We start from the raw sequence: 226,269 nt of genomic DNA, 5'->3' as shown, positions 1-226,269 counted from the left end.
GGACATGAATGTTCCCGATGACCCCAGGTTCCGCCGGGAGATGGCTTCGGCCTATCGCTCCGGCTGGCACTTCGTCGATCTCGCCACGGCAATCCCCCACCGTGGCGACTCGCTGAAGGTCACCCTCTTCGGAGAGCCGATCGTCGTCGCCCGTGAGCAGGACGAAGACGTCCGCGCGTACCGCTGTCTGCGCCGTCCCCGCGGCGCTCCGCAGCCCATCCGCTGTGCCATCCGGTACGGCATGATCTTCGTCAACCTCGATCAGCGGGACCATCAGCTGTTCGAACCGGAGGCCATCACCGCCACCCCCCGCAGTGCCTGAGCGATTCCCCCGTCGTTGTAGATCGCTCCGGCACTTCCCCCACACAGCGGCGCCATCGCGGACCTGAAACGCGATGGCGCCGCTGTGCTTTCCCCTTTTCCCGTCCGCTTCCCGTCCGCTTCCCGTCCGTGGGGTCAGGCGCGGCCCATCGCCCGGGTGAGGGCGATCTCGATGACGACCCGGTCCGGGTTCGGGGTCGGCGTGCGGCCGTAGCGCTCGGCGTAGCGGGCGACGGCGTCCGCGACCGTCTCGGCCTCCGTGCGGACGTGCGCGACGCCCTCCAGGGTGGCCCAGCGCCCCTTGTCGACCTGGCAGACCGCGACCCGCGCGCCGTCCGCGCCCGCCGCCAGGACGTTGGCGACCTTCCGGCTGTTCTTGTTGGTGATCACGCGCGCGTACCCGCCCTCGGGGTCGTACGTGACGCCGACCGCGACGACGTGCGGCGTCCCGTCCGGGCGCGGGGTGGTCAGGGTGCACATGTGGTACTCGCGCCAGAAGCTCAGGTACGAGTCGGAGGGGTTCCTCGGGTCTGTGGCCATGCCCGGAAACTACCCGCGGAAGGACTCCGCCTCACACCTTGAGCGGAACCGACTCAACTTTGTGTACCCTGGAGAGGTCATAGGAGGAGAGGTCCCACGAGAACCCAGAAGGAGCACCGCGCGTGGACGCCGAACTGACCAACAGGAGCCGGGACGCGATCAACGCGGCGAGCAGCCGCGCCGTGTCGGACGGACACGCCGACCTGACCCCCGCCCATCTGCTGCTCGCGCTGCTGACGGGCCAGGACAACGAGAACATCACCGACCTGCTCGCCGCCGCCGGCGCCGACCAGGCGCTCGTGCGCGCCGGTGCGGAGCGGCTCCTCGCCGACCTGCCGAGCATCACGGGGTCCACGGTCGCGCCCCCGCAGCCCAACCGCGACTTCCTCGCCGTCCTCGCCGACGCGGACAGGTGCGCCAAGGAGCTCGGCGACGACTTCCTCTCGACCGAGCACCTGCTCATCGGGATCGCCGCCAGGGGCGGCCGGGCCGGTGAGATCCTCGACCGACAGGGCGCGGGCGCGTCGACGCTGCTCGACGCCTTCGAGAACAGCAGGGGAGGACGCCGGGTGACCACACCGGACCCGGAAGGGCAGTACAAGGCGCTGGAGAAGTTCGGCACGGACTTCACCGCCGCCGCGCGCGAGGGCAAGCTGGACCCGGTCATCGGCCGCGACCACGAGATCCGGCGCGTCGTCCAGGTGCTGTCCCGCCGCACCAAGAACAACCCGGTCCTCATCGGCGAGCCCGGCGTCGGCAAGACCGCCGTCGTCGAGGGCCTCGCCCAGCGGATCGTGAAGGGGGACGTCCCCGAGTCCCTGAAGAACAAGCGGCTCGTCTCGCTCGACCTCGGCGCGATGGTCGCCGGCGCGAAGTACCGCGGCGAGTTCGAGGAGCGCCTCAAGACCGTCCTGTCCGAGATCAAGGACAGCGACGGCCAGATCATCACCTTCATCGACGAGCTGCACACGGTCGTCGGCGCGGGCGCCGGCGGCGACTCCGCCATGGACGCCGGCAACATGCTCAAGCCGATGCTGGCCCGCGGCGAGCTCCGCATGGTCGGCGCGACCACCCTCGACGAGTACCGCGAGCGGATCGAGAAGGACCCCGCCCTGGAGCGCCGCTTCCAGCAGGTCCTGGTCGCCGAGCCGACCGTCGAGGACACCATCGCGATCCTGCGCGGACTCAAGGGCCGGTACGAGGCCCACCACAAGGTGCAGATCAACGACTCCGCCCTGGTGGCCGCCGCGACCCTCTCCGACCGGTACATCACCTCCCGCTTCCTCCCCGACAAGGCCATCGACCTCGTCGACGAGGCCGCCTCCCGGCTCCGCATGGAGATCGACTCCTCGCCCGTCGAGATCGACGAGCTCCAGCGCTCCGTGGACCGGCTCCGCATGGAGGAGCTGGCCCTGAAGAACGAGACGGACGCGGCCAGCAAGCAGCGCCTGGAGAAGCTGCGGCGCGACCTCGCCGACCGCGAGGAGGAGCTGCGCGGCCTCACCGCCCGCTGGGAGAAGGAGAAGCAGTCCCTCAACCGGGTCGGCGAGCTGAAGGAGCGCCTCGACGAGACCCGCGGCCGCGCCGAGCGCGCCCAGCGCGACGGCGACTTCGACACCGCCTCCAAGCTGCTGTACGGGGAGATCCCGGCCCTGGAGCGGGAGCTGGAGGAGGCGAGCGAGGCCGAGGCCCAGCAGGAGTCCGCCAAGGACACCATGGTCAAGGACGAGGTCGGCCCCGACGACATCGCGGACGTGGTCGGCTCCTGGACCGGCATCCCCGCCGGCCGCCTCCTGGAGGGCGAGACGCAGAAGCTGCTCCGCATGGAGGACGAGCTCGGCAAGCGGTTGATCGGCCAGACCGAGGCCGTGCGGGCCGTCTCCGACGCGGTGCGCCGCACCCGTGCCGGGATCGCCGACCCCGACCGGCCCACCGGCTCCTTCCTCTTCCTCGGCCCGACCGGCGTCGGCAAGACCGAGCTGGCGAAGGCGCTCGCCGACTTCCTCTTCGACGACGAGCGGGCCATGGTCCGCATCGACATGTCGGAGTACGGCGAGAAGCACTCCGTCGCCCGTCTGGTCGGCGCGCCCCCCGGCTACGTCGGCTACGAGGAGGGCGGCCAGCTCACGGAGGCGGTCCGCCGCCGCCCGTACAGCGTGGTCCTGCTCGACGAGGTGGAGAAGGCGCACCCGGAGGTCTTCGACGTCCTGCTCCAGGTCCTGGACGACGGGCGCCTGACCGACGGACAGGGCCGGACGGTGGACTTCCGCAACACCATCCTGATCCTCACCTCGAACCTCGGCAGCCAGTACCTGGTCGAGCCGCTGACCTCGGAGGACGTGAAGAAGCAGCAGGTCCTGGAGGTCGTGCGGGCGAGCTTCAAGCCCGAGTTCCTCAACCGGCTGGACGACCTGGTCGTCTTCTCCGCGCTCGACCGGGCCGAGCTGGGGCGGATCGCACAGCTCCAGATCGACCGGCTCGCGAAGCGCCTCGCCGAGCGGCGCCTCACCCTGGACGTCACCCCGGAGGCCCTGGAGTGGCTCGCCGAGGAGGGCAACGACCCCGCGTACGGCGCGCGGCCGCTGCGCCGTCTGATCCAGACGGCGATCGGCGACCGGCTGGCCAAGGAGATCCTGGCGGGCGAGGTCGTGGACGGCGACACGGTCCGGGTGGACCGCTTCGAGGACGGGCTGGTCGTCGGGGCGGCGCGGTAACCCGGATTCTCAGGGGGCGAACGAGCCGAGGTGGAGTACGAGGGCGGCGCCGCCGTCCTCGTCCACCGCCTTCACGTCGACGCACAGCCGGATCCGCCACCGGGATTTCTTCTCCCCGTCCCCCATGGGCACGTGATCATGTCAGCTGGCAGCGGATCTTGCCTCTTGTGGACCGGCGGGGCTTGCCACGTACCGCCCGGCATGGGGGAGGATGGCGAGCATCCGTACGAAGGGAAATACACGGTGAGCATCGACCCGTCCTCGATTCCGAATTTCGGGGGCCAGCCCCAGCCTCAGGCCGCAGGACCGGCGGGCCCCGTCGTCCCCGACCAGGACCTCGTCAAGCAGCTCCTCGAGCAGATGGAACTCAAGTACGTCGTCGACGACGAGGGTGACCTCGCGGCGCCGTGGGAGGAGTTCCGCACGTACTTCATGTTCCGCGGCGAGGGCGAGCAGCAGGTCTTCTCGGTGCGGACGTTCTACGACCGCCCGCACTCCGCCGACGACCGCGTGAAGATCCTCGACGCGATCGACGACTGGAACCGCCGCACCCTGTGGCCCAAGGTGTACACCCACCTGCACGAGGAGGAGGACGGCTCCGCCACCCTCCGCCTCATCGGCGAGGCCCAGATGCTGATCGGCACCGGCGTCGCCCTGGAGCACTTCGTGTCCTCCACGGTCAGCTGGGTCCGCGCCTCCATCGAGTTCGACAAGTGGATCGTCGAGCAGTTCGGCCTGGAGACCCCGGAGACCGGGGCCGAGGCCCCCGAGGACGGCGACGAGCAGGCCTGAGCCTCCTCGCCCCGCGCCGAGCGCGCGCGAGAGCCCGGCCCCCCGCGGGGGGCCGGGCTCCCGCGCGTTCCGGGGCGCGCCGCCTCAGGCGAGGCGCTTGAGGCGGGAGACGGCCTCCTCCAGGACCTCGGTCTTCTTGCAGAAGGCGAACCGGACGAAGGGGGCGCCCTCCTCGCGGTGGTCGTAGAAGACCGCGTTGGGGATGGCGACGACGCCCGCGCGCTCCGGGAGGGAGCGGCAGAAGGCGAAGCCGTCGGTGGCGCCGAGGGGCCGGACGTCGGTGGTGACGAAGTAGGTGCCGGCCGGGCGGTAGACCTCGAAGCCCGCCTGCGCGAGACCCTCGCTCAGCAGGTCCCGCTTGGCGCGCAGGTCGGCGCGCAGGCCGTCGAAGTAGGCGGCGGGGAGCCGCAGGGCCTCGGCGATCGCGTACTGGAAGGGGCCCGAGGAGACGTAGGTGAGGAACTGCTTGGCCGAGCGGACGGCGGAGGTCAGCTCGGGGCTCGCGGTGATCCAGCCCACCTTCCAGCCCGTGAACGAGAACGTCTTCCCGCTCGAACCGATGGTGACCGTGCGCTCCCGCATGCCGGGCAGGCTCGCGATCGGCAGGTGCTCGGCCCCGTCGAAGACCAGGTGCTCGTACACCTCGTCCGTGACGACCAGCAGGTCCCGCTCGACCGCCAGCTCGGCGACGGCGGTCAGTTCGGCCCGGGTGAGGACCGTGCCGGTGGGGTTGTGCGGGGTGTTGAGCAGGATCAGCCGGGTCCGGTCGGTGACGGCGGCCCGCAGCTCGTCGAGGTCGAGGACGAAGCGTCGGTCGGCGGCTCCGTCGCGGACGCCCTCGTGGGGGCGGAGGGTGACGGGGACCCTGGTGCCGCCGGCCATCGCGATGCAGGCCGCGTACGAGTCGTAGTACGGCTCCAGGGCGATCACCTCGTCGCCCGGCTCGACCAGGGCGAGCAGGGCCGCCGCGATCGCCTCGGTGGCGCCCGCCGTGACGAGGACCTCGGCGTCGGGGTCGTACGCGAGGCCGTACCGCTCCCGCTGGTGGTCGGCGATCGCCGACCGCAGCTCGGGGACGCCGGGGCCGGGCGGGTACTGGTTGCCGCGGCCGTCCCGCAGCGCGCGGACCGCCGCCTCCCGCACCTCCTCCGGGCCGTCGGTGTCGGGGAAGCCCTGACCGAGGTTGATCGACCCGGTCCTGACGGCGAGCGCGGACATCTCGGCGAAGATCGTCGTCCCGAACTCGGCGAGGCGGCGATTGAGCAGCGGTCGTGTCATGACGGCCATCCTGGGGCCAAGCTCTGGACTTGCTCAAGTGCGCTTTGGCGGGAGTCCGGACCGGGGATCGCCCTGGCATGAACATCGCATTCTTCATCCTCGGGATCGCGGCAGTGATCGCGATCGTGGTGTGGATCGTCGCGAGCGCGCTGAGCGGGACGACGCGCGTGAGCCGCGGCGGCGGCAGTGACAGCTGGTGGGCCGGTTCGTCGTCGTCCTCGTCGTCGTCCTCTTCCTGCTCCTCGTCCTCGTCGTTCTCCTGCTCCAGCTCGTCGTGTTCGAGCTCCTCCTGCTCGTCGTCCTCGTGTTCCAGCTGCTCCAGCTCGTCCTCGTGCAGCTGAAGCTCTGGACTCGCTCAAGTCGTCTTTGACGGGGTGTCGGACCGGGCATCCCCCTCGCACAGAAGAACGGGGGTAGTACTGATGGAATTCTTCGTTTTCCTCTTCGTCGCGTTCGTGGTGATCGGGGCGCTCTCCAAAGCCCGTAAGGGCGGCGGCAAGCGGCGCGGCGGGCGCAAGGGCCGGGGCGGGAGGAGCTGGGCCGACGGTGGTGGGGGCGGCGGCTGCGGCGGGAGCAGCTCCTGTGGTTCCGGCAGCTCGTGCGGGTCCGGATGCGGTGGTGGAGGCTGCGGCGGCAGCTGATTGAACAAGTGAACTGTTGGGGCCCCGAAGGGGTTGGAAAACACAGCAAGTTGGGTAAAACCGCTGCGAGTCGCCCGGCGCACATGGTTCTCTCGCTCCTGACAGAGACAGCCCTCGGACCGTGTGTGGACCCGAGCCGGCGATACCCCACTCCCGTAGAACCCTTCTCCGGGGCGCCCCCGGCCCACCCGTCAAACCGTGTTTGCGGAGCCGACCCATGCTCACCACCCTGAAGACCTCCTACACCGACACGCGCGCGGCAGATCTGGCCTGGGCCCTCGGGCGCGAGCCGCTGCCCGCGCTCGCCGTGCTCGATCTCGAACTCTCCGGCGCCAAACTCCAGTTGAGGCTGCTCGGCGCCTCCCATCAGGTCCTCCTGGAGGAGGAGGGGAACCGCTGCTCGGAGACCGTGGCCTGCATGCAGGGCAGCAGCACCCCGCTCCCGCTCGGCGTGTCCAAGCGCGTCGGCGAGTGGGAGTACGAATTCGCGGCGCGCGTCGAGACGCTCACGCACGGCTCCTTCGCGGGCCGTGCGCAGGAGCTGCTCGCGCTCGTCGCCGACCACCCCAACGGACTCGCGGGGACCTTCCCCGGCTCCCCGCACGCCTTCACGGCGATGCTGGCGCAGCGCCACGAGGGCCAGGTGCGGTGGCGCACCTGGCACGCCTACCCGCAGGAAGGGCAGTTGGTGGTGACCAGGACCCGTATCGGCGCACGTATGCCCGCAACACTCTGATGCGCCCTCCTGGAGCTCCATGTGCACTCGTGTGGGTGACAAAGGGTACGAGAGTCGTGACGTAGCGTTACGGTCATGATCGAGCCGACCGTGACCATGCCACCCAAGAGGGTGCGCCGGCCGCCTGTGCGGCGGCCCGTGCGGCCGCCGCGCGAGGCGGTGCGGTTCCCGGTCCTCGCGGTCGTCTTCGTCTGCGCCGCCTGCGGCCTGGTCTACGAGCTCGAACTCGTCGCCCTCGCCTCCTACTTGATCGGCGACTCGGTCACCCAGGCCTCCGTCGTGCTCTCCGTGATGGTCTTCGCGATGGGGGTGGGATCGCTCCTCGCCAAGCGGCTGCGCTGCCGCGCCGCCGTCGGCTTCGGCCTGGTCGAGGCCGGGCTCGCGCTGATCGGCGGCTGCTCGGCGATGGTGCTGTACGCGGCCTTCGCCTGGCTGGGCGAATCGCGGTACGTGCTGGTGGCGTTCTCCCTCGCCATCGGGGTGCTCATCGGTGCCGAGATCCCGCTCCTGATGTCGCTCATACAGCGGGCGGACCGGGAGCGGGGAGGACGGGACCGGGGAGGACGGGGCCGGGCAGGGCGAGGGCGGGGCGGAGGGGAGAGGGCCGGAGGGGCCGGGCGGCAGGCCTCGCCCGGGGAGCAGGACGACGCCGCGGGGACGGTCGCCGACCTCTTCGCCGCCGACTACGTCGGCGCGCTCGTCGGCGGCCTCGCCTTTCCCTTCCTGCTGTTGCCCTGGCTCGGCCAGCTCACCGGCGCGCTCGTCACCGGCGCGGTCAACGCGGTGGCGGGCGGCGGCCTCGTCCTCTGGGTGTTCCGCCACGACCTGACCCCCCGGTCCCGGGCCCTGCTCGTGGCCGTGAACCTGTGCGTCCTGACCGTCCTCGCCACCGCGACCGTCCTCGTCGACGACTTCGAACAGGCCGCGCGCCGCGCCGTGTACGGGGAGCGGGTGCGGGTCGCCGTCCACACCGACCTCCAGGAGGTCGTGGTGACCGGGGACCGCGAGGAGCCGCCCGACCTGTTCCTCGACGGACGGCTGCGGGTGGCCGGCCGGGACGAGTACCGCTACCACGAGGCGCTCGTGCACCCCGCGATGAACGGTCCGCACACGCACGTGCTGATCGTCGGCGGCGGCGACGGGATGGCCGCCCGCGAGGCCCTGCGCTACGCCGGGGTCCGCTCCGTCACCGTCGTCGAGCTCGACCCGGGGGTCGTCCGCCTCGCCCGTACGGACCCGGCGCTCGCCAGGCTCAACGCGCAGGCCTTCCGCGACCCCCGCGTCCACGTGGTCCACGCGGACGCGTTCAACTGGCTGAGGGGCTCCGCGGACCGTCTGCAGGAACGGTACGACGTGGTGATCTCCGATCTGCCCGACCCGGGGATCACCCCCAGCGCCAAGCTCTACTCGGAGGAGTTCTACGGCCTGGTGGCCCGGGTGCTCACCGCCACCGGGCGGTTCGCCGTGCACGCCGGGTCGGCCACCGACCGGCCCCGCACCTACTGGACCGTCGACGCCACCCTGCGCGCCGCCGGCTTCGCGACCCGTCCGTTCAGCGCGGCCGGCCGCACCCCCGGCTTCGCCGCCGGACCCGACCGCGCCGACCGCGCCGACCGTACGGGGCGGGGGCCGCGGGACTGGGGCTTCCTCCTGGCCGTACGGGGCGACCGGCCGCCCTTCCTCGGCCTCGCCCCCGGCGCGCCCCGGCTGCGCTCGCTCGGCGCCGGGACCCTGGAGGCCGCCGCGCGCCGCGCCGAACGGACCCGGGGCGCCGCACCGCCGCCCTCGACCCTGGTGCACCCCCGGTACGGGGTCTGACGGGGACACCCCCAGGGCGAACAGGCGACGCCGCGCCCCCGTCTGAGTAGGCTCGGCTTCCATGGAGCATGAGGTGTTCGTTCCCGTCCCGGCCGAGGCCCTGCGCGCGACGCTCACGGACCCGGCCCGCGTGGTGCGCTGCGTGCCCGGTCTTCAGCGCGACGCCGACGAGGAGGCCGGGCCCCTCAGGGGTCGGCTGAAGGTGCGGGTCGGCGGCAACACCATCACCTACCGGGGCGCCCTCAAGGTCGTCGAGCGGGACGGGGCCATCACCTACGAGGGGGAGGGCGCCGAGGTGCGGGGCAAGGGCTCGGCCGAGCTGTCCCTCACCGTCGTCCTCACCCCGGCGGCCGAGGGGACCAGCCTGATCTTCACCGGCGCCCTCACGGCGGTCGGCCGGCTCGCCGACGCGACGGACGAGGCCTGCTCCGCGGCGGGTGCCAGGCTCCTCGACAAGTTCGTGGAGGCGGTGGCCGCGCTGGCGGGAGAGCCGGAAGAGGCCGCGGGGACGGCCCCCGGGGAGGCCCTTGAGGAGGCTGCCGCTCCGGGGAGGGCCTCCGAGCAGTCCCTCGAAGGGGTTACCGGGAAGGCCCTTGAGCAAGCTCCCGAGGAAGCCCATGAGGAGGTTCCCGAGGAGGCCTCCGACGACGACGGGGTCGACGACGGGGTGGAGGAGCCGTCCGCGCGGGGCTCCGTCTTCGACACGCCGGTGCCGCCCCCGCCCCTCGACCCGCTCCTCGGCGAGGACTTCGGCGACACCCCGATCGAGTTCCCCGCCCCGCAGCCCGCCGCCGAGGCCGCGCACGCCCGCCGGACCATGATCGGGCGGAGTGCCGAGGAGGTCGACCACGCGCCGCCGCGCGGCCGGTACGCCCCCGTCCCCGCCCCCGAGGCGACGAGCGCAGGCGCCACCCTGCGCTGGATCGCGCCGGCCGCGGCCCTCGCGCTCGCCTCCGCCGTCGTCGTCGGCCGGGCACTGCGCCGCCGCCGCTGAAACGGCCCCGGCGGCACCAGGTCCCCTCCGGCCCGACCGGCACGACACCCCCTAGGCTCGGGGGGTGAGCATGCAGACGCGACTGACGGCGGGCGACGCCGAGTTGACCATCGACCCCGAACACGGCTGCCGGATCGAGAGCCTGCGCATCGGCGGCACCGAGGTGCTGCGCCAGGGCGAGCGGTACGGCGCCTTCCCCATGGTGCCCTGGTGCGGGCGGACCGAGAACGGCCGTTTCCGCAACGGCGCCACCACGTACCGGCTGCCGGTCAACGCCGCCCCGCACGCCATCCACGGCACCGTTCGCGACCTCGCCTGGAAGACCGCCCGGACCTCCGCGACCGAGGCCGTCCTCACCTGCGAGCTCGGCGACCCCTGGCCGTACCGGGGCCGGGTCACCCAGGTCTTCGAGCTGGCCGAGGACTCCCTCACCCTCCGCTTCGGCGTCGAGACCTACGACGACTCCTTCCCGGCGCAGGCCGGCTGGCACCCCTGGTTCCTGCGCAACCTGGGCCGGGGCGGCCAGGACGTGCGGATCGACTTCACGCCCGCCTGGCAGGAGGAGCGCGGGGAGGACCACCTCCCGACCGGCCGCCGCATCGATCCCCTCCCCGGTCCCTGGGACGACTGCTTCGGCATGCCCGACGGCGTCGACGTCACCCTCACCTGGCCGGAGGAGCTGGAGCTGAAGGTCGCGAGCCGCGCCGAGTGGGTCGTGATCTACGACGAGCCCGAGGAGGCGGTCTGCGTCGAGCCGCAGTCCGGTCCGCCGAACGGCCTCAACACCCATCCGCGCCTGGTCACCCCGATCGACCCCCTGGAGGTCGAGAGCACCTGGAGCTGGCGTCGGCCGTGAAAGCCGGAAAAGACGCCCCTTAAGCTGCTGAGCATGACTGACGTACGCGCTGAGCTGCTCCAGCAGATCAAGGACAAGGCCGTGGTGCACGGCAAGGTGACCCTCTCCTCGGGTCTGGAAGCCGACTACTACATCGACCTGCGTCGCATCACGCTGGACGGCGAGGCCGCGCCGATGGTGGGCCAGGTCATGCTCGACCTCACGGCCGACCTGGACTTCGACTGCGTCGGCGGGCTCACCCTGGGCGCCGACCCGGTCGCGACCTCGATGCTGCACGCCTCCGCCGCGCGCGGACAGCGCCTGGACGCCTTCGTCGTGCGCAAGGCGCAGAAGGCGCACGGCATGCAGCGCCGCATCGAGGGCACGGACGTCAAGGGCCGTCGCTGCCTCGTCGTCGAGGACACCTCGACCACCGGCGGCTCGCCGCTGACCGCGGTCGAGGCCGTCCGCGAGGCGGGCGGCGAGGTCGTCGCCGTGGCCACCATCGTGGACCGGGGCGCCGCCGGAGCCATCGACGAGGCGGGGCTGCCGTACCTCACCGGCTACCAGCTGGCGGATCTCGGCCTGGCGTAAACGCCGCGAAGTCGTGACGTGGGGTCCGGACTCCTGGCGAAACGGTCCTGACCTGGTGTTTTCCCGAGGGGCGGGGTGTTTCACGTGAAACACCCCGCCCCTCGGCACGTCACGCCCGTGGGAGCCCGCACAAGAGTCTGGAAAGATGGGCCGCGACGATGACGTCGCCCCTAGGTCAGGGACAGCAACGCACACACCCCGCACATCACAAGGAGCGGACGAATGCCCATCGCAACCCCCGAGGTCTACAACGAGATGCTCGACCGGGCGAAGGCAGGCAAGTTCGCCTACCCGGCCATCAACGTGACCTCGTCCCAGACCCTGCACGCTGCGCTGCGCGGCTTCGCGGAGGCCGAGAGCGACGGCATCATCCAGATCTCGACCGGCGGTGCCGAGTTCCTGGGCGGTCAGCACAACAAGGACATGGTCACCGGCGCCGTCGCCCTGGCCGAGTTCGCGCACATCGTCGCCGCGAAGTACGACATCACGGTCGCCCTCCACACCGACCACTGCCCGAAGGACAAGCTGGACGGCTACGTCCGCCCGCTGCTCGCCGTCTCCGCCGAGCGCGTCGCCCGTGGCGAGAACCCGCTGTTCCAGTCGCACATGTGGGACGGCTCCGCCGAGACCCTCGCCGACAACCTGGCCATCGGCCAGGAGCTGCTCGCGAAGGCCGCCGCCGCCAAGATCATCCTTGAGGTCGAGATCACCCCGACCGGCGGCGAGGAGGACGGCGTCAGCCACGAGATCAACGACGAGCTGTACACCACCGTCGACGACGCCATCCGCACCGCCGAGGCCCTCGGCCTGGGTGAGAAGGGCCGCTACCTGCTCGCCGCGTCCTTCGGCAACGTGCACGGCGTCTACAAGCCGGGCAACGTCGTGCTCCGCCCCGAGCTCCTCAAGGACCTCCAGGCGGGCGTCGCCGCGAAGTACGGCAAGGCCGACCCGTTCGACTTCGTCTTCCACGGCGGCTCGGGCTCGACGGCCGAGGAGATCGCCACCGCGCTGGAGAACGGCGTCGTGAAGATGAACCTCGACACCGACACCCAGTACGCCTTCACCCGCCCGGTCGTGGACCACGTGTTCCGCAACTACGACGGCGTCCTGAAGGTCGACGGCGAGGTCGGCAAGAAGTCCACCTACGACCCGCGCACCTGGGGCAAGCTGGCCGAGGCCGGCATGGCCGTCCGCGTGACCGAGGCGTGCGCCGCGCTGCGCTCGGCCGGTACGAAGCTGAAGTAGGCGTCACCGCCGACACACGGTGTTGTACGAGCGGCCCGGTACCCCCACCCTGGCGTGGGGGTACCGGGCCCTCGCCATGTCGGAAGGGTGATCGTGACGTACGACTTCGACCGGAAGACAGACCGGCACGGGACCTGGTCGGTCCAGTGGGACGGGACGGCGGACCGCTTCGGCGTCCCCGACCTGCTGCCCTTCACCGTCTCCGACATGGACTTCGCCTCCCCGCCGGAGGTCCTCGCGGCCCTGCGCGAGCGCGTCGACCACGGGGTCTTCGGCTACACGGACTGGCGCCTCGGGGAGTTCCGGGAGGCGATCCACCACTGGTACGCGAGCCGGTACGGCGCCGAGATCGACCCCGGGACGCTGGTGTACGCGCCCTCCGTGCTCTCCCAGCTCTCGCAGCTCCTCCAGATGTGGACGGAACCCGGGGACGGCGTGGTCGTGCACACCCCCACGTACGACGGCTTCCGCAAGGCCGTCACCGGCCTCGGGCGCGAGCTGCGGGGCGTCCCGGTCGACGACCCGGCGGCCCTGGAGCGGGAACTCGCCCGGCCGGACAGCCGGATCCTGCTGCTCTGCTCCCCGCACAACCCGACCGGCCGGGTGTGGACGGAGGAGGAGCTCGCCGTCTTCGCCGAGCTGGCCGAGCGGTACGGCGCGGCCGTCGTCAGCGACGAGATCCACGCCGACCTGACGACCGAGGGCCTCCGGCACGTCCCCTGGACCCGGGTCGCCGAGCCGGGCCGGGGCCGCCGCTGGGCCCTGATCACCTCCGGTACGAAAGCCTTCAACTTTCCGGCCCTCTCCGGCTCGTACGGCATGGTCGGCGACCCCGACGAGCGCGAGGCGTTCATCCGGCGCATGGAGACCGGCGAGGGGCTCGCCTCGCCCGCGGTGCTCTCCCTGACCGCCCACATCGCCGCCTACCGGCGGGGCGCGGCCTGGCTGGACGAGCTGCGCGGATACGTGGCGGGGACGATGGACATGGTCCGGGAGCGCCTCGCGGAAGGGCTGCCCGAGGTCGACTGGAAGCCCCCGCAGGCCGGCTACCTGGCCTGGATCGACCTGCGGCCGCTCGGCGTCGAGGAGAACCGGCTCCAGGAGGAGCTGGTGGCCGTGGAGAAGGTCGCGATCATGCCGGGCGGGGTGTACGGCACGCCGGGCTTCGTCCGGCTGAACGTCGGCTGCCCCCGCAGCAAGGCCGAGCGGGGCGTGGACGCGCTGGTCCGCGCGGCCAACCGCCTGCGCACGGCCTGAGACCGGCGCGCGGTGGCCCCCGCTTCGCGGGACCATGCAGGCATGGGCGTACGGGACGTGCGGATGGCCTCGGGGACCGGCCGGTGGATCGTGTTCACCACCGTCCTCGGATCCGGGATGGCGCTGCTCGACTCGACCGTCGTCAATGTCGCCCTGCCGCACATCGGCGAGGACCTGGGCGCCGACCTCGCCGTCCTCCAGTGGACGGTCAACGCCTACATGCTGACCCTGGCCGGGCTGATCCTGCTCGGCGGCTCGCTCGGCGACCGGTTCGGGCGGCGGAAGGTCTTCGTCGTCGGGGTGGTGTGGTTCGCGCTCGCCTCGCTGGTGTGCGGCCTCGCCCCGAACGCGGGAGTGCTGATCGCGGCCCGCGCCCTCCAGGGAGTGGGCGGGGCGCTGCTCACGCCCGGCTCCCTCGCGCTGATCCAGGCGAGCTTCCACGAGGACGACCGGGCGCGGGCCGTCGGGCTCTGGTCGGGCTTCGGCGGCGTGGGCGCGGCGATCGGGCCGTTCGTGGGCGGCTGGCTGGTGGACGGACCGGGCTGGCGGTGGGTGTTCCTGCTGAACGTGCCGCTCGCCGCCGTCTGCGTGCCGGTCGCGCTGCGGCACGTGCCGGAGTCGCGGGACGAGACCGCGCACGGGCGCTTCGACGTGCTCGGCGCGGTCCTGGGTGCGGCGGCGCTCGCCCTCGTCACGTACGCGCTGATCGGCGCGGTCTGGTGGGCCGGGGCGGCCGGGGCGGTGGTCGGGGCCGGGTTCGTGGTCGTGGAGCGGCGGCGCGGGGAGCGGGCGATGGTGCCGCCGTCGATCTTCCGGTCGCGGCTGTTCACCGCGGTCAACCTGGTCACCCTGTGCGTGTACGCGGCGTTCGGCGGCTTCTTCTTCCTGGCGGCCCTCCAGCTCCAGGTGGTCTCCGGCTACTCGGCGCTCGGCGCCGGCACGGCCCTGCTGCCGACGACCGTGCTCATGCTGCTGCTGTCGGCGAAGTCCGGGGAGCTGGGGGAGCGGATCGGGCCCCGGATCCCCCTCACCGTGGGGCCGCTGCTGTGCGCGGCCGGGATGCTGCTGATGCTGCGGGTCGGGGAGGACGCCTCGTACGTGCGGGACGTGCTGCCGGCGCTGCTCGTCCTCGGGCTCGGCATGACGGCCCTGGTCGCCCCGCTGACCGCGACCGTCCTCGCCTCGGTGGACGTGTCCCGGGCGGGCCTCGCGAGCGGCGTCAACAACGCGGCCGCCCGGGCGGCCGGGCTGATCGCGGTGGCCGCGCTGCCGCTGCTGGCCGGGATGGGCCCGGAGGCGTACCGCTCGGCGGACGAGTTCGGTGAGACGTTCCGGCGGGCGATGCCGATGTGCGCGGGGATCCTGGTGGTGGGCGCGGTCCTCGCCTGGACGACCATGCGGGCCCCGGCCGCGTCGGCGGGCTGCCACCCGGAGTGCAGGGTCCACTGCGGGGTGCAGGCCCCGCCCCTGGACCCGGGCCGACGGGCCTCCCCGGCCGGGGAGACGGACGGCGGGGCGGGGTCCTGAGGCAGACTGGGCCCATGGCCATCCATGAGAACCTCCTGGGGGGACCGGCCCCCACCCACCTGCCCGACGAGCCGGGTCCGCGCGAGCTGCTCGCGAGCGGTACGGCGCCGGCGGACGTCGCCGCGAAGTACCCGACCTCCTCGCTCGCCTGGGCCCGGCTCGCCGACGACGCCTACGAGCGCGGCTCGGTCGTCGAGTCGTACGCCTACGCCCGCACCGGTTACCACCGCGGCCTGGACGCGCTGCGCCGCAACGGCTGGAAGGGCCACGGCCCGGTGCCGTGGGAGCACGAGCCGAACCGCGGCTTCCTGCGCGCGCTGCACGCCCTGGCCCGGGCGGCCGGCGAGATCGGCGAGAAGGACGAGTACGAGCGCTGCACGACCTTCCTGCGCGACTCCTCGGAGACGGCGGCGGAGACCCTCGGCTGACGCTCCTCGGAGACGGCGGCGGAGACCCTCGGCTGACGCTCCTCGGAGACGGCGGCGGAGACCCTCGGCCGACGCTCACCGGAGACGGCGGCGGAGACCCTCGGCCGACGCTCACCGGAGTCGCGCCGGGACGCCCCGGAGACTCCCGGGAACGCCCTTCCTCCCCGACGGGAGGGAGGGCGTTCGCGTTCACGGGCGCGCGGTCCGCGGGGATCCGGCGGGCCGAGGGCCCGCACGGCTGCCGGTCGAACGCTCTTCCGTGCGGCGAAGAGGGGATCTACATCGCGGGCCCGATCGTGTCATGATGCGCTTGGGACGCGCGCGAAGAAGCACGCCTCCCGAGGGGACCGGAGCTCCCGCGGCGCGCAGCAGAGCGCCCGCGGTGGAGCGGACCGCTACCCGGTAGCCCGTATCGAGGAGACAGAAATGTCCACCTTCCCCGATGCCTCCGGAGCCGGCTCGGTCGTCGACGACCCGAACCTCGACTTCGCGGGCACGACGCCGTACGAGGACTACGTCCAGGCGGACGTCCTCACCCACCTCCAGCACCTCCGCTCGGACGACCCCGGCGAGATGGTCTTCCTGGTCACGACCCAGGTCATGGAGCTGTGGTTCACGGTGATCGTCCACGAGTGGGAGACCGCGAGCCGCGCCCTGCGCGAGGACCGGGTCCCCGTCGCGATGGACGCCCTCAAGCGCTCGGTGCGCGAGCTGGAGGCCCTCAACCACTCCTGGCGGCCGCTCGCCCAGCTCACCCCCGGCCAGTTCAACGCCTACCGGGCGGCGCTCGGCGAGGGCTCCGGCTTCCAGTCGGCGATGTACCGGCGGATGGAGTTCCTGCTCGGGGAGAAGTCCGCGTCCATGCTCGTCCCGCACCGGGGCGCGCCCCGCGTCCACGCCGAGCTGGAGAAGGCGCTGCACGAGCCCAGCCTGTACGACGAGGTCCTCGGCCTCCTCGCCCGGCGCGGCCTGCCCGTACCGGCGTCGGTCCTCGGCCGCGACCTGGCGCAGCGGTACGAGCCCTCGCCCGAGGTCGAGGCGGTCTGGGCCGGGATCTACGCGGACGCCGACCAGAACGGCGAGCTCGTCCGGCTCGGCGAGGCCCTGAGCGACGTCGCCGAGCTGGTCTGGCGCTGGCGCAACGACCACCTGGTGGCGACCCGGCGCGCGATGGGCGCGAAGACCGGCACCGGCGGCTCCGCCGGCGTGGCCTGGCTGGAGAAGCGGGCCCAGAAGAACGTGTTCCCCGAGCTCTGGACGGCCCGCAGCCATGTCTGACGACCTCCTGAAGCGGGCCCTGGAGCTCGACGCCGCCGACGGCCTCGCCGGGCACCGCGCGAAGTTCGCCCTCGACGAGGAGACCGTCTACCTGGACGGCAACTCGCTGGGCGCCCTGCCCGCGCACGTCCCGGCCCGCATGGCCGACGTCATCGCCCGCGAGTGGGGCGAGCTGCGCATCCGCTCCTGGGACGAGTCCGGCTGGTGGACCGCGCCCGAGCGGATCGGCGACCGGATCGCCCCGATCGTCGGCGCCGCCCCGGGACAGATCGTGGTCGGCGACTCGACGAGCGTGAACGTCTTCAAGGCGGTCGTCGCGGCCGCCCGGCTGAGCGGCGACGGCCGCGACGAGATCCTCGTCGACGCGACGACCTTTCCCACGGACGGGTACATCGCGCGGTCCGCGGCGCGGATGACGGGTCACGAGATCGTGGCGTGCGACCCGGCCGACATGGCGGCCGCGGCGGGCGACCGCACGGCCCTCGCGCTCGTCAACCACGTCGACTACCGCACGGGCCGGCTCCAGGACCTGCCCGGGCTCACCGCCGCGCTCCACGCGGCGGGCGCGCTCGCGGTCTGGGACCTGTGCCACAGCGCGGGCGCCCTGCCCGTCGGCCTGGACGCCCACGGGGTCGACCTGGCCGTCGGCTGCACCTACAAGTACCTGAACGGCGGCCCCGGTTCGCCCGCGTACCTGTACGTCGCCGAGCGCCACCAGGCCGCCTTCGACTCGCCGCTGCCGGGCTGGAACTCGCACGCCGACCCGTTCGGCATGACCCCCGGCTACGAGGCGGCGGCCGGCGCGCTCCGGGGCCGGGTCGGCACGCCCGACATCCTGTCCATGCTGGCCCTCGAAGCGGCGCTCGACGTCTGGGACGGCGTCGCGGTCGAGGACGTCCGGGCCAAGTCGCTGGCGCTGACCGACTTCTTCCTGGAGTGCGTCGGGGCGTACGTCCCCGAGGGCGGCGTCTCCTCCGTGACCCCCGGGGCGCACGGAGAGCGCGGCAGCCAGGTGGCGCTGCGCTGCGCGGACGCGCCCGCCGTCATGGCGGAGCTGATCAAGCGCGGGGTCGTGGGCGACCTGCGCCGTCCGGACGTCCTGCGGTTCGGCTTCACCCCGCTGTACGTGGGCTTCGCGGACGCGGAGCGGGCGGCCCGGATCCTCGCGGACGTCCTCGGGGGCCTCGGCGGCTGATCGGACGATCGCCTGATCTGCGGGGGTTCCGGTGCTGGTACCGTCCCCGCAGGTCAGGCCAATTCGGCCGCGTATCCGAGAGGTTGGAACAGCATGCCGGACCCCGCCGCGCGCGATGCCGCCGAAGAGGCGTCGGCCTTCTCGCACCCGGCCGTCGCACCGGACGCCACCGCCGCGTACGGCGACCACCCGGACCAGGTGGTCGACTTCTACGCCCCGCGCGACGGGCGCACCCGGGCCCCGCTCGTCGTCGCCCTGCACGGCGGCGCCTGGCGGGCACCGTACGACCGGCAGCACCTGACCCCGTTCGCGGACTTCCTGGCCCGCCGGGGCTTCGCGGTGGCCAACGTCGAGTACCGGCGCGGTTCCGGCCTCCCCCACCAGGGCGGCACGTCCCCGGTCGCCGGGCGCTGGCCGGAGACCTTCGACGACGTGGCGGCGGCGCTCGACGCCGTGGCGGACCTGGCCGCCGGGCACCTTCCGCAGGCCGACCCCCGGCGGACCGTCCTCACCGGCCACTCGGCGGGCGGCCACCTCGCGCTGTGGGCCGCCGCCCGGCACGTCCTGCCCGCCGGCTCCCCGTGGCGGCTCCCCGGCCCGCCGGAGCTGCGCGGGGTCGTCGCCCTCGCCCCGATCGCCCACTTCGGGCGGGCGGTGGAGCTCGGGGTGTGCGGCGGCGCGGTCACGGAACTCCTGGGTGGCGAGGGGGAGTACGCGGTGCGGTCGGCCGCCGCGGACCCGTCCGCCCTCCTCCCGACGGGCATCGCGACCACCCTCGTCCAGGGCCGCGAGGACGTCGTCGTGCCGTACGCGGTGGCCGAGGCGTACGCGGGGGCGGCGTCGAAGGCGGGCGAGGAGGTCGGCCTGACGCTCCTGGAGGGCATCGGCCACTTCCCGCTGATCGACCCGGCGGCGGACGCGTGCGCGGTGGTGGCGGAGGAGATCGCCCAACTGGCCTGGTGAGCGGCCGTCCTGGAATCCGGGACTCCCCCGAGGAAGCAACCTCGGAGGCGCGGGCACCTCCGGCTTCCTGACGTACTCCTTCGCACGCATCCGACTCCTTCGCATCCGAGACCAGCCGGGAGCTGGTGTGGACGCCGTACGACGGCGGTGCCGCGGTCTCGCTCCTGGGCCCCGAGGGCTGGGCCACGGGCGCCGGCGACGTCGTCGTCCTCGGCGACGACTCCTGGTCCGCCGACTTCCGTTCGATCACCCTGCGGAACCGCCCCCGAGGAGTTCACCCAGAGGGTGACCGCCCCCGCGAGCGGCACCCTGTCTCCCTCGACCGGGACGGTGTCATCGCGGGCGTGGACGCGCCGAACGGCACGTACGGCGCGGAGGCCGAGGCGAGGCTGCTCGACGGCAGCGGCGACCCCGCCCACCAGGGCTGGTCCACGACCGTCGTGCGTACGGCCGACCCGCACGACCTCACCGACGACGGCTCCACCGACGTCCTCGCCCGGGACGCCTCCGGCGTGCTGGGGCGCGACGACCTGCGGGACCGCCCGGTGGGCGGCACGTACGTCTACCGCTCCACCGGCTCGGCCACGGCGCCGTTCACGCGCATGACGACGAACCCGTACGCGGGCGAGGGCACCGGGTTCGACCACGTCGCCCGAGGCCCGCCCTAGTCCTCAAGGGGGACCCGGAAGGATCCGCATCCAGCGGGACGACCGGGTTCCCCGCCCCCCGTACCGTTTCGGTGTGACCCAGACACAGTCCCCCGAGACGAGCCGCAGCCCCGAGTTCCGCCTGGTGCAGGTGGCGCTCGGCGGGCTGCGCCAGGAACTCTTCCACGACGCCTTCGCCTACCGGCCGCTCCCGCGCATGGACGTGAACAGCGGGCCGACGCGCTTCCTGCCGGAGCGGATACGGGGGTACGCCGGTCTGCTCCCGCACGCGGTCGTCGCGTTCTGCGCCGCGATCGTCTTCGCCATGGGGTACGACCTCATCTCCTACTCCTTCGGCCCGCTGGCGTTCGCGACCGCCCTCGCGCCGGCCGCGATCGTGCTGCTCACCCTGGTCCGGCCGGTCCTCGCCTTCTGGGCCTCGCTCGCGTCGGCCCCGTTCGTCGGGTACCTCGCCAGGTACGAGAGCGGCTGGCCCTGGGCGGCGAACTCGCTCGCCGCGCACCTGGTGGTCCTCGCCGTCGTCGCCGCCCGCACCCGGCCCCGTACGGCCGCGTGGATGTGGCTGATGACGGCGGGCTACTGCCTCTTCGCCGAGATGTTCCTCGGGATCGGGAGCAGCTCCGCCTCGGTGCCGCTGCTCTTCGTCGCGGCCCTCGTCCTGCTCACCGTCACCGTCTTCCAGGTCCGCCGCCAGGCGACCCGCGAGGTCACCGCCCAGCAGACCGCCACCGCGCAGGAGCGCTCGAAGCGGACCCTCCTGGAGGAGCGGACGACCATCGCGCGCGAGCTGCACGACGTCGTCGCCCACCACATGTCGGTGGTCGCCATCCAGGCGGAGGCCGCGCCGTACCGGGTGGAGAACCCGCCGCCGGAGCTGGAGCAGGCGTTCCTCACCATCCGGGAGAACGCCGTCGCCGCGCTGACCGAACTGCGCCGCATCCTCGGGGTCGTCCGGGCCGAGGACTACGAGGCGCCCGACGCGCCGCAGCCGACCCTCGGCGACCTGGACGCGCTCGTCGACAACGTCCGCGAGGCCGGGCTCGACGTGACGAAGACGGTGACCGGCGCGGTGCGCGAGCTGCCGCAGGGCGTGGAGCTCTCCGCGTACCGGATCGTCCAGGAGGCCCTGTCGAACGTGCTGCGGCACGCGCCGGGCGCGGCCGCGAAGGTCGAGGTCAGCTATGTCCTGGGCGGGCTGGGCCTGCGCATCGCCAACGGCCCCGCGCGCGGCCTGGTGAAGCCCTCGCCGGGCGCCGGGCACGGCATCACCGGCATGCGGGAGCGTGTGACGATGCTGGGCGGGGAGATGACGGCCGAGGCGACCGACGACGGTGGCTACGAGGTGACGGCCTTCGTGCCCGTGAGCCGCGAGGAGAGCGTGGAATGAGCATCAGGGTCCTGATCGTCGACGACCAGATGATGGTCCGCGAGGGCTTCTCCGTGCTGCTCGGCGCGATGCCGGACATCGAGGTCGTCGGCGAGGCGGTCAACGGCCGGGAGGCGATCGCGCAGGTCGCCGCCCTCCGGCCCGACGTGGTCCTCATGGACATCCGGATGCCCGAGCTGAACGGCATCGAGGCCACCCGCGAGATCGTCGCCGCCGACGCGGACGCGAAGGTGCTCGTCCTGACCACCTTCGACCTCGACGAGTACGTGTACCAGGCGCTGCGCGCCGGGGCCTCCGGCTTCCTCCTCAAGGACGCCTCGGCCCGGCAGCTCGCGGACGGCGTCCGGGTGGTCGCGGCCGGCGAGGCGCTGCTCGCGCCGACCGTCACCAAGCGGCTGATCACCGAGTTCGCGAAGGCGCCGGGCTCTCCGCGCCCGCCGGCGATGGCGCAGATCGGGGAGCTGACCGAGCGGGAGACGGAGGTCCTCGTCCTCATCGCGCAGGGCCTGTCGAACGCCGAGATCGCCGACCACCTCGTCGTGGCCGAGTCGACGATCAAGACGCACGTCAGCCGGATCCTGGTGAAGCTGGGCCTGCGCGACCGCACGCAGGCGGCGGTCTTCGCGTACGAGGCGGGACTGGTGCGGGTCGGCGGCTGAGGCGCCGGCACGGGGGGCGGGGCCGGGAGCCGGGGAGCGGGCCGGGGGCGGTGCCGGCTCCGGGGGGAGCCGGGAGCGTCCGGGGGTGGTCTGGGCTCCGGGGGAGCCGGGAGCGCGCGGGGGAGCCGGGAGCGCGCGGGGGAGTCGGGAGCGCGCGGGGGAGTCGGGGAGCGTCCGGGGGTAGCGTCCGGGCATGGACGCTGTTGACGCTGTGTACGACCCCTGGTCGGCGGAGTTCGTCGCCGACCCCTACCCCGCGTACGCCGAGCTGCGCGCCGCCGGCCGCGCCCACTGGCACGCGCCCACCCGCCAGTGGCTCGTCCCGCACCACGAGGACGTGTCGGCCCTCCTCCGGGACCGGCGGCTGGGCCGGACGTACACCCACCGCTTCACGCACGAGGAGTTCGGGCGGGAGGCGCCGGACGCCGCGCACGAGCCGTTCCACACGCTCAACGACCACGGGCTGCTCGATCTGGAGGGGGCCGACCACACCCGGATCCGGCGGCTGGTGTCGAAGGCGTTCACGCCGAGGACGGTGGAGGACCTGGCGCCGACGGTACGGGGCCTCGCCGCCGGTCTCGTCGGTGACCTGGTCGCGGCGGGCGGCGGTGACCTGCTGTCCGCCGTCGCCGAGCCGATGCCGGTCGCGGTGATCGCCGAGATGCTCGGCGTCCCGGCGGAGGACGAGGAGCGGGGGCGGCTGCGGCCCTGGTCGGCGGCGATCTGCGGGATGTTCGAGCCGAACCCCTCGGAGGAGACGGCCCGGCGGGCGGTCGAGGCCTCGGTGGAGTTCTCGGACTATCTGCGGGAGCTGATCGCGCGCCGTCGGAAGAGCCCGGGAAACGACCTGATCTCGTCCCTGATCGCGGTGGAGGGACTGACGGAACAGGAGATGATCTCCACCTGTGTCCTGCTCCTCGATGCGGGCCACGAGGCCACGGTGAACACCACGGTCAACGGCTGGTGGACGCTGCTCAGGGAGAGCGTCCGTCCGGATCCCGAAAAGTTGTCCACAGCTGTGGAAGAACTTCTGCGGTACGACACCCCGCTCCAGATGTTCGAGCGCTGGGTCCTCGACGACATCGAGCTCGGCGGCGTCACCCTCCCGCGCGGCTCCGAGGTCGCCCTCCTCTTCGGCTCCGCCAACCGCGACCCCGCCCGCTTCGGCCCCACCGCCGACGTCCTCGACCTCGAACGGGCCGACAACCCGCACGTCACCTTCGGCGCCGGTATCCACTACTGCCTCGGAGCCCCACTCGCCCGACTGGAACTGGCCGCCGTCTTCGGCGAGTTGCTGAGGCAGGCGCCGGGGATGCGGCTCGCGGCGGAGCCGGTGCGGAAGCCGGGGTACGTCATCCGGGGCTTCGAGGAGCTGCTCGTGGAGGTGTGACGCCCGGCCGCCGATGTCCCGGCGGCGCGGGCGGGCCGATCAGGACGCCCGGTTCTCCAGCGGCGGGGCGAGCCGCTCCACGAGCGCGGTGAACTCCGGCCGCCCGTCGGCCTCCCGGTACGGGCCCGCCGCCCACAGCGGGCGCCCCTCGATCCAGGGCGTGAGGAACGGCATGGGGCCGTCGGCGGTGAAGTCCCGTCGGCCGTGCAGCCAGGCGGTGCCGACGGGCAGGGCCGGCAGCCCGCGGCGCGGTTCCTTCGGCGGACCGGGGGGAATCAGCGGGAGCAGCCCCTCGGGCTGGACGCACGGGCCGCCGTGCATCGGGAACAGCACCAGGACGGGGCCGCCGCCGTGCGGGTCGTACAGCAGGACGTACCGGCGCGGAGTGGGCGGGGAGCAGGTCGCGGCCCGGGCCATCAGCCGCGCCGCGGGCCTGCCGAAGGTCACCATCCGGTAGCAGGAGTGCACGAGGACGCCCAGGACCAGGACGCCGACGGCGTACAGCTTCACGGCGTCGGCCTCCGGCGGCCCGGTCAGCGCGGCCGCGCCGACGGCCGCGCAGAACGCGAGCGCGACCAGCACCCGGGTCACCCCGGCGACCCTCCGCAGGCTCCGCACCCGCCACCAGGGCACCTCGCGCACGTCCGCCTCCGGGCGGAGCGGCCTGCCCGGGGGCGCGGCCTGCCGCCGGGCGTGCGCGGCGAGCACCGCGTACATCGGCCCGGCCGCGCGGGACAGCTCGTCGAGGCGTACGGAAAGGCCGTCCACGGGGACGTGCCCGGTGTCGTTCGCGGGATCCTGCGGCTGCCTCGGGGCCGCCCGGCGCATCAGGCCCTCCGCCTCCGCGCGCGCCACGATCCGGCGGCGCACGCGCGCGCCGCGCAGCGGCTTCGCCCAGACCGGAGGTCCGCCGCCGGGCGGGGCGAGGACCCCGCCGGCGCGCGGGTCGCCGCACCACCACAGGACGCCGTCCGGGCCCGGCCGCAGCAGCTCGAAGCGCTGCCGGGTCGCGATCACGGTCAGCGGCCACGCCTCGTCGCCGTCCGGGGAGCGCAGCACGACGCTCGTCGCGTACCGGCTGTGGCCGACCGCCACGGCGGGGTGCGCCGACCAGACGCCCGCGCCGAGGGCCCGCCGCATCCGCCGCGCGAGGACCAGCGAGCCGGTCCCGGCGCCCAGCGCGACGATCCCGAGCGCGAGGATCCAGGAGACCGGGGCGGGGGCCCCGGCGCTCCCGGCGACGGCGCCCAGGGCCAGCGTCGTGCCGCCCGCGCCGATCAGCCCTCCCGCTCTTCGCCGGTACCGCCCCAGCGCCCCCGCCGTCCCCTCGACGTCCAGCGCACACGTCATCGCACGTCCCCCGCCCCTCGGTCGCTCCGCGCCGACGCTAGGGCCTCGGGAGCGCGGCGCGCCAGCCGCGGTCCGAGGGGGCCGCCCGGCCTAGGGGGCGTCCGGGGGCAGGATCAGCCCCCACGCCCCCGCCCGGGCCGTCCACGTCCGCCGCCGCACCGGCCCCGTGACCCGGCCGTCCGCGCGGTAGCGGAAGTCGGGGCCCGAGACGGTGAGGGTGTGGGCGGTCGCGCGGCGCGGCGGGGCCGCCGAGGGGTGGACGGTCACCTCCGCCGTACCGCCCGCCGAGCGGACCGACAGGCCCTCCACCGGCGCGTCGACGTCGGCGAGCAGCACCCCGTCCGCCTCCACCCGCAGCCGGTGCGTGCGGACGGCGAGGGCCGAGGGGGCCGGCCGGACGAGGGTGCGGACGAGGGAGCGGCAGGTGCCCCAGACGGACGCGGCCGCCGGGACGAGATCGGGCAGGCCCGGAACCAGGAGGTCGCCGAGGACGACGCCGTCGCTGTCGTCGACGAGGAGGTCGAGGCGGCGCACGGCCCCGTGGAGGACCGCCCGCGCCGCCGCCGGCGTGGAGCGCGGCACGCCGAGCGCGTGGGCCACCTCCAGATCGTCCGGGGCGCCGATCGGGACGAGCGAGAGGGACCCCTCCGCGAGCTCCCGCTCGCGGTGCAGCAGGGACACCGTGCGGAGCAGCGCGCGGTCGTCGCCGAGGACGACGGGGCGCCGGGAGCCGCGCCTGGCCAGGGCCCGGCAGAATTCCTCGGGGCCGTCCGGCAGGCAGATCTTCGTCTCCGCGCCCGCGGACAGCACGTCTTTCGCGATCCGTACGGACTCGCCGTCATTTCGGCGGGCGACCGGGTCGACGATGACCAGCAGCTGGTCGTGATCCGACACCTCGGTCCTTCCTCGGGTAGCATCTTTGTGCAAGAGCCCCTTGCGCTATTGCGCCAGGGGCTTCGTCTATTCCGGGGCACACCGGTGAGGCGGCGTACGCCCCCTGACCTTGGACATGCCCCACCCGGAAGGGGTGTACGCCTGTGCCCGCACTTGTGCTGCTCGGTGCTCAGTGGGGTGACGAGGGCAAGGGAAAGGCCACCGACCTGCTCGGTGGATCCGTGGACTACGTGGTGCGTTACCAGGGCGGCAACAATGCCGGCCACACGGTCGTCGTGGGCGACCAGAAGTACGCGTTGCATCTCCTCCCTTCCGGAATCCTCTCCCCGGGGTGCACCCCGGTGATCGGGAACGGTGTCGTCGTCGACCCGGCGGTCCTGCTCTCCGAGCTGAGCGGACTGAACGAGCGCGGCGTCGACACGTCGAAGCTCCTGATCAGCGGCAACGCCCACCTGATCACCCCGTACAACGTCACCCTCGACAAGGTGACGGAACGGTTCCTCGGCAAGCGCAAGATCGGTACGACGGGTCGGGGCATCGGCCCGACCTACGCCGACAAGATCAACCGCGTCGGCATCCGGGTCCAGGACCTGTACGACGAGTCGATCCTCACCCAGAAGGTCGAAGCGGCCCTGGAGGGGAAGAACCAGCTCCTCGCCAAGCTGTACAACCGCCGCGCGATCGAGGCGGAGCAGATCGTCGAGGAGATGCTCCAGTACGCGGAGCAGATCAAGCCGTTCGTCGCGGACACCACGCTGATCCTCAACAAGGCGCTCGACGAGGACAAGGTCGTGCTCTTCGAGGGCGGCCAGGGCACGCTCCTGGACGTCGACCACGGCACGTACCCCTTCGTCACCTCCTCGAACCCGACCGCGGGCGGCGCCTGCACGGGCGCGGGCGTGGGTCCGACGAAGATCTCCCGGGTCATCGGCATCCTCAAGGCGTACACGACCCGCGTCGGCGCCGGCCCGTTCCCGACGGAGCTGTTCGACGAGGACGGCGAGGCGCTGCGGCGCATCGGCGGCGAGCGCGGCGTCACCACCGGCCGTGACCGCCGCTGCGGCTGGTTCGACGCGGTCATCGCCCGGTACGCGACCCGGGTCAACGGCCTGACGGACTTCTTCCTTACCAAGCTCGACGTGCTGACGGGCTGGGAGCAGATCCCGGTCTGCGTCGCGTACGAGATCGACGGCAAGCGCGTCGAGGAGCTGCCCTACTCGCAGACCGACTTCCACCACGCGAAGCCGGTCTACGAGATGCTGCCGGGCTGGTCCGAGGACATCACGAAGGCCAAGACCTTCGCGGACCTGCCGAAGAACGCGCAGGCGTACGTGAAGGCGCTGGAGGAGATGTCGGGCGCCCCGATCTCCGCGATCGGCGTGGGCCCCGGCCGCACGGAGACGATCGAGATCAACTCCTTCCTGTAGGAAGCGGCGCGCGGAAGGGCCCGCACCCCGGTGAACGGGGTGCGGGCCCTTCCGCGTCTCCTTCCGCGTCTCCCTACGCGTCCAGCTTCGTGTCGCGGCCGACCTTCTCCCACGTCGTGAGCTCCGAGCGGACCTGTTCCAGGTGCGTGAGGATCGTGTCGATCGAGTCGTCGCCGAGGGCGAGGCGGAGGGGGGTCTCGTCGGACGCGAGGGCCGTGAGGACCGCCGCCGCGGCCTTCGCCGGGTCGCCGGCCTGGGTGCCGCCGCCGGTCTCGACGTACGCGCGCGTGGCGCCGACCGTGTCCGCGTAGTCGGCGATGCCCTCGCCGCTCAGGCTGTGGTTGCCGAAGAGGCCGGTGCGGAAGGCGCCCGGCTCGACGACGAGGACCTTGATGCCGAGCGGTCCGACCTCGGCGGCGAGCGCCTCCGACAGGCCCTCCAGGGCGAACTTGGTCGCGCTGTACGCCCCGAAACCGGCCATCGACATCTGGCCGCCGACGCTGCTGATCTGCACGATCGCGCCCGAGCGGCGGGCCCGCATGGAGGGCAGGACGGCGCGGGTGAGGGCGGCGGGGCCGAAGACGTGCACGTCGAAGAGGGAGCGGAGCTCCTCGTCGGAGGTCTCCTCGACGGAGCCGACGTGGGTGCGGCCCGCGTTGTTGACGAGGACGTCGACGCGGCCGTGGCGCTCGACGAGCTCGGCGACGACCCGGTCGACCGCCGCCGCGTCGGTGACGTCCAGGGCGACCGGGTCGACCTGGTCGGGGTGGGCGGCGACCAGGTCGTCCAGGGTCTCGGTGCGGCGGGCCGCGGCGACGACGACGTCGCCGGCGGCGATCGCGGCCTCGGCGAAGGCGCGCCCGAAGCCGCTGTTGGCGCCGGTGATCAGCCAGACCTTGCTCATGTTCCTGCTCCCCCTCGTGGGTGCCCGCCGGGCGGCGGCTCGCTGTCCCGACAAGCTTGGGACGGTGGGACGTTGTCCGTCCAAGATCCGGCGTGATAGCCCATGGGCATGGATGTGCACGGGCGGGATCTGCGGTACTTCCTCGCGGTCGCCGAGGAGCTCCACTTCACGCGGGCCGCCGAGCGGCTGTACGTCTCGCAGCCCGCGCTCAGCAAACAGATACGCGCCCTGGAGCGGCAGCTCGGCGCGCCGCTCTTCGACCGCGGCCGGCGGGGCGTGGCCCTCACCCCCGCCGGCACGGCCCTGCTGCCGCACGCGCGGGCCGTGCTCGACGCGTGGGAGGAGGGCCGGGAGGCGTTACGGCGGGTCCGGGCGGTCGCCGACGGCACCCTGGTCGTCGGCATGAGCACCAGCCCCGGCCGCGGCGGGCTGCTGCCCGCGATCCGGTCCCGGTTCACCGAGGCGCGCCCGGAGGCCCGGCTCAGACTGCGCCAGGTGGGCTGGGAGGACCCGACGGCGGGCCTCGCGGACGGCACCAGCGACGTGGCCTTCGTGTGGCTGCCGCTGACCGGGGCGGACCGCTTCCACTGGGTCGTCGTCGCGACCGAGCCCCGGCTCGTCGCCCTGCCCGAGGCACATCCGCTGGCCGCCCGGGACGGCCTGGACTTCGCCGAGCTCCTCGACGAGCCCTTCCTCGCCCTTCCCGCCACCGGCCCCGAACTCCGCGACTACTGGCTGGCCCTGGACGCCCGGGACGGCCGCCCGCCGGTCGTCGGCGCCGAGATCGCCAGCGCGGACGAGGCGTACGAGGCGCTGGTCGACGGCCTCGGCGTCTGTCTGGTCGCCGTCGGGAACGCCCCGCTCCTCACCCGCGGCGGCGTCGTCACCCGCCCCGTCCGCGGCGTCACCCCGAGCCGCTTCGCCCTCGCCTGGCGCGCCGCCGACCCCCGCCCCCTGGTCCACGCCTACGCCCGCGCGGTCTCGGAGGTCGTCTCGGGCGGGGCCTGATCCGGCCTTCCGGACGCCGCCTGGTCCCGGACGAACTCGGCCGGTTCCCCGTCCGCCGTCATCCCGTACACCTGGAGCCGTTCCCCGCCCTGCCGACGGGTGATGCGGAGGTTGCCGGAGCCGTTCTCGGCGCAGTCCGGGTCCCCGTCGTCCGGGTCGCGGGTCTCCGGGCCGATGACGAGGAGGGAGCCCGCGCCGCCGACGACGGCGGTGGTCGCGATGCCAGACGGCGAGATCGGCGATCAGCCCTCTCCGCAGACCGCGAGCCCCTTCGGGGTCGCGCAGGGCAGGTGCCCGTGCGCGCTGATGACGTCCTGGCCGCGCCCCGACCGGAGGTACGTGAGGAAGCTGGAGGCCAGGGAGTCGGTCGCGGGCAGTCCCCGGGTGTAGGCGTACTCGACCTCCCGGTACGGGTAGCCGGATCCGCCCAGTTCCTCCACGAGGGGCCGCCGTCCGTCGACGGCCACCCGGTGCAGGCCCGCGCGCCCTTGGGTGGCGCGGAGTTCGGAGTAGCCGAGGGCCCCGGGGAGCGTGGCGACGGTGGCGAGGACCTGTTCGGTGGAGTCGAGTTCGCAGCGGATGACCTTCGACTCGGGGTCGTCGGAGGTCCGGCAGTCCTGGGAGGAGTTCGCGGGCTCGTTGCGGTCGAGGACCCGCCGCTGGAAGACCTGCCGGGTGCCGGAGTTGGCGTCCCGGCTGACGAGGAGGACGGGCCGGTCGACGCCGGGGACGAGCTGTCCCCAGTTGCGGATCTCGCCCCGGTAGACCCGGCGGACCTGGTCGAGGGTGAGGTCGTCGACGGGCGTCCCGTCGTTCACGACGAGGGTGAAGAGGGAGACGGCGACCGCGTTCTCCCGCAGTTCGGGGAAGCCGCCGGGCTTGCGCCCGTCGGAGAAGGCGATGACCGCGTCCCGCTCGGGGCCGGTCCGGGCGAGCTCCCGGATCCCGGCGGTCGAGCCGTGCACGTCCACGGTCACGGTGGAGCCCTCGCAGTCCTTCTCGTACTGCCGCGCCGCCTCCCGCAGGGCGGGGGCGAAGGCCGTCGAACCGGTCAGGGCGAGGGAGCCCCGGGCGCAGCCGATGGGCGGCGGGGTCCGCTCGCGGACGATGATCGCGGCCAGGGCCACGACGCAGGCGGTCAGGACGAGGGTGACGTTCCGGGCGGTCGGGCTGAACCTGGCCGGCTTCTCGTCGGGCGTGGTGCTCCGGTTGCGCCGGATCGTGCCGCCCTGGAGGCTTCCGTCGATCTTGACGTCCCGGTCGGCGACGCCGCCGGAGAGCTGGACGAGCAGCTTGAAGTACTGGCCGCGTTCGAGGGCCACCTTGGGCACGAGGACGGCGTTGCCGTCCCGGCCGAGCTTGGGGGCGCGCTCCAGGTCGTCCCGGACGGAGTCCCAGCCGGCCGGGACGGTGGCGACCACGCCCTGGACGGTCCGCTCGCCGAAGGTGATCTTCAGGCCGTGGGGGTCGGCGGAGGCGCCGTAGTCCTCGGGGCTGATGTCGAGCTCGCGGTCGTTCTCGATGCGCAGGAGGACGAGCGTGGAGCCGTTCGCGGGCGCGGCCATCCCCACGACCTGGCCCTCCCGGACGGTCATGACCTCGCTGTCCCGGTCTTCCTCCCGGTGGAGCGGGGTGTTGAGCTGCACGCGGTAGCCGAGCCGCTTGCGCTGCGGCGAGAACCGGTCGATCCAGACGACGGCGAGCGTGACCAGGACACCGACGAGGGCCGTTCCCACGGCGATGACGTTCTCTGCGGTAATCCACTCCATGGCCGGGACGGTACGTACGCCCGTGCGAGGGCGGGGGCGGCGTAGCGACCCGCCACCTGGACTTCGCCCTTCGTTCAGGGAGGACTGCTCGGGTGGACGGGCATGGGTTGCCGGGGGTCTGGAGCATGGGTGTAATGGGCCACGAGGGGGCCTTCCGTGTGAGGAGTACCCCATGCGCTCGATGCGTGTCGTCGAAGTGACCGCCTACGGAGGACCCGAGGTCCTCAGAATGGCCCGCCGGCCCGAGCCGGAGGCCGGGGCCGTCCCGGGCAGGGCGCGGGTGCGGCTGAAGGCGGCCGGAGTCAACCAGGCGGACCTGCGGATCCGCGCGGGCCGGTACTCCGACGCGGTCGGCGACCTCAGGCCCCCGTTCGTCCTGGGGACGGACTTCGCGGGCAGGCTCCTCGACCCCGTGGCCGGGATGGAGCCCGGCGCCCGGGTGGCCGGTTTCGTGCCGTGGTTCGAGATGCTGACGGGCGACGGCACGTACGCGGAGATCATCTGGGCCGACCCGGAGTGGCTGGCCCCGGTCCCGGACGACGTGGACTTCACCGTGGCCGCCTCCCTCCCGCTGGCCTCGGCCACCGCCCAGCAGGGCCTCGAACGGCTCCGGCTCCAGGAGGGGGCGACGCTGCTCGTGACCGGTGCGAGCGCGGTGGTGGGCCGCCTGGCGGTCCAGTACGCCCACGCCGCCGGACTGCGCGTGGTGGCCGTCGCCCACGAGGGCGACGGGCCCGAGCTGAGGGTCATCGGCGCGGACCACGTCGTCACGCGCGGCACCCCGGCGGACGTGGTCGCGAAGGTGATCGAGGGCGACCCGTACCGGGTGGACGCGGTCTTCGACGGGGCGCTCATCGGCGCCGAACTGCTCCCGGCGGTCAAGGACGGCGGCGTGTTCGCCGCGCTCGCTCCCGATCGGGTCCCGACCGCCGAGCGGGGCATCCGCGTGGAGACCGTACGGGCCAAGCCGGACGCCGCCCGGCTCGCGGAGAGCCTGCGGAAGGTGGCGGACCGGGAGCTGATCACCCGGGTGGCCGACGTCATGCCCCTGGAGGAGGTTGCGGAGGCGCACCGCAGGGCGGAGGAGGGGCACAGGCCGGGCCGGATGATCCTGATGATCTGAGGGTGATCCGGGTCACAGGGGCTGGACCTCAAGTTTGGTTGAGGAAGAAGGATCTCCCTCATCAGCCCCCGTGACTTCTCAGGAGACGATCCCCATGGCCACGCTGCTCCACATCGACACGTCCTTCAACGGCGCCGACTCCCACTCCCGCGCCGTCACCGCCGCCTTCCGCGAGGTCTGGGAGGCGGAGCACCCCGAGGGGACGGTGATCCACCGCGACCTCGCGGCGGAACCGATCCCCCACCTGGGGGCCGCCGCCTACCACGCCGGCGGCACCGCCCCCGCCGAGCAGTCGCCCGAGCAGCGCGCGGCCTTCGCCCTGCGCGCCGAACTGATCGAGGAGGCCGAGCGGGCGGACGTGATCCTGATCGGCGCCCCGATGTACAACTACACGATCCCCTCCACGCTGAAGGCCTGGATCGACCACGTCTTCCTCGTGGGCCGCACCTCGGTGACCGCGCACCCCTCGCTCGCCGGCAAGCGGGCGGTCGTCGTCGCCAGCCGCGGCGGCTCCTACCGCGAGGGCACGCCGATGCACGGCAACGACTACGTCGAGAGCTACCTGCGGATGGCCCTCGGCACCGGCTTCGGCCTGGACGTCAGCTTCATCGTCCCCGAGCTGACCCTCGCGCCCCACGTCCCGGCGATGGCCGACCTGATCCCGCTGCACGAGGCCTCCCGTGCGGAGTCCCTCGCGGCGGCGGCGTCCCTGGCGAAGGAACTGGCGGCGCAGCCGGCCGCGTAGGGGTCCCGTCCGTCCGAAGAAGGCGCTCCGGCACGGTCGGAGCGCCTTCTTTCCGGTCTAGACCTTGACAGGTTCAGACCAATCACGCTTCGCTGTGGCTTCCCACCCGGACCCCACCCGGAAGGAAGACGCATGCTGCGCAAGCTGGTCACCATGATCGCCGTGCTCTGTACGGCAGTTGGTCTCGCGGCACTCCTCCCCATGACCTCGGCGGGCGCCGCCCCCGCCTGTGCGGCCGCCTGGAACTCGTCCAGCGTCTACACGGGCGGCATGACCGCCGCGTACAACGGCCACAACTGGTACGCCAAGTGGTGGACCCAGAACGAGCGCCCCGGCTCCTCCGACGTCTGGCGCGACGAGGGCGCCTGCGGAACCGGCGGTGGCGGCACGGACCCGAACCCCTCCGGATTCGTCGTCTCCGAGGCCCAGTTCAACCAGATGTTCCCGAACCGGAACCCCTTCTACACGTACGCGGGGCTCACCGCCGCCCTCACGTCCTACCCCGGCTTCGCCACCACCGGCAGCGACACGGTGAAGAAGCAGGAGGCCGCGGCCTTCCTCGCGAACGTCTCCCACGAGACGGGCGGGCTCTACTACGTCGTCGAGCAGAACACGGCGAACTACCCGCACTACTGCGACACGACCCGGCCCTACGGCTGCCCGGCCGGCCAGGCCGCCTACTACGGGCGCGGACCCATCCAGCTCTCCTGGAACTTCAACTACAAGGCCGCCGGTGACGCCCTCGGCATCGACCTGCTCAACAACCCGTGGCGGGTCGAACAGGATCCGGCCGTCGCCATGCGGACGGGCCTCTGGTACTGGAACACCCAGAACGGCCCCGGCACGATGACCGCCCACAACGCGATGGTCAACGGCGCCGGCTTCGGCCAGACCATCTGGGCCATCAACGGCAGCCTGGAGTGCAACGGCCGCAACCCGGCCCAGGTCCAGAGCCGGGTCGCCAAGTACCAGCAGTTCACCCAGATCCTGGGTGTCCCCGCGGGGGCGAACCTCTCCTGCTGACGGCGACGGGGCCGGCCCGCACGACGCGGACCGGCCCCTCCCGCACGAAGAGCACGACGAACACGCGCCCCGGCGCGATCGCACCGACCGCCACCACGGCCCCGCCCGCGGCGACTTGACGCCGCCGGGGCGCGGTGACACCGCGTCCGCTCCTTCAGGCCCGCTTGACCAGCCAGGTGAAGGCCAGGCCCGGGGACAGGGCGGCGAGGAGGGCGAGAGGCCGGTCGAGGCCCGCCACCCCGAACTCCAGGGCCATCGGCAGGAGCAGGACCAGACCCGCGAGGAGGACGGCGAGCGCGGGCAGGTGGACCTCCGGCTCGAAGCGGCGCAGCCGGTGGAGGTCGTCGACGTCCATGTGGCCCGTCAGTCCCCCACCCACGATCAGGACCCACGGGCCGCCCCAGATCGCGAAGGCGATCAGGGCGAACAGCCGTCCGTCGCGGGCGCCGTCCTCGACGACGGGCACCGCCGGGTCGCGGGGCGCGAAGGACACCTCCACCTTCGTGCGGCCGGGCACGGGCGGCTCGAAGCGGGTGTGGAGACCGCGGACGGTGACCTCGCGCGGACCGGACTCGTAGGGGATCCGCAGGACGAGGTCGGTGGTGTAGGACGGGTCGCGGTCCTCGCCGCCCTCGCGGAGGACGGGATCGCCCGCGAGGCGGACCACGGGGACCTCGTACGCGCCGTACCCGACGCCCTCCAGGCGCTCGGTCTCCCTGCCGTACGCGCTGCCGTCGACGAAGATCGTCATGAACGCGGCGGCGGTGGCGAAGGAGACGCCGAAGCCGAGCACGTACCGCAGGACGCGGTTCGGTCGACGGGTCTCGCGGTACGGCTTGGTCAACGGGCCCCGGAAGGGCGCACCGGCCCGGTACGAGGCGCGACCCAGGCGGCGGCGAACAGCACGGCGAGTCCGGCGAGCGCCAGCGGCGCCACGAGCGGCGGGTACGGGGAGACCCCCCCGAGGGAGACGAGCACGGCCGCCCAGGCGCTGAGGACCATCCCCCAGCCGGTGGACGTCGTGGCGGCGCTGCGACCGGGCGTGTACATGTCGCGCAGCCTAGGCGGTGCCCACGCCGGAGCCCCAGGGGTGCCCGTCCCGCCCCACCCCGCAACGTGTCGGGTCCGTCGCGGTCTCGATGGACAAGATGGTGATGGCCCGTCCCACCTGCGGTTCCTTACCCTCGACCCCATGACCCCTCATGTCGAACCCGATCCCCAGGCCGGCGCGGCCGTCAAGGCCGCCGACCGCGCGCACGTCTTCCACTCCTGGTCCGCACAGGGACTGATCGACCCGCTCGCCGTCGCCGGCGCGGAGGGTTCGTACTTCTGGGACTACGACGGCAACCGCTACCTCGACTTCACCAGCGGCCTCGTCTACACGAACATCGGCTACCAGCACCCCAAGGTCGTCGCCGCGATCCAGGAGCAGGCCGGGAAGCTCGCGACCTTCGCGCCCGCCTTCGCCGTCGACGTCCGCTCCGAGGCCGCACGCCTCATCGCCGAGCGCACCCCGGGCGACCTGGACAAGATCTTCTTCACCAACGGCGGCGCCGAGGCCGTCGAGAACGCCGTCCGCATGGCCCGTCTGCACACGGGCCGCACGAAGGTGCTCTCCGCCTACCGCTCGTACCACGGCGCCACCTCCACCGCGATCAACCTGACCGGCGACCCGCGCCGCTGGGCCTCCGACAACGGCTCGGCCGGCGTCGTGCGCTTCTGGGCGCCGTTCCTCTACCGCTCGCCCTTCTACGCCACCACCGAGGCGGAGGAGAGCGCGCGGGCCCTCCAGCACCTGGAGGACACGATCGCCTTCGAGGGTCCGGCGACGATCGCCGCGATCATCCTGGAGACCGTGCCCGGCACCGCCGGCATCATGACCCCGCCGCCCGGCTACCTCGCCGGCGTCCGCGAGATCTGCGACAAGTACGGCATCGTCTTCGTCCTGGACGAGGTCATGGCCGGCTTCGGCCGCACCGGCAAGTGGTTCGCCGCCGAGCACTTCGACGTCGTCCCCGACCTGATGACCTTCGCCAAGGGCGTGAACTCCGGCTACGTGCCGCTCGGCGGCGTCGCCATCAACGCCGAGATCGCCGCCACCTTCGACAAGCGCCCCTACCCCGGCGGCCTGACCTACTCCGGTCACCCGCTGGCCTGCGCCGCCGCCGTCGCCACCATCGGGGTGATGGAGGACGAGAAGGTCGTCGAGCACGCCGCCCACATCGGCGAGAACGTCCTCGGCCCGGGCCTGCGCGAGCTCGCCGAGCGCCACCCGTCCGTCGGCGAGGTCCGCGGCACGGGCGTCTTCTGGGCGCTCGACCTCGTCAGGAACAAGGAGACCCGCGAACCGCTCGTCCCGTACAACGCGGCCGGCGAGGCCAACGCGCCGATGGCCGCCTTCGCCGCGGCGGCGAAGAAGCAGGGCCTGTGGCCCTTCGTGAACATGAACCGCACCCACGCCGTCCCCGCCTGCAACGTCTCCGAGGCCGAGGCCAAGGAGGGCCTGGCGGCCCTGGACGCGGCCCTCGCGGTCGCCGACGAGCACACCGCGTAACCGGACACGGGGAGGTCTCCTCCGTCTGGACTAGGGTGTCCGGAACCGGACGGAGGGGACCGACCACATGCCCGCGAGCGGAGCTGTCACGCGCAGCACCCTGCGACAGCAGATCGCGGACGCGCTCCGTGACGAAGTGCTCGCGGGCCGTCTCCAGCCGGGCGAGGAGTTCACCGTCAAGCAGATCGCCGAGCAGTACGGGGTCTCCGCGACGCCCGTCCGCGAAGCCCTCGTCGACCTCTGCGCCCAGGGCCTCCTCGACTCCGACCAGCACCGCGGCTTCCGCGTCCACCAGTACTCGATCGACGACTACCGGAGCATGGTCGAGGCCCGGATGCTCGTCGTCGACGGCATCTTCCGCCGCCACGCCCCCGCGACGACCCCGCAGCCCCCCGCCCCGGAGCCCGACCTCGGCATCGGCGTCGCGCTCGTCTCCGTACGCCGCCGGGGCGAGGCCGCCGCCCGCGCCGCCCGCGCCGGGGACCTCGACATCCTGATCGGCTACGACATCCGCTACTGGCGCGAGCTGGGCCGCCTCGTCTCCGCCAACGACCACATCGCCGACTTCCTGCACCGGCTCCGCGTCCAGGCCTGGGTCTTCTCGGTGCCCTACCTGCGCTCCGAGCGGGACGTCCTCGGCTGGCTGTGGAGCGGCCACGTGGACCTGGTCGACGCGATCACCCGCGGTGACGCGGAGGCGGCGGTCGGGCTCGTCCGGGCCTACAACGCCCACTCGCTGGAATGGGCCGACCGCCTGGAGGCACGGACCCGCTGAGGCCCTTCTGAGGCCCCTTCGGGTTGAGGCCGGGCATCCCGGGGCAGGTCATCGGCGGGTGGGCGTCGTCGGCCGGGCCGACTACCCTGGCCGTCCCTGCAACTGACGGAGAGCGAGCCTCCCTTGGCCTGTGACCTGTGGCTGGTCCCCCTCGTCGACGTGCTGTGCCACAGCCCCGACAACCCCTTCGCCGAAGAGATAGCCGCCTACGACGCCGTGCTGAGCGCCTCGGGCCTGCCGACCGTGCCCGTCTACGCGTACATGCCGGGGCTCTCCGGAGACGTCGCCCCGGTCGCCGGCTTCGACTACACGGCCCTGCACTTCCTCCGCCGCGCCTACCTGCTCCGGATGTGCGGGCTGCCGGTCGAGCCCGTCGACGAGCTCGGCGGGGACTACGAACAGCTCCTGGAGATGTTCGAGACGACCGCCCAGCAGTCCCACCTGGTCTGGCACTACGACCACGCGGGCGCGTACGTGCCGGTGGACTTCCCCGCGCCGCTCGCCAACGACGAGCTCCTCGAGGGCGGCGGCCCGCTCGGCTCCTCGTACGGGCTGCTGCGGGAGCTGGAGTTCGTGGCGCCCTCGATCGGCATCGACCCGGCGAACCCGCCCGCGGCCCCGCAGCCGCCGGAACGGCCCACCACGCTGGAGGAGCCGGCCGTGGCCGTTCCGTACGACGGCCACCCCTTCGCACGGGAGCGGCACGTCTGGCTGGGACTGCACGCGGCGGCGACCCGGAGCCTCGCCCAGGGCTCGATGATCATCCTGAGCTGAGGCCTCCTCCCGGCCCCCGGACCGCCCCTAGCGGGCCTCCGGGGGCCGCTGGCGCGGCATGTTCGGCCGGGTGCCCGGCGGCAGCGGGAAACGGCCCGGGGGGTGCGAGACCTCGGGCCGGGCCGGGGCCACGCCGACCGACTGGAGCGCCAGCGGCGCCGGACCCGAGCGGAACTCGACCATCCAGTCCGCGGTCTCCGCCCGTACCAGCTCCGTCACGTCCTCCGAGAAGCGGCGCAGCACGCCGAGGCAGCGCTCGGCCGCCTCGCTCGCCGTGCCCTCCGTGGGCCCCAGGACCTCCCGGACGCTCTCCGAGGCCCAGTCGAACTGGAGCGCCTGGAGACGGCGCTGCACGGCCTGTGCCGTCGCCACGTCCCTCATCCAGCCGGACGTCAGCCCGAAGTACCGGTCGCAGACCGTGCAGGCGGCGCCGAGCAGCAGCGACAGATAGCCCCAGCCCGCGGCGCCCCCGGCGACCCCGGTCAGGTCGAGCAGCGGGAGCGCGGCGCCCGCGATCGCCCCCACGGCCGTGCCGATCCGCAGGATCCGGGCGGCCCGGCGCTTGCGGACGCGGTCGGAGAGGTACCACTCGACGGTGCGCAGGGCGTTGTTCTCGACCCAGCGGTACAGCTCGTCGAGCCGTTCGGCCGGCTCGCCCCAGTCGCCCAGGGGGAAGGGCGTACCGGTCAGATCGCGGTGGACGTCTCCCCCGGGGGGTCCCGGTGGCTGCATCTCCGGCTGCTGGCTCACCGGGGGACTCCTCTGTTCAGCTCAGTGCTCATGTCCTTCTGTGACGTGCGGTGCACGTGGTGCCTGCCCTTCCTACCGCCGAATGGTGGGCGACGGGCCCGGAATCCCGGGATTTCCGCCCGCAAGAGGGTGTTGATCAGCTAGAGGAGCCCGCAGTTTCTCACTCGAAAGAGTTGCGTCGGCGGGCCGGTCCGCGACCACGTAGGCTCATTTCACAGAGTTCCGCGACAAGAGGAGTGACCGTGATCCCCGGTGGTGGCCAGCCCAACATGCAGCAGCTTCTCCAGCAGGCCCAGAAGATGCAGCAGGACCTCGCCCGGGCCCAGGAGGAGCTCGCGGCGACCCTGGTCGACGGGCAGGCGGGCGGCGGCCTGGTCAAGGCGACCGTCACCGGCGCCGGCGAGCTGCGCGGCCTGGAGATCGACCCCAAGGCGGTCGATCCCGAGGACACCGAGACGCTGGCCGATCTGATCGTCGCCGCCGTGCAGGCCGCCAACGACAACGCGCAGCAGCTCCAGCAGGCCAAGCTCGGTCCGCTCGCCCAGGGCATGGGCGGCATGCCGGGGCTCGGCTTCTGAGCCCTTCTAAGGCTCGCTTCCAGCCACTACCGTAAGAATCAAGCACTCCCGAGAGAGGCGTTCCGTTGTACGAAGGCGTGGTTCAGGACCTCATCGACGAACTGGGCAGGCTGCCCGGCGTCGGTCCCAAGAGCGCGCAGCGGATCGCCTTCCACGTCCTCCAGGCGGAGCCCACGGACGTCCGACGGCTCGCGCACGCGCTCCTGGAGGTCAAGGAGAAGGTCAGGTTCTGCGCGGTCTGCGGGAACGTGGCACAGCAGGAGCAGTGCAACATCTGCCGCGACCCGCGCCGCGACCTGACCGTCATCTGCGTGGTCGAGGAGCCCAAGGACGTCGTGGCGATCGAGCGGACGCGCGAGTTCCGCGGCCGGTACCACGTCCTCGGCGGGGCGATCAGCCCCATCGAGGGCGTCGGCCCGGACGACCTGCGCATCCGCGAGCTGCTCGCCCGGCTCGCGGACGGCACCGTCACCGAGCTGATCCTCGCGACCGACCCGAACCTGGAGGGCGAGGCCACCGCGACGTACCTGGCGCGGATGATCAAGCCCATGGGGCTCAAGGTGACCCGGCTCGCCAGCGGCCTTCCGGTCGGCGGCGACCTGGAGTACGCCGACGAGGTGACCCTCGGCCGTGCCTTCGAGGGGCGGAGGCTGCTAGATGTATGACGACAGGGCCGGTGCGCGCTCCGGCGCGCTCTCAGGGAGGCTGCTCGATGTCTGATCCCACACTGCACTCCGTCACGCAGGACCCGGACGACTTCGCGGTCCAGATCGCCGACTCGATCGAGAGCTTCATCGTCGCGACGACCGAGGTCGCCAAGGGCGACGAGCCGGACAGCGCGGTGCCCTTCCTGCTCCTGGAGATCTCCCAGCTGCTCCTGGCGGGCGGCCGTCTCGGCGCGCACGAGGACATCGTCCCGGACGAGCGGTACGAGCCGGACACGGGCCCCGAGCCGGACGTCGACGACCTGCGCGAGCGGTTCGCGGTGATGCTGGAGCCGGTCGACGTCTTCTCCGAGGTCTTCGACCCGTACGAGCCGCGCAAGGCCCCGGTGCCGGCCCGGATCTCCGACAACCTCGCCGACATCGTCACCGACCTGCGCCACGGGCTCGCCCACTACCGTGCGGGCCGCACCAGCGAGGCGCTGTGGTGGTGGCAGTTCTCGTACTTCTCCAACTGGGGCCCGACCGCCTCGGCCACCCTCCGCGCCCTCCAGTCCCTCGTCTCCCACGTCCGCCTCGACCAGCCCCTCGCGGAGCTCGACGGACTCGACACGGACGAGGACCTCACCGAGGACGACCTCGCGGAGGAGGCGGGCCGCGTGATGCTGGAGGAGATCGCGACCCCGCTGGGCCTGCGGATCCGATCCCTCCGGAAGTAGTGCCCGGCCCTGCCGGGGCCGTCGGACCGCCTCGATGATCGCTCTGTGAGCGCGGTGTCTCATCATGCGATATCACGTCGGCGTTTTCCGACCCCTCGATAGACTGAGGCGATCGCAGCGCCGGCTGCGGCACAGACTGAGCGAGGAGCGCACGTGGGCCTTGTCGTGCAGAAGTACGGAGGCTCCTCCGTTGCCGATGCCGAAGGCATCAAGCGCGTCGCCAAGCGAATCGTGGACGCCAAGAAGAACGGCCACCAGGTGGTCGTCGTGGTTTCCGCGATGGGCGACACGACGGACGAGCTGATCGATCTCGCCGAGCAGGTATCCCCGATCCCTGCCGGACGCGAGTTCGACATGCTGCTGACCGCCGGAGAGCGGATCTCCATGGCCCTGCTGGCCATGGCGATCAAAAACCTGGGCCACGAGGCCCAGTCGTTCACGGGCAGCCAGGCAGGCGTCATCACCGACTCGGTCCACAACAAAGCGCGCATCATCGATGTCACGCCGGGCCGGATCCGTACCGCCCTCGACGAGGGCAACATCGCCATCGTCGCCGGCTTCCAGGGCGTCAGCCAGGACAAGAAGGACATCACCACGCTCGGGCGCGGCGGGTCCGACACCACCGCCGTCGCGCTCGCCGCGGCGCTCGACGCCGAGGTCTGCGAGATCTACACCGACGTCGACGGTGTGTTCACGGCCGACCCGCGCGTCGTGAAGAAGGCGAAGAAGATCGACTGGATCTCCTTCGAGGACATGCTGGAGCTCGCCGCCTCCGGCTCCAAGGTGCTGCTGCACCGCTGCGTCGAGTACGCACGCCGTTACAACATCCCGATCCACGTCCGGTCGTCCTTCTCGGGGCTCCAGGGCACGTGGGTCAGCAACGAACCGACAGGGGACTCCAAGGTGGAGCAGGCCATCATCTCGGGTGTCGCCCACGACACCTCCGAGGCGAAGATCACCGTCGTCGGCGTGCCGGACAAGCCGGGCGAGGCCGCGGCCATCTTCCGCGCCGTCGCGGACGCCGAGATCAACATCGACATGATCGTGCAGAACGTGTCCGCGGCCTCCACCGGCCTCACGGACATCTCCTTCACCCTCCCCAAGGCCGAGGGCCGCAAGGCCATCGACGAGCTGGAGAAGGCCAAGGCCGCGATCGGCTTCGACTCGCTGCGCTACGACGACCAGATCGGCAAGATCTCCCTGGTCGGCGCGGGCATGAAGACGAACCCGGGCGTCACCGCCGACTTCTTCAAGGCGCTGTCCGACGCGGGCGTGAACATCGAGCTCATCTCGACGTCCGAGATCCGCATCTCGGTCGTCACCCGCGCCGACGACGTCAACGAGGCCGTGCGCGCCGTCCACACCGCCTTCGGCCTGGACAGCGACTCGGACGAGGCCGTCGTCTACGGAGGCACCGGACGATGAACCCGAAGCCGACGCTCGCGGTCGTGGGAGCGACCGGGGCGGTCGGCTCGGTGATGCTCCAGATGCTCACGCACCACGCGGACGTCTGGGGCGAGATCCGCCTTCTCGCCTCTCCCCGTTCGGCCGGTGGCAAGACCGCCGTGCGGGGGGAGGAGTGCGAGGTCCTCGCACTCGACGAGGAGGCCTTCGAGGGCGCCGACCTGGCCCTCTTCCTCGTGCCCGAGACCGTCGCCGCCCACTGGGCGCCGATCGCCGTCGCCAAGGGCGCCGTCGTCGTGGACACCTCCGCCGCCTTCCGCGCGGACCCCGACGTGCCGCTCGTCGTCCCCGAACTCAACGCGCACGCCGCCCGGCTGCGCCCCCGGGGCATCGTCGCCGGCCCCGGCTCCACCACCCTCGCGCTGATCGTCGCCGTGGGCTCCCTGCACGCCGAGTTCGGGCTCGCCGAACTGGTCGTCACCGCCCAACAGGCCGCCGGCGACGCCGGACGGGCGGGCATCGACGCACTCCGCGCCCAGCTCGGCCTGGTGGCCGCCGACGGCGATCTCGGCACCCGCCCCGGAGACGTGCGGCGGGCCGTCGGCGAGAACACCGGCCCCTTCCCCGGCCCCCTCGCGCTCAACGTCCTGCCCTGGTCGGGCACTCCCGGCGCCGACGGCTCCTCCTCCGAGGAGGAACGCGTCCGCGACGAGACCCGCCGCGTCCTCGGCCTCCCCGCTCTCCGGATCTCCGCCACCTGCGTCCGCGTCCCCGTCGTGACCGGACACTCCGTCTCCGTGCACGCGCGCTTCGAGCGCCCCGTCCCGGTCGGCCGCGCACACGAGGTCCTGGCCACCTCGCCGGGGGTCGTGCTCTGCGACGATCCGGAAGCCGGCGACTTCCCCACCCCCGCCGACGTCGTCGGCACCGACCCCGCCTGGGTCGGCCGGGTCCGGCGCTCCCTCGACGACGAGCGCGCGCTCGACTTCTTCGTCTGCGCCGACAACCTCCGCAAGGGCGCGGCCCTCAACGCGCTCCAGATCGCGGAATCTCTTGTCACGGATTTGCGTGATCTGTGAACGTCCTGTGAGCAAAAAGGTGTCAGATACCCCTTGAACTGCGGCGATGCCGTGGTCGACGATGCACTTTCCCCGTACTGCAACCAGAGTTGGGCGGGGCGCGTCTCTGCGTGCACCCACGACCGTGTGGCGCGGGACACGCCGGAAGCGGGGCATCGGGGGAGAACGGTTACGCATGAGGACGAACAACTCGCCGTCGAAAAGGGTGGCGTACGCGTACAACCCTGCCGGGGGGAAGCGTGTCCAACAGGCGTGGCAGAGGTACTCGACATCGCGACCATCGCCCCGCCGCGCGGCGCGGGCACGGCGGTGCTCCCCGTGCGGAGCGGCGCCGTGGTCCCCGTACGCGCCCCCGCGGTCCCCGCGCGCGGCCCCGCGGTCCGTCCGCTCGGGCGTCCGCGCGCGCTCGGCGGCATGCCGGTGATCGCCCCCGTGCCCACCGGATCCCGCACCGGCGGCGTGGACGGCATCCCGTCGCCCCGCAGGAGCACCGAGACCGCCCCGGCCGCCGGCACCACCGTCGACCACCTGACGGAGACCTACCGCGCCCACTACCGGTCGCTGCTCGGTCTCGCCGCGCTGCTCCTCGACGACACGGCCTCCTGCGAGGACGTCGTCCAGGAGGCCTTCATCCGCGTCCACTCGGCCCGCAAGCGCGTGCGCGAGCGCGAGAAGACGCTCGCCTACCTGCGGCAGACCGTGGTGAACCTCTCCCGGTCCGCGCTCCGCCGCCGCATCCTCGGCCTGAAGCTGCTGTCCAAGCCGATGCCGGACATGGCCAGCGCGGAGGAGGGGGCGTACGAGCAGCTGGAGCGCGAGGACCTGATCCGGGCGATGCGCGGACTCCAGCGGCGCCAGCGCGAGGTGCTCGCCCTGCGGTACTTCTCCGACATGACCGAGGTCCAGGTCGCCGAGACGCTCGGGATATCCCTGGGTTCGGTGAAGGCGTACGGTTCGCGGGGCATCGCGGCGCTGCGCGTCGCGATGGGAGCGACGACATGAGCGAGGCACCCGGCGGGGACGGCGTGGCCCACGAGAACCGTGACGGCGACGACGTCCCCGAGAGGCATGCCGCCGAGCCGGCGCGCGAGGACGGGACGGCGTCCTCCGCCGCCCCGGAGAAGCCCGACGCCCTGGATGAACGTGACGAGCTGAGTGGACGGCGCATGGTGAAGATCGAGCCCGGGTCCGGCGAGGGCGACGACGAGCTCGCGCTGCGACGGCTCTTCCAGGAGGCCGTGGGCGGCATGGAGCCGTCCCTCGGCTCGCTGGAGCACCTGCGCCGTGCCGTGCCCGCGCGGCGCGCCCGGAAGCGGCAGGCCGTCGTCGGTGCCGCGGCCGCCGCCGTCCTCATCGGCACGGCCGTCCCCGCCTTCGTGCACGTCGCCGCCTCGGGCGGCCTCTCCGCCGCCAACCCCGTGAACGCCGGCCACGGCGAGCAGGCCCAGGGCGGCACCGGCACCGAGACCGGCATCGAGGGCGGCCAGAGCTCCGAGGCCCCCGCGAACGGCGCCTCGCCGAGCCCCGGCGGGGCCGACGACGCCTCCGGCAAGCCGCAGCGCCCGGGCTCCGCCGCCTCAGGAGACCTCCCCGGCCAGACGCTGGGCGCCGACCCCGACTCCACCCCGCGGTGCACCGCCGACCAGCTCGGCGTCGCCGGGCAGGAAACGGGCGGGGCCGACGCCGAGGGCAAGGTCCACGGCACCTTCCGCATCGCCAACGTCTCCGACCGGGCCTGCCTCGTGGACGGCGCGGGCATCGTCGGCTTCGAGGCCAGGGGGGCGGCGGACCCGGGCCGGATATCGGTGGTCCGGCACACCTCGGGCGACGGGGGCAGCGGGCTGCCCGACCCCTCGCAGGAGTCGCTCGCGATCGCCCTGAAGCCGAGCGGCAGCTACGAGGTGAAGTTCGTCTGGGTGCCGAGCGAGACCTGCCCGACGACCGGCACCACCCCGGCCCCCACGCCGACCGCCCCGAGCGAACCGCCCGCCACCCCGACCCCGACGGCCACCCCGACGCCGACCCCGACGGACGACCCGACGAGCGGGGCGGGCGGCACCGAGACCGGCGGCGCCAGTGCGGAGGAGGGCGCCGGCGCGGCACCCCAGCTGGTCCACGAGGACGGCGCTCCGGCCGACGGCAGCGTCGTGGTCAGCCACACCGCGGAACCGGGCGGCCCCACGGCGACGGCCCTCATCCCGAACGCCTGCGCCGGCACCATCTACCGCACCGGAACCCTGACGACTTCCTGACCTGACCGCCCGGCCGCCCGCTCAGCCGACTGGCCGGCCGGGCGGCCACCGGCCGGGCTGCCATCGGCCCAGCGGACTGCGGACCGCCGGCCTGACGGTCACCGGCCCGGCCCGCAGGGCCCGGCAGTCACCGGCCGGGCATCCCGGCAGTCACAGGCCCAAGCGGCCTGCGGGCCACCGGCCCGGCAGCCACCGGCCCGGCCCGCGGGCCTCGGTCACCACCGACCCGGCGGCCACCGCCTTGGGCGTCCCGGCGGCCACTGCCCTGGGCGTCCCGGCGGCCACCGGCCCGGCGCCGCCCGGCGCCTACAGGCCCAGCGCCTCGTCGCGGGAGGCCTCCGCCTCGCGGCGTACGAGGCGGAACCACATGAAGACGACGAAGCCCGCGAAGACGAACCACTCCGCCGTGTAGCCGAGGTTCTGGAAGGCCTTCGCGTCCAGGCCCGTGCCCGCCGCGGCCACCGCCGGGACCGGCGTGAGCCCGGCCGGGGAGTCCGCGAGGGTGATCCAGGCGTCGTAGACGTCGTCCGTGACCACGTTCACCAAGGACGCCGCGCTGATCATGCCGAGCTGCCCCTCGGGCAGTCCGCCCGCCGTGTGGACGCCCTTCGTGCCCGGGGTCTCCGAGGCCTGGAGCGCGCCCACCACCGTCACCTCGCCCGACGGCGGGGCGGGGGCCTTCGCGCCCGTGGGGAGCCAGCCCCGGACCACCGGCAGCGACCGGCCGCCGTCAGTCCTGAGCAGCGTCAGGACGTACGCGCCGGCGCGGCCGTCCAGCTCGCGGTCCGGCACGAGGAACTGCTCCCCGAACCGGCCGCGCGCCCGCGCCGAGCGGCCCGAGGTCTCCTTGTCCACCGGCATCAGGGAGTCCAGCGGCTCGGTCTCCTCCGCACGCGCGGCGGGCCGCTGCTCGGCCTCCCGATGGGAGTCGACGCGGTCCTCGAACTTGCCGAGCTGCCAGGTCCCCATGAAGACGCAGAACGGGATCGCGAGGAGGACGAAGACGTTGATCCCCCACCAGCGGGGCGTTCTCAGGAACCGGTACACGCCCCCCACGGTACGCAAGCGGATCCGAACCCCCGACGACCGGGTCCCCGGCGTCCCGCCGGTCAGGCCGGGCCCGCGGCACCTCCCCGCACCGGCGGCGCGGTCCCCAGGTGTCTCGCCGCGAAGTCCAGGTCCAGGGCGACCTGCTTGATCCGCTCCTCCACCACCAGGGAGCCGTGGCCCGCGTCGTACCGGTACACCTCGTGGACCGCGCCCCGGGCCGCCAGCCGGTCGACGTAGTTGTCGATCTGCCGGATCGGGCAGCGCGGGTCGTTGACGCCGGCCGACACGTGCACCGGGGCCTTCACCTCGTCCACGTACGTCAGCGGCGACGAGGCCGCGTACCGCTCGGGCACCTCCTCCGGGGAACCGCCCAGCAGCGTCCGGTCCAGCGCCTTCAGGGCCTCCATCTCGTCCTCGTACGCCGTGACGTAGTCCGCGACGGGCACGGCCGCCAGACCGACCGCCCAGTCGTCCGGCTGCGTGCCCAGCCCCAGCAGCGTCAGGTACCCGCCCCAGGAACCGCCGGAGAGGACGAGCCGCCCGGGGTCGGCGAGGCCGCTCGCCACGGCCCAGGCGCGGACCGCCGCGATGTCCTCCAGCTCGATCAGGCCGACGCGGTGCTTGAGCGCGTCCGTCCACTCCCGGCCGTACCCCGTGGAGCCCCGGTAGTTGACCCGCACCACCGCGTACCCGTGGTCCACCCAGGCCGCCGGACCCGACGCGAAGGCGTCGCTGTCGTGCCAGGCGGGGCCGCCGTGCACCTCGAAGACCGTCGGGAAGGGGCCCTCGCCCTCCGCCGGGCGCTGCACGAGGGCGTGGACCCTGCCGCCGGGGCCGTCCACCCACACGTCCTCCACGGGCACCGACGGCGGCGCCTTCGGGCCGGGAGGGTCGAGGACGACGCCGCCGGCCGTGGAGCGCACCACCGGCGGCTCGGCGGCCGAGGACCACAGGTACTCCACGGAGCCGTCCGGCCGGGCCGTCGCGCTCGACACCGAACCGGCCGGGGTCTCCACCCGGACCAGGGCGCCGGTCGCGATCTCGTACCGCCACAGCTCGCTGCGGGCCTCGAAGCCGTGCACGATCAGCAGGCCCGAGCCGTCCGGGTACCACTCCGCCGACACGTCGCCCGGCAGATCGAGCCGCAGATCGGTCTCGGTGCCCGTCGCCACGTCCCAGAGCATCGGCTCCCAGCGGCCGCGCCGCTGGTGGCCGACGAGCAGCCGGGTGTCCCCGGCCAGCGGGGCGAAGCCGAGGACCGTGAGCCCCAGCTCCTCCGTGCCGCCCTTGGTGTCGTCGAGCTCGGCGACCACGCCCGCGTCCGAGGCGCGCAGCACGCGCAGCGCCGAGTGCATCGCGTCGCCGTGCTCGGTGTGCTCGATCGCGACCAGCGAGCCGTCGTACGACAGGTCACCCACGCCGGCCGACTCCCGGTGCCGGTAGATCTCGACCGGGGTGCCGGTCCCGGGCCGTACGAGATGGACCGTCGTGCCCTCCTCGTCCGTGGACCGGCCCACCACGACCGTGCCCTCCCGGCCGATGGCGAGCCCGGCCGGATAGGACGGGGCGAGGCCCGGCACGGCCGGCTTGTCCGCGCCGCCCGCGAACGGCTGGCGCATCCACACCCCGAACTCGTCCCCGTCGGTGTCCGCGAACCACCAGACCGAGGCGCCGTCCGGCGACAGCACCCCGTCCGTCGTCCCGTTCGGCCGGTCCGTGACCTGCCGCTGCTCGCCGCTCGCCCGGTCCCAGGCGTACAGCTCGTACGTCCCGGTCGCGTTGGACACGAAGAGTGAGCGGTCCGGAGCCTCCTCGGCCCATTCGGGCAGGGAGATGCGCGGCGCCCGGAAGCGCTGCTCCCAGACGGGGGTGTCGAAGTCCTTGCTCTCGGTGGTCATGGCACCCATCATGCTCCGAGCCGCGGACAATCGGGTCGCGTCGCCCGCAGCCTGTGGATAACCTCGCCGACATGTACTCTCCGACGCCCGAGGACTGGCACGAGGCCAACCGCGCGAAGTGGGACGAGCGCGTCCCGATCCACGCCGCCAGCGAGTTCTACGACCTCGACGCCTTCCGCGCGGGCAAGGACGCCCTGCGGGACTTCGAACTCGCGGAGGTCGGCGACGTCACCGGGCGTTCCCTCCTCCACCTCCAGTGCCACATCGGCCTGGACACCCTCTCCTGGGCCCGGCACGGCGCCTCGCACGTCGTCGGCCTGGACTTCTCCGAGCCGGCCGTCGAGACCGCCCGCTCGCTCGCCGCCGACCTGGGCCTCTCGCAGGAGCGGGCCGCCTTCGTCGCCGCCGACGTGTACGACGCCGCCGAGGCCGTCCCGGACCGGTCGTACGACGTCGTCTACACCGGCAGCGGCGCGCTGTGCTGGCTGCCCGACATCGAGCGCTGGGCGGAGACCGCCGCCTCCCTCGTCGCCCCGGGCGGCTTCCTCTACGTGGCCGAGTTCCATCCGCTGACCGACTCGCTCGACGACGAGACCGGCAGCCGGGTCGTGCACGACTACTTCGTCCGCGACCCGTGGGTGGACACCGCCCCGGGGACGTACGCCGACCTCGACGCCGTCACCGTCCACAACCGCAGCGTGGAGTGGGTCCACCCGGTCGGCGAGGTCGTCACGGCCCTCGCGAAGGCCGGTCTGCGCATCGAGTTCCTGCACGAGCACGACGCCTCGCTCTTCCCCCGCTACGGCTCCCTCCAGCGGCACGAGGACGGCTACTACCGCTTCCCCGCGGACCGTCCCCGCATCCCCCTGATGTACTCGATCAAGGCGTCCCGCCCGGCCTGAACCGACCGCGCCACCGACCGCGCGCCACCGACCGCACGCCACCGACCGCCCGTCGGAACACGCGCCGGGCACCCCGTCAGGAGCCGGTCGCCGGCCGTACGTGGTGGGTGCGCCGGCCGTCCGGGCCGAGGACCTGCGCGCCGATCTTGTGGGTGCGCAGGGACACCGCGGTGCCCGTGATCCGCAGCGCCGGCGCGGCCCGCACCAGTGCCGCCGTCACCTCGTGGAGCTCCTCGACCGTACGGAGCCACATGGCGAGCACCAGGTTGTGCGGGCCGGTGACCGAGGTGATCACACGGGTCTGACGGAGCCGGGTCAGCGAGGCCACCGACTCGGCCACCTCCAGGGGCGGTACGTCCGCCGTGACCAGCGCCCACACCGGCCGCCCGGAGAAGCGCGGGGCCGGCAGGCAGTGGTGGTGGACGGCACCGGCCGCGCCGAGGGCGTCCAGCCTGCGGCGCACGGTCGACTCGCTGGTGCCGCACTGCCGGGCCAGTTCGGCGGCGCTGCGCCGGGCGTCCCCCGCCAGCTCCGCGACGATCCGCTGGTCGAGCTCCGTGACGAGCGGGTACGCGCGCGTGGAGGACCGGACCCGTCGGTCGCCGCCGGTGATCTCGGTGAGGTGCTGCGTCTGCGCCGGGGTGAGCTGCTCGATCCGCGAGCGGTACGGGCGGTTGTGCAACTGGGTGACGACCTGCGTGCGGGCCCTGAGCACCCCGGGGAGCCGCCGCACCCGGCCGGCGAGGTAGCCGTCGAGGGCGTGGAGGTCCGGGCAGTTGACGAGCAGCACCAGGTCGGCGTCGCCGGTCACCTGGTGGACGCCGAGGGTGTACGGATCGCCCGCGACCTCGGTCGCGGTGGCCTCGGCGGCTCCGGCGACGCACTCCAGCTCCACCCACGCGTACAGGGTGGCCGTCGCGCCGCGCCGGGCCGCGAGCAACGAACTCCAGGCGTACCCCCCGGCGGTGAGGGCCTCCCAGCGCCGGGCGAGGGTGTCCGGGCTCACGGCGAGGGCGCCGGAGAGCTGCGTCCAGCTGGCGCGCGGCGCGATCTGGAGTGCGTGGATCAGGGCCAGATCCCCCTCTCCCAGGACGGATTCCCTGGTACGCATGTGCCTCCTTGGTCGATCCGAGGGAAACCCTGGGTACGGGCACGGGAAGGCCCCAGGATGTGGGCCGGGGCACATCATTCAAGCCGCGGCGTCGGCCGTTTTCCATCGAATCCGTCCTGAATCACAGGAGGGGGCGGAGAAGTGACACGGGGGCTGGAGTACATGTGGGCAGGAGAACCACCGGAGACCGAGCGCCTGTGGGGCGAACACATAGGCCTTGACCAGATCGCCGCGGCCGAGCGCGGCTACGAGAGCTGCGGTCCGTCCGAACGGCTCCTGTGGGAGCGGCTGTCCGTCTTCGAGGGGGCCTTCGGCCGGGAGGCCGTCCGCGAGGTCTGCGCCTCGGGGACGCTGCCCGCCAGGGAGATCCGGGCGGTCCTGGACCGGCTCGCGCCCCTCGCCCTCCTCCCCGTCGACGACCTCTTCGACGGCGAGGACGGCCTGCCCCGCTACTGGATGCCGCACCCGATGCGCGCCGTCGGCGCCCGCAGGCTCACCGCGCGCGGCGACCGCTGGGCCGTGCTCCTGCACCACCGCAGATGGTGCGTGAAGGTGGCCCGGCGGGCCTCCGACTGGTGGCAACGCGGCCGGCAGCTCGACGCCCGGGACCTCGCGCTGCGCGAACTCCCGGACCTGGCGGCCGCCATGGACCCGACGACCGCGCCGCTGTCGCCGGGCGCCGAGGCCGAGACGGCCGTCGAGATCGTGGTCTCCCTGTGGTTCCTGTGGGTGGCCTGCGGACGGATCGCCGAGGGCCGTGCCAGGCTGCGGCACGCCCTCGGCCTGCACGCCGGGCCACCGCCCGCCCGTGCCCTGTGGCTGGCGGCCTTCCTGGAGCTGGAGTCGGGCCGCCCCGAGGACGCCGACCCGCTCCTCTCGCAGGCCTGGGCGGCGGCCGTACGGGACGGCGACGAGCGCTGCCTGTCGCTCCTGGCCCATCTGCGCGGCGCGACCGCCCTCCACCAAGGGCGCACGCGCGCGGCGGCGGCCGCGTTCCGGGAGGCCCTCGCGCTGATGGAGGAGCACCCGGAGTTCGGGCCGGGCCGCCGGGCGAGCTGGGTCGGGCTCGCGCTCTCCCTGTGCCGCTCCGACCCGGAGGGCGCGCAGGAGGCGCTGGACCAGGGGGACCTGGACCGGGAGGGCCGGCGGGCCTGGGCGGGCCGTGACGTGTTCGCCGAGGCCTGGGCGTACCACGTGCGGGCCGAGCTCGGCGCCTGGGACGGGGACCGGGAGCGTGCCGCGGAGTACGCCCGGCGGGCCCTGCGCGAGCACCTGCGGCTCGGCTCCGCGGTGGGCGCGGCCTGCGCGGCGGAACTCCTCGCCCAGATGCGGGCGCTGGACGGGCAGCGCGACGCGGCGGCCCATCTCCTGGGAGCGGTCGACCTGTTGCGGGCCTCGGTCTTCGACTCCTCGTACCGTCCGGCGGAGTACTGCGCCGTCACGCGCACGCGTGGGGAGGAGGCACTCGGGGCGCCGCTCGGCGGCCCGGACCTGCGCGAGGCCTACGAAGAGGGTGCGAGAAGGGGTCTGTTCGCGCTGTCGGGCGAGGTCTCGCCGTCGGGCGAGGGCCGGAGGCGTCCGGACCGCCGCCCGCACACGTAGCGCGACCGGTCGCCCACGCCCCGGAGCCGCCCGACCGCCTACCCTGGAGGTGTGCGTCCCGATCCGGCGGCGCGCCCTCACCCCGGCGGTACGGAGGCGGCCCATGAGAGCACGCCATCACTTCCACATCGACCACCTCGGGCACTCGGTCTCCGCGACCGTCCGGACCGGGCACGCCCCGGTCGTCGAGGTCCTCGTCGACGGCAAGGAGACCGGCCGCGCCACGGGCCGGGACGACCGTCCGGTCACCGTCACGATCGAGCTGCCGACCGATCCGCCGACGCCGGTGGCCGTACGCGCGACGCCGGGGCCCGGCGTACCGCGCTGCCTGCTGCTCGGAACGGCGGACGAGGAACCGCACGTGATGGCGCCGAGGCCGTACTGAGCCGGTACGGGGCCGGTCAGGACAGCCAGGCCATCCCGATGATCAGGAAGACCACGAAGGCGATGACACCGGCCACCGCGGCCGTCTTGCGCGGACGGCGCCGGGAGAGCTCCGCGAGCCCCCCGCTGTTGCTGCTCGCCGGGGCCTGGCGCCGCCGGGCGGCGGGCGCGGGCCGGGGCACCGGCGGCCGGTTCATCGGCGGCGGGGTCGGCGCGGGCGTGTGCACCGGCGCGGGCATGGGCATGGGGGCGGCCCCGGTCGACTGGTGGGAGCCATGGGGCGCGTGCGTGAGGGTGTGCCGGTGTCCGGCGGTCTGGTGGGGCACGTGCGGCCGGCCCGTGCCGGGGGCGGACCCGGGGTATCCGGACCCGCGCCAGGCACCGGACGAGAACCAGTCGGCGATCGCCTGCGCGGAGGGCCGCTGTTCCGGCTGCTTGGCGAGCAGGCTCAGCAGGTACGTCTCGAAGTCGGGCGGCAGCGCGGCCCCGAGTCGGCTCGGCGGCACCGGGGCGGTGTCGATGTGCTGGTACAGCAGCGCGGTGGCGGTGTCCGCGCGGAACGGGGGTCTCCCGGTGAGCAGTTGGTACAGCACGCAGCCCAGCGAGTACACGTCGGACGCGGACGAGGCGGACTGTCCGAGGGCCCGCTCGGGCGCGAGGTAGAGCCCCGTGCCCACGATCTGACCGGTCGTCGTGAGCGCGGCCGAGGGGTCGTCGACGAACCGCGCGATGCCGAAGTCGGCCAGCTTGACCGTGCCCTCGGCGTCGACGAGCAGGTTTCCCGGCTTGATGTCCCGGTGCACCACGCCCTGCCGGTGCGCGGCCGCGAGCCCGGCGGCTGCGTGCGCGGCGACGACCGCGACCCGCTCGGCGGGCAGGACCAGTGGATCGGACGGGCTTCCGGCGAGGCTGTCGCCCTCCACCAACTCCATGACGAGGAACAGCTTTCCGTCCCACGTGCCGAAGTCGAAGACGCCCACCACGTGCGGGTGGCTCAGCCGCGCGGCGGTCTGCGCCTCGAGCCGGAAGCGGTCACCGGCGGAGGGGTCGGTCGCCTGCGCCAGCATCAGCTTCACGGCCACGGCCCGGCCCAGGACCTCGTCGGTGGCCTGCCACACCTCGCCCATGCCGCCCCGGCCGATACACACATGAAGCCGATATCGGTCCGCGACCAGCACCTGGAGACCACCCTTTCGACGATCGATCAACCTGACGGAAGAGAACCAGCGTAGAGCCGTCCGACCCCGCCCCTCGCCGCGCTCCCCCCTCCGCGCTTCCGCGCGGTGCACGACACCCGTGGTCCGGGTGAACGGAAGGTGTCCCCGGGCGGTTAGCATCGCGGGCCGGAGCGAGTTCGGTGGACATGGGTCATGGGACGGAGTGGGTCGTGGCGCGACCGCGTGTAGGAGTGGCGGTACTGACGATGGGCACGCGCCCGGCCGAGCTGCGGGCGCTGCTCGACGCCGTGGCGGGCCAGGACGAGCCCGCGTCCCGGATCGTCGTCGTCGGCAACGGCACCGGGTCGCTCCCGCCCCTGCCCGAGGGCGTCACCGGGGTCGAACTCCCCGAGAACCGGGGCGTCTCCGGCGGCCGGAACGTCGCGATCGAGACGCTGCGGTCCTTCGGCGACGTGGACGTCGTGGTGGACCTGGACGACGACGGCCTGCTCGTCGACACGGACGTCTTCCGCCGCCTCGCCGACCTGTACGAGGCGGACCCGCACCTCGGCATCGTCTCGTTCCGCATCGCCGACGAGACCGGCGAGACCCAGCGCCGGCACATCCCGCGCCTCGGGGCGAAGGACCCGCTGCGCGGCGGCGAGGTGACCACCTTCCTCGGCGGCGGCCACGGCCTGTCGATGCCGATGCTCGACCGGATCGGCGGCTGGCCGGAGGACTTCTTCTTCACCCACGAGGAGACCGACCTCGCCTGGCGGGCCCTCGACGCGGGCTGGAAGGTCCTGTACGCGCCGGAGCTGCTGCTCCAGCACCCCAGGACCAGTCCGGCCCGGCACGCCGTCTACTACCGGATGACCGCCCGCAACCGCGTCTGGCTGGCCAAGCGGAACCTGCCGGCCCCGCTCGTCCCCGTCTACCTCGGCGTGTGGACCCTCCTCACCCTGGCCCGCACCCGCTCCCTGCCGGGCCTGAAGGCCTGGTTCGGCGGCTTCGCGGAGGGCGTCCGCCACTCCTGCGGGCCCCGCGCCCCGATGCGCTGGACCACGGTCCTCCACATGACCCGCCTGGGCCGCCCGCCGGTGATCTAGGGGGTTTCCCGTCGGTCGGGCCGGGCGTCGCGATCCCGGCCCGACCGACGAGGCGCTCCCGGGTCCCCTGCTCGGACGGCTCGACGCCGGGCGGGGTGGCGGTGACCTTCACGACGATGTCCCTTCGGGCTGTTCTTCGCGCTCCGTCGTGGTCCCTCACCGCACTGACGGAGTCCGAGGGACACGGGTGACGGCCCCACCGAAAGACTTTCACCCGGAGAAACCACTCAGGGGCCCGATCCGCTCTCGCGGATCAGGCCCCTGACCGGTGTTTCGGCTGTCGGGGTGGCGGGATTTGAACCCACGACCTCTTCGTCCCGAACGAAGCGCGCTGCCAAGCTGCGCTACACCCCGATGTCGCTGCTCTGTTCTTCACGTCGCGGCGACATCGATTACTTTAGCCCACCCGCGCCCTGAGACGAAATCCGGTATTCGCCGGGCCCCGGCGCAGGTCGGACGAAGGCCGTCGCCCGGGGCCCGGCGGCGGGAACCGGCGTGGTCGTGGCGCGGGGAGTGGCCACGCGCTCACCGTGGGTGTTCAGGGGCGTGCCGTCAGGGTGAGCAGGGTGACCTCGGGCGGGCAGGCGAAGCGGACGGGGGTGAACCGGTTGGTGCCGCAGCCCGCCGAGACGTGGAGGTACGAGGTGCGGTGGCCCACCGTGTGCGTGGAGAGGCCCTTCACCCGGTCCGTGTCCAGGTCGCAGTTGGTGACGAGCGCCCCGTAGAAGGGAATGCACAGCTGGCCGCCGTGGGTGTGCCCGGCGAGGACCAGCTCGTACCCGTCGGCCGTGAAGGCGTCGAGCGAGCGCAGGTACGGGGCGTGCACGACGCCCATCGTGAAGTCGGCCGCCGCGTCGGGGCCGCCGGCCACCTCGTCATACCGGTCGCGCTTGATGTGCGGGTCGTCCAGGCCGGTGAAGGCGAGCTCGGCCTGTGGCAGCTTCAGCCGGCCGCGGGTGTTGGTGAGGTTGACCCAGCCGGCCGCGTCGAAGGCGTCCCGGAGGTCCTCCCAGGGGTTGTGGATGGCGCCGACCACCGGCGGGTTGCCGTTGAGGCCGTGCCGGCCCTGCACCTTCTCCAGCAGATAGAGGGCGGGGTTGCGCAGTCGGGGCCCGTAGTAGTCGTTGGAGCCGAAGACGTACACGCCGGGGAACTCCATCAGCGGCCCGAGTGCGTCGAGGACCTCCGGCACGGCGTCCGTGTCGGAGAGGTTGTCGCCGGTGTTGACGACGAGGTCCGGGCGGAGCCCCGCGAGGGACTGCAGCCAGGCGCGCTTCTTGCGCTGGCCGCTCACCATGTGGATGTCGGAGACCTGGAGCACCCGCAGGTCGCGCATGCCGCGTGGGAGGACCGGGACCGTCACCCGGCGGAGTCGGAAGGAGCGGGCCTCGATGCCGGCCGCGTAGGCGATTCCTGCCGCCGCCGTCGCCGTGAGGCCTGCCGTGATCTTCAGGGGGATGCCGTACCGTGCGCGCATCCTCCCATCGTCGCAGACCCGCTGGGGCGAAATGCGCGGGCGTCACGGGGGAGTCACCTGCGACACTTGGCCCCATGACCACGCTCAAGGCGAAGCTCCAGGACGACCTCAACGCCGCGATCCGGGAGCGCGACGAACTGCGCTCCTCGACCCTGCGGCTGACCATCACCGCGATCACGAAGGAGGAGGTCGCGGGTACGACGAAGCGCGAACTCTCCGACGACGAGGTGCAGAAGGTGATCGCGAAGGAGGCGAAGAAGCGCCGCGAGGCCGCGGACGCCTTCGCCAAGGGCGGTCGCCACGAGTCGGCCGAGCGCGAGAAGGCCGAGGGCCTCCTCCTCGACGCGTACCTGCCGAAGCAGCTCGGCGACGAGGAGCTCGACTCCATCGTCGCGGCGGCCGTCGAGGAGGCGAGGGCGGCGGGCGCCGAGGGGCCGCGTGCCATGGGCGCCGTCATGAAGATCGTGAACCCGAAGGTGGCCGGCCAGGCCGAGGGCGGCCGGGTCGCCGCCGCGGTGAAGAAGCTGCTCGCGGGCTGATCCGCGGAGCGAGTACGAGGAAGGGCGCCCCACCTGATGGTGGGGCGCCCTTCCTCATATCACCGCGTCAGTGGTTTCCGCCGCGCGGCTTGTTGCGTCCGTCCCCGCCGCCGAACAGGTCCGTCGGGAACGAGAAGCCGGGGTTCGGGTTCGTGTCGCCCGGCTTGTTGTTGGCCGGCTTCCGGGGCTTGTTCGGGCCCTCGTCACCGGGCTTCTCCTCGTCCTTGGGCTTCTGGGCCCGCGGCACGGAGATGGGGGTGAAGCCCGGCGTCTGACCCGCGTCCAGGGCGCCCGTCATCGCGATCTTCCAGATCGGGCCGGGAAGGCAGCCACCGCAGACCTTGTCGTAGTACTCGCCGCCGATGGTGATGTCGTACATCGACTTCTTCTCGCCGACGTCGTCACCGACCCAGACGGCGGTGGACAGGTTCGGGGTGTAGCCGACGAACCAGGCGTCCTTGCGGTCGTTGGTCGTACCGGTCTTGCCCGCGTTGTCGCGGTCGCTGAGACCGGCCTTCGTACCGGTGCCGTCCTCGACGACGCCCTTCAGCATCTGGTTGATGGTGTCGGCGGTCCGGTCGCTCATGGCCCGCGTGCACTTGGTCTGCGGCACGTTCAGCTTGTCGCCGTTGGCGGCCTTGATCGACTCGATGGCGATCGGGGTGCAGTAGATGCCGCGGTTGGCGAAGGTCGCGTAGACGGAGGCCATGTCGAGCGGGGTGCTCTCCGCGCTGCCGAGGGTGGCGGACGGGATCTGCTTGAGGGGCTTGCCCAGCTCGCGCTCGTAGCCGACGTTCTTCGCCATCGTCAGCGTCTCGCACAGGCCGGCCATCTGCTCCAGCTTGGCGAAGTACGTGTTGATGGACTTGCCGAGGGCGCTCGTCATGTCGAAGACGCCCTTCTCCGTCTTCATCTCGTTGTTGACCTCCCAGTTGGCGTAGCCCGCGGGCTTGCCGTCACAACGGGTGAAGTCGCTCTCGTCGATGTTGATCTGCGCCGGGGTGTCGAAGCTCTGCGCCGGGCTCAGACCCTTCTCCAGCGCCGCCGCCGCCGTGATCGGCTTGAAGGTCGAGCCGACCTGGAAGCCGTACGTGGTGCCGCCCATCTTGCTGCCGACGGCGAGGTTGAGCGTCGTCTGGTGCTGCTTCTGGTCCAGGCCGTACGGACGGGACTGGCCCATCGACAGGATGCGGCCGGTCTTGGGCTGGACCTGCACCACCGAGGCGGCGACCGGGTCGTCCTTGTCGACCTTCGCGACGGCGGCCTCGTTGGCGGCGGCCTGCGCGCGCGGGTCGAGCGTGGTCCTGATGGTGAGACCGCCCAGGTTCCACAGCTTCGTCCGCTCCTCGGCGGTCTTGCCGAAGACCGGGTTGCCGAGGATCGTCTTGCGGACGTAGTCGCAGAAGAAGCCGGCGCCGTCGACGGCGGTGATGCAGCCGTTCCTCGGGGTCTTCACCTTCAGCTTGATCGGCTTGGCCTTGGCGGCGTCCGCCTCGGCCTGGCTGATGTCCTTCACGTCGGCCATCCGCTGGAGGACCGTGTTGCGGCGCTTGGTGGCTTCCTGGATGTCGTTGATGGGGTCGTAGCGGCTCGGCGACTGGACGAGACCGGCCATCATCGCCGCCTCGCCCAGGTCCAGATCGGCGGCGTGCTTGGAGAAGTACCGCTGGGAGGCGGCCTCGATGCCGTAGGCCTGCTGTCCGAAGAACGTGATGTTGAGGTAGTTCTCCAGGATCTTCTTCTTGCCCAGCTCCTCCTCGACCTGGATCGCGAACTTCAGCTCGCGGACCTTGCGGCCGATGGTCTGCTGGGTGGCCTGCGCGACCTTCTCGGGGTCGTCACCGGCCTCCTCGACGAAGACGTTCTTCACGTACTGCTGGGTCAGCGTGGACGCGCCCTGCGCGACCCCGCCCGACTGCGCGTTCCGGTTGATGGCGCGCAGCACGCCCTTGAGGTCGATCGCCCCGTGCTCGTAGAAGCGTCCGTCCTCGATCGCGACGATCGCCTTCTGCATGTACGGGGAGATCTTGTCGATCGGCACGACCTTGCGGTCCCGCGAGTACACCGTGGCGATCAGACCGCCCTCGGCGTCCAGGATCGTGGTGCGCTGACTCAGCGGTGGGGTCTTCAGATTGGAGGGGATCTCGTCGAACCCCTCGACCGTGCCCTTCGCGGCCAGTCCGAGTGCCCCGGCCGCGGGCAGGGCGATGCCCGCCAGCACGGCTCCGGCGAGCACACTGACACCGAGGAACTTGGCGGCCTGCTGGGTCCCGGTCAGACCACCGCCCGAGCGCTTCTTTGCCATGGGGGCAGCCTAATCCGTAGTGATGAGCGATCCGCAGGAGCGGGGGCCTCCCGGAGCGTTCGAGTACCAGACCGTGACATCCGGGCGCACCCTGAGCGATGAGCGCTTGGACCACGGCGGTCACGGCCCCTTCCGGAACCGCCGCGTCGCCGAGCACGGGCAGGGGAAGGGGGAGACGGGCGTTGAGGGGCGGTGACGCCTGCCGCACCCGGTGGTGCCTCCAGCAGGGCGGCGAGCTCGGGCCGGCACAGTCCGGGGCCGATGCGGTCCTGATCGTCGCCGGCGTCCGATCCGAAGGCCTCCGGCGCGAGCCCCTCGGCCAGGTTCGCCGAGTACTTCGAAGGCCCCGCCCCCCTCAGGGGCGACGACTCGCCGGCGAAGCAGCGTGAGGTGTCCACGTTCTCATTCGCCGGACACACGTATATGCCTTGGCCTAAGCTGCTCCCAACTGTCACAGCAGTGCGGTCTCGCATCAAGACCCGGGCGTGACATCGACATGAATTCCCGTGACCCCGAAGCGCGGGAAGTCTTGTGGTCGATTCCGGAGCATGTGTCACGGGGTGTCCGAAGTGACCCCGCCGAGGAAGGGCATATCCGCGCGGTATGTCCGCTATCACACGCATGTCCTTCGATCACTCCCCTGGGTGATCTGACGCGCACGCATAGTCCGTTCGGGCCATTCAAGATTGGGCCCGAAGGGGGTGTTGCGCTGTGCCCACCTTCCGTAACGTCCCAACTGGCAGCGGTGAATATGCCGCTGCCGCCGTGGGGGAGCCTCGATTCGGGAGAGGACGGCGCCGGTATGGGCTGGGTAGCTGACTGGAGTGCGCAGGCGGCCTGCCGCACTACCGATCCGGATGAACTTTTCGTGCAGGGAGCGGCACAGAACAGGGCAAAGGCGGTGTGCACCGGGTGTCCGGTGCGGACCGAGTGCCTCGCCGACGCCCTCGACAACCGCGTGGAGTTCGGCGTGTGGGGCGGCATGACGGAGCGCGAGCGCCGTGCCCTGCTGCGCAGGAGACCGACCGTCACCTCGTGGCGCCGGCTCCTGGAGACCGCGCGGACGGAGTACGAGCGGGGAGCGGGCCTGCTGCCCGTGGCGATCGAGGACGACGCGACGTACGAGGCGTACGCAGCGGTCGGCTAGCTCCGACCCGTTCGACACGGTAGGTGTCGAGTCACAGGTACGTGTACGAGTACGGATACGGGTACTCGTGCGCGCGGCCGCTCAGGCCGAGGGCGCCCGCCCCGCCGTGAGCCGGTCACCGATGGCCCGCAGCCCGGCGAGGTCGTGCACATCGCCGGGCAGGGCGGCCACTTCGGCCACCGCCACCTCCGGGTGGAGCGCGGTGAAGCGGTCGCGTGTGCGCTGCTCGCGCGCGAGCACCCGCATGCGCTCTGCATGCAGGCGCAGAAGTCCTGCGGTGAGACGACGTACGTCCACGTCTGTTTCCTGTGCCGGTTCGGCTGTGGGGGCAGCCTCGGGTACGGGATGTGCGGCGGCGGTGGCGAGGTCTTTCGGCTCGGACCCGGTCTCGGGCTCGGGCGTGGTGGCCGGGGAGCCACGCAGTCCAGCCTTCCCGTCGCCCTGATCCACAATGCGCCCCTCGTCAAGATTTTCCGCGGCGGCCCGCGCCCGCTCGGCCGACAACCGGGCGGCGCCGCTGCCGTGGACGCGGTTGAGGACGAGACCCGCCAGCGGCATCGCCTCGGCGGCCAGCCGCTCCACGAAGTACGCGGCCTCGCGCAGCGCGTCCCGCTCCGGCGTGGCGACCACGAGGAAGGCCGTGCCCGGGGCCTGGAGCAGCTTGTACGTGGTGTCCGCGCGGGTCCGGAAACCGCCGAACATCGTGTCCATCGCCGCCACGAACGTCTGGACGTCCTTGAGGAACTGACCCCCCAGCAGCTTTCCCAGCGTCCCCGTCATCATCGACATGCCGACGTTGAGGAACTTCATCCCGGCCCGGCCGCCGACCTTCGCCGGGGCCATGAGCAGCTTGATGAACTTCCCGTCGAGGAAGGACCCGAGCCGCTTCGGAGCGTCGAGGAAGTCCAGCGCGGACCGGGACGGCGGGGTGTCGACGACGATCAGGTCCCACTCGTCGCGGGCCCGGAGCTGGCCCAGCTTCTCCATCGCCATGTACTCCTGCGTACCGGCGAATCCGGCCGACAGGGACTGGTAGAAGGGGTTCTCCAGGATGGCCCGCGCCCGCTCCGGCTCCGCGTGCGACTCGACGATCTCGTCGAAGGTCCGCTTCATGTCGAGCATCATGGCGTGCAGTTCGCCGCCGTCGGACCCCTTGATCCCGTCGACCTTCCGGGGCGTGTTGTCGAGGGAGTCGATGCCCATGGACTGGGCGAGCCGGCGCGCCGGGTCGATGGTGAGGACCACGACCCGCCGGCCGCGCTCCGCCGCCCGCACGCCGAGGGCCGCCGCCGTGGTCGTCTTGCCGACCCCGCCCGCGCCGCAGCACACGATGATCCGGGTCCCCCGGTCGTCGAGGAGCGGATCGAGCTCGAGGCGGGGCGCGTGATCGAGCCCGCCGTCGGCGTGAGCGGGGCCACCGGGGGCGTGAGCGAGGCCGCTCGCGGCGTGAACGAGGCCGTCGCCGGCCTGATCGAGACCGCTCGCGGCGCCCGGTCCGCTCGTGGCCTCCGGTCCGTCGGCGGCGTCCGGTCCGTTGGTGGTCCCGGCTCCGGGCCCGCCTTCGATCCCCGCCCCTGCCGTGGCCGCTTCGGGGGCCGTCGCGGCGTCCGCCTTCTCCGTCACGCGCCCACCCCTTGCTTCCGCAGTTCCTTCGCCAGCCGGTAGAGCCCGGCGATGTCCGCCCCGTCCCCGAGGAAGGGCAGCTCGTACGACGGGACGCCGACGCCGTCCAGGACGGCGCGCTGCGCCCGCTCCAGCTCCACCCGTCGCGCGTGCTCGGCGGCCTGGTCGAGGAGCGGCTCGACCAGCCGCGTGCCGCCCGTGACGCCGACGGACGCCAGGGTGCGCGCGATCGCGTCCCGGTGGTCGCCCGAGGCCGCCCGTACCCCCGCCTCGTCGAGCACGTGCGGGCGGACCATGTTCACCACGACCCGCCCCACCGGCAGATCGGCGGCCCTCAGCTCCGCGATCCCGTCGGCGGTCTCCTGGACCGGCATCTCCTCCAGGAGCGTCACCAGGTGCACCGCCGTCTCGGGGGACTTCAGGACCCGCATGACGGCCTGCGCCTGATTGTGTATCGGGCCGATCCTGGCCAGGCCCGCGACCTCGTCGTTCACGTTGAGGAAGCGGGTGATGCGGCCGGTGGGCGGCGCGTCCATGACCACGTGGTCGTAGGTGGGGCGGCCGTCCTTCTCGCGCCGCCGGACCGCCTCGCACGCCTTGCCGGTCAGGAGCACGTCCCGGACGCCCGGCGCTATCGTCGTCGCGAAGTCGATCGCGCCGAGCTTCTTCAGGGCCCGCCCCGCCCCGCCCAGTTTGTAGAACATCTGGAGGTAGTCGAGGAGCGCGCGCTCGGCGTCGATCGCCAGCGCGTACACCTCTCCGCCGCCGGGGGCGACGGCGATCTTGCGCTCCTCGTACGGAAGGGCTTCCGTCTCGAAGAGCTGTGCGATGCCCTGTCTGCCTTCGACCTCGACGAGGAGGGTCCGCTTCCCCTCCGTCGCGAGGGCGAGGGCGAGGGCGGCGGCGACCGTCGTCTTACCGGTACCGCCCTTGCCGCTGACGACCTGGAGCCTGCTCACGCTGTCGAGCCTAACCACTGGCGGCCGCGCGCAATCAGCAGGCTGCCCCGGAGAAGCCCCCTAGGGGCAGCTTCGGGGGCCACCTCGGCGGGTGGTCCCGCGGCAGCGGATACAGTCGGCCCCATGACCAAGTGGGAGTACGTCACGGTGCCGCTTCTGGTGCACGCGACCAAGCAGATTCTGGACACCTGGGGCGAGGACGGCTGGGAGCTCGTCCAGGTCGTGCCCGGGCCGAACAACCCCGAGCAGCTCGTGGCCTACCTGAAGCGGGCCAAGTCGTGAGCGGGGCCGTCGAGGCGCGGATCGCCGAGCTCGGCCTGACCCTGCCCGAGGTCGTGCCGCCGATCGCCTCCTACCAGCCGGCCGTGCAGTCCGGCGTGTACGTCTACACCTCGGGCCAGCTCCCGATGGTGGCGGGCAAGCTTCCGGTGACCGGCAAGGTCGGCGCCGAGGTCACGCCGGAGGAGGCCAAGGAGCTCGCCGCCACCTGCGCGCTCAACGCGCTCGCGGCCGTGAAGTCGGTCGCCGGTGACCTCGACCGCATCAAGCGCGTCGTGAAGGTCGTCGGCTTCGTCGCCTCCGCCGCCGACTTCACCGGTCAGCCCGCCGTCGTCAACGGTGCCAGCGAGCTGCTCGGCGAGATCCTCGGCGAGAAGGGCGTGCACGCGCGCAGCGCCGTCGGCGTGGCCGTGCTGCCGCTCGACGCGCCGGTCGAGGTCGAGGTCCAGGTCGAGCTCGTCGAGGCCTGACCGCCGATCCGCACGACTCGGTAGGACGCCGTTCGACTCCCTACGGGTCCGTGCGACAGGGAGCCGGTTTTCCACAGCCCGGGAAACCGGCTCTCGTGCATTCCGATGCTTGCGCATAGCATCCGGCCATGTCGAATGGTCAGTCGAAGCAGTCGAATGGTCAGTGGTACCCGGCGGAATGGCCCGACCGCATCCGCGCCCTCGCCGCGGGTGAGCTCACCCCCGTGGCGCCCCGGCGCGCCGCCACGGTCCTGCTCCTGCGGGACGGGGCCGCCGGGCCCGACGTCCACATGCTGCGCCGCCGCACCTCGATGGCCTTCGCCGGCGGCGCGTACGCCTACCCCGGCGGCGGCGTCGACCCGCGCGACGAGCAGCCGGTGCGCTGGGCGGGCCCGTCGTTGGAGACGTGGGCGGCCCGTCTCGGCCTCGACGATCCGGCGCAGGCCCAGGCCGTGGTCTGCGCCGCCGTGCGCGAGACGTTCGAGGAGGCGGGCGTCCTGCTCGCCGGGGAGACCGAGGACGTCGTCGTCGGCGACACGACCGGCGAGGAGTGGGAGCGGGACCGCGTGGCGCTCGTCGCCCGGGAGCTGTCCTTCGCCGACTTCCTGGACCGGCGCGGGCTCGTCCTGCGCTCGGACCTGCTGGGCGCGTGGGCCCGCTGGATCACCCCGGAGTTCGAGCAGCGCCGGTACGACACCTGGTTCTTCGTAGCGGCGCTCCCGGCCGGGCAGCGCACCCGGGACGTCTCGGGGGAGGCGGACCGCACGGTCTGGATCCGCCCGGCGGACGCCGCGGCCGGCTACGACCGGGGCGAGCTGACGATGATGCCGCCGACGATTTCGACCCTGCGCACCCTGGAGCCGTACGGGACGGCCGCCGAGGCGCTGGTGGCGGCGGAGGCGCAGGACATGGCCCCCGTCCTCGCGCAGGCGCGTCTGGAGGGCGACGAGCTGATCCTGAGCTGGCCCGGACACGAGGAGTTCACCAAGGTCATCTCCACCGGGGGCGAGCGATGAGCGACGCCGCCGCCCTGCCCGGCCAGCCGCGCGGACTGGTGGCCTCCGGGCCCGCGACCGCCCGCGCCGTGAACGTCCTGGCGCCGAACCCGTCCGCGATGACCCTCGACGGCACCAACACCTGGCTGCTCTCCGAGCCGGACTCGGACCTCGCCGTCGTCGTCGACCCGGGGCCGCTCGACGAGGGCCATCTGCGCCGGGTGATCGACACGGCCGAGAAGCTCGGCAAGCGGGTGGCGCTGACCCTGCTGACCCACGGGCACCCGGACCACGCGGAGGGTGCCGGCCGTTTCGCGGAGCTGACCGGGACGGCCGTGCGGGCCCTCGATCCGGCGCTGCGGCTGGGCGACGAGGGGCTCGGCGCGGGGGACGTGGTGACGGTCGGCGGCCTGGAGCTGCGGGTCGTCCCGACGCCCGGGCACACCTCGGACTCGCTCTCCTTCCACCTGCCGGCCGACCGGGCGGTGCTGACGGGCGACACGATCCTGGGGCGCGGGACGACGATGGTCGCCCATCCGGACGGGCGGCTCGGGGACTACCTGGACTCGCTGCGGCGGCTGCGCTCGCTGACCGTCGACGACGGGGTGCACACGGTCCTGCCGGGGCACGGGCCGGTCCTGGAGGACGCGCAGGGGGCCGTGGAGTTCTATCTGGCGCACCGGGCGAGCCGGCTCGCCCAGGTCGAGACGGCGGTCGAGGCGGGGCACCGGACGGCGGCGGAGGTCGTCGCCCGCGTGTACGCGGACGTGGACCGCTCGCTGTGGCCGGCCGCCGAGCTGTCCGTGCGGGCGCAGCTGGAGTACCTGAGGGACCGCGGTCTGGTCTGACCCGATCGGGGTGCGGCCGGTACGGGGGACCCGGAACCTTCCGGCTTCCCCGCGTGTCTTACGCTCCGCTTACATCCGGCCGTAGCTTTCGGGGGGAACGCCCGTGTTCGTCATCGCCATCCTGCTGGTCATAGCCGCAGTGGTGCTCTTTTTCGTCGGCCGCGCCAACGACTCCAAGGGGCTGAAGTTCGGTGCCCTCGGCGCGGTCCTGGCCGGCCTCTTCTCGCTGATCGTGAGCATGACGTACGTGATCAGCGCGTACGAGGTCGGCGTGCCGGTCGCCTTCGGCAAGGTGGGCTCGCCGATGACCTCGGGTCTGCACGTGAAGTCGCCGTTCACGGACGTCACGACCTTCTCCACCCGCCCGGTGGACCTCAACCTCTCCGACAAGGACGTGGTCGAGGTCCGCTCCTCGCAGGGCGGCGTCATGTACGCCGAGGTGACCGTGAAGTGGTCCGTCGACCAGGCCAAGTCCGTCGAGCTCTACAAGCTCGCGGGCAGCGAGGAGGCCATCCAGCAGCGGCTCGTCTACCCCGACAGCCGGGAGATCGTCCGTAACGTCTTCGCCCACTACACCAGTGAGCAGGGGTACGCCACCGACCGCGAGAAGATCAACGCCGAGATCGGCACCCTGATCAAGGAGCGCCTGGCCCCGCGCGGCATCGACGTGACCACGGTCAACCTGCGCAACGTGAAGCCCTCGGACGCCCTCCAGGGGCAGATCGACCGCAAGATCCAGCAGCAGCAGGCCACCGAGCGGGCCACGGAGGCCTCCCGTACGGCCAAGGCCGACGCCGACCGGCGCCGCATCGAGGCGGAGGGCATCGCCCGCGCCAACAAGATCCTCAACGAGTCGCTGACGGACAAGGTCCTGATGAACCAGTGCATCGACGCGTACAAGGAGGCCGCGGCCAAGAACCCGGTCTACGCGGTGCCCTGCGGCGACGGCGGCTCCGCCCCGGTGATCGTGGACGGCTCGAAGCGCTGACCTCGGCGGTCACGGAAAGGGCCGCCCCGGTCGTCCGACCGGGGCGGCCCTTCCCGTACGTACCGCGTACGGAGACGCCTACCGCGAGCGCTTCGCGAGGCGCTCCACGTCGAGCAGGATCACGGCGCGGGCCTCCAGGCGCAGCCAGCCGCGCTGGGCGAAGTCGGCGAGCGCCTTGTTGACCGTCTCGCGGGAGGCGCCGACCAGCTGGGCCAGCTCCTCCTGGGTGAGGTCGTGGACGACGTGGATGCCCTCCTCCGACTGCACGCCGAAGCGGCGCGACAGGTCGAGGAGCGCACGGGCGACACGGCCCGGGACGTCCGAGAAGACCAGGTCGGACATCTGGTCATTGGTCTTGCGCAGTCGGCGGGCGACGGCGCGCAGCAGCGCGGTGGCCACCTCGGGGCGGGCGTTCAGCCAGGGCTGGAGGTCGCCGTGGCCCAGGCCGAGCAGCTTGACCTCGGTCAGCGCGGTCGCCGTGGCGGTGCGCGGACCCGGGTCGAAGAGGGACAGCTCGCCGATGAGCTCGCCGGGGCCGAGGACGGCCAGCATGTTCTCGCGGCCGTCGGGGGAGGTGCGGTGCAGCTTCACCTTGCCCTCGGTCACCACGTAGAGGCGGTCGCCGGGGTCGCCCTCGTGGAAGAGCGCGTCGCCACGGGCGAGCGTCGCCTCACTCATCGAGGCGCGCAGCTCGGCAGCCTGCTCGTCATCGAGCGCCGCGAAGAGCGGGGCGCGCCGCAGAACGTCGTCCACGAGTTCTCTCCATACTGTCGACCTGCTCAAAGGACCTGGGTCCCATGATGCCGGACGCACAAAACAGTGCGATCAATCACAACAAGTTTGACGTACCGATCCGCCCATCCGTACGTCAGGGGCCCGATTGGGCTCCGATCGGCCACGCCCGGGGCGGATGTCGGCGGCGGCGCCTAGGCTGGTCGGGTGTCCAACTCGCCGGTGAGAGCGCAGGCCAAGGGGGCTGAAAGAGTGTCGGCCGAAGGTAATTCCGCTGTGGGCGAACACGGCGTGTCGAAACGGGTGAAAGCCGCGAAAGAGAAGCCGGAGGCGGCTGTCGGCACCTCCTCGTCCACCGGGTCCGCCGACCCCGCGAAGCCCACCGGAGCCAACGGCTCCGCGAAGTCCGCAGGCTCCACCAGGTCCGCCGGGCCGGCCGGACCCACCAGGTCCGCGAAGTCGGCCGGATCCACCAGGTCCGCGAAGCCCGAGTCGCGGCTGGCGATGGTCCGCCGGGCGCGCCGGATCAACCGCGAACTGGCCGAGGTCTACCCGTACGCCCACCCGGAGCTCGACTTCCGCAACCCCTTCGAGCTGCTCGTCGCCACGGTCCTCTCGGCCCAGACCAACGACCTGCGGGTCAACCAGACCACCCCCGCCCTCTTCGCGAAGTACCCCACGCCCGAGGACCTCGCGGCGGCCGTGCCCGAGGAGGTCGAGGAGCTGATCCGGCCGACCGGCTTCTTCCGCGCCAAGACCAAGTCGATCATGGGTCTCGCCGCCGCCCTCAGGGACGACTTCGGCGGACAGGTCCCCGGCCGCCTGGAGGACCTCGTCAAGCTCCCCGGCGTCGGCCGCAAGACCGCCTTCGTCGTCCTCGGCAACGCCTTCGGAGTCCCCGGCATCACCGTCGACACCCACTTCATCCGCCTCACCCGGCGCTGGCGGTGGACCGAGTCCGACGATCCGGTGAAGATCGAGGCCGAGGTCGCCACGATCTTCCCCAAGAGCGAGTGGACGATGCTCTCGCACCGGGTGATCTTCCACGGCCGCCGGATCTGCCACGCCCGCAAGCCCGCCTGCGGCGCCTGCCCGATCACCCACCTCTGCCCCTCGTACGGAGAGGGCGAGACCGACCCCGAGAAGGCGAGGAAGCTGCTCAAGTACGAGATGGGCGGCTTCCCCGGCCAGCGGCTGAACCCGCCGCCCGACTACCCCGGCATCCCGGCGCCCCCGCTCGGAGGCGGCGCCTGAGCCCGGCCCGGGAGCCCCGGCGCGTCGGCCCGCCCGGGAGGCCCCTGGCACCCCGCCCCGCCCGGGGGGCCCGGGCGGGGGAGACACCGGGAACGAACCCGTCCATCGACCGCGTTGTGAACCACGGGGGTACCTGTGACGCGCACTGACGAAGAGATCCACGGACCCGGCAAGGCCGGGCTGCTCAGCAGGGACGGCCTGCCCGACTGGCTCGAACCGGTCGACCGGGCCGCCCGCACGGTCCGGCCCGAGCAGCTGAGCCGCTTCCTGCCGCCCGAGAACGGCACCGGCCGCCAGTCCGCCGTCCTCATCCTCTTCGGCGAGGGCGAGCGCGGACCCGAACTGCTGCTCATGGAGCGCTCCGGCAGCCTCCGCTCGCACGCCGGACAGCTCTCCTTCCCCGGTGGCGCCCTCGACCCCGAGGACGGCGACCCGGCGGACGGCGGCCTGCTGCGCGCCGCCCTGCGCGAGGCCCGGGAGGAGACCGGCCTCGACCCGGCGGGCGTCCAGCTCTTCGGCGTCCTGCCCCGGCTCTACATCCCGGTCAGCAGCTTCGTCGTCACCCCCGTCCTCGGCTGGTGGCGCGACCCCAGCCCGGTCGGCGTCGTCGACCCCGGAGAGACCGCCCGCGTCTTCACCGTCCCCGTGGCGGATCTCACGGACCCCGCGAACCGCGCGACCACCGTGCACCCGAGCGGCCACAAGGGCCCCGGGTTCCTCGTCGCATCCGCTCTGGTCTGGGGTTTTACGGCCGGCGTCATCGACCGGCTGCTGCACTACGCCGGCTGGGAACGCCCCTGGGACCGGTCCAGGCAGGTCCCGCTCGACTGGCGCTCATGACAGGCTGACCTCCGGGCGGACCGGCCTTCGGGCCGACCGACCCCGGGTGACCGGAAACGAATCTGCGAGGCTACTGACGGTGAACGTGCTGGACATCTTGTTGCTGCTCGCCGCCGTGTGGTTCGCGATCATCGGTTACCGCCAGGGATTCGTCGTCGGCATCCTCTCGGTCGTCGGCTTCCTCGGCGGCGGTCTCGTCGCCGTGCTGCTGCTCCCGATCCTCTGGGACCAGCTGACCGACCACAGCGAGGTCTCGACGACGGCCACCGTCGTCTTCGTGATGGTGGTCATCGTCTGCGCCTCCGTCGGCCAGGCCTTCACCACCCACCTCGGCAACAAGCTGCGCCGGCACATCACCTGGTCGCCGGCCCGCGCCCTGGACGCCACCGGCGGCGCCCTGGTCAACGTCGTCGCGATGCTGCTCGTGGCCTGGCTGATCGGCTCCGCCCTCGCCCGCACCTCGCTGCCCACCCTGGGCAAGGAGGTGCGGAACTCCAAGGTGCTGCTCGGCGTGGAGCAGGTGATGCCGGATCAGGCCTCGGGCTGGTTCGACGACTTCAGCTCCACCCTGGCCCGCAGCGGCTTCCCCCAGGTCTTCAGCCCCTTCGCGAACGAGCCGATCACCCCCGTCACCCCGCCCGACCCGGCGCTCGCCGACAGCCCCGTCGCCGCCCGCGCGCAGCGCTCCATCGTGAAGGTCGTCGGCACCGCGCAGAGCTGCGGCAAGGTCCTCGAGGGCACCGGCTTCGTCTTCGCCGACCGCCGCATCATGACCAACGCCCACGTCGTCGGCGGCGTCGACGAGCCGACCGTGCAGATAGGCGGCGAGGGCAGGCTCTACGACGCCAAGGTCGTGCTCTACGACTGGCAGCGCGACATCGCCGTCCTGGACGTGCCGGGCCTCAGGGCCACGCCGCTGGCCTTCACCGACGAGGACGCCCGCAGCGGTGACGACGCGATCGTCGCCGGATTCCCGGAGAACGGCTCGTACGACGTGCGCTCGGCCCGGGTGCGGGGCCGCATCAGCGCCAAGGGCCCCGACATCTACCACCGCGACGAGGTGCGCAGGGACGTGTACTCGCTGTACGCGACGGTCCGCCAGGGCAACTCCGGCGGTCCGCTCCTCACCGAGGACGGCGAGGTGTACGGCGTGATCTTCGCCCGCTCCCTCGACGACGCGAACACCGGATACGCCCTGACGGTCGACGAGATCCGTGAGGACATCGAGCACGGCCGGACCGCCGACCAGCAGGTCGACACCCAGGGCTGCGCCCTCTGAGAAGGGCCCGAAGAGGGCTTACAGGGTGTTTTTGGGGTGCCGCAGCCGGGCCGAGACCCAGCGGGCCCTGCGGCGCAGGATGCGCGAGATCCCCACCTCTGGTACCGCGTGTCCCACGTCCGCCTGGCCACCCCTCTCGCGGGAGACCGGCCCCGTGGCCGAGCGACGGTCGCGTGCTGTCGTGTCACCGTAGTCGTGCGTCCAGCCCATACTTCGACGTCTGCCCGGGGGCCAAGGTCGGTAACCTCCCCCGGACCCGCCAATCGGAGTATGCGCGGGGCACATGGCCGTTCGACGGACGCCCGTACGCCGGATCGGGTGACGGCCCCTCAGCACCCGGCACCGGCGCTCCGGCTCAGCGGTCGGGCTCGGGATCCTTCAGCCAGTTGACGAGCTCCGTGGTGAAGGCCACCGGGTCCTCCTCGTGCGGGAAGTGCCCGAGGCCGTCGAAGAGCCGCCAGCGGTACGGCGCCTCCACGTACTCGCCCGACCCCGCCGCGCTGCGGGTCCGCATCACCGGGTCCAGGGAGCCGTGCAGATGGAGCGTCGGCACCCGCACCGGCCGCTTCATGCGCCGGTTGAACTGAATGCCGTCCGGGCGGGCCAGCGACCGCACCATCCACCGGTACGGCTCGATCGAGCAGTGCGCCGTCGACGGGACGCACATCGCCCGCCGGTACGCCTCGACGGCCTCCTCGTCGACCGGCTTCGGACCCGACCAGTCCCGGATCAGCTCGCCCACGAGCGCACCGTCGTCCGCGACGAGCTGACGCTCCGGCAGCCACGGCCGCTGGAAGCCCCAGACGTGCGAACCGGCCCGCGACTGGGCGAAGTCGGAGAGCATCGCCGAGCGCCAGCGGCGCGGGTGCGGCATCGAGGAGACCACGAGCCGGCGCACCAGCTTCGGCCGCATGACGGCGGCCGTCCAGGCGAGGTAGCCGCCCAGGTCGTGCCCGACGAGCGCCGCGTCCGGCTCGCCCAGGGAGCGGACGACGCCGGTGATGTCGAGGGCCAGGTTGGCGGGGTCGTAACCGCGTGGTGTGCGGTCGCTGCCGCCCACCCCGCGCAGATCCATCGCGACCGCCCGGAAACCGGCCTCGGCGAGGGCGGGCAGCTGGTGGCGCCAGGTCCACCAGAACTGCGGGAAGCCGTGCAGGAGCAGCACCAGCGGGCCGTCGCCCATCTCGGCGATGTGGAAACGGGCGCCGTTGGCGGCCACGTCGCGGTGCGTCCACGGCCCGTCGAGCCGCACGGGCCCGCCGTTGCCGCCGGTGCTCTCGGGAAGGGTCATACGGACGAGCGTGCCACAACGGAGGCCTTGTCCAGTGCCGGGCGCGGCTCCGGACGGGGGTGAGGCTTCGCGTTCTGCATGATCGCCGCCGTCTGCTTGGCGGAGGCGATGGTCTTCTCCGGCGGCTTGACCTTCTTGAACTTGGCGTACGCGATCAGCCCGAGCAGCATCGCGATCAGCACGTTGAGGGCGAAGGACAGCAGGAAGCACCAGACGAGGTTCCAGCCCCCGTTGCCGTTGTGCCCGCCGGTCCAGGTGTTGATGGCGTACGCGAGCGCGAAGCTCAGCATCGGCAGCGAGAAGAGCAGCACCACGGCGGCCGCGATGCCCGCCGCACTGCCCATCGCGCCGCGCTTGACGTCCTGTCGGATCTCCACCTTGGCCAGGGCGATTTCGTCGTGCACCAGCGCGGACATCTCGGCGGTCGCCGAGGCGACCAGCTGGCCGAGGCTGCGCTCGGTGCCGTCGAACGGGTCGCTCATCGCTGCTCCCTCTCCTTCTGTCTACGGTCCGACTCAGATCATGCCGGACGGTCGGCGCCGTCGCGCGATGCCCCCGCCAGTTGGGCGCGCTCCCGGTGTTCCGCCGCCTTCCGCTCGTAGATCGCGGCCATCCTCAGGTGGTACTCGGGGTCGTCCTGCTCGTAGACGTCGGGGATGCCGTCCTCGTCGTCGTCGCGCTCCTCGTCGGCGCAGAGCGCCTGGTACTTCCGGACCCGCAGCTTCAGCAGGACGGAGGCGAGGACGGCCGCGACGAGCGAGCCGATCAGGACGGCGGCCTTCACCTCGTCGGTGAGGACGGGGTCCCCGGCGAAGGCGAGTTCACCGATGAGGAGCGAGACGGTGAAGCCGATCCCGGCGAGGGTGGCGACGGCGAACACGTCCGGCCAGGCCAGGTCGGGGTTGAGCTCCGCCCGGGTGAAGCGGGCGGCGAGCCAGGTGCCGCCGAAGATGCCGATCGTCTTGCCGACGACGAGACCGAGGACCACGCCGAGGGTGACCGGCTGGGTGAAGACGTCGTGGATCGCGCCGCCGGAGAGGCTCACGCCGGCGGAGAAGAGCGCGAAGAGGGGCACGGCGAGTCCGGCCGAGAGCGGCCGGACCAGGTGCTCGATGTGCTCGCCGGGGGAGTGCTCCTCACCCTCCCGGGTGGTGCAGCGCAGCATCAGGCCCATGGCGACGCCGGCGATCGTGGCGTGGACGCCGCTGTTGTACATCAGGCCCCAGACGACCAGGGCCAGCGGCACGTACACGTACCAGCCCCGGACGCCCTTGCGGAGCAGCAGCCAGAAGACGACGAGTCCGGCGGCGGCGCCGCCGAGCGCGGCGAAGTTCAGGTCGTCGGTGAAGAAGATCGCGATGATCAGGATCGCGAACAGGTCGTCGACGACGGCGAGGGTGAGCAGGAAGGCGCGCAGCGCGGACGGCAGCGAGGTGCCGATCACGGCGAGGACGGCGAGCGCGAAGGCGATGTCGGTCGCGGTGGGCACGGCCCAGCCGTCCAGCGAGCCGCCGCCGACGCCGTTGACCAGGGTGTAGACGAGGGCGGGGGCCGCCATGCCGCAGAGCGCGGCGATGACGGGGAGCATCGCGGCCTTGGGGTCGCGCAGCTCGCCCGCGACGAGCTCGCGCTTGAGCTCGATGCCGGCGACGAAGAAGAAGACCGCGAGGAGGCCGTCGGCGGCCCAGTGCTGGATCGACAGGTCGAGGCCGAGCGCGGCGGGTCCCATGTGGAAGTCCCGTACGGCCTCGTACGCGCCGCCGAACGTGTTCGCCCAGACGAGGGCGGCGACGGCGGCGAGGAGCAGCAGGACGCCGCCGACGGTCTCGGCGCGCAGGGCGTCGGCGATGTACCGCCGCTCGGGCAGCGAGAGGCGGCCGAGGAACTTGCGGTCGTTGGACACGGACACGTGGGGACCTCCGTCGGGCAGGCAGGGCGAAGCACATGCCGACCAGACTTCCCGGCTCACCTAGGTCTTTCCGTCGCGTTCCTGACGCGATCCTTACCTTACCTAACGAGCCCGGAATGTGTCCGGCGAGATTCACTTTAAGGAGATATGCACCTTACGTCCCGCCGGGCGGAGGGGGCACGCGAACGCCCGCCCCGAGCGGCTCGGGGCGGGCGTTCGCTTCGTGCGCGCGAGCCGGCGCTCAGTCCTCGTCGGACGTGGTCGGCAGCTGGTTCTGGATGAGCGACATGACGGAGGAGTCGGTCAGGGTGGTGACGTCGCCCAGCTCGCGGTTCTCCGCGACGTCGCGCAGCAGACGGCGCATGATCTTGCCCGAGCGGGTCTTCGGCAGCTCCGCCACCGGCAGGATCCGCTTCGGCTTGGCGATCGGGCCGAGGGTCGCGCCCACGTGGTCGCGCAGTTCGGAGACCAGGTTGTCGTCCTGGCTCGCCGTGCCGCGCAGGATGACGAAGGCGACGATCGCCTGGCCGGTCGTCTCGTCGGCGGCGCCGACGACGGCCGCCTCGGCGACGGACGGGTGCGAGACGAGGGCCGACTCGACCTCGGTCGTCGAGATGTTGTGACCCGAGACGAGCATGACGTCGTCGACCCGGCCGAGCAGCCAGATGTCGCCGTCGTCGTCCTTCTTGGCGCCGTCACCGGCGAAGTACTTGCCCTCGAAGCGGGACCAGTACGTGTCGATGTAGCGCTGGTCGTCGCCCCAGATGGTGCGGAGCATCGACGGCCACGGCTCGGTGAGGACCAGGTAACCGCCGCCGCCGTTCGGGACCTCGTTCGCCTCGTCGTCCACGACGGTGGCGGAGATGCCCGGCAGCGGGCGCTGGGCGGAGCCCGGCTTGGTCTCCGTGACGCCCGGCAGCGGCGAGATCATCATCGCTCCGGTCTCGGTCTGCCACCAGGTGTCCACGATCGGGGTCCTGTTCGCGCCGATGTGCTCGCGGTACCAGACCCAGGCCTCGGGGTTGATCGGCTCGCCGACGGAACCGAGCACGCGGAGGCTGGAGAGGTCGAACTTCGCGGGGATGTCGTCCCCCCACTTCATGAACGTGCGGATCGCGGTCGGCGCCGTGTAGAGGATCGTGACGCCGTACTTCTGCACGATCTCCCAGAACCGCCCCTGGTGCGGGGTGTCCGGGGTGCCCTCGTACATGACCTGCGTCGCGCCGTTGGCCAGCGGGCCGTAGACGATGTACGAGTGTCCGGTGACCCAGCCGATGTCGGCGGTGCACCAGTAGACGTCGCTCTCCGGCTTGAGGTCGAAGACGGCGTGGTGGGTGTAGGCGGCCTGGGTGAGGTAGCCGCCGGAGGTGTGCAGGATGCCCTTCGGCTTCCCCGTGGTGCCGGAGGTGTAGAGGATGAAGAGCGGGTGCTCCGCCGGGAAGGCCTCCGGGGTGTGCTCGGTGGACTGGCGGGCGACGACGTCGTCCCACCAGACGTCGCGGCCCTCGGTGAAGGCGGTCTCCTGGCCCGTGCGGCGCACCACGAGGACGTGCTCGACCTGCGGGCACTTGGCGACGGCCTCGTCGATGGCCGGCTTGAGGGCGCTCGGCTTGCCGCGGCGGTAGCCGCCGTCCGCCGTGACGACCAGCTTGGCGTCGGCGTCCTGGATGCGGGAGGCGACGGCGTCGGCAGAGAAGCCGCCGAAGACCACCGAGTGGGCGGCGCCGAGGCGGGCGCAGGCCAGCATCGTGACGGCCGCCTCGGGGATCATCGGCAGGTAGACGGCGACCCGGTCGCCCTTGCGGACGCCCAGCTCGGTCAGGGCGTTGGCGGCCCGGGAGACCTCGTCCTTGAGCTCGGCGTAGGTGATCGCGCGGCTGTCGCCGGGCTCGCCCTCGAAGTGGATGGCGACCCGGTCGCCGTGGCCGGCCTCGACGTGCCGGTCGACGCAGTTGTACGCCACGTTCAGCTCGCCGTCCGCGAACCACTTGGCGAACGGCGGGTTCGACCAGTCGAGGGTCTCGGTCGGCTCGGTGGCCCAGCTGAGCCGCCCGGCCTGCTCGGCCCAGAAGCCCAGCCTGTCCGCCTTGGCCTGCTCGTACGCCTCCGCCGTCACATTGGCGTCCGCGGCCAGCTCGGCGGGCGGCGCGAACCGCCGCTCTTCCTTGAGCAGGTTGGCCAAGGATTCGTTGCTCACGACATCTCCCTTTCCCAGGGCGTCCTCTGTGCGTATGTGTCCCGCGTCATAGCTCATCAGTCAGATGCCCGGGTGACAAGAGCCTCCAGGGAATTGGTTTAGACCTGTGAGCATGTTGACGTGCGAGGGCCCCTTCTTCCCGAGCGGAGGGAGAAGGGGCCGCACAGTCTCACGGCCGGGAAGACCGGAAGGTTCAGGAGGCGCGCGCCGCCTCCAGTCGGTCGGCCTGCATGTCCCGGACCGCCGCTTCGAGGGAATCCGCCGCCGTCTCCCGGGATGCCGGGTCGCGGGGATCCGTCGCCATGTCCCGGGGTGCCGGGTCGCGGGGATCCGCCGGCATGTCCAGGGGGACCGTTTCGAGGGGATCCGTCGGCATCACCCGCGTGAAGACCTCGTCGTAGCCGTGCACCTCGTCCGTCCCGGAGAGCAGGTACGCCTGCGCCTCGCCCACGTGGAAGTACACGCCGTGCAGCGTGAGCGTGCCCTCGGCCAGTCGGCGCGCGACCGGCTCGTACGCCCGCAGGTGCTCTAGCTGCTGGACCACGTTGGTCAGGCAGAGCTGCTCGACCGCGTCGGCCGGAAGGCGCCCGGAGATCCGGGCCCAGGCGTGCCGTCGGCTCGCCATCCGCTCCAGGCTGGGCCGGCCGTGGCGCAGCCAGCGGCGGAGCGGGGTCGGCGGGTCGTCCGGGCCGCCGCTCAGCAGGGCCTGCATCGCGCCGCAGCCGGAGTGGCCGCAGACGGTGATCGACTCGACCCGCAGCACCTCCACCGCGTACTCGATCGCCGCCGCCACCGAGTCGTCCCCGTTCTCCTCGCCGGGGAGCGGGACGAGGTTGCCGACGTTCCGCACGGTGAACAGGTCGCCCGGGCCGCTGGAGGTGATCATGCTGGTGACGAGACGGGAGTCGGAGCAGGTCAGGAAGAGCTGCGAGGGCCGCTGCCCCTCCCGGGCGAGCCGGGCGAGCTCGTCCCGCACCAGCGGGGCCGTGTTCCGCTGGAACTTGCCGATGCCGCTCGCCAGGTGCAGCCCCGTCGCCCGCCCGGTTCCCGCCGCCCGTCCGGTCCCGGTCGGCTTCTCCCCGCACTGATGGTTGTGCCAGGGCGTCCAGGGGCGGCAGCAGGGGTGCGAGGCGGAGTCGGTGACGGACGCGGGCTCGGCGATCCGGACACCGGACGGCCCGGTGGTCTCGACCGTCCCGCCGTGGGCGAGGTGCCCGGCGGTCCAGTCGCTCAACGCCTCGTAGGCGGCGTGGTCCATGAAGGACCCGTCGAGCTCGACCACCACGTCGGAACCCTGCGGCAGTTGGTGCAGCGCCCGGCTGAGCCGGGGCACGGCGAGGAAGGTCAGCTGGCCCCGGACGCGCAGCAGTTGACGGCCGTCCCGCTCCTCCCGGGTGATCCGGGTGCGGGTGAGCCGGTGCAGGGCGACCGCGATGGCCACGGCGATGCCGAGGGCGACGCCCTCCAGGATGCCGATGAGGACGACTCCCGTCAGCGTCACCACGTAGACGACGACCTCGCGGTGCCGCGTGACCGTACGGATGTGGGTGATGCTCACCATCTGGATGCCGACCACCATGACGAGGGCGGCGAGCGCGGGCAGCGGGATCAGGTCGAGCACCGGCACCAGCAGCAGGGCCGCGAGCACGATCCACAGGCCGTGCAGCATGGTCGAGGCGCGACTCACCGCTCCCGCCGAGACGTTGGCCACGCTGCGGACCGCGACCCCGGCGACCGGGAGGCCGCCGAGCGCCCCGGAGACCATGTTGGCCGCGCCCTGCCCGGCGAGCTCGCGGTCGAGGCGGGAACGGGGGATGCCCTGGCCCAGGTCCCCCCGGGCGGCGACCAGCTTGTCGACCGCGACGGCCGACAGCAGCGACTGCACGCTGGTGACGAGCGTGATCGTGAGCACGCCCGCCGCGATGCCGAGGACCGGGCCCTCGGGCAGGCCGGGCAGGGCGTGGCTGCTCCAGGACGGCAGGTCCACGCGCGGCACGGCGAGCCCGGTGAAGGAGGCCACGGCCGTCGCCCCGGCCACCGCGACGAGCGCGGCGGGGACCTTCCGTACCAGCCGTCCCGCACGCCCCGGCAGGCGCGGCCAGCACAGCAGCACGGCCACGGTGAGGGCGCTGATGGCCAGCGCCTCCGGGTGGGCGCGCGCCAACTGGGCGGGCAGCCCGAGGGCGTTGGACACGGCGGAGCTCTGCGGCGTCCCGCCGAGCACGATGTGGAGCTGGGCGAGGGCGATGGTGACGCCGATGCCGGCCAGCATGCCGTGCACGATCGCGGGCGAGACGGCGAGCGCCGAGCGGGCCACGCGCAGCGCCGACAGGGCGATCTGGGTGAGACCGGCGAGGACGGTGATGGCGCAGGTGGTGCGCCAGCCGTACCGCTGGATGAGCTCGGCGGTCACGACGGTGAGTCCGGCGGCGGGGCCGCTCACCTGGAGCGGGGAGCCGCCGAACCGGCCGGCGACGAGGCCGCCGACGGCGGCGGCCACCAGGCCGGCCTGGAGCGGGGCTCCGGTGGCGAGTGCGATGCCGAGCGAGAGCGGCAGCGCGATCAGGAAGACGGCGACGGACGCGGAGACGTCGGCGCCGGCGAGGCGGAGGCGTCGGGGTCCGTCCGGCGGGCTGTGAGGCCGCTGGATCCGGGGCCGGTTGGTCGTGCGGTCAGGGGTGCAGAGGGTCATGTTCCCGTCTCCTCCGGGGCAGCGCGGTCGCGGCTCGTGCGGGGTGCAGTGGCGGGACTCCGGGCGAGAGCCTCCGAAGTGTCGGGGCAGAGGATCAACGCTCGGTAAATGGATCGTAATGGAGAGTAAAGACTGCGGCATTATTTTCGGGGCAAACAGGGCAATGATTCACCGGTTCCGGTGACAGAACGTGCACATGCCGCTTGTCGTTGACGGCCCCCGGTCCTCGTGGTGCGACGTTTACGCCGCTTGTACGTAAATCCGAGGATCTGAGGAAAGGTGTGCGGATGTCAGCCCCCCGCAGAACGACCACCGTCCGGAGGAAGGCGCTCGTCGTCGGCGCCCTCACCCTCACCCTCGCCACCGGCCTCGCCGGCTGCTCGGGCTCCGACGACGCCGCCACGAAGGGGACCTCCGACGCGGGCGTCAAGAAGGGTGCGGCCGCGGCACCCCAGACCGCGCCCCGGCTGATCGGCGACGGCTCGACCGCCTTCACCGGCGTCCAACCCCGCCAGCCGGTCTGGCAGAAGCTCAAGCCCGGCGAGACCCCGCCGCAGTTCGTGGTCTTCTCCTGGGACGGCGCCGGCGAGGACAGCCAGAAGCTGTTCTCCCACTTCCGCGCGGTCGGCAAGAAGTACGACGCCACCATGACGTACTTCCTCAGCGGCGTGTACCTGCTGCCGGAGGCGAAGCGGGAGCTCTACGACCCGCCGCAGCACAGTCCCGGCCGCTCGGACATCGGCTTCAACGACGTCGAGGGGATCCGCGCCACCGTCCGCGAACTGCGCGGTGCGTGGCAGGAGGGCAACGAGATCGGCACCCACTTCAACGGCCACTTCTGCGGGAAGGAGAGCGGCGTCGACAACTGGTCGGTCGAGGACTGGAAGAGCGAGATCAACCAGGCCAAGTCCTTCGTCAAGCACTGGAAGACCAACGCCGGCCTGCGCGCCGAACAGCCGCTGCCCTTCGACTACGACAAGGAGCTCGTCGGCGCCCGCACCCCCTGCCTGGAGGGCCGGAAGAACTTCGTCCGGGCGGCGGCGCAGATGGGCTTCCGCTACGACACCAGCGGCGTCAACGACCAGATCTGGCCCAAGAAGGACCTGGGTTTGTGGGACCTGTCGATGCAGCTCGTGCCCGTCCCAGGCCGCGCCTTCCAGACGCTCTCCATGGACTACAACTTCCTGGTGAACCAGTCGGGCACGACCCAGGGCGACCCCTCCCAGCACCGCTACTGGGGTGACCAGATGCGCGACGGCCTGGTGCAGGCCTTCGAGCGCTCCTACCGGGGCAACCGCGCGCCGCTGATCATCGGCAACCACTTCGAGTCCTGGAACGGCGGTACGTACATGCGGGCCGTCGAGGAGACCATCGCCACCGTCTGCGTGCAGAAGGACGTCAAGTGCGTGTCCTTCCGCCAGCTCGCCGACTGGCTCGACGCCCAGGACCCCGACGTCATCGCCAAGATGCGCACCCTGAAGGTCGGCGAGGCGCCGACGGGCGGCTGGAAGGCCTTCCTCGCCCCCCAGCCGGCCGTCCCGGCAGGCGCCCCGGCCAAGGCCACCGGCCACACCGGACGCCACTGAGCCCGACCATCGGCGCCGTCGATCGGGCGTGGCGACGCCGATCCCGACCGTCGGCACCGGGTGGGCCGGGCGGCGCTGCCCCCGGCCGTCGATGCCGGCCGGGCCGGGCGGCGCCGGGCGGTGCCGAGCCGCCCCTCGGCGCCGGGTGGATCGGGTGGCGCCGGCCCGGCCGTCGGCGTCAGGCGGTACGAACGGCGCTGAGTCCGCCGTCGGCGTCAGGCGGGCTGAACCGCGCTGAGTCCGCCTTCGGCGTCAGGCGGGCTGAACCGCGCTGAGCCCCTCGTCCAGCACGAAACCGGGGTCGACCTGCGACGCCAGGTCGGCCCCGGTCTTGGCGTTGCCCCAGCTCTCCGCGTTGCGCAGATGGAAGTGGACCATCTGGCGCGTGTAGCGCTCCCAGTCACGATGGGCGTACGAGTCGTCCGCCGCGTCCTGGAGGCCCTGGAGCGCCATGCGGTTCTCCGCCTCCAGGAGCTCGAAACGGGGCGGACGGCCCTTCTCCATCGCGCGGACCCAGTCCGAGTGCCCGACCGTCACGAGCAGGTCCTCGCCGACCTCCTCGCGCAGGAAGTCGAGGTCGTCCCGGCCCTGCACCTTGTTGCCGACGACCTTGAGAGCCACGCCGAAGTCCCGCGCGTACTCCTTGTACTGGCGGTAGACCGAGACGCCCTTGCGGGTCGGCTCGGCGACCAGGAAGGTCATGTCGAAGCGGGTGAAGAGCCCCGACGCGAAGGAGTCCGAACCCGCCGTCATGTCGACGACCACGTACTCGTCGGCCCCGTCGACCAGGTGGTTGAGGCAGAGCTCCACCGCGCCGACCTTGGAGTGGTAGCAGGAGACCCCGAGGTCCGACTCGGTGAAGGGACCGGTCGCCATCAGCCGGATCTCACCGTCGTCCAGCGGGACCGGACGCGCGCACGCCTCGTACACCGGGTTGTCCTCGCGGACCCGCAACAGCCGCGAACCCTCCCCGGGCGGTGTCGTCTTGATCATCATGTCGGCGGAGGCGATCCGTGGATTGCTGCCCCGCAGGTACTCCTTGATGAGCGGCAGGTGCGCGCCCATCGCGGGCAGCGCGGCGGCCTCCGCCTCGGACAGACCGAGCGCGGCGCCCAGGTGCTGGTTGATGTCGGCGTCGACGGCGACGACCGGGGCTTCGTTGGCAGCGAGGTGGCGGATGAAGAGCGAGGACAGCGTGGTCTTGCCGCTGCCGCCCTTCCCCACGAAAGCGATCTTCATGTTCACCTAGGGTAGTGGCATGGTTGCACCTCGTGGTCAAGCTGCGTGAAGAAGACCACTCCATCGTGGGGCGGGGCCCCGGGGCGCGTAGCCTCCCTACTTATGAGTACGCACGCCTCTGACCCCTTGGCCGCCCTCGGCTCCCTGCCGGGCGTCGCCGAAGCGGTGGACTCCGTACGCAAGGCCGTCGACCGGGTCTACGGCCACCGCGTGATGCGTCGCCGCAGCAACGAGATCTCCTCCGAGGCGGCTCTGCGCGGCGCGCGCGGTTCGGCTGCCCTGTCCGGGGCCGACTGGGCCCTGGAAGAGGTCCGTCGGCGCACCGACTTCAGCGCCGACGCCGAGGCCCGCACCGTCGGCGCCGCCCTGCGTCTCGGCGCCGAGGCCGGGCAGCTGCTCTCCATCTGGCGTCAGTCGCCCCTGCGCGTGCTCGCCCGGCTGCACCTGGTCGCCGCCGGCGACGCGGGCCTCCCGGCCGGTACCGGTGAAGGCGACTCCGTGGGCCGGCCCCGCCTGGACGGCGAGACGGTCGACGAACCGCTGATCGACCTCCCGCTGCCGACGCCCGCCGAGGTCGCGGGACGACTCGACGGCCTCGCCGAACTGATCGTCGCGGGCAGCGAGGCCCCTGCCCTCGTCACGGCCTCCGTGGTGCACGGCGAACTGCTCGCACTGCGCCCCTTCACCTCGTACAACGGCCTCGTCGCCCGGGCGGCCGAGCGGATCGCACTGGTCGGCAGCGGCCTCGACCCCAAGGCCATCTGCCCGGCCGAGGTCGGCCACGCGGAACAGGGCCGGGCCGCCTACCTCGCCGCCTTCGAGGGGTACCTGTCGGGCACCCCGGAGGGCGTGGGCGCCTGGATCGCCCACTGCGGGCGCTCGGTCGAGCTGGGCGTCCGGGAGTCGACGGCCGTCTGTGAGGCCCTCCAGCGCGGCGCCGCCTGAGAGTCAGGCCCTGCAAGGAGGCGCGACCAGCGCCGGGAAGGGCGCGACAGGGCCGGGAATGGGTTGCGGCGGCACCAGTGCTGGTACCGCCGCTGGCACGTCCACCCAGTTACCAAGCGTCCTCGATATGTGCCCATCAGGCCGGGAACTTTGCCCGTGGCCTGGTGCGGCTGGCCCGTAATCGACGGGTCGACGTCGCGTGGGTGCCCGGTTTCAGTGCTAGGTCCGTGGGGCCTTCATGCTCAACAGGTGATCCTCTCGGATGTCCTCGGTCTCGCGGGCCTGATTCCTTTCTACTCCTGTCCGGGTGGAAGCGAAAGTGGTGGATCCACTTCTCTGCCAATTGCTCAAATTCGGGCAAAGTCATCGGCGAGACGTTGGGCGAGGGCCGCCTGCCGGCGCCGCGCCGCGTACCAGACGAGTCCGGCTCCGACGGCAGCCGCTCCGATCGCCGCGGCGGCGACGAGCGTGGGACGGGGCGGCATCCGGAACTCGGGCAGCCGCTGCTTGAGGCGCACCGGCTTGTCGAAGGACAGCACCGGCCACTCCCGGGCCGCGGCTTCCCTGCGCAGCGTCCGGTCGGGGTTGACCGCGTACGGGTGGCCGACGGCCTCCAGCATGGGGATGTCGGTCGCCGAATCGCTGTACGCGTAGCAACGCGAGAGGTCGTAGCCCTCCGACTCCGCGAGCTCCCGCACCGCCTCTGCCTTCGTCGGCCCGTAGGCGTAGTACTCCACCTCCCCGGTGAAGCACCCGTCCTCGCCGACCACCATCCGGGTGGCGACGACCCGGTCGGCCCCGAGCATCTCACCGATCGGCTCGACCACCTCGGCCCCGGAGGTCGAGACGATCACGACGTCGCGGCCGACGGCGTGGTGCTCCTCGATGAGAGAGGCGGCCTCGTCGTAGATGATCGGGTCGATCAGGTCGTGAAGGGTCTCGGCGACGAGCTCCTTCACCAGGGCCACGTTCCAGCCTTTGCAGAGCGCGGAAAGATATTCACGCATCCGCTCCATCTGGTCGTGATCGGCTCCGCCCACCAGGAAGACGAACTGGATGTAGGCCGTCCGCAGGGCGGCGCGGCGGCTGATCAGTCCGCCCCGGTAGAAGGACTTGCTGAAGGTCAGCGTCGAAGACTTCGCAATGACCGTCTTGTCCAGGTCAAAGAAGGCGGCTGTGCGCGGCAAGGAGTGGTTTTCCACGAGCCCGAGCATAGGTGCCCGCCATTCGGCGTACGCTGGGGCGCGTGGGTTTGCCTGAGAAGGCTCTCGGGTACACCATGGAAGTCACGGATCGTTCGCGACCGTGCTAACCCGGTCCGGCTCCTCCCCCCCCGAGCCGGCCGGAGAGACGACCCCCGCTCTCCCCCCCGGCGGGGGTCGTCGCATGTCCGGAGCCGTTTTGGCCCTGCGCGCCATCGCTCCCTCCCTTCCTTCCGTTCATCGGTCACGGATCGACCGAGGCCCCGCCCGGCTCTCGATCCATCACTCACGGTAATCGTCGGGCTGCGTTCCGGACAGTCCCCGAGGGGGTGGCGAAGTTATTCACAGCCCCTCGCTTATCCACAGTTTTTCGGTGAGATCGGCACGATTTCCAGGACGGCCCCACGGTGATTCCTGTCGCGAAGTCCGCGGCCGACAGGAATCACGAGAGGGGTGTGCGTCGTGGAGACATCCAGGACTTCCGAGGCCATGGGGACGGCACACGGAGCGGAGCCGGACGGAACGGGGCCCGACGGGGCGGGGACGGCCGGGCCGCGTCGGGCGGGGCCGCTGATCGTCACCGAGGACCTCGGACTGCTCGACGACCTGCTGCGGCTGTGCGCCGCCGCCGGAGTCGAGCCCGAGGTGGACCACCGGGTGCCGGACCGGCGCACGAGCTGGACCGATCCGCCGCTCGTCCTGGTCGGCGACGACGTCGCCGTCCGCTGCCGGGGAGCGGTGCGCCGGCCCGGGACCCTCCTCGTCGGCCGCGACCGGGACGACCCGGGGCTGTGGCGGCTGGCGGTCGAGATCGGCGCGGAGAGCGTCCTGAGCCTCCCGGGTGCCGAGAGCCTGCTCGTCGACCGCCTCGCCGACGCGGCCGAGGAGGCGGACAGGGCGGCGCTGACGGTCGGCGTCGTCGGCGGCCGGGGCGGCGCGGGAGCCTCCACCCTGGCCTGCGGTCTCGCGCTGGCCGCCGCGCGGGCCGGGCACCGCACGCTGCTCGTCGACGGCGACCCGCTGGGCGGAGGGCTCGACGTGTTGCTCGGCGGCGAGCGCGAGGAGGGCAGGCGATGGCCCGACTTCGCCGCCTCGAAGGGCCGCCTGGCCGGCGGCGCCCTGGAGGAGTCCCTGCCGTCGGTGCGCGGCGTCCGGGTGCTCAGCTGGGGCAGGGACGCAGCCGCGCCGGTGCCGCCAGAGGCCGTGCGGTCCGTGCTCGCCGCCGCACGCCGACGGGGCGGGGCCGTCGTGGTCGACCTGCCGCGCGGGGCCGACCCGTCGGCCGTCGAGGCCCTGTCCCAGCTCGACCTGGGACTGCTCGTCGTGCCGGGAGAGTTGAGGGCCGTCGCGGCCGCCCATCGGATGGTCTCGACGATCGGTCCGGTCGTGCGCGACCTGCGCGCCGTGGTCCGCGGCCCGTACGCGGCGGGGCTCGACGAGCGGTGGGTCGCCGACGCGCTGCGGTTGCCACTCGTCGGTGAACTCCCCTACGACCCGGGGATCGTGGTCGACCAGGACGCCGGCGTGCCGCCGGGCGCTGAACCCCGAGGGGCTCTCGGCCGGTTCTGCGCCGCCTTCTGGGAGCGCGCCGGCGGTGCGGCATGACCGGGGCGGGGGTCGCGGTCTGGGGCGCGGATGGCGCAGCGGGCAGCGGGGCGAGGCTCCTCGACGCCGTGCGGCAGCGGCTCGCGGCGAGTGGGGCCGAGCCCACCCCGGCACGCGTGGCGGCGGCACTGCGGGCCCAGGGAAGGCTGCTCGGTGACGCGGAAGTGCTCGGTGCGGCAGAGGAGTTGAGGTGCGAGTTGATCGGGACCGGGCCGCTGGAGCCACTGCTCGCCGACCCGTCGGTCACCGATGTCCTCGTCTCCGCGCCCGACCAGGTGTGGGTGGACCGGGGCACCGGTCTCGAACGGGCCCCGGTGTCGTTTCCCGATGCCGCCGCGGTCCGCCGTCTCGCGCAACGGCTCGCGGCGGTGGCCGGGCGCCGTCTCGACGACGCCCGACCGTGGGTCGACGCCCGGCTCCCCGACGGCACCCGGATGCACGCGGTGCTGCCGCCGGTCGCGGTCGGCTCGACCTGTCTGTCGCTGCGGGTGGTCCGCCCGCGCGCCTTCTCCCTGGAGGAGCTGGTCGCGGCGGGCACCGTGCCGCCGGACGGGGCACCGATCCTGCGGGCCCTGATCGACGCCCGTGTGTCGTACCTCGTCAGCGGCGGCACCGGGACGGGCAAGACCACGCTCCTCGCGTCGCTCCTGGGGCTCGTGGGGGAGCGGGAGCGGATCGTGCTCGCCGAGGACTCGGCGGAGTTACGACCGGACCACCCGCACGTGGTGCGCCTGGAGGCGCGCCCGGCGAACCAGGAGGGTGCCGGGCTCGTGACCCTGCGGGACCTGGTCCGCCAGGCGCTGCGGATGCGTCCCGACCGGTTGGTGGTCGGCGAGGTCAGGGGCGGCGAGGCGGTGGACCTGCTCGCCGCTCTCAACACGGGTCATGAAGGCGGTTGTGGAACGGTCCATGCCAATACGGCGGCAGACGTCCCGGCGCGGCTCGAAGCCCTGGGGACGGCGGCCGGACTCGACCGGGCCGCCCTGCACAGCCAGCTGGGTGCCGGACTGTCGGTCGTGCTGCACGTCGTACGGGACAGGAGCGGGCGTCGGCGGATCGCCGAGGCGCACGTCCTGGAGCGGGACCGGGACGGCCTGGTCCGGACGGTGCCGGCGCTGCGGTGGGGCGCGACCGGGTTCGAGAGGGAGAAGGGCTGGGAGCGGCTGAGGAAGCTGATCGGAGGGGGAGTGCGGTGACGGGCGGAATGATGACGGTACGGGGCGCGGCGCACGGAACGGCGGCGCTCTGCGCGGTACTCGCCCTGTGGTGGACGGCCGAGCGGCGGCGTGGTGCGGGCCGGATGCGGGCGGTGCTCGTGGGCGGGGTCTCCGGCGGGCGTGGCGGCCGGGAATGGCCGGAGGTGGCCACGAAGTGGTGGACCGCCCTGCGAAGGCGGCGCGCGTGGCTGTGTCTGCCGGTGGCGGGAGTCCTCGCCCTCCTCGGCGAGTCACCGCTGCCGCTGGTGGTGGGGGTGCTCGCGGTGCCCCTGGTGGGGCGCCGGCTGCGAGCCGCGGGACGAGGGAGGGAACGTGAGGCACGGGCCGAGCGGGTGGTGGCCCTGTGCGGGGCTGTCGTCGGTGAGTTGAGGGCCGGATGGCAGCCCGCGCAGGCGCTGTCCTTCGCAGCACGGGAGACGGGCGCGCTCGGCGCCGGAGAGGCGTCGGTGCTGGCGGCGGCCCGGTTCGGCGGGGACGTGCCGGAGGCGCTGCGGCGGGCGGCCCGGCAGGACGGCGCCGACGGGCTCGCGGGCATGGCGGCCTGCTGGCAGGTGGCCGTGGACGGAGGCGCTGGCCTGGCCGCCGGGCTCGACCGGCTGGAGGCCGCTCTGCGGGACCACCGTGAGCAGCGCGACCGTCTGCGGGCCGAACTGGCCGGTGCCTGGGCCACGGTGACGGTCCTCGCCCTCCTCCCGGCTGCCGGGCTCGCCCTCGGCGCCGCCCTGGGTGCCGACCCGTTGCGGGTGCTGCTGCACACACCGGCCGGTCTGGGCTGTCTGGCCGTGGGCGGGGTGCTGGAGGCGGCCGGACTGTGGTGGGCCGCGCGGATCGTCCGGGGAGGGGAGCGGACGTGATCGGGGAAGCGGTTCACCACGTGCCGGACGGTGTTCGAGCGGTGGGCCTCCCGCTCCTGGCCGCGGTCCTGTGCGCGCAGGGGGTCGTCGAGGTGCTGCGTGGACTGCGGGCGCGCCGGACGCGGCGGCGGGCGGGGTCCCTCTTCGTGGGCCGGGAACCGCGCCCCCGGAAGGTCCGGGGCGGGCTGCCGCCGTGGATGCGGCTCTGGCTGGCGCCCCTCGTGGGCGTCGGTGTCGGCTGGGCGCTGTTCGGCGGGGCCGGCGGCCTGTGCGCCGGGGCCCTGGTGGCCGCAGGGGCGAGGTGGAGGGCGGGACGGCGGGCCTTGCCGCCGTCGGCCGACGAGGAGGAGGCGGCACGTCATCTTCCGCTCGCCGCAGATCTGTTGGCGGCCTGTGCCGCCTCCGGAGCCGGACCGGGTGAGGCGGCGGAGGCGGTGGGCCGGTCGCTGGGCGGCCCGCTCGGCGAGCGACTGACCCGCACGGCCGCCGAACTGCGGCTCGGCGGCGAACCCGCCGAGGTGTGGGGGAGGTTCGGCGCGATACCGGGCGCCGAAGGGCTGGCCCGCTGCATGGAGAGGGCCGGTTCCTCGGGGGCACCGACGGCGGAGGCCGTCGCCCGGCACGCGGCCGCCCTGCGCGCCACCCGCTCCCGCGCGGCGGCGGTCCGGGCACGCAGAGCACAGGTGCTGATCAGCGCGCCCGTGGGGCTCTGCTTCCTGCCCGCCTTCCTGGCGGTGGGCGTGGCTCCGGTGGTGATCGGCCTCGCGACGGGACTGCTGGACGGATGAACGCGACAACACGACGAGACACGGCACGGCGAGACACGGCACGAGAGATGACGAGGAACGACGACATGACAGATCACGGCGAGGCACGGCAGGACGAGACGGGGCGGGACGAGGAGGTCGGTGTGGCGTTCGAGGGGCGACTGCGCGGCTGGTGGCGGGCACGGCGGACGGCAGCGAGCCGTGACGGAGGGATGACCACGTCCGAGTACGCGGTGGGGACGATCGCCGCGGCGGCGTTCGCCGCCGTGCTCTACAAGATCGTGACCAGTGGTGCGGTCTCGGGGGCGCTGGAGTCGGTGATCGGGAAGGCACTCGATGCGCCGTTCTGACCGGGGGTTCGTGACCGTGGAGGCGGCGATGGTCCTGCCCGTCCTCGCGCTGTTCACGGTGACGCTGCTCTGGGCGCTGGCCGCGGCCGCCGCGCAGATCCGGTGTGTGGACGCGGCGAGGGCGGGGGCGAGGGCGGCGGCTCGTTCGGAGCCGGTGAACTCCGCCGAGGAGACTGCCCGTGCCGCCGCGCCCGAGGGCGCCCGGGTGTCGGTGGCGAGGGAGGGCGAGCTGTGGCGGGTGACGGTGGAGGCGGCGGCCCCGGGTCCCCGGGGCATAGGGGTCACCCTGAGAGCCGACGCGGCGGCCCTCGCGGAGGACACGGTGGGCGGAGGAGCCCCATGACGCCCGTCCGGCGCCGTGGCGCCCCCGTGAGTGTCCGTCCGGGGCGCGGGGGCGGGAGCTGGGGCGCGGGCCCGTCGGGGTGGTGCTCAGGGCGGGGCGCGGGGCCGGTGGGCCGGCGGTCCGGCCGGGGCGCGGGTCCGTCGGGGGACCGTGGGGCGGCGACCGTGTGGGCCGCGTTCGCGGCGTGTGCCCTGTGCGTGGTGTTCGGGGCGGTGCTCGCGCTCGGGCAGGCGGTGGCGGCCAGGCACCGGGCCGGCGGGGTCGCCGACCTGGCCGCCCTGGCCGCCGCCGACCGGGCCCTGTGGGGCGAGGCCGAGGCGTGCGCCACCGCCTCGCGGGTGGCCGCCGCGCAGGGCGTCGAGCTGGCACGGTGCGCCGTGCGGGGCGGGGTCGCGGACGTGACCGCCCGGGTCGTGCGCGGCCCGTACCGGCCGGAGGTCAGGTCGAGGGCGGGTCCTCCGGGGCCGCCCTCAGGAGTTCCGTGAGGAGGCGGACGGCACCGCGCTTGTGGAGGGGATCGTTGCCGTTGCCGCACTTCGGGGACTGGATGCAGGAGGGGCAGCCCGCCTCGCACTCGCAGGAGGCGATGGCCTCCCGGGTGGCCGTCAGCCAGGCGCGGGCGGTGCGGAAGGCGCGCTCGGCGAAGCCCGCGCCGCCCGGGTGTCCGTCGTACACGAAGACGGTGGGCAGCAGGGTGTCGGGATGGAGCGGTACGGAGACGCCGCCGATGTCCCAGCGGTCGCAGGTGGCGAAGAGCGGCAGCATGCCGATGGAGGCGTGCTCGGCGGCGTGCAGGGCGCCACCGAGGATCTCCGGGTTGATCCGGGCGGCGTCGAGCTGGTCCTCGGTGACCGTCCACCACACGGCCCGGGTGCGCAGGGTGCGGGGCGGCAGGTCGAGCTTGGTCTCACCGAGCACCTCGCCGGTGATCAGACGGCGTCGGAGGAAGGAGACGACCTGGTTGGTGACCTCGACGGAGCCGTAGCAGAGGCGGCCGGCTCCCCAGGGGATCTCGGTGTCGGTTTCGAGGACGGTGATGGAGGTGGTGTCGCGGGCGGTGGTGGAGTACGGGGGGACGGCCTCCTCGACGAGGGCCACGGAGTCCTTGAGGTCGAGCTCCCGCACCAGATAGGTGCGGCCCTGGTGGAGGTGGACGGCGCCCTCGTGGACGGCGGCGTGGGAGGCGGCCTCGTCGACGGTGCCGAGGAGGCGGCCGGTGCCGGCCTCCACGATCCGGACGGGGCTGCCGCCGCCGCCCCGGATGTCGGTGAGGTCGGCTGCCCGCTCGCGGCGGGTCCAGTACCAGCCGGTGGAGCGGCGGCGCAGCAGCCCGGCCCCTTCCAGCTGGGGCAGCAGGTCGGGCACGGCCGGGCCGAAGAGGGCCAGGTCCGGCTCGGTCAGCGGGAGCTCCGCGGCGGCGGCGCACAGATGGGGGGCGAGGACGTAGGGGTTGTCGGGGTCCAGGACGGTCGTCTCGACCGGCTGCTCGAAGATCGCCTCCGGGTGGTGGACGAGGAAGGTGTCCAGCGGATCGTCCCGGGCGATCATGATCGCGAGGGCTCCCTCGCCGGCGCGGCCGGCGCGGCCCGCCTGCTGCCACAGGGAGGCCCGGGTGCCCGGGTAGCCGGCGATCAGGACGGCGTCCAGGCCGGAGACGTCCACGCCCAGCTCCAGGGCGGTCGTGGCGGCCAGGCCGAGGAGCTCGCCGGAGTGCAGGGCCCGCTCCAGGGCGCGGCGCTCCTCGGGCAGATAACCGCCCCGGTAGGCGGCGACGCGGCGGGCGAGCGCGTGATCGGTCTCGGCCAGCCGTTCCTGGGCGATCACGGAGATCAGCTCGGCGCCGCGCCGGGAGCGGACGAAGGCGACCGAGCGGACGCCCTGCCTGGTCAGGTCGGTCAGCAGGTCCGCGGTCTCGGCGGTGGCGGTGCGGCGTACGGGCGCGCCGCGCTCGCCGTGCAGCTCGGTCAGCGGCGGTTCCCAGAGGGCGAAGACCAGCTCGCCGCGCGGGGAGGCGTCGTCGGAGACCTCGGTGACCGGCAGGCCGGTGAGGCGGCCGGCGGCCCGGGCCGGTTCGGCGGAGGTGGCCGAGGCGAGGAGGAAGACGGGCTCGGAGCCGTACCGGGCGCAGACGCGGCGCAGGCGGCGCAGCACCTGGGCGACGTGGGAGCCGAAGACGCCCCGGTAGGTGTGGCACTCGTCGATCACGACATAGCGCAGGGAGCGCAGGAAGGAGGACCACCTGGGGTGGGAGGGGAGTATGCCCCGGTGCAGCATGTCGGGGTTGGTCAGCACGTAGTTCGCGTACTGCCGCACCCATTCGCGCTCCTCGAACGGCGTGTCGCCGTCGTAGACGGCGGGGCGGATCCGGTTGCCGAGCGGGGCGGCCAGTTCCCGTACGGCGCGTCGCTGGTCGGCTGCGAGGGCCTTGGTGGGCGCGAGGTAGAGGGCGGTGGCGCCGCGGCCGTTCGGGGCCTCCGCACCGTCCAGGAGGGCGCTGAGGACCGGGGTGAGGTAGGCGAGCGACTTGCCCGAGGCGGTGCCCGTGGCGATCACCACGGACTCGCCGTCCAGGGCGTGCTCGGCGGCCTCCGCCTGGTGGGCCCAGGGGTGCTCGATTCCGGCCTCCTGGATCGCCGCGATCACTTCCGGGCGGATGCGGTGCGGCCAGACGGCATGACGGCCCTCCCGGGCGGGCATGTGCTCCGTATGAGTGATGCGCGCGGCCCGGCTCTCGCCCGAGGAGAGCCGGTCGAGAACCATGCCGGGAGAGGGGCGACTGCCCGTTTCCCCGGCCGGACGACGGGGGCGGTGATTCTTGGCCATCGGCACCGAGTGTGTCACTGCCATGACGGACAATGCCCCCAAGGCGTCGTGCATGGTTGCCGGTAAGTGATTGAATGCCATCGCGGCTGGCGTTCCGTTCCTCGGCTCCGCCCCGGAGGCCCGAGAGGACGTTCGCCCGATAGCAAGGTGCTGGAGGATCCGTGGACCTGTCCCTGTCGACTCGCAATGTGTCCGGCGCTGGTGGTGACCGTACGGTCGTCGAGGTCGGTGGCGAGATTGATGTGTATACCGCGCCCAAGCTGCGCGAGCAGTTGGTCGAGTTGGTGAACGACGGCAGCTACCACCTGGTTGTCGACATGGAGGGCGTGGACTTCCTCGACTCCACCGGCCTCGGTGTGCTCGTCGGCGGCCTGAAGCGCGTTCGCGCGCACGAGGGCTCGCTGCGCCTGGTCTGCAACCAGGAGCGCATTCTGAAGATTTTCCGGATCACGGGTCTCACCAAGGTGTTCCCGATCCACACCTCGGTCGACGAGGCCGTCAACGCCGTCGACTGAGCCCAGGGGGTTCGCATGGCCACCGTTGAACTCCGCTTCAGCGCTCAACCGGAGCACGTCCGTACGGCCCGCCTGGTGGCGGCCGCGGTCGCGCGCCGGGCGGGCGTGGACGATGCGGTCCTCGACGAGGTGCGTCTCGCCGTGGGTGAGGCCTGTTCCCGTGCGGTCGGGCTGCATCGCAGCAACGACGTCACGACCCCCATCCGGGTCGTCCTGATCGAGGAGGAGAAGACGTTCTCCATCGAAGTGGGCGACGAGGTGCCGGGCGCGGGGGTGGCGGCGGCCGACGCGGTCGGTGTCCCCGGTGCGCGGGCCGCGGCCCCCGCCGAGGACTTCGACGACGCCGACGGTGAGGACGAGATGGGACTCGCGGTGATCCGCGGGCTCGTCGACGACGTCGAGGTGAGCGCCGGCGAGGACGGCGGCACCATCCGGATGACGTGGCCGGCGAGCTCGGCGAACGTCCTGTCCTGACCCGGGCACGCCGGGACCCGCCCGACCCGAACGCGGAGTGGGACCTGACCCGGACACGGGCCGGGACCTGACCGAACACGGAGTGGGACCTGACCCGGACACGGGGCGGGGTCCCGCCCCGTACACGTGCACGAGAGAGAGGCCCTGCGGCGCAGGGCCTCTCTCTCGTGTCGGGCTCTCTTGTGCCGACGGTTTTCCGGTTCCTCCGCGCCCGGTGTCCTCGCCCACGAATTGGTGCATCCCGGTATGTCCCGGGTTGTCTCCCTATGATCCGTCCCCATGTACCCCACAACGCTCGCCGCGGCGGTGCTCACGAGCGGGAACCGGACGATCGTGGTCGTCGTCGCGGCCATCGCCCTCGCCGCACTGATCGTCGCGCGGATCCTCGTCCGCCAGGTGCTCGCGGCGGGTGAGGGCACCGAGAGGATGAAGGAGATCGCCGCCGCCGTGCAGGAGGGCGCCAACGCCTACCTCGCGCGGCAGCTGCGGACCCTCGCCGTCTTCGCGGCCGTCGTGTTCTTCCTGCTGATGCTGCTGCCGGCCGACAATTGGTCACAGCGTGCGGGACGTTCCCTGTTCTTCCTGGTCGGGGCGCTCTTCTCGGCGGCCACCGGCTATCTCGGCATGCGGCTCGCCGTACGGGCCAACGTGCGGGTCGCCGCCGCGGCCAGAGAGGCCACCCCGGCGCCGGGCGAACCCCGGAGGGACCCGAGCGAGGTCGCGCACCGGTCCATGCGGATCGCGTTCCGCACGGGCGGGGTCGTCGGCATGTGCACGGTCGGCCTCGGGCTGCTCGGGGCCGCCTGCGTCGTCCTCGTCTACGCCGCCGACGCGCCCAAGGTCCTGGAGGGATTCGGGCTCGGCGCCGCGCTCATCGCCATGTTCATGCGGGTGGGCGGCGGGATCTTCACCAAGGCCGCCGACGTCGGCGCCGACCTCGTCGGCAAGGTCGAGCAGGGCATCCCCGAGGACGACCCGCGCAACGCCGCCACCATCGCCGACAACGTGGGCGACAACGTCGGCGACTGCGCCGGCATGGCGGCCGACCTCTTCGAGTCGTACGCCGTGACCCTGGTCGCCGCGCTCATCCTCGGCAAGGCGGCCTTCGGCGACCACGGCCTCGCGTTCCCCCTGATGGTGCCGGCGATCGGCGTGGTGACCGCCGTGGTCGGCATCCTCACGGTCGCCCCGCGGCGCGCCGACCGCGGCGGGATGAGCGCGATCAACCGCGGATTCCTGGTCTCGGCGGTCATCTCGCTGGTGTGCGTCGCCGTCGCCGCCTTCGTCTACCTGCCGTCCTCGTACGCCGAGCTCGAAGGCGTCACCGAACCGGGCATCCACGACCACGGCGGCGATCCGCGGGTCCTCGCCCTGGTCGCGGTCGCCCTCGGCATCGTCCTCGCCGCGCTCATCCAGCAGCTCACCGGCTACTTCACCGAGACGAACCGGCGGCCGGTCAGGGACATCGGCAAGTCCTCCCTCACCGGCCCGGCGACCGTCGTCCTCGCGGGCGTGGCGCTCGGCATGGAGTCCGCCGTCTACACGGCCCTGCTGATCGGGCTCACCGTCTACGGGGCGTTCCTGCTCGGCGGTGCCTCGATCATGCTGGCGCTGTTCGCGGTGGCCCTCGCCGGGACGGGGCTGCTCACCACCGTCGGGGTGATCGTCGCCATGGACACCTTCGGGCCGGTCGCCGACAACGCCCAGGGCATCGCGGAGATGTCCGGAGACGTCACGGGGGCGGGCGCGCAGGTCCTCACGGACCTGGACGCCGTCGGCAACACCACGAAGGCCATCACCAAGGGCATCGCCATCGCCACCGCCGTCCTGGCGGCCGCGGCGCTCTTCGGCTCGTACCGCGACGCCATCGCGACCTCGGTCGCCGACGTCGGGGAGTTCGGCGCGAGGGCCGACGCGGTGACGCTGTCGATGGACATCTCGCAGCCCAACAACCTCTTCGGCCTGATCCTCGGCGCGGCGGTCGTCTTCCTCTTCTCGGGACTCGCGATCAACGCGGTGTCGCGTTCGGCCGGTTCGGTCGTCTACGAGGTGCGACGGCAGTTCCGCGAGCACCCCGGGATCATGGACTTCACCGAGAAGCCGGAATACGGGCGGGTCGTCGACATCTGCACCAAGGACGCGCTGCGCGAACTCGCCACGCCCGGGCTGCTCGCCGTGATGGCCCCGATCGCGGTCGGTTTCGCGCTCGGGGTCGGCGCGCTCGGCGCGTACCTCGCCGGGGCGATCGGGGCGGGCGCGCTGATGGCAGTCTTCCTCGCCAACTCCGGTGGCGCCTGGGACAACGCGAAGAAGCTGGTCGAGGACGGGAACCACGGCGGCAAGGGCAGCGAGGCGCACGAGGCGACCGTCATCGGGGACACGGTCGGCGACCCGTTCAAGGACACGGCGGGTCCGGCGATCAACCCGCTCCTGAAGGTGATGAACCTGGTCGCGCTGTTGATCGCCCCGGCGGTCGTGCGGTTCAGCTACGGCGGCGACGCGAGCGCCGGGCTGCGGGCGGCGGTCGCGGTGGTCGCGCTCCTCGTCGTGATCGGCGCGGTCCGGGCCTCCAAGAGACGCTCGGTGGCGATGTCCTGACGCCAAGTCCGTGCGCGACTCCCGCGCGAGTCAGTGGCGTCCGTCTCATTACCGGGGGTTTCCGGGAGGGGCAGGAGCACTGTCTCTTGGGTCAAAAGACTGCAATATGGGACGAACCAGTCGTACGAAAAGTGGAAGTAGTCCGTTCGGCGTGTATGTTCCGGGGCCGAGAGCCTTGGAAGGGACCGATCCGTTGAACAAGAAGCTTGCGGCCGCACTGTCCGGCGGCGCGGTACTGGTGCTCGCGCTGGCCGGTTGCAGCGACGACGAGGGCGACAAGGTGGGCGACTGGGCGAAGACGTTCTGCGACCAGGCCAAGCCCCAGATCCAGAAGAGGGCCGACGCCCACCAGATCATCATCTCGACCGCCGCCGACAGCAAGCCGGCCGAGATCCAGGCCGCCGACTCGAAGGCGTTCCAGGACATCGCGAACGCCGACCGGGCCCTCGCCAAGGCCGTCGAGGCCGCCGGAGCCCCGCCCGTCGAGAACGGCGAGAAGGTCCAGAAGGACGCGATCAAGGAACTCAACGACACCGCGGTGGCCTACGAGGGGCTCAAGAAGCAGGTCGACGCGCTGGACCCGACGAACCAGCAGAAGTTCGCGGACGGCCTCCAGGGCGTCGCCGACGGCCTGACCAAGATCGAGAAGATGGACCAGAACGCCCTCTCCAAGCTGGAGGACGGCGAGCTGGGCCAGGCGATGGCCAAGCAGCCCGGCTGCCAGAAGCCCACGGCCTCGGTCCCGCCGAAGGCCTCCGCCTCCCCGAACGCCGGCGCCACCTCGGACCCCGGCGCCACCTCGGACCCCGGCGCCACCTCGGACCCGGACTCCGACTCCGACTCCGACTCCGGCTCCGCGAAGCCGGCCAAGAAGACGTCCGCCAAGCCGATCAAGAAGTCCACGGTCGGCAAGGTCCAGTAGGAGAACCAGGGGCCGATCGGCCCGGCGTCCGCGGCGATCGGCCGCACGCCGCCGGGTCGGCCGCCCGGATGTCGGTGGCGGCCGTCACAATGGAGCGGTGAGTACGACCAGCCTGCCTCCCCGCCTCCCGGTGCCCGCGCACGCCGCCTGTCTGCGCGAGGCGCTGCTCGCCGCCGACTTCACCGCCGACGGACTGCTCGACCTGCTCGGCGCCCCGGCCTACGCGGCGCTCGCCCGCAGCGAGACCGTGCCCGCCCTGCGCGCCACCCGCGGCGACTCCCCGCTGGAGACCCTCGTCCGGCTCTTCCTGCTCCAGGAGCCCGTCCCGGCCGACCGGGCCGCCGCCGCGCTCCCGCTGGAGGAGGCCCTCGCCGACGGCTGGGTGGTCCGCGAGGACGGCACCGTGCTCGCCACGGTCGACGTCCGGCCGTACGGCGGACCGGACGGCGAGGACTGGTTCATCGTCTCCGACCTGGGCTGCGCCGTCGGCGGCGCCGGAGGCAGCGGGAAGAACGGCCGCCAGGCGGACGCGGCCGTCGTCCTCGGCGTCGGCGGCGCCTCCACCACCCTCGCCGGCATCACGGTCCGTACGCCGGTCTCCTCCGCGCTCGACCTCGGCACCGGCTCCGGCATCCAGGCACTGCACGCCGCCCAGCACGCCACCCTGGTCACCGCCACCGACCTCAACCCGCGCGCCCTGGACTTCACCCGGCTCACCCTCGCCCTCTCCGGGGCCCGGGAGGCCGAGCTGCGGGTCGGCTCGCTCTTCGAGCCCGTCGACGGCGACACGTACGACCTGATCGTCTCCAACCCCCCGTTCGTGATCTCCCCCGGCACCGGACTCACCTACCGGGACGGCGGGATGAGCGGCGACGACCTGTGCCGCACGCTCGTGCAGCAGGCCGGGGAGCGGCTCAACGACGGCGGATACGCCCAGTTCCTCGCCAACTGGCAGCACGTCGAGGGCGAGGAGTGGCAGGAGCGGCTGCGGTCCTGGGTGCCGCGCGGCTGCGACGCCTGGATCGTGCAGCGCGAGGTCCAGGACGTCACCCAGTACACGGAGCTGTGGCTGCGCGACAGCGGCGACCACCGCGGTGACCCGGACGCCTATCGGGCGGCGTACGACCGCTGGCTCGACGAGTTCGAGGCGGCCAAGACCCGCGCGGTCGGCTTCGGCTGGATCACGATCCGGCGCAACGGGGCCGTGGCCTCCGGCGCGGTCGAGCCCTCGATCGTCGTCGAGGAGTGGCCGCACCCCGTCGAACAGCCCCTCGGGCCCGCCGTCCACGCCCACTTCGAGCGCCAGGACTACCTGCGCGCCCACGACGACGCGGCGCTCCTCGCCGACCGGTTCACGCTCGCGCCCGAGGTGGTGCAGGAGCAGGTCGGGCTGCCGGGCGCCGAGGACCCGGAGCACGTGGTGCTCCGGCAGAACCGCGGCATGCGCCGGGCCACCAAGGTCGACCACGTCGGCGCCGGATTCGCCGGCGTGTGCGACGGCACGCTCAGCGCCGGCCGCATCCTCGACGCGATCGGACAGCTGATGGGCGAGGACCCCGTCATGCTGCGGGACCGCACCCCGCAGGCGATCCGGCTGCTCGTCGAGGAGGGCTTCCTGATCCCCGACTCCCTGCTGCCCGGGACCGAAGGGAGCGGTGCTTGATACGGATCGAGCTGGACGAGGCCTCGCTCGGGGCGACCCGGATCGCGATCAGCCCGTTGCGCGACGCGTTCTGCTCGATGCACCTCGCACAGCCCCACCGGCACCCCTCCTGGCCCTACCAGGAGTGGGTCGGACAGGCGCGCGAGGTGTGGCGCGGGGACGACCGGCTCCGCCCGCTGCGGGACCTGTTCGTCAGGGAACGGCACGAGGTCTCCGACTTCCTGCTGCCCCCGCCCTTCGGCACGGTCCACGTCCACGACGAGCTCGCCGCGCTGCGGGCCACCGACCCGGAGTCCGTCCGCGCCCAGGCGGCCGTCTGCTACCCCGGCATGGCCGACGCGCCCTTCCTGCAGCCCTATCTGAAGGACCCGGAGGCCGCCTGCGCGGCGCTCGCCGACGCGTACGCCGCCTACTGGGAGGGGGCGATCGAGCCGTACTGGCCGACGATGCGCCGGCTCGTCGAGGACGAAGTTCTCGTCCGGGCCAGGACGTTCGCGACGGAGGGGGTCGACGCGCTGTTCGCCGGCCTGGAGACACGGGCCCGCTGGCAGCCGCCCGTACTCGAACTGACCAAGCACATCGACGCGGACTACGCGCCCGGCGAGCGGCGCCTCGTCCTCGTGCCGCTGGTCTTCGCGGAGGGCTGCCGCCTCTACTCCACCGACGACCCCGAGGTCTTCGCGCTCAGCTTCCAGGCCCGGGGCGCCGCCGCCCTGCGCGAACCGGCGGAGCCCGTCGCCGAGGACCGGCTCGGGCTGATGCTCGGCCGGGGCCGGGCGGCGGTCCTGCGCGAACTGGGCGCGCCCCTGACCACGGCCGGGCTCGCCGACCGGCTCGGTCTCGCCCCCAGCACGGTCTCCGAACACCTGTCGGTGCTCGCGGAGGCCGGCGTCGTGACCCGCCACCGCGTCGGGCGCTCGGTGTACTACCAGCTGACGGACACGGGCCGTTCACTGCTCGCGCTGCTCGCCGGAGAGGACGTCCTCACCGCCGTGGCCTGACGATTCGGGCACGCGAACCGACGATTCGAGACCGTGGCCTGAGGATTCGGGGCCTTCCGAATCGATGGCCCGGCCCTCTCGCCGGCCCCTACCGTCCGGCGCATGCTCGCAATCGAGGCGGACGCGCTGCGCCGCACCTACACCAGCAGAACCGGATGGCCGAGGTCTCGGCGGACCGAGACCGAGGCCGTGCGCGGAGTCACCTTCGAGGTGGCGCCGGGCGAGCTGTTCGGCCTGCTCGGGCCCAACGGCGCCGGCAAGACCACCACCGTCAAGATGCTCAACACCCTGCTCCTGCCGACCTCCGGCACGGCCCGGGTGTTCGGCCACGACGTGGCCCGCGACCCCGTCGCCGTACGCCGCAGGATCGGGTACGTCTTCGGCGGCGACCGAGGCCTGTACGACCGGCTCTCCGCCCTCGACAACCTCCGCTACTTCGCCGAGCTGTACGGCGTCCCGGCGCGCGAACAGAAGCGGCGCATCGCCGAACTCCTCGATCTCGTCGGCCTGGTGGGCCGGGAGAAGGAACACGTCGAGGGGTACTCGCGCGGCATGCGCCAGCGCCTCCACATCGCCCGTGGGCTGCTCCACCACCCCGACGTCCTCTTCCTCGACGAACCGTCCATCGGAGTCGACCCCGTCGCCGCCCGCGACCTGCGCCGCACGGTCGCCGACCTGGCCGCCGTCGGCACCACCGTCCTCCTCACCACCCACTACATGGCCGAGGCCGACGAGCTCTGCGACCGGATCGCCGTCATCGCGGGCGGCCGCATCCGTGCCCTCGGCACCCCCGGCAGCCTCAAGTCCCTCGTACGGGAACGGAACGTGCTGGAGATCGAGGCGTACGGCGTGGACGAGGAACGGCTCGACCGGGTACGGCGCGTGCCCGGCGTGCGGGGGGTGGCGGCCGAGGACCGGGGCGCCCTGCAGACGGTCACCGTGCAGACCGGACGCGGCGCCTCAGACCTGCACGGACCCGTCCTCGCCGCCCTCGACGGCGTACGGATCGGCCGGGTCACGAACCGCGAACCGTCCCTTGAGGACGCCTACATCGCGATCGTGGAAGGGACGGCCGGCCCGGGAACCGAATCCGAGGAGGAGGCGGCCGGTCTCGGGGCCGAGACCGAGGAGGCGTCCGTATGAGGCGCCTCCCCCGGCTGCTCCTCGTCGGGGTGCGCACCCACGTCTCGTACATGTCGCGCTCCCCGATCGAGATCACCTTCGCCGTCCTCGTCCCGCTCGTCCACGCCACCCTCGCCGTCCACCTGTTCCGCGCCGCCGGCGACCCGGACCGGCTGCTCACCGCCTCCGTGGGAGCCGGACTCATGGGCATCTGGGGCTCGGTCCTCTTCGGCTCGGGCGGCGCGGTGCAGAACCAGCGCTGGCTCGGCACCCTGGAGATCCTGGTCGTCGCGCCCGCGCCGCTCGCGCTCGTGCTCCTCCCCATCACCCTCGCGACCGCCGTCATCGGCACCTACGCGATGGGCGCGACCGTCCTGTGGGGCGTGCTGTTCTTCGACGTGCCGCTCGACTTCGCGCACCCGCTGCTCTTCCTCGTCGCCGTCCCGGTGTGCGTCCTCGCCCTCGGCATGACGGGGCTGTTGCTCGCCGCCGCCTTCGTCCTGCTCCGCAACGCCAACGCCCTCGCCAACCCGCTCGACACCCCCGTCTGGCTGCTGTCCGGGCTGCTCGTGCCCGTCACCGTGCTGCCCGCCTGGACCCGCCCGATCTCCTGGGCGCTGCCCACGACCTGGGGCGCGCGGGCCGTGCACGCGGCGACCTCCGGCGGGGACGTGCTCACGCCGATGCTCACCGCCGCCGCGCTCGGCGCCGGACACGCCCTCGCCGCCGTCCTCGTCCTCGGGCGCGTGGAACGCCGGGCCCGCGCCGCCGCCACCCTCGCCCTCGCCTGAAAGGCCACCGTCGGATGTTCCGCTTCCGGTGCCGACTCCTCGGCTTCCGCTTCCACGCCTCCTCCCGGCTGCTCGTGGTCGGCGGGGCGATCTCGTACCGCGCCCTGTTCAACTGGGCGACCCCGCCGATGTTCCTCGGAACACTGCTGGTCGGACCGCTTCTCCAGGTTTTCTTCTTCGTCTTCCTGGGAAGGGAACTGGGTGTCGCCGACGATCGTTTCCATCTCGTGGGCAACGCCGTTCTCGCAGCTTCCGCCTCCTGCGTGTACGGCGGCACGATGGCCGTCTCCAACGAGCGCCGGTACGGCACTCTCGGGGCCGTTCTGCTCTCCCCTCGCCACAGGGTCCCGCTGTGGATCGGACGAGCCCTCCCGTACGTCCTCAACGGGTTGTTCGTCAGCGCCTTCGTGCTCACCGCCGCCTCCCTCGTCCTCGGGCTGCCCGTGCCCGCCGGGGCGCTGCCCGGGCTCGGTCTGGTGCTGCTCGTCGCGGCGGGCGCCTGCTCGGCCTTCGGGCTCGCGCTCGGGGCGCTCGGGCTGCGCTTCCGTGACGTGTTCCTGGTGTCGAACGTGGCCCATTCCGGGCTGCTGCTCCTGACCGGCGCCGCCGTGCCCCGGGAGACGCTCCCGGAGTGGATGCGGGCCGTCGGCGAGCTGCTGCCGCTCACGCACGCCGCGGACGCGGCGCGCGGGCTGACCGCCGGTGCCGGCCTGGACGGTCGCCTGCTCGGGTCCGAGCTCGCGGTCGGCGCAGGGTGGGCGCTGCTCGCCGTCGTCCTCCTCGCCGTCTTCGAGCGGGGGAGCCGACGCCGAGCCACGCTCGACGTGATGTGACGAGGGACGTCACACGACCGGGGCGGGGGAGGGCACACGACGACGGGGGGAGAAGGGGAGGGGCGGGGTGGGGAGGGGGCGGGGGTGGGGCCCCCGGGACGGATCACCACTCAGGGCAGATCGCCACCGGCGGGGCGGATCACTACCGGCCATCTTCGTGAACCCGTACGGGCCCGGTCCGCTCCGTTCACCCGGAGTTCGCACCTCCGATGCCGGGGGGTGTCAGCCTCGGCCGCGAGAGGCGAACACCGCACGTGAACGGAACGGGGTACGGGCATGGAGAGCGGGCCGGCGATCTTCGCGGGGACGGCGTTCACGCTGTTCGGAGGCGCGCTGCTGCTGTGGACCACCGTGCGGTCGCTGCACCGTGAGCCCGTGGTGTACGGGGTCCCCCCGCGCACCGCCGTCGCACTGACGAGCGTCGCCGGTGCCGCCTCCCTCCTCCTCGGCGTCTGGTGCTTCGGCAGGCTCTGAACCCGGGGTCGAACCCGAGTCCGAATCCGGGGTCGAACCCGGGTCGGCGGCACGCTCCGGGGCCGGGTCCGGACCCGGCCCCTGACCCGGCCCCGGATCATGCTCCGGAGCCGGTTCGGGTTCCGCTCCCGGTTTGTTTGTGATCTCTCCGAGATGTCCCCCGCCCCGCCGGACCGGGAGTCCGGGCGGCAGGAATGCCAGGACTCGGGTTACCGTTCGAGTGGCCGTTGCGGGCTTTCGCCGTTTGACACGGGGGCGGGTTGTACCGTCACACTCCGCAGCGACGGGAGCGTCACCGTCCGTGCGCTGCCGTGCGTGCCAGTGCCGTACGTGCCAGAGAGTGTCGATCCGGAGAGAAGAGCGAAGTTGTCCCCGACCAGCGAGACCGCACACGGCGGCCGCCGACTCGTCATCGTCGAGTCGCCTGCCAAGGCGAAGACGATCAAGGGCTACCTCGGCCCCGGCTACGTCGTCGAGGCGAGCGTCGGGCACATCCGCGACCTCCCCTCCGGCGCGGCCGAGGTGCCGGAGAAGTACACCGGCGAGGTGCGCCGCCTCGGGGTCGACGTCGAGCATGACTTCCAGCCCATCTACGTCGTCAACGCCGACAAGAAGGCGCAGGTCAGGAAGCTCAAGGAGCTCCTCGCCGAGTCCGACGAGCTCTTCCTCGCCACCGATGAGGACCGCGAGGGCGAGGCCATCGCGTGGCACCTCCAGGAAGTCCTGAAGCCCAAGGTCCCGGTCCACCGGATGGTCTTCCACGAGATCACCAAGGACGCGATCCGCGAGGCCGTCGCCAACCCGCGCGAGCTGAACCAGCGCATGGTCGACGCCCAGGAGACCCGCCGCATCCTCGACCGGCTGTACGGCTACGAGGTCTCGCCGGTCCTGTGGAAGAAGGTCATGCCGCGGCTGTCCGCCGGCCGCGTGCAGTCCGTCGCGACCCGTCTCGTCGTCGAGCGGGAGCGCGAGCGCATCGCCTTCCGCTCCGCCGAGTACTGGGACCTCACCGGCACCTTCGGCACCGGCCGCACCGGTGACGCGTCCGACCCGTCCTCGCTGGTCGCGCGCCTCGCGACGGTCGACGGCAAGCGCGTCGCGCAGGGCCGTGACTTCGGCGCCGACGGGCAGCTGAAGACCGCGAACGTGCTCCACCTGGACGAGGCGAACGCGCGGGCGCTGGCCGCCGCGCTCGCCGACACGGCGTTCTCGGTGCGATCGGTCGAGTCGAAGCCGTACCGCCGCTCCCCGTACGCCCCCTTCCGGACCACCACCCTCCAGCAGGAGGCGAGCCGCAAGCTGGGCTTCGGTGCGAAGGCGACCATGCAGGTGGCGCAGAAGCTGTACGAGAACGGCTTCATCACCTACATGCGTACGGACTCCACGATCCTCTCCGACACCGCCGTGGCGGCGGCCCGGGCGCAGGTCACGCAGCTGTACGGCGCCGACTACCTGCCGGAGAAGCCGCGCGTCTACGCGGGCAAGGTGAAGAACGCGCAGGAGGCGCACGAGGCGATCAGGCCTTCGGGTGATCGTTTCCGCACTCCGGCGGAGACCGGACTGACCGGCGACCAGTTCAAGCTGTACGAGCTGATCTGGAAGCGGACCGTCGCCTCCCAGATGAAGGACGCGACCGGGAACTCGGTCACCGTGAAGATCGGCGGCACCGCCGCCGACGGCCGCGACGCCGAGTTCAGCGCGTCCGGCAAGACGATCACCTTCCACGGCTTCATGAAGGCGTACGTGGAGGGGGCCGACGACCCGAACGCGGAGCTCGACGACCGCGAGCGGCGCCTGCCGCAGGTCGCCCAGGGCGACGCGCTGACCGCCGAGGAGATCACGGCGGACGGTCACGCGACCAAGCCGCCGGCCCGGTACACCGAGGCCTCGCTGGTCAAGGAGCTGGAAGAGCGCGAGATCGGCCGTCCGTCGACGTACGCCTCCATCATCGGCACCATCCTCGACCGCGGCTACGTCTTCAAGAAGGGCACGGCGCTCGTCCCGTCCTTCCTGAGCTTCGCCGTCGTCAACCTCCTGGAGAAGCACTTCGGGCGGCTCGTCGACTACGACTTCACCGCCAGGATGGAGGACGACCTCGACCGCATCGCACGCGGCGAGGCCCAGTCCGTGCCGTGGCTGAAGCGTTTCTACTTCGGCGAGGGCGAGTCCGGCGGGACGGGCGGCGCGGCGGACGCCGGGAACGGCGACGGCGACCACCTCGGCGGTCTCAAGGAGCTCGTCACCGACCTCGGCGCGATCGACGCGCGCGAGATCTCCTCCTTCCCCGTCGGCAACGGCGTCGTGCTCCGCGTCGGCCGCTACGGCCCGTACGTCGAGCGCGGCGAGAAGGAGCAGGAGGGCCACCAGCGGGCCGACGTGCCCGACGACCTCGCGCCCGACGAGCTGACCGTCGAGCTCGCCGAGGAGCTGCTCGCCAAGCCGAGCGGCGACTTCGAGCTGGGCACCGACCCGGTCAGCGGCCACCAGATCGTCGCCAAGGACGGGCGTTACGGCCCGTACGTGACGGAGATCCTGCCCGAGGGCACTCCGAAGACCGGCAAGAACGCGGTGAAGCCGCGCACGGCCTCCCTCTTCAAGTCGATGGCGCTCGACACCGTCACCCTGGAGGACGCGCTCCGCCTGATGTCCCTGCCGCGGGTCGTCGGCACGGACGCCGAGGGCGTCGAGATCACCGCGCAGAACGGCCGCTACGGCCCGTACCTGAAGAAGGGCACGGACTCGCGGTCGCTCACCGACGAGGAGCAGCTCTTCACGATCACCCTCGAAGAGGCGCTCGCGATCTACGCCCAGCCGAAGCAGCGGGGCCGGGCCGCGGCCAAGCCGCCGCTGAAGGAGTTGGGCACCGACCCGGTCAGCGAGAAGCCCGTGGTCGTCAAGGACGGGCGGTTCGGCCCGTACGTGACGGACGGCGAGACCAACGCCACCCTGCGCACCGGCGACAGCGTGGAGACGATCACGCCGGAGCGCGGCTACGAGCTGCTCGCCGAGAAGCGGGCCAAGGGTCCGGCGAAGAAGACCGCCAAGAAGGCTCCGGCGAAGAAGACGGCCACGAAGACGGCGGCGAAGAAGACCACCGCCGCCAAGAAGACGGCCGCGAAGAAGACCACGACGGCGAAGAAGACGACCGCTGCCAAGAAGACGGCGGCGGCCAAGCCGGAGTAGTCCCCCGAGGGCGCCGAGCCGGAGCGGTCCCCTGGGAGCGCCGAGCCGGAGTGGCCTCCGAAGGGTGCCGGGCCGGGGCGGTTCACGAAGGGTTGCGCAGGAGGGCGGGAGCGGTGCTTCCGCCCTCCTACGTTTGTTCGGGCGCGGCCGCGGGGAGCAAGGCCGTCCGGATAGGGTGGACGGATGACGCGAGCAGAGCAGCCAGACCGCCTGGGCGATTCCGATGCCGCACTCGTCGCGGATTCCCGGGAGCGCGCCGTACGTGCCCTCTTGCGCCATCAGCCGTTGCGCCGGCTGTGGGGCGCCCATCTGGCCGGTGGCACCGGTGACGCCCTCGCGCTCCTCGTCCTCGTCCTGCTCGGCTATCAGGCGGCCGTCGCCGAGGGCGCGCTCGGGGGCGGCTACCGGGGGGCCGCGTTCGCCGTGGCCGCCGTCGTCGGCGCCCGACTGCTGGCCTCGGTCCTCTTCGGGGCCGTCCTCCTCGGGCCGCTGACCGCGCTCACCGGACCCGGCGGACCGCTCGACCGGCGCTGGACCATGATCGGCGCCGACGGGGTGCGGATCGCGCTGCTCGTCATCGCTCCGCTGTGGATCGACTGGACCCCCGGCAGCGCCCTCTGGTACCTGCTCGGCACCGTCTTCGTCGCCGGCGCGGCCGAACGCCTCTGGACCGTCGGACGCGAGGGCGCCGCGCCCGCGCTGCTACCCGCCCCGCCGCTGGAGGGCGCCGCCGTGCGGCCGCTGCCCGACCACCTCGGCGCGCTGCGCCGGCTGTCCCAGCGGACCGGCTTCCTGGCCGTCCCCGTCGCGGCCGCCGTGCTGCTCGTCGCCACCCTCGTCGGGAACCTGCTCGGCGCCGGGATCGACTGGTTCACGCTGCACCAGGCGGCCCTCGGCTCGTACGTCTCCGCCGGACTGTTCGCCGCCTCCGTCACCGCCCTGTACGCGATGGCGCTGCCCGGCGGGGAGACGCCCCGCCCCCGCTCGCCCCTCGAGGGCCTGCGCCGGCCGGCCCGGAAGGCCGACGGGGACGGGGGGAAGGGCCGTACCGGCGCCCTGCCGCTGCTCGTCCTCGCCTCCGCCACCGTCGCCGGGGCGATCGCCGCGGCCGCGTCCCTCGCCGTGCTCCACGCGTACGACCTGGGCGGCGGGCCCGTCACGTACGCCCTCCTGATCCTGGCGCTCAGTGGCGCCACGGCCGTCGGGATCCGCACCGCGGGCTCGGTCCTGCCGGTCCTGTCCCGGCGCCGGCTGCTCGCCCTCGCCGTCGCCGTCACCGGTGTCGCCCTGATCGCGACGGGCCTGGTCCCGGACACGGCGACCGTGCTGTTCCTCGCCGTCCTCGCCGGGTACGCGGCCGGGGTCGCCGCCAACACCGGCCACACCCTGATCGACCAGGAGACCGAGGAGCCCCGCCGGGCCCGCACCACCGAGCACCTCCAGGCCACCGCCCGGGTCGCCATGGGCCTTGGCGCGCTCGTCGCCCCGCTGCTCGCCGCCGCGATCGGGCCGCACCGGCTCGCCTCCGGGGAGTTCGTCTTCGCGCACGGCGGCGCCGCCTTCACGCTCGCCCTCGTCGGCGCCCTGCTGCTTCCGGTCGCCGCGCTCGTCCTCGCGAAGACCGACGACCGGGCGGGCGTCCCGCTCCGCCGCGACCTGCGCGACGCGCTGCGCGGCTCCGACCCGGTCCAGGCGCCTTCCCCGACCGGTTTCTTCATCGCCCTGGAGGGCGGCGACGGCGCCGGGAAGTCCACGCAGGTCCAGGCCCTCGCCGAGTGGATCCGCGCCAAGGGGCACGAGGTCGTCGTCACCCGCGAGCCGGGTGCCACGCCGATCGGCAAGCGGCTCCGCTCGATCCTCCTCGACGTGTCGTCGGCGGGGCTCTCGAACCGCGCCGAGGCCCTGTTGTACGCGGCCGACCGCGCCGAGCACGTCGACTCGCTGGTCCGCCCGGCCCTGGAGCGGGGCGCGGTCGTCCTCTCCGACCGGTACATCGACTCGTCCGTGGCCTACCAGGGGGCGGGCCGCGACCTGTCCCCGACCGAGATCGCCCGCATCTCGCGCTGGGCGACCGACGGTCTCGTGCCGCATCTGACGGTGGTCCTCGACGTCTCCCCGGAGACCGCGAGGGAACGGTTCACCGAGGCGCCCGACCGACTCGAGTCCGAGCCGCCGGAGTTCCACGCGCGCGTACGGGCCGGTTTCCTGGCCCTCGCGGCCGCCGACCCCAGCCGCTACCTCGTCGTCGACGCCGGGCAGGAGCCCGAGGCCGTCACCACCGTCGTGCGCCACCGGCTCGACCGGATGCTGCCGCTCTCCGAGGCCGAGGTGAAGGCCGCGGAGGAGGCCCGCCGGAAGGCGGAGGAGGAGGCGCGGCGCCTGGCGGAGGAGGAGGCCGCCCGCAAGGCCGAGGAGGAGCGCCTGGAGCGCGAGCGGCAGGAGCAGCTCGCCAAGCTCCGCGCCGAGGAGGAGGAGCGCAAGCGGCGCGAGGAGGAAGAGGCGCGCCGTCTGGAGGCCGAGCGGCAGGCGGAGGAGGCCCGTCGCAGGGCCGAGGAGGCCAGGCTCGCCGCCGAGGCCGCGGCCGAGGAGGAGCGCCGGCGCCTCGCGGCCGAGGAGAAGGCCCGTCGGGAGGAGCAGGAGCGGCTCCGCAAGGAGGCCGAGGAGGAGGCCCGGCTCCGCAAGGAGGCCGAGGAGCGTCGGCTGGAGAAGCAGCGCAAGGCCGAGGAGGCCCTCCTCCGTGCCGAGGAGGCCCGTCGGGCGGCCGAGACCGCCGCGGCGGCGAAGGCCGCGGAGGAGGCGGCGGCGAGGGCCGCTGCGGAGCTCGCGGCGGCTGAGCGTGCCGAGGCGGCGAAGGCGGCCCGGGAGAGGGCCACCCGGGAGCGGGAGGCCGCGGAGAAGGCCGCCGCCGAGCGGACGGCCGCGGCGGAGCGGGCGGCCCGTGAGGCCCGTTCGGCTCGCGGCACCGAGGCGTCGGCGAACGAGGTCACCGTGTCGACCCCGGTCGTGAGGCCGGACGCGCCGACCGTCTCGCCGGACGAGGTCACCGTGGAGACGCCGATCGTGAGGCCGGGGACGGCCGGGCGGTCGGGAGCGGTCGAGCGGTCGGAGACGGCTGGGCGGTCGGGAACGGCCGGGCGGTCGGGGGCGGTCGAGCGGCCGGAGGTGGAGACCGCCGTCCTGCCGCAGATCCGTGACCCGCGGGCCGCCGACGAGACCGCCGTGCTGCCCCTCGTACGGGACACCGGGGCCGCCGACGAGACCGCCGTGCTGCCTTCCGTACGGGACGCGGAGGCGTCCGATCCCGCCGACCGGGTGCCGCGGGGCATCTTCCGCGACGAGCGGGACGAGCCGCGGGGAGCCGACGACCGGACCCGGGAGCTGCCGCAGCTCGACGAGAACGGCCGGCCGCGCCGCCGATCCGACTGGGCGGAGGAGACCCCGCTCGACGATCTGCCGACCCTCGCGGACGAGCTGTTCGGTCCGCACGGGGACGAGGACGAGGGGCCCCGGCGCCGCCGCTGAGGCACCGTGGGGGTGGAGCTGGCCCCACCCCCACTCCGGAAGCCAGCTCCATACCGCTGTGACCTGCGCTTTTCTAGCGTGGTCGGCATGACGACGACAGCAGTGACGGAGAACGGCGCCGCCCTCGCCCTGGACGGGGTGAGCCGCTCGTACGGAGGCGGGGCACCCGCGCTCGACGGGGTCGACCTGGTCGTGCCGCGCGGACGCCTCGTGGCCGTGATGGGCCGGTCGGGCTCCGGCAAGTCCACCCTGCTGCGCTGCGCGGCCGGGCTCGAACGGCCGACGGCCGGGCGGGTGCGGATCGGGGGCACCGACCTCGCCACCCTGAAGGCGGCCGGTCTGACCCGGCTCCGGCGGGACCGGGTCGGCTTCGTGTTCCAGTCGCTCAACCTCGTCTCCGCCCTGAACGTGCGGGAGAACGTCACCCTGCCGCTGCTCCTCGCCGGGGCCTCCGAAGGCCGGGCGCTCGACGCCCGCGCCCTGGCCGGGCTCGACGCCGTGGGGCTCGCCGACCGGGCCGAGGACCGGCCCGAGAACCTCTCCGGCGGCCAGCGGCAGCGGGTGGCGATCGCCCGCGCCCTGGTCAACGAGCCCGAGGTCGTCTTCGCCGACGAGCCGACCGCCGCCCTCGACCCGGTCACGGCGGCCGGCGTCCTGGCCCTGCTGCGGCGCGCGGTCGACGAGCGGGGGCGCACGGTCGTCCTCGTCACCCACGACCCGGTGGCCGCCACCTGGGCGGACGAGGCCGTCTTCCTGGACCGGGGCCGGATCGTCGGCCGCCTCGACCGCCCGGACGAGGCGGGCGTACGGGAGGCGCTCGGCGCCCGTGCCGCGGCCGGTCGTCAGCCGGCGGTGGCGCGATGAGCCGCGTCGGGAACCCCGCCGTGCGGCTGCTCGCCGCCCGGTCGTTGCGGGCCCACCGCAAGGCGTGGACCGCCGTGTTCGCGGCCGTCGCCGTCACCACCGCGCTGCTCGGCGCCCTGGCGCTCGCGCTGGGCTCCGCCGGACTGGGCCACGCGCGCGTGGAGCGGTACGCCGCCGCGCCCGTCGTCGTCGCCGGCGACCAGGAGGTCCGCTGGACGACCACGCCGTGGGGCGGCGAGTCGAGGACCGAGACGGCGGGCCTGACCGAGCGGGTCCGGATCCCCGAGTCCGCCGTCGCCGTGCTGCGGGCCGTGCCGGGGGTGCGGGAAGCGGTGCCGGACGACACGTTCGTCGTACGGGAAGGGGAACGGGATGGGGATGCGGGTCCCGCGGGTGCGGCCACGCGCGCGTACACCGGGCGTTCCTGGGAGGCGGCCCGGCTCGCCCCGTACCGGCTGATCGACGGGCGGGAGCCCCGGCAGGCCGGGGAGACCGTCGTGGGGGCCGGTCTCGGCGCCGCCGTCGGGGAGACCGTGGCCGGCCGTCGGGTCGTCGGCGTCGCCGAGGGACCGGCCGCGCTCTACGTCACGGCGGGGGAGGCACGGCGGCTCGCCGGGCACCCCGGCGCCGTCGACGCCGTCGGAGTCCTCGCCGAGCCCGGCGTGCCCGTGGACGCCCTCCACGCACGCGTACGGGCCGCCCTGGACGCCGCCGGGCTCGAGGACACCGCCGCGGGGCAGCCGCTCCGGGCGCTGACCGGGGACGGCCGGGGCGGCGCCGAGCACCTCGGCGCGCCGCCCGCGCGCGCGGAGCTCCTCCAGCTCCTCGCGGCCGTCTCCGGCACCGTCGTCCTGGTCGCCGTCCTCGTCCTCGCCTCGCTCGTCGCGCAGGCCCTCCAACAGCGCGCCGCCGAGCGGGAACTGCTGCTCTCGGTCGGCGCGACGCCCCGTCAGGTGCGGGGTGCGGCAGGCCGGGAGGCGGCCCGGGTGGCGGGTGCGGCGGCGCTGCTCGGCGCGCTCGCGTCCGTACCGGTGTTCCTGGCGCTGTGGTCGGTGCTGCGGGCCCGTACCGGAGCCGTACCGGAGGGCCTCGAACTCCCCGCTCCGCCGTGGCTGTTCGCCGCCGTCCTCGTCGTCGCCGCCCTCGTGGTGGGCATCACCCGGCTCGTGGTCCTCTTCGCGGCCCGGCGGCCGGGCCGCGCGGGGAAGGGCGGCGCCCGCCGTGTCGCCGGGCTCGTGCTGCTCGTGCTCGGCGCGGGCTCGGCCGGTACGGCCACCGTCCAGGGCGGAGACGCGGCCGCGGCGGCCGCCGGGGCGGCCACGGTGACGCTGGTCGCCGGATGCGCGCTGCTCGGGCCGTGGATCGCGCGGGCCGCGATGACGGTCCTGGACCGGCCGTTCCGCCGGCTCGGCGGTGCGCCCGGGCGGCTCACGGCCTCCGGCGCCGCCGCGCACTCGCGCCGGCTCGGGGCCGCGCTCGTCCCCGTCGTCCTCGTCACCTCCTTCGCCCTCGTGCAGCTCTCGGCCGGCGCCACCGTGGAGCGGGCCGCCGCCGCGCAGGCGCGGGCCGCCACCACCGCCGACCTCTCCTTCTCCGGGACCACGGCGGAGCGGGTGCGCGAGCTGCCGGGGGTGGAGACGGCCACGGACGTGCTGCGTTCGTCCGTGGTCCTGGCCCGCACGGAGGCCGGCTCGCCGCGCCTGGACCGGCTCCCGGTCCTCGGCGTGGACGCCGGGGGACTGGCGGGCACGCTCGATCCCGGCGTCGTCGCGGGCGACCTGGCCGGGCTCGCCGCCGCGGGCACGGTCGCGGTCGGCGCGGACATGGCCGAGTCCCTTGAGGCGGGGCCCGGTTCGACGGTGGAGCTGCGGCTCGGCGACGGGACGCCGAAGCGGCTGCGGGTGGTCGCGGTGTACGCACGCTCGCTCGCCCTCGGCGAGTTCCTCCTGCCGAAGGCCGACCTGGCCCCGCACATGAGCGATCCGTACCCCGCGCGCGTACTGGCGGCGGGAGTCGCGGTCGGCGCGGTCGGTGCGGGTGCCGCCGGTGCCTCGGGCGATTCCTCCGTCGCCCCCGAGTCGGTGACGCTCCCCGGGGCCGAGCTGAACGGGCTCGTCTCCGGCGGGATCGTCGCGGCGATCGGCGGGCTCACGGTCCTCTCCGTCCTGAGCACCCTCGCCCTGATCGGCGCCGGGCGGCGCGGCGAACTGGGGCTGCTCCGCCAGGTCGGCGCCTCGGCGGGCCAACTGCGCCGGATGCTCGGTCTGGAGGCGGGGTTCCTGACGGCGACGGGCCTCCTGGTCGGGCTCGTGGTGGGCGCGCTGCCGCTGACGGCCTTCGCCTGGGCGCTCACCGGCGGCCTGCCGTACCTGCCGCCCGCACAGGCGGGCGCGATCGCGGGCGTCGTCCTCGTCACGGTCGTGGCGGGCGTGTTCCTGCCGACCGCCCGGACGACCTCCGGACGTTGAGGCGGGAGGGTCCCGGGCGCCGGGGCGGGCGGGGCCCGGGCCGTGGGCCGTGGAGGCGGATGAGGCCCGGGCTGTGGTGGGGACGCGGCCCGGGCGTCGTGGCGGGTGGGGTCTAGGCGTTGAGGTACGCCAGGACGGCGAGGACCCGGCGGTGGCCGCCGTTGTCGCTCGGGGGCAGGCCGAGCTTCAGGAAGACGTTCCCGATGTGCTTGTGCACGGCCCGCTCGGTGATCACCATCGAGCGGGCGATCGTGGCGTTGTCGTGGCCCTGGGCCATCAGCGCCAGGGCCTCGCGCTCGCGGGGCGTGAGGGAGTCCAGCGGGTCGTCGCGGCGGCGGGCCATCAGCTCGGTGACGACCTCCGGGTCCAGGGCCGTACCGCCGGCCGCGACCCGTTCCAGGGCGTCCAGGAACTCGTCGACCCGGCCCACCCGGTCCTTCAGGAGGTAGCCGACGCCCCGGGCGCCGCCGCCCAGGAGCTCGGCCGCGTACGTCTCCTCCACGTACTGCGAGAGCACGAGCACCGGCAGCTCCGGGAGTCGCTCGCGGGCCGCGAGCGCCGCCCGCAGCCCCTCGTCGCGGAAGCCGGGCGGCAGCCGGACGTCGAGGACGGCCACGTCCGGCCGGTGCTCCAGGAGCAGCGGCAGGATCTCGGGTCCGGTGGCCGCGACCCCCGCGACCTCGTGGCCGGACGAGGTCAGCAGCAGCACGAGGCCCTCTCTGAGGAGGGCGTTGTCCTCGGCGATCACCACACGCACGGAAGCTCCACTTCGATCACGGTCGGGCCCCCCACGGGGCTGGTCAGTCGCACGGTGCCGTCGAGCGCGGCGACCCGGCGCCGCATGCCCGTCAGGCCGGAGCCGCCGCTCTCGCCCGCCTCGGCCCCGCCGCACCCCTCGTCGCGCACGCGCACGCGTAGGGCGGCCGGTTCACGGGCGAGGGAGACGGAGGCGCGGGCGGCACCGCTGTGCTTGGCGGCGTTCGTGAGCGCCTCGGCGACCACGAAGTACGCGGCGGCCTCGACGGCGGCCGGGGCGCGGGGGCCGTCCTGGTCGTGGTCGCCGAGGCCGGTCACCGAGACCGCCGTCTCCAGGCCGCTGCTCGCGGCGAGGGCCCGTACCGCTCCGGTCAGGCCGCGGTCGGTGAGGATCGGCGGGTGGATGCCGCGCACCACGTGCCGCAGCTCGGCCAGCGCCTCCTCGGCCTGGTTCTGGGCGTCGTCCAGGAGGCCGCGGGCGGTCGCGGGATCGGATGCGTACGCGCGCCGGGCGAGTCCGATCCGCATGGACAGCGCCACCAGACGGGCCTGCGCGCCGTCGTGGAGGTCGCGTTCGATCCGGCGCAGCTCGGCGCCGTGCGCGGCGATCGCGCCCGCCCGGGTGGCCGTGAGCTGTTCGATCCGGGCGGCGAGGGCGGCGTCCCGGGCGGCCGACGGGGCCGGCGTGAGCAGCGTGCGCGACCAGTCCGCCGCCAGGCCGGTGAGCCGGCCGAACAGCGGCAGGGCCACCGGCCGCCGTCCCGCGAGCCCGGTCCCCACGCCGTCGACCAGCAGCGCGGGCGCCCAGAGGATCAGCGAGAGGTACCAGAGCACCAGGCCGTAGAGCAGCTGCGCGGCGGCCCAGAGCAGGTCCTGCCGGGTGCCCGGGTCGCCGATCGCGGCGCGCACGCGCGCGGGGAGCGGCCCGTCGAGCGGCAGGTACGCCTCGGGGACGGTTGCCCCGGTCCACGCGGCCGTACGGCGCCGCTCCCAGCCGGCGAGACGGCGCAGCAGCAGCACGGTCTCGGGGAGCACGCCGGCGCCGATGACCGTGAGGGTGACGACGGAGGTGAAGAGGACGATGCCCGCCATCAGGCAGCAGAGGAGGGAGATCGCGGCCCCGACCGTGAGGTGGAGCCACGCCCGGACCGCTTCCTTGATCGCCACACGCATGGGTTCAGGGTAGGCGGCGGCTCCGGGGGAGGCGGTGGAGCGGGCTACACCATCGCTCCGGGAGCGGGCACTGCTGTGCGGGGGCGGGACGGGGAGCAGGATCGAGGAGTCGTCGGGACCCCGGCGGCGCATCCCCGGAACCCGCCCCACGGAGGCAACCCATGCGCGTCCTTCTCTGGCTGCTGCTCGCCGCGAGCGTCCTGGCCAACGTCTTCGTCAGCAGCTTCGCCGGCTGGACCGGCGGCCTCCAGATCGTCGGGAGCATCGGTACCGGAGTGGTCCTGTTCGGATCCGCCGTCGGCCTGTGGCTGACCCGGCCCCGGGGCGAGGCCTGACGGGGAGGGGTTTTCCACAGCCCGGCGGGGGGTGTCAGAGCGCTGCCCCACAATGGAGGGCGTACCTGAGGAGGGGCAGACATGGCCGTATGGGACGACCTGGTCGGACAGACGCGGGTCGAGGAGCAGCTCTCCGCCGCCGCGCGCGACGCCGACGCGTTCGTCACCGCCCACGCCGCGGGCGAGCCGGCCCCCGAGGCCTCCAAGATGACGCACGCCTGGCTCTTCACCGGCCCCCCCGGCTCGGGCCGGGCGACCGCGGCGCGCGCCTTCGCCGCCGCTCTGCAGTGCGTGAGCCCCGACCGGGCGCTCGGCGGGGCCCCGGGCTGCGGCTTCTGCGACGGCTGCCACACGACCCTCGTCGGGACGCACGCGGACGTCGAGATCGTCCGCACGGACCTGCTGTCCATCGGCGTGAAGGAGACCCGCGACCTCGTCCGGCGCGCCCAGCTCTCCCCGGCGGGCGGCCGCTGGCAGGTCATCGTCCTGGAGGACGCCGACCGGCTCACCGAGGGCGCGGGGAACGTGCTCCTGAAGGCCGTCGAGGAGCCCGCGCCGCGCACGGTCTGGCTGCTCTGCGCGCCCTCCCTGGAGGACGTGCTGCCCACGATCCGCTCCCGCTGCCGCCACCTGACCCTGCGCACCCCGCCGGTGGAGGCCGTCGCCGACGTGCTCGTGCGGCGCGACGGCATCGAGCCGGAGACGGCGCGGGCCGCCGCCCGCGCCACCCAGGGGCACATCGACCGGGCGCGGCGGCTCGCCACCGACGAGCGGGCCCGCGCGCGCCGGTCCGTCGTCCTGAAGCTGCCGCTGCGGGTCGACGACGTCGGCGGCTGCCTCAAGGCGGCGCAGGAGCTGGTCGACGCGGCCGCGGAGGACGCGAAGCAGCTCGCGGAGGAGGTCGACGTCAAGGAGACCGAGGAGCTGAAGGCGGCCCTCGGCGCGGCGCAGGGCGGGCGGATGCCGCGCGGCACGGCCGGGGCGATGAAGGAACTGGAGGAGCGGCAGAAGCGGCGCAGGACGCGGACGCAGCGCGACAGCCTGGACCTCGCGCTCACCGACCTGACCGGCTTCTACCGTGACGTCCTGGCCCTTCAGCTCCGCTCGCGCACGCCGCTCGCGAACATGGACGTGCGGGACGCGCTGGAGCGGATCGCCCGCGACACCACCCCGGAGCGGACCCTGCGCCGCATCGAGGCGATCCTCGCCTGCAGAAAGGCCCTCGACCGGAACGTGGCGCCGCTGCTCGCGGTGGAGGCGATGACGATGGCCCTGCGCGGCTGAGGCCCGCCTCCGGACCAGAGGCCCGCCTCCGGACCGCACCAGGGGCGATTGGACACGGTCCGTACCGGTACGGATACGCTCCGAGGATGGATTCCAGGCGCTTGCTCCGTACGTCCGCCACCGCCCTCGCGGCCGCCGGGCTGATCCTCTCCGGCTGTTCGGGCGGGAGCGACGCCGCCGCGCCCCGGACGGCCGCGCCGGCACCCTCCTCCGCGCCCGAGGCGCCGAAGCTGAAGAAGTACTACGAGCAGAAGCTGAAGTGGCGCGACTGCGGCGTCGAGGGTTTCCAGTGTGCCACCCTGCGCGCCCCGCTCGACTACGCGAAGCCGGACGGGGAGGAGATCGAGCTCGCGGTCTCCCGGGCCCGGGCCACCGGTCCCGGCAAGCGGCTCGGCTCGCTCCTGGTCAACCCGGGCGGGCCCGGCGGTTCCGCCGTCGGCTACCTCCAGGGGTACGCGGGCATCGGCTACCCGGCGCCCGTCCGCGCCCGCTACGACATGGTGGCCGTCGACCCGCGCGGCGTGGCCCGCAGCGAACCCGTCGAGTGCCTGACGGGCCCGCAGATGGACACGTACACGCAGGTCGACCAGACCCCCGACGACCCGGCGGAGATCAACGCGCTCGGCACGGCCTTCAAGGACTTCGCGGCCGGGTGCGAGAAGAAGTCGGGGAAGATCCTGCCGCACGTCTCCACCGTCGAGGCGGCGCGCGACATGGACGTCCTGCGGGCGGTGCTCGGCGACGGGAAGCTCACCTACGTGGGAGCGTCGTACGGCACGTTCCTCGGCGCCACCTATGCCGAGCTGTTCCCCGACCGGGTCGGCCGTCTCGTCCTCGACGGGGCGATGGACCCCTCGCTCTCCGCGCTCGACCTCAACCGGGACCAGACCGGCGGCTTCGAGACCTCCTTCCGCGCCTTCGCCGCCGACTGCGTCCGCAGGCCGGACTGCCCGCTGGGCACCGGGTCCGTCGCCGCGGCCGGGGAGGCGATGAAGAAGTTCTTCCGCGACGTGGACGCCGAGCCCGTGCCCACGGGCGAGGACCGGAAGCTCGGCGAGTCCCTCGCCACCACGGGCGTGATCGCCGCCATGTACGACGAGGGCGCCTGGCCCCAGCTGCGCGAGGCCCTCGCCCAGGCGATGGGCGGCGAGGGCTCCGGGCTGCTCGCGCTGGCCGACAGCTACTACGAGCGCGAGGCGGACGGCACGTACGCCAACCTCATGTTCGCCAACGCGGCCGTGAACTGCCTGGACCTGCCGCCCGCCTACCGCGACACCGCGGCCGTCGAGAAGGCCGTCCCGTCCTTCGAGAAGGCCTCCCCGGTCTTCGGTGCGGGCCTCGCCTGGGCCGCCCTCAACTGCACCTACTGGCCCGCCCCGCCCACCGGCCGGCCGCACCGCATCACCGCCGAGGGCGCCGCCCCGATCCTCGTCGTCGGCACCACCCGCGACCCGGCCACCCCGTACCGCTGGGCCAGGTCCCTGGCCGACCAGCTCTCCTCCGGCACCCTGCTGACCTACGAGGGCGACGGCCACACCGCGTACGGCCGGGGCAGCGACTGCATCGACACCGCGATCAACACCTACCTCCTGGAGGGCACCCCTCCGGCAGGAGGAAAGCGCTGCTCATAGGCCCGAACCGGGGGTGGTCGGAGCACCTCCGGAAACTGTGTAGACTTGGCGACGCTGCTGCACCCACGATGGGTCCACACGGCACGCCGCCTTAGCTCAGTTGGCCAGAGCAACGCACTCGTAATGCGTAGGTCTCGGGTTCGAATCCCGAAGGCGGCTCAGAGGAAGGCCAGGTCGGACATTGTCCGGTCTGGCCTTTTCTGTTGTTCGGGGACCTGAGGGTCCGAAGGTTCGGTCGCCCGGGGCCGGGGCCCCGGGCGGGCGGGTCAGTGGGTGAGGCCCGGCTGGTCGAAGGTGTCCGGGACGGGCAGGGTCGACCAGTGGGAGACCGGCCAGGCGACCGCGACGGCGCGGCCCACCACGTCCGTCACGGGGACCATGCCGCCCCGGGGGTCGTTCCGGTGGTAGCGGGAGTCCTGTGAGCTCTGCCGGTGGTCGCCCATCACCCAGAGGTGACCGGCGGGGACCGTGACCTCGAACTGGCCCTCCGGGTCCGTGCTGCAGGCCGTGTTCCCCTGGAAGACGTACGGCTCGGTCAGGGCCTTGCCGTTGACCTTCAGGGGGCCCGTGCCCTTGCACTCGACGGTGTCGCCGGCGACGCCGACGACCCGCTTGATCAGGTGCTGCTCCCCGGCCGCCGGCATCAGCCCGACGAAGCCCAGGGCCTTCTGCACCGAGGTCGGCTGCTTCGCCGGCCGTCCCGCCAGCCAGTCGCCGGGGTCGCGGAAGACCACGACCTCGCCCCTCTCGGGTTCCGAGCCGAACCACGGGGTGAGCTTGTCGACCAGGACCCGGTCGTCGACCTGCAGGGTGTTCTGCATCGAGCCCGAGGGGATCAGGAACGCCTGGAGCAGGAACGTCTTGATCAGGAAGGCCATGACGAGCGCGATCCCGGCGAGGAACGGCAACTCGATCCAGAAGGGCCGGCGCCGCTTCGGGGCGGGGCCGGACGCCGGGGCGCCCTCGCCCGGAGGGCCGCCCTCCGGGCCCTCCCGCTCGGACCGCTCCTCGGTCGCCACATCGCTCATGTCCACCCTGACTTCGTCGTGTCCGTGTCGTCTGCACGGACCCTATGCCCCGGTGGTGTACGGACGGTGTCCACCAGCCGCTCTTCACCACGTACGGGTGACCCGGCGGCCCCTCAGGGGCTCGGCTGCTCGCGGTCCTGCTGGGCCAGGAGATAACCGGCCTGGAAGCGGCTCTCGGCACCGAGGGCGGCCATCACGTCGGCGACGTGGCGGCGGCAGCTGCGGACCGAGAGGCCCAGGCGGCGGGCGATCGCCGCGTCCGTCAGGCCCTCGGTGAGGAGCCGGACGATCGTCTGCTTCAGCTCGTCGGAGATGTCCATGATGGTCTGCCGGTCCCACTCCGTCTCGAACGGCAGGGCCTCCAGCCACAGCCGCTCGTACGCGCCCACCATGAACGCGACCACGTGCGGCTCGCGGACCAGGACCGCCGCGTGCGGGTCGTCCGGGACCGGGATGACCGCCGTCGAGCGGTCGAAGACGAGCATCCGCATGAACTCGTCGTCCAGGGTGCGGACCTGGGCGCCGAGCCGGCCCACCCGCTCCACGTAGGCGCAGGTGCCCGAGGAGAAGCGGGCGGTGTGCTGGTAGAGGACGCGCATCCGGACGCCGCGGCGCAGGAGTTCCTCGTCGCGGGCCACCGCCTCCTCCAGGACCTCGGCGCGCCGGCCGCCGCCCGGCTGCGCCGTCATGACCTCGCGCTCGCAGGTCCGGCCCAGTTCGGTGATGGCCTCCCGCACCGCGCGGAGGTCGGTGAGCAGCTCCACGTACTCCGCCTGCCGCAGGTGCGTCAGTCGGAGCAGGTGGGACTCGTACAGCGGCATGAAGGACATCAGTTGCCCGCGGGTGCGCTCCATGTGCTGGCGGCGGGCGCGCATCTCGCGTTCCAGCGGGCCCAGGGTGCGCTGGACGGCCTCGTCCGGCGCCACCGGGAGGACCGTCCGCTCCGGGGTGCGGCGCAGCAGGCCCATGTCGAGGAGGGCCGAGACGGCCGACTCCACCCGGGCGAGCGGCAGTTCCAGTTCCTCCGCGAGGTCGGCGGAGCGCGCCGGCGGCCGGGCCGGGTCCCGGGCCAGGAGGCAGGCGTAGACCCGGGTCAGGGGGTCCTCGGAGCTCTCGGGGTGCTCGGGGTTGTCGGGGTTGTCGGGGCTTTTGGAGTTCTCGGAGGGCGGTGCGGGGAGGGTTGCTCCCGCCGCGTCGATCGCCGCCAAAGCCGTGGCTCCTGGCGGCGGTTCGGCGGGTGCCGTTTCTGTCGGAGCGTTGGATTCCGCGGCCGGTTCGGCGGATGTCGTTCTCGTCGGGGCGGAGGGCTCCGGAGTTCCGTCGTCACCCTGGGCCCGCAGTACGTCTGGTATCGCCACCTTTTCCCCCGTTTGTGACGGCGTCCTCTTGCTGCCATGCAGCCTAATGAGCCATGCGGTCCGCCCCATAGTCATGCCGCCCCGGATACGTTCACACCACCGCCCACAAGGTCAAAGCGCCTCAAGCTCGCACAGCCCGCGAAGCTCGCAAAACCCCACGGAAACAGACGACTTACTCCTCACCGAAGCGGAAAGAGAGCACACGACATGAAGCGGCGGATCCGCACCACCCTCCTCACCACCCTGGCCGTCGGCCTCGCGGGCCTCGCCACCGTCACCGCCGGGGCCGTCACCGCCGGCACGGGCACGAACGACACCGGCTGGGGCGCGGCCGTCCTCACCGGCACGTACGACACCGGCTGGGGCGCGCCCGCCGCCGGCACGGGCACGAACGACACCGGCTGGGGGTGACCCGGATGACCCTGCTCGACTGCACCCTGCGCACCGGCGGACGGCTCACCGGCGGATCCGTACCCCCCGTGCTGGCCGCCGACTACCTCGCGGTCTGCGCGCGGCTCGGCATCGACGTCATCGAGCTGGGCGACGTCCACGACCCCGCCGACCGCTCCGCCCCGCGCGGCGCGCTGCTGCCGGTCCCGCTCCCCGAGCGCTACGGCCCCCGCTTCTCCGTCCTCCTCGACACCGCGGACCTGCCCGCCACGGACGCCGCCGCCACGGCCTCCGCCGGGCGGATCGCCGACGCCCTGGCCACGGGCCCCGTGTCCGTCGGCCTCGTCCGCCTCGCCGTCCGGTACGACCGGGTGGCCCGCGCCGCCGCCCCGCTGCACCGCCTGCGGGACGCCGGCTTCGGCGTCTGCCTCTTCCTCACCGACATCGACCTCGCCTCCTACCCGGAACTCGACCGCTGCCTCGGCGAGAGCGCCGCACTCGGCCCGCTCGACGCCGTCTTCCTCGTCGACTCCCTCGGCTCGCTCCGCCCCGAGCGCCTCGTCGAACTCGTCCAGTCCACCCGCTCCGCCGTGTCCGCGCCCGTCGGCATCCACGCCCACGACAACCAGGGCTTCGCCCTGCACAACACCGTCGTCGCCGGAAGCGCCGGAGCCACCTGGCAGGACGCCGCCGTGCACGGGATCGGCCCGGGCGCCGGCCTGACCCGTACCGAGCAACTGCTCGCCCTCCTCGGCGCCACGCCCACCGACCTCGCGCCCCTCCTCGCGCTCATCGCCACCCACGTCGCGCCGCTCAAGCGGCGGTACGGGTGGGGGGCCGGGCCCCGCCAGGTCATGGCCGGCCTCGCCCGCATCCCGGTCGCGTCGGTCACGGGCCTGGAGCCGCACACCCCTTCCTGAGGCCCCGGAGGCCGAAGACCGCCTCCGCCCGGCCTCCCGGGTCCGCGCCCCCCTCCCCGGGGCCGCTCTCCTCGCCCACCCCTCCCAGGAGACCCCATGCCCTTCACCTCGCCCATCCTGCCGCCCGGAGAACCGGCCCTCGCCCCCACTCCGTACCGCGACCTCCCCCCGAAGACCGGAGACGTCCCCATGGCCGACCGCCGCTTCCGCATCGACCGCAGCGCCGCCACCGAGGAGTTCGGGCTCGCCTGCCAGCGGATCATCCCCTGGCCGGGCGGGGACGCCGAGCCGCCCGTCGGTGCCATGGCCTGCTTCCTGGAGCCCGGCGGGGACTCCGACCCCGACTGCCACAACCAGGACGAGGTCATGATCATCCTCGGCGGCACCGGGAGCGTGACCCTCGACGGGCGCCCGGAGCCGCCGTTCCGCCCCGGCGACGTCGTCGTGCTGCCCCGGAACCAGGAGCACGTCGTCCACAACACCGGCGACACCGAGCTGCGCTGGCTCTCCCTCTACTGGCCGCTGCGCGAGCCCGTCGTCCGCACCGCCAACGAGACCGGCACCGAGACCGCCGACCAGACCGCCACCGAGACCGCCACCGAGGCCGACGACAAGGAGGTCGCCGCGTGAGCGCCGACGCGTCCACCCACTGGATCACCGCCACCCCGCCCACCCCCAACGGCGACCTCCACATCGGCCACCTCGCCGGTCCCTACCTCGCCGGCGACGTCCTGCGCCGCTTCCTCGCCGCCGAGGGCGCCGGCCCCGTCCGCTACACCACCGGCCTCGACGACCACCAGAGCTACGTGCCCGTCCGCGGCCTGAACGACGGCGGACGCAAGGGCGACGAGGTCGCCGACGGCTACGGCGCCTCCATCGAGTCCGTGTGGCGGCAGGCCGGCGCCGACTTCGACGCGATCGTCCGCCCCCGCCGCGACGTCGGCTACCGGTCGGCCGTCCAGGAGTTCTTCCAGCGGCTGTACGACGCCGGGCACATCGTCGCCCGCACGCGTCCGCTGCCGTACTGCACCGGCTGCGAGCGCTGGCTGTACGAGGCCCACCTCAAGGGCGACTGCCCGCACTGCGGCTCCGGCTCCAACGGCAACGCCTGCGAGCCCTGCGGCCGCCCCAACGACTGCGCCGACCTCGCCGACCCCGTCTGCACCGGTTGCGGCGCCACCCCCGAACTCCGCGACTGCGAGCGGCTCTACTTCCCCCTCGCCCCCTGGGAGGAGCAGCTCACCGCGTTCTGGGACCAGGTCGACATGCCGCCGCACCTGCGCTCCCTCTGCGAACGGATGCGGGCCGAAGGGCTCCCCGAGATCGCCGTCAGCCACCCCTCCGAGTGGGGCGTGCCGGTGCCCGTCCGGGGCTTCACGGAGCAGCGGATCTACGTCTGGTTCGAGATGGCCCCCGGCTACCTCCTGGAGTGGACCGGCGCCGGCGGGACCGGGCCCGCGCCCGCGCCCGTCCAGTTCTTCGGCTTCGACAACGGCTACTTCCACGCCCTGCTGTTCCCCGCCGCCTTCCGGGCGTACGACCCGGGGATCGCGCTGCCGAAGGCCTTCGTCGTCAACGAGTTCTACCGGCTCGAAGGGCTCAAGTTCTCCACCAGCAGGCGCCACGCCATCTGGGCGCACGAGGAGCTCGCCCGGACGAGCGCGGACGTCCTGCGCTACCACGTCCTGTCGGACCGCCCCAACGGCCGTCAGACCAGCTTCGGTTCCGCCGCCCTGGAGCTCAGCCGCAGCCGGCTCGCCGAGCGCTGGGACGGTTGGCTCGGCCGGCTGTTCACCGCCGTCGCCGAGTCCGCCGACGGCCTCGTCCCCGCCGAGGCGCCCCGGGGACCGGCGTGGGAGCGGCTGCGCGCCCGGCTCACCGGGACCGTCGGGCAGCTGCGCGAGGCGTACGGCGAGGAGATCGGCGGCTACGACGCGCGGCGCGCGATCGCGCTGCTCGACGAAGTGGTGTGCCTCGCCGAGGACTTCGGGTACGTGACCGGCTTCGAGGCCGAGCGCCCGGACGGCGCCGCCGCCCACCGCTCCGCGCTCTCCGCCCAGCTCGCCGTCGCCGCCGCCCTGTCCGCCTGGGCCGCGCCCGCCCTCCCGTACGGCTCCGCCCGGCTCGCCGCGCTCCTCGGCCTCGCGCCGGAACCGCGCCGGGTGGACGCGGAGGCCCTCGCCCCGCTCGCCCCGGGGACGCCGGTGACGGCCTGGCCCGGGGCGGTCTTCAGTGCCTGAGTCCGGGGTGCCCGAGATCGAGGTGTCCGGGGCCGGAGCGTCCGGGGCCGGAGCGTCCGGGACCGGGCCGTCCGGGACCGGGCCGTCCGGGCGCGAGGTGTCCGGGGCGGCCGCGGTTCCGGCGGACGTGCTGCCGCGCGGCGCCGTCGTCGGGCCCTTCTCCGGGCCCCGGGCCGCCTGGGGCGAGCACCTGGAGCGGGCCGCCGAGCGCTACGGCACGGCCGTGAACTGGGAGCTGTACGACGACCGGGGCGAGGCCGGGACGGCCCGGCAGATCGCCGAGGCGGTCGTCGCCGAAGGCCGGCACGCCCTGGTCGTCGGGCACTTCAACAGCGCCGGCGCGGCGGCGGCCCTCCCCGTCTACCGGGCGGCCGGACTCCCTGTCCTCCTCCCGCTGGCCACCACGCCCGGCCTCCTCGCCGACAGCGCCGGCACCCTCCTGCGCTGGTGCCCGGACGACCGCGCCCAGGCGGCCGACCTGCTCGCCGCCGTGCGGGACGCGGGACACACCAGGGTCGCCGTCACGCACGACGGCAGCGCGTACGGGGAGCGGCTCGCCCTGCTCGTACGGGACGCCCCGGCGGCCGTGCGGCCCGCCGTCCCGTCGGGGGCCGTGGTCTCCGACGGCAGCGGACCCGCGACGGGCGCCGTGCCGGTGCCGGCGGCCCTCACCGAGCCCTCCCCGGCCGTCCTCGACGGGCCGGAGGGGCGGGACGCCCCGGCACTCACCGCGCTCGTCGTCTGCGGCACCCACGTCGGGGCCGCGCGGGCGGCCCGGGAGTGGCGGGCGGCCGGGTTCGAGGGCGCGTTCTGGTTCACCGACGACTGCGCGGTGGACGAGTTCGCCGCGCTGCTCGGACCGTCCTCCGGCGCCGCCTTCGTGGCCCGGATGCGCGGCGGGCCCGAGACCCACGTCGACGCGGCCTTCGCCGCCGCCGGCGCCGCGCTCGCCGAGGATCCGGGACGCACCGGACGCACCCTCCTCGCCGCCGTACGGGCCCACGCGGACCGGGGGTTCACCGCGTTCGGGGAGCCCGAACCCGGGAGCGTGGGGTGGGACTTCGCGCCCGTGCCCGCCGTGTCCACCGTGTCCGCCGTGTCCACCGTGTCCGGTGCGACCGGTGCGCGGGCCCCCCGTGCCGTCGGCGGGCACGGGCGGGCGTACGACGTCGTCGTCGTCGGCGCCGGGGTCGTCGGTTCCGCCACCGCCTCCGCCCTCGCCCGGCGCGGCGCACGGGTCGCGCTCGCCGCCCCCATGGACGGGCGCCAGGACCACGCCACCGCCTGGTCCGGCGGGCTCGTGCGGTCCTTCGAGGCCGACCCGTACCTGCGGGGGCTCGCGCTGCGCAGCCACCACCTCGCCTGGGGGCCCGCCGCGCTCGCGCCGGGACCGTACGGCTTCATGACCACCGGGTCGCTCGTCCTCTGCGGCGACGCCGACCTGGAGGAGGCGGAGAAGGGCGTCGCCGAGCTCAACGGAGCAGGTGTGCCCGCGGAGTTGCTGGATCCGGGCGTGCTCGGGGCCCGCTTCCCCGGACTCTCCGTCGACGGCGTCACCGCCGCCGTCTGGGAACCCGGGGCCGGTTACGCCGACCCGCCCCGCACCGCGCGCGTCTACCGCGACCGCGCCCTCGCCCACGGGGCCCGGCTGCTGCCCGCGCGGGTACGCGCACTCGACGCGCCGCCCGGCGCCGACCGGGTCCGCGTCCTCCTCGAACCGGGCGGTCCCGTCGAGGCCTTCGCCGTCGTCCTCGCGGCCGGCGGGGGCACCGGGGAGATCGCCGGGCACCGGCTCAGCGGCGCGGACGCCGGACGCACCAAGAGCATTCGGTACGGCTTCTTCCACCACCCCGCCACCGCCGGCCTGCCGACCGTCGTGGACATGGTCAGCGGCGTCTGGGGGCGGCCCCAGCTCACCGGGGAGGCGGCCGGCGGCTACATGGCCGGGCGGCCCGTCGACGAATGGGACGTACCCCCGGGCGGCGAGGCCACGCTGACCGACGAGCACGTGGCGTACATACGCCAGGGGGCGGCCGCGCGGTGGCCCTGGCTCGCCGACCCCGCGACCCGCTTCCTCGGCGGGCGCCGGGGCGTCGACCTCTACACCCCGCACTCCCGCCCCCACCTCGGCCGCGAGCGGCCCGGCAGCCGGATCGTCCTCGCGACGGGTTGGTCGGGCGCGGGCTTCAAAACGGCGCCGGCGGCGGCGGAGCTTGCGGCGGCGGAGGCGCTGGACGTCCTGGGCGCCACCTGAACGCGCCCCCGCGTGGGCGTGCGCCCGGCGGGGCACCGCCTCGCACCCACCTCCGTGTGGGCGATCGTCCCGCTGGGCGAGGGGGTCCCCCAAGCTCTCGGCTTCGCTCGAGCAGGGGGACCCCCTTCGCCCCAGCGGAACAGTTGCCCACAACGAGGGTGGGCGCAGCCCCGGCGGAACGACTGCCCACAACGGGGGTGGGCGGGGGCGCCGGCCCCGTCGAACGAATGGCCATCACTCACTCGAAGGTGACCCCATGACCGATCTGCTGCAGCGGCCCGACGCCGCCCCCCGCGGCGCCCTCGGCGTGCGCGCTCTCGTCGTGTTCTACGTCAGCAGTCTCGTCGGGACCGGCATCCTTCTGGTGCCGGGGCTGACCGAGCGGCAGGCCGGTCCCGCCGCGCTGCTCGCGTGGCTGGCGCTGGCCCTCAGCTCGTACCCCTTCGCCCGTTTCTTCGCGGAGATGTCGGCCTGGCGCCCCGACGCCTCCGGTCTCGCCGCGATGGTGGAGGCCGGGTTCGGGCGCCGCCCGGGGCGTGCGGCGGCGCTGTTGCTGGTCGCCACGTACGTCATCGGGAACCCGGTGATGGGCATCGTGTCCGCCCGCTGCCTGCTCGGGCTGCTCGGCCAGCCCGACGGGCCCGTGTACCCGATCGCGATCGGCTTCATGGCGCTGTCCGCCGCGTTCACGCTGCTCGGACTCACGGCCGGCGCCCGCGTGCAGACCGCGGCCCTGCTCGTGCTGCTGCTCGGCCTCGGCGGCGCCGTGGTGCTCGCGGTGCCGCGTTTCGACGCGGGGGAGTACACCCCGTTCCTCACGCACGGCTGGGACGGCGTCGGCATCGCCGTCGTCACCGCCTTCTTCTCCTTCCTCGGCTGGGAGAACGTCTCGACCCTCGCCGAGCAGGTCGACGACCCCGCCCGCAGCTACCGGCGGGCGATCCGCTGGGCGGTGCCCGTCGTCGGGCTGCTCTACGCGGCGGTGACGGCCGCCTACCTGGCGGTCCCCGGCGACGAGCCCGTCGTCATCACCGCCCTCCTCGGCGCCTCGTTCGGCGACGGCGGCGCGATCGCCGGCGACCTCCTCGCCCTCGGCCTCGCGGTGGTCGCCACCAACGCCTGGGTGCTCGGCGCCACCCGGGTCGTGCGGGCCGCCGCCCGCGAGCGGATCCTGCCGCGCGCCCTGGCCGACCGCCCGGTGCGGGCGACCGTCGCGCTGGCCCTCGCCTACGCGGCCGTCCTCGGCGCCCTGACCGTCACGGGGACCGGCGAGGAGCTGGTGCTCGTCGTCACCAGCAGCGCGTTCCTGCTGCTGTACGTGGCCGCCGCGGCGGCCGCCCTGCGGGCGCGCGGCACCGGCCGCGCCCTGCGCACGACGGCCGTCGTGACCCTGCTGATCGCGGCCGTCTTCCTCTCCTTCGCCGGTACGGGGCTGCTCTTCGCCCTGCTCCTCGCCGCCGGCTGCGCCGCCCTCGCCGGCCGCGCCCGCACCTCCTGAACCTCCTTCCACCGAAAGGCACCACGCCATGAACGCCCTGCGCGCCACGCACGAGACCACCCCCGTCTACGACGTCGTCGGCGTCGGCTTCGGGCCCGCCAACCTCGCCCTCGCGATCGCCATCGAGGAGCACAACGAGCAGGCCGCGCCCGGTGAGGAACTGACGGCCGTCTTCCTGGAGAAGCAGCCGAACTTCGGCTGGCACCGGGGCATGCTCCTGCCGGACGCCACCATGCAGGTCTCGTTCCTGAAGGACCTGGCCACGATGCGCAACCCGCGCAGCCGCTTCGGCTTCGTGCCGTACCTCCACGACCGGGGGCGGCTGGTCGACTTCATCAACCACAAGATGCTGTTCCCGACCCGTGAGGAGTTCCACGACTACCTCCAGTGGGCCGCGAACGGCGTGGACCACATGGTCCGTTACGGCCTGGAGGTCACCGCCATCCGTCCCGCGGGGGCGGCGGGACCCGTCGTCGAGGTCGACGTCGCCGCGCTCGGCGGAGTCGGCAGCGGCGCCGAGGCGGAGGCCGTCACGTACCGGGCGCGGAACCTCGTCATCGGCACCGGCCTCGTGCCCCGGCTCCCCGAGGGGGTCGAGTCCTCCGAACGCCTCTGGCACAGCAGCGAGTTCCTGCACCGGCTCGCCGCGCTGCCCACCGGGAACCCGCGTCGCTTCGTCGTCGCCGGGGCCGGCCAGAGCGCCGCCGAGATCGCCGACCACCTGCACCGGACGTACGAGGGGGCCGAGGTCGTCGCCGTCCACACCCGGTACGGCTACAGCCCGGCCGACGACAGCCCGTACGCGAACCGGATCTTCGACCCCGAGGCCGTCGACCTCTACCACGGTGCCGAGCCGTCCGTCCGCCGGGCGCTCATGGACCAGCACCGCAACACCAACTACGGCGTCGTCGACATGGACCTCATCGAGGAGCTCTACCGCCGCTCGTACCAGGAGAAGGTGCGCGGCGAGCAGCGGCTGCGGATCCTCGGCGTCACCCGGCTCACCGAGGTCGAGGAGGGCCCCGACGGCGTCCGCGTCCAGGTGCGGAACCTCGCGACGGGCGAGACGGAGACGATGGACGCGGACGCCGTCGTCTACGCCACCGGCTACTCCGAGCCCGACCCGGCCCGGCTGCTCGGCGAGCTCGACGCCGCCTGCGCGCGCGACGAGGACGGCCGGCTGCGGGTGCGCCGCGACTACCGGGTGCGGACGGCGCCCGAGGTGGAGGCCGGGATCTATCTGATGGGCGGCACCGAGCACTCGCACGGCATCACGGCCAACCTGCTGTCGATGGCCGCCGTTCGGGCCGGCGAGATCTGCGACTCCCTGGTCGCCCGCCGCCGTTCCGACAGGCGGGCGCCGGTGGCGGTGACGGGCTGATCCCCCGTACAACACTCTCCAACCACACTTCGACGAGAGGGCGCCATGAGCACCACCACCCCCACGGAGGCCGGCGACGGGCTGCCCGTCACCGAGCGGACCCGGCTGCGCCGGATGCGTCACAAGGGGAGCCACCGGCGGGCCGACCTGGACGCCGTGCTCGCCGCGGGCTTCCTCTGCCACCTCGGCGTCACCGTCGACGGCACGACGATGGTGGTGCCCACCGCGTACGGCGTGGACGGCGACCGGCTCTACCTCCACGGCTCGGTCGCCAGCCGCAGCCTGGTCCAGGCCCCCGACACCACCGTCTGCGTCACCGTCACGCACGTCGACGGGCTCGTCCTCGCCCGCTCCGTCTTCGAGCACGGGGTCAACTACCGCTGCGCGATGATCTACGGCGTGCCCGAGATCGTCACCGACCCGGAGGAGAAGCTCCGCGGCCTGCGGGCCTTGACCGAGCAGAGCTCGCCGGGCCAGTGGGAGTACGCGCGGCAGCCGAGCCGCAAGGAGCTGGCCGCGACCGCGGTGCTCGCGCTCGACCTGACCGAGGCCTCGGTGAAGACCGCCGGCGGCCCGCCGGACGACGGCGAGTCCGAGGACGCGGCGCTCGGTCTCTGGGCGGGGGTGCTCCCGGTGGTGACCACCTTCGGGGAGCCGGTCACCGACCCGATCCTCCCGGCCGACTTCGCCCCGCCGGCCCACATCGCCTCACGCGCGGGCCGGGTCCTGGGCGGCGACCCGGTGGATGCCGTCCGGGCGTAGCGGATGCCGTCCGGGCGCAGGCGGCGGGCCGGCGCCCGACGGGTCGGTGCCCGGGCGGGTCGACGCCGACGGACCGGATCGCGCCCGGCCCGACGACGGACCGGACCGAGCCCGGTCGGTCGGACGGACGGAGGAAGCCCAGCCGCGTGTGCGGCTGGGCTTTTCCGCGTCCGGGGCCGGGCGGTCCGCGTCGGTCGCCGGTCCGGGACCGTGCCCGGGATCCGTGCCCGGGATCCGTGCCCGGAGTCCGTGTCCGGGGTCAGTCGCCGTGTCCGGTGCCTCCGCTGCCGAAGCCTCCGCTGGAGATGCCGCCCCACTTGCGCTTCTCCTCGGACGGCGGTTCGGACGAGGTCTCCGTGGCGCCGTTCTTGAGCTGGTAGGGCATGAGCCGGTGCTCGCCGTCGGTCTGCGGCATCTCGGCCGGCTTGCGGTATTCGGACGTCTCGCCGGGGAGCGCCCCGGTGTCGGGCCGGTGCGGCTGCTCGTCCGGCTTCGGAGGATCGGGTTCGCGGTTGCGGACCCTGAACCCGAACCAGAAGGCCCCGATGAGGACGGCGACGAGGACGAGACCGCCGAGGACCTGCCCCAGACCTGACTGCCAGACTCCAGCGGCCAGGGTCTCTGCTGCGCTGAGAGTGTTCATACCTCCAGGATTACCCGATTCCGCTTCTTCGAATACGTCGGGCGGCCATCCCTCTGCGAACCCCTCCGGAACGCTTCCGATCCCCCTGAAACATTTCCGCGCCCCCATCGCGTCAATGAGGTGTACGGCGACCACACCACGTGACCGCGAGGGAAAGGAGGGGCATGAGAAAGTCCCGCGCGGACGAGTTCCAGGAGTTCGCCTCCGCACGCACGGGTCACCTGTTCCGCTCGGCGTGCCTGCTGACCAGCGGCGACACACATCTCGCCGAAGACCTCACCCAGGAGACGCTCGGCCGGATGTACGCCCTCTGGGGCCGTGCGGCCCGGATCGGGAACCCCGCCGCGTACGCCCAGACCGTGCTCGTCCGCACGTTCCTCAGCCACCAGCGGCGCCGCTCGGCCACCGAACGCCCCCTCGGCGAGCTGCCCGACCGCGCCCCCGAGCACGGCGAGGACCCGGCGCTGCGGATCGCGCTGCTCGACGCGCTGGCCGCGCTCGCACCGAAGGACCGGGCGGTCGTGGTGCTGCGGTACTGGGAGGACCGCAGCATCGAGGAGACCGCCGACGCCCTGCACGTCAGCTCCGCCGCGGTACGCACCCGCTCGGTGCGCGCGCTCGGGAAGCTGCGGGAGCGGCTCGGCGGCAGCCTCGCCGCGTTCGCCACCCGCTGAGCACGACACGGCCCCCAGCACTCCCCGCCCCAGCACTCCCCGCCCCCTCGGCCTTTCCACCCCCTGACCGGAGACGGTGATCTCGGCATGTCCCAGAACGAAGGACCCCAGCACGACGGAGCCCCGCACGAGCGCTTCGAGGAGGAGCTCGGCGCCGTCCTGCGCGACACCGGTGACGGCTTCGCCGTCGACGACCGGCGCGAGCTGGTCGCGGGCGGCCTCCGGCGCGGCCGGCGCCGCCTGCTCCGCCGCCGCCTCGCGGTGACCGGCGGCGTCCTCGCGCTCGCCGCCGTCGGCATCGGCGGCGTGTACGGCGGCTCGCTGCTGGACCCCGCCGGGCAGGCGGCGACGACCTCCGTGGCGGCGCCCCCGCGGCCCGGCCGGGCCGACGGCACCGGCAAGGAACCCCTCGCCCAGGCGCAGATCCCGGTGAAGGACATCGCCGCCGTCCTCAAGGCCCACACCCCGGCCGGACGGTGGCGGTTCGAGGGTCTGGACGGCAAGGGCCAGTCCGTCACCGGCGTCTACGACGACGGCCGAGGCAGGGCGGGCGTCAGCGTCGGCCTCTACCGGGCCGGCAGGACCGCCGAGTCCGGTACGGACCGGATCACGTGCCCCGACAAGACCCTCGTCCCCTTCGACTCCTGCACCGGCGAACGGCTGCCGGGCGGTGGCCGGCTCATGGTCCTCCAGGGGTACGAGTACCCCGACAAGCGCGAGGAGACCAAGAACTGGCGGGCGGTCCTGCTCACCGAGGACGGCTTGATCGTCGACGCGAGCGAGTACAACGCCGCCGCCGAGAAGGGCGCCGGGATCACCCGGGAGGACCCGCCCTTCAGCCCCGCCCAGCTGAAGGCCCTCGTCACGGCCGACGGCTGGGGGCCGCTCCTGCGGCAGCTCCCCGAGCCGCCCGAGCCCTCCAAGGTCCCCGGCCGGTCGCCCGCCGCGCCGAGCGCGGCCGACGTCCAGGCCACCCTGCGCTCCTTCCTGCCCCGGGGCACCACCGTCGTCTCCCACGGCGGGGACGACGGCCACGGCTACGTCGTCGTCGACGACGGCAAGGGCGCGAGCCTCGTCGGCGTCGACGTCCAGCCCGCCCGCCGCGAGGGGATCGACGAGCTCTTCACCGGAGCCGGCGTCGTCACCCTGCCGGACGGAACCAAGGTCAAGTCCACGCGACAGCCCGGTGAGAAGGGCGGCGACGGGGTCGTCTGGTGGCGCGTCGACACCCTGACCCCGAAGGGCTTCCGGGTCGTGGTCTCCGCCTTCAACGCGGGCGCGCAGCACGAGGCCGCCACGCGCGCCGAACCCGCTCTGACGACGGAGCAGCTGAAGACGATCGCGCTGAGCCCGAAGTGGCGGAAGCTGCCGTTGAAGTAGACGGGGGAGGGGTGCGGGGCGGCGGTCCCGCACCCCTCTCTCCCTCCGGCGCGGGTCACTTCGCGTCCGCGTACCGCTCGACCGTCGCCGTCGTGAACGGGAACCGGACCGGCGTCTCCCCGAACGCGATCCGCCCGGCCTCGTCCCCGGCCGTCCGGATCGCCTCCGTCACCGCCTCCGCCTCCTCCACCGGGCAGTGCACGATCACCTCGTCGTGCTGGAAGAACACCAGCTCGGCCCGCATCCCGGAGAGCGAGCGCCGCAGCGCGGCCAGCATCAGCAGCGCCCAGTCGGCGGCACTGCCCTGCACGACGAAGTTACGGGTGAACCGGCCGTGCGCCCGCGCGTTCCCCGAGGCGTACCCGGGGGTGAACTCGCCGCTCTCCCGCCCCGGTTCGCCGGTGTCCTGCGGGATCCCGGCCTCCTCGTCCCCGTCCGAGCCGACCGCCCGCGGGCTGGTCCGGCCCAGCCAGGTCCGCACGAGCCGGCCCTCCTCGCCCGCCTTCGCCGCCTCGTCGACATAGGCCACCGCGCGCGGGAAGCGGCGGCGCAGCGCCGCCAGGTTCTTCAGGCCGTCGCCGCTCGTCTGCCCGTAGATCGCGCCGAGCAGCGCGAGCTTGGCGTGGCCGCGGTCGCCGGAGAAGGCCCGGGCGGAGAGCCGGGTGTACAGGTCGTCGGGGTGCCCGGCGACCTCCATCAGGCCCGGGTCGCGGGAGATCGCGGCGAGGACGCGCGGCTCCATCTGGTCGGCGTCGGCCACCACGAGCCGCCAGCCCTCGTCGGCGACCACCGCCCGCCGGATCACCTTGGGGATCTGCAGGGCGCCGCCGCCGTTCGTCGTCCAGCGCCCGCTGACCGTGCCGCCGGGCAGGTACTCCGGCCGGAAACGGCCGTCCCGCACCCAGTCGGCCAGCCACGACCAGCCGTGCGCCGTCCAGATCCGGTACAGCTTCTTGTACGCGAGGAGGGGCTCCACCGCCGGGTGGTCCAGCTCGGCGAGCTCCCAGCGGCGGGTGGACCCGATCCGGATCCCGGCCTGCGCGAAGGCCTTCACCACGTCGGCCGGCAGGTCCGGCCGGACCCGGCGGCCGAACGCCGCCGACACCTCGTCCGCGAGCTCCGCGAGGCGTCGCGGCTCGCCCCCGCCCGCGTACCGCTCGCCGAGCAGCTCGCCCAGCAGCTCCCGGTGCACGTCCGCCCGCCACGGCAGCCCGGCCCGGTGCATCTCGGCGGCCACCAGCATCCCCGCCGACTCGGCGGCCGTGAGCAGCCGCATCCGGCCCGGGTGCTCCGCCCGGTCATGGCGGCGCAGTTGCTCCGCGTAGACCGCGAGGAGCCCGTCGAAGGGCACGGAGACGAGGGGGCGCGGCTCGAAGAGCGAGTCCTGCGAGCCGGGCTCGGCGGCGCGCTGCGGCGGATCGGGCGGTACGGGGGCGTTCCGCAGGCGCGCCCAGGCGGCCGCGGCGGAGCGCGGCTCGCCGAGCCGCCCCTCGTGGCCGAGGAGGAGCTGCTCGGCGCCCTCGACGTCGTAGCACCGCTCGACGCGGACGCCGGCGGCGAGCAGCCGCGGATAGACCTCGGCCGTCGACCGCCACACCCAGCGGGCCGCCTCGGGCCGCGCCCGCACGGCCGCCACGAGGTCCGGCTCGCGCCGCACCGGGCCGGCGGGCGACCCGTCCGGACCGAGGGGCACGAGCCGTGCTCCGTCCCCTTCGGCCTCGGCCGCCAGCGCCCACCTCTCACCCATGGGAGCGAGTCTGGCACCCCCCACTGACACCCCCGCCCTCCCGGGCGGGCACGGCCCTCGGGGGGGCGCGGGGTCACGCCGCCGCGTGGAAGAGGGCCGCCGCCTCGCCCCGCGAGTCGACCCCCAGCTTGTTCAGGATGTTCGCGACGTGGAACTTCACCGTGGACTCGCTGATGTGCAGGGCCTCCGCGATCCGCCGGTTCCGGTGCCCGAGCGCCAGGTGCCGCAGCACCTCGACCTCCCGGTCGCCGAGTCCGGTCAGCGGGTGGGCGGCCTCGACGGGCGCCTCGGGGGTCGCGAGGGGGATGACGGCCGTGACGGTCGTGCCCCAGCCGGGGACCGCGTCCATGTCGAGCCGTCCGCCGAGCACGTCGAGCCGGTCCCGGATCGTCCCGGCGCCCAGGTCGCAGGGGGCGAGCGCGCCGGCGCCGTCGTCCCGCACGGACGCCCGCAGTTCGTGCTCGGTCAGCTGCCAGCCGACGTGGACGCGCCGCACCGAGTCCTGCTCCAGGACGATCAGGAGCAGCGACCGGACGATGGCCCGCGCGCTGTGGGCGACGTCCGCCGCGAGCGAGCGCGTCGAGTCGGGCGCGCCCAGTTCGAGCCGGACCCTGCTGTGCCGGAGCATCGGGCGGAGCTCGCCGGCGAGCCGCTCGAAGGCGTCCTGCGCGGGCTCCTCCGCGAGCGCCTTGTCCCGCCGCTGCTCGGCCCGCATCTCGATCAGCGCGGCCGCGGCCAGGTCGGTGGCGGTGGTCCGGGCGGTCGTGTCGTCGAGGGCCCGGCTGCGCAGCACCCCGAGGACGCCGGAGAGCGCGGCCGCGTGCGCGCCGGTGAGCTCGGCGATGACCCGGGCCCGGGTGTCGGCGGCGGCCCGCGAGCGGGCGAGCGCACCCGGCAGGGCTTCCGTCGCGAACCGGTCGAAGTGCCCGGTCACCAGGTCCCACAGCGCCTGCGCCACGGCGAGCGCGGTCGTGTCGACGGGAGCGGCGCCGTCCTCCCGTACGAGCACGAGGACCGCCCCGCGCCGGGTCGCGTGACTGGTGACGGCGACGATCTCGCGCTCGCGGCCGCCGATCGCCGCGCGGCCCTGCCAGGGGGCGCCGGGGACGCCCGCCGCGAGCAGCGGGGTCAGCTCGGCGGCGGTCATCAGCTCCGTGCCGCCCAGCGCCTTGAAGGGGGAGTGGGCGCAGTGGGTGGAGAGTTCGGCCGCGTCGACGTGCGGGACGAGCGGGGCGAGGGCGGCCGAGACCCGGGGGAGGATCTCCCCGAGCGGCTGCCGGATGATCTCGTACGCGGTGGTCAGCGTGGGCACGTCCATGCGGTTCAGCCTAGTGCGGGGCGGTCGGGTGACGGCCCGTCTTTCGGCCAGGTACGACTGGCCGTCGGGCGGGCGGGGAGCGGGTGCCCAACGGCGCATTCTTGGGGCGTCGGAGATCGAACGGACCGCAGCGGAGGCTGAGATGGAAGCGATCGTGTACGAGGAGTTCGGCGGCCCCGAGGTGCTGCGCCACGAGACCGGCGTCGCCGAGCCGGAGCCGGGCCCCGGCGAGGTCCGGGTCAAGGTGGCGGCGGTCGGGGTCAACCCGGTGGACTGGAAGCGGCGTTACGGCTGGGTCGAGGCGTTCTACCCGACCGCCTTCCCCGCCGTCCCGGGGCTGGAGTTCGCCGGCACCGTCGACGCGCTCGGCGAGGGCGTCACCGACCTGGCCGTCGGCGACGAGGTCCTCGGCTGGACGAAGACCGGCGCCTACGCCGAGTACGCCATCGCCGGCACCGTCGCCCCCAAGCCCGCCGGGCTCTCCTGGGAGGCCGCCGCGAGCCTCCCGGTGGCCGGCGAGACCGCCCAGCGCGTCCTGGACCTCCTCCGGGTGCGGGAGGGCGAGACGCTGTTCCTGCACGGCGCGGCCGGCGTCGTCGGCTCGGTGGCCGTCCAGCTCGCGGTCGCGGCCGGGATCACGGTGATCGGCAGCGCCTCGGAGTCCAACCACGCCTACCTGCGCGAACTCGGCGCGATCCCCGTCGCGTACGGGGACGGTCTCGCCGACCGGGTCCGCGCCGCCGCCCCGGAGGGCGTCGACGCGGTCTTCGACGCGGCCGGTCACGGCGTGCTGCCGGTCGCCGTCGAGCTGCTCGGCGGCGGCGACGCGGCGAAGGAGCGGATCGTGACGATCGCGTCGACGGACGCGGAGGAGCACGGCATCGTCTTCTCCGGCGTCACGGGCGACCCGGACGACGTGCGGCGCGGGCTCACCGCCCAGGCCCGCCTGGCGGCGGAGGGCGCGCTCACGGTCCGCCTGGCCGAGACGCTGCCGCTGAAGGAGGCGGCCCGCGCCCAGGAGGCGAGCGAGTCGGGTCACGTACGCGGCAAGATCGTCCTGATCCCGTAGCGGTGGAGGAAGGCGATGCCGGTGTACGCGATGTCCCTGGGCGACGACGGCGCGGAACTGCGCCCGCTGGAACCGTGGCAGGCCGAGGAGTTCCTCGCGCACATGGACCGGGGACGGGAGTTCATCGGCGCGCGCAACGGCCTCCCCGACGTCGTGACGGACCTGGAGTCGAGCCGGGCGTTCCTCCGTGCGTACGCGGAGAAGGCGGCGGCCGACACGGGCCGGATCCACGGCATCTGGTCCGAGGGGACGCTCGTCGGCGCGGTGATCCTCCGGCGGTTCGACCTGGACGCCTCCTGCGCCGAGGCGGGCTGCTGGCTGGAACCGGCGGGCACCGGCAGGGGCCTGGTGACCCGGGCGGCACGGGCGCTCGTCGACTGGGCGATCCGGGTGCGGGGCATCCACCGCGTGGAGTGGGTGGTGTCCTCCGACAACGAGCCGAGCATCGCGGTGGCGCGGCGGCTGGGAATGACGAGGGACGTCGTCCTGAGGGGCAGCCACGCGTACCGGGGCGTCCGGCACGACGAGGAGATCTGGTCGATCCTGTCCCCGGACTGGCCCACCTGACCGCCCCCTGCCGCGGGCTGCGCCCGCCGGGCCCCTGTTGTGGGCTGCGCCCCCGTTGTGGGCAATCGTTCCGCTGGGGCGGAACGGGTGGGCACAACGGAACGGCGCCCTTGCCGGCGCCTGAGGCTTCCGCGCCCTGACCTGCACCGGCAGGTACGGCGCGCACGGGTGCGGGGCAAGGCGCGGAACGCGGAGGCGCCGCTGGAGGGCGCCGTCCCGTGTGCCCACCCTCCCCCAAGCTCTCGGCTCCGCTCGAGCAGGGGGGACCCCCTCGCCCTGCGGGACGATTGCCCACACGGGGAGGCACCGGTCCACGAGGCGCGCCCACACGGGGAGGCACCGGCCCACGAGGCGCCCGCGGGGTGTTCGCCCGCCCGCACGGGGGTGGGGCGGGCGGACACCCCGCGGGGCGCGAGGACGGGGCGGTGACCCGGCTCCGACCCCGGTCACCGCCCCGTCGTCCCACCATCGCCGCTCAGCGCGTGAGGCGCCACGCGGGGAGCGCCGCCGCGGCGACCGCGACCGCCGCGCAGGCGCCCGCCGCCGCGCCGACCACCGTCCACGGCAGGGTCAGGACGACGGGCGCCGAGAGGGCCGCGAGGCCTGCTCCCAGGGTGCCCAGGACGACCCCCGTCACCACCAGGCCGAGCGCCGTGCCGATGGCCACGGCGAGTGCCGCCTCGCCCGTCACGACCCGCAGGACCTGGCCGCGGGTGGCCCCGGCGAGCCGCAGCGAGGCCAGTTCCCCGCCCCGTACCGAGGTCGCCATCAGCAGGGTGTTGGCGAGGCCGATCACCGTGTAGACGAGGGCGATGCCGAGGACCAGGACCATGCCGAGGCGGTTCTGCGGGTTGCCCTCCGACGACCGATGCCCGGAGGAGACGGTTCCGCCGCTCGCCTCCAGGGCCCGGACCGTCGCCGTCCCGCCCCCGCGCGCGTCGATCCGGTCGAGGACGGCGCCGGGCGCGTTCGCCCGGGTGACGTACGGCCCGTTGTCGCCGGTCCCGAGCGCGAGGACGGCCGCGATCCGGAGCCGTACCGGACCGCTCCCGTCCGCCCGCCACACCTCCACCGTCCCGCCGACCCGGTGCCGCTCGAACTCCTCGTTGACGACGATCGACCGGTCGTCCAGGTCCCGCAGGTCCCCGGCGACCACCGGCAGCCGGGCGAGCTCCGCGAACGCGGCCGGGTCGGCTACCGCCCGCGCCCCGTACTTCACGACGGCCTCGGCCCCGTCCCGTACGAAGACGGAGGTCGCCCCGGTGGCGGAGAGGACGGCCCCGGCCGGCGCCGCCGGCTCCCTCAGCGCCTCTCCGTCCGCCGCGTAAGGGGCGGCCGTCTGCTCCCGCTCCTCGACCTGCTTCGCGCGCGTGACGCTCGCCGCCGAGCCGAACAGCGTCCCGGCGAGTGCCACGGTCACGAGGACGGGCGCGGCGACGGCGGCGGTCCGGCGGACGGCGGCCGCGCTGTTCTCCCGCACGAGCGTCCCCACCGCTCCGCCGCGCGAGGGCAGCAGCCGGGCCGCCGGCCGGACGAGGAGCGGTGAGAGGAGCGCGGCGCCGGTGGTCAGGAGCATCGGGAGGGTCGTGTACGTCTTCCGCCTGAGCAGCGCGGACGGCTCGGTGGCGCAGGTCCAGGCGAGGAGCCCGAGCCCGCCCAGGAGCAGGCCCGTGCCGAGGACGGCCCGGCCGAGGGGCAGGGCGTCGGCCTCGACGTCCGCCTCCCTCAGCGCGGCCGTCGGGCCGACCTTCCCGGCCCGCCGGGACGCGGCGACGGATCCGGCGAGGGCGACGGTCACGCCCGTCCAGAAGGCCGTGTGGAACGGCCAGGAGGCTCCGCCGATCGTGAACCACGCGGGCGCGAGGCCACCGTCGACGAGGACCCGGGCGAGGAGGGGCGCGCCGAGGGCGCCGAGCGCGCACCCGGTGGCGGAGGCGAGCACGCCGAGCACCGCCGCCTCGGCGAGGAGGAGCCGCCGGATCTGGCCGGGGGTGGCCCCGGCGGTCCGCAGGAGCCCGAACTCGCGCCGGCGCAGTGCGACGGCGAAGGCGAAGGTGGAGGCGACGACGAAGACGGAGACGAAGGCGGTGACGCCGCCGGAGGTGCCGAGGAGGGCGTTGAGGGCGACGAGCGCGCGGGCGTCCCGCTCGGGGTCGGGGTCGGCCCGCGTGCGCTCGGTCCCGGTGAGGACCCGGGCGCGGTCGCCGACGAGCGCCCGGACCTCGGCGGCGGGGGCGTCGACGCCGACGGCGTCGGGACCGCCGGAGGCGGTGACGGTCCAGCGGGCGCGGAGCTCGCGGAGCACTCGACCGTCCACAGGCTGTGGACGGTCGAGCGGTTGCTCCACGGGCACGGTGTCGGGCCCGCGCCGCACGTCCAGCGTCAGCCGGTCCTGGCCCCGGACGACGACGGGGGAGGACGCGAACCGCTGGGGGGAGCGATCGGGCGCGTGGAAGGTGGCGGAGAGGCCGAGCCCCGTGGTGGTGAGCAGCCCGACGCCGAGCGCGAGCGCGACGAACCCGCCGAGGAAGGAGGCCCAGCGGTCACGGAGCCCGCGGAGGACGACGCTCAGCATGCCGAAGCCCCCGCGGAACCCGCGGCCGACGCGCCCGCACGACCCCGCACGACACCGGGGCGGCCCGTGCCCGTACCGCCCCCGCCCGTGTCCGCGCCCCCGTCCCCGCCGCGCCCGCCCGTCTCCCAGGCCGTCATCCGGGCCGTGACCGACTCCACCGTCGGGTCCGTCAGTTCGCCCGCGAGGCGCCCGTCGACCAGGAAGACCACGCGGTCCGCGCGGGACGCCGCCACCGGGTCGTGGGTGACCATGACGATCGTCTGGCCGTCGCGGTCGACGAGGTCCCGCAGCATGCCGAGGACCTCGCGGCTCGTCGTCGAGTCGAGCGCGCCGGTCGGTTCGTCGCCGAAGAGGACGGCGGGCCGGGTGATCAGCGCCCGGGCGATCGCGACCCGTTGCTGCTGGCCGCCGGACAGCTCGCCGGGCCGGTGCCGTTCCCGGCCGGCGAGTCCCACGCGCACGAGGGCCGCCCGTACCTCCGCGCGGGACGGGCGGCGGCCGGCGAGACGGAGCGGGAGGGCCACGTTCTGCGCGGCGGTCAGGGAGGGCAGCAGGTTGAAGGACTGGAAGACGAAGCCGATCCGGTCCCGCCGCAGCAGCGTGAGGCGCCGCTCGCTCAGCCCGTCCAGGGTGACGCCGCCGACCTCCACGGTCCCCGCGGTGGGCCGGTCGAGTCCGGCGGCGCACTGGAGGAGCGTGGACTTGCCGGAGCCGGAGGGCCCCATGACGGCGGTGAAGGTCCCGGTGCGGAAGTCGAGGTCGACGCCGTCGAGGGCGTGGACGTCCCGGTGGTGCCGGGTGAGCCCCCGGAGCCGTACGGCAGCGGCGGTGGTGGTGGTCGTGGTCATGGCCCCAGCGAACCGTCCCGGCCCGCTCCGATCACGACCACCACCGGGCGTCCCGGGGGTGGGCCTGGCCCTACCCCTCCCGTACCGCCTTCACGAACACGTCCAGCACGTCGAGGGGTTCGCGCCCGCCGAGCAGCGCGCGCAGGTCGCCCCGCGCCACGCCCGTGCCGTCCATGAAGCCGTGGGCGATCGCCGAGTACGTGCCCGTCAGCATCGGCACCTGGAAGGGCGCGGCCCCGGAGGCGGCGAGCGCGGTGCGGGCCCGTGCGAGCGTGCCGGGCGCGTACGCGGCGCCGAGGGCCGCCGCCAGGTCGGCGCCGCCGAGGGGGCGCTCGCCGACGAGCTCGTACACCCGGTTCCGGTGGGCGCCCGGGTCCGTGGCGACGGAGACGGCGGCGTCGGCGAGGTCGGCGCGGGCGACGGCGGCGAGTCGGCCCCCGCCGAGGGGCGCGGTGACGCGGTGCTCGGCGTCGGGGGCGGCGATCAGGGCGAGGAGCTCGGCGTAGAGGCCGTTGCGGAGGATCGTCCAGTCGAGCGTCGCGGACCGCCGGAGCCGCCGCTCGGTCCAGCGGTGCGCGAGCGCGTACGCGAGGTGGTCGCCGTCGCCGGAGAGGCTGGTGTAGACGACGTGCCGGACGCCGGCGGTCTCGGCGGCGGAGATCGCGGCCTCGTGGCGGGCGATCACGACGTCGTCCTCCCCGTACCCGGCGGACACGAGGAGCAGCGTCTCCACGCCGGCGAAGGCCGCCGGGAGGGTCTCGGGCGCGTCGAAGTCGAGCGGGCGGGCGCCGGGGAGCCCGGCGCGGGTGCCGAGGACGACGTCGTCGCGACCGGCGAGCCGTTCGGCGACGAGAGAGCCGAGGGCGCCGGAGACGCCGGTGACGAGCAGCATGGATTCCCCCAGGGGTCGTGACGGCTGAGACCATCGTGACGGGACGTACAGGAGTGCGGAAGGAGGCACATTGATGTCAGAGGGGCACACGGAGGTAACCACCGGGCCCTTGGTCAGCTGTGCCGAGGACTGCGGGGTGCGGGACGTCCAGGACCGGCTCGGCGACAAGTGGACGGTGCACGTCGTCGTCGAACTGGCCGCCGGGCCGAGGCGGTTCAGGGAGCTCCAGCGGCTCGTCACCGGCGTCTCGCAGCGGATGCTCACGCTCACGCTGCGCCGGCTCGAACGGGACGGGCTGGTCTCGCGGACGGTGCATCCGACGACTCCGCCGCAGGTGGAGTACGCGCTGACCGGGACCGGCCACAGCATGACCCACCTCATCAAGCAGCTGGTCGACTGGTCGCTCGACCACCGCGCGGTGATCGCCCGGTCGCGCGAGGAATGGGACGCGAGGGACACGGCGTGAGCGGCGGCAGCACCATCGACAGGGCCTTCGAGGCGCTGTACGCGAGCGACGACGGCTCCCTCGACACGGCGGCCTCGCTGCTCGCCGCCGACCGGGGCGCGGACGCGGAACTGGCCCGGCGGGGCGAGGAGTTCGTGCGGACGCTGTGGGTGCGGGGCTGGCAGCCGGCGGACCTGGTCCGCACGGTGCGCCGGGAGCTCGCGGACGAGCACGTACGGCTCCTGTCCGTCCTCGTCAGGGCGGAGACGGCCGGGTACGGGCGGCTGCCGCACCGCTGGCAGGCGCAGATCGACGCACTGGACCCCGAGGGCGGACGCCCGGCGGACCGCTTCTCGCAGGCGACGACCGCCCTGGAGCTGTACCGGCTGCTCGTCCGGCTGCCGCGCCTGGACGCGGTGGGGCCCGTCCCCGGGGAGGCCCTGCCGCCCGCGGCGGCGGGCGAGCCCCGGATGCTCACCCGGATCAGGGCGCTGCTCGCGAAGGCGGAGGCGACCGGATACCCGGAGGAGGCGGAGGCGCTCACCGCGAAGGCGCAGGAACTGATGGCGCGGCACAGCCTGGACGAGGCCACGCTCGCGGCGGGCGCGCCGTCCCCGGAGACGCCGGGCGCGATCCGGATCGGGGTGGAACCGCCGTACGAGCAGGCGAAGGCGATCCTGCTCGACGCGGTGGCGACGGCGAACCACTGCCGGGCCGTGTGGAACGAGGCGTACGGCTTCTCGACGGTCGTCGGCTTCGAGGCGGACCTGGACCCGGTGGAGCTGCTCTACACCTCGCTCCTGGTCCAGGGCACCGCGGCGATGACGCGGGCGGAGGCGGAGCAGCGGGCGGGCGGCCGCAAGCGCACGAAGTCGTTCCGGCAGTCGTTCCTCCTCGCGTACGCGAACCGGCTCGGCGCCCGGCTCTCGGCGACGTCGCGCCGGGTGGCGGCCGAGGCCCCGACGCTCCTCCCGGCCCTCGCGTCGCGCGAGGTCGCGGTGTCGGCCCGCACGGACGAGCTCTTCCCGGAGACCAGGGCGACGCGGGTGCGGGCGGCGTGGGACGAGGCGGGCTGGAACCACGGGGCGACGGCCGCGGACGCCGCCGGGCTCCATCCGCACCGCCCCCACCTGCCGTAACCCCGCCGGGCCCGACGCGGACCGCGCCACCCCCCGGTGCGGGCCGCGCTGCCCCGGTGCGGGCCGCGCTGCCCCGGTGCGGGCCGCGCTGCCCCGGTGCGGGCCGCGCTGCCCCGGTGCGGGCCGCGCTGCCCCTTGCCCGCACCCCGGCCCGGCAAGAGGTCGAAACGGGACGTCAGGGGGCGTTTCGGTCAGGTTCGTGGATACGCTCTGGAGCATGAGCTGGCTCCGGGCGCTGAAGGAGACCGCCCGCTCCGGGCTCACCGTCGAGCGGCGGCGGCTCGAACCCGTCGTCGCGGCCCGCGCGGCCCTCGGCCTCGCCCTGGTCGTCGGCCTCTCCCTCGCGTTCTTCGGCCCCGCCGTCGCCGCCTCCTCCGCCTTCGGCGCCTTCCAGGCGGCCATCGCCACCTTCCAGCGCTCCTGGCGCTCCCGCCCCACCCTCGCCCTGGCCTCCGGCGCCAGCCTCGCCGTCTCGACGTTCCTCGGCTACCTCACGGGCGCCCACGACGGCCTCTTCCTCGTCCTGCTGCTCTTCTGGACGTTCCTGTCGGGCCTGGCCTGGGCCTCGGGCCCGACCGCCGGCATCATCGCCTCCTCCAACGTGGCGATCATGCTGGTGACGGTCACGCTCCCGACCTCCGTCGCCACCGCCGCCGGCCACGCCGTCATGATCTTCGCGGGCGGTGTCGTCCAGGCCGCACTCGTCGTCCTCCTCCCCGTCCGCCGCTGGGGCGCCCAGCGCGACGCCCTCGCGGACGCGCTCGCCGCGGAGGCGGACTACGCCCGCCGGCTGCGCCACGATCCGGTCGCGCCGTTCGACCCCGTACCGCTCATGACGGCACGGAGCGCCGCCGCCGTGACGCCCCGCCAGGCCCGTACCCGCCCGGCGGAACTGCACGGGGCGCGGGGGCTCGCGGAGCGGATCCGTCCGGTGCTCGCCTCGCTCGCGGACCCCGCGGTCGGCGTGCCGGAGGAGGGGCGGGAACGGGCCCGGGTGCGGGAGCTGCTCGGCGCGGCGGCCGAAGTCCTGGACGCCGCCGCGCACGCGATCCGGCACGGCGAACCGGTGACGCCGCCGCCGCCCGCCCTCGCCGCCCTGCGCACCCCGGACACCGGCGCGATCCTCAAGGGCCCGTCCCGCCGGGCGGCCCTCCGGCTGACGGCGCTGCTCGGCGACGTCGTCGAGACGGCGGACCCCCGCACGGAGACACCGGAAGGACCGGAGGCATCGGTAGGACCGGAGGTACCGGAAGGACCGGAGGCGCCAGGGGCCCCGGGGACGGTGCGGACCCGCACCCGTCCCACCCTCCTCCGGCTCGCGCCGGTCGTCGTGGCGGAGGTGCGCGCCGAGCTGCGCCCCGACTCCCCGGTCCTGCGGCACGCGGTCCGCGTCTCGGCGGTCACGGCCGTCGGCTACCTGCTGGGCACGTGGCTGCCCTTCGGACACGGCTACTGGGCCCCGATGGCCTCGGTGATGGTGATGCGCCCGGACTTCTCGCAGACGTACGCGCGCTCGGTGGCCCGCTTCGGCGGCACCCTGGTCGGGGTGGCGCTGGCGACGGCGGTCGTCCGGTCGGCGCACCCGGGCACGTACCTGTCGGCCGCCCTCGCGGTGGTGTGCGCGTTCGGGATGTACCTGCTGATGCGGACGGGGTACGCGGCCGGGCAGACCTTCGTCTCCGCGTACGTCGTCTTCCTGCTCGGCATGGACGGCGCCGGCCTGACCCAGACCGTGCGGGAGCGGGTCCTGCTGACCCTGCTCGGCGGGGTCCTCGCGATGCTGTCGTACGCCCTTTACCCGGCCTGGGAGACGCCCCGGCTGCGCGGCCGGCTCGCGGACTGGCTGGCGTCGGTCGGCGCGTTCGCGGCCGTCGTCACCGCCCGGTACGCCGATCCGGTCGGCCCCACCAGCCCCGACGTGCGGGAGGCGCTCCTGAGGACCCGCGCGGCCCGGGTCGCCTGGCAGGAGGCGGTGGCCCGGGCGACCCACGAACCGGTGCGGCACCGGGGGCTCTCGCACGCGGCGGCGGAGCAGGCCGAGCACGCGCTCGCGGAGTTCGGCCGGGTGGCGATGCTCCTGGAGGCGCACCTGCCGGAGCGCGGCGCCCCGCCCGTGCCCGCGGCGGCGCCCCTCGCCGAGTCCCTGCGCCGGTCGACGGAGCGGGGTGCGAAGGAGGTGCGGGAGCGCAGGGAGCCGCACTGGGACGACCTGCGCGAGACGCTCGCGGCGTGGTCGGCCGAACCGCCGGACCACTTCCTGCTCCACAAGGGCGCCGTCCTGCTCCTGGAACGCCTGGAGGAGCTCACGACGGCCCTCATGGCGTCGACCCGGTCCGGATGAGACCGTCGGCGTGTCATCCGACGGGGGGTGCGGCGGAGTTGGAAGGGGTGAGGGGCGCGAACGGTCGCGTCCCCCGGAGATCCCAGGAGCGACCGGATGAAGAAGTACCTGTCGGCGGCGGCCGGTGTCGTGACCGCCGTGGTGATCGCGGCCCCGGCGGCCGTGGGCGCGTCCTCCGCGACTCCCGCCGGTCCCACCGCCACCTCCGCCCTCGGGCCGATCGCCGCGCCCGCCGCCAAGCCCGCCGCCGCCCCCGACGCCCCCGCCCCCGCCCGGATCCGTACGGTCCGCTCCGGCGAGCGCGTGGACGCGGGGCGGGGATTCACGGTGTGGCTGACGGAGGACGGCAAGCACTGGACGGACCCGGACGGCTTCGAGAACTTCCGCAGCGTGGTCGACGGCAACATCGACCGCTCGCGGCCCGGCGTCAGTCACCAGAGCGAGGGCGGCGGGACGGGCGTGTTCCACTCGGGCCTCTACTACGGGACGAGGCGGGCGGGCCGCGTCGAACTGACCGATGCCGAGGGACACAGGGCCGTGGCCACGCTCGTCGCCCTGAAGGGCCACGCCGACTGGGGCGTCTGGTACGTCCACACGGCGCCGTCCGGGGGCACCCCGGCCGTGGCGCTGTACGACCGTTCGGGCAAGCTCCTGGCCGACCTGCCGGGCGGCCGGAAGCCCTGACCGGCGTACGACACAGACCGGGGTGGGGCCCGGCACGGGGCAGGCCCCACCCCACCCATCCCCTTCCCACCGAGCCACCGACCGATCGCGAGGAACGACACCGTGCCGCAGGAGTCCGCCACCGAGGACGACGGCTTCGCCGAGTTCGCCGTCGCCGCCTGGCCCCGGCTGGTGCGCACGGCGCAGCTCCTGACCGGGGACTTCCACGAGGCCGAGGACCTGGTGCAGACGACGCTGGCCAAGGTCCACGGGCGCTGGCGGCGGGTCCCGCGCGCCGAGATCGACCTCTACGTGCGCCGCTCGCTGATCAACAACAACCTGAGCAGGATCCGCCGCAAGCGGGTCGCCCACCTTCTGACGCCGGTACTGCCGGAGTCGCTCCGCCACACCTCGGCGGGCCACGCGGAGACGGTCGAGGAACGGACCGCGCTCCTCGCCGCGCTGGCGGACCTCACCGTCCGGCAGCGGGCCGTGATGGTGCTCCGCTACTGGGAGGACCTGACCGAGCCGCAGATCGCGAGCGTGCTCGGCTGCTCGCTCGGCACGGTCAAGTCCCACGCCCGGCGCGGCCTGGCGGCGCTGCGCGCCCACCCCTCCCTCGCCGCCGAGCCCGCCTCCCCGCCCCCCGCCGCCGCGCCCGCCCGCTCCTGCCCTTCTCCTGCTCTCCCCGCCTCTTCCGGAGCCCGACGATGAACCCCACGCCTCCGCCGGGCCCCGGCCGCCCCCCGTCCGACCCCGGCGAGAGCGAGGTCCGGGCGGCGTTCGCGAGGGCCGCCCTCGACGTGACCCCGGGCCCGGTGCCGCTGGCCGCCGTCCGGCAGGCGGGCCGGGCGCGGCGGCGGCGCCGTACGGCGGGCCTGTCCGCGCTCTCGGTGCTCGGCGCCGCGGCGGCCGTGGCGGGGGTCGTCGCCCTGGTTCCCGTACGGCCCTCCCCGTCGGCGCCCGCTCCCGTCGCCGCCCCGCCGAGCGCCGTCCGGACCTCGGCGCCGACCGTCCGTCCGACGCAGGCCCCGCCCCCGGTACGGGTCGTGGCCCGGGACGAGCGCGTGGACGCGGGACGGGGGTACGCGGTGTGGCTGACGGAGGACGGCAAGCACTGGACGGACCCGGACGGCCTCGAGAACTTCCGCAGCGTGACCGACGGCAACATCGACGCATCGGTGCCCGGCGTCAGTCACCAGAGCGAGGGCAGCGAGGGCGGCGGGACGGGCGTGTTCCACTCGGGCCTCTACTACGGGACGAGGAAGGCGGGCCGCGTCGAGCTCACCGGGGCCGGGGGGCGCACGGTCCTCGCCACCCTGCTCGAACTGCCGGGCCGCCCGGGCTGGGGCGTCTGGTACGCGCGCACCCCGAGCCACCAGGACGCCGTGACGCTGTACGACCGGGCGGGCAGGCGCCTGGCCGGCCTGCCCGGCCGGGCGGGCTGACCCGCGGGGCGCCCCGGGCCCGCCGATCAGCCCGCTCCCGCCCTGCCGAGGCCGTGGCCCCGGCGGGGGTACCCGCCGGTAGGACTCTCCGTCGCGTAGCCGCTACGCCACCCCCTGTGCACGTGCATCTGCTCATGCATCTGCATATGAACACAGCTATGATCCGAGGAAGTTGACACCTGCACCAAGCAACTCGGGGAGCTACCAGTGCATCATGCGCATCACGCGTACAACGGCATGGCGGCGACGGAGCTGCGAGGAGTCGTGTGGCAGAAGAGCCGGCACAGCAACTCCCAAGGATCGTGCGTGGAGTTCGCCAAGCTGCCGGGGGGCGACGTCGCCGTGCGCAACTCGCGCCACCCCGACGGCCCCGCGCTGGTCTACACGCCCGCGGAGATAGAGGCCCTCCTGCTGGGCGTCAAGGACGGGGAGTTCGATCACCTGGTGTGAGACGCGGAAAGGGCCCCGACGGTTTCCCGTCGGGGCCCTTCCCCCGTCCCGCGTACCGTGCGGAGTGCTCCCCGGAACGCCCGGGGTGCTCCCCGCACCGCTCCCCGTGCTTCCGCGCACGGCGGTCGCTACTCCGGTCCGATCCGGAACAGCGCCCACACCACCTTGCCCTGGAGCGTCCCGGCGAGCGGGTGCCAGCCCCAGCTGTCGCTGAACGAGTCCACCAGGAACAGCCCGCGCCCCGACTCGGCGGCGAAGTCCTCCTCGCCGCCGCGCGCCTCCGGGCTCTCCCTGCTGGGGTCGCGCACGGCGCACACCAGGCGCGAGGCCCAGCGCATCAGGTGCAGCCGGACCGGCGGGTTCTGGCCTTCCTCCTGCGGCGCGTCGGCGGGCACGGCGTGCCGCAGCGCGTTGGTGACGAGTTCGGAGACGACCAGGGCGACGTCGTCGAAGCGCTCCGTCAGCTCCCAGCGGTCGAGCGTGGCGCTGGTGAACTTGCGGGCCCCGCGCACGGCTTCGTACCGGGCGGGCAGGGCGCAGGAGGCGGAGGTGGAGACGGCGCCGGGATCGATCGGCGGAAGGCCCTGCCGTAACGGCTCGAGCACGGTCGATCCATTCGTCCCCATGCGAGGCACTCCCGGGAATCGCGACTGTGGTGCGACAACACGACAACACGAACGAGTACGCGGCTGCGCGAGCTCCATGGTTCCCAATGCGCCCACGGGATGCAAGGGCAGATGCACGTGCACGCGCCGGACCTGTCCGCCCACGTGCCGAATCTATGCATAAGTCGTCCACCCGATGAGGGGAACTTTCCGCGATCGGCGCGCACTGTGCCCGTACTGTGCGCGCGGACGCCCGGAAGTCGCCGCCTTTCCGTAATCGAATGTGTACGCGCTGAAGCGTTTGATGGCAGAATCCGGGGCTCGACGGGGGCTCGACACCGTAAAGGGGAGGCGAAGAGCCGTGACCGCAGGCGAATCGAGCGGAGCGAGCGGGAGCGTGGTGCGGCGCATCCTGCTGGGCTCCCAGCTGAGGCGACTGCGCGAGTCGCGCGGGATCACCCGCGAGGCGGCCGGTTATTCGATCCGCGCGTCCGAATCCAAGATCAGCCGCATGGAGTTGGGACGGGTGAGCTTCAAGGCCAGGGACGTCGAGGATCTGCTCACCCTCTACGGAGTCGGGGACGAGGCCGAGCGCGGCGCGCTCCTCGGGCTCGCCCGCGAGGCCAACGTCGCCGGCTGGTGGCACAGCTTCGGCGACGTCCTGCCCGGCTGGTTCCAGACGTACATCGGCCTGGAGGGCGCCGCCTCGCTCATCCGCGTCTACGAAGTGCAGTTCGTCCACGGCCTGTTGCAGACCGAGGCCTACGCCCAGGCCGTCGTCACCCGGGGCATGCCCGACGCCCCGCGCGCCGAGATCGACCGCCGGGTCGCCCTGCGCCTGGAGCGCCAGAAGATCCTGGTCTCCGAGCGCGCCCCGCAGTTCCACGCCGTCCTCGACGAGGCCGCGCTGCGCCGCCCCTACGGCGACCGGTCGGTCATGCGGGGGCAGTTGAGGCACCTCATCGAGATCTCCGAGCACCCGGGCGTCACGCTCCAGATCATGCCCTTCAGCTTCGGCGGCCATGCCGGGGAGAGCGGCGCCTTCACGATGCTCAGCTTCCCCGAGTCCGACCTCTCCGACGTCGTCTACCTCGAACAGCTCACCAGCGCCCTCTACCTCGACAAGCGCGAGGAGGTCGCCCAGTACCAGCGGGTGATGGAGAAGCTCCAGGAGGACGGGCCGGATCCGGCCGAAAGCCGGGACCTCCTCCGAGGACTCCTCCAACTCTCCTGACACGTCAGTACGATGACGCCACAACAGTCGCACTGCAGGTAGCGGGTAGAGGGGTCTCCACCATGTCGCACTTCACCGACCTGGCGCACCAGTACATCGACGGCGAGTGGAAGCCCGGCAGCGGTTCGTGGGACATCATCGACTTCAACCCGTACACGGGGGAGAAGCTGGCGTCGATCACCGTCGCGACCGCCGACGAGGTCGACCGCGCCTACCGGGCCGCCGAGCGCGCCCAGACCGCGTGGGCCGAGACCAACCCGTACACCCGCCGGCTCGTCTTCGAGCGCGCGCTGCGGATCGTCGAGGACCGCGAGGAGGAGATAGCCGGGACGATCGTCGCCGAGCTCGGCGGCACCCGTCTCAAGGCGGCCTTCGAGCTGCACCTCGCCAAGGAGTTCCTGCGCGAGGCGATCCAGCTGGCGCTGCGCCCCGAGGGCCGCATCCTGCCGTCCCCGGTCGACGGCAAGGAGAACCGGGTCTACCGCGTCCCCGTCGGCGTCGTCGGCGTCATCTCCCCCTTCAACTTCCCCTTCCTCCTCTCTCTCAAGTCGGTCGCGCCCGCGCTCGCGCTCGGCAACGCCGTCGTCCTCAAGCCGCACCAGAACACCCCGGTCTGCGGCGGCACGCTGGTCGCGAAGGTCCTGGAGGAGGCCGGTCTGCCGGCCGGCCTGCTGAACGTCGTGGTCACGGACATCGCCGAGATCGGCGACGCGCTCCTGACCCACCCGGTCCCGAAGGTCATCTCCTTCACCGGCTCCGACAAGGTCGGCCGCCACGTCGCCACGGTCTGCGCGCAGAACTTCAAGCACGCCGTCCTCGAACTCGGCGGCAACAGCGCCCTGATCGTCCTCGACGACGCCGACGTCGACTACGCGGTGGACGCGGCCGTCTTCAGCCGCTTCGTGCACCAGGGCCAGGTCTGCATGGCCGCCAACCGCATCCTGGTGGACCGCACCCTGGAGGAGGAGTTCACCGAGAAGTTCGTGGCGAAGGTCAGGACCCTGCGCGTCGGCGACCCGGCCGACCCCGCCACCCACATCGGCCCCCTCATCAACTCCCAGCAGGCGGAGACCGTCTCCTCGCTCGTCGACCAGACGGTGGCGTCCGGCGCGACCGCCCTGCTGCACGGCACGGTCGACGGCAACCTCGTCTCCCCGTCCGTCCTCACCGGCCTCGCCGCCGACGCCCCGGTCCTGAGCCAGGAGATCTTCGGCCCGGTCGCGCTGATCGTGCCCTTCGACGGCGAGGAGGAGGCCGTGCGGATCGCCAACGACACGCCGTACGGGCTCAGCGGCGCCGTCCACACCGGAGACGTCGAGCGGGGCGTACGGGTCGCCAAGCGCATCCACACCGGCATGATCCACATCAACGACGGCACCGTGCACGACGAGCCGATCGTGCCCTTCGGCGGCGAGAAGCACTCGGGCGTGGGGCGGCTCAACGGCGAGGCGATGGTGGAGTCCTTCACCACCCAGAAGTGGATCTCGATCCAGCACGGCCGCAGCCGGTTCCCCTTCTAGGACAGTGGTTGTCCGCAAGGGTCCGTAGCGTGGTCGGTGTCGAAAAACACAGCCACGGAAGGCGGATCCCATCATGGTGGCCCTTGTTCCCCCGGAGCAGCCCGGCGACGAGCGCGGCGCGTTCCTCAACTTCGTCGAGGCGCAGCGCGCCGCGCTCCGCCGCTCGCTCCTCGGCCTCACCGAGGAGCAGGCGGCGAGCCGCCCCAGTGCCAGCGAGCTCAGCCTCTCGGGGCTGGTCAAGCACGTCGCCGAGGTCGAGCTGAACTGGCTGCGGCTGGCCCAGGAGCAGCCGAACGAGCGGCAGCGGACCGAGGAGACCTGGGGCGACGCCTTCCGCCTCATCGACGGCGAGACGATTCCGCAGGTCCTGGGGTTCTGGGCGGACGTGGCCGAGCAGACGGAGGCGTTCGTCCGCTCCGTGCCGAGCCTGGACGACACCTTCCCGCTGCCGCCCGCGCCCTGGTTCCCGAAGGAGGGGCGGGTGTCGGTGCGCTGGATGCTGCTGCACCTGGTCCAGGAGATGGGCCGGCACGCCGGCCACGCGGACATCGTCCGCGAGTCCCTGGACGGCAAGGGCTCCTTCGACCTGATCGCGGAGGAGAACGGCGCCGCTTAGTCAAGGTTGACTAACATGGGCGCATGTCGGCGATCCGTCTCCTCGTCCTGGGCGCGGTCAAGCAGCACGGCCGCGCCCACGGCTACCAGGTCCGCAACGACCTGGAGTACTGGGGCGCGCACGAGTGGTCCCACGCCAAGCCCGGCTCGATCTACCACGCGCTGAAGCAGATGGCGAAGCAGGGCCTGCTGCACGCCCACGAGGTCGCGCCGAGCACGGTGGGCGGGCCGCCGAGGGTCGAGTACGAGCTGACGGAGGCCGGCACGGAGGAGTACTTCGCGCTGCTGCGCGGGGCGCTGACCACGCACGACCAGAAGGCGGACGTCCTGTCGGCGGCTCTCGGCTTCATGGTGGACCTGCCCCGCGGGGAGGCCGTGGAGCTGCTGCGCCGGCGGGTGCGGGGGCTCGACGAGTGGCGGGCGGAGGTCACCGGGTACTACACGCCGGAGGGCGGGCCCGGACAGCTCGGGCACATCGGCGAGATCATGCACTTCTGGGTCCATTCGGCGGACGCCGGCAAGGAGTGGACGCGGGGCCTGATCGAGCGGATCGAAGCCGGGGCGTACGTGTTCGCGGGCGAGGGCGAGCCCTTCGTGGGGGTGCTCGCGGAGGGCGAGGAGAACCCGTACGCGCATCCGCAGGAGGAGGACCCGTACGCGCACCCGTAGGGCGAGGGGGACCCGGCACGCGCACCCGCAGGCCGAGGAGAACCCGTACGCGCACCCGCAGGCCGAGGGGGACCCGTACGCGCACCCCTGGCGGGCCTCGCGCCGGCGTGGTCCGGGCGGTCAGCGCAGGGCGTCGCCCCGGTGGTCGAGTTGGAGCTGCGGGCGCCCGGTGACGATCAGCCAGGCGGGCAGCGAGGCCAGGCAGAGCAGGGCGAGCACCGCGGGCGAGGCGGCGAGGGCGGTGCCCGTGAAGAGGCTGATCCAGCCCTGCCGGGTGGTGGCGAGCAGGACGCCGAGGACGGCGGAGGAGACGGCGACGGCCGGCTGGACCTCGGGGACGAGGGCCTGCGCGAGCAGTCCGAACGCGGCCCCGATGAAGACGGCGGGGAAGATCCGGCCGCCCCGGAAGCCGCAGGAGGCGGCGACGACGAGGGCGAGGAGTTTGACGACGGCGAACGTGGCGAGTTCTCCGGAGGACCAGCCGCCGACCGAGGAGGCGAGCTCCTTGGTCTCCGCCAGGCCCTTGAAGAGGGTCTCCGGCCCGCCGAGGGCGCCCAGCAGGCCGAGGACGAGGCCGCCCAGGGGCAGCATCAGCATGGGGTGCCGCAGGCGCCGGAAGGCGGCGTGCACGTGGGGGAAGAGGTAGCAGGAGACGAGGCCGAAGAGGGCCGCGGCGGAGGCGATCGTCAGGGCGGCGAGGAGGTCGACGAGACCGGGTTCGGTCAGCGGCGGGAGCCCCACGTCGAAACTCGGCTCGGAGACCAGCTGGGTCGTCGTCGCGCCGGCGCCGGCGGCGACGAGCGGGGCGAAGAGCCGGTCCCAGAGGGAGCCTCGGCCCGGCTGCCCCACCATCGCCTCGGAGAGGACGAGGGCGGCCGCCACGGGGGTGCCGAAGAGGGCGCCGATGGTGGCGGCCGAGGCGAGCGCGACCCAGGCCGCGCCCGGCACGGTCGGCGCCGCCCTGCGGCCGAGCCAGAAGGTGAGGGCGATGTTGGTGGCGATGATCGGGTTCTCGGGACCGAGGCTGACGCCGCCGGCCAGCGTGAGGGTGCTCGCCAGCAGCAGCCCCGGCACCACCCCGGGGGCGAGCGGCGCCCCGCCGAGCCCTTCGGAGGCCGGATCGGGTCCGGCGTGGCCGGGAACCTTCCACACGACGAGGCCCACGGCGACGCCCGCCGCCGTGAGCACGGCGATCGTCCAGAGGGCGGAGTGGTTCCCGATCCCGAGCGCGTCCGGCAGGTCGTTCCAGAGCACGTGCTCGAACTCCTCGGCGAGGGCGCTGATCCCCAGGAACAGCAGACTCGCCGCCACCCCGACGAGCAGGGCGGGCAGGATCTGGGGGAGCAGGAGCCGGGCGGGCGCCTCCACGGGAGACGGAGCACGATCGGGGGCCACCGCCCCACCATAGGCGCGCAAAAGGAACACGCCCTGCCGAATCGCTCGCGGGGCGGAGGCGAGAACGGCACCCGGGCCGGCACGTGCACCTCACGTCGCGTCAGGACCCAGGCTGAACGGCGTACCGACGGAGAAGGGGCGGACGGCCGATGGGCTACTCCGTCGGCGAGCTCCAGAGGATGGCGGCGGCCGTCGAGCACGCCATGGAGGCGAAGAAGACGGGCATCAACCTCACGCCCGAGGAGAAGTTCGAGGTCTTCGGGGACAAGGACCCCGAACGGTTCGCGGCCGAGACCGCCCGCCGCTGGGGCGGCTCCCACTCCCACGAACGGGCACGGGCCCGCGCCGCCGCGTACGGCAAGGAGGACTGGCAGCGGATGAAGGACGAGGTGGACGCCTGGGGCGCCGCCTACGCCGCCCTGATGGACGAGGGCCGGGACCCGCGCTCCGAGGAGGCGGTGGACCTCGCCGAGGCCCACCGCCGCCACCTCACCGCCCGGTTCTTCGACTGCCACCCCAGGACCCGCGTGGAGCTCGCCGAGACGTACGTCGCCGACGAGAACTTCCACGCGTTCTACGCGTCGATCCACACGGGCCTCCCCGAGCACCTGCGGGAGGCCGTCCGGGCCGACGCCGACCGCAGGGCCGCCTGACGGACCCGGTCCCGGCGACCTCAGGCGCGCGGCGCGATCACCACTGCCGTGCCGTACGCGCAGACCTCCGTGCCCACGTCCGCCGCTTCCGTCACGTCGAAGCGGAACATGAGCACGGCGTTCGCGCCGCGCGCCGCGGCCTGCTCCACCAGGCGCTCCATCGCCTGGTTGCGGGTCTGCACGAGGGTCTTCGTCAGACCCTTCAGCTCACCGCCGACCATCGACTTCAGCCCCGCCCCGATCTGGCTGCCCAGATGGCGGGAGCGGACGGTGAGCCCGAAGACCTCACCGATCACCTGCCGCACCTCGAAACCCGGCACGTCGTTCGTCGTCACGACCAGCACGTCGGGGCGCGGTCCCTGACCGCCCCCGTACTCCTCGATGCCCATCGGCATGCACCTCCTGACCCCCAAGCCTCGGGCCGGCGCGGCGGGTCCGCATCCCGTGGGAGCCGGGTGGAACCGGGCGCCCGCGGCCCGCGTTGATAGCTTGGGGCCAGCCGTCCCCCACCCCCACCGACCGCAGGAGCCCGGAACCCGTGAACACGCTTGCCCTCGGACCGAGCTGGCTGGACCCGGACTATCTGATCCAGACCTTTGGTCTGATCGGTGTCCTGGTGATCGTCTTCGCCGAGTCCGGCCTCCTCATCGGGTTCTTCCTGCCCGGCGACTCGCTGCTCTTCACCACCGGCCTGCTCGTCACCACCGGCAAGCTCGACACACCGCTGTGGCTGGTGTGCACCCTGGTGGTGGCCGCCGCCGTCATCGGCGACCAGGTCGGCTACCTCTTCGGCCGGAAGGTCGGCCCGTCCCTCTTCAAGCGCCCCGACTCCAAGCTCTTCAAGCAGGAGAACGTCGAGAAGGCGCACGAGTTCTTCGAGAAGCACGGCCCGAAGTCGCTGATCCTGGCCCGCTTCGTGCCCATCGTCCGGACCTTCACGCCGATCATCGCCGGCGTGAGCAGGATGAACTACCGCTCGTTCATCATCTTCAACCTCATCGGCGGCCTGCTGTGGGGCGCGGGCGTGACCCTGCTCGGCGCCTCCCTCGGCAAGGTCGAGTTCGTCCACAAGCACATCGAGCTGATCCTCGTCGGGATCGTCCTGATCTCCGTGATCCCCGTCGTGATCGAGCTCCTCCGCGCCCGCGCCCAGTCGAGGAAGAACCCGCCCCACGGCGACCACGACGCCCCCGGCGCCCCCAACCCCTCGGGCCCCCGCGGCCGCCACGCCAAGCGGTAGAGGTACCCCCTAGAAGCCCCGGGTGCGCTTCGCCGCGCGCCGTGCCGCCGCCGCGCCCGGGGCCTGCATGAAGAGGCGGGCCAGCTCGCTCCCCAGGTTCACGCCGATCGCGATCGCCAGGGCCAGCGCCGCCGCCTTCGCCAGCGAGGCGAAACCCTGGTCCAGATTGTGCTGGGCGATCGCCAGCACCCCGAAGTACGTCGCCGAACCGGGCAGCAGCGGCCCGATCGCCGCCGTCACGTACGGCAGCGACGAGGTGTGGTGGTAGCGGGCGATCAACTGCCCGAAGAGCCCCACCAGACCGGCCGCCACCGCCGTCGCCATCACCGCCGACCCCTCGGCGGTCACCGCGATCGACGCGTACACCACCCACGCCACCCCGCCGTTCAGCGTCGCGAAGAGCACCGTCGCCCGCGACTGCTGCAACAGGATCGCGAACGTCGCGCACAGCACCATCGACGCCAGGATCTGCACCGCCGGCCGCTCCACCGTCCGCAGCACCCCCTCCGGGTTCAGCTGCGCGTCGAACTGCACCGCCACGTACAGCACCGACAGCACGCCCACCACGATCGCGACGAAGAAGTAGGCGACCTCCAGGAGCCGGGCCGAGGCCGTGATGTAGAAACCGGTCAGACCGTCCTGCACGGCCGCGACGAGCGCCCGCCCCGGAATCAGCGCGAACAGCCCACCCGTGATCACCGCCGACGGCCGCAGATCCGCGTGCAGCAGCGTCAGGAGCACCCCCATCGCCGCCGGCGGCATCGCCGCCACCAGGAACTGGTAGAACTCCGGCATCCCGCGCCCCGCGAACAACCACGCCAGCCGGTCACCGAGCACCGCGCCCAGCGCCGCCACGAAGAAGACCGTCGGACCGCCGCCGAGCAGCACCGAGGCCGCACCGGCCAGGACGCCCGCCGCCGTCGTCAGCGCCCACCCCGGATACGGATGCCGGTTCCGCCGGATCTCCGCCAGCCGCCGGTACGCCTCCTCCGGCGTCACCTCGTGCGCCTGCGCGTTGATGTCCGCCAGCAGCTGGTAGACGGCCGCGAGCCGCGTGTAGTCCGTACCCCGACGGCGCACCGTCCGGTTCGCCGTGACCGGGTCGTCCACCAGCGAGGGCTGATAGGTGACGGACAGCAGCGTGAACGTGACCGTCGGCTCCACCCGGTCCAGGCCGTACGAACGGCAGATCGCGAACATCGCCGCCTCGACGTCCTCCGCACCCTCCCCGCCCGCGAGCAGCAGCTCGCCGATGCGCAGGGTCAGGTCGAGCACGCGCGGCACCGAGGGCCCGGACTCGTCCTCCTTGCGGGGCGCCTCCGGCACCGGCCGCTCACCCACCGGCAGCCGCAGCATCGTCCGCATCCGGTCCTGCCACGGCGCGTCCCGCGGGAGCCGCACCAGCGGCACCCCGTACGCCGGGGTGAACGCCGGCGGCGAGCTCTTCGCCGAGTACGTGGCCGGCGGGGCGAACGCCGAACCCTCCGGCTCCTGCGGCGGCTCCGGCACCAGACCGGGCGGAAGGGCGAACTCCGACGTCGGATGCTCCTCCTCGGCCGGCACGGGATGCTCCACCCCCGCCGGCGGCACGAACGCGCTCCGTGCCTCGTCCGACTGCGGCTTCCGGTCCTCAGGAGCACCGTCCTCCGGCTCCGCCACCACTCTCTCCGCCCTCATCCCCGGGGAATCCTGGATTCCAGTATGAAGGTGCGACGGACGCGCGAAAGGCGGCCCACCCCGAGAGGTGCACCGCCTTCACACAACCGCAAGACCGGACCTCAGTGGCCGCCCTGCTCCTTGGCACGCGCGTACGACTTCTCGATCTCCGCCTCGGCCTCGGCGCGACCGACCCAGTCGGCACCCTCGACCGACTTGCCCGGCTCCAGGTCCTTGTAGACCTCGAAGAAGTGCTGGATCTCCAGACGGTCGAACTCCGCCACGTGGTGGATGTCCCGCAGGTGCTCCATGCGCGGGTCCGTCGCCGGCACGCACAGCAGCTTGTCGTCGCCGCCGGCCTCGTCCGTCATGCGGAACATGCCGATGGCACGGCACTTGATCAGACAGCCCGGGAAGGTGGGCTCGTCGAGGATCACGAGCGCGTCCAGCGGGTCGCCGTCCTCACCGAGGGTGTTCTCGACGTAGCCGTAGTCGGTCGGGTAGGCCGTCGACGTGAAGAGACGACGGTCCAGGCGGATGCGACCGGTCTCGTGGTCGACCTCGTACTTGTTCCGCGATCCCTTGGGGATCTCGATGAGAACGTCGAACTCCACGGGTGGCTCCTCCTGAATCAACACAAGTGAATGCTCGCGACGGCGCGCGGTGGTTAAGTGTCCCTCACGCACGTGTGTGATCGCGAAAGGGGCTGGTCAGCAATGCCGGAGCCGAGGACGTGGCAGCTCACGGCGGGCTCCGCCGCCCTCGGTCTCGTCCTGGCCGCCGCCGCGGCCACCGCGGCCGGACCGTGGGACGGAGGCCAGCGTACGGCCGAGCGGGCCCGCGCCGCCGCCCCCGCGACGGGTGGCACGCATCACGCCCCGGCCCCGGCCCCCGCCGCCCCCCGCCGGCCCGCGCCCGCCCCCAGCGCCCCCGGCGTCCTCACCGCCCTGCACGCCCCGGCCCCCGCCCCGCACGCCACCGACCTCGCCGCCGTCCTCGTCCCGCTCCTCGCCGACCCCGGCCTCGGCACGCTCCGCACCGCCTCCGTCGTCGACACCGCCACCGGAGAACAGCTGTACGGCGAGGGCGCCACCACCCCCATGACGCCCGCCTCCACCGTCAAGATCGCCACCACCGCCGCCGCGCTCTCCGCCCTCGGCCCCGACCACCGCATCCCCACCACCGTCACCGCCGCCCCCGACGGCCGGAGCATCACCCTCACCGGCGGCGGCGACCCCACCCTCGACCCCGCCCGCCTCAAGGCCCTCGCCACCGACACCGCCCACGCCCTCAGGGCCCACGGCCGCACCTCCGTGCGCCTCGCCTACGACACGAGCCTCTACCGGGGCCCCGCACTCCACCCCATCGGCCCCAACGAGAACCTCGCCCCCGTCGTCGCCCTCATGACCCGCGAAGGACGCCTCGACGACAGCACCAGCGGCCCCGCCCCCCGCACCGCCGACCCCGCCCGCGACACCGCCACCGCCTTCGCGAAGCTCCTCACCGAAGCCGGCGTCACGATCACCGCCGACCCCGCCCCCGGACCCACCCCCCGGGCCGCCCCCCTCGCCCGCACCGCATCCGCCCCCCTCGCCGACCTCGTCGAACACACCCTCACCCACAGCGACAACGACCTCGCCGAAGCCCTCGCCCGCCAGACCGCCCTCGCCCGCAGACAGCCCGCCAGCTTCCGGGGCGCCGAGAAGGCCGTCCACGACGAACTCGCCCGACTCCGCCTCCCCACCACCGGAGCCCGCTTCACCGACGGCAGCGGACTCGACCGCCGCGACCGCGTGTCCGCCGCCCTCCTCACCGCCCTCCTCACCCGAGCGGCCGACCCCACCCACCCCGCCCTGCGCCCCCTCCTCACCGGACTGCCCGTCGGCGGCTTCACCGGCACCCTCGCCGACCGCTTCGCCACCGCCCCCGCCACCGTCGGCGCCGGGCTCGTCCGCGCCAAGACCGGCACCCTCACCGGCGTCAACACCCTCGCCGGGACCGTCGTCACCCCCGACGGGCGCCTCCTCGCCTTCGCCTTCCTCGCCGGCCGCACCCCTTCCCCCCACGAGGCCCAGCCCGCCCTGGACCGGCTCTCCGCCGCCCTCGCCGGTCGGCGATGACCACCGCCCGACCCGTCGCCCACCCGTGTCCGAACCGCACCGAACCCTGACCGAACAGGCGCCGAACCCGTACGGTTGACGCATGACGAGCATCGGTGGCGCAGGCACATCCGGGATGGTCGACTGGAACCTCGCGGTCGCGACCGCGACCCGCCTCGTGCGGCCCGGACCCGAAGTCAGCCGCGACGAGGCCCGCGAGGTCGTCGCCGAACTCCGCAGACACGCCAAAGCGTCCGAAGAGCACGTCCGCGCCTACACCCGGATGATCCACGAGGACGCCGACCCCGTCGCCGACACCCCCGTCCTCGTCGTCGACCGCGCCGGCTGGATCAGGGCCAACGTCGCCGGCTTCCGCGAGCTCCTCACCCCCCTCCTCGGCAAGATGCAGGAACGCCGCTCCACCACCCCCGGCAGCGCCCTCCTCGGCACCGTCGGCGGCAAGGTCACCGGCGTCGAACTCGGCATGCTGCTCTCCTTCCTCGCCTCCCGCATCCTCGGCCAGTACGAGACCTTCGCCCCCGCCACCCGCGCCCTCCCCGCCGGCACGGACGGCGGCGGACGCCTCCTCCTCGTCGCCCCCAACATCGTCCACGTCGAACGCGAACTCGACGTCTCCCCCCACGACTTCCGGCTCTGGGTCTGCCTCCACGAAGAAACCCACCGCACCCAGTTCACCGCCGTCCCCTGGCTCCGCGACCACCTCCAGGGCGAAATCCAGTCGTTCCTCGCCGCCACCGACGTCGACCCCGGCACCGTCGTCGAACGCCTCCGCGAAGCCGTCCAGACCCTCGCCGGCGGCCGCCCCGAGGGCGAGGAGGGCGAACCCTCCCCCTCCCTCGTCGAACTCGTCCAGACCCCCGAGCAACGCGAGATCCTCGGCCGCCTCACCGCCGTCATGTCACTCCTCGAAGGCCACGCCGACTACGTCATGGACGGCGTCGGACCCCAGGTCGTCCCCTCCGTCGCCGAGATCCGCGAGAAATTCCAGGCCCGCCGCGCCCGCGGCGCCTCCCGCCTCGACCTCGCCCTGCGCCGACTCCTCGGCCTCGACGCCAAACTCCGCCAGTACCGCGACGGAGAACGCTTCGTCCGCGCCGTCGTCGACCAGGTCGGCATGGACGGCTTCAACCGCGTGTGGACCTCGCCCAACACGCTCCCCACCAAGGCCGAGATCGCCGCACCCACCGACTGGATCGCGAGGGTGCACCGTAAAGCAGACTCCTGAGACGGATGCGGCACACGACACGGGAGCACCTCAGAGCCCCCCCACCAATCACCCGTCCGAGGGACCCTGACCATGGGGTGAGGCGTGCAATGCTCGGGTAACGGCCGGGTTTCTGTCACCATCGACGCACTCTGAGTGACCGAACCCCCCTTTCCGACCGTTAAGACACCGACCGAGGCACCCCACCCCCATCACGAAGGGCACCGGACATGGGTCCCCATCCTGCGGTCGCGGCGATACGCCTGGCGGTCCGCCGCGTACTCCACGACGTCCTCACCGACCACACCACCGACGACGAACCCCTCGTCCTCGTCGCCTGCTCCGGCGGCGCCGACTCCATGGCACTCGCCTCCGCCCTCGCCTTCGAGGCCCGCAAACTCCCCCTGCGCGCCGGCGGCATCACCGTCGACCACGGCCTCCAGGACGGCTCCGCCACCCGGGCCACCGAAGTCGCCGCACGCATGACCGCCCTCGGACTCGCCCCCGTCGAATCCGTCGCCGTCACCGTCGGCCGCGAAGGAGGCCCCGAAGCCGCCGCCCGCGACGCCCGGTACGCCGCCCTCGACGCCGCCGCCGAACAGCACGGCGCCGCCGCGATCCTCCTCGGCCACACCCGCGACGACCAGGCCGAAACCGTCCTCCTCGGCCTCGCCCGCGGCTCCGGCATCCGCTCCCTCTCCGGCATGGCGGCCGTCTCCGGCACCTCCGGCCGCTACCGCCGCCCCTTCCTCCAGCTCGACCGCCAGACCGTCCGCAAAGCCTGCATCGCACAAGAACTCGCCGTCTGGGACGACCCCCACAACAGCGACCCCGCCTACACCCGCTCCCGACTCCGCCACGAAGGCCTCCCCGCCCTCGAAAAGGCACTCGGCAAAGGCGTCGTCGAAGCCCTCGCCCGAACGGCCCAGCTCTCCCGCGACGACGCCGACGCCCTCGACACCTGGGCCGCCGACGCCGAGACCGCCGTACGCGACGAAGCGGGCGCCCTCGAATGCGCCAAGCTCCACGGACTGCCCCCCGCCGTACGCCGCAGGGTCCTGCGCCGCGCCGTCATCGCCGAGGGCGCCCCCGCCGGCTCCCTCTTCGCGCGCCACATCGAAGAAGTCGACCGACTCGTCACCGGCTGGCGCGGCCAAGGAGCCATCAACCTGCCCGGCCGAGTCGAAGCCCGCCGCCAGGGTGGCAGACTGGTCATCCGGCAAGGCTGACGCACGCTGCAACGAAAGTGACCCGGGTGAACGAGAAGGACATGGGCACCGACCTCCAGTCGGTGCTCATCACCAAGGAAGAGATCGACGCCAAGCTGGCAGAGCTGGCCGCGAAGATCGACGCGGAATACGCGGGCAAGGACCTGCTCATCGTCGGCGTCCTCAAGGGCGCGGTGATGGTGATGGCGGATCTGGCTCGCGCCCTTTCCACCCCCGTCACCATGGACTGGATGGCCGTCTCCTCCTACGGCGCCGGCACCCAGTCCTCGGGCGTCGTCCGCATCCTCAAGGACCTCGACACCGACATCAAGGGCAAGCACGTCCTGATCGTCGAGGACATCATCGACTCCGGCCTGACCCTGTCCTGGCTGCTGTCGAACCTCGGCTCGCGCGAACCCGCCTCCCTCGAGGTGTGCACCCTCCTGCGCAAGCCGGAGGCCGCGAAGGTCGCCATCGACGTCAAGTGGATCGGCTTCGACATCCCCAACGAGTTCGTCGTCGGCTACGGCCTCGACTACGCCGAGAAGTACCGGAACCTTCCGTTCGTCGGCACGCTCGCCCCGCACGTCTACGGCGGCTGACAACCCCGCCGCACGGGGAACCCGCACCGCCTTCCCTCCGTTGAACCATGGGAAGGCGGTCGCGGGCGACGATGCTGAGGTACCGTCCGAAGAACAGCTTTTTCACACAGCAGCTCTCACAGCAGCATTTTCCTACGGGCAGGAGGGACGGAGCGTACTCGCTCCGTATGGATGGACGTGAAGCGATACTTCCGTGGGCCGGTCATGTGGATCGTGCTGGCCGTCCTCGCCGTGGTCGTGCTGATGCAGGTCGTCGGCTCGTCCGAGGGCTACAAGACGGTGGACACCGGCCAGGTCGTCCAGGCGATCGACAAGAACCAGGTCAAGCAGGCAAAACTCACCACCGGTGATGAGCAGCTCATCAAGATCGACCTCATCGACGGTCAGAAGATCAACAAGAGCGACAAGCTCCAGGCCAGCTACATCGGCACCCAGGGCGCCGACCTCGCCGACAAGCTCCAGGAGAAGTTCGAGGCCGGGCAGATCGAGAAGGGCTACACCGTCTCCCCGACGAAGCAGTCCCCCTTCGTCTCGATCCTGCTCTCGCTCCTCCCCTTCGTCCTCATCGTGGTCGTCTTCCTCTTCCTGATGAACCAGATGCAGGGCGGCGGCTCCCGCGTCATGCAGTTCGGCAAGTCCAAGGCCAAGCTCATCACCAAGGACACCCCCAAGACCACCTTCGCCGACGTCGCCGGCTCCGACGAAGCCGTCGAGGAACTCCACGAGATCAAGGAATTCCTCCAGGAACCCGCAAAGTTCCAGGCCGTCGGTGCCAAGATCCCCAAGGGCGTCCTCCTCTACGGCCCTCCCGGAACCGGCAAGACGCTCCTCGCGCGCGCCGTCGCCGGCGAAGCCGGAGTGCCCTTCTACTCGATCTCCGGCTCCGACTTCGTCGAAATGTTCGTCGGCGTCGGCGCCAGCCGCGTCCGCGACCTCTTCGAGCAGGCCAAGGCCAACGCCCCGGCCATCGTCTTCGTCGACGAGATCGACGCCGTCGGACGCCACCGCGGCGCCGGCCTCGGCGGCGGACACGACGAACGCGAGCAGACCCTCAACCAGCTCCTCGTCGAGATGGACGGCTTCGACGTCAAGGGCGGAGTCATCCTCATCGCGGCGACCAACCGCCCCGACATCCTCGACCCCGCCCTCCTGCGCCCCGGCCGCTTCGACCGGCAGATCGCCGTCGACCGCCCGGACATGCAGGGCCGCCTGGAGATCCTCAAGGTCCACCAGAAGGGCAAGCCGGTCGCCCCGGACGTCGACCTCGGCGCCGTCGCCCGACGCACCCCCGGCTTCACCGGCGCGGACCTCTCCAACGTCCTCAACGAGGCGGCGCTCCTCACCGCCCGCAGCGACCAGAAGCTGATCGACAACAAGGCGCTGGACGAGGCGATCGACCGCGTGGTCGCGGGCCCGCAGAAGCGGACCCGCATCATGTCGGACAAGGAGAAGAAGATCACCGCCTACCACGAGGGCGGCCACGCCCTCGTCGCGGCGGCCTCCCCCAACTCCGACCCCGTCCACAAGATCACCATCCTGTCCCGCGGCCGCGCCCTGGGCTACACGATGGTCCTCCCGGACGAGGACAAGTACTCGACCACCCGCAACGAGATGCTCGACCAGCTCGCCTACATGCTGGGCGGCCGCGCGGCCGAAGAGCTCGTCTTCCACGACCCCACCACGGGCGCGGCGAACGACATCGAGAAGGCCACCGCCACGGCCCGCGCCATGGTCACCCAGTACGGCATGACCGAGCGGCTCGGCGCCATCAAGTTCGGCGGCGACAACACGGAGCCCTTCCTCGGCCGAGAGATGGCGCACCAGCGCGACTACTCGGAAGAAGTCGCCGCACTGGTGGACGAAGAGGTCAAGAAGCTCATCGAGACCGCCCACAACGAGGCCTGGGAAATCCTCGTCGAGAACCGCGACGTCCTCGACAACCTCGTCCTCGCCCTCCTGGAGAAGGAGACGCTGGGCAAGGAGGAGATCGCCGAGATCTTCGCCCCCATCGTCAGGCGCCCGGCCCGCCCGGCCTGGACCGGCTCCAGCCGCCGCACCCCCTCCACGCGTCCGCCGGTGCTCTCCCCCAAGGAGCTCGCCCTGACGAACAGCGCGAACGGCTCGGCGACCCCGGCGGTCGACACCACCAAGGGCATCGACATCGCCCCGGTCGACACCCCCGAGGACTGACCTCCCGGGCACCCCGGAATGGAAGCCGCGCCCCCACAGGTTCTAGCCTGTGGGGGCGCGGCTCTTTCGCGCGCACACAGGCAGACGGAACGAGGCACAGGATGACCGACCCGGTGACGCTGAACGGCGAGGGCACGATCGGCGAGTTCGACGAGAAGCGCGCCGAGAATGCCGTACGGGAGCTCCTCATCGCGGTCGGCGAGGACCCGGACCGCGAGGGACTGAGGGAGACGCCGGCGCGGGTGGCGCGGGCGTACAAGGAGCTTTTTGCTGGTCTGTGGCAGAAGCCCGAGGACGTTCTGACGACGACGTTCGACCTGGGACACGATGAAATGGTCCTGGTGAAAGACATCGAACTGACGTCGCAATGTGAGCATCATTTGCTCCCCTTCCACGGTGTGGCTCACATTGGTTACATTCCGGCGGAGACGGGCAAAATTACCGGCCTGTCGAAGCTGGCTCGCCTCGTTGACGTCTTCGCCCGCCGTCCGCAGGTGCAAGAGCGCCTGACCACGCAGATCGCCGATTCGCTGATGCGGATCCTTGATGCGCGTGGTGCGATCGTCGTCATCGAGGCGGAGCACATGTGCATGGCGCTGCGCGGAGTCCGCAAGCCGGGCGCGAAGACGACGACCTCGGCGGTACGTGGTCAACTTCGTGACGCCACTACCCGTGCCGAGGCCATGTCCCTGATATTGGCCCGCTAGGAGCGGGCCGTCCGTCTTGCTCCGTACGGCCCTCTTGAGCGGCGGAACTCCTCGCTGATCAAGGGGGCGGTAGGTGAGCGGGCACCTGGCGCGTGAGCCCCGGTGGCCGTCAGGCCGCCGGGGCCTGGTTCTTGTCGTCGTCCTCCGGGAGCTTGCAGACGCGCTCCAGGAAGAGGGCGGCGGCGATGACGGCGATGCCCGCCGCGACCGAGAAGGCCGCGTAGAGGGCCTGGTCGCGGCGGGCGGGGACGTCGAGGGAGCCGAGGAGGAAGACGCCCGTGCCGCCGTACATGCCGGCGACGAGGGCGGCCACCAGGGCGCTCGCCTGACCGAAGACCACGGCGCGGGCCGCCATCAGGGGTTCGACGCCCTTGGCGCCGGGGCGGCGCTCGCGCTGGGCCTTGAGGCGGGCGCGGAGGGAGAGGGCGGTCGCGGTGAGGACGACGGCGATCACGGCGAGGACGATGGGTGCGGCGATCGGCACGCTGGGGAGGGTGCCGATCGAGTCCCAGAGGCGGGCGGCGCCCCAGGAGAGGACGCCGGCGACGAGGAACAGTCCGGTGAGTACTTTCAGCCGCAGTTGTTTCACCGGGTGTCCTTCGTGTGGTCGTCGGTCGTGGTCGCCGGGCGGTCTCCCCGAGCGTAACGACTACTCGGGCAGACGGAGTTCCAGGTCGGCACGGGGAGTGACGCCTTCGTGGCCGAGGGCGGTGAGGAGTTCGGCGATCGGGCCGTGGCCGGGGAGCTGGGCGGCGGGGTCGACGTCGTGCCAGGGGGCGAGGACGAAGGCGCGCTGGTGGGCGCGGGGGTGGGGGAGGGTGAGGACGGGGTCCTCGGAGACGACGTCGGCGTAGGTGATGATGTCGACGTCGATGGTGCGGGCGCCCCAGCGTTCTTCGCGGACGCGGTGGAAGGCTTCTTCGACGGCGTGGGCCCGCTCCAGGAGGGAGGAGGGCGGGAGGGTCGTCTTCACGAGGGCGACGGCGTTGAGGTAGGAGGGCTGGGTGTCGGGATCGACGCCCCAGGGGGCCGTCTCGTAGACGGGGGAGACGGCTTTGACCCGGAGGCCGGGCGTGTCGCCGAGGGCGTCGACGGCGCCTTGGAGGGTCTCCAGGCGGTTGCCGAGGTTGGCGCCGAGGGCGAGGACGGCCCAGCGGGGGTTGGAGAGGGTGGTGTCGGCGGCGTCGACGGTGGCGACGACGGCGGCGGGTACGGGCTGGACGGTGGGGTCGCTCTGCGTCGGCTTCATCGTCGGCTCCGGGTGATCGTGATGGTCACGTCGTCGAACGGCACGGTGATGGGGGCGTCCGGTTTGTGGACGACGACTTCCACCTCTTGTACCCCGGTGTGGCTGAGGCACTGCTGGGCGATGCGCTCGGCGAGGGTTTCGATGAGGTCGACGGGTTCGCCCTGGACGACGTCGACGACCTCTTCGGCGACGATGCCGTAGTGCACCGTCTTGGTGAGGTCGTCGTCGGCGGCGGCCGGGCGGGTGTCCAGGCCGAGGACCAGGTCCACGATGAAGGTCTGGCCCTCCTCGCGCTCCTTGGGGAAGACGCCGTGGTGGCCTCGGGCCTTGAGGCCGCGCAGCGCGACACGATCCACGCGAATCACTCCTGCTGTCGTAGTTCGGGTGGCCACGCAGCCGGGTGCGGACGGCCGGGTGTCCACTTCGAATCTACCTGCGGGGACCGACAGCGCTTGCCCGCGGGGGGCCGGGGGTGGGTCAGACGGGGGGTTCGGCGGGGGGTTCGGTGGGTTCCGTGCCGGGTTCGTGGCCGTCCGTCTCCTCGGTTTCGGCGAGGACGGGGGAGGCGTGGTGGGACCAGATCCGCCAGCCCTGGGGTGTGCGGCGGAACACGTTGGTGGCGACGACGAGCTGGCCGACGAGGGGACCGAGCTCGGCGCCGTCCTCGGGGGGTCCGCCGCTGAGGATGTTCTCGGTGCAGGTGACGAGGGCGGTGTCGTGGGCCAGGGAGATCCGCAGGTCGGTGAGGAAGAACTGGATGTAGTCGGTGTTCGCCATGATGAGGGCGTAGGAGCGGAGCACTTCGCCGCGGCCGGTGAGGACGGGCCAGCCGGGGTGGACGCAGGTGACGGGGGTGGTGCCGTCGTCGAGCCAGAGGGTGGAGAGGTTTTCGAAGTCGCCGGTCTCCATGGCTTCGTAGAAGGCGGTGTTGGCGGCTTCTACGGCTGCTTCGTCGGTGGCTCGGTCGGTGTGGCTCACGCGGCTCCTTCGACGGCTCTGGCGACGCGTACGGCGTCGGCGGTGGCTCGTACCTCGTGGACGCGGACGGCCCAGGCGCCGGTGTGGGCGGCGATGGCGGAGACGGCGGCGGTGGCGGCGTCGCGTTCGCGGGCGGGCGGTGGGGTGGCGCCTTCGCGGGTGAGGACGTGGCCGAGGAAGCGTTTGCGGGAGGCGGCGACGAGGAGGGGGCGGCCGAGGGTGCGGAGCTCGGGGAGGTGGGCGACGAGGGCGAGGTCGTGGGGGGCGAGTTTGGCGAAGCCGAGGCCGGGGTCGATGACGATGCGCTCGGGGGCGATGCCGCCGTCGATGACGGCTTCCATGCGGGTGCGGAGTTCGGTGAGGACTTCGTGGACGACGTCGTCGTAGACGGCGAGTCTGTTCATGTCGTGGCTGAAGCCGCGCCAGTGCATGACGACGAAGGGGACTTCGGCGGCGGCGACGGCGGGGACCATGGCGGGGTCGGCGAGGCCGCCGCTGACGTCGTTGACGAGGACGGCGCCGGCTTGGACGGCGCGGGCGGCGACGGTGGCGCGCATGGTGTCGACGGAGACGGTGACGCCTTCGGCGGTGAGGCCGCGGACGACGGGGACGACGCGGCGGAGTTCTTCTTCCTCGTCGACGCGGGTGGCGCCGGGGCGGGTGGATTCGCCGCCGACGTCGATGAGGTCGGCGCCTTCGGCGACGAGGTCGAGGCCGTGTTTGACGGCGGCCGTGGTGTCGAACCAGCGGCCGCCGTCGGAGAAGGAGTCGGGGGTCACGTTGACCACGCCCATGACCGCGCAGCGGTCCCACTCCGGCAGGCCTCGGGCCGTGCCCCGGTCGATCGTCGTACTCATGTGTCCAGCGTAGGGCCCGGGGGCGGTGTGGGGCCGTGTGGAGGGGGTGCCGTGGGGGGACGGGGGGTGTCGGTCAGGCGGCGTGGACCTCGCGGTCGGCGGTCTGGGTGGGGACGATGTGGGTGCAGGGGCGGGGGGTGGGGGCGGGGCGCCTGCGGGTGAAGGGGCGGGGCAGGGAGAGGTTCACGAAGCCTTCGGCCTGCATGGCGGCGAGGCCGATGCGGGGGAGGTCGCGGCTCGTGCGGTAGACGACGAAGCGGGGTTCCCAGCGGGGGCGGAACTTGGCGTTGAACTTGTAGAGCGATTCGATCTGGAACCAGCGGGAGAGGAAGACGAGGAGTCCGCGCCAGAGGCGGAGGACGGGGCCGGCGCCGATCTTCTCGCCGCGGGCGAGGGCGGCGCGGAACATGGCGAAGTTGAGGGACACGCGGGTGATGCCGAGGCCGGGGGAGGCCTGGAGGGCGGCGACGATGAGGAGCTCGTTCATGCCGGGGTCGGCGGAGCGGTCGCGGCGCATGAGTTCGAGGGACATGCCGTCGGTGCCCCAGGGCACGAAGTGGATGATCGCTTTGAGGTCGCCGTAGGGGGAGGCGTCGTCGTCCTTGTGGGCGGTCGCTATGACGGCGTCGCCGTCTCCGGGGGTGCCGATGCGGCCGAGGGCCATGGAGAAGCCGCGTTCGGTGTCGGTGCCGCGCCAGTCGGCGGCGGCGCGGCGGAGGCGTTCGAGTTCGTCGTCGTCGAGGTCGCGCACCCGGCGGACCCGGGTGGTGTAGCCGTTGCGTTCGATGCGTTTGACCATTTGGCGGACGTTGCGCATGGCTCGGCCGGAGAGGGAGAAGTCGGCGACGTCGACGACCGCCTCGTCGCCGAGTTCGAGGGCGTCGAGGCCGGTTTCGCGGGTCCAGACCTGGCCGCCGGTTTCGGAGCAGCCCATGACGGCGGGGGTCCAGGAGTGGGCTTTGGCCTCGTCCATGAAGCGTTCGATGGCGCCGGGCCAGGCTTCGACGTCGCCGATGGGGTCGCCGCTGGCGAGCATGACGCCGGAGACGACGCGGTAGCAGACGGCGGCTTTGCCGCTGGGGGAGAAGACGACGCCCTTGTCGCGGCGGAGGGCGAAGTGGCCGAGGGAGTCGCGGCCGCCGTGTTGGTCGAGGAGGGCGCGGAGTCGGGTCTCGTCCTCGTCGGTGAGGCGGGCCGCGGGGTGTTCGGGGCGGAAGGCCAGGTAGATGGTGGTGAGGGCGGTGAGCATGCCGAGGGCGCCGAGGGAGTAGCCGACGGTCCAGTCGACGCCCTTGGTGTAGGCGACGGGGCCTTCGATGCCGAGGAGGCCGTACAGGACGTGTTCGAGGCGGTCGGTGAGGCTGGGGCTGCCGATGACGCGGTGGGGGTGGGCGCTGACGATGACGAGGCCGAGGGCGATGGATCCGGCGCCCATGACGACGAAGTTGGCGAGCGCCCGCCAGCGGCTGCGGGGGTCGGGGAGGGCGGCGAACTCGCTCCGGTGGCGTACCAGGAGGGTGAGGAGGGCCAGGGAGAGCAGCGCGCCGAGGAGGGAGTGGCGCCAGACGAACTGGGCGGCCGCTCCGAGGGGGAGGAGGACGACGGCGGCGCGCCAGGCGCGGCGTTTGTGTCGCTTGAGGCCGTGGGCGAGGAGCAGGAGGAGGACGCCGGCGCTGAGGGAGAGGGCGGCGGACAGGGGGCCGAGGGTGCCGGGGAGGACTTCGGCGACGGCGTGCATGCGGCTGGCCCGGAAGCGGGGGAAGACGCCGGCGGCGATGTCGATGAGGCCGATGAGGGTGCAGGCCGTGCCGACGAGGGCGGGGACCTTCTCGGGGCGGGGGCCGCGGAGAATCCGCCGCACCCGAATCGGAACCAATCCCGATTTGTCCCCATCTACCGTGACAGACATGGCTTCCCGTACTTCCCGTGGTCCTGCGCAGGGTCTTTGACTCCGGTCGGGCCCTGCGGCGCGTTCGGTGGGCCGTTCCGGCTGGTGCGCCTTCTATGACGACGGCGTGCGGGGCCGGGTTCATTCGTCCACAGGAAAATCTCGGAAAGAAGGCTCGGGCGTCTCATGGGTCTCACCAGCAACAAAGTCCTCGTGCTGGCCGTGGTGCTGGCCGTGGTGCTGTTCCTGGCCACGGTCTGGTGGTGGCCGAGGTTCGCGCGGCGCGGGTGGCGCCCGGTCGTGGGGCGGGTGGGGCTGTTGCTCGCGACCCAGGTGGTGCTGTTCGCGGCGGTGGGGCTGGCGGCGAACCGGTCGTTCCTCTTCTACGGGTCGTGGGCCGACCTGTTCGGGCAGGAGCAGGACATGGGGGTGGTCGTCGATCACGCGTCCGGCTCGAAGGACGTGCGGGTGGTGGGGACGCAGGAGCTCGACGTGCCGGGCGGCGGCCGTCCTGAGGTCGGGGGGCAGATCCAGAAGGTCGTGGTGGCGGGGAAGCGGTCGGGGATCGTCTCGCCGGCCTATGTGTACCTGCCGCCGGAGTACTTCCGGGCGGGGTACGCCAAACGGACGTTTCCGGCCACGGTGGTGCTCACGGGGTATCCGGGCACGGCGGAGAACCTGATCAAGGGGCTCAGGTATCCGCGGACGGCGTACCTCCAGGCGAAGGAGGGGCGGATGCAGCCGATGATCCTGGTGATGCTGCGTCCGACGGTGGCGCCGCCCCGGGACACCGAGTGCGTGGACGTCCCGGGGGGTCCGCAGACGGAGACGTTCTTCGCGGAGGATCTGCCGAAGGCGGTCTCGGGGACGTACCGGGTGGGGACGGAGCCCCGGAACTGGGGGTTCATGGGGAACTCGACGGGTGGCTACTGCGCCCTGAAGATCGCTCTGCACCACCCGGACCGGTTCGCGGCGGGGGCGGGCCTGTCCGCGTACTACCGGGCGGCGGAGGACGTGACGACCGGGGACCTGTTCCACGGGGACGACGGGTTGCGCAAGCGGGGCGACCTGCTGTGGAGCCTGGACCACGGGCGGCCGGGGAAGACGTCGTTCCTGGTGACGTCGTCGAAGCGGGGCGAGGGCAACCTGAAGGGGACGTGGGAGTTCGTCCGGAAGGTGAGGAGTCCGGCGGAGGTCTCGTCGATCGTGCTGGAGAGCGGGGGGCACAACTTCAACACGTGGAACCGGGAGATCCCGCCGGGCCTCGTCTGGATGGCCGGGAAGCTCAGCGCGGGCTGAGGGTCACCCGGCGGCCCGGCGCAGGGCGCGGTGGACGCCCGCGGGGGTGAGGACGCCGAGCGGCCGGCCGTCGTCGCCGGTGACGGCGAGGCGGCCGGTGTCGTGCTGGAGGAGCACGGCGAGGGCGTCCTTGAGGGAGGTTCCGAGGGGTACGCGGGCGTCGTCCCGGTGTCCCTCGGGGGCCCCGGCGTGCCGCTCGGTGCCTTCCGGCCAGGGCTCGAGGTCGGTTTCGGTGACGGGGGTGACCGCGAGCCGTTTGAGGCCGCGGTCGCTTCCGACGAAGTCCGCGACGTAGGGGGTGGCGGGGGAGCCGAGGACGGTGGCGGGCGTGTCGAACTGTTCGATGCGGCCTTGGCCGTAGACGGCCATGCGGTCGCCCATGCGGACGGCCTCCTCGATGTCGTGGGTGACGAGGAGGACCGTCTTGCGGACGGTGGCCTGGAGGGCGAGGAACTCGTTCTGGAGGCGCTCGCGGACGACCGGGTCGACGGCGCCGAAGGGCTCGTCCATGAGGAGGACGGGCGGGTCGGCGGCGAGCGCGCGGGCGACGCCGACGCGCTGGCGCTGGCCGCCGGAGAGCTGGGCGGGGTAGCGGGGGCCGTGGACGGCCGGGTCCAGGCCGACGAGGTCGAGGAGTTCGGCGGCCCGCGCGCGTGCGGCGGTCTTCTTCCAGCCGAGGAGGGCGGGGACGGTCGCGGTGTTGTCGAGGACGGTGCGGTGGGGGAAGAGGCCGACCTGCTGGATGACGTATCCGATCTTGCGGCGCAGGGCGACCGGGTCGACGGCGGCGATGTCCCGGCCGTCGACGAGGATGCGGCCCGAGGTCGGTTCCACGAGGCGGTTCACCATCGTCATCGTGGTCGTCTTGCCGCAGCCCGACGGGCCGACCAGGGTGACGAGTTCGCCCTCGGCGACCTCGAAGGAGAGGTCGTCGACGGCCGTGGTGCCGTCGTCGTACCGCTTGGTCACGTGTTCGAACCGGATCATGGTTCCCCATTCTGTCCCCCGGGCAGTGGGGGTGTGTGAAGGGCGTGTTGCCGCATTGTGGCGAGTCTCGGGGATTGTCGGTGGCGGGGGTTAGGGTCGTCACACAAGAGTTCGGGAGGGCGGACGACCGGGGGGAGGGACGATGGGCGCGCCGAACTGTCTGGTCGCGAACGACTGGATCTGCGGTGAGTACCTGCGCACGCGCGGCGAGGAGTTGACGGACGCACTGCTCCAGCATGTGGGAATCACGGTCGTGTCGGTGCTGATCGCGCTCGCCGTCGCGGTGCCCCTCGCGCTGCTCGTCCGCGCCCGGCCCCGGTTCGCCGGTCCGGTCCTCGGCCTGACCACCCTGCTCTACACGGTGCCGTCGCTCGCGATGTTCTCGCTGCTGCTGCCGTTCTTCGGTCTTTCGGCGGCGCTCGTCGTGACCGGCCTCGTGCTGTACGCGCTGACGATCCTCGTGCGCAACACCCTGGCGGGGCTCGCCGCCGTGCCGGCCGAGACGCGGGAGGCCGCCCGCGGCATGGGGTACGGCTCGCTGCGGATGCTCTGGCAGGTCGAGCTCCCGCTGGCGCTGCCGGTGCTGATGGCCGGCGTGCGGATGGCGACGGTCTCCACGATCGCGCTGACGACGGTCGGTTCGGTCGTCGGGCGCGGGGGCCTGGGCAACCTCATCGAGGACGCGCTGCCGACCTTCTTCAAGGCGCAGATGCTCACCGCCTCGGTGCTGTGCGTGCTGCTCGCCGTCGTCGCCGACCTGCTGCTCCTGGGCCTCCAGCGGCTGCTCACGCCCTGGACCCGCATACGGACCGCGCCGGGAGGTGGGTGAGGTGGGCATCGTGACGGACGCCTGGGGCTGGCTCACCACCGGCGCGCACTGGACGGGCGAGGACGGCATCGGGCGGCGGCTCGCCGAGCACGTGTACGTGAGCGGGACGGCGCTCCTCGTCGCGTCGGCGCTCGCGCTGCCGCTGGGCCTGTGGCTGGGCCACCTCGGCCGGGGCGGGGCGCTCGCGGTGAACGTGTCGAACGTGGGGCGGGCGATCCCCGTCTTCGCGGTGCTCGGGCTGTTCATGGTGTCGCCCCTGCGGAACGCCGGCGACGTGCCGACCGTGGCGGCCCTGGTGCTGTTCGCGGTGCCCCCGCTCCTCACCAACGCGTACGTGGGGGTGCGGGAGGTGGACCGGGCGGCGGTGCGGGCGGCCCGGGGCATGGGGATGACGGGGGGCCAGGTCTTCTTCCGGGTCGAACTCCCGCTGTCGCGGCCGGTGGTGATGACCGGGATCCGCTCGGCCGCGGTGCAGGTGGTCGCCACGGCGACGATCGCCGCGATGGTCGGACAGGGCGGCCTCGGCCGGATCATCACGGCCGGCTTCGCCACCTACGACACCGCGCAAGTGGTCGCGGGCGCCGTGCTCGTGGCGCTGCTCGCCCTCCTGGTGGAGGGCGTCCTGGTGGGCGTGGACCGATTTTTCACACGTGACGGACGACTTACCGAACGCTGACTGGGATGGGTGATCTCGTGAACAGGGTCTCGCGTATCGCGGGCGCGCTGCTGGGTACGGCGGCGCTGACCGTCGCGCTCGCCGCGTGCGGCGGCGACAGCCTGGAGGAAGGGAAGAAGAAGGACTCCGGCGGCTCCGGAAGCTCCGGGAGCGGGGAGAAGGGCTCGCTGGTGGTCGGCGCGGCCGCCTTCACGGAGTCCAAGGTCCTCGCCGAGCTGTACGCGCAGTCGCTGCGGGCCGCCGGATACTCGGTGTCCATCACCACCGTGAAGAACCGCGAGCTGTACGAACCCTCGCTGGAGAAGGGCGAGATCGACGTCGTGCCGGAATACGCGGCGACGATCGCGGAATTCCTCAACGCGAAGGTGAACGGCCCGAAGGCGCCCGAGGACAAGCCGGTCGCCTCGGGCGACGCGACGGCCACGGTCGACGCGCTGCGGAAGCTCGCCGAACCGCGCGGACTGAAGGTCCTCGCGGCCGGAGAGGCCGTCGATCAGAACGCCTTCGCGGTGACCGGGGAATTCGCCGCGAAGAACAAGCTGAAGACGCTTTCCGATCTCGGTGCCGCGAAGCTGAAGGTGAAGATCGCGGCCGGGGACGAATGCGCCGTGCGGCCCTTCTGCGCGCCCGGTCTGAAGAAGACGTACGGGATCGACGTGGCCGGCATCGACCCCAAGGGGGTCGGTACGCCGCAGGCCAAGCAGGCGGTCGCGGACGGTGTGGACCAGCTGGTCCTGACGACCACCACCGACGCCACGATCGACGGCTACGGCCTCGTCTTCCTCGCCGACGACAAGAAGCTGCAGAACGCCGACAACGTGCTGCCCGTCGTCAACGCCGAGGACGCCGGTTCGCCGGAGACTGCGGCCGCGCTCGACGCGATCACCAAGGTGCTGACCACAGCGGATCTCGCCGAACTCAACCGCAAGGTGGACGCCGAGCGGGCGAAGCCGGAGGACGTGGCCAAGGAGTATCTGGAGACGAAGGGGCTGCTCAAGAAGTAGGGGACGGAGGAGGGGAGTCGGCCCGAAACGGAACCGGAACCGTCGATATCCACTTCTGGTGGCGAGAAGTGGCCAAGAGATTGCCGGGCCGACACCCCAGATGACGCCTACGCACGGTAAATTTCAGGCCATGCCACGTGGACGCCACCGCCATTCCCCGCCTCTGCACAAGCTGCTGCCGCCCTCCGCGGTGGCCGGCGCCGCGGTCGTGTGCGCCGCGGCCGCCTGGCTGCCCGGCGACCCGGTGATCGCGCGGCTGCTCGCGGCCGCGGCGGCCGCCGCGGCCGTCACCGGCGCCGTCCTCATGCGCCATTGGGACCGGAGCGCCGGCCGCAGGGTCGCCGAGCTCGACCGGGCGCGCGCCGCCGACCAGTGGAAGGCCGAGGAGCGGACCGCCGAACTGGAGTCCGACCTGGAGGAGTCCCGCGCGCTGCGCTCCCGGCTCGAGGCCAAGCTCCGCGCCAAGCGCGTGGAGCTCGCCGCACTGCGCGGCGAACACGCCGACCTGCTCCGCCGGTACGCCACCGCGGAGACCGAGCGGGCCAGCGCCCTGGAGGGCCGCCGCGTCCTCGCCCTGGAGACCGGCGGCACGGCCGGCGCCGGGGCCAGGGCGCTGCCGGCCGCCGGCTCCACGCCCACCCCCGAGGCCTTCCGCCGCGCCGCCCAGGCCCTGCGCGACCTCCCGCGCAACGCCGCCGCCCAGCAGGCCCGCCGCACGGCCGAGGCGGCCCGCGCCCGCGACCTCGCCGAGCGCGCCCGGGAGACGGAGGAGCCGCAGGGGAAGCACGCGGCGGTCGCCGGGACCGAGCAGCACACCCGCACGGCCGCCGCTCCCGCGCTCCCGCCCGCCTCCGCCCCCGCCTCCCTTCCGGCGGTGCCGGTCGCGTCCGCGGTCGTCCCGCACGCGGCCCGCAGGCCCGCCCCGCGCCCCGAGGGCGGCTTCGACTTCTTCGGCACGCAGAAGGAGGCGGCCGTCATCGAGGCCGTGCAGAACAGCGACCTCGCCGACGTCGTGGGCGAGGAGGTCCTCGAAGAGGCCCTGGCCTCCGGGAGCCCCCTGCTCGCCCCCGTCGCCGCCCCCGCCGTCTCCGCGCTCGCCCCGCGGGTCCCCGCGGCCCCCCGGGCGATCGGCCAGGTCATCGACCTGACCGCGCACGACGAGACCGAGCAGCTGGACGTGGCCGAACTGCGCGGAGCGGTCAACTCGTGACGTACCGCCTCGTCCGTCTCCCGGCCGGTGAGCTCGCGGGCCGCCGCGACGAACTCCTCGCCCTGTGCGCCCAGGCCTTCTGCGGCGAACCGTGGCACGAGCCGCCGGCCGGCGCCGTACGGACCGTGGACAGGCTGCTGGGCTCGGCCGCCGCGAAGGACGGCTTCTCGGCGGTGGCCGCGCTCGACACCGAGGAGGCCCTCCTGGGGTTCGCCGCCGGCTGGACCGACACGGTCCTCTCCGGGGACGCCCCCGCCTTCGAGCTCGCCGAACTCGTCGTCGCCCCCGGTCACCAGGGGCGGGGCGTCGGCCGCCGGCTCCATGACGCCCTGCTCGTGGACGCGGTCGCCGGACCGGCCCTGCTCATGACCCTCGACGTACCGGAACTGACGGACCGGTACGCGCGCTGGGGCTGGTCGGTCGTCGACCGGCAGCGGCCCGGCACGGAGCGGCGGGACTACGTCGTGATGCACCGGGCGCGGTGACGCCCGGCCGGCACCGGCTACTTGTCGATGTCGCCCACGACGAAGAAGAGCGACCCCAGGATCGCGACCATGTCCGCGACCAGCGTCCCCGGCAGCAGCTCCACCAGCGCCTGGATGTTGTTGAACGACGCCGACCGCAGCTTCAGCCGGTACGGCGTCTTCTCGCCCTTGGACACCAGGTAGTAGCCGTTCACGCCGAGGGGGTTCTCGGTCCACGCGTACGTGTGCCCCTCCGGCGCCTTGAGCACCTTCGGCAGCCGCTGGTTGATCGGCCCCGGCGGCAGCTCGGCCATCCGGTCCAGGCAGGCGTCCGCCAGGTCCAGGGAGTTGTGCGTCTGGTCGAGCAGGCACTCGAACCGGGCGAGGCAGTCGCCCTCCTGCCGCACGGCGACCCGCAGGGTGTCCTGGAGCTCCCCGTACGCGAGGTACGGCTCGTCACGGCGCAGGTCGAAGTCGACGCCCGAGGCGCGGGCGATGGGCCCGGACACCCCGTACGCGTGGACGGCCTCCGGGCTGAGGACGCCGACCCGGCGCGTACGGCCCCGGAAGATCTCGTTGCCGAGGACCAGCCGGTCGTACACGTCCATCCGCGACCGGACGTCCGCGACGGCCTGCCGCGCCCGCCCCAGCCAGCCGGCGGGCAGGTCCTCCTTGAGGCCGCCGACCCGGTTGAACATGTAGTGCATCCGGCCGCCGGAGACCTCCTCCATCACCGTCTGGAGCTCCTCGCGCTCCCGGAAGGCGTGGAAGACGGGGGTGATCCCGCCCAGTTCGAGCGGGTAGGAGCCGAGGAACATCAGGTGGTTGAGGACCCGGTTCAGCTCGGCGAGGAGCGTCCGCGTCCACACGGCCCGCTCCGGGACCTCCATGCCGAGCATCCGCTCGACGGCCATGACGACGCCGAGTTCGTTGGAGAAGGCGGACAGCCAGTCGTGGCGGTTGGCCAGCATGACGATCTGCCGGTAGTCCCGCGCCTCGAAGAGCTTCTCGGCGCCCCGGTGCATGTAGCCGATCACCGGCTCGGCGTGCCGGACGACCTCGCCGTCGAGCACGAGCCGGAGCCGGAGCACGCCGTGGGTCGAGGGATGCTGCGGTCCGATGTTCAGCACCATGTCGGTGCTCTCCGCCGCGCCGCCGATTCCGACCGTCGTCTCCGTCATGCGGCCAGTATCCCCCGCGGCTCCGGGGCCCCGGACCCCTCGGGTCAGCGGGCGGCGCCCGGGACCCGCTGGGTCAGCCAGAGGAAGTCGCCGAGACCGCCGCGGGCGGTGAGCTCGGCCGCCTCGCCGGCGGAGGCGAGCGCGCGGACGTAACCGGCGGGGTCGGTCGAGGCGAGCGCGAGCGGCGGCCGCCCCCCGGACACCCCGAGCCGCCCCAGCGCCTCCCGCTGCGTGACCAGCTCGGCGGGGGGAAGGCCGGTCCCGGCCGGCAGGTCCCCGCACGCGTCCAGGGCCACGTGGGACGTCACGTCGCAGCTGCCGTCCGGGACCGGGGGGACCTCGCGGCCGGCGCGGAAGCCGGTCAGGGAGCCGAAGGGCGGCCGGGTCTCCCGTACGTGCGCGTAGTCCACGGCCACCGCGCGGCCCGCCGTCAGGGAGGCGACCGCCGCGGCCCAGGCCCCGTCGCGGGGCCGCCCGATCTCGGCCCGTGCGCCCGGTTCCCGCAGCGGCCACCAGCGGGCCAGCCAGTCGGCGTCCGCTCCGCAGACGGGTCCGCCGAGCCGCTCCGTGCCGTCCGCGCGGACCTCCACGTACCGCACCGTGCCCGTCGTGTCCGCCTCGGCGACGTCCACCGGCACGTTGTCGAGCCACTCGTTCGCGAAGAGCAGCCCGCGCACGCCCCCCGGCACCCGGTCCGTCCACTCCACCCGCGGGTCGAGCCCGTCCGGGCGGGCGGCGCGCTCGACCGCGTGCGCCCGTACCGAGAGCGAGGACCCCACGGCCGCGAGCACCGACGTCAGCAGCTCGCCGCGGCCCGCGCCCACGTCCACGAGGTCGACCTCGGCGGTCCCCAGCTCCTCCGCGACCTCGGCGAGCAGCCGGGCCACGGCCCCCGCGAAGAGCGGGGAGGCGTGCACCGAGGTGCGGAAGTGCCCCGCCGGGCCCTCCGGGCGCAGGTAGAAGCCCCCGGGGCCGTACAGCGCCCGCTCCGTGGCCTCCCGCCACCCCTGCCACTGACACGTCTCATCCGTCACGAGCCCCAGTGTCCACCTCGGGGAGTAGGGGCCCGGCGCCGAGGATCGACCCCACGGTTGATCCCCGCGCCCGTCCCCTTCCCTACTCTGGGTGACGTGCAGCGCCTCTACGACTTCATCCGCAGACACCCGACGGGCGTCGACGGCTTCTGGGCCGTCGTCCTCCTCGGGTTCTCCCTGCTGTGGGTGGGGACGACCTACCCGACGGTGGACCACCCCGTCGCATACGGCCTGGTGGCCGTGTTGTCGTCGCTGGTCGTGGCCCTGCGTCGGCGTGCCCCGGAGAAGATGCTGGTGCTCGCGGTCGCGCTGGGCGTCGCCCAGCTCGCCTTCGGCCTGATGCCGTTCCTGGCCGACTTCGCCATGCTCGTGATCATCTTCACCGTCGCGGCGCACGACGGTCCCCGCTGGGCGTCCCGGCTCGCGCTCGTCGGCGGACTCTCCGCCTCCACGCTCTCGCAGCTCAGATGGCCCATGGAGGGCACGGGCTCCGAAGCGGCGAAGGTCTTCTTCACGATCATCATGACCGTGCCGTTCGCCCTCGCCTGGGTCCTCGGCGACTCGCTCCGCACCCGCCGCGCCTACTTCGCGCAGCTGGAGGAGCGGGCCTTCCGCCTGGAGCAGGAACGCGAGGCCCAGGCCAAGGTCGCGGTCGCCGCGGAGCGCGCTCGGATCGCCCGCGAGCTGCACGACGTGGTCGCGCACAACGTGTCGGTGATGGTGGTCCAGGCCGACGGCGCCGCCTACGTGATGGACTCCTCCCCGGAGACCGCCAAGCAGGCCCTGGAGACGATCTCCACCACCGGTCGGCAGGCGCTCGCCGAGATGCGCAGGCTCCTCGGGATCCTGCGCACCGGCGAGCACCAGGAGGCCGGGGAGTACGTGCCCCAGCCCGACGTGCGGCAGATCGAGGACCTCGTGGAGCAGGTCCGGGGCGCCGGCCTCACCGTCGACTTCGCGGTCGAGGGGAGTCCGCGCCCGCTGCCCAGCGGCGTCGAGCTCACCGCGTACCGGATCGTGCAGGAGGCCCTGACCAACACGCGCAAGCACGGCGGGCCGGACGTCGGCGCCAGCGTGCGCCTCGTCTACTTCGACGACGGGCTCGGCCTGCTCGTCGAGGACGACGGCCGGGGCGCTCCGCAGGAGATGTACGAGGACGGGGGCGCCGACGGGCGGGGCCACGGTCTGATCGGCATGCGGGAGCGGGTCGGCATGGTCGGCGGCACCCTGGACGCGGGCCCGCGTCCGGGCGGCGGTTTCCGGATCAGCGCCCTGCTTCCCCTCAAGCCCGCTCACTGACGACCCCTAAGGAACTGACCTGATGTCCATCCGCGTGATGCTCGTCGACGACCAGGTGCTGCTGCGGACCGGTTTCCGCATGGTGCTCGCCGCCCAGCCGGACATGGAGGTCGTGGCGGAGGCCGGCGACGGCGTCGAGGCCCTCGAGGTGCTGCGCTCCACGGCGGTCGACGTCGTCCTGATGGACGTGCGCATGCCGAAGCTGGACGGGGTGGAGACGACCCGGCGGATCTGTGGGGAGCCGGGAGCTCCGAAGGTGCTGATCCTGACGACGTTCGACCTCGACGAGTACGCCTTCTCGGGCCTGAAGGCGGGGGCGAGCGGCTTCATGCTGAAGGACGTGCCGCCGGCGGAGCTGCTCGGCGCGATCCGCTCGGTGCACAGCGGGGACGCGGTGGTGGCGCCCTCGACCACGCGCCGGCTCCTCGACCGTTTCTCGCCGATGCTGCCGTCCTCGGGGAAGGAGCCGCAGCCCAAGGGGCTGGAGCGGCTGACGGAGCGGGAGCGCGAGGTGATGATGCTGGTCGCGCAGGGGCTGTCGAACGGCGAGATCGCCGCCCGGCTCGTCCTCTCCGAGGCCACGGTGAAGACGCACGTGGGCCGGATCCTGACCAAGCTGGGCCTGCGCGACCGGGTCCAGGTCGTGGTCCTGGCGTACGAGACGGGCCTGGTCCGGGCGGGCGGCGGGGCGCTGTAGGGCGCCCCGGCTCCGCCTCCGGCTCCGGTCCCGGCTCCGGTCCCGGTCCCGGCTCCGGTCGGGCGGCCCGGTGCCGTCCGGGGCGCCCCCCGGAGCCGGGTCCTACCGGAGCACCGACTCCAGGAAGTCGCTGCCGAGGCGGGCGACGACGGACACGTCGAGCTGGTGGTGCACGTACCGGCCGCGGCGCTGGGTGATGATCAGCCCGGCCTTCTTCAGGACCGCGAGGTGGCGGGAGACCTCGGGGGCGGTGATGCCGTGCGCGTCGGCCAGTTCGCTCGTCGTGCTGGAGCCCCGCGCCAGGCTGCGGCAGAGCCGCATCCGCATGGGGTGGGCGACGGCCTCCAGGCGCAGCTTGACCGCCTCGACGGAGGGCGCGCCGCCGAGGTCGTGGGCGGGGATCGGGTACTGGACGACGGGCTGCCAGCCGGGGGTGTGGAGGGCGAAGAGGTGCGGCCGGCCGAAGGCCGTCGGAAGGAACGTCAGCGCGGTGCCCTCGGCGCTGGTCCGGCCGTGGACCAGCTTGTCCACGACGATCCGGGAGCCGTGCGCGTCCTCTTCCAGGCTCATCGCGGGGGAGGCGTCGGCGACGGCCTCGGCCAGCCCCCTGCGGCGCATCAGCTCCGTCTTGTGGCGGGCGTCGGCGGCGAGCTGGAGCCGGACGCGGCGCCAGGTGTCCGCGAAGAAGGCCTCGTCGCAGTCCTCCAGGAGCCGCCGGATCCACGCGCGCGTGCCCGGCGGGTCGGCGAGCATCCGTTCCACGAACGCGGCCTGGCGCGGGCCGCGCGCGGCGGCCAGGTCGAGGGCGCGGCGGCGCATCCGTTCGTCGACGAGCGGTGAGGGGGCGCCGTCCGTGTAATGGCTGTTGCAGGAGATCTCCAGGGCGGAGCCCACGAACTTCTCGTCGTCCATGCGGTCGAGGTCGTCCAGCTCCTCCGCGAGGGTCTCCCGGGGCCGCGACGGGAGCAGGATGTCCGAGCGGGTGTTGTTCCACATGAAGTCGGCGTCGACCAGCCGGTCCGCGAGCTCCGGCTTCAGGGCCGCCGTCGTCGTGGTGGTCCAGGCGTGCAGCCGGGGGTGGTGCGCGGGCACGGCGAGGGCGTGCAGGGCGGAGCCCAGCTCGGCCAGCGGCGAGGGGCAGAAGGTGATCCGCTCGTGCGGCAGTCCGGTGATGTCGATGGTCACGCTCACCCGCCCATGGTGCGGGGTGGGACGGGGGTGCTGTCGCCCCGTTTGACGGGGGCCGTCAATCGGCGGGCCCCGGATTGACGGGGGCCGTCAATCCGGGGGCCGGGGCGTGGCGGCAGGTCGCACGGTGAGGGCATGAACGCGCTGCACCAGTACCTCTTCGACGCCCACCGGGCGACCCGGCTCGGCGAGCCGGTGCCGCCGGCGCCCGGTACCCACGACATGGCCGTCCTGCGGGCCGTCCGCGACCGCCGCCGCTTCGAGCGGGTGGTGGCGGGCCGGAGGGCCGGCGGCGGGCTGCGCCCGCGGATCCGCGGGGCCGCACGCGGGCTGCGCCTGCGCCTCCGCGCGGCCCTGCGGCACCGACCGTCCTCCTGAGGACGGCGCCCCGACCCCCGGCCTGCGAAACCCCGCCCTCCAGGGCCCTCACCCCTCGACGCGCGCCAGGAAGTCCCGTACCGCCTCCTTCACGTCCTTCGCCGTCCACTCCAGGCCGGGGCCCGTCACGGTCAGCTCCGTGACCGCGACGCCCGGCGGGCCGCCCGCGACCGGGGCGAACCAGCGGCGGAAGAACGCGGTGCCGGTCTCCTCGGTCTGGGCGAGGGCCGCCGCCGTCAGGGCGTCCGGGTCGTACGGCAGCCAGACCTGGAACTGGTGGGTGTGCGGGACCTCCGGGTGGACCCGGGACCAGCCGGGGCCCGCCTCCGCGAGCGCCTCCCGGACCGCGTCGGCCACCACGCGCGCGTGCGCCGCGTACGAGGGCAGCCGGGGCAGCTCGACGTCCAGGCCCCGGAGCGCGGAGAGCGCGGCCGGGTAGTTCTGGAAGACCAGGCCCCCGTACCGGTGCCGCCAGACCCTGGCCTCCTCCATGACGTCCTCGGGGCCGGCGAGCGCGGCCCCGGACATGCCGCCGAGGGACTTGTAGAACGAGACGTACACGCTGTCGGCGAGCCCCGCGATCTCCGGGAGCCCCCGGCCGAACCGCGTCGTGCACTCCCAGAGCCGCGCCCCGTCGAAGTGGACCACCGCGTCCCGCTCCCGGGCCGCCTCCACCACCTCGGTCAGCTCCTCCCAGGACGGCAGCACGAAGCCGGCGTCCCGCAGCGGCAGCTCCAGCATCAGCGTCCCGAAGGGCTCCGGGTGGTCCCGCACCTCCTCGGCGGTCGGCAGCCGGGGCGCGTCGGTCGGGTGGACGGTGCGGAGCCCGGAGACGGCGCCGAGCGCCCCGCCCTCGTGGAGCTCGGGGTGGGCGAGCGGGTGGAGGGCGACGACGGGGCTGCCGGTGCGCCCGGCCCAGCAGCGCAGCGCCACCTGCTGGGCCATGGTGCCGGTCGGGAAGAACACGGCGGCGGGGAGGCCGAGCTCCTCGGCGACGCGCCGCTCCAGCTCCTCCACGAGCCCGTTCCCGTACGTGTCGAGCGGGGCGTCCTCGTGGCCCGCGTCCCGGGCCCAGGCGGCCAGTTCGCGCAGCCGCCCGCCGACCGTGCCGTCCACCGAGGTGTCCCACAGGCGGCGGTCGGCGCCGCCCCAGACCTTCGCCCGGTGGAGCCGGGCGGCTTCCTCGTCCACAGGAGTCACGGGATTCATGGGCCGATCATCACACCACCACCCACACCCTGTGGACAGCACACGGAGCGCCGCGAACCGCTGGCGTAGCATGACCAGAAATCGTCCGGTACCCGCCGAGGACTGGAACGGAAGGCCGTCCCCACCGTGAACGCACCAGCAGCGCCAGAGCCCCGAGCCGAGGACCGACCCGCCCGGCTCACCGTCGGAGTCGTCGGCGCCGGCCGTGTGGGCCCCGCCCTCGCCGCCTCGCTCCGGCTCGCCGGGCACCGCCCCGTCGCCGTCTCGGCGGTCTCCGACGCCTCCCGGCGGCGCGCCGCCGCACTCCTGCCCGACGTCCCGGTGGTCGAACCCGCCCGCGTCCTCGCCCTCGCCGACCTGGTCCTGCTGACCGTGCCGGACGACGCGCTGCCCGGACTGGTCGAGGGCCTCGCCGACACCGGGGCCGTACGGCCGGGACAGCTGCTCGTGCACACCTCCGGGCGGTACGGGGCGCGGGTCCTGGACCCCGCCCGCCGGGCCGGTGCCCTGCCGCTGGCCCTGCACCCCGCCATGACCTTCACCGGCACCGCCGTCGACGTCCAGCGGCTCGCCGGCTGCTCCTTCGGGGTGACCGCGCCGGAGGAGCTGCGGCTCGCCGCCGAGGCGCTGGTGATCGAGATGGGCGGCGAGCCCGAGTGGATCGCGGAGGAGGCCCGGCCGCTCTACCACGCGGCCCTGGCCCTCGGCGCGAACCACCTGGTCACGCTGGTGGCCCAGTCGATGGAGCTGCTCCACAAGGCCGGGGTCGCCGCCCCCGACCGCATGCTGGGCCCGCTCCTGGGCGCCGCCCTGGACAACGCCCTGCGGTCCGGGGACGCGGCCCTCACGGGGCCCGTCGCGCGCGGTGACGCCGGTACGGTCGCCGCCCACGTGTCCGAGCTGCGCAAGCACGCGCCCGGCACCGTCTCCGGCTACCTGGCGATGGCCCGCACGACCGCCGACCGGGCGCTCGCGCACGGCCTGCTCAAGCCCGAACTGGCCGAGGACCTGCTGGGCGTGCTGGCCGAGCCGTCGGGCGGAGCCGCCCACCCCGCAGACCCCGCCGACGGGCCGCAAGGAGACGACCGATGACCCCGTCCGCCCGCGAGAGCGCGCAGCACGCGGAGCGCGCCACGACCGCCGGGGCCCCCCGCGCCGGCCGGCCCGTCCGCCGTCAGCCCGCCGAGCTGCTGCCCACGGTCGAGGACCTCCGCGACGCCGTCGCCCGCGGGGGCGCGCCCGGCCGCACCGCCGTGGTCATGACCATGGGCGCCCTCCACGAGGGCCACGCCACCCTGATCCGGGCCGCACGCGAGCGCGTCGGCGCCCAGGGCTTCGTCGTCGTCACCGTCTTCGTCAACCCGCTCCAGTTCGGCGCCGGCGAGGACCTCGACCGCTACCCCCGCACCCTCGACGCCGACCTCGCGCTGGCCTTCGAGGCGGGCGCGAGCGCCGTCTTCGCGCCCTCCGTGGACGAGGTCTACCCGGGCGGCGAGCCCCAGGTCCGGATCGCCGCCGGGCCGATGGGCGAGCGCCTCGAAGGCGCCTCCCGCCCGGGCCACTTCGACGGCATGCTGACGGTCGTCGCCAAGCTGCTCCACCTCACCGCGCCCGACCTGGCCTTCTTCGGCCAGAAGGACGCCCAGCAGCTGGCCCTGATCCGCCGCATGGTCCGCGACCTGAACTTCCCCGTCGAGATCGTCGGCGTGGAGACCGTCCGCGAGACCGACGGCCTGGCCCTCTCCAGCCGCAACCGCTACCTCTCGGCCGGGGAGCGCCGGACGGCGCTGTCGCTGTCGCGCGCGCTGTTCGCCGCCCGCGAGCGGCTCGCCGCCCAGGAGGCGCTGCGCGCGCGTGCCGCCTCGCTGCCCGGCGCCCAGGGCCGGGCCGAGAACCGGGCCGAGGCGCTGTCGCGGCTCGGCGAGGCCCGGGCAGCCGCCGACGCCCACGCGGTCGCGCAGGCCGCCGAGGGCGGCTGCGCCGAGGCCGTGCGGGCCGCGGCCCGCGCCGTCCTGGACGGGGCCGCCAAGGCCGAGCCGCCGCTCGTCCTCGACTACCTGGCCCTCGTGGACCCGGCCGACTTCACCGAGGTCGCCGACGGCCACGACGGGGAGGCGGTCCTCGCCGTCGCCGCGCGCGTGGGGAGCACGCGGCTCATCGACAACGTCCCCCTGACCTTCGGAGCCGCCAAGTGACCGGAATACGGCTGCACGCCCCCGCACCGGGCTGGGCCATCGACGCCGACGTCGTCGTGGTCGGCTCCGGGGTCGCCGGGCTCACCGCCGCCCTGCGCTGCACCGCCGCCGGACTGCGTACGGTGGTGGTCACCAAGGCCCGCCTCGACGACGGCTCCACCCGCTGGGCGCAGGGCGGCATCGCGGCCGCGCTCGGCGAGGGCGACACCCCCGAGCAGCACCTCGACGACACCCTCGTCGCCGGTGCCGGGCTCTGCGACGAGCGGGCCGTGCGGGCCCTGGTCACGGACGGCCCCGACGCGGTCCGCCGGCTGATCGCGACCGGCGCCGACTTCGACAGGACCTCCGACGGCGAGATCGCGCTGACCCGGGAGGGCGGCCACCACCGTCGCCGGATCGCCCACGCGGGCGGGGACGCGACCGGCGCCGAGATCTCCCGCGCCCTGGTCGAGGCGATACGGGACCGGGGCGTGCGCACCATCGAGCACGCCCTCGTCCTGGACCTCCTGACGGACGCCGAGGGCCGCACGGCGGGCGTGACCCTGCACGTCATGGGGGAGGGGCAGCACGACGGCGTCGGCGCCGTCCACGCGCCCGCGGTGGTCCTCGCCACCGGCGGCATGGGCCAGGTCTTCTCCGCCACCACCAACCCGGGCGTCTCCACCGGTGACGGCGTCGCGCTCGCGCTGCGGGCCGGGGCCGAGGTCTCCGACCTGGAGTTCGTCCAGTTCCACCCCACGGTGCTCTTCCTCGGGGCCGGCTCCGAGGGCCAGCAGCCGCTGGTCTCCGAGGCGGTGCGGGGCGAGGGCGCCCACCTGGTCGACGCCGACGGGGTCCGCTTCATGCTCGGGCAGCACGAGCTGGCCGAGCTGGCGCCCCGGGACATCGTCGCCAAGGCGATCATCCGCCGGATGCAGGAGCGGGGCGCCGAGCACATGTACCTCGACGGCCGCCACTTCGGCGCCGAGATGTGGGCGGAGCGCTTCCCGACGATCCTGGCGGCCTGCCGCGCCCACGGCATCGACCCGGTGACGGAGCCGATCCCGGTCGCCCCCGCCGCCCACTACGCCTCCGGCGGCGTCCGCACGGACCTGTCGGGCCGGACGACCGTGCCCGGGCTCTACGCGTGCGGGGAGGTCGCCTGCACGGGCGTCCACGGCGCCAACCGGCTCGCCTCGAACTCGCTCCTGGAGGGCCTGGTCTTCGCCGAGCGGATCGCCGAGGACGTCGTGGCGAGCGCCGCCGGCCGCGGTCCGGCCGTCCCGGTGGAGCACCCGGCCCCGGTGGTCCTGCCGCTGCTCGACCCCGGAGCCCGGCGCCGTGTCCAGCGCACCATGACCCTGGGCGCCGGAGTGCTCCGGTCCGCCGCGAGCCTGCGCACGGCCTCGGAGGAGCTGGACGCCCTCCACATCCCGCCCGTCCCCGGCGAGGGCGACGACCGCAAGTCCGCCGAGCCGGGCGTCGAGTCCTGGGAGACCACCAACCTGCTCGCCGTCGCCCGCCTCCTGGTCGCGGCGGCGTCCCGCCGCGAGGAGACCCGCGGCTGCCACTGGCGCGAGGACCACCCCGACCGGGACGACGCCCGGTGGCGCAGGCACCTCGTCGTCCACCTCACCCCGGAGCGGTCCCTCGACGTCCGCACCACCGGGACCTCCGACCTTCCCCCCACCGCCGACGCCCCCAGGGAGCCGTAAGTGAGCACGCCCGAGGAAGCCCGTCCCGAGCCCGTGGACGTCCCCCTCATCCAGATCAACACGGTCTCCGACGAGACCGGCGGCTGCGGCGAGGGCTGCGCCTGCGGCGACGGCGAGGAGTTCGAGTGCGGGCTCGACCCCGCCCTCGCGCAGCTGCTCGCCGACGCCGGTCTCGACCCCGTCCAGGTCGAGGACGTCGCCCACCTCGCGATCGCCGAGGACCTCGACGGCGGGGTCGACGTGACGACCGTGGCGACCGTCCCCGAGGACGCCGTCGCCACCGCCGACTTCACCGCCCGCGAGGCCGGTGTCGTGGCCGGCCTCCGGGTCGCCGAGGCCGTCCTGTCGATCGTCTGCACCGACGAGTTCGAGGTCGAGCGGCACGTCGAGGACGGCGCGCGCGTCGAGGCCGGGGAGAAGCTCCTCAGCGTCACCGCCCGCACCCGCGACCTGCTCACCGGCGAGCGCAGCGCGCTCAACATCCTGTGCCGCCTCTCCGGCATCGCCACCGCCACGCGCGCGTGGGCGGACGTCCTGGAGGGCACGAAGGCGAAGGTCCGCGACACCCGCAAGACGACGCCTGGCCTGCGCGCCCTGGAGAAGTACGCGGTGCGCTGCGGCGGCGGCGTCAACCACCGCATGTCGCTCTCCGACGCCGCCCTGGTGAAGGACAACCACGTGGTGGCGGCCGGCGGCGTCGCCGAGGCCTTCAAGGCCGTCCGCGAGCTGTTCCCGGAGCTGCCGATCGAGGTCGAGGTCGACACGATGCACCAGGTCCGCGAGGTCCTGGACGCGGGCGCCGACCTGATCCTGCTGGACAACTTCACCCCGCTGGAGACCGAGGAGGCCGTCGCCCTGGTCGCGGGCCGCGCCGTCCTGGAGTCCTCGGGCCGGCTGACCCTGGAGAACGCGGCGGCGTACGCGGCGACCGGCGTCGACTACCTGGCCGTCGGCGGCCTCACCCACTCCTCCCCGATCCTCGACATCGGCCTCGACCTGCGCGAGGTGCGGGCCTGATGCTGCTCACCATCGACGTCGGCAACACGCACACGGTGCTCGGTCTCTTCGACGGCGAGGAGATCGTCGAGCACTGGCGGATCTCCACGGACCCGCGCAGGACCGCCGACGAGATGGCGGTCCTGCTCCAGGGCCTCATGGGCATGCACCCGCTGCTGGGCGTCGAGCTGAGCGACGGCATCGAGGGGATCGCCATCTGCGCGACGGTCCCCTCGGTGCTGCACGAGCTGCGCGAGGTGACCCGCCGGTACTACGGCGACGTGCCGGCGGTCCTGGTGGAGCCGGGCGTGAAGACGGGGGTGCCGATCCTCACGGACAACCCCAAGGAGGTCGGCGCCGACCGCATCGTCAACGCGGTCGCGGCCGTCGAGCTGTACGGCGGCCCGGCGATCGTCGTGGACTTCGGCACGGCGACGACGTACGACGCGGTCAGCACGCGCGGGGAGTACGCGGGCGGTGCGATCGCGCCGGGCATCGAGATCTCGGTGGAGGCCCTGGGCGTCAAGGGCGCCATGCTCCGCAAGATCGAGCTGGCCCGGCCGCGCAGCGTGATCGGCAAGAACACGGTCGAGGCCATGCAGTCCGGCATCGTCTTCGGGTACGTGGGCCAGGTCGACGGCGTCGTGGCCCGGATGAAGCGGGAGCTGGTCGGGCCGAAGGGCGACCCCTCCGACGTCACGGTGATCGCGACCGGCGGCCTGGCGCCGATGGTCCTCGCCGACTCGAAGGAGATCGACGCGCACGAGCCCTGGCTGACCCTGATCGGCCTGCGGCTGGTCTACGAGCGGAACGTGTCCCGCATGTAGGGGTGGGCTCGGCGCGCCGCGATGATCGCTAAGCGAAAATTGTCCGATTAGCGCGTAGTGTCGGCCCATGCCCACGCCATACGGATCCCGCGGCGGCATGGCGTTCAGCGCGGACGAACTGCGTGTGCTCCGCCGCGCCCTTGCCACCGCCCTCCACCCCGCCCCCCTCCAGGAGGAGGACGTCCGGGACTGCCTGCGCCTGACCGAATCCGTGGACGAGGCGGTACGCGAGGCGGGCCGGCTGCGCGCCTTCCTCCTCGCCGACCTGGTCCGCTACCGCGAGGCGCTGCCCGGGTCCCTCGGCGGCTACCTGGACCTCCTCCGGGACGCGCTGGCCGCCGGGTACGACCCCGACGCCGACGACCTCGCCGCCCTGCGCGCGCTGCGCCGCAACCCGGCCGCCGCCGAGCTGCTCGCCCGCTGCCGGGTCCTCGCCGAGCGCTCCGTGCGCGCACGCCTGGCCCGGGTCTCCCAGGCCACCGCCGCGAACGCGCCCTCCGCCTCCCGGGCCCGGCTGCTCGCCCTGCCCGGCGGGCGCACGACGGGCGACGAGCCCAAGCCGACCCCGCCCGCGCCGGCCGAGCGTCCGGTGCCCAAGCCCTCCGAGGCCTTCCCGCCGCGCCGCCGCCCCGTACCCCCGCCCCCACCGGAGGAACGGGCCGCCGGATAGCTACTCTGGACGGCATGGAATACGTATCCGCGCTCCTGCCCCCCGTCGTGATGGCCGCGTTCTTCATCGGCCTCGTCGTCACGATCGTCAAGAGCCAGGGCGGCCCGAACAAGGCCAAGGAGGACGCGGTCGTGGACGCCGCCCTCGCCCGCGCCGAGGCGGCCCGCCAGGCGGACGGCTCCGCCGCCTCCTGAGGCCCCGCGCCCCGCGATCCCCGCACCGCCCCGCGCTCTCCGCGCCGGCTCCGCGGCCCCGTACCGCTCCGCGGGTCCGTGCCGCCGAGGACGTGCGACCTTTCGAGGTCGTGCGTCCTTTTTGTTGGTTTCTTGTCGCCAATAGCCCCATATCGGCATTTTGCGCACTAGGGTGACGCTGTGCCCCGTCCATTGGGAGAGCTCGAAGACGCCGTCATGACGCGCGTCTGGCAATGGAACCGTCCGGTGACCGTCCGGGAAGTTCTGGAGGACCTCCAGCAGGAACGGTCCATCGCCTACACCACCGTCATGACCGTCATGGACAATCTCCATCAGAAGGGCTGGGTCCGCAGGGAAGTCGAAGGCCGCGCCTATCGATATACGGCGGTCTCCACCCGCGCCGCCTACTCGGCGGCCCTGATGAACGAGGCCTGGGCACAGAGCGACAACCCCGCCGCCGCGCTCGTCGCCTTCTTCGGGATGATGTCGCCGGAACAGCGGGAGTCGCTGAACGACGCCATCCGGATCGTCCAGCGCGACAGCCCGGTCCCCGCCGCCCCGAGGGAGCCCGAGGGCGGCGAAGGGGCACCCCGCCCGTAGCGATAACGTCCCCCCATGTCGACCTCCGTCAAAGCCGTCACCGTCCGCAGGGCCCGCACCGGCGACGTCCCCGCGGTCCGCCGTCTCGTCGATCCTTTCGTGCAGCGCGGCATCCTGCTCGACAAGGCGACCGTGACCCTTTACGAGTCCATCCAGGAGTTCTGGGTGGCGGAACGCGACGAGGACGCCACCGTCGTGGGCTGCGGCGCGCTCCACGTCATGTGGGAAGACCTCGCCGAAGTCCGCACTCTCGCCGTCGATCCCGACTTCAAGGGCGTCGGCGTCGGACATCAGGTGCTGGACAAGTTGTTGCACACCGCCCGATGGCTCGGGGTGCGGCGGGTATTCTGCCTGACCTTCGAAGTCGACTTCTTCGCGAAGCACGGCTTCGTCGAGATCGGCGAGACCCCGGTCGGCGGAGATGTCTACAGCGAGCTCCTGCGTTCCTATGACGAGGGAGTCGCCGAGTTCCTCGGTCTCGAACGAGTGAAGCCGAACACCTTGGGCAACAGTCGGATGCTTCTGCACCTGTGACGCGGAAGCCCGGGATCCTCTCGTGGATCCCTATGTCCGAATCGCGCACGTTTCCCGCGCTGCCGGGCTTCTGAACCTCTCCCAGGGGTTTGTGTTTTTCCGGGAAAAGCGGTTTCCTTTCCGCGTACTGCATTTTCGATGAAAGGAAATCCGGTGGCACAGAAGGTTCAGGTCCTTCTTGTCGACGACCTCGACGGCGTCGAGGCGGACGAGACCGTGACGTTCGCGCTGGACGGCAAGACCTACGAGATCGACCTCACCACCGCCAACGCGGAAAAGCTCCGTGGCCTGCTCGAGCCGTACACCACGAGTGGCCGTCGCACCGGTGGCCGCACCACCGGCGGACGCGGCAAGGGCCGCGCCGTGGCGACGGGCAGCCAGGACACCGCGAAGATCCGCGCGTGGGCCAAGGAGAACGGCATGAACGTCAACGACCGCGGGCGCGTCCCCGCCGACATCAAGGCTGCCTACGAGGACGCGAACCGCTGAGGCGGCAGCTGCTGAGCCGTCCCGCGGCCACGGGCACTCAGCAGCCGCACCCGGTGGCACTCCGCGGCGGCGGCGGTCACGAGACGCACCAGACAGGGGGCGCCCGCAACGCCCCACGGCGCGGGCCGCAGCGCCGGCAGCGAGGGCTCGACCTCGCGGCCCGGCGCGGGCGCCCGCAGCCACACCGCGGCGCCCGGCGCGCCGGATCCGCTCCACCCCGGGGGAAGGGGTGCGGTCATCCGGCCGTCGGCACCGAGGACCGCGAGATCCAGCGAGATCCCGCCCCACTCCAGCCAGTCGAGCAGCCCCGGCAGCTCCTCCGCGCTCCCCGCGGCCACGAGCAGCCCCATCCGGCGCCCCACCAGGGCCACCGGTCCCGTCGCCGCGCCCATCCGGCGCAGCACGCCCCGGCCGGCCTCGGCGGGCACCTCCAGGACGTCGAAGCGCAGTCCCGTGACCAGCCGCACCGGCGGGCCCGCCTCCGTCGCCCAGCCGAGACGGTCCTCGTACCACCGCGCCACACCGCCGTCGATCGGCGAGCGGGGCGGCGGGACGGTGAAGGCCATGTCCGGGGAACTCCCGGAAGGGCGTCCTGGTTACGCCCGCGGTGACCCGGCGTCCCCGCCGGATCGCACACGGTGTCCGGGATGGGGCGTAAGAGTGCATTCGGGCGCGCAAGGGTGTTCGCTGGTAGCGGAGGGAACCGGGGTGCGCCGCATGGAGTGTCAGTCCTCACGGGTAAGACATTCCTAGTGGGAAGGGGCGACTCGCGGGCTTCGGCGTCTCACGTTCGCCATCGGCGTACTGATGGCGCGGGTAACTACTTGGCCTGCGGGAACATCGTCTCGCACCATCGGGTTGGAGCATTTGTCGGCTGTTCGGCAGCAGGTCTCCCCGCTGAAGAGGGGGTGATCCGGACGGATGTCGGCAGTTGGAATGAGCGGTCCCCGCTTGCGGGACTAAGCTGCGGAAGGACAGGGAGGGGATCGACCCCTAACTGACTGACCGCTCTGAGGAGCGATTAACGATGTTCGAGAGGTTCACCGACCGCGCGCGGCGGGTTGTCGTCCTGGCTCAGGAAGAAGCCCGGATGCTCAACCACAACTACATCGGCACCGAGCACATCCTTCTGGGCCTTATCCACGAGGGTGAGGGTGTCGCCGCTAAGGCCCTGGAGAGCCTCGGGATTTCGCTCGAGGCGGTCCGCCAGCAGGTTGAGGAGATCATCGGGCAGGGGCAGCAGGCCCCGTCCGGCCACATCCCCTTCACCCCGCGTGCCAAGAAGGTCCTGGAGCTGTCGCTCCGGGAGGCACTCCAGCTCGGCCACAACTACATCGGCACCGAGCACATCCTGCTCGGCCTGATCCGCGAGGGCGAGGGCGTCGCCGCCCAGGTCCTCGTGAAGCTGGGCGCCGACCTCAACCGGGTGCGGCAGCAGGTCATCCAGCTGCTCTCCGGCTACCAGGGCAAGGAAGCCGCCACGGCCGGCGGTCCTGCCGAGGGCACCCCCTCGACGTCCCTGGTCCTCGACCAGTTCGGCCGGAACCTCACCCAGGCGGCCCGCGAATCCAAGCTCGACCCGGTCATCGGGCGCGAGAAGGAGATCGAGCGGGTCATGCAGGTGCTGTCCCGCCGCACCAAGAACAACCCGGTCCTCATCGGCGAGCCCGGCGTCGGCAAGACCGCCGTCGTCGAGGGCCTGGCGCAGGCCATCGTCAAGGGCGAGGTGCCCGAGACCCTCAAGGACAAGCACCTCTACACCCTGGACCTCGGCGCGCTGGTCGCCGGCTCCCGCTACCGCGGTGACTTCGAGGAGCGCCTGAAGAAGGTCCTCAAGGAGATCCGCACCCGCGGCGACATCATCCTGTTCATCGACGAGCTCCACACCCTCGTGGGTGCGGGTGCCGCCGAGGGCGCGATCGACGCCGCCAGCATCCTCAAGCCGATGCTGGCCCGCGGTGAGCTCCAGACCATCGGCGCCACCACGCTCGACGAGTACCGGAAGTACCTGGAGAAGGACGCGGCCCTCGAGCGCCGCTTCCAGCCCATCCAGGTCGCCGAGCCGTCGCTGCCGCACACCATCGAGATCCTCAAGGGTCTGCGCGACCGGTACGAGGCCCACCACCGGGTCTCCATCACCGACGAGGCCCTCGTCCAGGCCGCGACCCTGGCCGACCGGTACATCTCGGACCGCTTCCTCCCGGACAAGGCGATCGACCTGATCGACGAGGCCGGCTCCCGGATGCGCATCCGCCGGATGACCGCGCCGCCGGACCTCCGCGAGTTCGACGAGAAGATCGCCGGCGTCCGCCGCGACAAGGAGTCCGCGATCGACTCGCAGGACTTCGAGAAGGCCGCGTCCCTGCGCGACAAGGAGAAGCAGCTCCTCGCCGCGAAGACCAAGCGCGAGAAGGAGTGGAAGGCCGGCGACATGGACGTCGTCGCCGAGGTCGACGGCGAGCTGATCGCCGAGGTCCTCGCGACCGCCACCGGCATCCCGGTCTTCAAGCTGACCGAGGAGGAGTCCTCGCGTCTGCTCCGCATGGAGGACGAGCTCCACAAGCGCGTCATCGGCCAGAAGGACGCCGTCATCGGCCTCTCGCGGGCCATCCGCCGTACCCGTGCGGGTCTGAAGGACCCGAAGCGCCCCGGTGGCTCGTTCATCTTCGCCGGCCCGTCCGGCGTCGGTAAGACCGAGCTCTCGAAGGCGCTCGCCGAATTCCTCTTCGGCGACGAGGACGCGATGATCTCCCTCGACATGTCGGAGTTCAGCGAGAAGCACACGGTTTCCCGCCTCTTCGGTTCGCCGCCCGGATACGTCGGCTACGAAGAGGGCGGCCAGCTCACCGAGAAGGTGCGCCGCAAGCCGTTCTCCGTCGTCCTCTTCGACGAGGTCGAGAAGGCCCACCCCGATATCTTCAATTCCCTTCTCCAGATCCTGGAGGACGGTCGCCTGACTGACTCCCAGGGCCGGGTCGTGGACTTCAAGAACACGGTCATCATCATGACGACCAACCTCGGGACCAGGGACATCTCGAAGGGCTTCAACCTGGGCTTCGCCGCCCAGGGCGACACGAAGTCCAACTACGAGCGGATGAAGGCGAAGGTCAGCGACGAGCTGAAGCAGCACTTCCGCCCGGAGTTCCTCAACCGCGTGGACGACATCATCGTCTTCCCGCAGCTGACGCAGGAGGACATCCTCCAGATCGTCGACCTGATGATCAGCCGCGTCGACGAGCGCCTGAAGGACCGGGACATGGGCATCGAGCTCTCCCAGTCCGCGAAGGAGCTGCTCGCCAAGAAGGGTTACGACCCGGTGATGGGCGCCCGGCCGCTGCGCCGGACGATCCAGCGCGAGATCGAGGACACGCTGTCGGAGAAGATCCTCTTCGGCGAGCTGCGTCCCGGTCACATCGTGGTCGTGGACACGGAGGGCGAGGGCGAGGAGCGCAAGTTCACCTTCCGCGGCGAGGAGAAGACGGCCCTGCCGGACGCCCCGCCGATCGAGGCGGCGGGCGGCCCGGGCCCGAACCTCTCGAAGGACGCGTGACGCCGCGCTGAGCGCGTAGCGCTGCGAAGGGGCGGCCCCGGAACCAGAACGGTTCCGGGGCCGCCCCTTCGTCATTCGACGATGAGCCGGTCGCCGAGGGCGGCGGCGCCCAGGATCCTCTTGCGGGGGACGCCGTGGACGCGGACCTCGAGACCGGGGCACTGCTGGAGTGGGGTGAGGTCCAGCGTTCCTTCCTCGGAGTGCACCTCGCGAAGGTGAAGAAGACGCAGCGATCCGAGTTCCGCCACTGACTCGACGCTCGCCACCCGGGGGCAGGAAGTGACGACGAGGACGCGGAGCCGTGAGCAGTCCAGTGAGCGCAGAAGAGACAGGTCGGTCAGCTGCTCGTTCAGTCCGATGCCCAGGAACCGCGGAGCCTGCCCGTTCAGCCCGTGGACGATCTCGTCCGGATCGAAGTCCTCGACGATGCTGATGCTGTCCAGGCCGTCGAGGTTCCGCAGCAGGCGAAGGTGTTCGGGGGTGTGGGCCATGAGCGAATCGCCCGGCCGGAAGAGGGAGACGACGTCCTGTGCGAACGCCTCGGCGGGAAACGCTTCCCAGCTCGCGCCGAAGAGGTGGGCCCTTCCCGCCATGGCGAAGGTCCGAGCATAGGGGAGGGCCTCCCTGCCGCCGACGGCGACGATGAGGTCGGCGATCTGGCGCTCGGCGTCCTTCGCGACTGTTTCCGGACCGGGCAGCATCGGCAGTACGTAGCCGCCCAGGCGGGCCAGCCGGCTCACCTGCTCCGGGTTCCGCGGTGGGATCACCGACTTCACCGCCTTCCTCACCCGGCTGTGCAGGCTTCCGTCCAGCCAGGCCGCGTGCTGGGCCGTCAGCGCCGCCAGGACGTACAGCGTGGTCTTCAGGTCCCGTTTGCGAGTGGCTGAACCGGCCGTCAGGAGGCCCTCCACCAGGACGGGGAGGTCGCGCCGGGTGCAGTGGCCGGCTGCCAGCAGGAGGACGTCGTGCCACTGTTGGTCGTGGGTGTGCCCGAGGAGTTCCTTGAGTTGATCGTCCTCGACCAGCTCCTTCGCGGCCAGGAAGTCCTGGAAGGTGCGGTGGGCGAAATGGAAGACGCCGTCCGTGCGCTCCTGGAGGAGGCCGCTGCGGTTCAGGAGGTGGGTGAGGATCTCCTCCGGGCTGCCCTGGTCGGCGACCCGCGGCATGCCCGGCAGAGCGCGGGTCAGCTGGTGCAGAGCCTGCTCGCGGCCGAACTCGGTCTGTCCGCCCCGGACCAGCCAGGCCGCCAGCCGTTGGAGGAGCTGGGTGTGCTCCTCCACCGACATGCGGATGCCGTCCGGGGCGTCGATGCGACGCCGTTCGTCGCGGACGCCGAGCAGCATCTGCAGCGCCGAGGAGTAGAGCGCCCACCGGCTCTCCGGCAGGAAGCCCTCCCGGAGCCGGTGCAGGGCGCAGATGACCGCGCAGAGAAGCGGGGTCCGGGCCAGGTCGGCCAGGGTCGGGTTGTGCCGGAACTGCTGGGCCAGGTCCCGTTCGAGGTCGGCGAGGTTCCCCTCGGCGTCGCCGTCGAGGCGAGCGGCCGCATGCCAGGCGGTGACGAAGGCCTGGATGTCGGCGTCCCGGAGCGGGAGGAGGGTGAGTTCCTCGAACTGCTCGGATCCGAGCCAGTCGGGGGCGACGGCGAAAGGGCGTACGGTCGCGACACAGCGGGTGCGGGGGTAGCGGGTGAGAAGCCGGGAGAGCCAGGCGTGGGCGGCCTCGCGCTCGTCCGAGGGGACCTCGTCCAGGCCGTCGACCAGGAGGAGGCCCCGCCCGGAGGCCAGGATCCGGCCCGCCCAGCCCTCGGGGGCGGGGTCGACCATGAGGCCGGCGACCCCGGGCAGGTCGGCGGGGGAGGGGTAGCCGGTGCCCTGGGCGCGGAGGGTGCGCAAGGGGACAACGAAGGGGACCAGGCCGTTCAGTTCGGCGAGGTTCGGCCCGAGGGTCCCGGCGGCGGCGTGCGCCGCGAGCCACCACACGAGGGTGGTCTTCCCGGCGCCCGCGTCGCCGCGGAGCAGGACCCGGGGGCGGGAGGCGAGCAGGTCGTCGATCCGCTGCGGGACGGCAGCGGTCTCGCCGTTCCGCGAGGTGGCCTCCAGCGAGACGTATGCGGTGTCGAGATCCCATTCCGAGGCCCGTTTGCCCAGTTCGTCCAGCCCGAAGATCCGGGTGCGGCGGTAGACCGCGCCGATCGCCTCGGCGTAGTCCTCCTCGTGGGGCTGGTCGTGGGGGTGGGTGCGCGTGACCGGTATGAGGGGGGCGTAGGGGGCGAGCCACTCACGCGCCTCCTCGTCGGCGAGGATCGCCGAGAGGGGGACGCACTCCAGGCGGCGGTGGCCGCGCCCGCGGGGGACGGCACGGACGATGCCGATGAGGCAGCCGTCGGCGAGGACGGGGGCGCCGGAGAGACCCGCGAGCGGAGAGGAGCCGCTCTCGTCGGCCGTCACGGGCGGGTGGTCCAGTTCGACGGTCAGTACACGGCGCAGGAGCCCGGCCATGGGCAGCACGGTTCCGGTGAACTGGTCCAGATCGGGCTTCTGGCCGTCGTGGCGCTGGACCCGTGGGAAGCCGAGGATCTCGCAGCCGGGGACCGGGCGGTCGGTGGCGACGGCACTGAGTCGTGGTGCCGGGCCGAGACGCGCAGGACTGCGTAACAGGGCGGCGTCGAGGCGCTCGTCCGACCAGACCACCTGTGACTGGTGGGCGGGCCGCAGTGCGGGCACCACCTTGGCGCTGTACGCGCCGTCGAGAACGTGGGCGCTGGTCAGGACGAGGTCGGGGGCGACGAGGACCCCGCTGCCTTGTCGCCTTCCCAGGACCATGACCGTGCTGGGGACCGCCGTCACCGTTCCGCCGTCCCGGGCAGCCCACCGAACCCCGACAGGTCGGGCTCCTCGTCGTTCCCCACCAGCCAGGGGCCGCCCGTCGCCGCGTTCCTCGGCTTCAGGGTGACGGCGACCCGGTGGGTCTCGCCCTTCGTGCGGGTGGCGTCGGCGCCCGCCTCCACGACCCAGGCCTTCACCTTGCCGCTGCCCTTCGCCTCCTGGCGGAGTTCGATCGTGAACTCCATTTCGATGTCGCCCACCTCGAAGGCGACGGTCTGGCCGGTGGCCCGGCCGGCGGCGGTGATCAGTTGGTCCCGTACGGACTGGATGGCGTCGGCGAGTTCGATCTTGCTCATGACCTGGAAGCTACCGACGCGGGGGCGGGAGCGGAGGGGTTTCGGGCGGCTCGGTGGCGTGACCCAGGTCGCTTTCGGGCGGCCCGGCCGCGTGACCCAGATCCCACTGGGGGCGGCGCGCTGGTGACAAGGCGCACAGGCGTTTCGAGGGGTACGAGCCGGAATAGTAGCGACCTTTGGGAGAGATTCGGGACGTTCCGGGACGAGCCGGAGGGACTTTGGTCCTGGAGGGGTCCGAACCGGGCGTCAGGCGCGTTCTGGGCGGTTTCGGGCCCCGCGACGTGCGGTTAAACCGTTTCCCTTGTTCCGGTATGTCCGATTTCGCAGTCCTCCTCCGGAGTCGTCAAGACCTGAACTTCTCGGAAGATCGCTACGACGCAATGTCGTAGATGGGGTGTTTTGGCCGGGCCGGGGGTCCGGGTTACCAAGGATGAGCAAGCCCGGCGCGGCGAACCGTCCGCGTCGGGTCCCGTACGTCCCGGAGGTTTTCCCCCGTATGTCGAAGCGCGTCATGAACCCCGCCGCCCGTATCACCGCCGTTGCTCTCGCCACCGCGGGTCTGGGAGCGACGCTGGTGGCCGGAGCAGGGTCCGCCTTCGCCGCCGAGGGCAAGGCCGCCGCCCCGGCCGCGCTGACCGCGTCCGCCGCCGTCGCCGCCCAGGCCGACGCCCAGGCCCACGTCGCCGCCCAGGTGAAGGCCGCCGTCGCCAAGGCCGCCGCCGTGAAGGCCACGCCCGTGAAGGCCGTCAAGAAGGCGACCCCGGCCTGGGTCAAGCCGGTCACCTCGTACGCCCTCAGCGCCAGCTTCAACCAGGGCGGCGCCATGTGGGCCCACAAGCACTCCGGCCAGGACTTCGCCGTCCCGGTCGGCACCCCGGTCAAGGCCGCCGCCACGGGCACCGTCGTGAAGGCCGGCCCGAACGGCGGCGGCGACGGCCCCGCGTACGGCAACGCCATCGTGATCAAGCACGCCAACGGCACGTACTCGCAGTACGCCCACCTGTCGAAGATCAAGGTCTACATCGGCCAGAAGGTCGCGGCCGGCCAGCGGATCGCCTTCTCGGGCAACACCGGCAACTCCTCCGGCCCCCACCTGCACTTCGAGATCCGTACGACCCCGAACTACGGCTCGGCCGTCAACCCGATGGCCTTCCTGCGGGCCCACGGCGTCGGCGTCTGACGCACCCGTCAGGCCTGCTGGGCCTGCTCGATCAGATCGAGGGCGACCTCGAGGACGGCTTCCTGCTTCTCCTCGGGGTCGCCCTCGACGTTGTCCATGAAGAAGGTCCCGGCGTGCAGCGCGAAGATCGCGCTCACGGCGCGGACCTTGTCCTTCATCGGGGAGTCGGGCTCCTGGATGAACTGGTTGAGCGCGATGAAGCGCTCCTTGAAGGTGAGCCCGATGCTCAGGTCGCGCACGGTCGCCTGGTTCTCGTGCATGAAGCGGAACAGCGGGGCCGCGGCGCGCAGGGCCTTCTGGTAGCGGCGCAGGATCTCCTGCTTGGTCTCCAGGGTGCGCGGCTGCTCGCCCGCCCAGGCGACCAGCTCGTCGATCGGGCGCGCCAGGTCCTGGAAGATCCCGATGATGATGTCTTCCTTGGTCTTGAAGTGGTAGTAGAGCGCGGCCTTGGTGACGTCGAGGCGTTCCGCGATCTCGCGCAGCGACGTCTTCTCGTAGCCCTGCTCGGCGAAGAGTTCGAGGGCCACGTCCTGGATGCGCTGGCGGGTGTTGCCTCGGGCCATGACGGGTCCCACTTTCCAGAAAACTTACTTGACGCCCGGCTAGTTACCGGCCTACCTTCCTCAGTGTAGTAACTAGCCGGGCGGCAAGTAAGGGATTGGCATGGCGACGAAACAGAACGTTCAGGCAGCACAGGGGGAGGCTGCGGACCCGCAGCCGCGCAGCGTACGGGTCGTCCTCCTCGCCCTCATGATCGCGATGCTGCTCGCGATGCTGGACAACATGATCATCGGCACCGCGATGCCGACGATCGTCGGTGAACTCGGCGGCCTGGAGCACCTCTCCTGGGTCGTCACGGCCTACACCCTGGCCACCGCCGCCTCCACCCCCCTCTGGGGCAAGCTCGGCGACATGTTCGGCCGCAAGGGCGTCTTCCTCACCTCGATCGTGATCTTCCTGATCGGCTCGGCGCTCAGCGGCATGGCCCAGGACATGGGCCAGCTCATCGGCTTCCGCGCCGTCCAGGGCCTCGGCGCCGGCGGCCTCATGGTCGGCGTCATGGCGATCATCGGCGACCTGATCCCGCCCCGCGAGCGGGGCAAGTACCAGGGCATGATGGCCGGGATCATGGCCCTCGCCATGATCGGCGGCCCCCTCGTCGGCGGCACCATCACCGACCACTGGGGCTGGCGCTGGTCCTTCTACATCAACCTGCCGCTCGGCGTCGTCGCCCTCGCCATGCTCACCACCGTCCTGCACCTGCCGAGGAAGCAGCGCGCCACGGGCACCCGGATCGACTTCCTCGGCGCCGCGCTGCTGACCGCCGGCATCACCGCGATCGTCCTCGTCACCACCTGGGGCGGCACGGAGTACGCCTGGGGCTCGGCCACCATCGTCGGCCTCGCGGTCGGCGGCGCCGCCGCCCTCGCCGCGTTCCTCTTCGTCGAGACCCGGGCGAGCGACCCGATCATGCCGCTGCACATCTTCCGCAGCCGCAACTTCACCCTGATGTCCCTGATCGGCTTCATCACCGGCTTCGTGATGTTCGGCGCGGTCCTCTACCTGCCGATCTTCCAGCAGGCCGTCCAGGGCGCCTCCGCCACCAACTCCGGCCTGCTGCTCCTGCCGATGCTGCTGTCGATGATGGTCGTCTCGCTGCTCGTCGGCCGCTTCACCACCAGCACCGGCAAGTACAAGGTCTTCCCGATCCTGGGCGGCGCGCTCATGGTGGCCGGCCTCTTCCTGCTCTCCACCATGGACACCGGCACCTCGCGCCTCGTCTCCGGGATCTGGATGGCCGTCCTCGGCGCCGGCATGGGCTTCCTCATGCAGATCACCATGCTGGTCGCGCAGAACAGCGTGGAGATGAAGGACATGGGCGTCGCCTCCTCCTCCACCACCCTCTTCCGGACGCTCGGCTCCTCCTTCGGCGTCGCGATCATGGGTGCGCTCTTCACCAACCGCGTCCAGGACGAGATGGCCTCCCGCGGCGGCGGCGGGCTCACGGAGCGGACCGCCCAGCTCGACGCCGCGAGCCTCGCCAAGCTGCCGGCCGCGCTCCGCGAGGCCTACCAGCACGCGGTCGCGTCCGGTACGCACGGCGCCTTCCTGGTCGCCTCGGCCGTCGCCGTCCTCGGTTTCGTCCTCGCCTTCTTCGTCAAGGAGGTGGCGCTCCGCGGCGCCGGACCGGCCGCGGAGCCCAAGGAGGAGTCCGGCGACACCGAGAAGGTCGCCGAGACGGTCTGATCCCTCGTACGGACCTGATCCCTCGTACGGATCCGGTCCTCGTGCGGACCTGATCCCTCGTACGCGCCCGGTCCTCGGACGGAAGCGGGGCCGGCCCCGGAAAGGGCCGGCCCCGTCTTCGTGCGCTCACTCCACCGGCCGCAGGATCGGGAAGCTGCCCGTGTTCGTCGGCGCGTGGTCCGGCAGCCACAGCACCGCGATGGCCCCGCCCACCCCGTCCGGCGAGCCCTCCGAGGCCACGTTCCGGAAGGTCAGCCGGGCGCCGAGGACCCGGGCCTGGCCCGCGGCGATCGTCAGGCCCAGGCCGTGGCCCTGGCCCGCGCGGTCGCTCGTCCCCGTACGGAAACGGCTCGGGCCCTCCTTGAGGAGCGACTCGGGGAAGCCCGGGCCGTGGTCGCGGACCCGGACCACCCGGCCCTCGACGGTGACCTCGACCGGCGGCTTGCCGTGCTTGGCCGCGTTGGCGAGGAGATTGCCCAGGACCCGCTCCAGACGGCGCGGGTCGGTGTTCACCCAGGAGTCGTGCACGACCCGGACGACGACCTCCGGGTCCAGCACCCGCACCCGCCGCTCCACGAACTCGCCGAGCGCGATCTCCTGGAGCTCGGCCCGCTCGGACGCGCTGTCGAGCCGGGCCACCTCCAGGACGTCCTCGACCAGCGTCCGCATGGCCTGCGCCCGGTCCCGCACGAGCTCGGTCGGGCGTCCCGGCGGCAGCAGCTCGGCCGCCGTGAGGAGCCCGGTGACGGGGGTGCGCAGCTCGTGCGCGATGTCGGCGGTGACCCGGCGCTCGGCCTCGATCCGCTCGTTCAGGGCGTCGGTCAGGGCGTCGACCGCCCAGGCCAGGTCGTCGGTCTCGTCCCGGACGACCCCGCCGACCGCCTCCCGCACCCGGACGTCCGTGTTGCCCTGGGCCACCCGGCCGGCCGCGACGGCGGCCTTCCGCAGCCGCCGCGAGAGCCCGCCGCCGATGAGCACGCCGAGCGCGCAGCCGCCGAAGACCACCGACACCGAGCCGATCACGAGGGCCCGGTCCAGATCGTTCATGATCGTCGCGCTGCGGTCGGCGAAGGGGATGTGCAGCGACAGCACGTCGCCGTTGGCGAGCGGCAGGGCCGCCCACACGTCCGGCGGCCCGCCGTGCCGGTGCTCCTGCACGTACGTCCCGCGCCGCTTGTCCCGCATCAGCTGGTCCAGCTGCTCCGGCAGCGCCGGATCGTTGATCTTCGTGCCGAAGCGGGGCTCCTTCGGCTTCGAGGTCTCGTACATCCGCTGGGCGAAGAGCAGCCGCTCCATCTGCACCTCGCGCGCGTTGTCGAGCATCGAGATGCGGGCGGCGTTGTGCACGACGATGCTCAGGGTGACCGCGATGAGGGCGCCGACCGCCGCGATGGCGACGGCGATCTTCCAGCGGACCCCGGTCCGCAGGGGGAGCGGCCTCACCGGCGCGGGCCCGTCTCGGGGAACGTCCTGTCGATCATGCGGTCAGCTCTTGAGCTTGTAGCCGAAGCCGCGCACGGTCTCGATCCGGTCCTGGCCGATCTTGGCGCGCAGCCGCTGCACGTGGACGTCCACGACCCGGGTGTCACCGCCCCAGCCGTAGTCCCAGACCCGCTCCAGGAGCTTGTCCCGGGACAGCACCGTGCCCGGCGCCGACGAGAACTCTAGGAGCAGCCGCATCTCGGTCGGTGTCAGCGCCACCGGCGCCCCGCCCCTGCGGACCTCCATGCCCTCGGTGTCGACCTCCAGGTCGCCGAAGACGAGGAGCCCGCCGCCGTCCGGCGCGTCCCCCCGCTCGCCCGCGCCGGCGCCGCCCGCGTGCCCGAAGCGGCGCAGCACGGCCCGGATGCGGGCCATGAGCACCGAGCCGTCGAAGGGCTTGGTCACGTAGTCGTCGGCCCCGGCCTCCAGGCCGAGCACGACGTCGATCGAGTCGGCGCGCGCCGACAGCATGATGACGGGCACGGTCGACTCGTCGCGGATGCGGCGGCAGAGGCTGACCCCGTCCATCCCCGGCAGCATCACGTCGAGGAGCGCGATGTCGGGCCGCTGCGCCCGGAAGGCGTCCAGGCCGGAGAGCCCGTCGGGCATGGCGGTCACCCGGAAGCCGTCCCGCTCCAGGGCGAGCTGGGTGGCCTCACGGATGACGTCGTCGTCCTCGACGAACAGGACAAGGGTTTCGGCCATCGTGCGTGCCCTTCGGGGTCTGTGCGTTCTCTCGTTCCACGGCTCAGTCGGCGGAGGATTCGGCCGGCGCGGGTTCCGGGCCGGTGCCGTCGCCGACGGCCCTGCTGTAGTCGTTGTGCACCCAGTCGTGCTGGGTGAACCTGTTTCCCGACCAGCGGTAGGTGATCACGTCCTCGCCCGAGGGGTACGCGACCGGGTCGCCCTTCGCGTACACCTGCTTGGTGACGACGAGGTCGCCCCGGTCGATCGTGGCGTAGACCGCCGCGTCCTCGGCCATGAACACGTTCTCGTACCGGTCGCTCTGCTTGCGGTAGACGTACGTGCCGATGCCGACGGCGTCACCGCAGGTCATCACGTTGACGACGACGTCGGGGGCGGAGGCGTTCGTGAGGTCGCCGTAGGAGGCGTCCACGGGGTACGCGTCCGCCACGCACGGCTTCAGATCGCTCTTCAGCCGCTGACCGATCTTCGGGTCGGCCTTCAGGAGCGCGATCGGATCCACCCGCTCGGCCGACTGCGGGCCGGCGGTGCCGGAGGCGGAGGGGGTGGGCGCCGCGGCGGCGATCTCGTCGGTGCGGGCCGCGCCCTCGTCGCGGGAGCCGGTGCCGCCGGTGGAGCAGGCGGCCAGGGACAGCCCGACGGCGACGAGCCCGGCCGTGGCCGTGACGCTCGCCGCCTTGACGGTACGGCGCGGGCGGCGGCGCCCGGTGGAACACCGGTCGTCGCCGAAGCCGAAGCCGTCGGAGCCGTCGGAGCCACCGAGTCCCCTCGGGCCCGTGAAGCCCTCGGGGCCCCTCGGGCCCGTCGAGTCCCCGGGGCCGTGCTCGGGGTGGTCGTCGTGGCTTCTGCCGTCTCCGTCGGATCCGCCGTCTAGGCCGCGCACCGCTCCCGCCCCCCTTCGTCGCCTCGTACGGTCGCCCGCTCCCCCGCCCGCCCCAGGGCGCGGGCGTCGAGGTCACGGCTCTCCAGCTCCTGGCGGAGCCGGGCGAGCGCGCGGTGGAGCGTCGACTTCACCGTACCCGTCGACATGCCGAGCGCCGCCGCCGTCTCCTCGGTGCTCATCTGCTCCCAGTGGCGCAGGACGACGACGCTGCGCTGCTTCGGCGCGAGCACCTTCAGGACGTCCATGAGGAGGGCGCGGTCGGCGTGCTGCTCGGTCGGGTCCTCGACGCTCGCGTCCGGGAGCTGCTCGGTCGGCACCTCCTCGAGCTTGCGGGAGCGCCACCACTCGGTCCGGGTGTTGATCATGACCCGGCGCAGATAGGCGTCGGCGAGGGACTTGTCGGCGATGCCGTCCCAACGGCCGTACGTACGGGCCAGCGCCGTCTGGAGCAGGTCCTGGGCGTCGACGGGGTCGGCGACGAGCCGTCGGGCACTGCGCAGCAGCGCGTCCTGCCGCGTGCGTACGTACTCCTCGAAGTCGAGCACCTCGCCCTGCCGCATCCCAACCGCCTCCGATCCCCGTGACCTTGTTCCTCGTGTCGTGGACGACGCTACGGAGCGGTTGTCACGGGGCTGTGCGGGCCAGCCGTCGGTCGACGCACGGCTACCCATCGGTTGTGTAACAGCGGAGGCGGAAAAGGTTTGAGGCCCCGCTCCCGGGGGAGCGGGGCCTCAAACGGGTCGGAAGCGGCCTTCAGGACAGCGGCAGCCGGTACCGGTCGCCCTCCAGCGGCTCGACGAGACCGTCCGCGACCAGCCCGTCCAGGGCCCTGCCCCGCTGCACCGGCTCGTCCCAGACCGCGTCCAGGGCCGCCTGCGTCACCGGCTCCGCCGACTCCCGCAGCACCGCGAGGAGCCGGCCGCGCACCTGCCGGTCGGTCCCGGCGTACGTCTGACCGCGCCGCGGCGGACCGTCGTGCGCCGGCTTCCCCGCGAGCCGCCAGGCGCACCGCTCGGCGATCGGGCAGCGCCCGCAGTCCTCGTTCTTCGCCGTGCACACCAGGGCGCCCAGCTCCATGGAGGCGGCCGCCCAGCGGGAGGCCGTCGTCTCGTCCTCCGGCAGCAGCGCCCGGGCGAGCCGCCGCTCGGCGGCCGTGGTCGCGTTCGGCGGGTACTGGACGCCGGTCACCGCCCGCGCGAAGACCCGGCGCACGTTGGTGTCCAGGACCGCGTGCCGCTGTCCGTACGCGAAGGAGGCCACCGCCGCCGCCGTGTACTCGCCGATCCCGGGCAGCGCGAGCAGCTGCCCGTGGTCGCGGGGCACGTCGCCGTGGTGCCGTTCCGTTATGGCGACGGCCGCCGCGTGCAGCCGCAGCGCCCGGCGCGGGTAGCCGAGCCGGCCCCAGGCGCGGACCGCCTCGCCGGGGGCCTCGGCGGCCAGGTCGGCCGGGCGCGGCCAGCGCGCCAGCCACTGCTCGTACACCGGGAGGACCCGGACGACCGGGGTCTGCTGGAGCATGAACTCGCTGACCATGACGCCCCAGGCACCGGCCTCGGGGCGGCGCCAGGGCAGGTCGCGGGCGTGCCGGTCGAACCAGGCGAGGACGGGCCCGTGCAGCTCGGCGGGGAGCGCCGGGCCGGCGGGGGCCGTGGACGTGGGGGGAGTGTCGATGGAAGAAGTCATGGCACCCCCGATCCTGGCACGTCCCCGGCGTGATCAGTACGCGCCGTGGCGTGCGCGAGAGCGCCGCCCGGAGTGCGCGGGGGCGTGCGCACTCGGCCCGCGCCCCGCGCACCACACCACGGCCGAGCTCCGGCTCGACCGGGCCGTCTCCACCAGCGACCGCACGGGCCGCTCCGCCGCCCGCATCACGAGGAGGGCGATCAGGGCGCCGGCGAGCAGACCGACGGTCACGTCGTGCGGGTAGTGGACCCCGGCGAAGACCCGGGAGAAGGCCATGAGCAGCGCCATCGGCACGGTCAGCCAGACGATCCCGCGCCAGGACAGGGCGAGGGCGATCGCGGCGGCACCCGCGATGGCCGAGTGGTTGCTGGGGAAGGACCAGTCGCCGTGGGGCGGGCAGACGACGAGCGAGACGGGCGCGCCGGTGACCGCGCGGCAGGGCCGTTCCTCGTCGACCAGCGACTTCAGGGCCTCGCTCGCCACGTAACCGAAGCCGGTGGCGACCGGGGCGAGCAGTGCGAGTGCCATCGCCCGGCTCGACCCCTCCCGGGAGCGCCACCAGCCGACGAGGAACAGGACGCCGAAGAGAAGCAGCCCGAGCTCCGTCCACACCTCGGCGAGCCACTGGAACCAGTGGGGCGTGGAGTGGGCGAAGTCGGCGACGTCGAGGTACAGACGGTCGGAGAGGTCGAGAAGGGTGTTCATGGTGCATGACGCTAACCGGAATCCGGAGTCCGTCGCCCCGGGCCAACGGCCGGAAGGGCCCCTGGCGAAAGTGGGGGGCCGCGATTCGCGCCGGTTCCCTACGGTTTCCCTCGGCCCCCGTCGGGGTTCCGTCGGGGTCCGGGGAAAAGTTCCCCGGACCGAAGGATGTGATCATCGGCAAAACTTGAGGTCTGGGGCGGCGGGTGGGGCGGGAGTTGGGCCGGATCTCTCGTAAGGTTCGGGTCGTGGGATCTTTGCGCAATCCGGTCGGGCCGCTTCCCTCCACCATCTACTGGCGACGGAGGGCGGTGGCGGCGTGCCTGGTGGCGCTGCTCGCGCTCCTCGCCGTGTGGGCCGTCACCTCCGGCGACGGCGGCGGGAAGAAGTCGAACGACTCCGCCAACGGCTCGTCGCCGACCCCGCCGTCGATCACCCCCGGGCCCTCCGGTTCCGGTCCGGCGATCAGCCAACAGCCCGGCGGACGCGACGAGTCGGGGGACTCCGGCGGGACCGCGGGCGACAACGGCGCTTCGGGGGGCTCCGGCACGGACGCGGGTGCCGACGCGGGCACCGGCACCGGTGCGGACTCCGGCGCCGAGGGCGCGGGAGGCGCCACGGGCACCGGCGAGAACGGCGGCACCGACGGAGCCGGCGGCGACGCAGGCGCGGGCACCGGCGCGGGACGACAGGTCCCGGCCGACTCCTCGCTCCCCAACTGCCCGGCCGGAGCCCTGGAGTTGACCCTCCGCTCCACCAAGGTCACCTACGAGGCGGGGGAGAGGCCCCGCTTCCAGCTCGTCGCGAAGAACACCTCGAACACCACCTGCAAGGCCGACTTCGGGCCCCGCAACGCCGTCCTGACGATCAGTGACGACCGGGACGACGAGGTCTGGTCCACCGCCGACTGCCCGCGCCCCGGCGCCCCGCTCCTGCTGAGCGTCCCCGCGCACACCACCATCACCCACACCGTGGAATGGGACCGCCGCCGCAGCGCCCCGCAGTGCGCCACCACCCCGGCGGGCCAGGCGGACCCCGGCACCTATCTGGTGGAGGCGGAGCTGCCGGGCACGAAGGTGCTCGCGGCGTCGTTCCGACTCGCGAAGGACTGAGCCGGGCGGTACGTACCGGACCTACCGCCCGGACGTGCCCGTCTGGGCGTAACGCCTCCTGGACGTGCCCGTCTGGGCGTAACGCCTCCCGGACGTGCCTGCCTGGGCGCACCGCCTCCTAGACGTACCGCTCCAGGATCGAGGACTCCGCGAGGCGCGACAGGCCCTCGCGGACGCTGCGGGCGCGCGCCTCGCCGACGCCGTCGACGGTCTGGAGGTCGTCCACGCTCGCCGCGAGCAGCTTCTGCAGCCCGCCGAAGTGCTCCACCAGACGCTCGATGATCGCGCCGGGCAGTCGCGGCACCTTCGCCAGGAGGCGGTAGCCGCGCGGCGAGACCGCGGAGTCGAGGGTCTCGGGCGAGCCGCTGTAGCCCAGGGCCCGCGCCACGACCGGGAGCTCCAGGAGCTCGGTGTGGGTGAGCGCGTCCAGCTCGGTGAGCGCCTCGGCGACCGTCCGGGAGCGCTTCGCCGTCGGCTCCGGCACGTAGTCCCTGATCACCAGCTCGCGCTCCGGCTCCACGCCCGCGATCAGCTCGTCGAGCTGGAGCGAGAGGAGCCGCCCGTCGGTGCCGAGCTCCACCACGTACTCGGCGATCTCGGTGGCGATCCGGCGGACCATCTCCAGCCGCTGCGCGACCGCGGTGACGTCCCGGACCGTGACCAGGTCCTCGATCTCCAGGGCGGAGAGCGTGCCGGCCACCTCGTCGAGCCGCAGCTTGTACCGCTCCAGGGTCGCGAGCGCCTGGTTGGCGCGGGAGAGGATCGCGGCCGACTCCTCCAGGACCCGGCGCTCGCCGCCCACGTACAGCGCGATCAGGCGCATCGACTGCGAGACGGAGACGACCGGGAAGTTGCACTGCCGGGAGACCCGGTCCGCGGTGCGGTGGCGGGTGCCGGTCTCCTCGGTGGGGATGGAGGCGTCCGGAACCAGCTGCACGCCCGCGCGGTGGATCTTGGTGATGTCCTTGTCGAGGACGAGCGCGCCGTCGAGCTTGCACAGCTCACGCAGGCGCGTGGCGGTGAACTCGACGTCCAGCACGAACCCGCCGGTGCACATCGAGTCGACCGCCTTGTCCAGGCCGAGGACGATGAGCCCGCCCGTGTTTCCCCGGAGGATCCGCTCCAGGCCGTCGCGCAGCGCGGTGCCCGGCGCGACCGCGCTCAGGGCGGCGCGCATCAGTGCTTCGTTGCCGGAGCCCGCGCCGGACTTTCCAGGAGCTGCTGCCCCGTCCTTGGCTGCCACTGCACTCCTCCGGCTCGTACGGATGGGCGAGACCAGGGCAAAGTCTAGCGACACCACCTCGGCGGAGGGTCCGCCGCAGAGGTGTGGGCCCGTGTTCCTCCCCCGGAACCCGCCCGGGAGGACCTCCGGGCGGGGTGGTCGGGCGCACCTCCGGAGACGGTTTTCCCGCCTGCCCGCCGCCCCGAGAACCGGCCCGGCCGGGCGCCCGCCCCCTCGTCGGCCGGCCGGGCGCCCGCCCCCGAGAACCGGCCCGTCGGGCGCCCGCCCCCTCGCCGGCCCCGCCCGGCCGCCGGTCCCCTCCGGCTCGGTCAGCCGCCCGCACCCTCCTCCGTGCCCTTCGCCCGTCGGCTCCGCGGCAGCACCCGCAGCGCGTCCCCCATGTCCGCCACCTCCGTCACCTTCATGCCGGCCGGCACCCTCCCCGGGTCCACCGGCACCAGCGCGTGCGTGAAGCCGAGGCGGTGCGCCTCGGCGAGCCGGCGCTGCACGCCCGTCACCCGCCGCACCTCGCCCGCGAGCCCGACCTCGCCGATCGCCACCAGGTTCTTCGGGAGCGGGGTGTCGCTCGCCGCGGAGGCCAGCGCGAGTGCGATCGCCAGGTCGGCCGCGGGCTCGGTGAGCTTCACGCCGCCGACGGTCGCGCTGTAGATGTCCCGCTTGCCCAGCGCGCTGATCCGGCCGCGCTGCTCCAGGACCGCCAGCATCATGGAGACCCGGGAGGTCTCCAGGCCCGAGGTCGTCCGCCGCGGCGACGGGATCTGCGAGTCGACCGTCAGCGCCTGCACCTCGGCGACCAGCGGACGCTTGCCCTCCAGGGTGACCGTCAGACAGGTGCCGGGCACGGCCACGTCACGCCGGGTCAGGAAGAGCCCGGAGGGGTCGGCGAGCCCCGTGATGCCCTCGTCGTGCAGCTCGAAGCAGCCGACCTCGTCGGTCGCCCCGTACCGGTTCTTCACGCCCCGGACCAGGCGCAGGCGCGCGTGCCGGTCGCCCTCGAAGCTCAGGACGACGTCGACCAGGTGCTCCAGCAGCCGGGGACCGGCGATGGCGCCGTCCTTGGTGACGTGACCGACGAGGAGCGTCGACATGCCGCGCTCCTTGGAGGCCCGGATGAGGGCTCCCGCGACCTCGCGGACCTGGGCCATGCCGCCGGGCGCGCCGTCGATCTCGGGGGAGGCGACGGTCTGCACCGAGTCCAGGATCAGCAGGGAGGGCTTCACGGCGTCGAGGTGCCCGAGGACGGCCGACAGATCGGTCTCGGCCGCCAGGTACAGGTGGTCGCTGAGCGCGTCGATCCGGTCGGCGCGCAGCCGGACCTGGCTCGCGGACTCCTCGCCCGTGACGTACAGCGTGCGGTGCTCGTCGCTCGACGCCTTGGCCGCCACGTCGAGCAGCAGCGTGGACTTGCCGACGCCCGGCTCCCCCGCGAGCAGCACGACGGCGCCGGGCACCAGGCCCCCGCCGAGGACCCGGTCCAGCTCGTCGACGCCGGTCGAGCGGGCGGTCGCCTGCCGGCCGTCGACCTGGCCGATGGGGAGGGCGGCGGTGGAGACGCGGCCGGCGGCGGTCGTCCGGACGGCGGGCGCGCCGTACTCCTCGACCGTCCCCCAGGCCTGGCACTCGGGGCAGCGGCCGAGCCACTTGGCCGTCTGCCAGCCGCACTCGGTGCAGCGGTAGGACGGCCGGTCCTTGGCGGTTTTCGTACGGGCAGCCATGAACCACACCGTATCCGCCGCCACCGACAACGGGCCCCGGCCGTCCACAAGGGGAGCCCCACGGCAGCGGAACACCCGCTTCCTGTCCCCTTTCGAGCGGTAGCTTCACCCGTAAGAATGAGAATGGCGCGACCGGTACGAAGAGTGCCCGCCGCCCTGCCTACGGTCGCCCAGTGACGAGCAGCAGGCTGGATCCCCCCGCACGCACCACCGGCGCACACCGGGCGCACCGCGCCACGGGCCAGGGACCGCGCACGCTCGGCCGGCGTCCCCCCGCCCGTTACGAGGCCGCCCTCGACGGCCTCTTCACGTACTGCCTCTCCGTGCTCTGCGACCACGACACGGCCACCGCCGTCCTCGGCGACGTCCTCGCCGTCGCCGAGCGCCACCACGGCCGCTGTCCCTCCGACGAGGACGGCCGCACGGCCTGGCTGTACGCCCTCGCCCGCTGGGCCTGTCTGCGCAGCCTCGGCGAGCAGCGCGGCAAGCGCCAGGGCGCCCACACCGGCCGCCCGGCCGTCGCCGCCCCCGAGCCGCCCCGGGTCTCCGAGGAGACCGCCGAGCGGCGCCGCGCCGAGCTCGCCCTGCTCGCCTGGCCGGAGGCCGCGGGCACCACGCCGGAGCAGCGCGAGGCCCTGGAGCTCGCCGTGCGGCACGGGCTCAGCCACCGCCAGGTCGCCGCCGTGCTCTCCCTCGACCCGCTCGCCGCCCGCGAGCTCCTCGCCACCGCCGGCTGCGAGGTCGAGCGCACCCGCGCCGCCCTCGCCGTCGTCGAGACCGGCAGCTGCCCCACCGTCGCCCGCCTCACCGGCGACCACCGGGTGCTCCTCTCGGCCGCCCTGCGCGCCGAGCTCGTCCGGCACGTCGACGACTGCCCCCGCTGTCGCCGGGCGGCCGAGCGCGTCGGCGCCGCCGGCCCCTGGCCCGGTGCCACGGCCCTCCCGGCGGACCGGCTGCCGCTCGTCGAGGCGCCCCGGGCCGCCGCGTACATGGCGATGCTGCACGTCCCGCGCGCGCGTGCCGGCGCCCCGCGCTTCGCGCCGACCGGTTTCCCCATGGACCCGAAGGACCACGTCGCCCGCCGCGACCGGATGCGGGCCCGCGCGGTGACCACCACGGTCGTCGCCGCCGTGGTCGCCGCCCCCGTCCTCGCCCTGTGGACCTCCTACCGCGGCACCTCGGACGTGGCCGCGGGCCACGGCGGGGCCGGGATCAGCGCGCGCGAGGCGGACGAGCCGGCCGGCCCGGACGGCGGCCCCTACGACCGGTACGAGAACGCGGGCAACGCCCGCGCCACCCCGGAGCCGCGCTTCACCCGGGGCAGCCGCGCCCCCGACGTCTCCGTCGAGGTCGTCAGCCCCGGTGCCCCCACCGAACCGGCCCGGCCCGGCGAACCCGCCGCCGGCTGGATCACGGTCGCCGCCACCGGCCACGGCGACGTCACCCTGCTCACCCTCACCGCCGCCGGCGGCTCGCCCGTCGACTGGTCGCTGTGGACGGACGCCCCCTGGCTGTACGTGAGCCGGGCCTCCGGCACGCTCCGCCCCGGCGAGACGATCACGATCGCCGTCCGCGTCGACCACGGCCGCGCCCCCGCCGGGGCCTGGAGCGCGCGCGTGGGGGTGAACCCCTCGGGCGGGGTGATCAGGATCGAAGGACAGGGCCCGGCCAAGCCGCCGACCGGCCGGGTCATCACGCCCCCGCCGGTCACGACGACGGAACCGACCACCCCGCCCACGTCCCCGCCCACGACGGAACCGACCGCTCCGCCGACGTCCCCGCCCACGACGGAACCGACGACGCCGCCCACGACCGAGCCCACGACCCCGCCGCCGACCACGGAACCCACGACGGAACCGACGGCGCCGCCCACGACCGAGCCGACGACGCCGCCCGCGGACCCGGACCCGGGCACGCCTCCGTCGTCACCGGAGGAACCGCCCCCGTCCTCCTCCTAGCTCCTAGGAGGGGTCGGCCGGGTGCGGGGCCACCAGCGGCAGCTGCGAGGCGAGCCGGGCCTCGCACAGCCCTGCCAGGACCCCGTACGCCTCCTCGCCCATCATCTCGACCAGTTCGGGCCGGTACGAGACGTAGACGGGCTCGGCGCCGACGTGCGCCGAGGACGCCGTCGTGCAGTACCAGTGCAGGTCGTGGCCGCCCGGCCCCCAGCCGCGCCGGTCGTACTCGCCGATCGACACCTGGAGCACCCGGCTGTCGTCGGGGCGGTCGACCCAGTCGTACGTCCGCCGCACCGGCAGCTGCCAGCACACGTCCGGCTTCGTCTCCAGCGGCTCCCGGCCCTCCTTCATCGCCAGGATGTGCAGCGAGCAGCCCGCGCCGCCCGCGAAACCGGGCCGGTTCTGGAAGATGCAGGAGCCCTCCCAGCGGCGGGTCTGCCGGTCGCCGTCCTCGTCGAGCTGCACCCAGCCCGACTCCGTGCCGACGTCGTGGAACTGCCACAGCTCCGGCGTCAGCCGGGCCACGTGCCCGGCGACCCGCTCCTCGTCGTCCTCGTCGGAGAAGTGCGCGCCCAGGGTGCAGCAGCCGTCGTCGGGGCGCCCCTCCTGGATGCCCTGGCAGCCGTTGCCGAAGATGCACGTCCAGCGCGAGGTCAGCCAGGTCAGGTCGCAGCGGAAGACCTGCTCCTCGTCGGTCGGGTCGGGGAACTCGACCCACGCGCGCGCGAAGTCCAGGCCCTTCTCGTCGGGCTCCTCGGCCTCGCCCCGCTTCTGCTTCCCGACCTTGACCGCCTTCACGGCCTTCGCCGCGTGCGCGGTCCTGGCCGTCTTCACGTCGACGTCGTCGCCGCGGTCTTTGTCCTGCTTCGCCTTCTTCGTCTTTGGCACACCCCCAAGCGTATGCGGGGAGGCGCAGTAGCGTTCCGCCCATGAGACTCGGAGTCCTCGACGTCGGTTCGAACACAGTGCACCTGCTCGTGGTGGACGCCCACCCCGGCGCCCGGCCCCTGCCCGCCCACTCGCACAAGGCGGAGCTGCGGCTCGCCGAACTGCTCGACGAGCGGGGCGCGATCGCGCCCGACGGCGTCGAGCGGCTCATCGCGACCGTGCGGGACGCGCTCCTGGCCGCCGAGGACAAGGGCTGCGAGGAGGTGCTGCCCTTCGCGACCTCCGCGGTCCGCGAGGCCAGCAACGCCGACGCGGTCCTCGCGCGCGTGAAGGACGAGACCGGCGTCGACCTCCAGGTCCTCACCGGCGAGGAGGAGGCCCGCCTCACCTTCCTCGCCGCCCGCCGCTGGTTCGGCTGGTCCGCGGGCAAGCTGCTCCTCCTCGACATCGGCGGCGGCTCCCTCGAAGTCGCGTACGGCATCGACGAGGACCCGGACACGGCGGTCTCCCTGCCCCTCGGCGCCGGCCGCCTCACGGCGGGCTGGCTGCCCGGCGACCCTGCCGACACCGCCGACGTGAAGGCGCTGCGCCGCCACGTGCGCGCGCAGATCGCCCGTACCGTCGGCGAGTTCAGCCGCTTCGGCCGCCCCGACCACGTCGTGGCCACCTCCAAGACCTTCAAGCAGCTCGCCAGGATCGCCGGCGCGCCCGGCTCGGGGGAGGGCCTCTACGTCCAGCGGATCCTGACCCGCAGGTCCCTGGAGGAGTGGGTCCCGCGCCTGGCCGGCATGACGGTTCCCGAGCGCGCCGCCCTCCCCGGCGTCTCGGAGGGCCGCGCCGGACAGCTCCTCGCGGGCGCGCTCGTCGCGGAGGGCGCGATGGACCTCCTCGGCGTCGAGGAGCTGGAGATCTGCCCCTGGGCCCTGCGCGAGGGAGTCATCCTGCGCCGCCTGGACCACCTGCCGGAACACTGAGGCCGACCCGGCCGACCCGGCCGACCCGGCCGACCCGGCCGACCCGGCCGACCCGGCCGACCCGGGCGCCCCGGGCGCCCCGGGCGCGACGGGGACCACCCCCGGCCCGGCGCTCCGGCGGGCCTCCGGGCGCGACGGGGACCACCCCCAGCCCGGTGCCCCGACCGGGCCCCGGGCGTGACCAGGACCACCCGTAACCCGGCGCCCCCGGCGTGACCAGGGCCGCCGCCGCCCCGACGCCCCGGGCGTGACCGGAACCACCCCCCTGCCCCCCGGCCCGCCCCGTACCCTGTCCCCGTGGCAGAACCAGTGGTGCGCATCCCGGATGCGAAGGTCGCCCTGTCGACGGCCTCGGTCTATCCGGAGTCGACGGCGACGGCCTTCGAGATCGCCGCGCGCCTCGGGTACGACGGCGTCGAGGTCATGGTGTGGACCGACCCGGTCAGCCAGGACGTCGAGGCACTGCGACGGCTCTCCGACTACCACCGGGTCCCGATCCTGGCCGTGCACGCCCCCTGCCTCCTCATCACCCAGCGCGTCTGGTCCACCGACCCGTGGGTCAAGCTCCAGCGCGCCCGGGCGGCGGCCGAGAGGCTCGGCGCGTCGACGGTCGTCGTGCACCCGCCGTTCCGCTGGCAGCGCCAGTACGCCAAGGACTTCGTGACCGGCATCTGGCGGATGGCGGACGAGACGGACGTGCGCTTCGCCGTCGAGAACATGTACCCGTGGCGGTACAAGGACCGCGAGATGCTGGCCTACGCCCCCGAGTGGGACGTCACCAAGGACGACTACCGGCACTTCACCGTCGACCTCTCGCACACCGCGACCGCCCGCACCGACGCCCTCGCGATGGTCGACCGCATGGGCGACCGGCTCGGCCACGTCCACCTCGCCGACGGCAGGGGGTCCGCCAAGGACGAGCACCTCGTCCCGGGGCGCGGCACCCAGCCCTGCGCCGAGGTCCTGGAGCGGCTCGCGCTCACCGGCTTCGACGGGCACGTCGTCATCGAGGTCAACACCCGCCGCGCGATGTCGGCCGCCGAACGCGAGGCCGACCTCGCGGAGGCCCTGGCCTTCACCCGTCTCCACCTGGCCTCCACCGCCCGCCCGAGCGAGCGGGCCCCCCGCCCATGACCGACCCGGCCCCGCGCCGGCGCGGCCGCCCGTCCCGCACCGAGGAGGAGAGCGGGCCGGGCGCGCGCGAGCGCATCCTCGACGCGGCCCGCGCCCAGTTCGCCGAGCGCGGCTACGACAAGGCCTCGGTGCGCGGCATCGCCAAGGCCGCCGGGGTGGACCCGGCGCTCGTGCACCACTACTTCGGCACGAAGGACGAGGTCTTCGCCGCCGCCGTCGAGGTCTCCTTCGAGCCCGCGACCGTCGTCCCGGCGATCCTCGGCGGCCCGCGCGAGGCCATCGGCGAACGGCTCGCGCGCTTCTTCATCGGCGTCTGGGAGAACCCGGCGTCCCGCGCCCCGCTCCTCGCGATCGTCCGCTCCGCGCTCACCCACGAGGCGGCGGCCAAGGTGCTGCGCACCTTCGTGCTGCGCCGGCTCCTGGAGCGGATCGCGGCCGAGCTGGACGTGCCGGACCCGAGCTTCCGCGCGGAGCTGGCCGCCTCGCACATGATCGGGATCGTGATCATGCGGTACGTGATCCAGGTCGAGCCGCTGGCCTCGGCGGACCCGGAGCGGATCGTCGAGCAGGTGGCCCCGACCCTCCAGCGCTACCTGACCGAAGCCTGAGCGGGCCGGCGGCGGAAGACCCGCCCGGCCGTCCGGGACCTGAACACCCGTCCCGCATTCCGGACACCCCGTCCAGATCTTGGAGCGTCGGCGTACGCTCGAAAGCAAGCACACCCGTCACGAGGAGCGAGCGACGATGCCCGAGCTGAGGTCCCGCACTGTCACCCACGGCCGCAACATGGCGGGCGCACGCGCCCTTATGCGCGCCTCCGGTGTACCCGGCGCGGACATCGGCCGGAAGCCGATCATCGCCGTGGCCAACTCCTTCACGGAGTTCGTCCCCGGCCACACCCACCTCCAGCCGGTCGGCCGGATCGTCTCCGAGGCCATCACCGCCGCCGGCGGCATCGCCCGCGAGTTCAACACGATCGCCGTCGACGACGGCATCGCCATGGGCCACGGCGGCATGCTCTACAGCCTGCCCTCCCGCGACCTGATCGCGGACAGCGTGGAGTACATGGTCGAGGCGCACTGCGCCGACGCCCTCATCTGCATCTCCAACTGCGACAAGATCACCCCCGGCATGCTGATGGCCGCCCTGCGCCTCAACATCCCGACGGTCTTCGTCTCCGGCGGTCCGATGGAGTCCGGCCGCGCCACCCTCGTCGACGGCTCGGTCCGCACGCTCGACCTGGTCGACGCGATCTCCGACGCGGTGAACCCGAAGATCTCGGACGAGGACATCGCCCGCATCGAGGAGAACGCCTGCCCGACCTGCGGTTCCTGTTCCGGCATGTTCACCGCCAACTCGATGAACTGCCTGACCGAGGCGATCGGCCTCTCCCTCCCCGGCAACGGCACGGTCCTCGCCACCCACACCGCCCGCAGGGCGCTGTACGAGAACGCGGCCCGCACCGTCGTCGACCTCACCCGCCGCTACTACGGCGAGGACGACGACTCCGTCCTGCCGCGCTCGATCGCCACCCGCGGGGCCTTCGAGAACGCCATGGCCCTCGACATCGCCATGGGCGGCTCCACCAACACGATCCTGCACCTGCTCGCCGCCGCCCAGGAGGCCGAGCTCGACTACGGCCTGCCGGACATGGACGAGGTCTCGCGCCGCGTGCCCTGCCTGGCCAAGGTCGCCCCGAACGTCGCCAAGGACCGCACGTACTACATGGAGGACGTGCACCGCGCCGGCGGCATCCCGGCCATCCTCGGCGAGCTCTACCGCGCGGGCCTGCTGAACGAGGACGTCCACGCCGTCCACGCGCCCTCCGTCAAGCAGTGGCTGGAGACCTGGGACGTGCGCGGCGGCTCCCCCTCCGAGGAGGCCGTCGAGCTGTGGCACGCGGCCCCCGGCTGCGTCCGCTCGGCGACCGCCTTCTCCCAGTCGGAGCGCTGGGACACCCTCGACACGGACGCCGCGAACGGCTGCATCCGCGACGCGGCCCACGCGTACTCGAAGGACGGCGGCCTCGCCGTCCTGCACGGCAACCTCGCCGCCGACGGCTGCGTCGTGAAGACCGCCGGCGTCGACGAGTCCATCTGGACCTTCGAGGGCCCGGCCGTCGTCTGCGAGTCGCAGGAGGAGGCCGTCGAGAAGATCCTGAACAAGCAGGTCGAGGACGGCGACGTGGTCGTCATCCGCTACGAGGGACCCAAGGGCGGCCCCGGCATGCAGGAGATGCTCTACCCGACCTCCTTCCTCAAGGGCCGGGGCCTGGGCAAGACCTGCGCCCTCGTCACGGACGGCCGCTTCTCGGGCGGCACCTCGGGCCTCTCCATCGGCCACGCCTCCCCGGAGGCGGCCTCGGGCGGCACGATCGCCCTCGTCGAGGACGGCGACCGCATCCGCATCGACATCCCCCACCGCTCGATCGAGCTGCTCGTCGACGACGCCACCCTCGCGGCCCGCCGCGAGGCCCTCGGCGGCGTGTACGCGCCGAAGAACCGGCAGCGCAAGGTGTCGGCCGCTCTGCGGGCGTACGCGGCGATGGCGACGAGCGCCGACAAGGGCGCGGTCCGGGACGTGACGAAGCTGGGCTGACCCCGGCAGGACCTACGAGGAGGGGGAGCGGGCCGCCACGGCCCGCTCCCCCTCCTCGTCCGTACGCCTCAGACGCTCACCAGGCGGCCGGATCGCGCGCGTCCACCGCGAACACGGAGCCGTCCGGCGCCGTCCCGAACACCCGGTCCCCGGCGACCAGCGGCGCGGGGACCAGGGGCGCGTATCCGAGCCGGCCGTTCCGCAGCCGCGGCCGGGTCTGGCCGATCACCGCACCGCGCGCGGTGTCCACGGCGAACAGCCGGCCGTCCTGGACGGAGAAGTAGAGCCGGTCGCCCGGCCCGAGGACCGGCAGGGACACGTTCCCGGCGGCCGTCTCCAGGTCCCACAGCGTCCGCCCCTTCTCGGCGGCGGTGTCGAAGGCCGTGAGGTGCCCGTCCGCGGCGAGCAGATGGACGACGCCGCCGCGCACGGCGACGCCCCGCAGGTCGATACGGTGCGGCAGGGCGAGCCTGCGCACCGCGCCCCGGCCGCCGTCGCCAGGACCCACCAGGACGAGGGCGTCGGCCAGATCGGTGTCGTAGAACGAGGCGAGGACCAGGCTGCCGTCGTCGGTGCGGCCCAGCGGACCGAGGTCGCCGTCCAGCTCCCGCTGCCAGACCACCTCGCCGGTGGCCGGGCGGATCGCGCCGATCCGGGTGCGCGAACCGTCGGGCGAGGTCTCGGAGACGGTGAGCAGCCCGGAGGCCGCGTCGTACGGTCCCGGGCGCGGGACCCGGAAGCCGGTCAGGCCGTGCCGCCACAGCTCCTCGCCGCCGCGGGCGTCGACCGCCCGGACGCCGCCGACGCCGTCGGACAGGACGACGGCGGACCCGGCCGGCCGGTACGTCTCGGGAAGGCCCCCGGCGGCGCTCCAGCCGGGGGAGCCGTCCCCGGCCGCGTACGCCTTCAGCGGCCCGGTGGGGGCGGCGGCTCCGACCAGCCCGTCCGCCAGGAACACGGGGGCGGCCGGACTCTCCTGTTCGACGGGCCCGGTCCGCGACCACAGGACGTGCCCGGTCACCGGGTCGAGCCGGGCGAGGCCGACGCCCCGGGCCGCGCAGTACAGCGCGCCCGCGCCGTGGACACAGGCGGGCGCGGCCGACGGGCCGTGCTCCTGGAGCCCGGTCCGCCAGCCGGCGAAGGAGGTGGCCACCTCGGCGGGGCTCGTCGGGGTCTCGGGTCCCCGGTCCGCCGGCCGGCTGAGCGCCGCGTACAGGCCGGCCGCGGTCAGCGCGAGCGCGGCGGCGACGGCGATCGTCGGGCGCGGCCGGATCCGGACCCGGGGGACGCGCGGCGGCGGGACCGGCGCGGGGGCCCGCACCGGCGTGTCCGCGTCCCACGCGGGCGCGGGCCCGGTCTCGCCGCCGGGCAGGGCGGGCCGCCGCCGTTGCGCCGGTATGAAGGCCTCGGCCGCGTACGAGGGGGGCAGCAGCGCCTGCATGATCTGGGCCGGGGTCGGCCGCTCGACGGGCTCCTTGGCGAGGCAGCGGGCGACGAGCGGTGCCAGGTCCGCCGGCACCCCCGTCAGGTCCGGCTCGTCGTGGACGACCTGGTACGCCACGATGTACGGGCTGTCGGAGTCGAACGGGCCGTGTCCCGTCGCCGCGTGCACGAGCACGGAGCCCAGCGCGAACACGTCCGCCGCCGGCCCGACCTCGCGCGGCCGCTGGAACTGCTCGGGCGCCATGAACGGCGGCGAGCCGATGAGCTTGCCCGTCTCCGTGTGCAGGTCGCTGTCGACCGGCCGGGAGATCCCGAAGTCGATGACCTTCGGACCGGTGTCGGTCAGCAGGACGTTGCTGGGCTTGAGGTCGCGGTGGACGACCCCGGCCCGGTGGATGTCGCGCAGCGCCTCCGCGAGCCCGGCGGTGAGCCGGCGCAGTTCGGCCGGGGACAGCGGGCCGTTCCGCTTCACCTGGTCGGCGAGGGTGGGGCCGGGCACGTAGAGGGTCGCCATCCAGGGGCGCACGGCATCGGGATCGGCGTCGACGACCGGCGCGGTGAAGGCCCCGCTGACCCGGCGCGCGGCCGCGACCTCCTGGCGGAAACGCGCCCTGAACTCGGGGTCCTCCGCGTACCGTGCGTGCACGACCTTGACCGCGAGGCGCAGCCCGGAGGCGGAATTCGCCAGGTGCACGACGCCCATGCCGCCGGCCCCCAGACAGGCCTGGAGGCGGTAGTCGCCCGCGTACTCCGGCTCCTCCGCATACCGATCGGTACCGGTGCCGCGCAACGGTGGCATCGCCCACCCCCGTGTGAGTCCCCGTCACATCGCGCTCACCTGCGCGACCCGACGGAGCCTAGTCCATGGGGCCCGCGATGTCGGTGGAGCTTGCTAGCCTGCGCGTCGCGGAGAGTGAAACTCGGCGCAGCGCTTTTGCGCCACAGGGGGAGGACGTCATGACCACGCGTTACGAGGTCGCGCCCGGCTACCGGGTCAACGTGCGCTCGGGCCCGAGCACCAGGTACCCGGTCGTCCGGACGCTGCCGCTCGGCGCCACGGTGGCGATCAACTGCCAGAAGTACGGCGAGTGGGTCAGCGGCCCCTACGGCACCACGAACATCTGGGACAGCATCGCGCCGGGCGAGTACGTCTCCGACGCGTACGTGCACACGGGAAGCGACGACCTGGTCGCACCGCGCTGCTCCTGACCCCTTCCCCGTGGCCCCGGGGATAATCGACCCTGTGAGCGACGCAGAGCAGACCCCCGCCGAGACCCGCACCCCCTCCGGCCCGCAGCCGGAGGAGATCCGCTTCTTCGGCACGACCTGGGTCGACCACGACGGCCGTTACGCGCTGCGCCGCGCCGGCCTGGCCGCCGGCGCGCTCGCCGCCGCCGTCGCGGCCTGCTTCGTGCTGCGCTTCGCCTACGAGGGCCTGCAGGTCGCCGACGTCGGCGGCCTCGTCAACACGTTGGTCGTCGTCATGTTCGCCGTCTGCAGCGCCATCGCCTTCGCCAAGACCTGGGAGGGCTTCCTCCGCCGCCCGGCCGACCCGGCCCGCGAGGAGTCCCTCCGCAGCCTGAAGGCCATCGGCTTCATCGGCTCCCTCCTCGCCTACGCCGCGCGCTGCTTCGTCGAGGCCCCCGGCGAGAAACTGCACCGCGCGGAGCACGAGACGGCCGTGGCGCAGTACGAAAAGCGCCGCGCCTCCCGCACGGGCGACCCCGCCACCCGCAAGAAGCCGAAGCGCAAGTAGCCCACCCGCCCGCCGTGTGCCCACCCATCCTTCTTCGAGGGGCGGGTGGGCACACGGGACGGCGTCCTCCAGCGGCGCCTCCGCGTCCCGCGCCCGAACCCGCACCACAGGGGCGGCGCACCCCCCCAAGCCCTTGACGCCCCCCACCCCCAGGCCCATTATTCATCACATGATGAATTATCCGCCGCCGGGCGACCCCGCGCACAGCGCAGCGGTCATCGCCCAGGACCTCACCGCCACAAGAGCCGACCGCCAGGTCCTCCGCGGCATGGACTTCACCGTCCCCACCGGCCGCATCACCGGCCTCCTCGGCCCCTCCGGCTGCGGCAAGACCACCCTCATACGCGCGATCGTCGGCACCCAGGCCGGGGTCGGCGGCACCCTCCAGGTCCTCGGCCGCCCCGCCGGCGACCCCGCCCTCCGCTCCCGCATCGGCTACGTCACCCAGGCCCCGTCCGTCTACGACGACCTCACCGTCCGCCAGAACCTGGACTACTTCGCCGCCGTCCTGTTCCCCGGCCGCGCCCACCGCCACGACCGCCGCACCGCTGTCGACCGGGCCCTCGGGGACGTCGACCTCGCCGACCGCGCCGACGCCCTCGCCGGCCGGCTCTCCGGCGGCCAGCGCAGCCGGGTCTCCCTCGCCGTCGCGCTCCTCGGGACCCCGGAACTCCTCGTCCTCGACGAGCCCACGGTCGGCCTCGACCCCGTCCTCCGCCGCGACCTGTGGGACCTCTTCCACCGGATCGCCGCCGACCGGGGCACCACCCTCCTCGTCTCCTCCCACGTCATGGACGAGGCGGAGCGCTGCCACCGGCTCCTGCTCATGCGCGAGGGCGAGATCCTCGCCGAGGACACCCCCGAGGCCCTCCGCCGCCGCAACGACACGGCCACCGTCGAAGAGGCCTTCCTGCACCTGGTCGACGCGGCGGCAGCCCGCGACCGCGCGCGCACCACCACCCGGACCCAGGAGCACCGACCGTGAACGCGAACCGCACCCTCGCCACCTCCGCCCGCGTCCTGCGCCAACTGCGCCACGACCCGCGCTCGATCGCCCTGATGCTCCTCGTCCCCTGCCTGATGCTCTTCCTGCTCCGCTACGTCTTCGACGGCAGCCCCGGCACCTTCGACGACATCGGCGCCTCGCTCCTCGGCATCTTCCCGCTCATCACGATGTTCCTGGTGACCTCCATCGCCACCCTCAGGGAACGCACCTCCGGCACCCTGGAACGCCTGCTCGCCATGCCCCTCGGCAAGGCCGACCTCATCGCCGGCTACGCCCTCGCCTTCGGGCTCGTCGCCGTCCTCCAGTCCGTCCTGGCCACCGGCCTCGCCGTCCGGTTCCTGGGCCTCGACGTCACCGGCTCCCCCTGGCTCCTCCTCCTGGTGGCCCTCCTCGACGCCCTCCTCGGCACCGCGCTCGGCCTCTTCGTCTCCGCCTTCGCCGCGTCCGAGTTCCAGGCCGTCCAGTTCATGCCGGCCGTGATCTTCCCCCAGCTCCTGCTCTGCGGTCTGTTCACCCCGCGCGACCGCATGGCCCCCGCCCTGGAGGCGATCTCGAACGTGCTCCCCATGTCGTACGCCGTCGACGGCATGAACGAGGTCCTCCGCCACACCGACATGACCGCCGCCTTCGTCCGCGACGCCCTCGTCGTCGCCGGCTGCGCCGTCCTGGTCCTCGGCCTCGGCGCGGCCACCCTCCGCCGCCGCACCGCCTGACCGCCCCTCGGACACCCCACGCACCCCCGGCCCCGCCGGTGCGAGGATGGCGACACGTACCCCCTCCGGCGAGGTGAAAGACCCATGACGCAGACCGTCGCAGTCCTCGGCACCGGCAAGATCGGTGAAGCGCTCCTCAGCGGCATGATCCGCGCCGGCTGGCGCCCCGCGAACCTCCTGGTCACCACCCGCCGCGCCGAACGCGCCGAGGAGCTCCGCGCCCGCTACGGCGTCGAGACCGTCACCAACGCCGAGGCCGCCAAGCGCGCCGACACCCTCATCCTGGCCGTCAAGCCGCAGGACATGGGCCGCCTCCTCGACGAGCTCGCCCCCCACGTCACCGCCGACCGCCTCCTCATCAGCGCGGCGGCCGGCATCCCCACCTCGTTCATCGAGGACCGCCTCACCGCCGGCACCCCCGTCGTCCGCGTCATGCCGAACACCCCCGTCCTCGTCGACGAGGGCATGTCCGTCATCTCGGCCGGCAGCCACGCCACCCCCGAGCACCTCGCCCACACGGAGGAGATCTTCGGCGGCGTCGGCAAGACCCTCCGCGTCCCCGAGTCCCAGCAGGACGCCGCCACAGCCCTCTCCGGCTCGGGCCCCGCGTACTTCTACTTCCTCGTCGAGGCCATGACCGACGCCGGCATCCTCCTCGGCCTGCCCCGCGCCCAGGCCCACGACCTCATCGTCCAGGCCGCCATCGGCGCCGCCGTGATGCTCCGCGACAGCGGCGAGCACCCGGTCAAGCTCCGCGAGGCCGTCACCTCACCGGCCGGCACCACCATCAGCGCCATCCGCGAGCTGGAGAACCACGGCGTACGCGCCGCCCTGATCGCCGCCCTGGAAGCGGCCCGCGACCGCAGCCGCGAGCTCGCCTCCGGCAACAGCTGATCAGGCGGCCCCGGCTCCCTTCAGCACGTCCTCCGTGTTCACGACCCGGGCGAACCGCCCGCCGTGCAGCGACACCGCCGTCGCCCGGGTCAGCTCCTCGGCCGACTGCGTCCACCCGAACGGCCCGGCCAGGTCGAAGGTGTGCATCGCGTCCAGCGCGAACAGCACGTCGTACCCGAGGTTCCCGCCCATCCGCGCGGTGGTCTCGTTGCACATGTTGGTCTGGATCCCCACCACCACGAACTGCCCGACACCGGCCCCCTTGAGCCAGGCGTCCAGGTCGGGCTCCCCGTAGAAGGCGGAGTTCACGGACTTCGTCACGAGCAGCTCGGGACCGGACCCCTTCCCCCGCCGCTCCTCGACGAAGTCCTTGAACCCGTTCCCCTCGGTCCCCGGCTCCAGCGGCGAACCCGCCTGCTTCGAGTCGTGCCGCACGAAGACGACCGGCCGCCCGGTCTCCTGCCACACGTCGATCAGAGCCGCGATGTTCCGCTCGGCCCCCGGATTGTCCCGCCGGCCCCAGAACTCCGACTCGAAGCCCTTCTGCACGTCGACGACCACCAGTGCCGCGTTCTCGTTGATCTCCATGACCACGATCCTCCCGCCGCGGACCCCCACCTCCCAGAGGGGCGAATGCCAGCGATCGATGGTTTACTGCCAACCGTGTCCCGCACCCCCACCACCCGCCCCCAGCGCATCGCCCTCCTCTCCTTCCCCGGCATCCGGGCCTTCGACATCTCCGTCATCACCGAGGTCTGGGACACCGACCGCACCCTCCGCGGCCTCCCACCCTTCGAACTCCGCAGGACCGCCGCCGACCCGGACACCCCCATCCCCCTCCGCGGCGGCCTCACCCTCACCCCCGACCGCCCCCTCACCTGGCTCGACGACCTCACCCCCGCCGACCTGGTCGTCGTCCCCGGCATCGAGGACCCCGACGCCGACCTCCCGGCCCCCGTCCTCGACGCCCTCCGCCGCGCCCACACCGCCGGCATCCCGGTCGCCTCCCTCTGCGCCGGCGCCTTCGTCCTCGCCCGCGCCGGCCTCCTCGACGGCCGCCGCGCCGTCACCCACTGGCACCTGGCCAGGACCCTGGCCGACCGCCACCCCGCCGTCCGGGTGGAGCCGGATGCCCTCTTCGTCGAGGACACCGGCATCTGGACCTCCGCCGGAACCGCCGCGGGCATCGACCTCTGCCTCCACCTCGTCCGCACCGTCCACGGCGCCGAAGCCGCCGCGGCGATCGCCCGCTCCATGGTCACCGCCCCCTTCCGCACGGGGACGCAGGCCCAGTTCATCGAGCACCCCACGCCCCGCGCCGACCGCGACGCCGACGCCCTCGCCGCCGTACGCGCCCACGCCCTGGCCCACCTCGCCGAACCCCACACCGTCGCGAGCCTGGCCGCCCTCGCCGGGATGTCCCCCCGCTCCTTCGCCCGCCACTTCCAGGCCACGACGGGAACCACCCCCCTCCACTGGATCGTCACCCAGCGCGTCGCGGCGGCCCAGAAGCTCCTGGAGCGGACCGACCACCCCCTCCCCGAGGTGGCGCGCCGCGCCGGCTTCGGCAGCGAGGTCACGATGCGCCAGCACTTCGCCTCCCACCTGGGCACCAGCCCTCGGGACTACCGCAACGCCTTCCGGCACCCGGGCAGAGGGGCGCCGGACCGGGGTTGACACGGAACCCTCCGGTCCGTAGTGTTCTCCGAGTTGTCCGACGTGAGCACCGACTCCGGTCGGCCCCGGGCAGCCATTCCGCAAGACCCACTGAAGCCGACGACGCTTTGTCGCGCCGTCATGCTTTCCGTGCGTTTTTGCGAAATGAGGAATCCGCGTTCGAAGGTTTGAGCGCAGCGGCCCGATTAGCGTCGGGGGCAGGGAATCCGCTAAAGTCTCACTCGTCGGAACGGCCCAACGGCCGGAAAGACAAATCCCGCTGACTGGGAATCAGACGCCGAAAGGATCTGATAGAGTCGGAAACGAAGGAAGCGCCCGGAGGGCCCGGAGATCGGGACCGAAGGAAGCGTCCGCACCTTGAGAACTCAACAGCGTGCCAAAAATCAACGCCAGATCAGTTGATACCCCGTCCATCTTCGGATGGTCGAGGTTCCTTTGAAAAAAAAGTCCATCCTCTTCGGGGGGTGGCGACACTACAGCGAGGACGCTGTGGACGGTCGGTCTTATTCCGACGTGACCGTCCCGCTCAACGCGAGTGGTTACCCGATTACGGGTGCACATTCACGGAGAGTTTGATCCTGGCTCAGGACGAACGCTGGCGGCGTGCTTAACACATGCAAGTCGAACGATGAAGCCCTTCGGGG

Annotated in this window: 208 protein-coding genes, 2 tRNA genes and 1 rRNA gene; 142 read left to right on the top strand and 69 right to left on the bottom strand. The window is 73.2% G+C overall.

What is annotated here, in order from left to right:
* Positions 1-4 precede the first annotated feature (4 nt).
* The gene (locus tag ACZ66Z_RS13610; protein ID WP_469934130.1) at positions 5-322 is read left to right on the top strand and encodes a (2Fe-2S)-binding protein; all 318 of its coding nucleotides are present in this window, start codon (positions 5-7) and stop codon (positions 320-322) included.
* A 134-nt stretch (positions 323-456) separates the two neighbouring features.
* Here the strand turns inward: ACZ66Z_RS13610 and ACZ66Z_RS13605 are convergent, their stop codons facing one another.
* Positions 457-861: a pyridoxamine 5'-phosphate oxidase family protein gene (locus tag ACZ66Z_RS13605; protein WP_469934129.1), complete on the bottom strand. Its 405-nt coding sequence runs from the start codon at positions 859-861 to the stop codon at positions 457-459.
* Positions 862-983: 122 nt separating this feature from the next.
* Here ACZ66Z_RS13605 and clpB point away from each other — a divergent pair, with 122 nt between their 5' ends.
* Positions 984-3,575 carry an ATP-dependent chaperone ClpB gene (gene clpB / locus ACZ66Z_RS13600; protein ID WP_469934128.1) on the top strand — a complete coding sequence of 864 codons (2,592 nt, stop codon included), beginning with the start codon at positions 984-986 and terminating at the stop codon, positions 3,573-3,575.
* Positions 3,576-3,818: 243 nt separating this feature from the next.
* The gene (locus tag ACZ66Z_RS13595; RefSeq protein ID WP_469934127.1) at positions 3,819-4,367 is read left to right on the top strand and encodes a YbjN domain-containing protein; all 549 of its coding nucleotides are present in this window, start codon (positions 3,819-3,821) and stop codon (positions 4,365-4,367) included.
* 84 nt (positions 4,368-4,451) lie between these two features.
* Here the strand turns inward: ACZ66Z_RS13595 and ACZ66Z_RS13590 are convergent, their stop codons facing one another.
* Positions 4,452-5,645, bottom strand: a complete 1,194-nt coding sequence (locus ACZ66Z_RS13590) for a pyridoxal phosphate-dependent aminotransferase (protein ID WP_469934126.1) — start codon at positions 5,643-5,645, stop codon at positions 4,452-4,454.
* 196 nt (positions 5,646-5,841) lie between these two features.
* On the opposite strand from ACZ66Z_RS13590, the gene ACZ66Z_RS13585 reads away from it, so the two are divergent.
* The 17 genes from ACZ66Z_RS13585 (at position 5,842) to ACZ66Z_RS13505 (ending at position 23,260) form a co-directional block, all read left to right on the top strand.
* Positions 5,842-6,015, top strand: a complete 174-nt coding sequence (locus ACZ66Z_RS13585) for a hypothetical protein (RefSeq protein WP_469934125.1) — start codon at positions 5,842-5,844, stop codon at positions 6,013-6,015.
* A 488-nt stretch (positions 6,016-6,503) separates the two neighbouring features.
* Positions 6,504-7,022 (top strand): DUF2617 family protein, encoded by a 519-nt coding sequence (locus ACZ66Z_RS13580; RefSeq protein ID WP_469934124.1) that lies wholly within the window; start codon positions 6,504-6,506, stop codon positions 7,020-7,022.
* A 75-nt stretch (positions 7,023-7,097) separates the two neighbouring features.
* Positions 7,098-8,840, top strand: a complete 1,743-nt coding sequence (locus ACZ66Z_RS13575; protein WP_469934123.1) for a spermidine synthase — start codon at positions 7,098-7,100, stop codon at positions 8,838-8,840.
* A 61-nt stretch (positions 8,841-8,901) separates the two neighbouring features.
* A complete protein-coding gene (locus ACZ66Z_RS13570) occupies positions 8,902-9,834 on the top strand; it encodes an SRPBCC family protein (protein ID WP_469934122.1) in 933 nt (310 codons plus the stop codon).
* Positions 9,835-9,904: 70 nt separating this feature from the next.
* Complete coding sequence (locus tag ACZ66Z_RS13565) at positions 9,905-10,690, top strand: aldose epimerase family protein (protein ID WP_469934268.1); 786 nt, start codon at positions 9,905-9,907, stop codon at positions 10,688-10,690.
* Positions 10,691-10,723: 33 nt separating this feature from the next.
* Positions 10,724-11,263 (top strand): orotate phosphoribosyltransferase, encoded by a 540-nt coding sequence (pyrE, locus tag ACZ66Z_RS13560; protein ID WP_469934121.1) that lies wholly within the window; start codon positions 10,724-10,726, stop codon positions 11,261-11,263.
* Positions 11,264-11,485: 222 nt separating this feature from the next.
* Positions 11,486-12,508, top strand: a complete 1,023-nt coding sequence (gene fbaA / locus ACZ66Z_RS13555; RefSeq protein ID WP_469934120.1) for a class II fructose-bisphosphate aldolase — start codon at positions 11,486-11,488, stop codon at positions 12,506-12,508.
* A gap of 87 nt (positions 12,509-12,595) precedes the next feature.
* The gene (locus ACZ66Z_RS13550; RefSeq protein ID WP_469934119.1) at positions 12,596-13,765 is read left to right on the top strand and encodes a MalY/PatB family protein; all 1,170 of its coding nucleotides are present in this window, start codon (positions 12,596-12,598) and stop codon (positions 13,763-13,765) included.
* A 42-nt stretch (positions 13,766-13,807) separates the two neighbouring features.
* The gene (locus ACZ66Z_RS13545) at positions 13,808-15,292 is read left to right on the top strand and encodes an MFS transporter (protein ID WP_469934118.1); all 1,485 of its coding nucleotides are present in this window, start codon (positions 13,808-13,810) and stop codon (positions 15,290-15,292) included.
* 14 nt (positions 15,293-15,306) lie between these two features.
* Positions 15,307-15,720, top strand: coding sequence for a DUF3151 domain-containing protein (locus ACZ66Z_RS13540; protein ID WP_469934117.1), 414 nt, complete (start codon positions 15,307-15,309; stop codon positions 15,718-15,720).
* A 426-nt stretch (positions 15,721-16,146) separates the two neighbouring features.
* Positions 16,147-16,998: a tryptophan 2,3-dioxygenase gene (locus ACZ66Z_RS13535; RefSeq protein ID WP_469934116.1), complete on the top strand. Its 852-nt coding sequence runs from the start codon at positions 16,147-16,149 to the stop codon at positions 16,996-16,998.
* A complete protein-coding gene (kynU, locus tag ACZ66Z_RS13530) occupies positions 16,991-18,193 on the top strand; it encodes a kynureninase (protein ID WP_469934115.1) in 1,203 nt (400 codons plus the stop codon). Before ACZ66Z_RS13535 ends, kynU begins: the two co-directional genes overlap by 8 nt.
* Positions 18,194-18,286: 93 nt before the next feature.
* Positions 18,287-19,156, top strand: a complete 870-nt coding sequence (locus ACZ66Z_RS13525) for an alpha/beta hydrolase family protein (RefSeq protein WP_469934114.1) — start codon at positions 18,287-18,289, stop codon at positions 19,154-19,156.
* A 125-nt stretch (positions 19,157-19,281) separates the two neighbouring features.
* Positions 19,282-19,824, top strand: coding sequence for a hypothetical protein (locus ACZ66Z_RS13520; RefSeq protein ID WP_469934113.1), 543 nt, complete (start codon positions 19,282-19,284; stop codon positions 19,822-19,824).
* A 73-nt stretch (positions 19,825-19,897) separates the two neighbouring features.
* Positions 19,898-21,211, top strand: coding sequence for a sensor histidine kinase (locus ACZ66Z_RS13515; RefSeq protein WP_469934112.1), 1,314 nt, complete (start codon positions 19,898-19,900; stop codon positions 21,209-21,211).
* On the top strand, positions 21,208-21,870 hold the full coding sequence (locus ACZ66Z_RS13510) for a response regulator (protein ID WP_469934111.1): 663 nt from the start codon (positions 21,208-21,210) through the stop codon (positions 21,868-21,870). Before ACZ66Z_RS13515 ends, ACZ66Z_RS13510 begins: the two co-directional genes overlap by 4 nt.
* Before the next feature lie 193 nt (positions 21,871-22,063).
* Entirely contained in the window at positions 22,064-23,260 is a 1,197-nt protein-coding gene (locus tag ACZ66Z_RS13505) for a cytochrome P450 (protein ID WP_469934110.1), read from the top strand.
* A 39-nt stretch (positions 23,261-23,299) separates the two neighbouring features.
* Here ACZ66Z_RS13505 and ACZ66Z_RS13500 read toward each other — a convergent pair whose 3' ends face one another.
* Entirely contained in the window at positions 23,300-24,610 is a 1,311-nt protein-coding gene (locus tag ACZ66Z_RS13500) for a hypothetical protein (RefSeq protein ID WP_469934109.1), read from the bottom strand.
* A gap of 90 nt (positions 24,611-24,700) precedes the next feature.
* Complete coding sequence (locus tag ACZ66Z_RS13495) at positions 24,701-25,504, bottom strand: diacylglycerol kinase family protein (protein ID WP_469934108.1); 804 nt, start codon at positions 25,502-25,504, stop codon at positions 24,701-24,703.
* 143 nt (positions 25,505-25,647) lie between these two features.
* Between ACZ66Z_RS13495 and ACZ66Z_RS13490 the strand changes: the two genes are divergently transcribed.
* Positions 25,648-26,931, top strand: a complete 1,284-nt coding sequence (locus ACZ66Z_RS13490; RefSeq protein ID WP_469934107.1) for an adenylosuccinate synthase — start codon at positions 25,648-25,650, stop codon at positions 26,929-26,931.
* Between the two features lie 73 nt (positions 26,932-27,004).
* Here the strand turns inward: ACZ66Z_RS13490 and ACZ66Z_RS13485 are convergent, their stop codons facing one another.
* Entirely contained in the window at positions 27,005-27,835 is an 831-nt protein-coding gene (locus ACZ66Z_RS13485) for an oxidoreductase (RefSeq protein ID WP_469934106.1), read from the bottom strand.
* 102 nt (positions 27,836-27,937) lie between these two features.
* Here ACZ66Z_RS13485 and ACZ66Z_RS13480 point away from each other — a divergent pair, with 102 nt between their 5' ends.
* Positions 27,938-28,843: a LysR family transcriptional regulator gene (locus ACZ66Z_RS13480; protein ID WP_469934105.1), complete on the top strand. Its 906-nt coding sequence runs from the start codon at positions 27,938-27,940 to the stop codon at positions 28,841-28,843.
* Positions 28,844-29,085: 242 nt separating this feature from the next.
* Here ACZ66Z_RS13480 and ACZ66Z_RS13475 read toward each other — a convergent pair whose 3' ends face one another.
* Positions 29,086-30,612 carry a substrate-binding domain-containing protein gene (locus ACZ66Z_RS13475; RefSeq protein WP_469934104.1) on the bottom strand — a complete coding sequence of 509 codons (1,527 nt, stop codon included), beginning with the start codon at positions 30,610-30,612 and terminating at the stop codon, positions 29,086-29,088.
* Positions 30,613-30,784: 172 nt separating this feature from the next.
* Between ACZ66Z_RS13475 and ACZ66Z_RS13470 the strand changes: the two genes are divergently transcribed.
* From ACZ66Z_RS13470 to ACZ66Z_RS13460, 3 genes are all read left to right on the top strand, one after another.
* Positions 30,785-31,735, top strand: a complete 951-nt coding sequence (locus ACZ66Z_RS13470; RefSeq protein ID WP_469934103.1) for an NADP-dependent oxidoreductase — start codon at positions 30,785-30,787, stop codon at positions 31,733-31,735.
* A gap of 94 nt (positions 31,736-31,829) precedes the next feature.
* Entirely contained in the window at positions 31,830-32,480 is a 651-nt protein-coding gene (locus ACZ66Z_RS13465) for an FMN-dependent NADH-azoreductase (protein ID WP_469934102.1), read from the top strand.
* Positions 32,481-32,633: 153 nt separating this feature from the next.
* Positions 32,634-33,503: a glycoside hydrolase family 19 protein gene (locus ACZ66Z_RS13460; protein WP_469934267.1), complete on the top strand. Its 870-nt coding sequence runs from the start codon at positions 32,634-32,636 to the stop codon at positions 33,501-33,503.
* Positions 33,504-33,657: 154 nt separating this feature from the next.
* Here the strand turns inward: ACZ66Z_RS13460 and ACZ66Z_RS13455 are convergent, their stop codons facing one another.
* Both ACZ66Z_RS13455 and ACZ66Z_RS13450 read right to left on the bottom strand, forming a co-directional pair.
* Complete coding sequence (locus ACZ66Z_RS13455) at positions 33,658-34,347, bottom strand: hypothetical protein (RefSeq protein ID WP_469934101.1); 690 nt, start codon at positions 34,345-34,347, stop codon at positions 33,658-33,660.
* Positions 34,344-34,553, bottom strand: coding sequence for a hypothetical protein (locus ACZ66Z_RS13450; RefSeq protein WP_469934100.1), 210 nt, complete (start codon positions 34,551-34,553; stop codon positions 34,344-34,346). The genes ACZ66Z_RS13455 and ACZ66Z_RS13450 overlap by 4 nt, the downstream gene beginning before the upstream one ends.
* 142 nt (positions 34,554-34,695) lie before the next feature.
* Here ACZ66Z_RS13450 and ACZ66Z_RS13445 point away from each other — a divergent pair, with 142 nt between their 5' ends.
* The 3 genes from ACZ66Z_RS13445 to ACZ66Z_RS13435 all read left to right on the top strand — a co-directional run bounded on the left by ACZ66Z_RS13445 (position 34,696) and on the right by ACZ66Z_RS13435 (position 37,606).
* On the top strand, positions 34,696-36,057 hold the full coding sequence (locus tag ACZ66Z_RS13445) for an aminotransferase class III-fold pyridoxal phosphate-dependent enzyme (protein ID WP_469934099.1): 1,362 nt from the start codon (positions 34,696-34,698) through the stop codon (positions 36,055-36,057).
* A 67-nt stretch (positions 36,058-36,124) separates the two neighbouring features.
* Positions 36,125-36,832 (top strand): GntR family transcriptional regulator, encoded by a 708-nt coding sequence (locus ACZ66Z_RS13440; RefSeq protein WP_469934098.1) that lies wholly within the window; start codon positions 36,125-36,127, stop codon positions 36,830-36,832.
* 123 nt (positions 36,833-36,955) lie between these two features.
* Positions 36,956-37,606: a hypothetical protein gene (locus ACZ66Z_RS13435; RefSeq protein WP_469934097.1), complete on the top strand. Its 651-nt coding sequence runs from the start codon at positions 36,956-36,958 to the stop codon at positions 37,604-37,606.
* Between the two features lie 27 nt (positions 37,607-37,633).
* Here the strand turns inward: ACZ66Z_RS13435 and ACZ66Z_RS13430 are convergent, their stop codons facing one another.
* Positions 37,634-38,338: an SLATT domain-containing protein gene (locus ACZ66Z_RS13430; RefSeq protein WP_469934266.1), complete on the bottom strand. Its 705-nt coding sequence runs from the start codon at positions 38,336-38,338 to the stop codon at positions 37,634-37,636.
* A gap of 260 nt (positions 38,339-38,598) precedes the next feature.
* Here ACZ66Z_RS13430 and ACZ66Z_RS13425 point away from each other — a divergent pair, with 260 nt between their 5' ends.
* The 7 genes from ACZ66Z_RS13425 (at position 38,599) to ACZ66Z_RS13395 (ending at position 45,050) form a co-directional block, all read left to right on the top strand.
* On the top strand, positions 38,599-38,934 hold the full coding sequence (locus tag ACZ66Z_RS13425) for a YbaB/EbfC family nucleoid-associated protein (RefSeq protein WP_469934096.1): 336 nt from the start codon (positions 38,599-38,601) through the stop codon (positions 38,932-38,934).
* Between the two features lie 65 nt (positions 38,935-38,999).
* Positions 39,000-39,599 (top strand): recombination mediator RecR, encoded by a 600-nt coding sequence (gene recR, locus ACZ66Z_RS13420; protein WP_030747474.1) that lies wholly within the window; start codon positions 39,000-39,002, stop codon positions 39,597-39,599.
* Between the two features lie 47 nt (positions 39,600-39,646).
* Positions 39,647-40,315 carry a DUF5063 domain-containing protein gene (locus ACZ66Z_RS13415; RefSeq protein ID WP_469934095.1) on the top strand — a complete coding sequence of 223 codons (669 nt, stop codon included), beginning with the start codon at positions 39,647-39,649 and terminating at the stop codon, positions 40,313-40,315.
* A 153-nt stretch (positions 40,316-40,468) separates the two neighbouring features.
* The gene (locus ACZ66Z_RS13410; RefSeq protein ID WP_469934094.1) at positions 40,469-41,740 is read left to right on the top strand and encodes an aspartate kinase; all 1,272 of its coding nucleotides are present in this window, start codon (positions 40,469-40,471) and stop codon (positions 41,738-41,740) included.
* On the top strand, positions 41,737-42,798 hold the full coding sequence (locus tag ACZ66Z_RS13405; RefSeq protein WP_469934093.1) for an aspartate-semialdehyde dehydrogenase: 1,062 nt from the start codon (positions 41,737-41,739) through the stop codon (positions 42,796-42,798). Before ACZ66Z_RS13410 ends, ACZ66Z_RS13405 begins: the two co-directional genes overlap by 4 nt.
* A 252-nt stretch (positions 42,799-43,050) precedes the next feature.
* On the top strand, positions 43,051-43,800 hold the full coding sequence (locus tag ACZ66Z_RS13400; protein ID WP_469934092.1) for a SigE family RNA polymerase sigma factor: 750 nt from the start codon (positions 43,051-43,053) through the stop codon (positions 43,798-43,800).
* Positions 43,797-45,050: a hypothetical protein gene (locus ACZ66Z_RS13395; protein WP_469934091.1), complete on the top strand. Its 1,254-nt coding sequence runs from the start codon at positions 43,797-43,799 to the stop codon at positions 45,048-45,050. The genes ACZ66Z_RS13400 and ACZ66Z_RS13395 overlap by 4 nt, the downstream gene beginning before the upstream one ends.
* Positions 45,051-45,356: 306 nt before the next feature.
* On the opposite strand, the gene ACZ66Z_RS13390 is transcribed toward ACZ66Z_RS13395, so the two are convergent.
* Positions 45,357-46,097: an SURF1 family protein gene (locus tag ACZ66Z_RS13390; protein WP_469934090.1), complete on the bottom strand. Its 741-nt coding sequence runs from the start codon at positions 46,095-46,097 to the stop codon at positions 45,357-45,359.
* 62 nt (positions 46,098-46,159) lie between these two features.
* Positions 46,160-48,007 carry a S9 family peptidase gene (locus ACZ66Z_RS13385; RefSeq protein ID WP_469934265.1) on the bottom strand — a complete coding sequence of 616 codons (1,848 nt, stop codon included), beginning with the start codon at positions 48,005-48,007 and terminating at the stop codon, positions 46,160-46,162.
* A gap of 62 nt (positions 48,008-48,069) precedes the next feature.
* On the opposite strand from ACZ66Z_RS13385, the gene ACZ66Z_RS13380 reads away from it, so the two are divergent.
* Positions 48,070-48,900, top strand: a complete 831-nt coding sequence (locus ACZ66Z_RS13380) for a class I SAM-dependent methyltransferase (RefSeq protein ID WP_469934089.1) — start codon at positions 48,070-48,072, stop codon at positions 48,898-48,900.
* A gap of 76 nt (positions 48,901-48,976) precedes the next feature.
* On the opposite strand, the gene ACZ66Z_RS13375 is transcribed toward ACZ66Z_RS13380, so the two are convergent.
* Positions 48,977-50,011 (bottom strand): Lrp/AsnC family transcriptional regulator, encoded by a 1,035-nt coding sequence (locus ACZ66Z_RS13375; protein WP_469934088.1) that lies wholly within the window; start codon positions 50,009-50,011, stop codon positions 48,977-48,979.
* Between the two features lie 141 nt (positions 50,012-50,152).
* Here ACZ66Z_RS13375 and ACZ66Z_RS13370 point away from each other — a divergent pair, with 141 nt between their 5' ends.
* Both ACZ66Z_RS13370 and ACZ66Z_RS13365 read left to right on the top strand, forming a co-directional pair.
* On the top strand, positions 50,153-51,613 hold the full coding sequence (locus ACZ66Z_RS13370; RefSeq protein ID WP_469934087.1) for a tetratricopeptide repeat protein: 1,461 nt from the start codon (positions 50,153-50,155) through the stop codon (positions 51,611-51,613).
* 103 nt (positions 51,614-51,716) lie between these two features.
* Positions 51,717-51,998 (top strand): hypothetical protein, encoded by a 282-nt coding sequence (locus tag ACZ66Z_RS13365; protein WP_469934086.1) that lies wholly within the window; start codon positions 51,717-51,719, stop codon positions 51,996-51,998.
* A 16-nt stretch (positions 51,999-52,014) separates the two neighbouring features.
* Here ACZ66Z_RS13365 and ACZ66Z_RS13360 read toward each other — a convergent pair whose 3' ends face one another.
* Positions 52,015-53,175 carry a serine/threonine-protein kinase gene (locus ACZ66Z_RS13360; protein WP_469934085.1) on the bottom strand — a complete coding sequence of 387 codons (1,161 nt, stop codon included), beginning with the start codon at positions 53,173-53,175 and terminating at the stop codon, positions 52,015-52,017.
* 209 nt (positions 53,176-53,384) lie between these two features.
* Between ACZ66Z_RS13360 and ACZ66Z_RS13355 the strand changes: the two genes are divergently transcribed.
* Positions 53,385-54,263 carry a glycosyltransferase family 2 protein gene (locus ACZ66Z_RS13355; protein WP_469934084.1) on the top strand — a complete coding sequence of 293 codons (879 nt, stop codon included), beginning with the start codon at positions 53,385-53,387 and terminating at the stop codon, positions 54,261-54,263.
* A gap of 280 nt (positions 54,264-54,543) precedes the next feature.
* Here the strand turns inward: ACZ66Z_RS13355 and ACZ66Z_RS13350 are convergent.
* Positions 54,544-54,617, bottom strand: a tRNA-Pro gene (locus ACZ66Z_RS13350).
* Positions 54,618-54,801: 184 nt separating this feature from the next.
* The gene (locus ACZ66Z_RS13345) at positions 54,802-55,740 is read right to left on the bottom strand and encodes a metallophosphoesterase (RefSeq protein ID WP_469934083.1); all 939 of its coding nucleotides are present in this window, start codon (positions 55,738-55,740) and stop codon (positions 54,802-54,804) included.
* Between the two features lie 74 nt (positions 55,741-55,814).
* Between ACZ66Z_RS13345 and ACZ66Z_RS13340 the strand changes: the two genes are divergently transcribed.
* Positions 55,815-56,279, top strand: coding sequence for a GatB/YqeY domain-containing protein (locus ACZ66Z_RS13340; protein WP_469934082.1), 465 nt, complete (start codon positions 55,815-55,817; stop codon positions 56,277-56,279).
* 67 nt (positions 56,280-56,346) lie between these two features.
* Here the strand turns inward: ACZ66Z_RS13340 and ACZ66Z_RS13335 are convergent, their stop codons facing one another.
* On the bottom strand, positions 56,347-58,584 hold the full coding sequence (locus ACZ66Z_RS13335; protein WP_469934081.1) for a transglycosylase domain-containing protein: 2,238 nt from the start codon (positions 58,582-58,584) through the stop codon (positions 56,347-56,349).
* Positions 58,585-59,386: 802 nt separating this feature from the next.
* Between ACZ66Z_RS13335 and ACZ66Z_RS13330 the strand changes: the two genes are divergently transcribed.
* A complete protein-coding gene (locus ACZ66Z_RS13330) occupies positions 59,387-59,731 on the top strand; it encodes a WhiB family transcriptional regulator (RefSeq protein ID WP_015034550.1) in 345 nt (114 codons plus the stop codon).
* An 81-nt stretch (positions 59,732-59,812) separates the two neighbouring features.
* Here the strand turns inward: ACZ66Z_RS13330 and bagB are convergent, their stop codons facing one another.
* Both bagB and bagA read right to left on the bottom strand, forming a co-directional pair.
* Entirely contained in the window at positions 59,813-61,066 is a 1,254-nt protein-coding gene (gene bagB, locus ACZ66Z_RS13325) for an ATPase BagB (protein ID WP_469934264.1), read from the bottom strand.
* A 284-nt stretch (positions 61,067-61,350) separates the two neighbouring features.
* A complete protein-coding gene (bagA, locus tag ACZ66Z_RS13320) occupies positions 61,351-62,313 on the bottom strand; it encodes an ATPase BagA (protein WP_469934080.1) in 963 nt (320 codons plus the stop codon).
* 123 nt (positions 62,314-62,436) lie between these two features.
* On the opposite strand from bagA, the gene ACZ66Z_RS13315 reads away from it, so the two are divergent.
* From ACZ66Z_RS13315 to ACZ66Z_RS13295, 5 genes are all read left to right on the top strand, one after another.
* Positions 62,437-62,595, top strand: a complete 159-nt coding sequence (locus ACZ66Z_RS13315; RefSeq protein ID WP_015034547.1) for a DUF4177 domain-containing protein — start codon at positions 62,437-62,439, stop codon at positions 62,593-62,595.
* A complete protein-coding gene (locus ACZ66Z_RS13310) occupies positions 62,592-63,062 on the top strand; it encodes a RidA family protein (protein ID WP_388858833.1) in 471 nt (156 codons plus the stop codon). Before ACZ66Z_RS13315 ends, ACZ66Z_RS13310 begins: the two co-directional genes overlap by 4 nt.
* Positions 63,063-63,190: 128 nt before the next feature.
* Positions 63,191-64,078, top strand: a complete 888-nt coding sequence (locus tag ACZ66Z_RS13305) for an NUDIX hydrolase (protein WP_469934079.1) — start codon at positions 63,191-63,193, stop codon at positions 64,076-64,078.
* A complete protein-coding gene (locus ACZ66Z_RS13300) occupies positions 64,075-64,905 on the top strand; it encodes an MBL fold metallo-hydrolase (protein ID WP_469934078.1) in 831 nt (276 codons plus the stop codon). Before ACZ66Z_RS13305 ends, ACZ66Z_RS13300 begins: the two co-directional genes overlap by 4 nt.
* A gap of 103 nt (positions 64,906-65,008) precedes the next feature.
* Positions 65,009-65,893, top strand: coding sequence for a prohibitin family protein (locus ACZ66Z_RS13295; RefSeq protein WP_469934077.1), 885 nt, complete (start codon positions 65,009-65,011; stop codon positions 65,891-65,893).
* Between the two features lie 78 nt (positions 65,894-65,971).
* Here ACZ66Z_RS13295 and ACZ66Z_RS13290 read toward each other — a convergent pair whose 3' ends face one another.
* Complete coding sequence (locus tag ACZ66Z_RS13290) at positions 65,972-66,646, bottom strand: Crp/Fnr family transcriptional regulator (protein ID WP_015034542.1); 675 nt, start codon at positions 66,644-66,646, stop codon at positions 65,972-65,974.
* Between the two features lie 231 nt (positions 66,647-66,877).
* On the opposite strand from ACZ66Z_RS13290, the gene nth reads away from it, so the two are divergent.
* From nth to ACZ66Z_RS13275, 3 genes are all read left to right on the top strand, one after another.
* Positions 66,878-67,879, top strand: a complete 1,002-nt coding sequence (gene nth / locus ACZ66Z_RS13285; RefSeq protein WP_469934076.1) for an endonuclease III — start codon at positions 66,878-66,880, stop codon at positions 67,877-67,879.
* A gap of 135 nt (positions 67,880-68,014) precedes the next feature.
* Positions 68,015-68,719: an NUDIX hydrolase gene (locus ACZ66Z_RS13280; protein ID WP_469934075.1), complete on the top strand. Its 705-nt coding sequence runs from the start codon at positions 68,015-68,017 to the stop codon at positions 68,717-68,719.
* A gap of 79 nt (positions 68,720-68,798) precedes the next feature.
* Positions 68,799-69,998 (top strand): MarP family serine protease, encoded by a 1,200-nt coding sequence (locus ACZ66Z_RS13275; RefSeq protein ID WP_469934074.1) that lies wholly within the window; start codon positions 68,799-68,801, stop codon positions 69,996-69,998.
* An 18-nt stretch (positions 69,999-70,016) separates the two neighbouring features.
* Here the strand turns inward: ACZ66Z_RS13275 and ACZ66Z_RS13270 are convergent, their stop codons facing one another.
* From ACZ66Z_RS13270 to ACZ66Z_RS13245, 6 genes are all read right to left on the bottom strand, one after another.
* Positions 70,017-70,208 carry a hypothetical protein gene (locus ACZ66Z_RS13270; protein ID WP_469934073.1) on the bottom strand — a complete coding sequence of 64 codons (192 nt, stop codon included), beginning with the start codon at positions 70,206-70,208 and terminating at the stop codon, positions 70,017-70,019.
* Between the two features lie 145 nt (positions 70,209-70,353).
* Positions 70,354-71,289, bottom strand: coding sequence for an alpha/beta fold hydrolase (locus tag ACZ66Z_RS13265; RefSeq protein WP_469934072.1), 936 nt, complete (start codon positions 71,287-71,289; stop codon positions 70,354-70,356).
* A complete protein-coding gene (locus ACZ66Z_RS13260) occupies positions 71,286-71,771 on the bottom strand; it encodes a phage holin family protein (RefSeq protein ID WP_469934071.1) in 486 nt (161 codons plus the stop codon). The genes ACZ66Z_RS13265 and ACZ66Z_RS13260 overlap by 4 nt, the downstream gene beginning before the upstream one ends.
* Before the next feature lie 38 nt (positions 71,772-71,809).
* Positions 71,810-73,198 carry a Na+/H+ antiporter NhaA gene (gene nhaA, locus ACZ66Z_RS13255; protein WP_469934070.1) on the bottom strand — a complete coding sequence of 463 codons (1,389 nt, stop codon included), beginning with the start codon at positions 73,196-73,198 and terminating at the stop codon, positions 71,810-71,812.
* Positions 73,199-73,439: 241 nt separating this feature from the next.
* Positions 73,440-75,395 (bottom strand): acetate--CoA ligase, encoded by a 1,956-nt coding sequence (gene acs, locus ACZ66Z_RS13250; protein WP_469934069.1) that lies wholly within the window; start codon positions 75,393-75,395, stop codon positions 73,440-73,442.
* Positions 75,396-75,588: 193 nt separating this feature from the next.
* The gene (locus ACZ66Z_RS13245) at positions 75,589-78,087 is read right to left on the bottom strand and encodes a SulP family inorganic anion transporter (RefSeq protein ID WP_469934068.1); all 2,499 of its coding nucleotides are present in this window, start codon (positions 78,085-78,087) and stop codon (positions 75,589-75,591) included.
* 287 nt (positions 78,088-78,374) lie between these two features.
* On the opposite strand from ACZ66Z_RS13245, the gene ACZ66Z_RS13240 reads away from it, so the two are divergent.
* Positions 78,375-79,673 (top strand): polysaccharide deacetylase family protein, encoded by a 1,299-nt coding sequence (locus tag ACZ66Z_RS13240; RefSeq protein ID WP_469934067.1) that lies wholly within the window; start codon positions 78,375-78,377, stop codon positions 79,671-79,673.
* A gap of 252 nt (positions 79,674-79,925) precedes the next feature.
* Here ACZ66Z_RS13240 and ACZ66Z_RS13235 read toward each other — a convergent pair whose 3' ends face one another.
* Complete coding sequence (locus ACZ66Z_RS13235) at positions 79,926-80,912, bottom strand: ATP-binding protein (protein ID WP_469934066.1); 987 nt, start codon at positions 80,910-80,912, stop codon at positions 79,926-79,928.
* Between the two features lie 102 nt (positions 80,913-81,014).
* On the opposite strand from ACZ66Z_RS13235, the gene ACZ66Z_RS13230 reads away from it, so the two are divergent.
* Positions 81,015-81,857, top strand: coding sequence for a Fic family protein (locus tag ACZ66Z_RS13230; RefSeq protein ID WP_469934065.1), 843 nt, complete (start codon positions 81,015-81,017; stop codon positions 81,855-81,857).
* Between the two features lie 347 nt (positions 81,858-82,204).
* Here the strand turns inward: ACZ66Z_RS13230 and ACZ66Z_RS13225 are convergent, their stop codons facing one another.
* Entirely contained in the window at positions 82,205-83,071 is an 867-nt protein-coding gene (locus tag ACZ66Z_RS13225; protein ID WP_469934064.1) for an HAD family hydrolase, read from the bottom strand.
* 477 nt (positions 83,072-83,548) lie between these two features.
* Between ACZ66Z_RS13225 and ssd the strand changes: the two genes are divergently transcribed.
* The 7 genes from ssd to ACZ66Z_RS13190 all read left to right on the top strand — a co-directional run bounded on the left by ssd (position 83,549) and on the right by ACZ66Z_RS13190 (position 88,680).
* Positions 83,549-84,664 carry a septum site-determining protein Ssd gene (gene ssd, locus ACZ66Z_RS13220; protein WP_469934063.1) on the top strand — a complete coding sequence of 372 codons (1,116 nt, stop codon included), beginning with the start codon at positions 83,549-83,551 and terminating at the stop codon, positions 84,662-84,664.
* Positions 84,661-85,860 carry a TadA family conjugal transfer-associated ATPase gene (locus ACZ66Z_RS13215; RefSeq protein ID WP_469934062.1) on the top strand — a complete coding sequence of 400 codons (1,200 nt, stop codon included), beginning with the start codon at positions 84,661-84,663 and terminating at the stop codon, positions 85,858-85,860. Before ssd ends, ACZ66Z_RS13215 begins: the two co-directional genes overlap by 4 nt.
* An 11-nt stretch (positions 85,861-85,871) precedes the next feature.
* Positions 85,872-86,735 (top strand): type II secretion system F family protein, encoded by an 864-nt coding sequence (locus ACZ66Z_RS13210; protein WP_469934263.1) that lies wholly within the window; start codon positions 85,872-85,874, stop codon positions 86,733-86,735.
* A 41-nt stretch (positions 86,736-86,776) separates the two neighbouring features.
* Complete coding sequence (locus tag ACZ66Z_RS13205) at positions 86,777-87,523, top strand: type II secretion system F family protein (protein ID WP_469934061.1); 747 nt, start codon at positions 86,777-86,779, stop codon at positions 87,521-87,523.
* Positions 87,524-87,588: 65 nt separating this feature from the next.
* Entirely contained in the window at positions 87,589-87,852 is a 264-nt protein-coding gene (locus tag ACZ66Z_RS13200; protein WP_469934060.1) for a DUF4244 domain-containing protein, read from the top strand.
* On the top strand, positions 87,839-88,195 hold the full coding sequence (locus ACZ66Z_RS13195; protein ID WP_469934059.1) for a TadE family type IV pilus minor pilin: 357 nt from the start codon (positions 87,839-87,841) through the stop codon (positions 88,193-88,195). Before ACZ66Z_RS13200 ends, ACZ66Z_RS13195 begins: the two co-directional genes overlap by 14 nt.
* A 164-nt stretch (positions 88,196-88,359) precedes the next feature.
* On the top strand, positions 88,360-88,680 hold the full coding sequence (locus ACZ66Z_RS13190; protein WP_469934058.1) for an Rv3654c family TadE-like protein: 321 nt from the start codon (positions 88,360-88,362) through the stop codon (positions 88,678-88,680).
* Here the strand turns inward: ACZ66Z_RS13190 and ACZ66Z_RS13185 are convergent.
* On the bottom strand, positions 88,634-91,099 hold the full coding sequence (locus tag ACZ66Z_RS13185; RefSeq protein WP_469934057.1) for a DEAD/DEAH box helicase: 2,466 nt from the start codon (positions 91,097-91,099) through the stop codon (positions 88,634-88,636). The two genes, ACZ66Z_RS13190 and ACZ66Z_RS13185, sit on opposite strands and share 47 nt — an antisense overlap.
* 80 nt (positions 91,100-91,179) lie before the next feature.
* On the opposite strand from ACZ66Z_RS13185, the gene ACZ66Z_RS13180 reads away from it, so the two are divergent.
* The 14 genes from ACZ66Z_RS13180 to ACZ66Z_RS13115 all read left to right on the top strand — a co-directional run bounded on the left by ACZ66Z_RS13180 (position 91,180) and on the right by ACZ66Z_RS13115 (position 111,448).
* Entirely contained in the window at positions 91,180-91,533 is a 354-nt protein-coding gene (locus ACZ66Z_RS13180) for an STAS domain-containing protein (RefSeq protein WP_015034520.1), read from the top strand.
* Positions 91,534-91,548: 15 nt separating this feature from the next.
* Positions 91,549-92,007 carry an ATP-binding protein gene (locus tag ACZ66Z_RS13175; protein ID WP_469934056.1) on the top strand — a complete coding sequence of 153 codons (459 nt, stop codon included), beginning with the start codon at positions 91,549-91,551 and terminating at the stop codon, positions 92,005-92,007.
* Between the two features lie 279 nt (positions 92,008-92,286).
* On the top strand, positions 92,287-94,605 hold the full coding sequence (locus ACZ66Z_RS13170) for a sodium-translocating pyrophosphatase (protein WP_469934055.1): 2,319 nt from the start codon (positions 92,287-92,289) through the stop codon (positions 94,603-94,605).
* Between the two features lie 193 nt (positions 94,606-94,798).
* Positions 94,799-95,527 (top strand): small secreted protein, encoded by a 729-nt coding sequence (locus ACZ66Z_RS13165; RefSeq protein ID WP_469934054.1) that lies wholly within the window; start codon positions 94,799-94,801, stop codon positions 95,525-95,527.
* Between the two features lie 97 nt (positions 95,528-95,624).
* Positions 95,625-97,190 (top strand): DUF7059 domain-containing protein, encoded by a 1,566-nt coding sequence (locus tag ACZ66Z_RS13160; protein ID WP_469934053.1) that lies wholly within the window; start codon positions 95,625-95,627, stop codon positions 97,188-97,190.
* On the top strand, positions 97,187-98,191 hold the full coding sequence (locus ACZ66Z_RS13155) for an ArsR/SmtB family transcription factor (RefSeq protein ID WP_469934052.1): 1,005 nt from the start codon (positions 97,187-97,189) through the stop codon (positions 98,189-98,191). Before ACZ66Z_RS13160 ends, ACZ66Z_RS13155 begins: the two co-directional genes overlap by 4 nt.
* 102 nt (positions 98,192-98,293) lie before the next feature.
* Positions 98,294-99,334 carry an ABC transporter ATP-binding protein gene (locus tag ACZ66Z_RS13150; RefSeq protein WP_469934051.1) on the top strand — a complete coding sequence of 347 codons (1,041 nt, stop codon included), beginning with the start codon at positions 98,294-98,296 and terminating at the stop codon, positions 99,332-99,334.
* A complete protein-coding gene (locus tag ACZ66Z_RS13145) occupies positions 99,331-100,104 on the top strand; it encodes an ABC transporter permease (RefSeq protein WP_469934050.1) in 774 nt (257 codons plus the stop codon). Before ACZ66Z_RS13150 ends, ACZ66Z_RS13145 begins: the two co-directional genes overlap by 4 nt.
* 14 nt (positions 100,105-100,118) lie before the next feature.
* Positions 100,119-100,937, top strand: a complete 819-nt coding sequence (locus tag ACZ66Z_RS13140) for an ABC transporter permease (RefSeq protein ID WP_469934049.1) — start codon at positions 100,119-100,121, stop codon at positions 100,935-100,937.
* 276 nt (positions 100,938-101,213) lie between these two features.
* The gene (locus ACZ66Z_RS13135; RefSeq protein WP_469934048.1) at positions 101,214-101,411 is read left to right on the top strand and encodes a hypothetical protein; all 198 of its coding nucleotides are present in this window, start codon (positions 101,214-101,216) and stop codon (positions 101,409-101,411) included.
* Between the two features lie 366 nt (positions 101,412-101,777).
* Positions 101,778-104,594, top strand: coding sequence for a type I DNA topoisomerase (topA, locus tag ACZ66Z_RS13130; RefSeq protein WP_469934047.1), 2,817 nt, complete (start codon positions 101,778-101,780; stop codon positions 104,592-104,594).
* Positions 104,595-104,777: 183 nt separating this feature from the next.
* On the top strand, positions 104,778-108,116 hold the full coding sequence (gene tmk, locus ACZ66Z_RS13125) for a dTMP kinase (protein ID WP_469934046.1): 3,339 nt from the start codon (positions 104,778-104,780) through the stop codon (positions 108,114-108,116).
* An 87-nt stretch (positions 108,117-108,203) separates the two neighbouring features.
* The gene (locus ACZ66Z_RS13120) at positions 108,204-108,980 is read left to right on the top strand and encodes an ABC transporter ATP-binding protein (protein WP_469934045.1); all 777 of its coding nucleotides are present in this window, start codon (positions 108,204-108,206) and stop codon (positions 108,978-108,980) included.
* A complete protein-coding gene (locus ACZ66Z_RS13115) occupies positions 108,977-111,448 on the top strand; it encodes an FtsX-like permease family protein (RefSeq protein ID WP_469934044.1) in 2,472 nt (823 codons plus the stop codon). The genes ACZ66Z_RS13120 and ACZ66Z_RS13115 overlap by 4 nt, the downstream gene beginning before the upstream one ends.
* A 112-nt stretch (positions 111,449-111,560) precedes the next feature.
* Here ACZ66Z_RS13115 and ACZ66Z_RS13110 read toward each other — a convergent pair whose 3' ends face one another.
* Positions 111,561-112,205, bottom strand: coding sequence for a response regulator (locus tag ACZ66Z_RS13110; protein ID WP_469934043.1), 645 nt, complete (start codon positions 112,203-112,205; stop codon positions 111,561-111,563).
* Positions 112,193-113,377 carry a sensor histidine kinase gene (locus ACZ66Z_RS13105; RefSeq protein WP_469934042.1) on the bottom strand — a complete coding sequence of 395 codons (1,185 nt, stop codon included), beginning with the start codon at positions 113,375-113,377 and terminating at the stop codon, positions 112,193-112,195. Before ACZ66Z_RS13105 ends, ACZ66Z_RS13110 begins: the two co-directional genes overlap by 13 nt.
* A 161-nt stretch (positions 113,378-113,538) precedes the next feature.
* On the opposite strand from ACZ66Z_RS13105, the gene ACZ66Z_RS13100 reads away from it, so the two are divergent.
* From ACZ66Z_RS13100 to ACZ66Z_RS13085, 4 genes are all read left to right on the top strand, one after another.
* The gene (locus ACZ66Z_RS13100) at positions 113,539-113,712 is read left to right on the top strand and encodes a hypothetical protein (protein WP_469934041.1); all 174 of its coding nucleotides are present in this window, start codon (positions 113,539-113,541) and stop codon (positions 113,710-113,712) included.
* An 81-nt stretch (positions 113,713-113,793) separates the two neighbouring features.
* The gene (locus ACZ66Z_RS13095) at positions 113,794-114,996 is read left to right on the top strand and encodes a DNA polymerase III subunit delta' (RefSeq protein WP_469934040.1); all 1,203 of its coding nucleotides are present in this window, start codon (positions 113,794-113,796) and stop codon (positions 114,994-114,996) included.
* A gap of 86 nt (positions 114,997-115,082) precedes the next feature.
* Positions 115,083-116,627 carry an alpha/beta hydrolase gene (locus tag ACZ66Z_RS13090; RefSeq protein WP_469934039.1) on the top strand — a complete coding sequence of 515 codons (1,545 nt, stop codon included), beginning with the start codon at positions 115,083-115,085 and terminating at the stop codon, positions 116,625-116,627.
* Positions 116,628-116,712: 85 nt separating this feature from the next.
* Positions 116,713-116,786: transfer RNA gene (locus ACZ66Z_RS13085), tRNA-Thr, on the top strand.
* A gap of 107 nt (positions 116,787-116,893) precedes the next feature.
* Here the strand turns inward: ACZ66Z_RS13085 and lepB are convergent.
* Both lepB and ACZ66Z_RS13075 read right to left on the bottom strand, forming a co-directional pair.
* Positions 116,894-117,655, bottom strand: a complete 762-nt coding sequence (gene lepB / locus ACZ66Z_RS13080; RefSeq protein WP_469934038.1) for a signal peptidase I — start codon at positions 117,653-117,655, stop codon at positions 116,894-116,896.
* Between the two features lie 113 nt (positions 117,656-117,768).
* A complete protein-coding gene (locus tag ACZ66Z_RS13075) occupies positions 117,769-118,863 on the bottom strand; it encodes a LuxR C-terminal-related transcriptional regulator (protein ID WP_469934037.1) in 1,095 nt (364 codons plus the stop codon).
* A gap of 357 nt (positions 118,864-119,220) precedes the next feature.
* Between ACZ66Z_RS13075 and ACZ66Z_RS13070 the strand changes: the two genes are divergently transcribed.
* The 8 genes from ACZ66Z_RS13070 (at position 119,221) to ACZ66Z_RS13035 (ending at position 128,458) form a co-directional block, all read left to right on the top strand.
* Positions 119,221-119,424: a hypothetical protein gene (locus ACZ66Z_RS13070; RefSeq protein ID WP_469934036.1), complete on the top strand. Its 204-nt coding sequence runs from the start codon at positions 119,221-119,223 to the stop codon at positions 119,422-119,424.
* Between the two features lie 5 nt (positions 119,425-119,429).
* Complete coding sequence (locus ACZ66Z_RS13065) at positions 119,430-120,323, top strand: beta/alpha barrel domain-containing protein (RefSeq protein ID WP_469934035.1); 894 nt, start codon at positions 119,430-119,432, stop codon at positions 120,321-120,323.
* Between the two features lie 96 nt (positions 120,324-120,419).
* Positions 120,420-120,953, top strand: a complete 534-nt coding sequence (locus tag ACZ66Z_RS13060; RefSeq protein WP_469934034.1) for a cupin domain-containing protein — start codon at positions 120,420-120,422, stop codon at positions 120,951-120,953.
* Complete coding sequence (locus tag ACZ66Z_RS13055) at positions 120,950-122,563, top strand: class I tRNA ligase family protein (RefSeq protein ID WP_469934033.1); 1,614 nt, start codon at positions 120,950-120,952, stop codon at positions 122,561-122,563. The genes ACZ66Z_RS13060 and ACZ66Z_RS13055 overlap by 4 nt, the downstream gene beginning before the upstream one ends.
* 7 nt (positions 122,564-122,570) lie before the next feature.
* The gene (locus tag ACZ66Z_RS13050) at positions 122,571-124,817 is read left to right on the top strand and encodes an FAD-dependent oxidoreductase (RefSeq protein WP_469934032.1); all 2,247 of its coding nucleotides are present in this window, start codon (positions 122,571-122,573) and stop codon (positions 124,815-124,817) included.
* A gap of 256 nt (positions 124,818-125,073) precedes the next feature.
* Positions 125,074-126,315 carry an APC family permease gene (locus ACZ66Z_RS13045; RefSeq protein WP_469934031.1) on the top strand — a complete coding sequence of 414 codons (1,242 nt, stop codon included), beginning with the start codon at positions 125,074-125,076 and terminating at the stop codon, positions 126,313-126,315.
* 28 nt (positions 126,316-126,343) lie between these two features.
* Complete coding sequence (locus ACZ66Z_RS13040) at positions 126,344-127,696, top strand: lysine N(6)-hydroxylase/L-ornithine N(5)-oxygenase family protein (RefSeq protein WP_469934030.1); 1,353 nt, start codon at positions 126,344-126,346, stop codon at positions 127,694-127,696.
* A 45-nt stretch (positions 127,697-127,741) separates the two neighbouring features.
* The gene (locus tag ACZ66Z_RS13035; RefSeq protein WP_469934029.1) at positions 127,742-128,458 is read left to right on the top strand and encodes a pyridoxamine 5'-phosphate oxidase family protein; all 717 of its coding nucleotides are present in this window, start codon (positions 127,742-127,744) and stop codon (positions 128,456-128,458) included.
* Between the two features lie 259 nt (positions 128,459-128,717).
* Here the strand turns inward: ACZ66Z_RS13035 and ACZ66Z_RS13030 are convergent, their stop codons facing one another.
* Positions 128,718-129,101, bottom strand: a complete 384-nt coding sequence (locus ACZ66Z_RS13030) for a DUF6479 family protein (protein ID WP_469934028.1) — start codon at positions 129,099-129,101, stop codon at positions 128,718-128,720.
* 164 nt (positions 129,102-129,265) lie between these two features.
* On the opposite strand from ACZ66Z_RS13030, the gene ACZ66Z_RS13025 reads away from it, so the two are divergent.
* Both ACZ66Z_RS13025 and ACZ66Z_RS13020 read left to right on the top strand, forming a co-directional pair.
* Positions 129,266-129,775 (top strand): SigE family RNA polymerase sigma factor, encoded by a 510-nt coding sequence (locus ACZ66Z_RS13025; protein ID WP_469934027.1) that lies wholly within the window; start codon positions 129,266-129,268, stop codon positions 129,773-129,775.
* Between the two features lie 87 nt (positions 129,776-129,862).
* Positions 129,863-131,155 (top strand): hypothetical protein, encoded by a 1,293-nt coding sequence (locus ACZ66Z_RS13020; RefSeq protein WP_469934026.1) that lies wholly within the window; start codon positions 129,863-129,865, stop codon positions 131,153-131,155.
* 55 nt (positions 131,156-131,210) lie between these two features.
* On the opposite strand, the gene ACZ66Z_RS13015 is transcribed toward ACZ66Z_RS13020, so the two are convergent.
* On the bottom strand, positions 131,211-132,902 hold the full coding sequence (locus ACZ66Z_RS13015; RefSeq protein WP_469934025.1) for a bifunctional 3'-5' exonuclease/DNA polymerase: 1,692 nt from the start codon (positions 132,900-132,902) through the stop codon (positions 131,211-131,213).
* A gap of 73 nt (positions 132,903-132,975) precedes the next feature.
* Entirely contained in the window at positions 132,976-134,220 is a 1,245-nt protein-coding gene (locus ACZ66Z_RS13010) for a helix-turn-helix transcriptional regulator (protein WP_469934024.1), read from the bottom strand.
* Between the two features lie 142 nt (positions 134,221-134,362).
* On the opposite strand from ACZ66Z_RS13010, the gene ACZ66Z_RS13005 reads away from it, so the two are divergent.
* Both ACZ66Z_RS13005 and ACZ66Z_RS13000 read left to right on the top strand, forming a co-directional pair.
* Entirely contained in the window at positions 134,363-135,289 is a 927-nt protein-coding gene (locus tag ACZ66Z_RS13005) for an NADP-dependent oxidoreductase (protein ID WP_469934023.1), read from the top strand.
* Positions 135,290-135,310: 21 nt separating this feature from the next.
* Positions 135,311-135,856, top strand: a complete 546-nt coding sequence (locus ACZ66Z_RS13000; RefSeq protein ID WP_469934262.1) for a GNAT family N-acetyltransferase — start codon at positions 135,311-135,313, stop codon at positions 135,854-135,856.
* A 475-nt stretch (positions 135,857-136,331) separates the two neighbouring features.
* Here the strand turns inward: ACZ66Z_RS13000 and ACZ66Z_RS12995 are convergent, their stop codons facing one another.
* The 3 genes from ACZ66Z_RS12995 to ACZ66Z_RS12985 form a co-directional block, all read right to left on the bottom strand.
* Entirely contained in the window at positions 136,332-138,431 is a 2,100-nt protein-coding gene (locus ACZ66Z_RS12995; RefSeq protein ID WP_469934022.1) for an ABC transporter permease, read from the bottom strand.
* Positions 138,425-139,279, bottom strand: a complete 855-nt coding sequence (locus tag ACZ66Z_RS12990) for an ABC transporter ATP-binding protein (RefSeq protein WP_469934021.1) — start codon at positions 139,277-139,279, stop codon at positions 138,425-138,427. The genes ACZ66Z_RS12995 and ACZ66Z_RS12990 overlap by 7 nt, the downstream gene beginning before the upstream one ends.
* 70 nt (positions 139,280-139,349) lie before the next feature.
* The gene (locus tag ACZ66Z_RS12985) at positions 139,350-140,171 is read right to left on the bottom strand and encodes an NAD(P)H-binding protein (RefSeq protein WP_469934020.1); all 822 of its coding nucleotides are present in this window, start codon (positions 140,169-140,171) and stop codon (positions 139,350-139,352) included.
* A 73-nt stretch (positions 140,172-140,244) separates the two neighbouring features.
* Between ACZ66Z_RS12985 and ACZ66Z_RS12980 the strand changes: the two genes are divergently transcribed.
* The 7 genes from ACZ66Z_RS12980 to ACZ66Z_RS12950 all read left to right on the top strand — a co-directional run bounded on the left by ACZ66Z_RS12980 (position 140,245) and on the right by ACZ66Z_RS12950 (position 146,657).
* A complete protein-coding gene (locus ACZ66Z_RS12980) occupies positions 140,245-140,637 on the top strand; it encodes a winged helix-turn-helix transcriptional regulator (protein ID WP_469934019.1) in 393 nt (130 codons plus the stop codon).
* Positions 140,634-141,755, top strand: coding sequence for a DUF2786 domain-containing protein (locus ACZ66Z_RS12975; protein ID WP_469934018.1), 1,122 nt, complete (start codon positions 140,634-140,636; stop codon positions 141,753-141,755). Before ACZ66Z_RS12980 ends, ACZ66Z_RS12975 begins: the two co-directional genes overlap by 4 nt.
* A 217-nt stretch (positions 141,756-141,972) precedes the next feature.
* Positions 141,973-144,096: an FUSC family protein gene (locus ACZ66Z_RS12970; RefSeq protein WP_469934017.1), complete on the top strand. Its 2,124-nt coding sequence runs from the start codon at positions 141,973-141,975 to the stop codon at positions 144,094-144,096.
* 96 nt (positions 144,097-144,192) lie between these two features.
* Positions 144,193-144,780, top strand: coding sequence for a hypothetical protein (locus ACZ66Z_RS12965; protein WP_469934016.1), 588 nt, complete (start codon positions 144,193-144,195; stop codon positions 144,778-144,780).
* 102 nt (positions 144,781-144,882) lie between these two features.
* Positions 144,883-145,473 carry a SigE family RNA polymerase sigma factor gene (locus ACZ66Z_RS12960; RefSeq protein WP_469934015.1) on the top strand — a complete coding sequence of 197 codons (591 nt, stop codon included), beginning with the start codon at positions 144,883-144,885 and terminating at the stop codon, positions 145,471-145,473.
* Entirely contained in the window at positions 145,470-146,207 is a 738-nt protein-coding gene (locus tag ACZ66Z_RS12955) for a hypothetical protein (protein ID WP_469934014.1), read from the top strand. Before ACZ66Z_RS12960 ends, ACZ66Z_RS12955 begins: the two co-directional genes overlap by 4 nt.
* 237 nt (positions 146,208-146,444) lie before the next feature.
* Positions 146,445-146,657 (top strand): DUF397 domain-containing protein, encoded by a 213-nt coding sequence (locus ACZ66Z_RS12950; protein ID WP_063992029.1) that lies wholly within the window; start codon positions 146,445-146,447, stop codon positions 146,655-146,657.
* Between the two features lie 128 nt (positions 146,658-146,785).
* On the opposite strand, the gene ACZ66Z_RS12945 is transcribed toward ACZ66Z_RS12950, so the two are convergent.
* A complete protein-coding gene (locus ACZ66Z_RS12945; RefSeq protein ID WP_189803263.1) occupies positions 146,786-147,283 on the bottom strand; it encodes an ATP-binding protein in 498 nt (165 codons plus the stop codon).
* A 340-nt stretch (positions 147,284-147,623) separates the two neighbouring features.
* On the opposite strand from ACZ66Z_RS12945, the gene ACZ66Z_RS12940 reads away from it, so the two are divergent.
* From ACZ66Z_RS12940 to ACZ66Z_RS12925, 4 genes are all read left to right on the top strand, one after another.
* Positions 147,624-148,496 (top strand): helix-turn-helix domain-containing protein, encoded by an 873-nt coding sequence (locus ACZ66Z_RS12940; protein WP_469934013.1) that lies wholly within the window; start codon positions 147,624-147,626, stop codon positions 148,494-148,496.
* Positions 148,497-148,558: 62 nt separating this feature from the next.
* Positions 148,559-150,016, top strand: coding sequence for an aldehyde dehydrogenase family protein (locus ACZ66Z_RS12935; RefSeq protein WP_469934012.1), 1,458 nt, complete (start codon positions 148,559-148,561; stop codon positions 150,014-150,016).
* A gap of 73 nt (positions 150,017-150,089) precedes the next feature.
* Positions 150,090-150,632: a DinB family protein gene (locus ACZ66Z_RS12930; protein WP_469934011.1), complete on the top strand. Its 543-nt coding sequence runs from the start codon at positions 150,090-150,092 to the stop codon at positions 150,630-150,632.
* 23 nt (positions 150,633-150,655) lie between these two features.
* A complete protein-coding gene (locus ACZ66Z_RS12925; protein WP_469934010.1) occupies positions 150,656-151,300 on the top strand; it encodes a PadR family transcriptional regulator in 645 nt (214 codons plus the stop codon).
* Between the two features lie 120 nt (positions 151,301-151,420).
* On the opposite strand, the gene ACZ66Z_RS12920 is transcribed toward ACZ66Z_RS12925, so the two are convergent.
* Positions 151,421-152,695 carry an ion channel protein gene (locus ACZ66Z_RS12920; protein ID WP_469934009.1) on the bottom strand — a complete coding sequence of 425 codons (1,275 nt, stop codon included), beginning with the start codon at positions 152,693-152,695 and terminating at the stop codon, positions 151,421-151,423.
* 149 nt (positions 152,696-152,844) lie between these two features.
* On the opposite strand from ACZ66Z_RS12920, the gene ACZ66Z_RS12915 reads away from it, so the two are divergent.
* Positions 152,845-153,348, top strand: a complete 504-nt coding sequence (locus ACZ66Z_RS12915; protein ID WP_469934008.1) for a TipAS antibiotic-recognition domain-containing protein — start codon at positions 152,845-152,847, stop codon at positions 153,346-153,348.
* Between the two features lie 20 nt (positions 153,349-153,368).
* On the opposite strand, the gene ACZ66Z_RS12910 is transcribed toward ACZ66Z_RS12915, so the two are convergent.
* The gene (locus tag ACZ66Z_RS12910) at positions 153,369-153,737 is read right to left on the bottom strand and encodes a YbjQ family protein (protein WP_469934261.1); all 369 of its coding nucleotides are present in this window, start codon (positions 153,735-153,737) and stop codon (positions 153,369-153,371) included.
* A 149-nt stretch (positions 153,738-153,886) separates the two neighbouring features.
* Between ACZ66Z_RS12910 and ACZ66Z_RS12905 the strand changes: the two genes are divergently transcribed.
* The gene (locus ACZ66Z_RS12905) at positions 153,887-154,588 is read left to right on the top strand and encodes a DedA family protein (protein ID WP_469934007.1); all 702 of its coding nucleotides are present in this window, start codon (positions 153,887-153,889) and stop codon (positions 154,586-154,588) included.
* Positions 154,589-154,597: 9 nt separating this feature from the next.
* On the opposite strand, the gene ACZ66Z_RS12900 is transcribed toward ACZ66Z_RS12905, so the two are convergent.
* The gene (locus tag ACZ66Z_RS12900; protein ID WP_469934006.1) at positions 154,598-156,265 is read right to left on the bottom strand and encodes a threonine/serine exporter family protein; all 1,668 of its coding nucleotides are present in this window, start codon (positions 156,263-156,265) and stop codon (positions 154,598-154,600) included.
* A gap of 101 nt (positions 156,266-156,366) precedes the next feature.
* Positions 156,367-156,858: an inorganic diphosphatase gene (locus tag ACZ66Z_RS12895; RefSeq protein WP_015034462.1), complete on the bottom strand. Its 492-nt coding sequence runs from the start codon at positions 156,856-156,858 to the stop codon at positions 156,367-156,369.
* 102 nt (positions 156,859-156,960) lie between these two features.
* Between ACZ66Z_RS12895 and dacB the strand changes: the two genes are divergently transcribed.
* The 6 genes from dacB (at position 156,961) to folE (ending at position 164,275) form a co-directional block, all read left to right on the top strand.
* A complete protein-coding gene (gene dacB, locus ACZ66Z_RS12890) occupies positions 156,961-158,364 on the top strand; it encodes a D-alanyl-D-alanine carboxypeptidase/D-alanyl-D-alanine endopeptidase (protein WP_469934005.1) in 1,404 nt (467 codons plus the stop codon).
* Between the two features lie 82 nt (positions 158,365-158,446).
* Positions 158,447-159,589 (top strand): zinc-dependent metalloprotease, encoded by a 1,143-nt coding sequence (locus tag ACZ66Z_RS12885; protein WP_469934004.1) that lies wholly within the window; start codon positions 158,447-158,449, stop codon positions 159,587-159,589.
* Between the two features lie 209 nt (positions 159,590-159,798).
* Positions 159,799-160,797, top strand: coding sequence for a tRNA lysidine(34) synthetase TilS (gene tilS, locus ACZ66Z_RS12880; protein WP_469934003.1), 999 nt, complete (start codon positions 159,799-159,801; stop codon positions 160,795-160,797).
* 41 nt (positions 160,798-160,838) lie between these two features.
* A complete protein-coding gene (gene hpt, locus ACZ66Z_RS12875; protein ID WP_030219931.1) occupies positions 160,839-161,378 on the top strand; it encodes a hypoxanthine phosphoribosyltransferase in 540 nt (179 codons plus the stop codon).
* A 171-nt stretch (positions 161,379-161,549) separates the two neighbouring features.
* Positions 161,550-163,568, top strand: a complete 2,019-nt coding sequence (ftsH, locus tag ACZ66Z_RS12870) for an ATP-dependent zinc metalloprotease FtsH (RefSeq protein ID WP_469934002.1) — start codon at positions 161,550-161,552, stop codon at positions 163,566-163,568.
* 101 nt (positions 163,569-163,669) lie between these two features.
* Positions 163,670-164,275: a GTP cyclohydrolase I FolE gene (folE, locus tag ACZ66Z_RS12865; RefSeq protein ID WP_469934001.1), complete on the top strand. Its 606-nt coding sequence runs from the start codon at positions 163,670-163,672 to the stop codon at positions 164,273-164,275.
* A 109-nt stretch (positions 164,276-164,384) separates the two neighbouring features.
* Here the strand turns inward: folE and ACZ66Z_RS12860 are convergent, their stop codons facing one another.
* The 6 genes from ACZ66Z_RS12860 to ACZ66Z_RS12835 form a co-directional block, all read right to left on the bottom strand.
* The gene (locus ACZ66Z_RS12860) at positions 164,385-164,864 is read right to left on the bottom strand and encodes a DUF3180 domain-containing protein (protein ID WP_469934000.1); all 480 of its coding nucleotides are present in this window, start codon (positions 164,862-164,864) and stop codon (positions 164,385-164,387) included.
* A gap of 60 nt (positions 164,865-164,924) precedes the next feature.
* Positions 164,925-165,524: a 2-amino-4-hydroxy-6-hydroxymethyldihydropteridine diphosphokinase gene (folK, locus tag ACZ66Z_RS12855; protein ID WP_469933999.1), complete on the bottom strand. Its 600-nt coding sequence runs from the start codon at positions 165,522-165,524 to the stop codon at positions 164,925-164,927.
* Complete coding sequence (gene folB, locus ACZ66Z_RS12850; RefSeq protein WP_190155727.1) at positions 165,521-165,880, bottom strand: dihydroneopterin aldolase; 360 nt, start codon at positions 165,878-165,880, stop codon at positions 165,521-165,523. Before folB ends, folK begins: the two co-directional genes overlap by 4 nt.
* Before the next feature lie 121 nt (positions 165,881-166,001).
* Positions 166,002-166,502 (bottom strand): nuclear transport factor 2 family protein, encoded by a 501-nt coding sequence (locus ACZ66Z_RS12845; protein ID WP_469933998.1) that lies wholly within the window; start codon positions 166,500-166,502, stop codon positions 166,002-166,004.
* Positions 166,499-167,359, bottom strand: a complete 861-nt coding sequence (folP, locus tag ACZ66Z_RS12840) for a dihydropteroate synthase (protein ID WP_469933997.1) — start codon at positions 167,357-167,359, stop codon at positions 166,499-166,501. Before folP ends, ACZ66Z_RS12845 begins: the two co-directional genes overlap by 4 nt.
* A gap of 73 nt (positions 167,360-167,432) precedes the next feature.
* Positions 167,433-169,268 carry a phosphatidylglycerol lysyltransferase domain-containing protein gene (locus ACZ66Z_RS12835; protein WP_469933996.1) on the bottom strand — a complete coding sequence of 612 codons (1,836 nt, stop codon included), beginning with the start codon at positions 169,266-169,268 and terminating at the stop codon, positions 167,433-167,435.
* A gap of 165 nt (positions 169,269-169,433) precedes the next feature.
* On the opposite strand from ACZ66Z_RS12835, the gene ACZ66Z_RS12830 reads away from it, so the two are divergent.
* Positions 169,434-170,546: an alpha/beta hydrolase gene (locus ACZ66Z_RS12830; protein WP_469933995.1), complete on the top strand. Its 1,113-nt coding sequence runs from the start codon at positions 169,434-169,436 to the stop codon at positions 170,544-170,546.
* A 3-nt stretch (positions 170,547-170,549) separates the two neighbouring features.
* Here the strand turns inward: ACZ66Z_RS12830 and ACZ66Z_RS12825 are convergent, their stop codons facing one another.
* Positions 170,550-171,533: an ABC transporter ATP-binding protein gene (locus ACZ66Z_RS12825; RefSeq protein WP_469933994.1), complete on the bottom strand. Its 984-nt coding sequence runs from the start codon at positions 171,531-171,533 to the stop codon at positions 170,550-170,552.
* A 142-nt stretch (positions 171,534-171,675) separates the two neighbouring features.
* Between ACZ66Z_RS12825 and ACZ66Z_RS12820 the strand changes: the two genes are divergently transcribed.
* The 5 genes from ACZ66Z_RS12820 (at position 171,676) to ACZ66Z_RS12800 (ending at position 175,737) form a co-directional block, all read left to right on the top strand.
* Entirely contained in the window at positions 171,676-172,362 is a 687-nt protein-coding gene (locus ACZ66Z_RS12820) for an ABC transporter permease (RefSeq protein ID WP_469933993.1), read from the top strand.
* A gap of 1 nt (position 172,363) precedes the next feature.
* On the top strand, positions 172,364-173,038 hold the full coding sequence (locus ACZ66Z_RS12815; protein ID WP_469933992.1) for an ABC transporter permease: 675 nt from the start codon (positions 172,364-172,366) through the stop codon (positions 173,036-173,038).
* A gap of 5 nt (positions 173,039-173,043) precedes the next feature.
* Positions 173,044-174,042: an ABC transporter substrate-binding protein gene (locus ACZ66Z_RS12810; protein WP_469933991.1), complete on the top strand. Its 999-nt coding sequence runs from the start codon at positions 173,044-173,046 to the stop codon at positions 174,040-174,042.
* A 130-nt stretch (positions 174,043-174,172) separates the two neighbouring features.
* Positions 174,173-175,252: a hypothetical protein gene (locus ACZ66Z_RS12805; protein WP_469933990.1), complete on the top strand. Its 1,080-nt coding sequence runs from the start codon at positions 174,173-174,175 to the stop codon at positions 175,250-175,252.
* A complete protein-coding gene (locus tag ACZ66Z_RS12800) occupies positions 175,249-175,737 on the top strand; it encodes a GNAT family N-acetyltransferase (RefSeq protein WP_469933989.1) in 489 nt (162 codons plus the stop codon). The genes ACZ66Z_RS12805 and ACZ66Z_RS12800 overlap by 4 nt, the downstream gene beginning before the upstream one ends.
* Positions 175,738-175,754: 17 nt before the next feature.
* On the opposite strand, the gene ACZ66Z_RS12795 is transcribed toward ACZ66Z_RS12800, so the two are convergent.
* Both ACZ66Z_RS12795 and ACZ66Z_RS12790 read right to left on the bottom strand, forming a co-directional pair.
* Positions 175,755-176,897: an NADH-quinone oxidoreductase subunit D gene (locus ACZ66Z_RS12795; RefSeq protein WP_469933988.1), complete on the bottom strand. Its 1,143-nt coding sequence runs from the start codon at positions 176,895-176,897 to the stop codon at positions 175,755-175,757.
* Between the two features lie 44 nt (positions 176,898-176,941).
* A complete protein-coding gene (locus tag ACZ66Z_RS12790) occupies positions 176,942-177,931 on the bottom strand; it encodes an SAM-dependent methyltransferase (RefSeq protein ID WP_469933987.1) in 990 nt (329 codons plus the stop codon).
* A gap of 96 nt (positions 177,932-178,027) precedes the next feature.
* Here ACZ66Z_RS12790 and ACZ66Z_RS12785 point away from each other — a divergent pair, with 96 nt between their 5' ends.
* A complete protein-coding gene (locus ACZ66Z_RS12785) occupies positions 178,028-179,230 on the top strand; it encodes a sensor histidine kinase (protein ID WP_469933986.1) in 1,203 nt (400 codons plus the stop codon).
* Between the two features lie 22 nt (positions 179,231-179,252).
* Entirely contained in the window at positions 179,253-179,927 is a 675-nt protein-coding gene (locus tag ACZ66Z_RS12780; protein WP_469933985.1) for a response regulator, read from the top strand.
* A gap of 102 nt (positions 179,928-180,029) precedes the next feature.
* On the opposite strand, the gene ACZ66Z_RS12775 is transcribed toward ACZ66Z_RS12780, so the two are convergent.
* Positions 180,030-181,118, bottom strand: coding sequence for a DUF5937 family protein (locus ACZ66Z_RS12775; protein ID WP_469933984.1), 1,089 nt, complete (start codon positions 181,116-181,118; stop codon positions 180,030-180,032).
* A gap of 132 nt (positions 181,119-181,250) precedes the next feature.
* Here ACZ66Z_RS12775 and ACZ66Z_RS12770 point away from each other — a divergent pair, with 132 nt between their 5' ends.
* Positions 181,251-181,493 carry a hypothetical protein gene (locus tag ACZ66Z_RS12770; RefSeq protein ID WP_469933983.1) on the top strand — a complete coding sequence of 81 codons (243 nt, stop codon included), beginning with the start codon at positions 181,251-181,253 and terminating at the stop codon, positions 181,491-181,493.
* Positions 181,494-181,541: 48 nt separating this feature from the next.
* Here ACZ66Z_RS12770 and ACZ66Z_RS12765 read toward each other — a convergent pair whose 3' ends face one another.
* Complete coding sequence (locus tag ACZ66Z_RS12765) at positions 181,542-182,702, bottom strand: threonine aldolase family protein (RefSeq protein WP_469933982.1); 1,161 nt, start codon at positions 182,700-182,702, stop codon at positions 181,542-181,544.
* Between the two features lie 126 nt (positions 182,703-182,828).
* On the opposite strand from ACZ66Z_RS12765, the gene ACZ66Z_RS12760 reads away from it, so the two are divergent.
* The 10 genes from ACZ66Z_RS12760 to ACZ66Z_RS12715 all read left to right on the top strand — a co-directional run bounded on the left by ACZ66Z_RS12760 (position 182,829) and on the right by ACZ66Z_RS12715 (position 190,901).
* Positions 182,829-183,794: a Rossmann-like and DUF2520 domain-containing protein gene (locus ACZ66Z_RS12760; protein ID WP_469933981.1), complete on the top strand. Its 966-nt coding sequence runs from the start codon at positions 182,829-182,831 to the stop codon at positions 183,792-183,794.
* Complete coding sequence (gene panC, locus ACZ66Z_RS12755; protein WP_469933980.1) at positions 183,791-184,897, top strand: pantoate--beta-alanine ligase; 1,107 nt, start codon at positions 183,791-183,793, stop codon at positions 184,895-184,897. Before ACZ66Z_RS12760 ends, panC begins: the two co-directional genes overlap by 4 nt.
* A complete protein-coding gene (locus tag ACZ66Z_RS12750) occupies positions 184,894-186,591 on the top strand; it encodes an L-aspartate oxidase (protein WP_469933979.1) in 1,698 nt (565 codons plus the stop codon). Before panC ends, ACZ66Z_RS12750 begins: the two co-directional genes overlap by 4 nt.
* Positions 186,592-187,608 (top strand): carboxylating nicotinate-nucleotide diphosphorylase, encoded by a 1,017-nt coding sequence (gene nadC, locus ACZ66Z_RS12745; protein ID WP_469933978.1) that lies wholly within the window; start codon positions 186,592-186,594, stop codon positions 187,606-187,608. It abuts the gene before it with no gap.
* Positions 187,608-188,414 (top strand): type III pantothenate kinase, encoded by an 807-nt coding sequence (locus tag ACZ66Z_RS12740; protein ID WP_190155747.1) that lies wholly within the window; start codon positions 187,608-187,610, stop codon positions 188,412-188,414. Before nadC ends, ACZ66Z_RS12740 begins: the two co-directional genes overlap by 1 nt.
* 97 nt (positions 188,415-188,511) lie before the next feature.
* Positions 188,512-189,084, top strand: coding sequence for a hypothetical protein (locus tag ACZ66Z_RS12735; RefSeq protein WP_469934260.1), 573 nt, complete (start codon positions 188,512-188,514; stop codon positions 189,082-189,084).
* 14 nt (positions 189,085-189,098) lie between these two features.
* Positions 189,099-189,278 (top strand): hypothetical protein, encoded by a 180-nt coding sequence (locus ACZ66Z_RS12730; RefSeq protein WP_469933977.1) that lies wholly within the window; start codon positions 189,099-189,101, stop codon positions 189,276-189,278.
* Positions 189,279-189,458: 180 nt separating this feature from the next.
* On the top strand, positions 189,459-189,878 hold the full coding sequence (locus ACZ66Z_RS12725) for a BlaI/MecI/CopY family transcriptional regulator (RefSeq protein ID WP_469933976.1): 420 nt from the start codon (positions 189,459-189,461) through the stop codon (positions 189,876-189,878).
* A gap of 15 nt (positions 189,879-189,893) precedes the next feature.
* A complete protein-coding gene (locus ACZ66Z_RS12720) occupies positions 189,894-190,412 on the top strand; it encodes an amino-acid N-acetyltransferase (protein WP_469933975.1) in 519 nt (172 codons plus the stop codon).
* A gap of 153 nt (positions 190,413-190,565) precedes the next feature.
* Positions 190,566-190,901 carry a histone-like nucleoid-structuring protein Lsr2 gene (locus tag ACZ66Z_RS12715; RefSeq protein ID WP_030324199.1) on the top strand — a complete coding sequence of 112 codons (336 nt, stop codon included), beginning with the start codon at positions 190,566-190,568 and terminating at the stop codon, positions 190,899-190,901.
* On the opposite strand, the gene ACZ66Z_RS12710 is transcribed toward ACZ66Z_RS12715, so the two are convergent.
* Positions 190,880-191,467: an SCO3374 family protein gene (locus tag ACZ66Z_RS12710; RefSeq protein WP_469933974.1), complete on the bottom strand. Its 588-nt coding sequence runs from the start codon at positions 191,465-191,467 to the stop codon at positions 190,880-190,882. The genes ACZ66Z_RS12715 and ACZ66Z_RS12710 overlap by 22 nt on opposite strands.
* A gap of 461 nt (positions 191,468-191,928) precedes the next feature.
* Here ACZ66Z_RS12710 and ACZ66Z_RS12705 point away from each other — a divergent pair, with 461 nt between their 5' ends.
* Entirely contained in the window at positions 191,929-194,451 is a 2,523-nt protein-coding gene (locus ACZ66Z_RS12705; protein ID WP_469933973.1) for an ATP-dependent Clp protease ATP-binding subunit, read from the top strand.
* 71 nt (positions 194,452-194,522) lie between these two features.
* Here the strand turns inward: ACZ66Z_RS12705 and ACZ66Z_RS12700 are convergent, their stop codons facing one another.
* Together ACZ66Z_RS12700 and ACZ66Z_RS12695 are read right to left on the bottom strand one after the other, a co-directional pair.
* Positions 194,523-197,297 carry an NACHT domain-containing protein gene (locus tag ACZ66Z_RS12700; RefSeq protein WP_469933972.1) on the bottom strand — a complete coding sequence of 925 codons (2,775 nt, stop codon included), beginning with the start codon at positions 197,295-197,297 and terminating at the stop codon, positions 194,523-194,525.
* A complete protein-coding gene (locus ACZ66Z_RS12695; RefSeq protein ID WP_469933971.1) occupies positions 197,294-197,632 on the bottom strand; it encodes a trypco2 family protein in 339 nt (112 codons plus the stop codon). The genes ACZ66Z_RS12700 and ACZ66Z_RS12695 overlap by 4 nt, the downstream gene beginning before the upstream one ends.
* Before the next feature lie 496 nt (positions 197,633-198,128).
* Between ACZ66Z_RS12695 and ACZ66Z_RS12690 the strand changes: the two genes are divergently transcribed.
* Positions 198,129-198,812 carry a M23 family metallopeptidase gene (locus tag ACZ66Z_RS12690; RefSeq protein WP_469933970.1) on the top strand — a complete coding sequence of 228 codons (684 nt, stop codon included), beginning with the start codon at positions 198,129-198,131 and terminating at the stop codon, positions 198,810-198,812.
* Between the two features lie 8 nt (positions 198,813-198,820).
* Here the strand turns inward: ACZ66Z_RS12690 and ACZ66Z_RS12685 are convergent, their stop codons facing one another.
* Positions 198,821-199,375, bottom strand: a complete 555-nt coding sequence (locus tag ACZ66Z_RS12685) for a TetR/AcrR family transcriptional regulator (protein WP_469933969.1) — start codon at positions 199,373-199,375, stop codon at positions 198,821-198,823.
* A gap of 100 nt (positions 199,376-199,475) precedes the next feature.
* Here ACZ66Z_RS12685 and ACZ66Z_RS12680 point away from each other — a divergent pair, with 100 nt between their 5' ends.
* Positions 199,476-201,059, top strand: a complete 1,584-nt coding sequence (locus tag ACZ66Z_RS12680) for an MDR family MFS transporter (protein WP_469933968.1) — start codon at positions 199,476-199,478, stop codon at positions 201,057-201,059.
* A gap of 126 nt (positions 201,060-201,185) precedes the next feature.
* On the opposite strand, the gene cseC is transcribed toward ACZ66Z_RS12680, so the two are convergent.
* From cseC to ACZ66Z_RS12650, 6 genes are all read right to left on the bottom strand, one after another.
* Positions 201,186-202,502: a two-component system sensor histidine kinase CseC gene (gene cseC, locus ACZ66Z_RS12675; RefSeq protein ID WP_469933967.1), complete on the bottom strand. Its 1,317-nt coding sequence runs from the start codon at positions 202,500-202,502 to the stop codon at positions 201,186-201,188.
* A 42-nt stretch (positions 202,503-202,544) separates the two neighbouring features.
* Complete coding sequence (cseB, locus tag ACZ66Z_RS12670) at positions 202,545-203,246, bottom strand: two-component system response regulator CseB (RefSeq protein ID WP_469933966.1); 702 nt, start codon at positions 203,244-203,246, stop codon at positions 202,545-202,547.
* A gap of 43 nt (positions 203,247-203,289) precedes the next feature.
* Complete coding sequence (locus tag ACZ66Z_RS12665) at positions 203,290-204,129, bottom strand: hypothetical protein (RefSeq protein WP_469933965.1); 840 nt, start codon at positions 204,127-204,129, stop codon at positions 203,290-203,292.
* Positions 204,117-204,689 carry a SigE family RNA polymerase sigma factor gene (locus ACZ66Z_RS12660; protein ID WP_469933964.1) on the bottom strand — a complete coding sequence of 191 codons (573 nt, stop codon included), beginning with the start codon at positions 204,687-204,689 and terminating at the stop codon, positions 204,117-204,119. The genes ACZ66Z_RS12665 and ACZ66Z_RS12660 overlap by 13 nt, the downstream gene beginning before the upstream one ends.
* A 193-nt stretch (positions 204,690-204,882) precedes the next feature.
* Positions 204,883-205,812 (bottom strand): HhH-GPD family protein, encoded by a 930-nt coding sequence (locus tag ACZ66Z_RS12655; RefSeq protein WP_469933963.1) that lies wholly within the window; start codon positions 205,810-205,812, stop codon positions 204,883-204,885.
* 33 nt (positions 205,813-205,845) lie between these two features.
* On the bottom strand, positions 205,846-206,517 hold the full coding sequence (locus ACZ66Z_RS12650; protein ID WP_469933962.1) for a phosphatase PAP2 family protein: 672 nt from the start codon (positions 206,515-206,517) through the stop codon (positions 205,846-205,848).
* Positions 206,518-206,762: 245 nt separating this feature from the next.
* Here ACZ66Z_RS12650 and ACZ66Z_RS12645 point away from each other — a divergent pair, with 245 nt between their 5' ends.
* The gene (locus ACZ66Z_RS12645) at positions 206,763-207,626 is read left to right on the top strand and encodes a hypothetical protein (RefSeq protein WP_469933961.1); all 864 of its coding nucleotides are present in this window, start codon (positions 206,763-206,765) and stop codon (positions 207,624-207,626) included.
* A 118-nt stretch (positions 207,627-207,744) separates the two neighbouring features.
* On the opposite strand, the gene disA is transcribed toward ACZ66Z_RS12645, so the two are convergent.
* A complete protein-coding gene (gene disA / locus ACZ66Z_RS12640; protein ID WP_469933960.1) occupies positions 207,745-208,869 on the bottom strand; it encodes a DNA integrity scanning diadenylate cyclase DisA in 1,125 nt (374 codons plus the stop codon).
* Between the two features lie 308 nt (positions 208,870-209,177).
* Entirely contained in the window at positions 209,178-210,584 is a 1,407-nt protein-coding gene (gene radA, locus ACZ66Z_RS12635) for a DNA repair protein RadA (protein WP_469933959.1), read from the bottom strand.
* A 173-nt stretch (positions 210,585-210,757) separates the two neighbouring features.
* Here radA and ACZ66Z_RS12630 point away from each other — a divergent pair, with 173 nt between their 5' ends.
* A complete protein-coding gene (locus tag ACZ66Z_RS12630) occupies positions 210,758-212,542 on the top strand; it encodes a BACON domain-containing protein (RefSeq protein ID WP_469933958.1) in 1,785 nt (594 codons plus the stop codon).
* A gap of 3 nt (positions 212,543-212,545) precedes the next feature.
* Here ACZ66Z_RS12630 and ACZ66Z_RS12625 read toward each other — a convergent pair whose 3' ends face one another.
* Positions 212,546-213,340: a DUF3109 family protein gene (locus tag ACZ66Z_RS12625; protein ID WP_469934259.1), complete on the bottom strand. Its 795-nt coding sequence runs from the start codon at positions 213,338-213,340 to the stop codon at positions 212,546-212,548.
* 131 nt (positions 213,341-213,471) lie between these two features.
* Between ACZ66Z_RS12625 and ACZ66Z_RS12620 the strand changes: the two genes are divergently transcribed.
* The 4 genes from ACZ66Z_RS12620 (at position 213,472) to ilvD (ending at position 218,136) form a co-directional block, all read left to right on the top strand.
* A complete protein-coding gene (locus ACZ66Z_RS12620) occupies positions 213,472-214,404 on the top strand; it encodes a Ppx/GppA family phosphatase (protein ID WP_469933957.1) in 933 nt (310 codons plus the stop codon).
* Positions 214,405-214,701: 297 nt separating this feature from the next.
* Positions 214,702-215,538, top strand: a complete 837-nt coding sequence (locus tag ACZ66Z_RS12615) for a sugar phosphate isomerase/epimerase family protein (protein WP_469933956.1) — start codon at positions 214,702-214,704, stop codon at positions 215,536-215,538.
* Positions 215,535-216,146, top strand: coding sequence for a TetR/AcrR family transcriptional regulator (locus ACZ66Z_RS12610; protein WP_469933955.1), 612 nt, complete (start codon positions 215,535-215,537; stop codon positions 216,144-216,146). The genes ACZ66Z_RS12615 and ACZ66Z_RS12610 overlap by 4 nt, the downstream gene beginning before the upstream one ends.
* A gap of 136 nt (positions 216,147-216,282) precedes the next feature.
* Positions 216,283-218,136: a dihydroxy-acid dehydratase gene (gene ilvD, locus ACZ66Z_RS12605; protein ID WP_469933954.1), complete on the top strand. Its 1,854-nt coding sequence runs from the start codon at positions 216,283-216,285 to the stop codon at positions 218,134-218,136.
* 76 nt (positions 218,137-218,212) lie between these two features.
* On the opposite strand, the gene ACZ66Z_RS12600 is transcribed toward ilvD, so the two are convergent.
* A complete protein-coding gene (locus ACZ66Z_RS12600; protein ID WP_469933953.1) occupies positions 218,213-220,378 on the bottom strand; it encodes a protein kinase domain-containing protein in 2,166 nt (721 codons plus the stop codon).
* Positions 220,379-220,455: 77 nt separating this feature from the next.
* Here ACZ66Z_RS12600 and ACZ66Z_RS12595 point away from each other — a divergent pair, with 77 nt between their 5' ends.
* From ACZ66Z_RS12595 to proC, 5 genes are all read left to right on the top strand, one after another.
* A complete protein-coding gene (locus tag ACZ66Z_RS12595; protein WP_469933952.1) occupies positions 220,456-220,788 on the top strand; it encodes an SH3 domain-containing protein in 333 nt (110 codons plus the stop codon).
* Positions 220,789-220,822: 34 nt separating this feature from the next.
* On the top strand, positions 220,823-221,335 hold the full coding sequence (locus ACZ66Z_RS12590; RefSeq protein ID WP_469933951.1) for a hypothetical protein: 513 nt from the start codon (positions 220,823-220,825) through the stop codon (positions 221,333-221,335).
* Positions 221,336-221,504: 169 nt separating this feature from the next.
* A complete protein-coding gene (locus tag ACZ66Z_RS12585; RefSeq protein ID WP_469933950.1) occupies positions 221,505-222,320 on the top strand; it encodes an ABC transporter ATP-binding protein in 816 nt (271 codons plus the stop codon).
* Positions 222,317-223,054 (top strand): ABC transporter permease, encoded by a 738-nt coding sequence (locus tag ACZ66Z_RS12580; protein WP_469933949.1) that lies wholly within the window; start codon positions 222,317-222,319, stop codon positions 223,052-223,054. The genes ACZ66Z_RS12585 and ACZ66Z_RS12580 overlap by 4 nt, the downstream gene beginning before the upstream one ends.
* Before the next feature lie 84 nt (positions 223,055-223,138).
* Complete coding sequence (proC, locus tag ACZ66Z_RS12575) at positions 223,139-223,948, top strand: pyrroline-5-carboxylate reductase (protein ID WP_469933948.1); 810 nt, start codon at positions 223,139-223,141, stop codon at positions 223,946-223,948.
* Here the strand turns inward: proC and ACZ66Z_RS12570 are convergent, their stop codons facing one another.
* Positions 223,949-224,536 carry a cysteine hydrolase family protein gene (locus tag ACZ66Z_RS12570; RefSeq protein WP_469933947.1) on the bottom strand — a complete coding sequence of 196 codons (588 nt, stop codon included), beginning with the start codon at positions 224,534-224,536 and terminating at the stop codon, positions 223,949-223,951.
* A 45-nt stretch (positions 224,537-224,581) separates the two neighbouring features.
* Between ACZ66Z_RS12570 and ACZ66Z_RS12565 the strand changes: the two genes are divergently transcribed.
* Positions 224,582-225,625 carry a GlxA family transcriptional regulator gene (locus ACZ66Z_RS12565; RefSeq protein WP_469933946.1) on the top strand — a complete coding sequence of 348 codons (1,044 nt, stop codon included), beginning with the start codon at positions 224,582-224,584 and terminating at the stop codon, positions 225,623-225,625.
* Positions 225,626-226,185: 560 nt separating this feature from the next.
* Positions 226,186-226,269 (top strand): 16S ribosomal RNA (locus ACZ66Z_RS12560); the annotation flags it as partial.

Source organism: Streptomyces sp. NPDC107498 (assembly GCF_055582805.1).
Note: the sequence above shows the minus strand (reverse complement) of the source record. Positions and strands in the feature narration are given on the sequence as shown.

Coding starts and splice junctions, on each gene's coding strand:
- ACZ66Z_RS13610 (WP_469934130.1), top strand. CDS start 5: ATGAATGTTCCCGATGACCCCAGGTTCCGCCGGGAGATGGCTTCGGCC.
- ACZ66Z_RS13605 (WP_469934129.1), bottom strand. CDS start 861: ATGGCCACAGACCCGAGGAACCCCTCCGACTCGTACCTGAGCTTCTGG.
- ACZ66Z_RS13590 (WP_469934126.1), bottom strand. CDS start 5,645: ATGACACGACCGCTGCTCAATCGCCGCCTCGCCGAGTTCGGGACGACG.
- ACZ66Z_RS13580 (WP_469934124.1), top strand. CDS start 6,504: ATGCTCACCACCCTGAAGACCTCCTACACCGACACGCGCGCGGCAGAT.
- ACZ66Z_RS13575 (WP_469934123.1), top strand. CDS start 7,098: ATGATCGAGCCGACCGTGACCATGCCACCCAAGAGGGTGCGCCGGCCG.
- ACZ66Z_RS13570 (WP_469934122.1), top strand. CDS start 8,902: ATGGAGCATGAGGTGTTCGTTCCCGTCCCGGCCGAGGCCCTGCGCGCG.
- ACZ66Z_RS13565 (WP_469934268.1), top strand. CDS start 9,905: ATGCAGACGCGACTGACGGCGGGCGACGCCGAGTTGACCATCGACCCC.
- pyrE (WP_469934121.1), top strand. CDS start 10,724: ATGACTGACGTACGCGCTGAGCTGCTCCAGCAGATCAAGGACAAGGCC.
- fbaA (WP_469934120.1), top strand. CDS start 11,486: ATGCCCATCGCAACCCCCGAGGTCTACAACGAGATGCTCGACCGGGCG.
- ACZ66Z_RS13545 (WP_469934118.1), top strand. CDS start 13,808: ATGGGCGTACGGGACGTGCGGATGGCCTCGGGGACCGGCCGGTGGATC.
- ACZ66Z_RS13540 (WP_469934117.1), top strand. CDS start 15,307: ATGGCCATCCATGAGAACCTCCTGGGGGGACCGGCCCCCACCCACCTG.
- ACZ66Z_RS13535 (WP_469934116.1), top strand. CDS start 16,147: ATGTCCACCTTCCCCGATGCCTCCGGAGCCGGCTCGGTCGTCGACGAC.
- kynU (WP_469934115.1), top strand. CDS start 16,991: ATGTCTGACGACCTCCTGAAGCGGGCCCTGGAGCTCGACGCCGCCGAC.
- ACZ66Z_RS13525 (WP_469934114.1), top strand. CDS start 18,287: ATGCCGGACCCCGCCGCGCGCGATGCCGCCGAAGAGGCGTCGGCCTTC.
- ACZ66Z_RS13510 (WP_469934111.1), top strand. CDS start 21,208: ATGAGCATCAGGGTCCTGATCGTCGACGACCAGATGATGGTCCGCGAG.
- ACZ66Z_RS13505 (WP_469934110.1), top strand. CDS start 22,064: ATGGACGCTGTTGACGCTGTGTACGACCCCTGGTCGGCGGAGTTCGTC.
- ACZ66Z_RS13500 (WP_469934109.1), bottom strand. CDS start 24,610: ATGACGTGTGCGCTGGACGTCGAGGGGACGGCGGGGGCGCTGGGGCGG.
- ACZ66Z_RS13485 (WP_469934106.1), bottom strand. CDS start 27,835: ATGAGCAAGGTCTGGCTGATCACCGGCGCCAACAGCGGCTTCGGGCGC.
- ACZ66Z_RS13480 (WP_469934105.1), top strand. CDS start 27,938: ATGGGCATGGATGTGCACGGGCGGGATCTGCGGTACTTCCTCGCGGTC.
- ACZ66Z_RS13475 (WP_469934104.1), bottom strand. CDS start 30,612: ATGGAGTGGATTACCGCAGAGAACGTCATCGCCGTGGGAACGGCCCTC.
- ACZ66Z_RS13470 (WP_469934103.1), top strand. CDS start 30,785: ATGCGCTCGATGCGTGTCGTCGAAGTGACCGCCTACGGAGGACCCGAG.
- ACZ66Z_RS13465 (WP_469934102.1), top strand. CDS start 31,830: ATGGCCACGCTGCTCCACATCGACACGTCCTTCAACGGCGCCGACTCC.
- ACZ66Z_RS13460 (WP_469934267.1), top strand. CDS start 32,634: ATGATCGCCGTGCTCTGTACGGCAGTTGGTCTCGCGGCACTCCTCCCC.
- ACZ66Z_RS13450 (WP_469934100.1), bottom strand. CDS start 34,553: ATGTACACGCCCGGTCGCAGCGCCGCCACGACGTCCACCGGCTGGGGG.
- ACZ66Z_RS13445 (WP_469934099.1), top strand. CDS start 34,696: ATGACCCCTCATGTCGAACCCGATCCCCAGGCCGGCGCGGCCGTCAAG.
- ACZ66Z_RS13440 (WP_469934098.1), top strand. CDS start 36,125: ATGCCCGCGAGCGGAGCTGTCACGCGCAGCACCCTGCGACAGCAGATC.
- ACZ66Z_RS13430 (WP_469934266.1), bottom strand. CDS start 38,338: ATGCAGCCACCGGGACCCCCCGGGGGAGACGTCCACCGCGATCTGACC.
- ACZ66Z_RS13415 (WP_469934095.1), top strand. CDS start 39,647: ATGTCTGATCCCACACTGCACTCCGTCACGCAGGACCCGGACGACTTC.
- ACZ66Z_RS13405 (WP_469934093.1), top strand. CDS start 41,737: ATGAACCCGAAGCCGACGCTCGCGGTCGTGGGAGCGACCGGGGCGGTC.
- ACZ66Z_RS13395 (WP_469934091.1), top strand. CDS start 43,797: ATGAGCGAGGCACCCGGCGGGGACGGCGTGGCCCACGAGAACCGTGAC.
- ACZ66Z_RS13385 (WP_469934265.1), bottom strand. CDS start 48,007: ATGGGTGCCATGACCACCGAGAGCAAGGACTTCGACACCCCCGTCTGG.
- ACZ66Z_RS13380 (WP_469934089.1), top strand. CDS start 48,070: ATGTACTCTCCGACGCCCGAGGACTGGCACGAGGCCAACCGCGCGAAG.
- ACZ66Z_RS13375 (WP_469934088.1), bottom strand. CDS start 50,011: ATGCGTACCAGGGAATCCGTCCTGGGAGAGGGGGATCTGGCCCTGATC.
- ACZ66Z_RS13365 (WP_469934086.1), top strand. CDS start 51,717: ATGAGAGCACGCCATCACTTCCACATCGACCACCTCGGGCACTCGGTC.
- ACZ66Z_RS13345 (WP_469934083.1), bottom strand. CDS start 55,740: ATGCGCGCACGGTACGGCATCCCCCTGAAGATCACGGCAGGCCTCACG.
- ACZ66Z_RS13340 (WP_469934082.1), top strand. CDS start 55,815: ATGACCACGCTCAAGGCGAAGCTCCAGGACGACCTCAACGCCGCGATC.
- ACZ66Z_RS13335 (WP_469934081.1), bottom strand. CDS start 58,584: ATGGCAAAGAAGCGCTCGGGCGGTGGTCTGACCGGGACCCAGCAGGCC.
- ACZ66Z_RS13330 (WP_015034550.1), top strand. CDS start 59,387: ATGGGCTGGGTAGCTGACTGGAGTGCGCAGGCGGCCTGCCGCACTACC.
- ACZ66Z_RS13315 (WP_015034547.1), top strand. CDS start 62,437: ATGACCAAGTGGGAGTACGTCACGGTGCCGCTTCTGGTGCACGCGACC.
- ACZ66Z_RS13305 (WP_469934079.1), top strand. CDS start 63,191: ATGTCGAATGGTCAGTCGAAGCAGTCGAATGGTCAGTGGTACCCGGCG.
- ACZ66Z_RS13300 (WP_469934078.1), top strand. CDS start 64,075: ATGAGCGACGCCGCCGCCCTGCCCGGCCAGCCGCGCGGACTGGTGGCC.
- ACZ66Z_RS13270 (WP_469934073.1), bottom strand. CDS start 70,208: ATGGGCTGGACGCACGACTACGGTGACACGACAGCACGCGACCGTCGC.
- ACZ66Z_RS13265 (WP_469934072.1), bottom strand. CDS start 71,289: ATGACCCTTCCCGAGAGCACCGGCGGCAACGGCGGGCCCGTGCGGCTC.
- ACZ66Z_RS13260 (WP_469934071.1), bottom strand. CDS start 71,771: ATGAGCGACCCGTTCGACGGCACCGAGCGCAGCCTCGGCCAGCTGGTC.
- ACZ66Z_RS13245 (WP_469934068.1), bottom strand. CDS start 78,087: ATGACCCTCTGCACCCCTGACCGCACGACCAACCGGCCCCGGATCCAG.
- ACZ66Z_RS13240 (WP_469934067.1), top strand. CDS start 78,375: ATGTCAGCCCCCCGCAGAACGACCACCGTCCGGAGGAAGGCGCTCGTC.
- ACZ66Z_RS13235 (WP_469934066.1), bottom strand. CDS start 80,912: ATGAAGATCGCTTTCGTGGGGAAGGGCGGCAGCGGCAAGACCACGCTG.
- ACZ66Z_RS13230 (WP_469934065.1), top strand. CDS start 81,015: ATGAGTACGCACGCCTCTGACCCCTTGGCCGCCCTCGGCTCCCTGCCG.
- ACZ66Z_RS13225 (WP_469934064.1), bottom strand. CDS start 83,071: ATGCTCGGGCTCGTGGAAAACCACTCCTTGCCGCGCACAGCCGCCTTC.
- ssd (WP_469934063.1), top strand. CDS start 83,549: ATGGGGACGGCACACGGAGCGGAGCCGGACGGAACGGGGCCCGACGGG.
- ACZ66Z_RS13215 (WP_469934062.1), top strand. CDS start 84,661: ATGACCGGGGCGGGGGTCGCGGTCTGGGGCGCGGATGGCGCAGCGGGC.
- ACZ66Z_RS13210 (WP_469934263.1), top strand. CDS start 85,872: ATGACGGTACGGGGCGCGGCGCACGGAACGGCGGCGCTCTGCGCGGTA.
- ACZ66Z_RS13200 (WP_469934060.1), top strand. CDS start 87,589: ATGACAGATCACGGCGAGGCACGGCAGGACGAGACGGGGCGGGACGAG.
- ACZ66Z_RS13195 (WP_469934059.1), top strand. CDS start 87,839: ATGCGCCGTTCTGACCGGGGGTTCGTGACCGTGGAGGCGGCGATGGTC.
- ACZ66Z_RS13185 (WP_469934057.1), bottom strand. CDS start 91,099: ATGGCATTCAATCACTTACCGGCAACCATGCACGACGCCTTGGGGGCA.
- ACZ66Z_RS13175 (WP_469934056.1), top strand. CDS start 91,549: ATGGCCACCGTTGAACTCCGCTTCAGCGCTCAACCGGAGCACGTCCGT.
- ACZ66Z_RS13170 (WP_469934055.1), top strand. CDS start 92,287: ATGTACCCCACAACGCTCGCCGCGGCGGTGCTCACGAGCGGGAACCGG.
- ACZ66Z_RS13150 (WP_469934051.1), top strand. CDS start 98,294: ATGCTCGCAATCGAGGCGGACGCGCTGCGCCGCACCTACACCAGCAGA.
- ACZ66Z_RS13145 (WP_469934050.1), top strand. CDS start 99,331: ATGAGGCGCCTCCCCCGGCTGCTCCTCGTCGGGGTGCGCACCCACGTC.
- ACZ66Z_RS13140 (WP_469934049.1), top strand. CDS start 100,119: ATGTTCCGCTTCCGGTGCCGACTCCTCGGCTTCCGCTTCCACGCCTCC.
- ACZ66Z_RS13135 (WP_469934048.1), top strand. CDS start 101,214: ATGGAGAGCGGGCCGGCGATCTTCGCGGGGACGGCGTTCACGCTGTTC.
- tmk (WP_469934046.1), top strand. CDS start 104,778: ATGACGCGAGCAGAGCAGCCAGACCGCCTGGGCGATTCCGATGCCGCA.
- ACZ66Z_RS13120 (WP_469934045.1), top strand. CDS start 108,204: ATGACGACGACAGCAGTGACGGAGAACGGCGCCGCCCTCGCCCTGGAC.
- ACZ66Z_RS13115 (WP_469934044.1), top strand. CDS start 108,977: ATGAGCCGCGTCGGGAACCCCGCCGTGCGGCTGCTCGCCGCCCGGTCG.
- ACZ66Z_RS13105 (WP_469934042.1), bottom strand. CDS start 113,377: ATGCGTGTGGCGATCAAGGAAGCGGTCCGGGCGTGGCTCCACCTCACG.
- ACZ66Z_RS13100 (WP_469934041.1), top strand. CDS start 113,539: ATGCGCGTCCTTCTCTGGCTGCTGCTCGCCGCGAGCGTCCTGGCCAAC.
- ACZ66Z_RS13095 (WP_469934040.1), top strand. CDS start 113,794: ATGGCCGTATGGGACGACCTGGTCGGACAGACGCGGGTCGAGGAGCAG.
- ACZ66Z_RS13090 (WP_469934039.1), top strand. CDS start 115,083: ATGGATTCCAGGCGCTTGCTCCGTACGTCCGCCACCGCCCTCGCGGCC.
- lepB (WP_469934038.1), bottom strand. CDS start 117,655: ATGAGCGATGTGGCGACCGAGGAGCGGTCCGAGCGGGAGGGCCCGGAG.
- ACZ66Z_RS13070 (WP_469934036.1), top strand. CDS start 119,221: ATGAAGCGGCGGATCCGCACCACCCTCCTCACCACCCTGGCCGTCGGC.
- ACZ66Z_RS13065 (WP_469934035.1), top strand. CDS start 119,430: ATGACCCTGCTCGACTGCACCCTGCGCACCGGCGGACGGCTCACCGGC.
- ACZ66Z_RS13060 (WP_469934034.1), top strand. CDS start 120,420: ATGCCCTTCACCTCGCCCATCCTGCCGCCCGGAGAACCGGCCCTCGCC.
- ACZ66Z_RS13045 (WP_469934031.1), top strand. CDS start 125,074: ATGACCGATCTGCTGCAGCGGCCCGACGCCGCCCCCCGCGGCGCCCTC.
- ACZ66Z_RS13040 (WP_469934030.1), top strand. CDS start 126,344: ATGAACGCCCTGCGCGCCACGCACGAGACCACCCCCGTCTACGACGTC.
- ACZ66Z_RS13035 (WP_469934029.1), top strand. CDS start 127,742: ATGAGCACCACCACCCCCACGGAGGCCGGCGACGGGCTGCCCGTCACC.
- ACZ66Z_RS13030 (WP_469934028.1), bottom strand. CDS start 129,101: ATGAACACTCTCAGCGCAGCAGAGACCCTGGCCGCTGGAGTCTGGCAG.
- ACZ66Z_RS13025 (WP_469934027.1), top strand. CDS start 129,266: ATGAGAAAGTCCCGCGCGGACGAGTTCCAGGAGTTCGCCTCCGCACGC.
- ACZ66Z_RS13020 (WP_469934026.1), top strand. CDS start 129,863: ATGTCCCAGAACGAAGGACCCCAGCACGACGGAGCCCCGCACGAGCGC.
- ACZ66Z_RS13015 (WP_469934025.1), bottom strand. CDS start 132,902: ATGGGTGAGAGGTGGGCGCTGGCGGCCGAGGCCGAAGGGGACGGAGCA.
- ACZ66Z_RS13010 (WP_469934024.1), bottom strand. CDS start 134,220: ATGGACGTGCCCACGCTGACCACCGCGTACGAGATCATCCGGCAGCCG.
- ACZ66Z_RS13005 (WP_469934023.1), top strand. CDS start 134,363: ATGGAAGCGATCGTGTACGAGGAGTTCGGCGGCCCCGAGGTGCTGCGC.
- ACZ66Z_RS12995 (WP_469934022.1), bottom strand. CDS start 138,431: ATGCTGAGCGTCGTCCTCCGCGGGCTCCGTGACCGCTGGGCCTCCTTC.
- ACZ66Z_RS12990 (WP_469934021.1), bottom strand. CDS start 139,279: ATGACCACGACCACCACCACCGCCGCTGCCGTACGGCTCCGGGGGCTC.
- ACZ66Z_RS12985 (WP_469934020.1), bottom strand. CDS start 140,171: ATGCTGCTCGTCACCGGCGTCTCCGGCGCCCTCGGCTCTCTCGTCGCC.
- ACZ66Z_RS12980 (WP_469934019.1), top strand. CDS start 140,245: ATGTCAGAGGGGCACACGGAGGTAACCACCGGGCCCTTGGTCAGCTGT.
- ACZ66Z_RS12970 (WP_469934017.1), top strand. CDS start 141,973: ATGAGCTGGCTCCGGGCGCTGAAGGAGACCGCCCGCTCCGGGCTCACC.
- ACZ66Z_RS12965 (WP_469934016.1), top strand. CDS start 144,193: ATGAAGAAGTACCTGTCGGCGGCGGCCGGTGTCGTGACCGCCGTGGTG.
- ACZ66Z_RS12955 (WP_469934014.1), top strand. CDS start 145,470: ATGAACCCCACGCCTCCGCCGGGCCCCGGCCGCCCCCCGTCCGACCCC.
- ACZ66Z_RS12950 (WP_063992029.1), top strand. CDS start 146,445: ATGGCGGCGACGGAGCTGCGAGGAGTCGTGTGGCAGAAGAGCCGGCAC.
- ACZ66Z_RS12945 (WP_189803263.1), bottom strand. CDS start 147,283: ATGGGGACGAATGGATCGACCGTGCTCGAGCCGTTACGGCAGGGCCTT.
- ACZ66Z_RS12935 (WP_469934012.1), top strand. CDS start 148,559: ATGTCGCACTTCACCGACCTGGCGCACCAGTACATCGACGGCGAGTGG.
- ACZ66Z_RS12930 (WP_469934011.1), top strand. CDS start 150,090: ATGGTGGCCCTTGTTCCCCCGGAGCAGCCCGGCGACGAGCGCGGCGCG.
- ACZ66Z_RS12925 (WP_469934010.1), top strand. CDS start 150,656: ATGTCGGCGATCCGTCTCCTCGTCCTGGGCGCGGTCAAGCAGCACGGC.
- ACZ66Z_RS12915 (WP_469934008.1), top strand. CDS start 152,845: ATGGGCTACTCCGTCGGCGAGCTCCAGAGGATGGCGGCGGCCGTCGAG.
- ACZ66Z_RS12910 (WP_469934261.1), bottom strand. CDS start 153,737: ATGGGCATCGAGGAGTACGGGGGCGGTCAGGGACCGCGCCCCGACGTG.
- ACZ66Z_RS12900 (WP_469934006.1), bottom strand. CDS start 156,265: ATGAGGGCGGAGAGAGTGGTGGCGGAGCCGGAGGACGGTGCTCCTGAG.
- dacB (WP_469934005.1), top strand. CDS start 156,961: ATGCCGGAGCCGAGGACGTGGCAGCTCACGGCGGGCTCCGCCGCCCTC.
- ACZ66Z_RS12885 (WP_469934004.1), top strand. CDS start 158,447: ATGACGAGCATCGGTGGCGCAGGCACATCCGGGATGGTCGACTGGAAC.
- tilS (WP_469934003.1), top strand. CDS start 159,799: ATGGGTCCCCATCCTGCGGTCGCGGCGATACGCCTGGCGGTCCGCCGC.
- hpt (WP_030219931.1), top strand. CDS start 160,839: ATGGGCACCGACCTCCAGTCGGTGCTCATCACCAAGGAAGAGATCGAC.
- ftsH (WP_469934002.1), top strand. CDS start 161,550: ATGGACGTGAAGCGATACTTCCGTGGGCCGGTCATGTGGATCGTGCTG.
- folE (WP_469934001.1), top strand. CDS start 163,670: ATGACCGACCCGGTGACGCTGAACGGCGAGGGCACGATCGGCGAGTTC.
- folK (WP_469933999.1), bottom strand. CDS start 165,524: ATGAAGCCGACGCAGAGCGACCCCACCGTCCAGCCCGTACCCGCCGCC.
- folP (WP_469933997.1), bottom strand. CDS start 167,359: ATGAGTACGACGATCGACCGGGGCACGGCCCGAGGCCTGCCGGAGTGG.
- ACZ66Z_RS12835 (WP_469933996.1), bottom strand. CDS start 169,268: ATGTCTGTCACGGTAGATGGGGACAAATCGGGATTGGTTCCGATTCGG.
- ACZ66Z_RS12830 (WP_469933995.1), top strand. CDS start 169,434: ATGGGTCTCACCAGCAACAAAGTCCTCGTGCTGGCCGTGGTGCTGGCC.
- ACZ66Z_RS12825 (WP_469933994.1), bottom strand. CDS start 171,533: ATGATCCGGTTCGAACACGTGACCAAGCGGTACGACGACGGCACCACG.
- ACZ66Z_RS12820 (WP_469933993.1), top strand. CDS start 171,676: ATGGGCGCGCCGAACTGTCTGGTCGCGAACGACTGGATCTGCGGTGAG.
- ACZ66Z_RS12810 (WP_469933991.1), top strand. CDS start 173,044: ATGGGTGATCTCGTGAACAGGGTCTCGCGTATCGCGGGCGCGCTGCTG.
- ACZ66Z_RS12805 (WP_469933990.1), top strand. CDS start 174,173: ATGCCACGTGGACGCCACCGCCATTCCCCGCCTCTGCACAAGCTGCTG.
- ACZ66Z_RS12795 (WP_469933988.1), bottom strand. CDS start 176,897: ATGACGGAGACGACGGTCGGAATCGGCGGCGCGGCGGAGAGCACCGAC.
- ACZ66Z_RS12780 (WP_469933985.1), top strand. CDS start 179,253: ATGTCCATCCGCGTGATGCTCGTCGACGACCAGGTGCTGCTGCGGACC.
- ACZ66Z_RS12770 (WP_469933983.1), top strand. CDS start 181,251: ATGAACGCGCTGCACCAGTACCTCTTCGACGCCCACCGGGCGACCCGG.
- ACZ66Z_RS12765 (WP_469933982.1), bottom strand. CDS start 182,702: ATGAATCCCGTGACTCCTGTGGACGAGGAAGCCGCCCGGCTCCACCGG.
- panC (WP_469933980.1), top strand. CDS start 183,791: ATGACCCCGTCCGCCCGCGAGAGCGCGCAGCACGCGGAGCGCGCCACG.
- ACZ66Z_RS12740 (WP_190155747.1), top strand. CDS start 187,608: ATGCTGCTCACCATCGACGTCGGCAACACGCACACGGTGCTCGGTCTC.
- ACZ66Z_RS12735 (WP_469934260.1), top strand. CDS start 188,512: ATGGCGTTCAGCGCGGACGAACTGCGTGTGCTCCGCCGCGCCCTTGCC.
- ACZ66Z_RS12730 (WP_469933977.1), top strand. CDS start 189,099: ATGGAATACGTATCCGCGCTCCTGCCCCCCGTCGTGATGGCCGCGTTC.
- ACZ66Z_RS12720 (WP_469933975.1), top strand. CDS start 189,894: ATGTCGACCTCCGTCAAAGCCGTCACCGTCCGCAGGGCCCGCACCGGC.
- ACZ66Z_RS12710 (WP_469933974.1), bottom strand. CDS start 191,467: ATGGCCTTCACCGTCCCGCCGCCCCGCTCGCCGATCGACGGCGGTGTG.
- ACZ66Z_RS12705 (WP_469933973.1), top strand. CDS start 191,929: ATGTTCGAGAGGTTCACCGACCGCGCGCGGCGGGTTGTCGTCCTGGCT.
- ACZ66Z_RS12695 (WP_469933971.1), bottom strand. CDS start 197,632: ATGAGCAAGATCGAACTCGCCGACGCCATCCAGTCCGTACGGGACCAA.
- ACZ66Z_RS12690 (WP_469933970.1), top strand. CDS start 198,129: ATGTCGAAGCGCGTCATGAACCCCGCCGCCCGTATCACCGCCGTTGCT.
- ACZ66Z_RS12685 (WP_469933969.1), bottom strand. CDS start 199,375: ATGGCCCGAGGCAACACCCGCCAGCGCATCCAGGACGTGGCCCTCGAA.
- ACZ66Z_RS12680 (WP_469933968.1), top strand. CDS start 199,476: ATGGCGACGAAACAGAACGTTCAGGCAGCACAGGGGGAGGCTGCGGAC.
- cseB (WP_469933966.1), bottom strand. CDS start 203,246: ATGGCCGAAACCCTTGTCCTGTTCGTCGAGGACGACGACGTCATCCGT.
- ACZ66Z_RS12660 (WP_469933964.1), bottom strand. CDS start 204,689: ATGCGGCAGGGCGAGGTGCTCGACTTCGAGGAGTACGTACGCACGCGG.
- ACZ66Z_RS12655 (WP_469933963.1), bottom strand. CDS start 205,812: ATGACTTCTTCCATCGACACTCCCCCCACGTCCACGGCCCCCGCCGGC.
- ACZ66Z_RS12650 (WP_469933962.1), bottom strand. CDS start 206,517: ATGAACACCCTTCTCGACCTCTCCGACCGTCTGTACCTCGACGTCGCC.
- radA (WP_469933959.1), bottom strand. CDS start 210,584: ATGGCTGCCCGTACGAAAACCGCCAAGGACCGGCCGTCCTACCGCTGC.
- ACZ66Z_RS12620 (WP_469933957.1), top strand. CDS start 213,472: ATGAGACTCGGAGTCCTCGACGTCGGTTCGAACACAGTGCACCTGCTC.
- ACZ66Z_RS12610 (WP_469933955.1), top strand. CDS start 215,535: ATGACCGACCCGGCCCCGCGCCGGCGCGGCCGCCCGTCCCGCACCGAG.
- ilvD (WP_469933954.1), top strand. CDS start 216,283: ATGCCCGAGCTGAGGTCCCGCACTGTCACCCACGGCCGCAACATGGCG.
- ACZ66Z_RS12600 (WP_469933953.1), bottom strand. CDS start 220,378: ATGCCACCGTTGCGCGGCACCGGTACCGATCGGTATGCGGAGGAGCCG.
- ACZ66Z_RS12595 (WP_469933952.1), top strand. CDS start 220,456: ATGTCGGTGGAGCTTGCTAGCCTGCGCGTCGCGGAGAGTGAAACTCGG.
- ACZ66Z_RS12585 (WP_469933950.1), top strand. CDS start 221,505: ATGATGAATTATCCGCCGCCGGGCGACCCCGCGCACAGCGCAGCGGTC.
- proC (WP_469933948.1), top strand. CDS start 223,139: ATGACGCAGACCGTCGCAGTCCTCGGCACCGGCAAGATCGGTGAAGCG.
- ACZ66Z_RS12570 (WP_469933947.1), bottom strand. CDS start 224,536: ATGGAGATCAACGAGAACGCGGCACTGGTGGTCGTCGACGTGCAGAAG.
- ACZ66Z_RS12565 (WP_469933946.1), top strand. CDS start 224,582: ATGCCAGCGATCGATGGTTTACTGCCAACCGTGTCCCGCACCCCCACC.